This is a genomic window from Brevibacterium sp. Lmc1, from assembly GCF_057654315.1.
In genome coordinates, this window is the sequence record NZ_CM172803.1 from 4,027,764 (window position 1) to 4,204,155 (window position 176,392).

The following is a 176,392-nucleotide window of genomic DNA, read 5'->3' on the forward strand; positions in this document are numbered from 1 at the left end:
CACCACGCGGAAGGCGACGATGACGACCTCTGACCGGACAGCCACCTCGGCGAACTCAACTGGCTCCCCGAGTTCAATCACCCGCGCGGACTGCGAACAACGCGATGCGAACGATCCTCTGCGTGATTGCCGCGAGGAGTTCCTGCTCCCGGAAGGCACGATCTATCTCGACGGGAACTCTCTCGGCGCGCGCACAAAGGGAGCCGCAGAACGCGCCCAGGAAGTCATCACCGACGAATGGGGCACCGGCCTCATCGGGTCATGGAACACCGCCGGCTGGTGGGATCTGCCGGCAAAGCTGGGTGAGAAGGTCGCCGGGCTCGTCGGCGGCGGGGCCGGGTCGACCGTCGTCACGGACACGACGTCGATCAATCTGTTCAAGGCCGCCTCGGCGGCGCTGAAGATGCAGGCCGAGGACTCCTCGGACCGGCGGGTCATCCTCACCCAGCGGGAGAACTTTCCCTCCGATATCTACATGCTCGAAGGATTGGCCGAGCAGCTCGGCGACGGATATGAGGTCCGCCTCGTCGACGATGAGGAAGTCACCGCAGGGTTCCCGACCACGATGTCCGACGAGGTGGCCCTCGTCGTCCTCACCCATGTGAACTACCGGACCGGTCGGCTCTTCGATATGGGCACGACCACCTCGGCGATCCATTCCGGCGGAGCCATGGTCATCTGGGACCTGTGCCATTCGGCCGGTGCTCTGCCCATCGATCTGGCCGGAACCGGGGCGGACATGGCGATCGGCTGCACGTACAAGTTCCTCAACGGCGGACCCGGGTCTCCCGCATTCATCTGGGTCGCCGAGGCGCTGCAGAACCGATTCAGCCAACCTCTGTCGGGGTGGTGGTCGCATGCGCAGCCCTTCGATATGGCCCCGGACTACCGGCCGGCCGACGGTATCCGCCGCTACCTCACCGGAACGCAGGGAATCCTGTCGATGTCCGTGGCAGAGCTCGGCCTCGACATCCACTCGCGGGTGGACATGGAACAGATCCGGGAGAAGTCCCTGGCCCTGTCGGACCTGTTCATCGACCTCGTCGATGAGCGATTGGCCGATCACCCGGTCGAGGTCGTCACCCCACGTGAACACGCCCATCGCGGATCCCAGGTCTCGATCACCCACCCCGAGGGATTCGCGGTGATGAGCGCGCTCATCGAACGCGGAATCATCGGCGACTACCGCGAGCCGGAGGTGCTGCGGTTCGGATTGACCCCGCTCTACATCGGGTTCACCGAGGTGTGGGACACCGTCGAGGCCCTGCGCGACATCCTCGACAACCGACTCTGGGACACCCCGGCGCACAAGGTTCGCGGCGCCGTCACCTAATTGCTACCTGACGGCGGCGCAGCAACCTGGCGCCAGGTATCTGGGCCGCCGTCACCTGCATTGGGACGTGGCCGCTCAGGTGTCCGGAGCAGCAGAAGTCTCGATGATCTCGGCGTTGACGCCGAAGTACGGTTCACCCGCCTCATTTCGCGGGCGGTTGGCGACAAGCGTCTTGAGCAGATTGCTGCCCCGCTCCCCAGTGATCGGGTCGAGATCGAGGACAGCACACCGCGCGATCGGATCCCCGATTCGCACACGCAGCGCGGCGGCGTTCGGCACGTTCACCGTCACGTCCCGGCCTCGCCAGGTCTCTTCGATGAAGGGTTCGTCCGTGTCGAGAACGAGGGTGGCCCGGAAGCGGGCGGCTTCATCAAGCAGCTCATGGTGACCCGACCGATCGGCGAGTTCCCTCATCGACGCGGTCGTGACGATCGACAGGCCAGCTCCGTAGATCACGTCTCCACGACGTGCGCGGGCCAGCCGCACCGGCTTTCCCAGCCACTCGGAGGCGAGTGCCGAATGCGGGCCGTCAGTGAGTTCGAGGTCGACCGGTCGCTTCCAGTAATTGCAGGTCAGGCGCTCACCCGAGCCGGCTGGCACCCCGGTGGCAGAGCGCCCGTCGGGCAGGGTGATCGTCAAAATGTCGTCGACGAGTGAGGTGGTCATGCGGATGAGCCGAGGATTCTGCACGGTCTTGAGCACCTGTCGTCGTTCGACATCGACGAAGCAGAACTCACGATCGCCGACCGGACCGTGAACGTCGACGGCTGCGCTCGGTCGAGCCTCGTGTCGTGTGCCTTTGACGTGGGCGAACCCGAGCGATGGCACACCGAATTCCCGCGCAGAAGCAGGTGACGGCGGCCCAGATACCTGGCGCCAGGTTGCTGCGCCCCCGTCAGGTAGCAATTGGGGCATGGGGGTTGCGCCTTCCTGTGATGGCGTAGGTGCCGATGGCCACCGCTCCGATGGCCAGGACCGTGCCGCCGATGATGACGGCTCCGGGAATCGTGGCGATCGTGCCGAGCACTCCCACGGTGACTCCGGAGAAGGTCTGCATCCCCGGCCCGAACGTCGCATAGGAGCCGATGACGCGGCCGCGGATCTCCGGCGGCGCTTCGAGTTGGATGATCGCCATCTCGGTCGACTCGGCGGTGATCTTCGAGACTCCGGCGATGACGAGCATGATGACGGCCAGCCACAGGTGCGAGGTCAGGGCGAAGAACAGAGAGCTGATGCCCATCGCCGCGGCGGCCAGTGCCGCGGCAGCCGGAACGGCCTTGATCCACCCGGTCGCCTCAAGCCCGAAGCCCCCGAGCACCCCTCCTGCACCCATGGCGAAGAGCAGCACGCCATAGGTGAAGTCACTGTCCCCGCCGACCGGATTGAGGATGTCGCCGAACACCGGCATCGCCGTCTGCAGCACCGCCCCGATCGTCGTCGAGGCGAGCGCGGCCAGCAACAGCATGCCGACGATCGCGCGATTGTGGCGGACGTCGATGAGCACCCGCAGCGACTGGATGAGAGTCGTCCGCGCGGTGCGCACTCCTCCGCTGCGCAGATGCCCGGTGAAGGGGGTGCGAATGAGGAAGATCGTCAGCGGCAGATAGAAGACGATGTTGATGAAGATGCCCCACGTGGCACCGACCCCGAGCAGCAGAGCGGAACCGACGACGGGACCGAAGAGGATGCCGAGGCTGCGGAACGTCGCATTGAGCCGGACAGCGCTCGGCAACTCCTTCCGATCGACGAAGTCATGGAGCATCATCTGCTCGGCAGGACCCCACAGACATCCGGCCAGGCCATGGATGACGAGCAGCACGCAGGCCTGCCACAGCTGCAGAGAGTCCGTGAGGAAGAGGATCCCCCAACACAGGGACACGACCATGAACATGATCTGTCCGATCTGGATGAGGCGGCGGCAGTCGAAGCGTTCGGCCAGAGACCCGGCATAGACGGACAGGAGCAGGAAGGGCAGCCAATGGCTGATGAGCTGGAATCCGACGAGCGCCGGGGATTCGAACTTCTGCCACAGCACCCAATAGGTGATGACGTGCTCGATATTGTCGCCCATCATCGCCGTGCCCGATCCGATCAGATAGGGCGCAGTCTTCCAACTGCGAAGCACGCTGAAACGGCGCGGACCGGCGGCACCGCCGTTGTCCTCGGAGAAATCGCTCACTCCCCCATTCTCACACCGGCGGAACGGACCGGCACCGACCTCTTGTCTGCTGGGATCGAGGCGAGGACAATGATCCTTGATCAAGGAGGATCTTATGTCCACAGCTCAACCGCCGACGTCCACCCGCCCGAACTCCGCCCTTGTCGTCATCGACGTCCAAAACGGCGTCATGGAAGCCAGTTGGAACTCCGAATCGGTCATTTCCACGATCTCCGATCTCGTCGACCGTGCCCGGAACACCGGCACCGAGGTGGTCTGGGTCCGGCACAGCTCCGGTGAGCTGCCGATCGATTCCCCGCAATGGCAGATCGTCGACACGCTCTCCCCCGCTGAGGGCGAAGCGATCATCGAGAAGACCCACGGCAATACATTCGAGGGCACGGACTTCGAGGAGGTGCTCGCCGGAAAGGACGTCGGCCACCTCGTCGTCACCGGTGCCCAATCTGATGCCTGCGTGCGCTCGACCATCCACGGCGGATTCGCCCGCGGCTACGACGTCACGCTGGTCTCCGACGCCCACACCACCGAGGATCTCACCGAATGGGGTGCTCCCCCACCGGAGCAGGTGGTCTCACACACGAACCTCTATTGGGGATTCGAATCGGGTCCGGGTCGCACCGCGAAGGTCGAGGAAGCCGACAAGGTCGACTTCGGTGCTCGCTGACGGTGTCGCCCGACCCGGCTCGTTGGCACTGCTCGATCGCGCCCGCGCCGAGATCGACCGGCTGACTCCACACGCCGCCTTCATCGAGCAGCAGCAAGGGGCGATCATCGTCGATGTCCGCACCGAGGTCCACCGCGAGTCTGCTCCGTCGATCCCCGGATCCCTCGCCATCGACCTGACCGTGCTGCCGTGGCGTCTCGACCCCGGCTTCGATTGGCGCATCCCCGAGGCCGATCGAACCGATCGGCGGTGGATCCTCATCTGCCGCCACGGCTATTCCTCATCGCTGGCCGCGTGGAACCTGCGACAGATGGGTCTGACGAGCACTGCCGATGTCATCGGCGGCTTTGAGGCGTGGCAGGCAGCGCATCTGCCGACGACCGATGAGGCTCCCGACCGCCGACCGTGACCATGGGCTCACCCGCCCGCCGACCGTGACCACAACGGCGGCCTCCGAAACCTGGCATCATGGCCCCATGAGTGAAGACATCCGCAGCATCGAACTGACCCGCATCGCCGAAAACCACTACCGCGCCACCGCCCCGAGCGGAGCAAGCATCGAATTCGGCCGCGGCGAAGGCCTCATGACCCCCGTCGAACTGCTCCTGGCCGCCGTCGCCGGCTGCTCGTCGATCGACGTCGACACCGTGACCAGCCGTCACACCGAACCGACGAAGTTCGACGTCTCCGCGACCGCAGACAAGATCGACGAAGACGGCGCCTCCCGTGTGGACAACGTCCACCTCGATTTCGACCTCGAATTCCCTGACGACGAGGAGGGCCGAAAGGCCGATGCCCGCGTCGAACGCCTCGTCGGGCTCTCCCATGACAAGTACTGCACGGTCTCCCGCACCGTCGAACACCCCACGAAGGTCGACTTCAGCATCCGTCGAGACTGACCTTCCGACTCGTCACGGCCGATCCTTCGCCGAGGCGGCCCGACGTTCCGTACGGAGGTGAGCTTCAGCTCTCGGCCAGCCGCTTCTTCTCGACCTCGACGTCGAAATCGGCGGCGGGCCACTGCGGGTCGATGTCGACCAGGGCATCGTGCAGCAGCCGCTGCACAGCCAAGCGGGCGTACCATTTCCGGTTCGCGGGCACGACGAACCACGGGGCCGCCTCGGTGGAGGTGCGGTCGAAGACAACCTGATAGGCGTCCATGTAATCCGGCCACAGGAGTCGTTCGTCGACGTCACCCGGGTTGTACTTCCAGTACTTGTCCGGCCGGTCGAGACGTTCGGCCAGGCGCGCCTTCTGCTCGTCCGGAGAGATGTGGAGCATGACCTTGACGATGCGCACTCCCGCCGCGACCAACTCGGCTTCGAAGTCGTTGATGGCGGTGTAGCGGCGCTCGATCTCGGTCTCGTCGGCGAGTTCACGGACGCGGCCGATGAGCACATCCTCGTAGTGTGAGCGGTCGAAGACTCCGATCATGCCGGGCCCGGGCACGCGCGGTCGGATGCGCCAGAGGAAGTCGTGGGCGAGTTCCTCCTCGGTGGGTTTCTTGAAGGCGGCGAGTTCGACTCCCTGCGGGTCGACGGCTCCGACGACGTGGCGGACGATTCCGCCTTTGCCCGCAGTGTCCATGGCTTGCAGGACGAGGAGGACAGCGGGGCCGGAGTCCTCGTCGTGGTGAGCAGCGAAGAGGCGCTCCTGCAGGTCGTTGAGTCCAGCGGACAGCGCCTCGAGATCCTTCTTCCCGCTCTTCTTGTCCCCGTCGTAGCCGGGAGTGGATTCGGGATCGACCTCGCCGAGGCGGAATCCCTCCCCGGCACGGAGAAGTGGGGCGGGATCGGTCGTCCAGTTGCTCGTCGGCTCGCTCATGCGTTCATCTTTCCAGGTGGGAACGGCCGCGTCTATACCGACAACTCACCGCCGAGGCGGCTGAGGTCCGTCGATGCCCGGCAGCGGGTTCTCGTTCGTCAGTCCACGCCGACGCCTGTCCTCCAGGTACCTTTGGTAGTCCGCTTCGCGTTCGGCGGCGGTCATCTGCGGCGTGGACTTGTCGATGACATTGCGCAGCATCGCCAGAACGGTCAGCACCGCCAGGCCGGTCAGCGTCACAGCCACCCAGATCATCGTGGTGAGCAGGCTCGGCGGATTGTCGAAGACTCTCACTCCGGCGAAGCCGATGAGGAAGACGAATCCGAGAAACGGCAGCAGGAGCCACAGCGCGACCTTGAAGCCGCCGATCATCATCGGCATCACCACACACATACTCCACGCCATTCCGCCGATGAAGAAGAGCAGGACGAGGAAGAAGCTCGCCGGATCGCTGTTGAGTTCCGTCGCAACCGTTCCGGGGACGGCCCGCTCGCCGAGGAAGAACGGCCAGACCAGCGCCACCAACGTGACGGTCACTGCGGAAGCGACGACGCTGAGCAGAATAAGCGGGACGAGACCCTCACGCCGGAACCCGTCGTCCTTGCGCTTGTGCTCCATGAACAGGAAGGGAAAGAGCAACGCAAATACACCAGCAATGATTCCTGCCCAGAGACCGTCTGCCTCAATTCTGTCGGTCATGTTCCGCTGGTACATCAGCCCCGTCGAGGCCAGCCAGATGAAGAAGGTGAAGAAGAGCGCACCGAAGAGGGTGAAGCCGAGGACGCGCAGAAAGTCGCGTGTCCACGTCGGGACCGGTTCCTCCTCGTGCAACGGAAGCGGCCCCGGTGGCGGTGGCCCGGGCGGTGTTTCACTCATGATTTCATCCTCGCACAAGCACGGGCGACTGATTCCGGTAGCGATGTTTCAGATCCGCCACCGCGAACGTCAATCGGTCAGAGACCGTCCCACAAGCCACACCCTCAGTCCGGTTTCCGGAACACCGACGGCAGCTTCTTCTTCACGCGCTGCCCGGTGTCCCGGTACGACCATTGCCGCATCGGCTGCGGCACCCGCCATTGCAGCTTCCACGCGAGCATGCGGAAGCCGAAGGCGGCGGCCGCGATGATCAGGGAGGCGATGGCACCCAACAGTCCGGTCACCTCGGCGATGATCGTCAGCCCCGAACCGAACAGGGCGGGGATGAGGTAGAGGTCGGTGCCGCGGAAGATCGCCGGATCCTCACTGGCCACGGCATCGCGCATGAGACCTCCGCCGCACGCGGTCAGCGCACCCATGAGCAGCGCCGCCGGATAGTTCGTCCCGGCGGCGAGCGCGATCGTCGTGCCGGTGACGCTGAAGAGGCCGAGGCCCATCGCGTCGAAGGCGACGATCCAGATCCGTGCGCGGGAGATGTGGGAGCCGATGATGTAGATGAGCAGGGTCGCGATCACCGGTGGGGCGAGGTAGATCGGTTGGCCGATGGCGTTGGGCACCCGGTCGAGGAGCACATCGCGGATCATGCCTCCGCCGATGCCCGTCATCGTGCCCAGCACCAAACCGCCGGTGATGTCGAAATTGCGTCGCGCGGCCAGCAGCACTCCGGAGACTGCGAAGACGAAAGTGCCGGTGAGGTCGAGGGCGAGGAACAGGAACTCCTGCAAGTTCATCTCCACCTCGGCTCCTCTCGTCGCTCCGTGCCCGGCCCGGTGCCGAGCGTCCTACCAGCCACTGTAATCCGCTTCGACATCCAGTGAGCTATTTGTCTGGTGTTCCGTTCCCCATCGCCGAGGCGGCCGCTAGGCTGAGGAGATGACGCAGCCGACGCTCATCCTCGTCCACGGCGCTTTCGCCACTTCCTTCTCTTTCGCCCCGCTGCAGGCCGAACTCGCCTTCCACGGAGTGCGCTCGGCTGCGGTTGACCTGCCGGGTCACGGTTTCGCCGCCACCTTCCCGCTCGGGTATCAGGCGCCTCAGGACCTTGCCCGGTTCACCTCGGAGCCGGGATCGATCAGGGGTGTGACCGTCGAGGACAATGTCCGGGCTCTCACCGAGGCGGCCGCCCGTGCCAAGGAGCACGGACCGGTGGTCATCGTCGCCCACAGCCGCGGTGGGGCCACATTGACCGCCTTGGCGAATGCGCATCCGGAACTCATCGACCACATGGTCTATGTCTCCGCATGGGCACCGGTTGACCTCCCGGCCGCCGAATACAATGCCGAACCCGAGATGGCCGACGTCGACAATGCGGCTCTCGCCCGGGCCCTGGCCGGTGATCCCGGGCAGTTGGGACTGCTGCGCTGCAATTTCCGCCAGGCGGACCCGGAGGTCCTCGACGGCCTGAAAGCACTCTTCTGCGCCGACGTCAGCGATGACGAATTCCGCATCTTCCTGAATTCACTGCAACCGGATGAGAACCTCGACGCGGGAGGCCCCGAACACCGGGCGCAGGCGGGCACGTGGGGGACGATCCCGCGTACGTTCGTCCGCCTCGGCGAGGATCGGAGCGTGCCGACCGCGATGCAGGATCGCCTCATCCGCGAAGGTGATGCGCTCAACCCGGACAATCCCTACCGGGTGCGCACGCTGGCGTCGTCCCACGTGGGATGGCTGATCCGCCCCGCCGAGGCGGCCGCGCAGTTGGCGCAGATCGCCGCCGACGTTGCCGCGGAGTCCGACAGGTAAAGCGCAGGCGCCGACGGAAGAGGCCCCGACCGTGACAGTCGGGGCCTCTCGTTCTCTGCTCAGCCGATTCAGCTGAGCTGGAAGTTGTCCGGGTTCTTGTACGGTTCGATTTCGACGACCGGGGTGCCCTTGCCCATAAGCAGTTTGGAGATGGGGCAGCGAGCGTGGGCGCGGGCAGCGTACTTCTCGGCGTCGGTGTCCGAGACCCCTTCGATGGAGATGAACGCCTTCGGAGCGAAGTAGAAGCCGTTGCCTGAGGGTTCGTTGTGCAGCTCGACCTCGACGCGCACGCGTGAGAGCGCCTCGATCTCATTGACCGCGAGAACGACCTTGAGCGTCTCGCCGAGGCAGGTCGACCAGGCCATGGCGAGGAACTGTTCCGGGTTGTTGCCCTCTTCGACCCGTGAGGTCGGGGCGGTGGACAGGGTCTGGCCGTCTTCGACGCGCACCTCGCCCGAGGTGCCGCCGAGGTTCTCGACCTTCGCAGTGTAGATCGGCGCACTCGGGCTCTTCGGCTCATCCGCGTCTCCGGTCGGAGCCTGCGGCTGGGCGTATCCGGGTTTCTCAGTCATTGCACCATGCTACGACAGGCACGCAACAAGGTCACTGGCGTTTCAGTGAATGGTCAGTAACAAAACCCGCAGACCCATCCGCCGTCCCGGCGGCTCCGAATGATCACTATGAATCGGAAAACCCGTGCAACCCACCGTTTCCGCGGCGTCGTGGCAGGCATCGTCGCCACAGTCATGATGTTCGGTCTCGCAGATCTCATCGCGCGTGCCTTCACCCCGAGCGCCGCACCCCTGCTCACCCTCGGTCAGGCGATCATCCCACTGGCTCCCCCGGCGGCGATCAAACCCGTCATCGCCCTGTTCGGCGACAACGACAAACTCGTCCTCGTCCTCTCCACCGGCCTCGGTGCGATCGTCCTCGCCGGTCTCATCGGAGCACTGGCGGTTTCCCGCCGGCGTCTGGCCACGACGCTGCTGGTCTTCGCCGGGCTCGTCCCAGTCATCGTCATCATCATCCGCCCCGAAGCGGGGGCCATCGACGTCATTCCCACGCTGATCGGCATCGCCGTGGGCATCACGGTCTTCCTGCTTCTGCTGCGCTTCGGGGTACCGACTTCCACCGCCGAGGCGACCGACAGTCCCGATGTCGCGCGCGGTTCGCGAACCTCGGAGCCCTTGAGCCGCCGCCGTTTCTTCGGCCTCGCCGGTGCCGTCGGCACCATCGGGGCCGTCACCATCGCCGCCGGCCAGACCCTCGTCTCCCTCACACAGGAAGCCGGAGCAGCGGTGGCCAAGCTGGTGCTGCCCGACCCTGCGAAGAAGGCGGCAGCGATCCCCGCCGCCGCGAGCACCGACCTCGACGGCACGGTCCCCTTCGTCACCGAAGCGAAGGACTTCTACCGCATCGACACGGTGCTCTCACCACCGGTCATCGACCCGGAACAGTGGTCCCTGCGCATCCACGGCATGGTCGAAGAGGAGGTGACCCTGACGATGGACGACGTCCTCGACCTGCCGCTGGAAGAACACCACATCACGCTCACCTGCGTGTCCAATCCCGTCGGCGGGGACCTCGTCGGCAATGCGACCTGGCTCGGATACCCCGTGCGTGATCTCCTCGCCCGAGCACGCCCGAACTCTCAAGCCGATATGGTCCTCTCCCACTCGTTCGACGGATTCACCGCCTCGACCCCGATCGGTGCACTGACCGATGACCGCGCCGCCCTCCTGGCGGTGGGAATGAACGGCCAACCGCTCACCCCGATCCACGGCTTCCCCGCCCGCCTCGTCGTTCCCGGGCTCTACGGCTTCGTTTCCGCGACGAAATGGGTGACCGAACTCGAGGTCACCCGCTTCGATGAGAAGACCGCCTACTGGACCGACCGCGGGTGGGATGCCAAGGCCCCCATCCTCGTCGCTTCGCGCATCGAGGTCCCCAAGCCGCTGGCCAAGGTCCCTGCCGGGGACCTCAGGGTCGGCGGCACCGCCTGGGCGCAGCGTTCAGGGATCGACCGCGTCGAGGTCAAGCTCGACGACGGCGAATGGACGCAGGCGGATCTGGCCGAGGAGGTCACGATCGACACCTGGCGACAGTGGCGGGCCGAATTCGCCGAGGTGGCCGCGGGGTCACATACCCTCACCGTGCGTGCCACGGACAAGGACGGCACAGTGCAGACAGCGAAACGCCGGGATTCGATCCCGAACTCGGCCACCGGGCACCACCACATCCAATTCCGCGTCGAATGAGCCTGCAGCCGCCTCGGCGAAGAAATTCTCAAGATTTCTTCCCCATCCGCCCATCCGAACCGGGCACCGCACCGAATACCCAGTACACAGCGAGCAATGGAGATCACTTCACAGCTGTGCGCGAATACGCATCACTGTTGATTAGGAGAAGAACAATGAAGACACTGCTTCGCACACGCACCGCCACCATCCTCTCGGCCGGCGCCATCGGCCTCCTGGCACTGAGCGGCTGCGGAATGGATTCCGGCTCCGGCGGAGACGAGTCCGGTTCGGAATCGGGCAGCTCCGAATCCCAGCCCGCTGACTCGGGCGAGTCCGAGATGCCCGACGAGTCCGGCGACTCCTCCATGGCCGATTCCGACCTCGTCGGCAAGGGCTGCTCGGCCTACGCCGAGGCGAACCCGGACGGGGCCGGTTCTGTCGAGGGCATGGGCCAGGATCCGGTGGCCACTGCCGCCTCGAACAACCCGATGCTCACGACCCTGACCAAGGCTGTCTCGGGCAAACTCAACCCCGATGTCGACCTCGTCGACACCCTCAACGGCGACGAGTTCACGGTCATCGCCCCGGTCGACGACGCCTTCGCCGATGTGCCCAAGGACGACCTCGACGCCCTGGCCAAGGACTCGGACCAGCTGACGAAGGTGCTGACCTACCACGTCATCCCCGGACAGCTCTCCCCCGATGAGATCGCCGGTGAACACGAGACCGTCGAAGGTTCGAAGGTGAAGATCTCCGGTGAGGGCGAGGACATGAAGTTCGACGATGCCGGACTGGTCTGCGGCGGAGTCAAGACCGCCAACGCCACGGTCTACATGGTCGACGCCGTGATGATGCCCAAGAAGTGACCGGAGAGTCCACAGCGAGAGAACACCACGATGCAGTGGCCGGGAACCGATCAGCAGCAACAGGATCGGCTCCCGGCCGCTTTCGGTTCCTCGCCGGTTCGTGCGGCTTCAGGCGAACGTCGACTGACCGTCTCTGCTGTACACGCTCCCACCACTGCGCCCACCCCGCTCGACTCGCTCACCTGGGAAAGGTGTGATCGGTTTCTGCATGCATGGCATGATTGGGCAATGAGTTCTGATCACCAGCCGGCGGATTCCGCCGATCCCGGCGGTGCCCTGCTGATCCGCATCGCCGAGGGTGACCGGTCCGCATTCGAAGAACTGTTCACCACTCACTCCCGCATCCTCATGGCCGTCATCCTGCGAATCGTCAAGAGCCGAACACTGGCCGAGGAAGTCCTCCAGGACTGCTTCACCGAGGTGTGGACCCGGTGTTCGGGCTTCGACCCGGGGCGCGGCAGCGGACGGGCATGGCTGATCACCCTGTGCCGCAGGCGAGCCATCGACTGTGTGCGCAGCGTCCAGGCTCAACAGGACAGAGACTATGCGGACGGGCTCCGCACCACCGCCGAAGCAGGCGACCAGGTGGAGCAGACCGTCATCGCCCGTGCAGAGTCGGACCGGACCGTCTCGGCTCTGCGGATCCTCCCGGATGAGCAGGCCGAACCGATCGTCATGGCCTTCTACCAAGGCATGACCCACACCCAGATCTCTGAGAATCTCCAGGTGCCCCTGGGTACCATCAAGTCACGGATCAGGGACGGAATGAAGAAGCTGCGAGAAGAGTTGGAGGCAAGCCGATGAGCGCAGATCGTGACTATCTGGCTGCCGGGCTGGCCCTCGGCGGGCTCAGCGACTCAGAACTCACCGAGGCTCAGGCGCTGGCCGATGCCGACGCCGACTTCCGCGCCGAAGTCGCCGCCTATGCCGACGTGATGGCCGACGCGGCCGAATCCGATGAACCGGTCGAGGTCAGCTCGGCGACTCAAGAGGCAATTCTGTCGATCCCCGAGAACTACCCCCAGGAGTCGGCACCGGAGACCTCACCCGCTGTCGAGCCTGAGACTTCGTCGGTCGCTGCGGAGGCCTCCGCCGATGAGCCGGCCGCTCCGGCATCGCTCGCCGACCATCGGGAGGCACGCCGGTCCGATGCCCGCGCAGAGGGCGCCGGCGAGTCACAGCCTCGCCGCAGTTCCTGGCTGCCCTGGGCGGCAGCTGCGGCGGCGATCGTCGTCGCCGCAGGACTCGGCGCCACCGTCTGGCAGCAGAATCAGCGACAGAATTCCTTGGAAGAGGACTTGGCGGCGACTCAGCAGCAGCTCGATGACTCCGCTCGTCTCATGGAGGCCAGTGACCTGAAGACGAGCACCGCAGACATGCCGGAGGGCGGAAGCGTGACTGTGCTCTCCTCCGAGAGCGAGCAGCTCATCCGCCTCAGTCCGAAAGACATCGGGCGGCCACCGGCCGGAAAGTCGATGCAGATGTGGGTCATTGGTGCTGACGGTCCGGAAAGCGCCGGTCTGATGTCGGACGATCCGGTGACCATCGCCGGCGAGACGTTCGCCTCGGGCAGCGTCTTCGGCATCACCGTCGAGCCCGAGGGAGGCTCGAAGCAGCCGACCACGGATCCGGTTGTCGCCATCGACCTCTGAAGCTGCAGGGAGTAGGCTTCCTGGCATCGGCGGCGAAGGAGCTGTTATGTCCGATTTCGAGTGGGATCCGGAGACCTATCTGGCGCTGATGGCCGAGGAGATCCCCGACTACCCGCGTCTGCAGACGGAAGTGGCGGCTGCGGCAGCGTCAGGAGCGCCGACGTCGATCCTCGATCTGGGCATCGGCAGCGGGCTGACCGCACAGCGCGTTCTCGAAGCCCTGCCAGAGGCGAAACTGCTGGGCGTCGACGCGAGTTCCGAGATGCTCGCCGCCGCCGAGGCGACCCTCGACCCCGAACGCACCCGACTGCAGTCGGGTCGCCTGGAAGAACCGCTGCCGGACGGGCCCTTCGATCTGGTCATGTCCATGCTCGCCATCCACCACCTCGACGGCCCCGGCAAGGCCGACCTCTTCGCCCGCATCGCATCGGTGCTCGAGACAGGCGGGAGGTTCGTCCTCGGTGATCTCGTCGTACCCGCCGACCCAGCGGACGTCGTCACGCCGATCGACTGGATCGACGACACCCCCAGTTCGCTCGATGAGCAGCTGACCTGGCTCGCCGAGGCAGGACTGACCACCCATGTGCACTGGCAGCACCGGGATCTGGCCGTCGTCGTCGCTCAGAAGGACTGATCAGTCTTCGCCAGAGCCGGAGCCTGATTCGTCTGATTCAGCGATCGCCCTCAGGCACATCGGCGAATCCCGCGATGAGGACGTCGAGTGCGAATTCGAATCGAGCGGTTGAGGGTCGACGTGAAGCCGCACTGACCGCCTCCGCGAGACGCGGGAAGTCCGCCTCGGAGATTCCCTCGAGATGAGCCGCTTGGCGCAGCTCGCCGCTCATGCCTCCGCCCCGTTCGCCACCCTCGGCTCGCACCACGCCTCTGCGGGCGGCCTTTCCAACCTCGGCATTGAGCGCGGCATGCATGAGAACGAACTCATGGATGGTGTAGATCATGTCGAGCCCGCGGCGAGCTGAGAACCCGGCGGCGCAGAGGAAGTCGACGAGTGCCTCCAACAGAGCAAGGTTTCCGGTGGTCACCGCTGGGCGGGTCATGACGAGATCGACGAGGTTCGGATGCTCGGACAGAGTGTTCAGCTGCGACCGGGCGTACCCCCTCAGAACGTCGTCCCACGGTGATCCGGCGATTTCGACTGGCGGCACGGAAGTCGATATCTGCTCGACGACGGCGTCAAGCAGCGCACCCTTGTTCGGGAAATGGTGGTAGAGCGCCATCGCCTCGACCTTGAGTTCGGCGCCGATCCTGCGCATCGACACAGAGGCCAGACCTTCTTCGTCGGCGATGGCAATCGCGGTCCTCACGATCGATTCCGGCTTCAGACCAGCATGCTGGCCCCGCGTACGCGCCGCGCCGGACTCGCTCCGCCTGCCGCTCGAAGTCGCACCTGCTGCGCGATCACTTCGCTTCACCATGGCCGCCTCCCTCACGAACTCTCGGGTTTTCCTCCATTGACCTGCTCTACAGCGTAAAACTAGCATGAGAACCACGTTTTACGCTGTATAACACAAGAGAAAGGGCTCCATCATGAATAGGCAGTATTCTCGTTCGACCTACGTCGCCCTCTGGGTCGGACTCGGACTCACCGTACTGGCCATCGTCAGCGCACAGCTGGGCAGGCCGCTCATCGGCGAACACATCCGCAACGGCTACCCATCGATGCCCCAGGATGAGATCACGTCAGGCGTGAACTTCTACGCCGCGTCCTTGACGATCGTCGGTGCGCTCGGCGTCCTCGGCTGGGTCGCAACGATCTGGCGAGCACATCGGGGCAGCCGAAGGATTCGGTGGGCAGCCGTGGTGCTCGCTCTCACCGGCACCTCGGTCGCGGCATTCGCCCTTCTCGTCCGGGACACTTCGGGAGACACCGGACTGCCGCCGCTCATCGGCACGATCGGGCTCCTCCCCTGCGCGGCAGGGCTTATCGCGGTCGTCCTCATGTTCACCCGAGCAGCCACCTCGGCGAACAACGATCCACGACGCCTGCACCGCTCACCACGCGCACGAACAGCATGAAAGGAAGAACCATGACACACCCCATCAGCTCCCAGACTCACACCCGACACGACTTGGCCGAGGCGGTACTCGAGACCCACCGGGCAGGCATGCCCGGCATCATCGCCGAGGTGGTCGACCACGGAGAGACCGTGCGTGAATGCGCAGGGTTCGCCGAGGTCGCAGCGCAGACGCCGATGACGCCCGAGCTCCACCACCGGGTCGGCAGCATTGCAAAGACCTTCACGACGGTGACATTGCTGCGGCTCGTCGAGAAGGGGATCATCGACCTGGACGCTCCGATCGGCGGCTACCTCCCCGAGCTCATGCCCGGAACTCGCGGGGAGGCGATCACCGTGCGGATGCTCGCGAATCACACGAGCGGACTCAACGAATACCTACCCGTCATCTATGACTCGCTGCGGGCGTTTCCGAACCTGGCGCAGACGAGTCCGCGCAGCCTCATCGAGCAGCAGTTCACCCGTTTCGACCGACGAGAGCTCATCGGCATCGGAGTCGGAGCTCCTCCCGCAGGCGAACCCGGTGGCCTGCCCGGCAGATACTCGAACACGAACTATCTGCTCCTTGCCGAACTCATCGAGTCGATCACCGGCACATCTGCCGAAGAGCACATCCGCACCGAAGTCATCGAACCCGCCGGTCTCGACGAGACCTACTTTCCGTTCGGGTCCGTGCTGGCGGCTGCGCATACTCATCTGTACGAGTCGTGGTTCGGCATGGCCGATCCGCCGATTGACCTCACCGACTTCGACATGTCGTGGGTGGGTCCCGCCGCCTCATTAGTGTCGACGACGGCCGATCTCAATCGGTTCTTCGGCCTCCTCATCGACGGTCAGCTGCTTCGACCGGAATCGCTCGAACAGATGCAGAGCACAGTTCCGGTGATCTCGTTCGAGGGCACGACGATCGAATACGGGCTCGGCCTGCACCGACGCGAATCCGACGACGGAACCGTCTGGTGGGGACATGACGGTTCGGTGTGGGGCGGAGGAGCGCTCACATTCACCCGGGCGGACACAGGCAAGCAGGTGACGGTGTTCACCAATCGTCAGCGCTGGAACACTCTCGATGAATCCGGGCGCCCGCAGCCGCATCCGATCGATGCTGCGTTGGCTCGTGTCGTCACAGGGAGCATGGGCTGATCCGGTTACCGGCAGCCGCCCGGTCCCGCACGCTCAATCCCTCCACCGACTGCCGGAGCCGCGGCATCTGATTTCCCCACTGCGGCGGATACCGGCCGGGCACGTCACTGTCTAAGCTGGAAGGATGACGGAGGAACTGACACCCATCAAAACCACCAAGGGTGATGTCTACATCGTCGTTGGATTGGCTGTGTCCTCAATGCTCTTCGCGGTGCTCTACAGCGCCTCCAGCATTCAGGTGCTCAAGGCTCCGTTGTGGGTCTGCTGCCTCGCATCTGCCCTCCTCACTGCGCCCTTGCTGTATCGGCGCCGCCATCCGAGCCAGAGTGCTTTTGTCATCTGCCTCGTCTACTCGGTGGCACTGGTCAACAGCGCTATGGAGATCGGCGTCTCCCAAATCGTCCTGTTCATGGGCATCTATTCGATCGGGCCCTGGCAGCGCAGCCGAAAAGTTGCCTTCTGGTCGCGTCTGTTTCTGTGTATCGGCATGGCGGTCCTCTTCGCGGTGTCGCTGTCGGTTCAGTACCGAGCCCTAGGCGACTTCACAATCCTGCAGTTCGCTGCGTCCGGTGGAGTCTCCTTCCTGACGAATGCCGCGTTCTTCGGCGGTGCGTGGGTCTTCGGCAACAGGGCATGGAAGCAGCGGAAACTCATGGCCGATCTCCGTTCGGCCAATGCAGAAGTCCGTGAACAAGAACAGCGACTGTCCCGGCAGGCCCTCGACCTCGAACGCGTGCGCATCGCGCGGGAACTCCACGATGGAGTCGCCCACCATATCGCCGGGGTCGGCATCCACGCCGCCGCTGCACGTCGCAGCCTCGAGAAGAACCCCGACAAGGCAAAGGAATCGCTCCAGGTCATCGAATCCTCGACCCGCGAGACCGTCGACGAACTCCGTGCCCTCGTCTACACGCTGCGCGACACGGACTCGTCGACCGACGTCACCGCCGCCACGGACGCCACAGCCGCGTCCGGTGGCCAAACGGCTGAAAGACCGGCCGACACGGCTACGGCAGCTTCGACGAAAGGCAACCCCGGCCTCGGCGACCTTCCGGAACTCATCGAATCGGCTCGACGATTCGACCAAACTGTCGAGTACACAACGATCGGGGCCCCTCGCCCGCTCACTCCGATCACCGAGATGTCGATCTACCGTGTGATTCAGGAATCCCTGACCAACTGTTCCCGCTATGCGGGCGCCGGCGCCGAGGTGGATGTGCGGCTGCGTTACGGCAGCACCGATCTCGAGGTGGAGGTCAGCGATGCCCGTTCTGCTGGAAGGCCGGCATCTGCAGGACCCGACAGCGCCCAGGCAGACTCCGGACTTCGTTCCACGAACGAAGGGCTCGGCCTCGGTATCGTCGGCATGCGAGAACGTATGAATGCTCTCGGCGGCAGCCTCGAGGCAGGGCCGAAATCCCGCGGAGGCTGGATCGTGCGCGCGCGGATCCCCTACCCTCGCAGCACCGCAGGTCACTTGTCCCCCGATACTCCAGCGAAGGCATCCACATGATCCGAGTCCTCCTCGTCGACGACCAGTCGATGGTTCGCACCGGTTTCCGCACGATCCTCGAAAGCGAGGACGGCATCGCTGTCGTCGGCGAGGCTGAGAACGGGCAGATCGCCATCGATAAGGCGCTCGAGCTGTCACCGGATGTCATCTGCATGGATGTGCAGATGCCGGTCATGGACGGGCTCGAGGCGACAGAGGAGATCGTCCGCCGCGGCGCCGCCGGAGCCGTCCTCATGCTCACGACCTTCGACCGCGACGACTTCCTGTTCCGCGCGCTCGATGCCGGTGCCAGCGGTTTTCTGCTCAAAACCGCCGAGGCTGAACAGCTCATTGACGCAGTGACCGCTTTGGCGGCAGGCGACGGTTTGCTCTCCCCCGAGGTCACTCGCCGAGTCATCGAACGGTCCGTGTCGACCCCGGAACCGACGGCACCAAGCGCGCCTGAACTCGAGTACCTCACCGACCGTGAGCTTGAGGTGCTGCGGCTGGTCGCGACCGGAGCCAGCAATTCCGAGATCGCAGGGAAGCTCTTCGTCGGTGAGGCGACCGTGAAGACGCATGTGTCGAACCTGTTGTCGAAACTGGGAATCCGTGACCGCATCCATGCAGTGATCTGGGCCTACGAACATGGAATCGCGAAGGTCGGGGGCTAGCCACAAGATTCCCCGCGTCGGACCCCGAAGAGACTCAGACCAAAAAGACGCTGGAGGTGAGCCGCTGAGACAGCGGCTCACCTCCCGGATCATTCAGTCAAGGTCAGACCGACGGCGATTGATCAGTACGACCGTCAGCCCGCCAGCGAGAATCAGCGCCCCAGCTAGACCGAGGTAGAGCGGAATGCCGGCGGAACCGGTGCGAGGAAGATCGCCCCCACTGCTGCCGCCATCGTCACTTCCCTCACTGCCGCGATTTGCACCGTCGGTGCCGACTGAAGCACCTGCGTCGGCATGTGCGGCCTGGTCGGCCCGTGCACCGTCGGAGTCCGCGGATGCGCTGGATGCAGCGCCGTCGACTGCTGTGTCCGCCGCGGTATCGGACTCGCTCGAGTCCGCCGCAGTGTCGGCCTTGTCCGAATCGGCTGCAGTGTCCGACTCGTTCGAGTCCGCGGCGGTGTCCGCTTCATTCGAGTCTGCAGCGGTGTCAGCCTGAGCAGAGTCCGCAGCAGTATCGGCTTCGTCCGAATCGGCTGCAGTATCCGACTCGTTCGAGTCCGCGGCGGTGTCCGCTTCATTCGAGTCCGCGGCGGTGTCCGCTTCATTCGAGTCAGCAGCAGTATCGGCCTTGTCCGAATCAGCGGCAGTATCTGCCTCATCCGAGTCAGCAGCAGTGTCTGCCTCGTTCGAGTCAGCGGCAGTGTCAGCTTCATTCGAATCAGCAGCAGTATCCGACTCGTTCGAGTCCGCCGCAGTGTCGGCCTTGTCCGAATCAGCGGCAGTGTCTGCCTCATCCGAGTCAGCAGCAGTATCCGACTCGTTCGAATCAGCCGCAGTGTCCGCTTCATTCGAGTCAGCAGCAGTGTCCGCCTCATTCGAGTCAGCGGCAGTGTCAGCTTGAGCAGAGTCCGCAGCGGTGTCGGCCTCATTCGAGTCCGCAGCAGTGTCGGCCTTGTCCGAATCTGCCGCAGTGTCCGACTCGTTCGAGTCAGCGGCAGTGTCCGACTCGTTCGAGTCCGCAGCAGTGTCGGCCTTGTCCGAATCTGCCGCAGTGTCCGACTCGTTCGAGTCAGCGGCAGTATCGGCCTCGTCCGAATCAGCAGCAGTATCCGACTCGTTCGAGTCCGCAGCAGTGTCCGCCTTGTCCGAATCAGCGGCAGTGTCCGACTCATTCGAGTCCGCAGCGGTGTCGGCCTTGTCCGAATCGGCTGCAGTGTCCGACTCGCTCGAGTCAGCAGCAGTATCGGCCTGAGCAGAGTCCGCAGCAGTATCGGCCTCGTCCGAATCTGCCGCAGTGTCCGCTTCGTCCGAGTTCGCGGCAGTGTCCGACTCGTTCGAATCGGCCGCAGTATCCGACTCGTTCGAGTCAGCGGCAGTATCCGACTCGTTCGAATCAGCCGCAGTGTCTGCCTCATCCGAGTCAGCAGCAGTATCCGACTCGTTCGAATCAGCCGCAGTGTCCGCTTCATTCGAGTCAGCGGCCGTATCTGCCTCGTCCGAGTCAGCAGCAGTGTCGGCCTCATCCGAGTCCGCAGCAGCATCGTCGTCCGCCGCCTCACATTCGGCGAGCTCGTCGGCGGTCATTTCGCGGTCGCGAGTCTCGGTCGAAGTTGTCGACTCCCCCTCGACCCACTCCAAGGTGTCGGGGTCGAAAACGTACTCAGTCGTCGTCACTTCGCGAGACTCGGTCACCGTCCTGGACTCACAGTCTTTATTGGTGACGGTCCATTCAGTGGTGGAGACCTTCGGATCCGGTTGCTGCGGATCACATCCCGGACGAGTTCCGGTCAGGCGATGGAGAAGCACGATCGGGTTGGTCCCGTCCAGCTCCACAGTGGCGTTGAACGAATAGCTTGAGTTCGCTGGCATCGACCCGATTGTTCCGGTCGCACGGTCTGCAGAGACGGACATACTCGCCTGACCCACCGGAACCGTATAGCCATTGTTCTGCAGCTGCCCGTGGGCTGGCGAGGCAATCGCCGGAGCCCCGTCGGCGACGAACTTTCCACCGCTGACGATGCTCACATCGGTCGTCACATTCTCGAGGTCCACCTTCGTCGCCCCGTAGAGCCGCATCGTCGGTTTATCGCCGGCTTTCGGGTGGACTGGCATTCCCCAGCCGTCTGCGTTGATCTCGCCCTGCTTATCCGAGGTCTCGCCGTTGTAATACTTATCCCGCACGGTGATGTCGCCGTCATTGATGTTCCATATCGTGCGCCCGAGGTATTCGACCTGGCAGACGTCGAGTCCGTCGCTCGGTTTCGGCTCAGGAACCTCGTCTTCGTTGTAACCACATTTTTCGCCCGTGGCTTCAGCAGTGAGCTCGGCAGACGCGACGAACTGGTCCGTCTCCTTCAGCGGAACATTGAATGGGAGAGTGAACTGGAAGACTGTGGCTTCGCGTCGGCCCAGATCAGGCACCTCGACCGTCCACGATCCGTCCCCGTTGTCACTTGCTGTTGCGCGCTGCTTCCAGTCGTAGTTTGCGTACGAGCCTCCCCAGGCTTTCATCCTCGAGTTCGTCGATTCAGCGTCGAAGATCGCGGTGACTCCGTTGAGCTCTTCGGGGAGGTCCACCGTGATCTTGATGTTCTTCAGGGCCCTATCAGTGGCGAAAGGCAGCCGCCAGACCTGAGTCTGAGTGTCGTTGGACTGGCTGCCGTTATAGAAGTGGTTGAGCTCGAAGATGCCTTTGCCGCCGATGCGAGGAGTGACCTCCTCGATATATCCGCCATTGCTGAAGTGAGCAGGGTTGCCATCGAGATCGGTCATGAGTCCGGGGTAGTTCGGATCATCATTCTTCAGGTCTGTGTCAAGCACAGACGACGCCTTCCAATGGACGTTGCAACCGTCAGAGACGACACCGAGTTTCGTGCCTGTATTGGTGGCATAAGCGGTCGTGCTCATTCCGAGAACGAGAAATAGGGCCAGTAAGGACGCGACGATGAGCGGCGCGCCCGCAGAACGGGTGCGTTTCATAACAGGGGATTCGATTCTGTGAGAAAGGGAGTCGGAGGGGAGGGAGCGATGATCTGCCACGTATCGGCTGATGCACCTCACTCAGTGTAAAAGGGGGCACCACCACGGGGCCTTCACACGAATATGTCATTTGCATAACTATTTCTGTAATCTCAGTCATTGTGGCTTCCGTGACCGCACCCCTGCGGTCATCTGAGCCAATAGGCACATGGTCGCAGAAGTCGGGCGATGATACCGAGATCCCGGCGTCCCACCAGTCGAGACTGCGGCAACAACGCGAGTAATATGTGGGTCATCGGACGGCCATTCGGTCGCCCACCGCTCCCCCACCTGACCCCACCACTGCGTTCACGGTCGAACCGACGCATCACAGCTCGTCCCCCTTGGCTGTGTCACTGCGACGACCGGAAAGGTAGCATCCGATGCACAGCTCGGACGATTTCGTCCCCGTCGACCCCGCCTACGACCGTCTTGTGCATTTGGCACCGACGCGCAGCCGAGAATCGAACCAGATCCTCGACCTGCTCCGCTCCGGCCGCTCCGTCATCGTGGTCTGTCTGACCGGCGACGGCGCCCTGGATTTCGGACGGTCGCTGGCTGTTGCTCTTGGTCGTCCCGATCAGTCCCTGCTGCGGATCAGTGCCCACACCACTACCGAGGAGGTCGCGGAGTTCGTCGACGCCGGCAGGATCGCCGGGGGACCGAGGATCATGAGCGGGGCCCACCTGCTCACGGGCGACACCGCGCCCGTGAACGACCAGGCTCTCCACGTCTCTCGAGTACCGGTGGCCTACCTCGTCGATGGTGATCTTCTGCGCACGGTCCATCAGGGCGGCAACAGCGTGCTCAAGCAGATCGCCATGAGCTGGAGCGCCGGTGAAGTCGATCGCATCGATCTGGCGCCGCTCACCGGCAGCGAATCCATGGCACTCGTAGCGGGTCTGTCTGCGACGACTCCACTCGATGACCTGCAGCTGCGCACTTTGGCGGCACTGTGCGGAGGCAGACCCTTGGTCGCGGCCGACCTCGTCGCCTGGGCAGAAGAGGACCCCGACCGAGTTCCCCGCCATTACCCGCACGCCAGCTTCGATACGCCGTTCTTCGGCACCAGGGTGCTGTCGCGACTTGCTCCGCTGTATCCGCGGATGCCTGATTCCACACTCATCGCTGCTCGCCGCCTCGGCGATCTCAGCCCCATGCCCACCCGAACAGCCAAACAGCTCTTCGGGGATTCGGCTGTCTCCCGCCTTATCGACCTGCGTCTGGCCCGAGAGTTCGAGGTCAGCGGTCAGCCGTCCGTGGCGGTCCCACCTCTGCACATCGGTGCCATGGCCAACCAGCTCATCGGAGAAGCCGATTCCGCGGACGAGGAGAAATTCAATCGTCGGCTCGCGATCCTGTGGCAAGCCGGCTATCCGGTCGGTGAAGCTGCGGAGATCGGTCTGGCTCGTGATGTCATCGGTGAGGGCCGCGAGATCGACCGCTCCGATGCAGTGCTCTTGCTCAAGGCGGCGCGCACACTCAATCGGCTCGGTGACCCGATGGAGGCATCGATCATGCTCCACCTGGTTGAAGATGTGGCCCGGAACGATGCGCCGATGTTGCTCGAATGGGAGCTGCAGACGATCACAGCCCGACTGCTGAGCGGCGATCGAATTGGAGCGATCGCCCTCATCAGATCCGGTGTCGAGCACGGACCTCTGGGCTGCGAGCGCGAAGCGGTTCTGCTCGAGCTGCTCTTCACTGCGGCCGCGGCACTCGCAGGTGAACCCGAGCTTCCTCAGTGGTGGACCGATCACCTGCGAGACGAAGTCGATCCGGTCATTCCGGGTATCGCGAACCTCGTCACCTCGTTCGCCGGGAGTGGCATGACCCGCCTCGATGACGCTCGCGCGGTCGCCGATTCTCAGTCAGCGCCGGATGCTCTGCGCTTCGCCGCATATGCGGCTCTGTGCCAGTACCACCTCAAGACGGACAACGCAGAGGCACTCATCGCAGCTGCTAAGGAAGGCTACGAATACTACGTCGGACTCAGCGGCGCCAACCCCAGGTCACTCACGGGTTTCACCTACACCATGGCCTGGTACTTCATGGTCGGAGCGACGGTGAATTGCCTGTTGGCCGGAATCGAACCACAGCGATCTGAACTCATCACCCGTAAGCTGCTGGAAGCCGCGAGCGGGGCCTCCACCCACAGCGGCTGGCAGCTGAATGCGACGGCATCCTGGTGCATCGGCATCCAGCGCCTGCTTGATGGAGAGACCGATCTGGCCGCACGGGACTATGCGGCCGTCGCAGCCACTGTCACCCCGGCACTGCTGGCGGTGGGATGGGGATTGCGCGACACCCTCGGACGGTGGCAACGCAGCAATGCGCCGTACTATCGCCCGACGTCGGGCGATGGCTCGGTTCCGACGCAGGGCTATCGCTTCCACGATGGATTGGCCGCCTTCCTGCTGGGACCCGGGGCGTCGAGTCCCGGCCCGATGCCTGCGTGGATGCATACCGTGTTCGCTCATGCGCGCGTGCTCGACGGCACCATCACCGCCGCCGAGGCGGTCCAGAGTCTTCCGGACGAATCCACCGACCTGAATCTGCCCGGGCCGCGTGCCGCGCGGCGGCATCTCGATGCCTCGGCCGCTGAGGACGCCGAGGCGCTCCTGGCCGCCGGTCTGGAACTGCGGTCCGTCGGCTACCGGGGTGCCGCCCGCCACGCCTTCGCCGAGTCCAGGGCTCTGTTCCTCGCTCAACGTCTCAGTTCCCGCGCACGTGTGGCCGGCGAAGCACTCGACGCACTGCGACAGCGGGCTGCCACGCCTCCGGAAGATCCGCAGCCACGTGAGGACACCGCGATCTCCGATGCTGCGGCTCCAGCCGTCACCCTGACCGAACGGGAGCTCGAGGTGTGCCGACTCGTCGCCGAGGGACTGACGAATGTGCAGATCAGTCAACGTCTGGTCCTGTCAGTGCGCACTGTCGAGTCACATGTGCTGCAGGCTCGAGCGAAGCTCGGTGCCGAACGGCGCCGCGACATTCCGAAACACTTGCTCAAGCTCCGCGACACCGGCCGGATCAATGCCGTGGGAAGCGCGAAGGCTTAACCCTCGTCGAACGGGACTGAGCGTCCGCCTCGGCGGGGGTATCGGTCTTCGGCCTCTCGCCCTTCGGGCGGACCGGACGGCCTGACCACCAGACGTAGATTCCGGCTGCCACGAGACCCGTACCCATGATGACGATCCACCAAGGGAAGCCGGGCAGGTCGGATTCCGCGAGCCCGGATTCCTGGTCTGCGGCCGGGGTCGGGTACACGCGTTCAGCGGTGACGAGGATCCGCTGGGAGTTGATACCCAAGGGCGTGCAGGTAACGAGCGTAACGAGGTCGCGGTCGGAGATCGTGCCCAGAGATTCGGTCTCGTCCGGGTCGACTACTTGGGTGCGAACCACCTGGTAGCTGAGCACCTGTCCGAACGTCGTCAGGGTGAATCGGTCGCCCTTGCCCACCTTGTCGAGGTTGGTGAACATGGTCGCGTCGGCCAGACCTCGGTGGCCGGTGATGACCGAATGGGTGCCGTCGCCGCCGACAGGCAGACTCGTGCCCTCGAGGTGGCCGAGCCCTTTGAGCAGGGTCGCGTCGTCGGTGCCGTGGTAGACGGGCAGGTCCACATCGATGGAGGGGATCCGCAGACGGGTCATCACTCCGGGTCCACCGTCGTCGAGCACATCCTCGTACGCTGGGGCACCCTCAGCCGAGGTCCCTTTCCCCGAAGGCAGCCGGTGGTTCGACTCCAACTGCGCACCGGACTCGAGAGCCTGGTTGTACTTGTGGGCGAGCGCGATCTGACGGGCGTTTTCGACTTTGTCGCCCTCGGCCGTCGTCGCCGATTTTCCGATGATCTTCGACTGGTCGAGCTGGGAGAACCACGCTGCCGCACTCGGGTAGGTCCAGATGCTCAGTCCGGTCAGAGCGATGAGCGCGATGACGAGGGAGAGAATCGGCACGCGCCAGCGGCGCCCGTCGGGGGACGGACGCCGCGTGGACGTGCCCGGCACGGCAGCCTCGGTGGAATGCCTGCCCTCAGGTGAGTGGATCACACCTGGTTCTTGCGGCGGTTGGCTGCGACGACGCCTGCACCGCCGGCGATGAGCATGAGGCCGATTCCGGCGATCATCGCGAGCAGCTTGCCGTCAGCACCGGTCAGCGGCAGTTCGGGGTGGCCCTGCTGGGTGTTGGCGAACTCGTACTTGACGGCTGCGGTGGTGGCGCCGGCCTTCACGGTCACCTCGTTGAGGGAGTCATCGAGGATGTAGCCGGTCGGAGCCTTCGTCTCCTTGACCCAGTACTTCTGCGTGGTGTCATCGTTGTTGCCGACCCACAGTGTGATCGTTGCAGTGCCGTCAGCCGCGGTCTTGACCGAGGCGACCTTGTTCTGTCCGTTCTTGTCGGAGAAGATGTCGAACTCGGCTCCGGCGAGGGTGTGTGCCTTGTCGCCGGCGACGTGCTTGATGATCTGCAGCGAGCCCCAATTCGTGCTCACGGCCGGGGTCTCGACGGTCGAATCGTTGGTGTTGACGAGCGCAGTGTTCTCGATGGTGCCATCACCCTGAGAGGTGACCTTCGTGGTGATGGTGGAAACGACCTTCTGACCGGCAGTGAGCTTGCCGAGTCCGACCTTGGTGAAGTTGATCGTCACGGTCTGACCGTCCCTGACGATGTTGTAGTCGGTGCCTTCGGTGAAACCGGCCACTTTGGCAGATACGAATTCCAGGCGCGAGTCGAGCTGGTCGACGATCGAGAACTTTTTGTAGCCGTTGTTCGCGGCCGGGACCGGCGCGGTGATCGTCCAGTCGACGGTCGAACCGATGACGGGCGCAGTCGGGTTGGAGACTTCCTTCGTCGGCTGCGTCTTGTTCACCGAGTTCTTCGGGTAGACGTTGACGTCATAGAGCCATTTGCCGCTCGACTGCGACAGCGGCAGCGTGACGAGGAATGGATCCGTGGTCGAGGTCGCGTTCGTCGGAGCCTTGGTCTCTTCCACGAGGTAGAGACCGAGCGGCAGACCTTCGAAGGTCGCGAGTCCGCCGTTTGCGGTGGTCTTCGCGATGCCGTTGCCCAGCGAGAATCCGCCGGCCTTGATCTCGGAGGCCTTGAGCCCGCTGATGAGGTCCCAGCCTTCAGGGGTCTTCAGGTCGATGGCCTGGCCGCCCTTGGCCGTGACCTGCTTGACAGTGAACTCGGCGCCGTCGAGTGGGGTGCCGAGGTTCGAGGTGTCGGTCTTCACCGAGCCGTCGCCACCGTCGGTGCCGTAGGCGCCGTCGTACTTGTGAACGATGATCGAACCGGAGCGACCGGTGTCGATGTTGCCCACGTTGCTGTCGGCCTGCGCCGTGCCCGTCATGCCGAGCACGCTCAGCGAGGCGATCGCGGCCACCGCGGTCAGACGCCGCAGAAGACCCAGTTTCTTAGTTTTCATTGTTTCCCTTTCAGTGCTTCCGGTTCCTGCGGCGCAGGCCCTTGAGAAGTGCGATGGCACCGGCGGCTGCGAGCAGAGCTGCTCCGCCGATGAGGTAGATCTGGCTTCCGGTTCCACCCGTGAGCGGCAGCGCCACCTGGGGCTTCTGCTCGTTGGTGTACGACCCGAGCGATTTGTCGAGTTCGGATCCGGAGACCGTGAACGTGTGAGGCGTGGCGTCGAGGATGTATCCGGCCGGGGCTTTCTTCTCCGTCAGCGTGTAGTCGCCCCATCTGAGGCCGGTGACCGAGAGCTTGCCCGTTGCCGGGTCCTTGTCGGCTCCGGTGCATTCCCTCGCCGAGGCGGCTGCGCAGTCCTCGATCGTGAGCTCGGACCCGTCCGGTCCGGTCAGGGTCCACACCGAACCCTTGAGAGCGGTGCCGGATTCGTCGGTCTTGCCCCAGGTCACGGCACCGGTCTTCGCGGTGTTCGTGACGGTGCAGGTGACATCGTCGCCGGACTTCAAGGTCACCGAACTCTTATCGGAGGTGACTGTTCCGGAGCCGGAGGACGGCTTGCACACCCAGTCGGAGGCTTCGTAGCCCTTCAGAGCGCCGGTTTCGGAGAGAGCGTATTTGCCCGCCTTCACCTTTGCCTTGGTCACTTCGATCGATCCTGTCTTGCCTTCGATCGTCTTGTTGCCCGAGGCGGCATCGCCCGCGGCTTTGAGCGTCCAGTCGGTGTCCTTGGCAGTGCCGGCGGCGGCCTTGTTGTCGACCTTCTTCACTAGGGTCAGTGCGGTGTCGCTGACCTTGTTGAGGTAGGTGCAGTCGACGTTGTCGCCGGGCTTGATTCCCGTGAGGTCGGTGCTCTTCTCGCTCGTGAGCTTCGTGGTGGTCTTGGACCCGTCGATTCGAGTGATGTCGCAGCTGCCGCTCTTGAACTCAAACCCGTCCTGCTGGGTCTCCGAGATCGCCACGGTAGCCCGGCCGGTGGTCTTCGAGAACTTCAGCCCCCATTTCGCATTGCCGTTCGCGTCGGTCTTCTGCGTGGCTGCCGTCGGGGCCGAGGTCACCGAGTCGGTTGTGGCCGTCGCTTTCGCGCCAACTGTCCAGTCCTTGCCCGGCTTCTTGTTCTCACCGTTCTCGTCGACGACGTCCTTGTGGATGGAGACGTTGGCAGTCAGCGGAGCATTGGTAATCGTGCAGACGACGGCGTCGCCGGTGTTCGGGATGGTGACTGTGCCCGAGGTTCCGGTACCGGAGGAACCCGAAAGTGCCTTGCCATCGACGGCGCACGAGTAGGTGCTGGCGTAGTTGCCCAGGTCGGCACCTGTGGCAGCGGATTCGGAGAAGACAATCTCGGCGCCGCGCTTGGCGGGCAGTGGTCCGACGATCTCGTCCTGGATCCCGGTCTGAGTCCCAGTGGTTGTGGTGGCACCAAGTTCCGTGCTGCCCTGCTTAAGGGAGAGGCCGAACTGATCGCTCGATTTCGCACGCCCGCCCTGCACGTCCTTCTGAAGAGTGATGGTCGCCGGCGAGGAGCACGACGCGAGGTCGGTGCTCGACCAAGATCCGCTGGCAAACGACTGTTTGTTCGACCAGTTGGGCATGTCGTAGCTCGTGATGGTGTCGCCGGTACCGAGATACGCCTTGCCGGCGGCGTCGAAGGACACGCCATTGACATTGGAGTTCGTCGTGAAGCCCGCGGACTTCGACGAGGAGATGGTGCCGCCGTTTGCCTTCGCCAAGTTGGCCGAAGTCACTGAGAAGACGGTTGTTGTGGTTCCAGATCCCCTGACGATGAAGAGGTTTCCGTTGGTATCGAAGGCGATGTCACCGTTGGCCGCGCCACCGGAGTCGGCACTCGTATCGATGGTGCCTTTGTAGGTTATGGCATTGGTCGAGGCGTCGTAGACATAGAGCCTGAATGACGTGCCGTTGCTGGTGTAGCCGCCGAAGTAGTACCGTCCAGTGGAGAGATCAACCGCCCCGCCGATGAAACCGATTCCGCTTACGGTCACTGATTTGCCCGTTGACGCCCACTTGCCCGTGCTCGAGTTGAACCTGTAGACGGTAAGACCCGTTTCCGAACCCAACCAGTTGAAGTTGCGCTCATAGGCATAGACTGCAGAACCGTCCGTTCCAATGCCCAGACCGTTGAAGTTGCTGACGCCACTTGCAGCATCGCCAACATTCTTTGGCGATCCGCCAGAGATTTCACGCATCTGCCCCGCCTGTGACACCGAATAGACGACGCCAGGCTCGCAGGTGATCGAAACGGGTGCCGCCTGAGCCGGAGCGGCCGGCAGCACAATGGCGCCGCCGGCAGCAACCATGAGCACAGCTGTGAGTGCAGCCCACCAGGCGCGCACGCGCAGACCTAACCGGGTCATACATTCCTCATTTCGAAGTCGAGCAAGATGTTTCAGCTCGCTTCGAATCCCTGACCGCGCACGACTAAGTGCGATCAAGTTCGGGGATGGGGAGAGAGGAGCTGGTCGAACTCCTCCAAGCTATGGAATTGCAGACTCAACTACATTGCTCAGACCCCGCTCTTCAGCAATAGACAGGTAGTCCGAGGCCACCTGAGTAGTTTCGGTTTCGACTACTCAGTAGCTCGACTTTCAATTACTGAAGCATCTGCCCGGCCGCCGGAACACGGACCGATGGCGCGCGGCGAGCAGTCAGTCGCCGACGCTGCGGTCGATCATCTCGCGCACGATGTCCGCGTGTCCCGCGTGCCGGCTGGTCTCCAGGACCACGTGCAGGTACACCCACCGCAACGTCAACTTTCCGCCCGGCGGTACGTAGTCGAGGCTGTGCTGGGCGGCGATCTCTCGGGAGCGGTCGCACTCCTCCAGGTAGGCACCGATGACATCGTGCAGCTTCTCGTCCGGCTCCAACCGCAGGTCAGCCTCAGGGTCTGCGTCGGTCCACGGCGGTGTGGGCAGTTCCGCGGCGGGGATCTGCCCGATCTGCTCAGCGAACGCTCCCAACTCCACCCAACGCAGGTGTTTGATCAAGCCGCCGAGGCTGGTGCCGCTCGGCACTGGGCTGCGCCGAGCATCCTCCTCCGACAGGCCGCTGACTTTGCGCACGACGGCGTCGCGCAGATAATCCAGGAACGTCTCAAGCTGCTCGCGCTCGCTGGCGGCGACTACGCTGCCGAGGATCTCACTCGGTCTCGTCATGGGCTGAATGATACTCGCGTACCGAACCACGCAACAGGGGATATTCGGAGTCTTCGCAAGCGCCGACCGACCCCGATTGCACCCTCGATCGCGAAGAGCCGCGATCCCCCTCACGCAGGGTACCGAATTCACCCTCAAGACTGATCCGCTCAGGCCGGTCTCCGCATAGCGTTGAAGCATGATCACCTTGGAGAACATCAACCGCAGCTTCGGAGACAAGCAGGTGCTGCACGACCTCAGCTTCGACATCGGCGACGGCCGGATGACAGGCTTCGTCGGTTCGAACGGCTCCGGCAAGACCACGACCATGCGGATCATCCTCGGCGTCCTTGCCGCCGATTCCGGGCGCATCCTCGTCGACGGCACCCCTATCACCGCCGGCCACCGCAGCGCGATCGGCTACATGCCTGAGGAACGCGGCCTCTACCCCAAGATGCCGATTATCGATCAGCTGGTCTACCTCGCCCGTTTCCACGGTCTCACCCGCCATGCGGCGAAGAAGCGCGGGCTCGACCTCCTCGAACAACTCGAGCTCAAGGGCGAGCCCACCGACACCCTTGAATCAGTCAGCCTCGGCAATCAGCAGAAGGTCCAGATCGCCGCGGCTCTCATTCACGACCCGCAGGCACTCGTCCTCGACGAACCGTTCTCCGGCCTCGACCCCGTAGCCGTCGAACGCACCCTGGGCGTCCTCACCGACTTTGCCTCCTCCGGCGCTCCGGTCCTCTTCTCCAGTCACCAGCTCGACCTCGTCGAACGTCTCGTCGACGACCTCGTCATCATCAATGATGGCCGCCTCGTCGCAGCTGGCACCACCGCGGAACTGCGCCGTCAGCGCAGCCTGCCCGAGTGGACGCTGCAGACGGATGCGGACCTCGGCTGGGTGCGTGGTCTGCCCGATATCTCCGTCGTCGAACTCGACGGAAATTGGGCCCGGTTCACAGCCCCGAACGCCGATACTGCCGAGGCGGTTCTGCGCAAAGCGCTCACCGTCTCATCGGTGTCGTCCTTCGCTCCGCATGAAGTCGCCCTCAACCGTCTCTTCCAGGAGGTCACGCAGGCATGAGCACCACCGATACGACCACCGCAGCCGACAGCACCCGCAAGGCTCCAGTCAGCACGAACCGAGCCGGATTCACCACCGCGATCGGGCTCGTCATCGAACGCGAGATCATGGTGCGAATCAAATCGAAGGCGTTCATGGTTTCGACGATCCTGAGCATCGTCCTCTTCGGCGTCCTCGTCGGGGTCTCCGGGGCGCTGCCCTCTTTGTTCTCCTCCACGGACAAGGTGGCGGTCACCTCGGCGGGGGCGAAAGCCGTCGAGGGAATCGACAATATCGAGACCGTCGAAGTCGCTGACGTCGACGAGGCAAAAGCCCTGATCACCTCCGAGGAGGTCGAATCCGCCGTCGTCGAATCGCAGGACTCGCCGACCGGGGTCGCCGTGCTGTCCCTGCGCTCGGCACCGGAATCACTCATCGGGGCACTCAGCCTCACCCCCGAGGTCGAACTCCTCGATCCCGACGCCCCTGACCCGGCGCTCACCTACTTCATCGGACTCGGCCTCGGCCTGGTGTTCTTCATGGCGGCGATGACGTTCGGGAACACGATCGCTTCGTCAGTGGTGGAGGAGAAGCAGTCGCGGATCGTGGAGATCCTGCTCGCGTCCACCTCGGCGCGGGTGCTCATGTTCGGCAAGGTCATCGCCTGCACGATCCTCGCTTTCGCACAGATCGGACTCACCGCGATTGCGGTCCTCGCGGGCGCTGCCATCAGCGGAAACGACCTGGTGCTGGGCAAGGTCGCCGAACCGATCGCCTGGTTCGTCCCGCTCTTCATCGTCGGCTTCGTCATGGTCGCCGCCCTCTACGCGGCCGCGGCATCGATGGTCTCTCGCACCGAGGACCTGCCGTCGACGAGCACGCCGATCATGATGCTCATATTCCTCCCCTACATGGGCGTCATCATCTTCTCGTCGAACGAAACGGTCATGGCGGTGCTGTCCTACATTCCGTTCTCCGCGGCGGTGGCAGTGCCGATGCGAGTCTTCCTCGGCACCATCGAATGGTGGGAGCCGCTGGTGTCCCTGTTCATCCTCATCGTCACCACGCTGCTCGCGCTGCTGCTGGCCACGAGGATCTTCGAACGCTCGATCCTGAAGACGGGACCGAAGCTGACCTGGGGACAGGCGCTGCGGCGGTGACAGCCTGACTGGCTGAGCACTGCAGCCAACCGTTCTCCGCGGATCTGCGTCCGACTCTGGAACCGGGGGAATTCCTCGCCTAGACTCGTCAACGGGGCAGTGCACCTTGTCCTCAGCCGAAATCGCGCCGCTGGACTCTCATCGTCAGTCAGGAGGCTTCACAGTGTCGGTTCCTCCGGGCACTCCCGACGACCACCTCGCGCCCGGCTCGACGTTCGACCGTTGGAGCCCGTTTCCCGGGCAGGTTCTCGGCAGTCTTACGCTGATCGTCGGTCCTCTGGCGTGGACGTCGGGCTTGTTTCTGCAGTGGCTGGCCAGGCAGTCAGAGGCCCTGACTCCGACTGAGCTCGATGCACTCGATGCGGATGCGTTTGCCGCACCAATGCTGATCGTGGTCCATGAACGAGCACCAGGACTCTCCACCGCGGGGTGGACGCTCCAGCTCATCGGTGCCCTCGTACTGATACCGGCGATGATCGCGCTCGCTCACATCTCGGCCCGCCGAGCTCCGCTGATCCCTGCGCTCGGAGCCTGTCTGATGACGTTCGGACTCAGTGCGCGGATCTTCTATCTAGGGGTCGATGCCACCGCTTTCAATCTGGTCGAACGACTCGGAAGCGACTCGGCGTCCTCGTTGTTCCTCGATGGCTATGGAGAACTTGCCTATGCCTTCTGGCGAGTTCCTGTTGTCATCTCCGTCGGAACCATTCTCGGCTCTGTTCTCATCGCCGTCGCCGCCTATCTATCTCGAACTTTCGGGCTGGTGCGAAGCCTGCTGATCCTTCCCGCTGGCTGGCTCGGGATGGGAATCCTCAAGGAACATGAGCCCGGAGTCGGCGGGCTGTGTCTTGCTCTTGCGCTCGTCCCGTGCGGTCTGACCCTACTGCGCAATCGTGCTCCGCACTCCCGTGTCCTGTTCGACGAGTCATCGCGCGTACCGCGTCCGGTCCGGGACCTCATCAGCTGGTGACCCCTGTCTCGGCGAGCTGCGAAGTGGATCCCCTCCTTCTCGTCCCGCCGGGGTCGGCGTCCCTTACAGCCAGCCGTTCTCCGCGGCGATCCGCGCGGCATCGGCACGGTTGCGGGCGTTCGTCTTCCCGATCGCCGAGGACAGACGATTCCGCACGGTGCCGGCAGACAGATACAACTGAGCTGCCACCTCGTCGACGCTCGCCCCGTCGGCGGCCGCGCGCAGAACATCGGTCTCCCGCGCGGTCAGCGGTGACGCCCCGTGCATCGTCGATTCGACGACAAGTTCGGGATCGATGACCGACATCCCGGCCATGACCCGGCGGATCCCCTCGGCGAGGTGGTCGACCGGAGCGTCCTTGACCATGAACCCGCTGACCCCGGCGTCCAGGGCGCGCTTAACCCAGCCGGGCCGCCCGTAGGTCGTGACGATGATGACCTTGACCTCGGGAAACTTGTCCTTGAGTGTGGCCGCGACTGTGAGCCCATCGGGTTCGGGCATGTCCACATCGAGCAGCGCCACATCCGGTCGAGTCGCGGTGATCGCCGGCACGACCTCGGAACCGCGAGCGCACTGGGCGACGACCTCGAAGTCTGATTCCATGCCGAGCAGGGCGGCGAGCGCCTCACGGACCATGGTCTGGTCGTCAGCGATGAGCAGCGTCGTCACCGATCTCACCTCTCTCAACGTTGAGATCGGCATCGCCTGCGTCGAGTTCGCCGCCACCTGCGTCCTCGCGAGGACGCGCGAGGTCCTCATCCGGACCTACGACGATGAGTTCGAAACCGGCGTCGGCCTGCTGCGTTCGCAGACTCCCACCGAGTGCGCGTGCCCGACTCCGCAGTCCCTGCAGTCCCGATCCGGCACCCACCTCGCCGAGGTTGAGCTCCGTGACCGGGTGCGCGGGGTCATCGCGGCGACCGTTGTCGTTGCTGATGGTCAATCGATTCCTCTCGAGAACGATAGTGGCCCGTCGGGCTCGGGCATGCCGGAGGATGTTCGTGCTGCCTTCACGCAGGCTCCAGGCGAAGAGTTCTCGCAGCCGTGGGTCGACGACATCGACCGAGGTAGGAGCCTCGACCGTGATGTCGGCGGCGCGCAGCGCACGAGTCGCCTCGACGAGCTCCTCGGCCAGGGAGATCGTCCGTGTCCCCTGCACTGTGGTCCGGACATCGGCCAGCGCACCACGGGCGAGTTCTTCGATCTCGGCGATATGCCGAGCCGCATCAGGTGAGCCGGCCGCTTCGAGCTTCGCCGCCAGCTGCGCCTTGAGCGCGATGACGGTGAGCGAATGTCCGAGCACATCATGAACGACTTGGGACACGCGCAAGCGTTCGGCCTCCCGCTCGAGTCGCCGGTTCTCCTCTTCTGCTGCCCGTGCCGCGCGTGCTCGGTCACCGGCCATGAGCGCCATGACCATGGCGAACCCGGAGATCGAGATCCCGAAGGTGGACGACCAATCGTGAGTCCACCCGGGGACGAGACGTTGGGCCGCCTCGGCGACGATGAGCGTCGATGCCGCAATGATGAGGCCAGGTATCACCCGCCGAATCGAGACGACGGAGAGGACGGAGATATAGGCGAGGAATGCCAGCCCCTGCTCACCGACGATGGGAACGGCCGCCGCAGTGATGACGATCATTGCGATGATCGAAGCATTGACGATGATGAGCGCCCGGCGGGTACGGCGGGCGTGGGGATCGCGCATCGTGCGGGCGAAGGTGCCGAGACCGACCCCGCCGGCGATCATTCCGCCGTAGAAGATGACCGCGAATGCGGCGGTGAGGCTCACGCCCCAGATCCGCTGTGCTCCGCCGAGCTGGAACGATGCGCTCAGGGGGTAGACGAGGAAGACGAGCCAGAAGAACGGAAAGAACCAACTCATGAAGTTGAGCGAACGCAGCCCGACGGGCGAGGACTCTGCCCTCGCCTCGCCGATGCTGTCGTGCGTGGTCACTGTGGTCCTTCCTCGGTCACTGTGCGCTGGCCGTCATGCTGGTCGTCGTGTTCGCGTCGTTCACGTATGCGGTGTCGTGGCCCGTTCGCGACCATTGGCCTCACACCCGTGAGGTGTCGCGACGCAGGGCCCAGGCCGAACCTGCCACGAAGATCCCCAGCCACACGATCACGCTGACGATCGCCCAATGATCGTAACCCCCGCCGAGCGGTGCGCGGGCGATTTCGCCGACTCCGTACGCCGGGGTGAAGCGGGCGATCGTCTGCAGGGTGTCGGGCCAGATCTCGAGCGGAACGAAGAGTCCGCCGATGAGCGAGAGGATACCGAGGACCATGCTCGCCACCTGAATCGCGTTCTCCGCCGGCAGCAGGTAGCCGAGCATGACGCCGAAGGCAGCGAAGACACCGGAGGTGAGGATGACAAGGAGACCGGAGGCGATGAGTGTGCCCAGTGGTGCGTGGACGCCGGTGACGGCGGCGAGGACGAAGACGACGATGACGGACACCGCGCCGAGAGCCATGGACACGATCACTTTGATGAGGATGTAGGCCGCCGGATGCAACGGCGTCAGTGCGAGCTGCCGGCTCCACCCGAGCGCGCGTTCGATGGCGACCTGCGCACCACCCGTGGTCGTAGCGATCATCGCCCCATACGTGGCCAAGGAGACCGAGATGTAGAGCGCGGCGTCCGTGCTGCCGAGCATCTCGCCCTTGTTCGTCAGGCCGAAGATGAGGTAGAAGACCGCGGGCATGATCATCGTGAAGATCAATGTGCGCCGGTTGCGCAGCTTCCGCAGCAGTTCGAGGCGCAGCAGGGTGACTGAGAATCCGCCGAGGCGGGGCACCCGTCGGTTCTCCAGCGAGGTGAGGAACGTCGCCGAGGCGGCGGTGCGGGTTTCGGTGTCAGTGAGCGAGTCAGTGTGGGCTGCGGATTCGGGGTGGGCAGCGGTGTCGGGGCGAACGGACATTTCAGGCTCCTTTCGAGGTAAGGCTGATGAAGGCGTCTTCAAGGGAATGGGAGGTGATCTCGAGGTCGGTGCACGCGTTCTCGAAGAGCATCTTCGCGGCTGCATCCGAGTCTGTGGTGCGCATCTTCAGACGTTTGGCAGCGACGTCGATGGATTCGACACCGGCCAATCCGCCGAGGCGGTCGAGCAGGTCATTGACGCCCGATTCGGTGGTGTCGTCGGTCATCGGCAGGGTTGCGCTCACGGTCTTCGCTGCGGTCATGCCGCGGATCTCGTGGGCGGGTCCGTCGGCAACGACCCGGCCGTCTGCGACGAGGACGACGCGGTCGGCGAATTCATCGGCCTCTTCGAGGTAGTGGGTGGCGAAGAGGATTGTCTTGCCGGTCAGTGCGTCGGCGCGCATCTGGTGCCAGAAGTCGCGGCGGCCGGTGACATCCATTCCGGTGGTCGGTTCGTCGAGGACGATGAGGGCGGGGTCCGGCAGCAGGGCCATGGCGAAGCGCAGGCGCTGCTTCTGCCCGCCAGAGCATTTCCTCACCACCGAATCGGCGATGTCGGTGATCCCGGCGCGTTCGAGGACGAGGTCCGTGTCGAGGGAGGAGGCGAAGATCGCCGAGGTGTAGTCGACGGTTTCGCGGACGGTGAGGTCATCGAGCAGTCCACCGGTCTGCATCACCGAACTGACGAGCCCGAGCGCGACCGCTCGCCGAGGCGGCATCCCGAAGATCTCGACAGAGCCGTCATCTGGTCGGCTGAGTCCGAGGAGCATGTCGATGGTCGTTGTCTTACCAGCCCCGTTGGGTCCGAGGAAGGCGACGACTTCGCCGGGGCGAATGTCGAGGTTGAGGCCGTCGACGGCTGTCAATTCGCCGAAGCTCTTGGTCAGGCGGTTAAGGCTGACAGCTGCAGGGGTCGCGGCGGATGTCCGGGTCGGAGGGGCTGTGTGAGTCGCTGTCTGTGAAGTCATGTCCACAGACTAGAAATCGGAGCAGGTGTGTACAGATGCCATTTGTCACCGAGGCGGGGGTGCCATTTGTCATCGGTTCGCAGAACTAATGCGGAGACGCAGAGACCGACCTGCGAGTTAACTCAGGCTTCACGTTCCCTCCACTCGCCTTGTGTGAATGCTGAGTAGGTTGGAGGCCGTCTGCTCGCACACGACGCTCACGCACTCGTCCGAGCCCTGCCTCCGGCACCGCTCGAATCGTTACGACGCCTCCTCTTCGGTGAGCGCTTGTGCACCTCAACGAAAGGACTGCACATGGCCAAGACAACCCTGCGTCTCGCCGCGGCAACCGGCGCACTCAGCCTCGCACTCTTCGGATTCGCAAGCCCCGCCTCGGCGGCAGGAATCGACGAACCCGGCGGAGCCCGCCAACTCGACGGCGACAACACCGATGCCATTCGCGACGCGGTCGAGGACTCCGGCGCGAAGAACGTCATCCTCCTCATCGGCGACGGCATGGGCGATTCCGAGATCACCGCCGCCCGCAATTATGCGAAGGGCGCCCACGGACGCTTCGACGGCCTCGACGAACTGCCGCTGACCGGGCAGTACACGACCTACGCGGTGGACAGGGACTCCGGCAAGCCGGACTATGTCACTGACTCCGCGGCGAGCGCCACCGGCTGGTCCTCGGGAACGAAGACCTACAACGGTGCGCTCGGCGTCGACCGGACAGGCAAACCGCACAAGACTCTCATCGAGATGGCCCGCGCCAAGGGCATGAAGACCGGCGACGTCTCGACCGCGGAGATCCAGGACGCGACTCCGGCCGCGCAGCTCGCCCACATCAGCCAGCGCGGCTGCTACGGCCCCGAGGAGACGGCCAAGGACTGCGCGGACGAGACCCTGGAGAACGGCGGCCTCGGCTCGATCAGCGAGCAGATCCTCAATGCTCGCGCCGATGTCACCCTCGGCGGCGGTTCGGCATCCTTCGAACAGAAGGCAACCGCCGGCGATTGGAAGGACAAGACGCTGCGTGAGCAGGCGGAGGAACGCGGCTACCAGCTCGTCGACGACTCCGATTCACTCGACTCCATCACCGAGGCGAACCAAGATGCACCGGTGCTCGGTCTCTTCACAGAGGGCAATTTCCCCGTTCGCTGGGAGGGACCGAAGGCCACGCACGGAGGTGGCACCGAACCGGCCGTGAAGTGCAAGAACAACCCGGAGCGCACCTCGGACGTGCCGAAGCTCGACCAGCTGACGAACAAGGCTGTCGATCTGCTCGACAATGACAAGGGCTTCTTCCTCCAGGTCGAGGGGGCGAGCATCGACAAGCAGGATCACGCTGCCAACCCGTGCGGTCAGATCGGTGAGACCGTCGACCTCGACGAGGCGGTCAAGGCCGCCCTCGACTTTGCGAAGGAAGACGGCGAAACTCTCGTCATCACCACCGCCGACCACGCTCACACCAGCCAGATCGTCAGCGCCGGTTCGGACACTCCGGGTCTCACCCGAACCCTGACCACTGCCGACGGCAGTGAGATGACGATGAACTACGCGACCGCTGACGAAGAGGAGTCGCAGGGCCACACCGGAACGCAGCTGCGCATCGCCGCCTACGGTCCGGGCGCCGCCAATGTCGTCGGGCTGACCGACCAGACCGACATGCACTATACGATCGCCGACGGTCTGGGACTCGACCCCGACGCCGAAGTGCCCGGCGGCCCGGGCGACGACGCGAACGGCAATGACGACTCGGCCGGTTCCGACGACTCGGCCGGTTCCGACGATGCCGCGGGATCGTCCGATGCCGGTGGCACTGACGGTGCGGCAGGTACCGAAGACTCGAACGCATCCGAGGACGCCAACGGCTCCTCCGATTCCGCTGGCGGCGGCGCCGGTGCCAATGGCGGCTCCGAAGGCGGCGAAGGCAATGCCTCGACCGGCGGAGGAGACCAAGGTCCCGGTCTGGCCGGCGGTGGAGGCGGAACCCTGCCGCGCACCGGAGTCGAGATCGGTGCCGCGATCTTCTTCGGCGTGGCCGCGATCATCGGCGGATCGGCCCTGATCCGCATGGCCAAGCGCCGCGGAATCCTCCCCGCCTGACACCAGCCCGACCACGAACGGTGCCGGATTCTTCCCAGCGAAGCGTCCGGCATCGTTCGTCGTCTCCACAGGTCGACCTGGCAGAGTAGGCCCATGGAACCCATCGAACTTCCGCTGACCACCGACCGCCTGCGGTTGCGCACCTATGTCGAATCCGACGTCGACGAGCAGCTGCGGATATTCTCCCGCGAGGACGTCTCCCGGTTCCTCCTCGAAGATCCCTGGACCGCCGAGGTGGCCCGGACCAAGGTCTCAGAACGCATGCAGCGCACGGGGCTCGAGACCGAATCCCGTGCCCTGGCCCTAGTCATCGAGACGGCCGACGGTCTCGATTCTCTTGACGGTTCGCACGTCATCGGCGACATCGCTATCTGGCTCGACAACGACAGTGAGCAGAAGGCCGAGATCGGCTGGATCCTCGATCCGGCCGCCAGTGGCCACGGGTTCGCCACCGAGGCGGCCATCGCGGTCCTCAACGTCGCCTTCGACCACTACGGCCTCCACCGGGTGTTCGCGCAGATGGATTCCCGGAACACCGCCTCGGCGAATCTGGCTCGCAGGATAGGGATGCGGGAGGAAGCGCACCTGCGCAAGGACTGGTGGTCGAAAGGCGAATGGACCGACACCCTCATCTTCGGGATGCTCTCCAGCGATCGGCAGACAGCCTGACTGCTCCGTTCCAGACGCCGGTCCGGCCCGATTTTCTGAGATCTCGGACTCTTTGTGCCAGCTTCCGTATTCGCCCGCCGCCTCGGTGTGAGAATCTGAGGTGGCCGTGGAGCCGGGTCCGTCGATCGCATCGGGGCCGAGGCGGCCACGGTCAGTCGAGAGAAGAGGACAGCAGACACCGATGGCTCCAGCCGACAAGGACCGCAACGAGGCGCTCCCCAGCGACGCAAACGCTGACGGACATGAAGAGAACGCCGGCCTGAAAAGAGGCCTGACCGCCCGACACATTCGCTTCATGGCCCTCGGTTCCGCCATCGGCACCGGCCTCTTCATGGGATCTTCGGAGTCGATCCAAGCCGCAGGACCGGCAGTGCTGCTCGCTTATATCATCGGCGGTGCCGCCGTCTTCATGGTCATGCGCGCCCTCGGCGAACTCGTCGTCCGCCACCCGGTCTCCGGCTCCTTCGGCCAGTATGCCTCCCGCTACATCCACCCCTTCGCAGGCTTCCTCGTCGGCTGGACCTTCGCCTTCGAGATGGTTCTCGTCGCCGTCTTCGACGCCACTGCGATCGGCGTGTACATGGGCTTCTGGTTCCCGGGCGTCCCCCGCTGGATCTGGGTGCTCGCCGTCGTCTTCTTCATCGCCGCGATCAACATGATCGGCGTCAAGGTCTTCGGTGAACTCGAATTCTGGTTCGCACTCATCAAGATCGTTGCGATCATCGCTCTCATCGCCGCCGGGGTGGCCATCATCATCTTCGGCTTCGGCATCGCCGACCACGACCAGATGGGCCCGCAGGCTCTGTTCGACCACGGCGGCTTCTTCCCCAACGGGTTCTGGGGTCTGCTCTCATCGTTCACCATCGTGATGTTCGCCTTCGGCGGCATCGAGATCATCGGCGTCACCGCCGGAGAGGCGCAGAATCCGAAGCAGGTGCTGCCGGCCGCCATCAACTCGGTGCCGGTGCGCATCCTCCTCTTCTACGTCCTCACCCTCGGCGTGATCATGTGCATTCTGCCGTGGAACCAGATCACCTCCGAGATCAGCCCTTTCGTCGCGATCTTCGACTCCGTCGGCTTCAATGCGGCGGCCGCCATCCTCCAGGTCGTCCTCATCACGGCGGCCCTGTCGGCCATCAACGCCGACATCTTCGGCGCCGGCAGGATGCTCCACGGCCTCGCCGAACAGGGGCAGGCTCCGCGGTCCTTCGCCCGCACCTCGCGCAATGGCGTGCCCGTGATGACCGTGGTGACGATGATCGTCGCGCTGCTGGCAGGCGTCGTCCTCAACTACCTCTACCCCGATCAGGCCCTGTTCCTCCTCGGTGCGCTGGCCACCTTCGCCACGGTGCTCGTGTGGCTGATCATCCTCGCTTCCCATATCCGGATGAAGAAGGTGATCGCCGAGGAGGCTCGCCTTCCCAGCGAATTCCCCATGCCGCTGTGGCCGGTGGGATCGTGGATCACCGTCGCGTTCATCGTCTTCGTCGTCGTCATTGTCGGCATAGTCCCCGACTCACGACCGGCTCTGTGGGTCGGACTGCTGTGGGTCGTCGCGCTGTGGCTGTGCTATATCGCCTTCGTCCGCGGTCGCGGCCGTCGGCCGTACGCGCTCACCGATCGCACCGAACCCATAGGGTCCGGAAAGAACTGACGACCCTGCTCGCAACTGTCCGCAACGTCGTCACTTCTCACGGCGTCCGACGCCGCAGAGTCAGCGAGCCGACGATGATGGCTCCGACGATCCAGCAGGCGATGAAGAGCACCCGCAGCCAGATATAGGAGTCATCCTCGTTGCCGGTCGACACGGTATCCAGCGCGTCGATCGCGTGTGAGAGCGGCAGCCAGTCGCCGATCACTTCGAGCACGTCCGGCAGCTGATCACGGGGCAAGAAGATTCCTCCGAGCAGGATCTGCGGGAACACGAACACAGGCATGAACTGCACGACCTGGAACTCCGTGCGGGCGAAGGCGCTGGCCAGCAGGCCCAGCGCCGTGCCGAGCAGGGCGTCGGCGATCGCGACGACGAAGAGCAGCCCGACCGAACCCTCGATCTCCAGACCGCACACCAGAGTCGCGTAGCAGACGGCCACGGCCGTCTGCACCACGGCGAGCAGCCCGAATGCCAGGGTGTATCCGAGGATGAAATCGCCGCGGCCCAGCGGCATCGACAGCAACCGCTCCAGCGTTCCGCTCCGACGTTCGCGCAGGGTCGCGATGCTCGTGACGAGGAACATGACGATGAACGGGAAGAGCGCAAGCATCGCCGGACCGATGTCGGCGAATACCTCGGTCTCGTCGAAGATCCACGCCACCAGGCCGATGAGCAGGCTGGGCACGATGAGCAGCTGGGCGATCGTGCGCGGGTCGTTGCGGATCTGGGTGAGCACACGCCCCGTCGTGGCCAGGGTGCGCATCGGGTTCATCGCCGACCTCCCTTCTTCGTCCCGCGGCCCCGCCGATCATGGCTTGGTCGACCGTTGCCGTTCGCGTTCTGGGAAAGCAGATGGGTCCCCGGCCGGCGTCCGTGCCCGGTGCGCCCTTCACCGACCGTGTCCCTCTCGATGATGTCGAGGAACGCCTCCTCCGCCGAGGCGGCCCCTGTGCCGGCGAGCAGATCGTGCGGTGTCGTATCGGCGATGATCGCGCCCTCCCGCATGAGCAGCAGCCGGTCACAGCGTGTGGCCTCATCCATGACGTGGCTCGAGACGAGCAGCGTGATCCCCTCCTCGGCGAGCCCGCGGAAGAGATCCCACAGATCATTGCGCAGCACTGGATCGAGTCCCACCGTCGGCTCATCGAGGACCAGCAGGTCCGGAGAACCGAGCATTGCCGCGGCGAGGGACACCCGGTTGGCCTGACCGCCAGAGAGCGTCCGGGCCAGCTGATCGGCCTGCCCGATGAGGTCCGTGCGTTCGAGCACCCGGTCGACATCGGTTTTCGGAGCTCCCTGCACCCGTGCGAAGTAGCGCAGATTCGCCCGCACACTGAGGTCCTCGTAGATGCTCGCCGACTGGGTCATATAGCCGACGCGATGCCGCAGATCTGCCGAACCGGCAGGTCGGCCGAGCACCTGCACACGTCCGCCCGCGACGATCTGCACGCCGACGATCGCCCGCATCAGCGTCGTCTTCCCGCTGCCGCTGGGACCCAGCAGACCGACGATCGCGCCCCTGGGCACATCCAGATCCAGTGAGTCGATGACGGTCCGTCGACCCCTCCGAACCGTCAGCTCTCGTGCTTCCACCGAATTATTCATCATGTGCTGAATATGACATCCGAGGATGCTCCGGTCAAGGGTTCTCACGGGGAGATTTCATGACTGCCGTCCCGCCACCGTTGAGCGGTACCTGCACGGCCGCCGTTCGGGCTCACATCGAGTCGCCGACTCCATCGAGATGGCCCTGCACCGCCGGCGCCAGACGCGCAGTGAGGTCGTCGACCGGCATCGATGCCAGCGGTTCGAGTTCGAGGACATGGCGAAACATGAGCGCACCCGCCATCTGCGTGAGGACGAGCGTGGCCCGCAAATCTGCTTCGGCGCGGTCGACGCCTCCGTCCGCGATCCTTCCCGCCACTGCTCCTTTGAGCTCGCGCAGGAGAAATTGTCTGATCAGTCGGCCGGCTGCCGAATCGCTCACCGCAGAACGCAGAACGGTCACCCCGATCGACTTCACGCTTGTCTGCTCCCAGGCGCTGAGCACCGTGTGCACGAGAGACTCTCCGAGGCGGTCGACCGAGACGTCCAAGGCCGAGCGGATGATGCGGTCCGGCCGCACGGGAAGCTTGACGACTTCCGCGAAAAGGCCGGCCTTGGACTCGAAATAGTGGTGGACGAGTGCGGAGTCGACCTGGGCGCGACGGGCGATTCCACGGATCGACGCCTTGTCGTAGCCCTTCTCAGCGAACTCGGCCGAGGCGGCATCGGTGATCGCTGTCCGCGCCTCACTGCCGTTTTCCTTACGGGGGCGCCCCCTTCGACGAGGCCCCGGCTTCACATCCGCCATGCTCCCCAGAGTATCGTGAGGCCCTGTTGCAAAAGGTCTGCACAACGGTCCTCCGAACCGAGCAAAGGTCTGGGAAACGGGCCTCTGTTTGGTCAGAACCACCTCGGCGGGGGTCCTAGCGTGGATGTAGCAGCAGTCGTATGAAAGGTTTTTCGGTTCACATGTTCAGGCAGTCGTCGAAGTTGGCCAATGTCCTCTATGACATCCGGGGACCCGTCCTCGAAGAGGCCCAGGCGATGGAAGCCGCCGGGCACACGATCCTCAAGCTCAACATCGGCAACCCTGCCCCCTTCGGATTCGAAGCGCCCGAGGCGATCGTCCAGGACATCGCCGCGAACCTGCCCGTGACGCAGGGCTACTCCGACTCGCGGGGAATCCTCTCCGCCCGCCGCGCCGTCGTCCAATACTACGAGACCCGCGGCATCCACAATCTCGGCACCGACGAGGTCTTCCTCGGCAACGGAGTCAGCGAGCTCATCACGCTCAGTCTGCAGGCCCTGTGCAACCCGGGGGACGAGATCCTCGTGCCCGGACCCGACTACCCGTTGTGGACCGCCTCGGTGGCGCTGTCCGGCGGCACCCCCGTCCACTACCGCTGCGCGGAAGAAGACGCCTGGCAGCCGGACCTGGACGACCTCGAATCCCGGATCACCGAACGCACCCGCGGAATCGTCGTCATCAACCCGAACAACCCGACCGGTGCGGTGTACTCGAAGGAGACGCTGCAGAAGATCGCCGACATCGCCCGCCGTCACGGTCTCATCGTCTTCTCCGACGAGATCTACGAGAAGATCACCTACAACGGCGTCGAACTCGTCAACATGGCCACTCTCACCGGCGACGACGTTCTGTGCCTGACCTTCTCCGGACTGTCGAAGGCCTACCGGGTCGCCGGCTACCGTTCCGGCTGGCTAGCGATCACCGGACCGCTGGACGAGGCGCACAGCTACCTCGAGGGCATCAAGCTGCTCGCGAATATGCGCATGTGCTCGAACGTTCCGGCCCAGCACGCAATCCAAGCGGCCCTGGGCGGGAAGCAGTCGATCGACGACCTCGTTCTGCCGACCGGCCGCCTCGGCGCGCAGATGCAGGTCGCCTACGAGGGGCTCAACTCGATCGACGGCGTCTCGGCCCACCGGGCTGACGGTGCGCTGTACATGTTCGCAAAGCTCGATGTCGAGAAGTTCGGCATCACCGACGACGAGCAGTTCGCCCTCGACCTGCTGCGCGAACAGAAGATCCTCGTCTCCCACGGCACGGCTTTCAACTGGCCCAAGCCCGACCACTTCCGACTCGTCACCCTGCCGTCCGTCGAGGTGCTCACCGAGGCGATCGAACGCCTCGACACGTTCCTCTCCGGCTACCGGCAGGTCGCTCCGACGACGTGCGAGCTGCCCGTCGTGCGCGAACCCGAGCACGCGGGAGCACCCGCGGCCGGCTGACGAGCTGAACCGATGAGGCGCCGGCGAGCGCCTCATCGAGAATCATGGGGTGCCGGGCGGACGTCGATCCGTCCGGCACCGACTCTGAGGTGGGTATCCTGACTCAGTAGCAATCACCATCGAGCCGAAGGCGGGTAAGGATGCCGCACCTGATCGAAGTGTGGAACGACACCGTCGACTCCCGACACCTCACCGGCGGCATCGCCATTTCAGTCGGCATCGCGGTCACCGCCCATCTCGTCGCCGACCGTCTCTTCGCCGCGGCCGGCCAGACGGAACTCGGCCACTCCTATGCTCTGCTCATCGGGATTCTCGGGTGCATCCTCGGCGCCGTGATCACCGGGCTCCTGTTCAAACCCAAACGCGTGATCACGAGCCCGACGACCGACACCCGCAGCCGGCAGGAGATCATCGACGAGATCGTCGAAGAGTACGGCGACCTCGGCGATCCGCGCGAACTCCCCGAGGCTGTGCAGGCCGAGGTGCGGGCGCTCGGTCTCTTCGACGCCCTCCTCGAGAACCATCGGAGCCACGCCGCCGATGACGGCAGCGGCGCACGGAAGACGGACGAACAGCAGTGAGCGCGGACCTTCTCGAACCCATCCTCTGGGCGATCGGCATGGCGGTGCTCGCCGCTGTGCTGTTCACCGGAATCGGGTTGATCTCCGGAACGGATGAGACGGCGACGGTCGCTCCCATCGCTCTGCTCGTCATCCTCCTCGGCGTTCCGCCTGCCGGAGTCATCTCATTCTTCCTCGCCGCGGTCATCGCCAAGCACATCTCCCATGCGGTGCCGACGACGCTCTTGGGCATCCCCGGTGACACCACCGCGGTGCCGATGCTGCGCGAAGCCCAACTTCTGCGTGCCCTGGGCGTGCCGCATCTGGCCCTGCAGAAGGCGATCTCCGGCGGCGTCATCGCCGTGATCATCGCGATTCCGCTGTCCACCCTCTTCGCCCTCGTTCTCACTCCCTTCGCCGAGGGCATCGAGTCCGTGGCGCCGTGGATCTTCGTGGCCGCGGCCGTCCTCGTCGCGTACACGTCGAAAGGCAAGCTCGCCGCCGTCGTCGCCCTCATCCCCTTCGTCCTGCTCATCAACGGCCTGCAGGCGGTCATCATGGACCAGAAGGACGCGACGTTCACGACGTCCTTCTTCCTCGGCATCGCCACCGGTCCACTCATCTTCGACCTCTTCGCCACACTGTCCCCCGCCGGCAGAAAGGCGATGCGACAGGAGGGCAAACGCGAATTCGCCCTTGCCCCCGACGTTCCGCGCGCCGGAGGGCGGATCCCGAATCCGCTGAGAACCCTCGATCGCACACAGCTGACGTATACGACAGGATCTGCGGCGATCACCTCGGCGACCTTCGTCTTCTCACCCGTGGCCATGGCCGTGCTCATGGGCGAGATCGTCGGCAGCCGGATCAAGAACGGCTACCACCGGCTGACGACGGTGGCCACGGTGCGCAACGCGACCACCGAGTCGACCTATATCGCAGAGACCCTCATCCCGCTCATCGCGATCGGCCTGCCTCTGTCACCCGTGGCCGCCGGACCCGCGGCACCCCTGTTCAACGCGCCGCCGGTCTACACCCTCGACGCCGAGTCAGGGACGACGAACAACCTCCACGACCTGCTCACGACCGGACAGTTCGCGCTCTTCTCTGTGATCGCGGCGGTCATCGCGGTCGCCATCGCCTACCCATTCGTGATGACGAACGCTCACCGAGCGGCGACCTGGGTGATGCGATCGGTCTCCCACGAGGCGATCATCGCCGGGTTCGCGGCTCTCATCTGCGTCATCTGCCTCTACGAAGGCGGTCTGCTGGCGCTCGGAGTGACGATCACCGTCGGCCTCGTCGGCGGACTGTTCAACCGGTTCATCGGCATGCACGCCGGCGTCCAGTTCATGGGCTACTACGTCGCCGTGCTCACGGTGCCCGCGATCCTCGCGCTGTAGGGCACGCGTCCTGCCGTCTACCCCGGCCTCAGGCCATGAACTTCTGCATGTCGTCGAGCACCCGGTTCGCCGCAACGACCGAGGCGTTGAGGAACCACGGGTCGACGTCGACCGGGAACGCATGCCCCGCCTCGACGACGTCCAGCCCTTTCCACAGCTCTGACTCGGTGGGACTGGCCTTGCCCCCGGGGAAGGCGTGGAAGAGCCAGTCGGCGTCGAGCATCTCGACCTTCTCGAGCGAGAGCTCATGGCTGGGCTTGTCATCGAAGCGCTGGGACTTCGGCCGGATCATCCCGGAGTCCTCGGCGACGATGCTCGCCAGGGAGTGCTTGCCGAAGTAGAGGTACTGATCCCCCTTCGACCGCACAAGCGAAACACTGTCCTTCGTTCCGCGCTTCTCTCCCCAGTCCCGCGCACGCTTCTCGTAGTCCTCGAGCAGCGTTCGTCCCTTCGCTCCCTGCCCGAGTGCCCCCGCGACGATCCCCAGATCGTCTTTGAAGTTCTCTGACCCGCCGTTGGTCTTGACCACCTCGGCGATGCCCGTCAGCTCCTGTTCGAGCTTCGTCTCGGCACGCTTGTTCGAGAGGATGAGGTCGGGTTTGAGCTCGGCGATCTTCTCGAGGTCGGGGTTCGTCCGCTCCCCGACGACTTCGATCGCGTCGAGGTCGAACTCCTTGCCGAACTCGTCTTTGAGGAAATCGGGGATCCCGCTGCTGTTAGTCGCCTCGGCCACGGCGACGGTCATGCCCACCGGCATGACTCCCAGAGCCAGGCAGTGGTCGAGGTGCCCGGTCGAGGTCGCCACGATGCGGCTCGGCGCCCCGCCTTTCCCCGCCGAGGCGGAGGACCCTGTCGTGGGCGACCCGCCGCTCGAGCAGGCGGAGAGGAGGAGTGCGGACCCGAGTCCGGCCACCCCTCCGAGGAGGGAACGACGAGTGAATGTGGACGTGCGGACGGCATTCGAGGCGACTTTCACATTGGTGAGCCTACCCTAACCACTACGCTCAGGCTCTCAGCTTCCCGCCACTCTGAAACCGCACCGTCACCGCCACTGCCGGGTGACGGTGCGGACGTCGGCGACCACCTCGGCGATGGCGGAATTGTGCGCATCGACGATCGGATCGTGACGGGTGCGCCCCTGCGGCCGCGACGACCGCGATACCAGCAGAACGTCACGGCGGCAGTCGCTGAGCGGCATCGGGATGACGGTGATGTCCGGGTCGGTCGACAGTGATGATTCGGGGATCATCGCCACCGCCAGACCGGCCGAGATCATCCGGTTGATGGCCGCATAGTCATCCATCCGCATCCCCACGCGGGGTTCGAACCCAGCACTCAGACAGAAGGAGCGGACCACCTCGTCGATGGCGTCACCGGGGTCGATGCTGAACGCCCAGGTCTGCGACACGAGCGCGGCGAGGTCGGGCATACCGTGGGAATCGCGCTCGATCGGCCCGATCGAGCGCGGCACGCACAGGAACAGCCGCTCCGAATACAGGTGGGCGGCGGTCAGCGTCGCCGGGATCCACGTGCGGTCGAGATCGGTCGACACGAGCAGTGCGAGGTCGAGGTCCCCGGACTCGAGCCGGGAGACGAGCTTCGCGTGCTCGTCCATCGTCACATCCAGGGCCGCGGTGAGTACGTCGGTCCGGTCGCCGGCGACCGCCTCGTCACGGGTCTGCCACCTCGGGCGAGCCTGCAGCTGATCGTGGAGGCGCGGGATGACGCGAGCACCGACGGTGGGCACGGCCCCGATGCGCACCGGCACGGCCTGAGATTCCCGCCAGAGAGCCACCTCGGCGCCGAGGCGCTGGCACAGTCCGAGGATCTCCACGGCTCGGGTCACCACGAGGCTGCCCACGGTCGTCGGCTGTGATCCGCGCGGTGTGCGATCGAGCAGAGTCGCGCCGAGGGCACGCTCGAGATTGCGCAGATGATGATTGACCGTCGGCTGGCTCCACTGCAGCGCGGCAGCGGCCGCGGCGACGGATCCGGTGTCGGCCACGGCGCGCAGAGCGGTGAGGCCGCGGGTATCGAGTGGTTCCATTGATATCCCCCATTGAGTTCAATACTGACTATAGAGCAACAGAGGAAAGTTGCTATTCTCTCGTACCTGCTCGCCTCCTTAATCTGGACGCATGACCGTGCACCAGGACTCCCCCATGCCCCCGGCCCCGCACTCCTCCTCGGGGTCGCCGATGCATCCTGCCCTCACGCAGTCACGCGCGCCCTATGCCGAAGCTCTGGCGCACGCGGCCGACCGCAACTCGCTGTTCCTGTCCACCCCCGGACACGGAGGCACGACCGAGGGCATCTCCGCAGGTCAAGCCGAATTCTTCGGCGAGCACACCCTCTCCCTGGACATCCCCCCGCTCTTCGACGGAATCGACCTCGGCGTCGACACCCCGAAGGACGAAGCCCTGCAATTGGCCGCCGAGGCCTGGGGCGCCCGCCGCACCTGGTTCCTCACCAATGGCTCCTCGCAGGGCAACCGCATGGCCGCCCTGGCCATCGGCACCCTCGGGTCCGGCGTCGTCGCCCAGCGCAGCGCGCATTCGAGCTTCATCGACGGAATCGTGCTGGCCGGGCTCAACCCCGGCTTCGTCTACCCCAACGTCGACGAAGTCAACGGCATCGCCCACGGTGTTACCCCCGACGCCCTGCGCCTGGCCATCCGCAATCACCCCGAGCCGGTGATCGCCGTCTACCTCGTGACCCCGAGCTACTTCGGCGCTGTGGCCGACGTCGAAGCCCTCGCCGAGGCGGCCCACGAAGCAGGTGCGGCACTGATCGTCGACGCCGCCTGGGGTGCCCACTTCGGCTTCCACCCTGACCTGCCGGCCTCCCCCGTCACCCAGGGCGCCGACATCGTCATCATGAGCACGCACAAACTCGCAGGCTCGCTCACCCAGTCCGCGCTCCTCCACCTTGGCGACACCGAATTCGCCGATCGCCTCGAACCGGCGCTGGCCCGGGCCTTTATGATGACCGCTTCGACGAGCGAGAACGCCCATCTCATGGCTTCGATCGACCTCGCCCGCCGCGCACTCATGACCTCGACCGAGGCGATCACGGATTCGCTGGAGAACATCCGCCACATCCGTGCGCAGATCGAAGCCACCGACCGCTACCACCTGTTGTCCGGCGAGTTCCTCGGTCATGCCGACGTCGTCGACATCGACCCGTTCCGCCTGCCCATCGACATCACCGCGACCGGACTCGACGGTCACACGGTGCGCAAACGCCTGGCCGAGGAATTCGACATCTTCCCCGAGATGTCGACGGCGACCACCCTCGTCGCCCTCATCGGCATCGGCAAGTCCCCGGACATCGGCCGCCTCATCGACGCCCTGGAGATCATGCGACTCGAAACCGCGGACTCCGCCACGGCGACGAGCCCGGCAGCCGCCCTCCCGCCGCTGCCGACGGCCGGCCGGTTGGCGATGACACCGCGTGAGGCGTACTTCGCCGATTCCGAACTCGTCACCGCCGCCGAGGCGGTCGGACGGGTGAGCGTGAGCTCGCTGGCCGCGTACCCGCCCGGGATCCCCAATGTCCTGCCCGGCGAGGAGATCACGGCCGACACCGTCGACTTCCTCCAGGCCGTGGCGGCGAGTCCGTCCGGCCACGTCCGCGGCGCCGTCGATCCCGGCCTCGCGACCTATCGCGTCGTCAGGAACTGATCTCCGCGCAGTCACCGTCCGCCCCATGCCCGCCGGTCTCAGCTGACAACGCCACTGGACAAGTGACACTGCGAATTAGGCAACATCTTTCTTGCGTATTTTCTGGACCACTGGACGAATTTCAACGAAGCTATCTGCCATCCGGCGCATTCGTCGTGAACTGTGTCACAATTTTTATTGACACTCCCTGAGTACCAAGCAAGGATGTTCTGCATTGTCGAAATCCGACAGCAACTGCCGCGCAGAGTTCGCACCATTCCGGCGACTCGGCCCTGCAACTTGCCTAGCAGCAGCTGAAACGAGGAACCACTGATGTCAGAAGGCCACGACAGACCCGCGCAGAAAGACAAGAAGCCGACCCGCAAGGAACGGCGTGCAATAAAGAAACAGAAGCGGTTCGAGGCCGATGACTGCATCGTCGTCGAAACCAAATCGATCCGCACCGCCATCGGCGGCACCACAGTCGGCAACTTCATGGAATGGTTCGACTTCGGCGTCTACGGCTACCTGGCCGTGACGATGACCTCCGTCTTCACCGAAGGCATGGACCGACAGATGGGTCTGCTCGTGACCCTCCTCGGCTTCGCCGTGTCCTTCCTCGTCCGCCCGCTCGGCGGCATGGTGCTCGGACCGCTAGGTGACAAGATCGGCCGCCAGAAGGTCCTGTTCTTCACGATGGCCACGATGGCCACCGCCACCGCCCTCATCGGCGTCCTGCCCACCGCGGCCCAGGTCGGCCTGTGGGTGATCGTCCCCCTCTACCTGCTCAAGATGATCCAGGGCTTCTCCACCGGCGGCGAGTACGCCGGTGCCACCACCTATGTCTCGGAGTTCGCTCCGGACAAGTCCCGCGGCTACTGGGCTTCCTGGCTCGATGTCGGCTCTTACCTGGGCTTCGCCGCCGGTGCCGGAACCGTGGCTCTCACGACCGTGATCACCACGTCCATCAACGGCGAGAACGCCATGCTCGACGGCGGCTGGAGGATCCCGTTCCTCATCGCCATCCCGCTCGGCGCCGTCGCCATCTGGTTCCGTCTGAAGATCCCGGAGACCCCGAGCTTCGAATCGAGCGAGGAAGCCGGCCGCGACGTCAAGGTCAAGGACGACAAGTACGCCCGCCACGGCCTCATCGGCGTCATCCGTCACTTCTGGAAAGAGATCCTCATCGGCATCGCCGTCGTCGCAGGCTCCCAGACGGTCGGCTACGCGCTGACGAGCTTCATGCCCACCTACCTGGAGGAGACCGTCAAGGTCTCGAATGTCCAGGCGGCCGTGGCCACGATCCCGGTCCTCGTCGTCATGTCGCTGTGCCTGCCGCTCATCGGCAAACTCTCCGACAAGATGGGCCGCAAGTTCGTCTTCCTGGCAGCAGCCATCATGACGATCGTCCTCATCGTTCCCGCGTTCGCCGTCATGCAGATCGGTGAGATGTGGGCAGTGATGGTGGCTCTGTTCATGGTCGCCCTGCCCGCCGGGTTCTACATCGCCTGCTTGGCCTCGACCCTGCCGGCGCTGTTCCCGACCGCGTCGCGCTACGGTGCGATGGGCCTGACGTTCAACCTCGGCGTCTCTCTGTTCGGCGGCACCACGCCGCTGTTCGCCCAGGCGCTCATCGATGTCACCGGCAACTCGTACATGCCCGCGTTCTACATCATGTTCTTCTCGGTCGTCGCACTCGTCGCCGTGCTGCTCATGAAGGAATCGGCGCACCGACCGCTGCCGGGCTCGTTCCCGACGGTGAACACCCACGAGGAGGCCGAGGAGCTGGCTCGCACTCAGGCCGACAACCCGGATATGGACATCGAGTCCATGCCGATCGTCGACATCGACCCCGACAAGGCACCCGCCTGATCGAGGTGAGAACCTGATCGACTGCGATACCTGATCGAGTGAAACGACGCTGGGCCGTCCCGTTTCGGGGCGGCCCAGCGTCGTTTCGTCGTTTCTCGGCTCGCACTACAGCCGATTGAGACAACCAGCCCACTCTGAGCTGAGCAGCCCATGTTCGAAACTGGGCTACTCAGCCGAAACTGGGCCGTTCTGACAGTGACGAATCAGCCTTCGCTGTCGGCTGTGGCCGGGACGCGTTTGAAGAAGTAGAGGTTCGACGTGACGAGGTCGGCCGCCTCGGCGGCGTCCCCGGACTCGATGAGGTCGACGATCCTCGGCAGCTCGCGAGCGGAATCGACCGCGATGGCCCCGATCTGATCCTGGTGCCGGTAGAGGCGTGACTGATCGCGCAGGCGCAGACTGATCGCGGCGGCACGCCCGCCGAGGCCGTGCTCGAGCAGAGCCTCATGGAACCTGCGGTCCTGCGTGTAGAAATCGGCGAACTCGCCGGCCTCGGCCGCGTCCACGGTCGCCTCGGCGAATTCGCGCAGTCGGACGATCGCCTCGGATTTGGTCGCTGCCTCGCCGGTCTCGGCCACCGAACCGTCCGTCACCGCCTGCACACCGTCAGCTCTCAGGCCGCGACCGACGATGTCATCGCTGCCGGCCTCGGCCAGACTGCGGGCGGCGGGGACAGCGAGAAGAACGCGGATGGCGATGATCTCCTCGAGGTCCGCCTCGGTGATGGTGACCAGACGGAAGCCGCGATTGGGCACGGCCTCGACGGTCCCTTCGGTGACGAGCGCCATCATCGCCTCGCGCACCGGGCTGAGTGAGATGCCGAGCTGCTTGGCCAGGCCCGCTGCCGAATAGATGCGATCCTCGGCGAGCTCACCTGAGGTGATGGCATCGCGGATGATGCCCAGTGCCTGTTCACGCAGAGATTCGGCCTGCGGTCTCACTCGCTCCATCGCACACTCCCCTTCGAATCGTGGTCGGCGACTATTGACAGCATAACCGCGAGATCGCACCATTGAACTAAGTAGTCGGTAATCGATTACCCACCCGGACTCCCCACGGAGTCGAACCCACAGTGACGTTCCTGCAATGAAGGAGGAACCCATGACCGCCGACCCCGCAACCGGCACACCCGCACCGACCACGTCTGCGACCGACGTGTCCGCCGATCCGCTGCTCCAGCCCTTCGAACTCGGCAGACTCACGCTGCGCAACCGCATCGTCTCGACCTCGCACGAGCCCGCGTACACCGAACTCGGCATGCCGAAGGACCGTTACCGCCTCTATCACCGGGAGAAGGCCCGCGGCGGTGTCGGTCTGACGATGATCGGCGGTTCGGCCATCGTGTCGAAGGACTCCCCTGCCGCGTTCGGCAATATCGACCTGTCCACCGACGAGGTGGTTCCGTGGCTGTCCGCGATCGCTGACGACTGCCACGACGAGGGCGCGGCGATCATGATCCAGGCGACCCATCTGGGCCACCGATCCTCGAACTTCGCCGGCGACTGGCTGCCGCTGGTCTCGGCCTCTCGGACCCGGGAGGCTGCGCACCGGTCGTTTACCAAGGCGCTCGAGGACTTCGATATGGATCGCATCGTCGCGGACTTCGCGTCCGCCGCCGAACGCGTCGCCGCCGCCGGATTCGACGGACTCGAGGTCATGCACGCCGGTCACCTGCTCGATTCCTTCCTCGCCCCGTGGCTCAACGACCGCGACGACGAGTACTCCGGCGAACTGGAGAATCTCATCAAGTTCCCGATGCGCATCATCGACGCCGTGCGTGCATCAGTTCCCAACGACTTCGTCCTCGGCATCCGCATGGCCGTCGACGAGCGCCGCGAAGACGGCATGGACGAAGCGAGGGCCACCGAGATCCTCCGGACCTACACCGATCACGGCATCGATTTCCTCAACCTCAACGTCGGGATGATCAACTCGGACCGTCAGCTCGCCGAGGCGATCCCCGGCATGGGCACCCCCTCGGCCCCCTGGCTCGAGACCTGCCGTCGCATCCGCGAGGCCATCGACATCCCCGTCCTCCACGCCGCACGCATCTCCGACGCCGCGACCGCCCGGTTCGCGATCGCCGATGGCTGCCTCGACCTCGTCGGGATGACCCGGGCGCAGCTGGCCGACCCTCACCTGGCGCGCAAGGTGGCCGAAGGACGTGAGGACGATATCCGTCCCTGCGTCGGCGCCAACATGTGCCTCGACTCCATCTACACCTCCGGTTCGGCCACCTGCATCCACAATCCCGCTACCGGCCGGGAGGCCGATCTGCCGCAGGAGGTTCCCCACGACGTCACGACCGGACCCAAGCATGTCGTCATCATCGGCGCCGGTCCGGCCGGGCTCGAAGCCGCCCGTGTCGCGGCCGTGCGCGGTCACCGGGTGACCCTGCTCGAGGCCGAGGACGCCCCCGGCGGGCAGGTCCGCATCGCCGCTCGCTCGCAGCGCCGCCGCGATCTCATCGGCATCATCGACTGGCGTGTCCAGCAATGCCGGAAGCACGGTGTCGACCTGCGACTGAACACCTTCGCCGAGGCGGACGACATCCTCGCACTCGACCCCGACGTCGTCATCGTCGCCACCGGAGGGGTTCCCGATGCCGGGTATCCCTTCCGTGAGCAGGGCCCGAGCTTCGACGTCTGGGACGTCATGGACGACCGGCTCAGGTCGAAGCAGCGGGTGCTCGTCTTCGACGACCACGGGTTCTACCCGGCGCTCGACGCCGTCGAACGCTTGGCCCGAGCCGGCCAGCAGGTCACCTATGTCAGCCCCGAACGCACCATCGGCATCGACGTGGGGTCGATGAACTCTCCCGCCTACCTTCAGGTGTTCTCCGAATTCGGAGTCGAGGTCCGCCTCGGCGAGCGCCTGAGCCGGAAGCCGCGGATCGAGGGGAAGGAGATCGTGGCGGTGCTGCGCAACGACTATTCGGATCGGGAGGCAGAGGTCGTCACCGATGCCGTGGTCGTCGATTTCGGGACGACGCCCAATGATGAGGTCTATTTCGAGCTCAAGTCGCGATCGACGAACCACGGGGCGACGGACCTCGAGGCGTGGGTCCACGGACGTCCGCAGCCGGGATACGTCGGTGCGACGGGCACTCACCCAGGTGCGACGGCAGTCGCGGAACCGACGACCACCTCCGCCACCACCTCCGCTGAGGCGGGGCACCCATTCACGCTGTACCGTATCGGTGATGCCGTCGCCTCCCGCAATGTGCATGCGGCGGTGTTGGAAGGGCTGAGAGTGGGAATGGGGCTGTGAGCACGATCTGCACGAGTGTGGACTTCCATACTGCCGGCGAACCGTTCCGAATCGTCGCCGAACCCCCGGTCGAGATCCCCGGCGCGAGCGTGGCAGAACGGCGGGAACTGGCCGTGCCGGGCTCGGAAGTCGATGATCTGCGCAGGCTGCTGTGCTTCGAGCCGCGCGGTCATGCGGACATGTACGGCGGATTCATCACCGAACCCGATGACGACGGGGCTGACTTCGGGGTCCTGTTCTGGCACAAGGACGGCTTCTCCACGGCCTGCGGCCACGGGACGATGGCGCTCGGCGCATGGGCGGTGTCCTCCGGGATCGTCGCCGTCGATCCGTCCGGGACCACGGAGGTCACGATCGACGTGCCCTCGGGTCGAGTGCGCGCGCAGGTGCACACGGACGCCGAGGGGCGGGCCACCTCGGTGGACTTCGTCAACGTGCCCAGCCGACTCATCGCCTCTGGCATCACGGTGGACACGAGCCTGGGCCAGGTGACGGTCGACCTCGCGTGGGGCGGGGCGATCTATGCGCTCGTCGACGTCGCTCAGTTGGGTGCTGCCGCCGGTTCCTCTCAGGCCGACGAGGTGGGCCGCCTCGGTGAGGTGAGTTGCGAAGTCGTGCCCGAGAACCTCACCGCGCTCATCGCCGTGGGCCGGGAGATAAAGGCGGGTCTCGCCGATCATCCGGACACCGTCCACCCCGAGGATGACCGGCTCTCCGGGGTGTACGGCACGATCTTCGTCGACCGGTTCGGCACTCTGCCCGGCGGCGAACTGCATCAGCGCAATGTCACGGTCTTCGCCGACGGTCAGGTCGACCGCTCGCCGTGCGGATCGGGAACGGCAGCTCGAGTCGCCGCTCTCCACGCCGCCGGTGAGCTTCGCCCGGGGCAGACGCTCGTCCATGAGTCGATCGTCGGCACGACGTTCCGGGCGCGAGTGCTCGAAGAGACCGATGACAGCGTCGTCCCGGTCGTCACCGGCAGCGCCTACCGGGTGGCCACCTCGACGTTCGAGGTCGACCCGCTCGATGATCTCGTGCCCGGGTTCGTGCTGCGCTGAGTCTCTGCTCCTCCTCGATCAGTGTTCGAGGATGATCTTTCCGGTCGTCGCCCGGGATTCGAGTGCTGTGAAGGCGGCGGCCACCTCGGTGAGGGGAAACCGGTCGCCGATGTGAACGGTGAGGTCTCCGCTGCGGATCCATTCGAAGATCTCGTCGGTGCGCGAGCGCAGCTCCTCGGGCGTCCTGGCGTGGTCAACGACGGTCGGTCGGGTGAGGAAGAGGGAGCCTGAGGCGCTGAGGGTGTTGACGTCGACGGCGGGAACGGGGCCGCTGGCATTGCCGACGACAACGAGGGTCCCGCGCGTGCGCAGGGCCTTGAGGTCGCCTTCGAAGGTCGTCGCGCCGACGCCGTCGAAGATCACCGAGGCTCCTTCTCCATCTGAGACCTCCCGGACCTTCTCAGCGAAGTCGTCGTAGCCGAAGACGTGGGCGGCGCCATTGGCTCGGGCGATCTCGGCCTTCTCTTCGGTCGAGGTCGTGCCGATCACCGTGGCACCTTTGAGCACCGCAATCTGGGTGAGCAGCTGACCGAGTCCGCCAGCGGCCGCGTGGATGAGGACGACTTCGCCGGATGCGACCGGGTAGGTGTCAGTGATCAGGTAGTGGGCGGTGATGCCCTGCATGAGTGCCGCAACAGCGGTCTCATCATCGATGTCATCCGGCAGCGGCACGGCCTTGTCCGACCTGACGAGAGCTGTGGATGAGAAGCTGCCCTGTCCGCCGGTCATCCAGCCGACGCGGTCGCCGACGGAGAAGCCGTCGACTCCGGCACCCACGGCGGTGACCGTGCCGACACCTTCGACTCCGGGGCGGAAGGGAGTGGGCAGGGCGGCGCGGCGCTGGACGACGTCGAGGAAGTTCACCCCGGCCAGACTCAGGCTGACCTGCAGCTGTCCGTCGGCCGGCGCAGCGGCACCCTCTGGTGAGTCGTCGGTGACCTCGTACTTCTCAGGTCCCCCGTGTTCATTGACGATGATCGATGTCATTGCTGCCTCCTCGAAGTCGAATCCGATCCGGACTATAGTCCGTATATGAACGACATTAACGGACTGCAGTCCGCTTATGGAAGAGGAAACGAGAAATTCCTCCCTTTGGTCCCCTCGCAGGCTCCGCTGCGCGCCGATGCGCAGCGCAATCGGCGCAAAATCCTCGATGCCGCGACCGACCTCGTGGCCGACAAGGGAGTGGACGGGCTGACGATGGATGAGCTGGCCCGGCGGGCGGGGGTCGGCAAAGGCACTCTCTACCGCAACTTCACCGACAAGCCTGGGATTGCCTCGGCTCTGCTCGACGACCGGGTCCGGGACATGCACGCTCGCATGCTCCAGGGCCCTCCGCCCCTGGGCCCGGGTGCTCCAGGGGGCGAGCGCCTCACCGCTTTCGTCGATGCGTACCTGCGCCACATCGCCGGCAACCTCGACCTCGTCCTGCTCACCGAGAGCAGCTCGCCGAAAGGCCGGTTCGACCGGCAGAGCTACCCCTTCTGGCGTCGCCACGTGGAGATCCTCATCGCCGAGATGTGGACGCCCACGGCCCCCGAGCCGACAGATGCGAACCCGTCCGATCCGGTTCGGACCCGCGCCGAGGCGGTCATGGCAGTTCTGTCCGCCGCGCAGCTCGATCAGTGGCTGAACAGGCAGGGCCGCACCCTCGAGGAACTCATTCCGCAGATCCAGGCGATCGTCTCCGCCATCGCCGCTGCGTAGAGGTCGACACGCCGCGTCCCGGACCACCGCGACAAGCAATATTGCGAATAGAATGACAGGTGTAATCCAGGTCACACTGCGAAGGGGTGGGTGTGGGCAAGTACATCCTCCGGCGTGTGCTGCTGATGATTCCGATCGTCCTCGGTGTCGCCACGCTGTCCTTCATCCTCATGAAGCTGGCTCCCGGCGATCCCGCAGCCGCATACCTCGGCGATAAAGCCACTCCGGAGAACGTCGCTCAGCTTCGTCAGGCTTGGGGCCTGAACGAACCGATGATCATCCAGTACTTCCAGTTCCTCGCGGGCCTCCTCGTCGGTGACTTCGGACAGTCATTCATCTTCCAGACCTCCGTCCTCGAGCTGCTGAAGCTGCGGATGCCGGCCACCCTGCTGCTCATGCTCGTGTCTCTGGTGTTCGCTGTCGTCATCTCCGTCCCGCTGTCACTGTGGGTGGCGGCGAAACGATCTGCCGCCTCGGCGATCGTGTCCAGGGTCTTCGCCGCCACCGTCCAGGGCATGCCGGCTTTCTTCGTCGGCACCCTGCTCATCCTCGTCCTCGGGGTGAACCTGGGCATCTTCCCGGTCGGCGGCTACGGCAGCAACTTCGGAGAGCACCTCTACTCCCTCGTCCTGCCCGGTCTCGCTGTCGCGCTGACGATCTGCCCCGTGCTCATCCGCAGCCTCACGGCGGCACTGAACGATTCGATGTCCGCCGAGTACACGAACTTCGCCCTGTCGAAGGGACTGAGCAGGAAGCGGACGGTGATCGACTATGCCTTCCGCAACGCCGGAATCACAGGTGTTTCGATCCTCGGCATCCAGGTCGGTCACCTCGTCGGCGGTGCCCTCGTCGTCGAGAACGTCTTCGCGATCCCCGGTGTCGGCTCACTCCTCATGGAAGCCGTCCTCGCTCGCGACTACGACGTCGTGCAGGCGCTGACTGTGATCTTCGGTGTCCTCGTCGTCCTCGTCTACCTGCTCACCGATGTCGTCTACAGCATCGTCGATCCACGCGTGCGGCTGGGGGCATGATGAGCGAACCGATGACCTCCCCCACGGCGACCGGTGCCGGTGGCCTCAACGGGAAACCGCCGCGGACTCGCGGCGGCACTGCGTCCCGAGCGACGCCGACCGCGCGGTTCACGCTTCCCCTGCCGGCATTCCTGCGACGGCACAATCTGCAGCTGTGGATCGGTGCGTTCATTCTCGGTGCGATGGTGCTGCTGCTCGCCGTCGGACCGCTCTTCGTCACCGACGACCCCAATCGGCAGGACCTGCTCAACACCTTCGCCCCGTCTTCGGTCGCGCACCCGTTGGGCACCGATCAGCTCGGGCGAGACGTCCTCTCCCGCTTCCTTCACGGCGGTCGCGTCGACCTCATCGTCGCTGTCGTCGCCGTCATCGTGCCCTTCATCCTCGGTACGGCCCTCGGTTCGCTGGCCGGGTACTTCGGTCGCTGGGTCGACATCGTCATCATGCGCCTGGCCGATATCGTCTCGGCCTTCCCGTTCTACGTCCTGGTCATCGTGCTCGTCTTCGTCATGGGCAACGGAATGGGCAGCATCTTCGTCGCCATCAGCGCCGTGTCCTGGGTGGCCTACGCCCGCATCGTCCGCGGCGAGGTGCTCGTCCTGAGAGAGCAGGAATTCATCTCCGCCTGTCGTGCCTCGGGTCTGAGCACTCCCCGGATCCTCACCCGCCACATCATTCCGAACACCGTCAGCCAGGGCGTCATCTATGCGATGAGTGACATCGTGCTCAACATCGGCGTCGTCGTCACCCTCAGCTACTTCGGCATGGGCATCGTCCCACCGACCGCCGACTGGGGTCAGATGATGAATGACGGTCAGCAGTACATGGGCACCGGCAACTACGGCCTCATCCTGTGGCCGGGGTTCGCCGTCGTCATCGTGTCCTTCGCGCTGGCGCTCATCGGCGACGGACTGACGAACACGCTGAAGCCGAAGAGGTGACCATGCCCATCCTCGAAGTGGACTCCCTCACCGTCGACATCGACGGAGAGGCCGGACGGCGTCGGATCCTCGACGACGTGTCGATCAGCCTCGAGGCCGGTGAGCCGATGGGTCTCGTCGGCGAATCGGGATCGGGCAAGTCGATGACGCTGCGCAGCATTCTCGGAATGCTCCCGCCCGGCGCCTCCGTCGTCGACGGAGAGATCCGGTTCGACGGTCGCAATATCCTCAGCTCCGGGCCGGGCGGACGATTCGACCAGCGCATCCGCGGCACCGGCATCTCGATGGTGTTCCAGGAACCGGCCATCGCGCTCAACCCGGTGATGAAGGTCGGCCGCCAGATCACCGATGCCATCGCCGAGCGCAGAGGACTGTCGAAGAAGCTGGCTCACGACCTCGCCGTCGAGCTCATGGACCGTGTCGGCATCACCGATCCCGACCGCAGAGCCAGGCACTACCCGTTCCAGCTCTCGGGTGGAATGCGTCAGCGCGTGATGATCGCGGCGGCGTTGGCGCAGGAGCCACAGGTTCTGCTCTGCGACGAACCGACGACGGCGCTCGACGTGACGATCCAGGCGCAGGTGCTCGATCTCTTCCGCACCATGCAGCAGGACGAGGGCCTCGGTCTGCTCTATGTCACCCATGACCTCGCGGTCGTCGCTCAGCTGTGCTCGTCGATCAGTGTGATGAAGGACGGGCAGATCGTCGAACACGGTGTGCTGCAGGAGGTCTTCGACGATCCCCAGAAGGAGTACACGCGTCGACTGCTGAAAGCGACTCCGCGAATCGATGAGGGCGTTGACGATGCCGGCCTTGCCGAGGAGACACGATGACCGAGACCGAGACTCAGCCTTCGTCAGCGTCGGTGCGCGGTCTGCGCGCCGAGAACGTCACCGTCACCTTCGGACGTGGTGACCGCGCCTTCACCGCGGTCGATTCCGCCGACCTGCAGGTCCGCCCGGGCGAGATCGTCGGACTCGTCGGCGAATCGGGTTCGGGGAAGTCGACGCTGTCCCGAGTCATCTGCGGACTCCAGCGCGAATACGACGGCACGGTGAGCGTCGACGGTCGGGAATTCGCACAGAAGCGCACAAGCGCACAGTGGCGGATCGTGCAGATGGTCTTCCAGGACCCCTTCGCCTCCCTCGACCCCCGTTATACAGTGCGGGCCACGCTCGCCGAGGTGATCCGCCATCATCGTCTCGCTTCCGGTGCCGCTCTGCGGGCCAGGTGTGCGGAGCTCATGGAGATGGTGCGGCTTCCCGAGGAGTTCCTCGACCGCACCCCGACCGCTATGTCTGGAGGGCAGAGACAGAGAGTGGCGATCGCCCGAGCGCTTGCCGTCGAGCCCAGCATCATCGTCGCCGATGAGGCCGTCTCCGCCCTCGACGTCAGTGTTCAAGCTGAGATCGTCGCACTCTTCGCCCGACTGCGCGAGGAACTCGACCTGTCGATCCTCTTCATCTCCCATGACCTGGCGGTCGTCAAGAAGCTGTGCGAGCGGATCTACGTCATCCACAACGGACGTCTCGTCGAAGAGAACACCACCGAGGAGATCTTCACGTCCCCGCGCGACGACTACACGAAGACACTGCTGAAGGCGATACCCACCTTCGACAGCGCTTACCTCGATCGGATCCGAAGAGGGGAAGGGTGATGGCCACGAGATTCGCAGCGGTGACTGCCGCGCTCTGCGCCTGCCTCCTGGTCCTCGCAGGGTGCAGTTCATCAGGAGAGAAGACTGCCCGACCCGGAGGCGACCTCGTCTTCGCTCGCGCCGCCGATGCCACAACTCTGCTGCCGCCCACGACGACCCAGAATGAAGACATCTGGACGCTCCAGCAGGTCTACGAGACTCTCACGCTCAACAAACCCGACGGGTCCGGGGTCGAACCGGGGCTGGCAACCGATTGGGAGGAATCGAAGGACAAGATGTCCTGGACCTTCCACCTGCGCGAGGGAGTGAAATTCCACAGCGGCAAGACCCTCGACGCCGACGATGTCGTCTTCTCCCTGAACTATGCGCGGGATCAGGAGGATGAGAACAATCTCTGGGCAGCCGAATTCGACCCGATCAAAGACGTAAAGAAAGTCGATGACCACACGGTGCGCATTGACCTGAAGCAGCCGTGGGGTCCCCTGCCCAGCTATATGGCGCTGTTCGCGGCATCGATCTACCCCGATGACTTCGGCGGACACGACGCCGAGTACATGGCAGCGCACGCAGACGGCACCGGGCCGTTCGAGGTCGGCAGTTGGAATAAGGGACAGAGCCTCGAGCTGGTGAAGAATCCGGACTACTGGGAGGACGGCGTCCCCTCTCTGGATTCCGTGACCTTCAACGTCGTCGCCGATGACAACACTCGTCGCCTGCAGCTGCAGGGCGGCCAGGCCGACATCAATCAGGAGCCTGCTCCATTGAGCATGAGTCAGCTCTCGCGCTCACAGGACATCAATGCCCAGGCGTTCACCTCAACGAAGATCCTCTATTTCAACATCAACAACAAGGAGAAGGGCCTCGACGATCCCAAGCTGCGACGTGCCATGTCGTATGCGGTCGATCGCAAGTCCATCGTCGAGGTGGTCTACGCCGGTTACGCTGAGCCCGCGACCTCGTTCATCTCACCGGGCCTCGCCGGTCATGCGGACAAGGTCGACAGCAGCCAGTTCGACATGGAGAAGGCCAAGCAGCTGGTCAAGGAGTCGGATCATCCAGACGGTATCGACATCACCATCCAGATTCCCTCGGGTGTCGCCGATCGTGAGCTGCTGGCGCAGATCGCCCAGCAGGCGTGGCAGGACATCGGCCTGACCGTTCACGTCCAAAAGCTCGACGACGCGACTCTGACGACGAACCGCACGAACGGCGACTTCCAAGTTCAGGTCAGCTATGCGACCTCCGACGTTTCTGACACTTCGCAGATGATCAACTTCCTCGCCGTCACCGACGACTCGGGAATCCGTTCCGGCTACGCGAATCCCAAGGTGGAGAAATGGGCGGAGGAGGCCGTGGCCGAAGAGGATCCGGAGAAGCAGAACGAGCTCTACGCCCAGATCCAGCAGCAGGTCGCCGACGAGGCCCCGATCGTACCGATCGCCTACCAGCGAGCACTGTACGGAATGAGCCGGGATGTCGTCGGCTTCGAACCCTATGTGCTGGGCACCTACGGGCTGAAGGAGACGAAGCTCAAGCACTGAGCAGGCAGCTCACCTGTCGACGACGATGTCGGTCAGCGGAGTCGAGCAGCAGGGCAGGAACTTTCCTGCGGCGATCTCCTTCGGACGGATTCCGCCCGCATGCTTCATCTCGACTTCGCCGCTGATGAGCACAGACTTGCAGGTTCCGCACGCGCCTTCCGAGCAGGATGAGGGCACGGACAATCCGGCGTCCAGAGCAGAGTCGAGGACGGTCGTGGACTCATCGCAGTCGACCACGCGCCCGGAGACCGCGAACTCGACGACGTGGCTCACTCCAGTACCGCCGACGACGCCGACTCCGGCAGCTTTGGCTCTCGCACCGGCCTTGGCCAAACGATCGGCAGGTGAAGTGGCGAAGACGAACGACTCCTCATGCATCCGCGCCGATGCCACCCCCGCCTCGGCGAGCAGGGGCCGCACCGCGTCCATGTACGGACCCGGCCCGCACACGAAGGCTTCGCGGTCGGCCGCGTCGGGGACCACCTCGGCGAGGGTGGACGCATCGATCCGACCCCGCCGACCGGTCCAGGTCTCGGCCTCGGAATCCCGGGAGCACAGGATGGTGACGCTGACTCCGGCGACCTCGGCGAGCTGTTCGAGCTCGGCACGGAAGATGATGTCGATCGGCGACGAGGCGCTGTGGACGAAGACGATGTCCGTGCCGAACCCTCCCTGTCTGGCCAACAGACTGCGCACCATCGACATGATCGGAGTGATTCCGGAGCCGGCTGAGAGGAAGAGGTGACGTTCGGCCTGATGGAAGCTCGTGCTGAACAGCCCGTACGGCCCGTCCACGTGCAGCCGATCGCCGACCCGCACATTGTCATGCAGATGGGTCGACACCACTCCCCCGGGAACGCGCTTGACCGTGATGGTGAAGATGTTCGTGCCGAAGGGCGCCGAGGAGATCGAATAGCAGCGCTCGAGGCCGAGCTCGGGGATGCGCATCGTCACGTACTGACCCGGCGCGAAGTCAACCGCGTTCATCCATCCCGCCCGCAGCTCGAAGGTCTTCACGTCGTGGGTCACCTGGGTGATGCCGGTGACCTCGACGGGACCGGTGAGCAGTTCGGGATCGAGCTGAAGTTCGGCGAGCACGGGACCAGCTGATTCTGCCGACACCCGGTCGACCGGCGCGGCGAGCGCGGGCTCGACTGCCGTATCGAAGACCGGCGGGGCAGCGGCCGCGGTTGCGGGTCGCCTGCCCCGAGTGGGCACTCGGAACGTCGCCTTGCCCACGGGCGTGGATGCAGCCTGGGCAAATGTCGAATGGCGGTACCTCATCGTCGCTCAGCTCCTTCCAACTGCACGGTCCGCTGTTCTCTATGGGCCTTGAGCCGTTCGATGTACCAGGTGACGAAGTCATCGACCTGCGATTCGGTGGGTGCGTAGGGACCAGGCACATATGCCGGCGACGAGATTCCCAGGTGCCCGCGTTCGCAGAAGGTCGCGTCCTGTTCGTTCGTCTTGAGCCACACCGTCGTGAGGTTGTCGAGCTCGTAGTCGACGCCCTCCTCCGCATCGGCGTGGACGAGCCAGGTCGTGCGCACCAGCGTCTTGTCCTCGGCGAGCGGCAGCAGGCTGAACGTCACCACGTGGTCGCCCATCGCGTGGAACCACATATTCGGCTGCACGTGCAGCGAGGCCCGGCCCAGAACGAAGGTGTCGAGGTCACCCAACAATTTCGCCGAGGCGGCCGATCCGTCCATCGTGTACGACTCGCCCTGTCCGTCGAGAGCTGCCCGTTCGATCCGGAATCCGGTGGGCCGACCGCTCAGCTCCTCGACGAGGGCATAGGGCAGGCCGTTGCGGTCGCAGTCGGCATGAAGCTGATCCTCGGCGTCGAGGTACCGCTGGTACGCCGGCTGCAGGCGTTTGGGAATCTCGTCTGGTTCGTAGCCGTAGGTGGGGAAGAACGTGCACGTCAGCTCCGGGTGGCCGGCTTCGCAGTGGTAGCACTCACGGTTGTTCTCCATGACGAGCTTCCAGTTCGAGTCCTCGATGAGGTCACTCTGCGCGGCCACCTTCGTCCCGGCGATGTCATGCCCGGTCAGATAGGGCTCGATGACCTCGGCCACCTCGTCGATATCGTCGGGCGGAGTCTGGCTGAGACAGATGAAGATGAGCCCGCCGATGACGCGGAGGTTCACCGAACGCAGAGAGAAGCAGCTCCGGTCGAAGCCGGGAGCTTGAACGCCTGCAGAGATGAGCTCTCCGGCAGGAGTGTAGGTCCATTGGTGGTAGCCGCACACGATGTTGCCCACCGAGCCGGACAGGTCATTGAGCAAGCGAGTCCCCCGGTGACGGCAGACATTGTGGTGGGCACGGATCTCACCGTCGTCATCGCGGATGACGATGACGGAGTAGGCTCCGATGTCGACCGTGAGATAGTCACCGGGCTCGGGCACTTCGGCAGCAGAGGCAACGAAGATCCAGGTCGAGGCGAAGATCGCCTCGATATCGCGGGAGAAGAACTCCGGGCTGATGTAGAACGGCGCCGCCAGCGAATAGCCGGGCACACGTTCGTCGATGAGCCGGTCGATATCGGTCCTGCCGTGCCCGCCCGATCCGGCAGCCGCACCCGACCCAGCGGGTCCGCTCGTGCTGGAATCGGTCCGCTTCTGCTCTGGCGCCAGAGTCAATTCGTCCACCACCTCGTCGTGTCTCGGCCGCGCCTGCTGTCGGCCCCTTCGCCGACCGCGACCGTGGAGTTCGTGCTCCTGCCCCCAGTGTCCGCCAGAGGTTTGCTGAAAAAAAGCGAATCTTCTTCATCCGAAACATGCAATACTATTGCATGATCGATCCGCGTCTCCACGTCCTTCGGGTCCTTGCCGAAGTCGGCACTCTCACCGAGGCGGCACACCGCCTCGGATACACCCCTTCGGCCGTATCCCACCAGCTCAGAGGCCTGTCGAAAGATCTCGGCGTGCGCATCGTCGAACCGCGCGGTCGCGGACTCGTCCTCACCCGCGCCGGTCAGCTCCTCCTCGAGCGCTCTCAGGAGCTCTTCACCAGGTGGGAGGAGATCCGAGGCGAGCTCGACGGCCTCGGCACCAGTCGAGATACGCGCACCAGACGGCTGCGACTGTGCGGCTTCTCCACTGCCGCGGCCGCCCTGCTTCCACCGACAGCCCTGACGGTGATGGAGCGATTCCCGGGTGCCGAGGTCACGATCATCGAAGCCGACCCCGAGGAGTGCTTCGACCTTCTCATCTCCGACCATGCCGACGTCGCCGTGGTCGTGGCCACCGACCCGCTGCCGCCGCGCAGCGATCCCCGCTTCGAGCAGTCGGCACTGTTCAGCGATCGCCTCGATCTGCTGGTTCCCGTCGGACACCGCCTGGCAGAGAAGTCAGCTGTGGCGTTGAGCGAGGCCGCCGAGGAGTCCTGGATCCTCGACCGGGCGGGTTCGCCGTATCACCGTCTGGTGCGCACGGCGTGTGCGGCTGCCGGTTTCCAACCGGAACAGGCCCATCAGTCTCGGGAGTGGGAGACGGGTGCGTCGTTGGTCTCGGCGGGACTCGGGGTCGCGCTCATTCCTCGCCTGGCACGCCTGCCGGACGGCTTCGATGTGGTGCGCGTGCCGCTGCGCGGTGATCCGGTGCCGTCACGGAAGATCCTCTCGGGCATCCGCCGCGGTTCGGGCGCTCAGCCGATCATCGCCTCGGCGTTGGAGGTCCTCCGGGAGTCTGCTGAAACGGCGGCCCACCAGGAGGCCTGACCATCCGGACCTGCGGTCGCATTCGACGCCGCTTCCGCGCGACGACGGTGGTGAGGACGATCCCGGCGATCAGCACCAGAACGGAAACCACGGCCACAACGAAACCGGTGATGAAGAAGCCGGAGGCGAAATCGTCGAAGGCGTCGACGTTGCCACCGCCGCCAAGGAGGAACAGGAACATCGGGATGACGAGGATGCACAGTCCCACCCCGAGGCCGAGGACTCCGGCGATGATGAGGAGGATTCCCGGCACCACGGACGGTTTCTTCGCGGGCACGCCTCCCGGCGGGATCCCACCGGGCTGGATCATCTGCGGGTGATGCGTCATCCGGGCCTCCTTCGTCTCTTCCGATCCTATCTGGGACTCGAAACCGCGCCATGACCTGCGCGTAGAGTTGAAGCACATACTTCGAAAGACGGGCACCACGATGGACGATATGACCTCCGATGATCGGTCCAACCGGTCCAACAGCGAAACTCAGACTTCCGCACCCGAGGGCACGGCCGCCTCGGCGCGAGGTGGGACGCTCAAACGCACGATCGGTCTGAGCGAGCTCGTCTTCTTCGGACTCGTCTTCATCGGTCCCGCGGCCGCAGTCGGTGTGTTCGGCACCCTCGATGCCCGCTCGGGCGGGGCCGTGCCCTTGGTCTACATCGTCGCGACGATCGTCATGGCCTTCACCGCGGTCAGCTATATGCGCATGTCACGGGAGGTCCCCCGCGCGGGCACGGTGTTCGCCTACGCCTCGGCGGGAATCGGAAAACCGGCCGGCTTCGTCGCCGGATGGATGATCCTCCTCGACTATCTGTTCATCCCCTCGGTCGCCTATCTGTTCACCGGGATCGCCCTGAACTCGATCTTCCCCGCGCTGCCCGTCTGGGTGTTCGTGGCTGTGGCCGTCATCCTCACCACCGGGCTCAATCTCGCCGGGGTCAAGGTCGCCTCCCGCGTGATCACCGGGGTCGTCCTCGCCGAGGTGGCCGTCCTCGCCCTGGTCCTCGTCCTCGGCATCGCCTACCTCATCCAGCACGGCCCGACGCGGGGATGGCTGACGCCGCTGACCGGGGTCGATGCGTTCTCCGTGACCGCGGTGCTCGCGGCCGTGTCCGTGGCCGTCCTGTCCTACCTCGGCTTCGACTCGCTCGCGACGTTTTCCGAGGAGGCCAAGGGCGGGCCCCGGATCGTCGGCCGGGCCACGCTCATCTGCCTCGTACTCGCCGGTGTCTTCTTCGTCGCGCAGACCTGGGTGGGCAGTCTGCTCTCACCGCTGACTCCGGCGGACCTGCAGGCCGATCCCGCGCTCGAAGGTGCCGCCTACTATGACGCCGTCGACTCGACTCTCGGCCCGTGGCTGCATTGGCTGCTCGCCTTGGCCAAGGCCGTGGGCGCGGCGTTTTCCGCGATGATCGGTCAGGCCGCCGGCTCCCGCATCCTCATGGACATGGGACGGTCCCGTCAGGTGCCGAAGTTCCTCGCCGAGGTTGCCCCGAAGACCGGTGTTCCATGGAAGGGAATCCTCGTGGCCGCCGGCGGCAATGTCATCGTGGCCGGGTGGGCGGCGACCCGCGCCGATGGTCTCGACCAGCTGACCTCGATCGTCAACGTCGGGGCGCTGACGGCGTTCATCTTCCTTCAGGCCTCGGTGGTCGGATACTTCCTCGTGAAGAAGCAGGGCAGCGAGACTCCCAACTGGTTCAACCACGGCGTCATTCCGGTCATCGGCGCCGGTCTGCTCATCGCCGTGCTCGTCAGCGCGAATCCTCTGGCCCTGGTCATCGGGGCGATCTGGCTCGTCATCGGCATTGTGGTGTTCGCGGTGAACAACCGGCGGCACGCCCATGGCTGAGCCGCTCAGGTGGCCCTACGTCATGCCATCTGGGCAGGAGAAGGGCGGGCCGCCTCGGCGATCGAGTCGTCGGTCAGACCAGCTCGGGGGTCTCAGTCCTGCAGGCGGGTCGTTCCGTCGTGGCCGCCGGAGGTGTTGAGCTGTTTGGCATAGCAGCTGTCGGGGCCGAGACCGTGCGATGAGCACCAGGACAGGGCGTCTTCGGGATCGTCGTAGCCGATGCCGACGACGGTGACCCAGAAGTTGTCTTCCTTGAAGCTGTTGAAATCACCGGACCAGAGGAGCTTCACACGGGGGAACTCTTCGCGCAGTCCTTCGAATTCCTCGAGGATCGATTCTTCGTCCCAGGTCTTCCCTTCGGCTTCGAGTCCGACTCGCTTTGAGCTCAGCTGCGGCACCCATTTGCCGTTGAGTTCACTCTTCGCTGTCTGCCCGTCGGTGTCAGCGAGCTGTTTGAGTGCCTTCTTCGGGTCATCCGGGAGTGCAGATTCTGCCTCGGTGGGTTCGGGCGCTGAGCTGGCTGTGGCCAATCCGTCAGCACTGGCGGCGTCCGTCGGCTCATCGGTGGAGGCGACATTGGCGGGGTCCTCGGAGTCCTTCGAGAAGAACGTCGCCGCTCCCCATCCGATGCCTCCGGCGAGGACGATGCCGACGATGACAAGGAGCGCGATCAGCCCGCCGCGCTTCTTCTGTGCAGGCGGTCCGGCCTGCTGATACGGTCCCGGACCGTAGCCCTGGGGCGGTTGGTAGGCGGGCTGTCCGGGCTGCTGATGCATTCCAGCGGCGGCAGCTGGGCCGCCGACAGGGAAGGCTTGGGCGCCCTGGCCTTGGGAGGGTCCGCTCTGCTGGTGGGGAGGCTGACCGTTGCGGTGAGGCGGTCCGCTCTGCGAGTGCGGGGTCTGGATATAGGGACGCTGCGGCTGAGGTGACTGAGGCGGCGGTGGAGGCGGCGCGCCCCAGCCGGTGCCCGACTGATGGCCCTGTTGAGAACCCGGCTGAGGGCCAGGTTGCGGCCCTGGCTGTGATCCAGGCGGGGATGACCATTGGCTGCCTGATCGATCGTTGACGTCCCATTCGTCCTCGTCCCCGCGCCCGGGAGGGTTCGTACTCATCCGTAACTCCAGATCGCTCACGCCGTATTTCAGAAAAAGTCCCAATATAGAACTTCTCTTGCATTAACAGCCTAATATAAGTTGTGAACTACACATGCTTGATCTGCTCAGTTGATTGTTTCGATTTGAACTAGATTGCGGAGCTGTCGGGCAACTGCACTTGAGGACTGGGTATGGACGACGAATCCGACGAGACGACACCGACCGCCGCCGAGGATCCGAAGGATCAGACCGCCGAGAACCAGGAGAGTCCCGAAGAAGAGGTTCCGGACCGTCCTGCGGCTGAGGATTCTGAGGCCACCGAGGTGATGGACCCCGTCTCCTCGGATGCCGAAAGTTCCGAAACGACTGGTTCAGCAGATTCTGCAGGCGTCGATGAACCCGATTCAGGCGAAGGGGATTCCACCGAGGAGTCCGCTCGCTGGGCACCGCCGGAAGACGGCACGCCCACCACCGAGCAGACAGTCGACCCGTATGAGCACGCAGCCGAGAGCGACTCTGCGAACACGGGCCCTCAGCCCCGTGAGGCGAGCGCAGCCCCGCAGGGTTCGGGCCCGTATCCTCAGGCCGCCGGTCCATACGCTCAATGGCCCGGGTCGAATCAACCCGGTCCCCACCAACCTGATCCATACCAACAGGACGCCTACCCGCAAGGCTCGGACCCCTACCAACAAAACCCGTACCAACAGGTTCCTTATCAGCAAGGCCCTCACCAGCAAGGCCCCTACCAGTCCGGTCCTGTGCCCTACCCCGCGCCACCGGGTTACCCGGCGAATGCCCCGAAGTCGAAATTCGCCTCGGCGCTGGCTAAGGGAGCGACGTGGAAAACGGCCCTGATCCCGCCGGGGATCGCCCTCCTCGGCGGCATCATCGTCTCCATCATCCTCACCGTCATCCTCACGTCGATGTCGGAGTTCGACTCGCTGACCGAGGAGACCGGCCTCAACCTCGACAGCCTCAACTACGCCCTGCCGTTCATCCTCATGGCTCTGTCGCTGTTCGGTTCGGCGGCGCTGCGCCTGGACATCAACGCCCCTGACAGCTTCAACGCCCAACTGGGCATCTTCACAACCGGCGCACCTCTGGTGGTCACCATCGTCACCGTGGGCCTGCTGTGGTGGATGACGAAATTGAGCGAACGCCGCTCCCCCGCGCCCAACCGGGTGTCCACGTGGATCCGCATTGGGGTCGCGACCCTGGCGATGACGCTCGTGCTCTTCCTCCTCCAGGTCATCTTCGCCGCTCGCGCCTCCGCCTTCGAAGAGGAAGGATCGTTCACCTTCACCTTCTCGGCGGTCACCGTCCGATCGTTCTTCCTCCCGCTGCTCGTCATCCTCGTCACGAGCATCGCCGGTCGTGTCGCCGGGCATTTCAAAGGCACCGAGGCGATCGGTGCACCATTCCTGCGCTGGGCTGTTCCGCCTCTGCTGGTGACCTGGATCCACCTCGCCCTCACCGTGGCCGTGTTCTCGATCGTCGCGCTCTTCGTCCTGCCGCTGTCCGTCGAGATGCCGGGCCAGCTGGTGCCGCTGACGTTCGTCAACATGGGCCTCATCCTCACGTCGCTGACCCACCTCGGCGGAATCAGCGCCACCGCCCAAGGCGACTTGGGCTTGTACTCGGACACCTTCTCCGAGAGCCTCACCATGTTCAGCCGCGACGCTCCCGGGCTGCTATGGCTGGGCCTGCTCGTCGTCGTGGCCGCCGTGCTGATCGCAACGATCGTCGCCACCGTCACCCGGCGTCCGGCCTGGACCGTGATCGAGCAGGACAAGCAGCAGTGGTCGAGCGCGTGGAAGCTGCCTGTGGCGTTCTGCCTCGTCTGGGGTCTGCTGTCGCTGTTGGCCATTCCGGCGAACCTGTCGATGTCCGGATCCGCCGAGGCGGCCATGTTCTTCGGTGGGTCCGGTGCGGCCCGTGCGGGGATCGGCCCCCTGGCCTGGACCTTCCTCATCTTCGCCCTCTGGGGCGGGATCATCGAGGTGCTTTCACGCACCCTCGGCCCACGTCTGGCCCTGACCTTCCCGGCAGCGGCACGGATCGCCGCCGGACGGACCGTGCACCCGCACTGGGGTCCGTACCTGGGCATGAGCGAACCGCAGTTCGCGTTCGTCCACCCCGATCTGGCTCACGCCGCCGCTCCGACGCCACCGCCGGTCGCGCCCGGACCCGGCGAAATCGGACCACACGGGGCGGGTGGGTTCGGACCGCAGGGGCCCGCCGGCCATCAGGGGCCGCCCGCACCGCCGGACGCGTTCGGCTCGCAGAGCCAGCCGCCCCATCTCCAGCAGGGTCCGCAGCAGTTCTCTGGTCCGGTCGGTCCGCAGCAGCATCCGACCCCGTCCGACCAGCAGCCTTATGCCTACCCGCAGGGTGTCGCCGACCAGCCGGCCTATTCGACGCCGCAGGGCTCAGCCGGGCAGCAGTCAAACTCGGCTCCGCAGGGGATGTATGCGCCGCAGCCGTACGCGGGCCCGGCCAAGCCCTTCGACAAGAAGAAGACGACGCTCGTCTCGGTCGTCGCCGGTGGTGCCGTCCTCCTCCTTGTGGCCGCACTCATCGTCGTCACCCAGCTCAACGGGCACATGTTCGGTCCCGAGGCGACGGTGGAGAAGTACTTCTCGGAGCTCTCCGACGGTGACGCCGAGGGTGCCCTCGAGGTCGCCGACGTCGACGTTCCGCAGGAGTCACGGACCCTTTTGACCAACGATGTCCTCGGCGGCTCCAAGGCACTGCCCGACGATGTCACCGTCGAGGATGCCGAGATCTCCGGAGACACGGCGACGGTCGCGGTCACCTACGACGTCGGCGGCTCCAAGGGCGACAGCACGCTGACCCTGCACAAAGCCGGAAAGAAGGCGCTGTTCTTCGACGACTGGGCGCTCAAGAGTCCCGACCTGCTCACTCTCACCGTCGACACTCCCGGCCTCAAAAAGGTCAAGGTCAATGGGATCGACGTCGACAGCGACGGGTCGACACTGTCCCTGCCGGCCTTCCCGGGTCTCTACACGATCGACCTGGCCGAGAAGTCCGATCTCATCACCGCAGACGCGGTCGAGGTGCGGGCGTTCCTCGGCGATGATGCGAACATGGAGGGTGAGGACACGCCGCTGCTCGCCGCCCACCCCTCGGACGCGTTCCGCAGCGAGGTCGACAAGCAGGTCAAGACTCTCATCGACAGCTGCGCGAAGAAGACGGTCGCCCAGCCCGACGGGTGTCCGTTCGGATCCTCGCTGGCCGAAAGCTACGACGCCACCGGCCTCACCTGGTCGATCTCGTCGTATCCGACGGTGACCGTCGCCGATGACTCCATGGGTGCCGACCAGTATTCGAACCCCGAGGACGCGACCGGTCCGAACGGCGGTCCGGCGTGGCTGATCTCCTCGGACACCTCCGGTGAGGCGCTCGTGACCGGCAGCTACGACATGTTCGACGAGTCCGAACCCTTCGATGACACCGTGACCTTCGACCTCAACGGCACGGCCGAGATCGTCGACGGCAAGATCGTCATCACCGTCAACGACGACCCCTGGGACTGGTGACCGAGGCCGCGTGACCCGGCCAGGGGCACGCCCTTCAGTCGACGAAGATCGCCGAGGCGGGGCTGCTGATCCGTTCGACGAGTCCCAGTCCGTTGTCGACGTAGGCGGCGCGTTCGTCGCCGGGGACCATCGCCCCACCGGTGAGCCACACGAGGTGGACCCCGTTCGCGGAACGAGCCGCCGCCTCGCCCATCCGCCACGGAATGGTGAGCCCGGCGGTCGCGGAGGGTTCGACATCGATGCCTTCGGTCTCGTGGAGCACGCCGACTCCCGCCCGGATGACCTCGTCGGGAACCGCGGCGAACCCGGAGATGAGCGGCCCGATCGTCGGTCCGATGAAGCGTGACGGTCGGGCGACCGCGAGTCCGTCGGCAGCGGTGGCTCCGGACAGCCCGATGTCCTGAACGGAGATGCCGCTGTGCCGACCGGTGCGCACTCCGAGGAACATCGCCGGCGCCTGGCTCGGTTCGACGAAGATGCAGCGCACCGCAGTGCCGAAGACCCGTTTGAGCCCGAAGGTCACTCCCCCGGGTCCGCCACCGATTCCGCACGGCAGATAGACGGTGAGCGGATTCTGCTCGTCGATGGTCACTCCGGCGGCCGCGAACTGGCGCTCCAGCCGCAGAGCAGCCACCGAATATCCAGCAAAGAGACTCACGGAGTCCTCGTCGTCGACGAAGTGCGTGTTCTCGGCGGCCAGTGCCGAGGCACGGCCGGCTTCGACGGCTTCGACGAAGTCGCCGGCATGTTCGATGACGTCGACCCCGTGGTCGCGCAGCATCGTCTTCTTCCATTCCCGGGCGTCGGCTGACATATGCACCGAGGCGGCGAAGCCGAGGCGAGCGCTCAGGATCCCGATCGACAGCCCGAGGTTGCCGGTCGAGCCCACGACGATGCGGTGGTTCGCGGCGATCTCTTGAAACTCACGAGTCGAATAGGTGGCGGGATCAAGAGCGTCGAGTCCGTGCTCGGCGGCGACCGCCTCGGCGAATTCGAGCACCTCGTGGAAGCCGCCGCGGGCCTTGATCGACCCGCTCACCGGCAGGGAGTCGTCGCGTTTGAGCCACAGCCGTCCGCCCAGCTCGGATCCGAACAGACCGTCGAGGCGGTGCTGCGCCGCAGGCGCCGGAACCAGAGCCGATTCGATCATTCCGCCGCTGACGTCTGGAAACGCCGATGCGAGCTCGGCCGGAACGGTCGCCGTCTCCGGGAAGGTCTCTGCGAACCAGGGGGCGAAGCGGTCGAACCGGGCCGCCGCGGAATCCATCACGTCGCCGAGGTCGGGCAGGGCCGCCTCGTTGGGGGTGGAGCGGAGCCATGTGGTCGGGGCATCCGATGCGAGGGATCGGATGATCTCGTCGGTGCTGAGTTCGTCAGGCAGGTCGGTCATGCACCGATCGTAGCCCGGCGGGGTGCGGGCCTCAGCTCTTGACGATCTTCTTAGCGGATTCGAGGACGTCGCCGAGTTCGTTCAGCCATTTCGCGTAGCCGTCATAGGTGTAGGCGCGTTTGTCGTCCCAGGTGCCGAGCTGGTCCTCCTTGACTGCGGGCAGGCTCTTGTACACCGGGTTGTCTTCGTAGTCGGTCGAGGCGTCGTGGACGAGGACGACGTCGGCCGGGTAGTCCGACATCTTCTCCCAGGAGACTTCTGCCCAACTGCTCTCGCCTGTGGCGTCGGGGCCGACGAGGGTGAGCCCGTCCTCGTTGAGCATCTCGGCGATGCCCAAGGAGTTCGAGGTGTAGTTGATCTCCGCGGTGAAGTTCGCCAGCAGCACAGTCAGCTGGTCCTGCTTCTTCGCCACGCTGCGGATGCGTGCCCGAGCGTCGTCGAAGGCCTTCCGCTTGTCCGCGATGGCGCCGGTGTCTGTGTCCTTGCCCAGCGCCTCGGCGATGGCCGCGTACTGAGCGAACATCGCGTCGGGACCCTGCCCGCCGAGTTTGACCGGGACGAACGGCACGAGCTCGCTGACCTGACCTTTCACCTTCTCGTCCCACCAGGTCCACCCGTCGCCGGCCTCATTGCCGTAGGCGACGAGGATGTCCGGCTCGGCAACCGCGAGGGCCTCGATATCGAGTTCCATATCGGTGCCGACGACCTCGACTCCTTCCGAGTCGAAGGACTTGCCCGGGGACTCGTTCTGTCCGAACCCGAAGACCGCGACCGGCGTGATTCCGTACTGCGCGAGTCCGGCTGCCGAATAGAAGTCCGCGGCGATGCGCTTCGCCGGGCGGTCGAGTTCGATCGTCAGCCCGTCATAGCCTTCGGGCGAATACGTGAAGTTCGGGACGCTGCCCGCAGCGCCGGAAGCGCCGTCACCCGCATCGCCATCGGCTTCGCCGCGGCAGCCGACGAGGGCGAACGGGGCGAGAACGGACAGGGCAAGGAGCTGACGACGACGCATCGAGAGCCTTTCGGTGGGCGTCCCCGCAGGGACGGAACTGGTGCGCCTGTAGTGACGCCGGGACCACCGTAGCACTATTTGGAAAGGCTAGCCTTACTAAATTAGAGTAGAGTAGCGTTGCGGATGTTGACATATCCACGACAGCTGCACACACGAACACAACGCGTCCCCGCGGGGACGCCCTCACGGCCACATGGTCCTGGGGATGCGAAGGAGAATCAGTGTCACGAGCCCCCATCGGTGCCTTCGAAGCAGAGGTCCTCGCCGTCGAAGACCTCAGCCCGTCCTTCCGTCGGGTGACTTTCGGGGGTGCGGGACTCGAGGAATTCGGCCCGAACACCCACCCTCGTGATCTGCGGATCAAACTCGTCATCCCTCCTCGGCGTGCCGCTTCGCCGCAGTTCGATCTGCCGGCATTCCTCACCGAGCAGGAAGCCGCTGGAGTGTCCTGGTACCAGGCCTGGCTGCAGGTCAGCCCCGAGGAGCGCGGCGCGATGCGCACCTACACCGTGCGCGAATGGGACGATGCTAAGCGCAGACTCGTCATCGACATGGTCCTCCACACCGATGAGCACGGCCACTCGGGCCCGGCGGCCGAGTGGGCCGAAGCCGCCGAGGTGGGCCACCGCCTCCATATCATCGGCCCCTCCCGTGCCTCGGAGACTCCGTGCGCCGGGATCGAGTTCGCCCCGGGAGATGCCCACCAGATCCTGCTCGCCGGCGACGAGACGGCTGTGCCCGCCATCGCCTCGATCCTCGATTCACTCAAGGACAGCCAGGCGCAGGGCAAGGCCGTTCTCGAAGTCCCGAGCGCCGAGGACATCATCGACATCACCGCTCCCACCGGCTTCGAGATCGAATGGCTGCCACGCGGGGAGGCCGACTTCGGTCAGCTCCTCGAACCTGCCGTCCGCGAGGCGGTGCGGTCGGAGACCCGGATCCCCGTCAGAGCCGGAGCGGCAGGGTCGGCCGGCGGGCCGGATGGTCAGGTCCGGGAACTCGACGATGTCAACATCGACGAAGAGATCCTCTGGGACGTTCCCGCGGCCCTCACCGAGGCGGCTCAAGGCAGTTCGAGTGCGACGGAGAAGGATGACCGCCCCTTCTATGCCTGGATCGCCGGAGAGGCCGGACCGGTCAAGCGTCTGCGCCGCTACCTCGTCCAGGAAGTCGGGGTCGACCGCAAGCAGATCGCGTTCATGGGCTACTGGCGTCAGGGCAAGGCCGAGGGCTGAGCCCTCAGACCCAGCTCGACCGAGCCTTCAGACTCTGCCTGACTGAACTCTCAGACCTTGCCGGGCTGAGCCGGCGACCGTCGCAGAGCTCCGATGATCTGCGGCCCGATCGCGGCAGCCGCCCCGGCCAGGCAGAGCACACCGCCCGCTGCGGCCAGCGGAGGCGGGACCTCTCCGAGAACGATCCAGGCCATCACGACGACGATCGCGGGGACGAGGAGACTCGAAGAGCTGAGCAGACCTGCCGGCAGATGCTTGAGCGCATATCCCCAGAGGTTGAAGGCGATAGCGGTCGGTACGACTCCCAGGTAGATGATCTGCAGCGTCATCTCGATGGGTGCCGTGGCCACCTCGTCGATGAGGCCGGGGGCGAAGACGAGACTGACGAGTGCGCCGATGAGGATTCCCATCCAGGTCACGGTCACCGAGTCCTCTCCGGACAGGAAGTGCTTCTGCAGCAGCACGCAGGCGGCGTAGAGCACTGCGGCGACGAGACTGAGGACGAGACCGCCGACGGTGAAGAAGCCGGTGAAGCTGGCTGCCGTGATCAGCCCGATTCCGAGCAGAGAGACGAAGATGCCGATGAGCAGGCGCTTGGGCAGCCCTTCTCCGAAGACGAGGCCGGCGAAGACGGCGATGATCAGCGGTGCGATATTGACGATCATCGAGGCGGTTCCTGCATCGATCGACCGTTCCGCAGCGTTGAGGACGACGACGTAGGCAGAGAACCAGGCGACTCCCCACAGGACGAGAATCAGCCAGACGACCTTGCCGGAGGGGAATCGGGGGCGGTGGAAGAGCATCCACGCGGAGAGCACCACAGCCGCGGACGCGCCGCGCAGCAGCGCCATCGGACCAGGTGAGAAGAATTCGCCGGCATCGCGGATGACGACGAATGATGACGCCCAGAACGTCATGGTGAGCAGGGCAGCGATCCAGGGCAGGACGCGGGGCGCTGTCATCTGGTGAGGATTTGGACTCGCGACTCGAGGACTGAGGGCTGATCTGTTCATAGGAACGATTATTCGTCGCATGATCGTGAAAGAAAAGCGCACACTATTGCACAACTGTCCGTGATGTGCGTACGGTTCGACTGTGTACAACGTTGCCCACCTGAAGTCGTTCAAATCGGTCGCACTCACCGGGTCCGTCCGGTCCGCCGCACAGCATCTCAGTCTCTCTCCGTCTGCGGTCAGCCATCACCTCAAAACTCTCGAACAGGAGACCGGTCTGACTCTGTTTCAGCGACAGGGACGCGGCCTGTGCCTGACCGACACCGGTTCGGCGATCATGTCCGACGTCGACTCCGTGCTTGAGAGCTCGGGGCGATTGGGCCAACGCATCTCGGACCTGCATGAGAATCGGATCGGACGCCTGTCGATCGGGTACTTCGGCACGGCCGGCACCCAGTGGATGCCCGAACTCGTCTCCTACCTCGAGAACCGCCATCCCGATGTCGCCGTGCAGCTCAACCTGGCAGAGGGCCCCTGGAACGAATTCCACTCCGATGTCCAGGTCGTGATTTCAGATTCCGAGGATCCCGTGCTCCCATCGCAAGTGGAGAGCCACTTCCTCACCGAGGATCCGTATGTGGTCGCAGTGCCCGACGATCACCCCCTGGCCTCGCGTCCGGAGGTCAGCCTCGACGAGCTGGAGAATCATCCTTGGATCGACAACGACACCGGCGACGGTCCGTGCCGGACCATCCTTTTCGACGCATGCGCACGCGCAGGGGTGGCGGTGCACTTCAAGCACGAGGCTCACAGCTTCGCCACGGCCCTGCACATGGTCAGTCGGGGCTTGGGTCTGACGATTCTCCCGCGGCTCGGTGTCGAACCCCTGCCTCCCGGGGTGGCCATCATCCGGCTGACAGCGCCCGAACCGATCCGTTTCATCCACGCGATCAGCGATCCGGGCCACCCGCAGCAGGAACTCATCGAGGATGCGGTCACAGCCCTGCGCGAGCTCGCCACCGGCTGACGATGGAAAGACCGCCGGCCTCCTGCTTCGAGGGTGCGCCTCGGCAGCTCATGGGCCCTCTGCTGGCGGTCCGACTGCGCTCAGATCTCGGCGAGCATCTTGCCCGGGTTGAGGATGCCCAGCGGGTCGAGCGCGTTCTTCACGGCCAGCTGGATCCGTCGTGATCCTTCGTCGAGTTCGTTCGGCAGCCAAGCACGCTTGAGGAACCCGACCCCGTGCTCGCCGGTGATCGTACCGCCGAGTTCGAGGCCGATGCGCATGATCTCAGCGAACACACCTTCGGCCTTCGCCGTCTCGGCCGCATCGCCGGAGTCGAAGAACACCGATGGGTGCATATTTCCGTCGCCGGCGTGCGCGACGAGGGCGATCTCGAGTCCGGATGATGACCGTAGCTCGGCCAGACGGTCACAGAATTCGGGCACGGCGGTGCGCGGCAGGCATACATCGTCGAGCAGCTGACCGCCGCCGTGAGCGTTGGCGAATTTCTCGTAGGCCGGCTGGATCATGCGCCGTGCCGTGATGAGAGCCGCGGAATCGCTCGGGTCATCGGAGTAAGCGACGTCAAGGGCACCGCAGCGCTGGGCCACCTCGGTGAAGGTCGACATCGCGGCTTCAGCATCGGTCGGGTTGTCGTCGACCTGCATGATGAGCATCGACCCGGCATCGCCGTCGAGGCCGAAGTCGCCGTAGTCGTTGAGCATGCGCAGGCTGGCCCCGTCGAGGAATTCGAACAGGCTCGGCACTCCGCCGCCGGCCATGAAGTCGGCGACGGTCTGCAGTCCGCTGCGCTCATCCGGGAAGGTCGCGATCGCGGTGAAAGGCTCGGGCAGGGCGGGCACGAGGCGCAGCGTCGCTTCGACAACGATGCCCAGGGTGCCTTCGGAGCCGATGAAGAGATGGCGCATATCGAGTCCGGCCACGCCCTTGGCCGTCTGCGGACCGAGCGTGGTGATGGTCCCGTCGGCGAGTACGACTTTGAGTGAGCGCACGTAGTCCCTGGTGACACCGTATTTCACGCAGCAGAGTCCCCCGGCGTTCGTCGCGATGTTCCCACCGATCGATGACAGTGCCACCGATCCGGGATCCGGCGGGTACGACAGTCCGAACGGGGCGAGGTGGTCCTTGAGGTCCTGGTTGATGATGCCCGGTTGGACGGTGACGAGACGTTCTGCCTCGTTGACGGCCACGACGTCCTTCATCTTCGACACGTTGAGCAGGATCGCTCCCGGTGAGGCGTTCGCGCCTCCCGAGATCCCGGACCTCGCCCCCTGCGGGACGACCGGCACCCGATGTGCGCTGGCGAAGGCCATGACCTCTTGGACGTCTTCCGCCGAGGCGGCCCTGACCAGGGCGATCGCCCCCTCGCGCGGGCAGAACAGGGCCTCGTCGCTCGAGTGGGCGTCGATGACATCCGGGTCAGTCGTCAGCGCACCCGGACTCAGTTTCGCCGCGAGGTCGTCGAGCGCCACCGGGTCGAGGGCGGGGAAGTCGGGTGCGGTGGACGTCGGAGTCGTCAATTCTGCTCCTCGGATCGGTGGGTCGAAGGCGGACGGCGGGCCGTCACTTCAGCGTCACGTCCAGGTTATCGGGAGCGGGTGCGGCCCGGAGGATGAGGGTGACGATGCCGGCGGCGACCATGGCCGCGCCGACGACCCACATGCCGGCATTCTGGGTTCCGGTGAGATCGGCCAGCCAACCGGTGATGTAGGGGGCGAAGAAGCCCGCGGAGTTGCCGAGCGAGTTGATGAGCGCGAGTCCCGCGGCGGCACCGGCACCGGCGAGGAAGGTCTGCGGCAGCGGCCAGAAGGTCGGCAGGGCGGCGCAGATCGCCATGCAGGTGATCGTCACGGCGATCATCGTGGTGAACGGTGAGGACAGGTAGAGGGCGATGGGGATCGCCACACCGCCCACGAACAGCGGGATGGCCACGTGCCACACACGCTCACCCGTGCGATCGCCGTGCCGGGACCAGAAGTACATGGCCAGGGCACCGAAGACATAGGGGATGGCCGTGATGAGGCCGATCTCGACGATCGAGTACTCGACGCCGAAGGACTCCTGGAAGCCGGCGATGATCGTCGGGAGGAAGAAGCTCATGGCGTAGAGGCCGTAGACCATGCCGAAGTAGACGAATGACAGGGCCCAGACGCGGGGCTGGAGCAGCGACCGGCGGACCGGGTAGTGGAAGGTCTCTTCCTTGCTCTTCTCCTCGGCGTCCATCGTCGACTGCAGCCAGTTGCGCTCTTCGGCGCTCAGCCACTTCGCGTCCCGCGGGCGGTCGGTGAGGTAGAAGATGCACATGATGCCCAGGAGAACGGCGGGCACGCCTTCGATGATGAACATGAAGCGCCAGCCGGCGAAGTTCTCGAAGATCGAGTTGCCGCTGGAGATCAGCCACGACGACAGGGGCGAACCCACGACGCTGGAGAGCGGGATGGCGAGCATGAACAGAGCCGTGGCCCGCGCGCGCATCGAGGTCGGGAACCAGTACGTGAGGTAGAGAATGATGCCCGGGAAGAATCCCGCCTCGGCGACTCCGAGAAGGAACCGCAGCACGTAGAGCCAGCCGTGGTTGGGCACGAATGCCATGGCTGCGGCGACGACGCCCCAGCTGATGAGGATGCGGGCGAGCCAGATGCGGGCGCCGAACTTGTGCAGAGCGAGGTTCGAGGGCACTTCGAGGATGAGGTAGCCGAAGAAGAAGATGCCTGCGGCGAACCCGAACTGGGTCGCGTTCATCGCGAGGTCTTCGTTCATTCCGCCCGGTCCGGCGATGCCGATGTTCGTCCGATCGAGGTAGTTGATGAAGTACATCGCGATGACGAACGGGATGAGACGGATGAGGACCTTGCGCAGGGTCCTCTTCTCCAGTGCCGAATCGGCGGGGGTCTGTCCGCTGGTCGGCGGGCTCACCTCGGATGACATGGGATCTCCTTCGATCAAGTCGGGCCACGGTGGTGGCGCAATGGCAGCGCTATGGTGGCGCGGGGATGCGCCGCGAACATGGTCGTCGGCGCATGATGGCAACACATTACGACAGCGCGGGCGGCTGACCTAGCGTTCGCAGCAAAAGTACCGAATACCGGGACGGGGACTTCAATCGGCTCGTTCAAGCCGGCGCCCGGATGTCGAACCGTGCTCGACTCGACATCCGCGTTCCGCCTTGAACGACGTTTCGGTTGCCCGCTCGCCGTCGGGCAACTGGTCAGTACGATGAAGTCACTGAGGCGCGGATACCATTGCGAGGAGGGCGACATGCAGCCGATGACGGAACTCGAAGCCGAGACTCTACGCGACTACTACGGCAAGTTCGCCCGCCTCGAAGCGGCCGGCACCTCCCCGATCTACACCGCATGGGCCGAGGGAGTGGCCGCGGATGACGAGATTCTCTCGCTCCTGCTCGAACTGCCCCGACCGAAGCGCCAGGCCAATCTGCTCTTCGGCGCAGCCCGCCACCTCGGCGCCGGCGAAGGCTCCTATGCTGACCTGCGTGCATGGCTGCTTGATCACTGGGCAAAGGTCCGCGAGCTCATGCTCGCCCGGTCGACCCAGACGAATGAGGCGGGTCGCTGCGCGACGCTCCTTCCAGCACTCGCACGGGTTCCAGGACCGCTTGCACTCATCGAGGTAGGCGCCTCAGCGGGGCTCTGCCTCTACCCTGACCGGTACAGTTACCGATTCACCGTCACCGAGGCGGCCGGGTCGTCCGGTTCAGATTCCGAGAAGTCGGCGACGCTCGACCCTGCGGACGGTCCGAGCCCGGTCGTGCTCGAATGCGTACTGACGAACTCCACGGTCCCGGACCACCTCCCCGAGGTCGCGTGGCGGGCCGGAATCGATCTCAATCCTCTCGATATCACCGATGCTGACCAGCGGGAATGGCTGACTTCGCTGATCTGGCCGGAGCATGAGTCGAGACGGGAGCGCCTCCTCGCCGCTGCCTCGGTCGCGGCCGCCGATCCCCCGCACCTCGTCCGCGGCGACCTGCTCGACACCGTCGAAACCCTGCTTGCCGAGGTGCCAGCCGAGACCCAACCGATCGTCTTCCACAGTGCGGTGCTGGCCTATGTCGACGCCGAGGCGCGTGCCCGCTTCGCTTCGCTCATGCAATCGCGCGACGACGTCGTGTGGATCAGCAATGAGGGCGCCGGCGTTCTGCCTGACACTCGCGCTCAGCTCGAGACACTCGGGATCGAGCCCGATGGGCGATTCGTGCTCAGCGTCGACGGCCAAGCTGTCGCTCTGACCGGACCGCACGGGCAGAGCTATGTCGGCATCGCGGTGATCCCCTGATGCGCCGACCCGCTCGGAATCGGGGCCGTGCTCAAGCAGTCGACGCCCCCAGGAGGCTCGTTCAAGGCAGAGCGCAGACATCGACCCGTGCGCCTTTCGAGGACTGAGTTGCGCCTTGATCGAGGCTGGGTCGAAGAGCGAAGCCTTGAACGAAGCGTCGACAGCGAGGCAGCGAGGCAGCGAACAGCGGCGGACAGTGCCCACCGAGGGAGACGTCTAAGAGCTTGCTGGCGTCCACCCGAGCTTCGGGCCGATCTCAGTGGCAAGTTGGTGGAGGATGTGCTTCCAGTCATCGAGCTCGAACTCGAACGGAAGTTCGAAGAGATAGTCATCCGAAGCCTGGAAAGCCGGGTTGGACAGCAGGTAGTCGACGATCTCCTCGGTCGAGCCGAGCAGGTCCGGTGCGATGATCGTGTTCTTCCCGTGGACCTGCTTCGTCCGCGGAGTCCGCTCCTCCGCGTACTTCCGGTACTTGGCCGCCTGTACCGGACTCGCGCTATCGGTTGGAACGATCACGCGTGCCAGGCTCACTCGTCCATTCTCACCAGAGAGCGATTCGCGGTAAGTCTCGATCTGGTTGACCTGGTTGAGAGAGAAGTCCTCGATGCCGTCCTCTGCCGAGGTGATGTTGCTCATCAGCCAGTTCAATCCAGCCTCGCCCGACCAGTTGGCCGAGCGCAGCGATCCCCCTCCATACCAGAGGCGATCGCTCAGTCCGGGCGCATGCGGTTCCACCCGTTCGGAATCGATGTCCCCGCCGAAGCCTTTGTACTCGGGCTTCTCCCGTACCGGGCCTCCCGCGAGGAGATCACGCAGACGCTCGATGCGCGCGTAGCTGTAGTCTTCGCCGCGCCATCCCTCACCATGGACGATGTCATTGACCTCCTCGGCGAATGCGGGCGGATGCACGCTCAAACCAGCCAGAACCCGGCCTCCGGAGAGGACGTCGGCAACGGCGAGATCCTCGGCCAGTCGAAACGGATTCTCATGACCGACGGGAATCACCGCACTGCCCAGCCCGATCCGCTGCGTGTGCTGGGCCAAAGCAGCGAAGTACACTGCCGGCGACGGCAGACCGGACTGCATGTGCCGAGTTCGGACCCATCCGTTGTCGAGCCCGAGCTCCTCGGCGAAGCGGAACAGTTCGATACCCTCGGCCAGGCCGCGACCAGGATCATCGCGATCGAAGGGAACGAGGTGGATGAACCCGAGATGGCCGACTCGGTCATTTGTCGACGTGCTCACGGTGCCTCTCTTCTGATGCCTTGAAGGCATCGTCCGACGATGGTTGAATACTTGACTTCTATCAGCTCCGCCTGAGAACTCGAGCCAGGCTCGTCACACTCGGCCCTCGAAGTGATCGCGGGGCGTCGTTCAAGCCGCAGCGCGGATGTCGAACTGTGCACCTTTCGACAAGTGCGCGCCGCCTTGAACGACGGAGCTTGGTTTCGAAAAGCGAGGGCCGCTATGAACGATGCGGCCGTGGTCGCCCGATGACTCCCAGATCGCGAAATCACGCCCAACCGACGACGAGGCGGGCCGCCTCGGCGGGGATCGTCGGATCGACCCCGGTGAGTTCGGCGAAGCGGCGCAGACGATTGGCCACAGTATTGCGATGGCAGAACAACTGCGCGGCAGACGCACCGATGCTCCCCGAAGCGAGATAGACCTGCACCGCCTCGATGAGGCGCTCCCGCTCAACCGGACCACAGGCGGCCAGCGCGGACTCGACATCGGCGAGGATCGGATTGCCGGCGGCATTGAGCGACCGTGCGGCCAACCGCGCCCACCCGCTGCGCCATGTCATCGCAGTCGTCTCATCAGCGGCGATGACATCGGCGAGGTCACGTGCGGTCAGCGCCGACCGCCGCAGGGTGCCGATCCCGTCGGCGCGGACATACCCCACCCTGGCCTCGGCGATCTTGCCGGCGAGCGCCCCCAACGAATGACCGGTTCCGCCCCCGAATGGAGTGGAAGCATGTCCCGCACCACCTGGAACCTGCGTGAACGCAATGAGAACCTCGCCGAGGTGGTGCGTGAACATGGTCCCGCCCGCGCGGGCATGATCGGAGATGATCACCCGCAGCGCCCGGACGTCGTCCCCGGTGGCGGCGATGACGAGCAGCGGAGAATCCACATCGAGACTGAGCCCGGTCGCGATCCTCGACAGGCGCTCCGCGGTGGGATCGGGATCATCGAAGAGGCTTGCGATGAGGCCCGCATGCACCGAATCCTCTTCCGCCCGCATCCGCGTGCGCTCGGCGGTATAGGCCTGTTGGACCTGCGAGACGTATTCGTCGACGGTGGATAAGACGATGCCGGTGTGCCGGATGACGAGTTCGGCATCCTCCTGATTCGCCACACGGGTGAGCACCTCCCAGAGCACATTGAAGTCGTGGCGGATCGCAGTCATCAGCGCCTCGAGCGGAATTCCAGCCCGTGCCCGGGAGACCCCGACCTCCGTCGACACCGCCACGGGGCCGTCGAACCCACCGGCGCGCAGTCCCTCGATGAGGGTGGAGAAGGACAGCCGACCGGTCCGCCGCAGCTCCGAGACCGGAATCGGTGCGGGATCGTAGCCGGAGACCGTGACGACGCGGGTCATGAACCGATCGGTCAGCTCGTCGAGATCGAGAGCGTCGAGGAGCTCGAGCCACCGGCGTTCGTCTCCGGGCTCCGGACGGTCCCGAAGCTGTCGTGTGCCCGCAATTCCATCCTGTTCATCCATCACACATTCCAGAATATGTGCATCTGCACAAGCACTGCTCGCTTTTCGGCGACAAATGTGCCTGGATCTGGACATGTGGCACTCTGTAAGGTCGATACCTGCCGGTCGATCGCAACGATCGACCGCTGCACCACCCGCACCCGGACACGGCCGACCAGGCCCAGGTCCCCGGACTCGACGGAGAGAATCCATGAGCGAGCAGAACACCACGGCGTCCGCCGAGCTCAACGCCACGACGGAACTGAGCATCAAGGACGCGAACAAGGTCGCCGCCGGCGCCCTGATCGGCACCGCCCTCGAGTGGTACGACTTCTTCCTCTTCTCGGCAGCGGCCGCCCTGGTCTTCAACGTCCAGTACTTCACCAGCGAGAACGCCACGGCCGCCGCCATGGCCTCCTTCGCCACCTTCGGTGTCGGGCTGGCCGCTCGTCCCATCGGCGGTCTGATCTTCGGCCGCATGGGCGACAAGATCGGGCGCCGCAAGGTCCTGCTCATCACGATCATCGGCATCGGCGTCGTCACCGGACTCATCGGCCTCCTGCCGACCTATGCTGCGATCGGCTTCGCCGCCCCCGCCCTGCTCGTGCTCCTGCGCATCCTCCAGGGTCTCTTCGTCGGCGGCGAATGGTCGGGCGCGATGACGCTCGTCGTCGAGAACGCCCCGCTCCACCTGCGTGCCCGTTATGCAGCGATCCCGCAGATCGGCTCCCCGATCGGCACAATCCTGTCCTCCGGCGGCTTCTTCATCATGACCCTGGTGTTCTCACAGGACAGCTTCGACTCGTTCGGCTGGAGGATCCCATTCCTCGTGGCCCTGCCGCTGCTCGTCGTCGCCGTCTACCTCCGCTCCCGCCTCGAAGAGTCCCCGGTCTTCCGTCAGCTCGAAGAGTCCGGCGAGGTCGAGAAGAGCCCCATCCGCACCACCTTCCGTGACTCGTGGAAGCAGATCATAATCGGCATGGCCGCGGCTCTGCTCGGCGTCGGCGGCTTCTACCTCGTCACTGCATTCTGCGTCTGGTACGGCGTCAACGTCCTCGGCTACGACGACTCGCTCCTCCTGCTCGGCAGCATGGTCGCCGCCGCCGTCGAGATCGGAGCCCTGATCTGGGGCGGTGCCCTGGGCACGAAGTTCGGAGCCTCGAAGGTCATCCTCTGGGGCGGAATCGCCTCGGCGATCGTCGCGGTTCCCGCGTTCTTCATGTTCGAGTCCGGCAACCCGGTCCTCGTCGTCATCGCCATGACCCTGGCCGTGTCCACTCTGTCCCTGCCCTACGCGGCATCGGGCACCGTGCTCACCGGACTGTTCCCCGCCACCACTCGCTACACGGGTGTGGGCATGGCGCAGAACGCCGCAGGCATGCTCTCCGGGTTCATCCCGCTGCTGGCCACGAGCTTCGTCGCCTCCGCCGGAGACCACTGGTGGCCGGCCGCCGCGATGCTCGTCTTCCTCTCCCTGTTCACGGCGTTCGCCGGCTTTGTCGCTCCTCGGATGAGCGTCGACCTGCCCGGCTTCAAACACTGAGACTCGCACAGCGCTGAGAACCCAGCGCAGCACCGGGCCGGGAGCCCCGGACCTCACACCGTTCGATCGTCGAAAGGACACCCACACCATGTCGCGTTCCGCCGGCCACCTCATCGTCGACACTCTGGAGAGCGCGGGCATCGAGCGCGTCTACGCGGTCCCCGGTGAGTCCTACCTCGACGTCCTCGACGGACTGTATGACGCGAAGATCGAGACCGTCGTGTGCCGGCAGGAGGGCGGTGCGGGGTTCATGGCGCTGGCCGAATCCCGGCTGACCGGCCGTCCCGGAATCGCCATGGTCACCCGCGGTCCAGGGGCGGCGAATGCGATGATCGCTGTCCACACCGCCTGGCAGGATGCAACCGCGCTCGTCCTCTTCGTCGGCCTCGTCCCCCTCAACGATCGCTCCCGCGAATCCTTCCAGGAGTTCAGCCTGCCCGAGTGGTTCTCCTCGACGGCGAAGCGCGTGCTCACCATCGATGATGAGGACCGTGCCGGTGAGATCACCGCCGATGCCCTGCGCATCGCCGCATCCGGTCGCCCCGGGCCCGTCGTCGTCGGCCTGCCCGAGGATGTCCTCGTCCGTCTCACCGAGGCCCCCACTCCGACCCTCCCCGAGGTGGCCCCACCGACCCCTGCCCCCGCCGTCATCGATGGCTTGGCTTCGCGGATCGCGGCGGCCGAGCGTCCCGCATTCGTGCTCGGCGGGGATGGGTGGCACAACGGCTGCGGAGTCGAGCTGGCCGGTCTGGCCGCCTCGGCGGGGGTGCCGATCTTCTGCGATTGGCGCGCCTACGATGCGATTCCGCATTCCTCACCGGCGTGGGCGGGTTGGCTCGGCTACGGTCGTGCCGATGCTGTGGCGGCCGGTTTCGCCGAGGCGGACCTCGTCATCTTCGTCGACTGCACCCGCTCCGATGTCTTAAGCGACGGCTACACGATCGGCTTCGACGCCGAGACCGTTCTCGTCTCCCTCGATATGGAGGCCACCCAGCACGCAGGGCGCATCGATGAGCACATCATCGCCTCCCCGGACTCCTTCACTCGCGCCCTGACCAGGACCGATGCCGCTGATGCTCGGGATGCGAACCAGCTGCGCGGTGACCGGACGGATGAGTGGATGCAGGGACGCGCGGACGCGCAGTCCCGGTTCGCCGCTCACCGCCCTGACGCCGAGGCGGCACCGGAGAATCCGGGCCGCGCCGGAGTCGATCTCGGGGTGGCGTTCGGGATTCTCGATGACCGCCTCGGCGGGGAGGCGATCCTCACCTACGGGGCAGGCAATGCGACGATCTGGGGGCACCGGTTCATCCGGCATGAGCGCCCGTCCAGCCTCGTCGGAGCCCGCAACGGGGCGATGGGTCTCGCCGTTCCCGCCGCGGTGGCCGCTTCTCTGGCGTACCCGGAGCGGCGTGCGGTCGCGGTCTGCGGCGATGGGGACTTCCTCATGAACGGTCAGGAGATCGCCACGGCCTTCGCCCACGGCGGATCACCGCTCATCATCGTCGTCGACAACGGCGTGTACGGCACGATCGTGTCTCACCAGGAGAATCACTATCCGGGACGGCCCTCGGGCACGCGCATGGTCAATCCGAACTTCGCGGCGTGGATGTCGGCATTCGATCTCAGCAGTTCCGGGGCCGCCTCGGCGAGCAAAGCGTCCATGAACGGCGACGGGGCCTCCGTAACCGGGCCGACCGGGCACGGGGAACGCGTCGAAACGACGGAGGAATTCGGGCCGGCGCTCGACCGGGCCCTTGCCCACGACGGGCCCGCCCTCATCCATGTGCTCATCGATCCGGCGACGATGCCGCCGGCCGCCGACGAAACCGCCTGATCCATCCTGGGTGCCCACCCGGCACCACCGACCTGACACCGGCACTGCCGGCGCCGCACACCTCCCCCGCACAGTCGCAACCCACCCGCCCGCGACACCTCTCGAAAGGACCCGCTATGACCGTTTCACCCTCTCTGATCAACGCCGATCGCGAAGCCGAGTTCCTCGCCGATTGGGCCGTGCATTCGCGTTTCGGCGCCGTCGAGGGCACGAACGGAGTCGACCGGCAGGCGGCGAGCGCGGCCGATGGTCAGCAGCGGAAATGGTTCGAAGAGCTGCTCGTCAAGCACGGTTTCAGCGTGCACCGGGATCCGATCGGCAATCAGTTCGGGCTCCTCGAACTCGCGCCCGGGGCCCCGTATGTGCTGACTGGTTCGCATATGGATTCGCAGCCGACGGCCGGCCGTTTCGACGGCGCCTACGGGGTGATGGCCTCGGCGCATGCATGTTTCGCGATCGCCGATGAGATGCGAGCGGACCCATCGAAGGCGAAGTTCAACCTCGCCGTGGTCAACTGGTTCAACGAAGAGGGCTCCCGGTTCAAGCCGTCGATGATGGGATCGAATGTCTTCACCGGCAAGGCCGAGCTGGAAGCGGCACTGACCACGCGTGATGCTGCTGGAATCACCGTCGCCGAGGCGCTCGACGAGTTGGGAGAGCGCGGAGACTTCACGGTCCCGGAGATCGCCTCCTATGCGGAGATCCACGTCCAGCAGGGTCGCAGCATGGAAGAGGACGGGGTGACGATCGGGCTGGTCAATGCCACGTGGGCGGCGCACAAGTACGAGTTCAAGGTCACCGGCGCACAGGCGCACAGCGGGTCGACGCTCATGGCCGATCGTCAGGATGCCCTGCTCGGTGCGGCCCGCCTGGTCGTGGCCGCACGGGAACTCGTCGACGACTTCGAGCCCGGTGCCCTGCATACTGCGTGCGGTCAGCTCACCGTCTACCCGAATTCTCCGGTCGTCGTCGCCAGCGAGGTCAGCCTGCTGCTCGATCTGCGCTCCCCCAGCGCCGAGGTGATCGCCGCCGCCCATGAGAAGCTCATGGCCACGATCGCCCAGGTCAGCGCCGATGATCGCGTGGAGATCGAGATCGTCGCCGAGCACAGCTGGGATCAGAACCCGTACTCCGAAGACGGGGTCGAACTGGCACGCACCGCTGCCGAGGACTTGGGACTCACCTCGGCGAAGGTGATGACCGTGGCCGGGCACGATTCGACGAACATGAAGGACGAAGTGCCCACCGTCATGCTCTTCATTCCCAGCGTCGACGGGGTCTCGCACAGTCTGGCCGAGTTCACGAAGGACGAGGACCTCGTCTCGGGTCTCCATCACCTCACCGAGGTGGTTCGCCGGCTCGCCGCCGGCGCGCTGGCAGAGTGACCGCGAAGGAGGTCAGTCCTCCCAGGGATTGAGCAACCTGACTCCCGTATTCGCGAAGTCAGCGACGTTCCTCGTCACCAGGGTCAGAGAGTGTGCGAGTGCGGTCCCTGCGATCAGGCTGTCCATGTCGGGCATCGGGTCAGGGACGTGCAATTGCGATGCCTGCACAGCCACTTCGGCATCGACGGCAAGAATTCTTCTGTCGAAGAGCTGAGAAACCTGTTCGTCGAACCACTGCCGAAGGACGGATCCAGCGCGTGCGTCCCGCCGCTCTTTCCGTCGGACTCCGACGTCGAGTTCGAGGACCGTAATGGCGCTGATGGCCAGATCGTCGATCCTCTGTGCGGCGATCCAGGAGCCGACGGGAGTCCGGTTGCCGCGGCGAGCGTCACTGATGATGTTGGTGTCGAGCAGATATCTCACAGTTCGGGCACCCGCAGCGATCGCTGAGTACGGTGCGGCAGATCGAGGTCCGAATCATCGTCGTGGATGACGAGGGCATCTCCGACGAGGTCCGATCTGCCGCTGAGTTGATCGTACTCATCGGCAGTCAGCAGAACGTGCGCGCGACGACCATGTTCGGTGATGGTGACCGGTCCGTGTCTGGCCGCACGTTTGGCCGCCGATACGTCCCGGTTGAATTCCCGACTCGACATCGTGGTCATCATCCACCTCCCGAAATGTCACTACTGTAGGTACATTCTATCTCGGGGTTGTGGACGAATCCATAGCCAGATGCCGAGTGGACAGGACTCTCGGACCCGCGGTCATCAGTCGATGGAGTCGACGTCTTGGTTCTCGTCGACGAGCTTCTTCGCCAGCGGCTCCCACTTGTCGTAAGCGTCGGGGTATCCGGAGTGCTGCACTTCCTGTGCGGCGTCACCGGGTTCGATGCTCTCCCAGTTGTCGATCTGGGTCAGCCCCGGATTGTCGGTTCCGGAGTCGACGCCGTAGAAGGCTTTCGATGCGTACACGGTGTCGGTGACTTCGTCGACCGATCCCCAGTTCATCGAGGGACGCTGCTGGAAGGCACCGGCGGAGTCGCGGTCGCCTCCTTCGAGGTCGTTGAGGCTCGATTCCTGCAGCGCGGTCATCACGGCGATCGTCTGAGCCTCCTTCGACAGGTCCGCGCCCTTGCCGACGCCGATGATGGTGCGCGCGTTGTCGATCTGCTCCTCGCTCAGCTCATCGGGGTCGTCGATCCCTCCGGTCGAGCCGGCGTCGGACTGGGTTGCTTCACCCTCCTGGCTGACGCCTCCGGAGATCGGGTCGGCCGAGGCCGAGGTCGCCGTTGCCAGGGAGACTCCCCCGGCGAGAATGGCTGCGGACAGTGCAGTCACCGCAAGTGTGCGCGCACGTTTCATCTGTTCTCACTTTCTCTTGATCGGGTGCTCGACCCGGTCGGCGATTCCTGGTGCGCGGCACACGTGGTGGGTTCTGCGGCATCTGCCCTGTGGTCGGCACAGGAACACCAATGCAGAAGGTGCCGTGGAATCGCCCCACACAACACTGACGGACCGATTGGCCCTGTTCAATGCAGAGAGACTTCGAGATGACTTATTCTCGCCGCAACGAATCGTCACGGATCCGTGTGCATGCGATCAGAGTTCGCTGAACGCCGCGCGGTCACCAGCAGTGCTCCCACCCGCCCGTGACCGGGGTCTCGATCCGCTCGTCCGGCGGTTCGCAGGCGCGAGCCAGGGAAATTTCAGGCGCCGGCGGCGATCGATGGGGGTCGATCCTCGGCGATCCTGCACTTCGAGGTCGGCCCTGTTCCTCCGAGGCGGCCCTCCTCGTCACATGCATCGTCGCCGCGTCCCATGGGAGGGGCGCGGCGACGATGTGCGCTCAGGTGCGCGGAGTACGGTCGGCGGATCGGAGCCGCCGGATCGGCATCGGATCAGTGCCGGATCACGGGCAGTTCAGATCAGAGGCCGTTCAGGCGGTAGGGGACGAAGCTGTCGTCCTGGTCGTACGGGTAGGAGACTTCGTGGGCGACCGAGCCGAGCGAGCCGTTCTCCTCGAGGGCGTGGTAGGCGGTTTTATCGTCGTTGGCCCAGCCGTTGAAGATCACGACGTGGCCGTTGGCGCCTTCGGTGCCGGGGCCGCCCTTCATCAGGACGTCGCCGGGCTTCAGTTCGTCCTTGTCGATCTTGTGGGAGACATCGGGCAGGGTCACGGTGTTGAGGCTGTCGTCGAGTCCCCAGGCCATCGAGACGAATCCCGAGCAGTCCATGCGGTACTGCTTGCCCTGTGGATCCGGATGGGTGGTGTCCCAGTTGTAGGGCACCCCCTGGTCGACCCAGGTCTGGGCGCGGCTGATGATCTCATCGCGACGATCATCGGCCTGGGTGGATGTCTTCTGGCCGGACTCCGACTGCGCGGTCGTGGCCTTGCCGGAATCTCCCTGTGCTGCGTAGCTGTGTGCCGGGGCAGCGTCGGCCTGAGCGGGTGCGGTGGCCATCATGGTGCCGCCTGCGAGGAGACCTGCGGTGAGGACGGTGGTGGTGAGTGTGCGTGAAACCTTCATCATCTCTCCTGATCGTTCTCGGGTGTGCATGTGTGATTTCGGAATGTGCGGTTTCGGGTGGTGCGACTTCAGGTCAGCGGAACGGGTCTCAGCTGATCGGGGCAACATCCTGATTGCCGTTGACGAGCTCGGTCGCCAAGGGATCCCACTTGTCGTACTCGGCGGGGAAGGCGGAGCCCTGCACTGCCTGAGCTGCGGCTCCCGGAACCATCGTCTCCCATCCTTCGATCTGGATGAGGCCGAGGTTCGAGCCCTCGGGGTTGACGCCGTAGAACGACTTCGAGGCGTAGACCGGGTCGGTCACCTGAGCCAGAGTGCCCCAGCCCATGGACGGACGCTGCTGGAACAGTCCGGCGGAGTCGCGGTCTCCGCCGTCGAGGTTGTAGAGGCTCGATTCCTGCAGGGCCGTCATCACGGCGATCTTCTGTGCCAGCGTCGACAGGTCCGCGCCCTTGCCGACGGCGATGATCGTGCGCGCATTGTCGATCTGCTCCTGGGTGAGCTGAGTGGCGTCCTGAGCGCTCGGAACCTTGCCGCCGTCGAGTGCTTTGCTCGTGAACGGAGCGGCCTCCTTTGAGACTGCAGCCGGCTCTGCGGACGCGGCGGTCGCCATGGAGACACCGCCGGCGATGACAGCCGCGGAAAGGGCTGTCACTGCAATTCTGCGTACGAGTTTCATCGGTTTCCTGTTCTTTTGAGGGGCAGTTGCCGTGAGCGAGAACTCGAGACCAGCTGAGTGGGGAAGCGATCGGAAACCAGCATCGATCACGCAAGCGATCCTGTCGTTTCGCTCACGTCCTCCAGACTGTCCGATCCGATGAGAGGCCTCAACAAACTCCGTTTCAACATCACGTCACAGGGTTCTCAACACGAGCTCAACACCACGTGAACCAGGTCACTCGGACCTGAAGGCCTGCAGCGTCCGATCTCGCCCGACGACGAAGGAGGCACCCACTGCGATGACACTCGCTGCCGCAATCATGGCGCCGGTGCCGAGCAGTCCGACGATGAGACCGATGAGCGGATTGACGATGACCTGAGGGGCCTGTTGGACGACGATGAGCAGACTCTGAAATCTCGATACCTTGGACGCAGGTGCCAGCAGCACATAGACCGGGAAGACATGCGCAGTGAAGACCACGCCCCCGGCCCCGACGAGGGCGGTCGCTGCGAGACCCACTCGCCAGTCGGCCGACACAGCCAGCACGATGAGCCCCAGGGCCACGACGCACGGACCGATGACCATCGGAGTCCACACCCGATTCGCAATGCCGCGCCATGCGAACACGGCGCTCGTCAGCAGGCCCCCGGCGATCCATCCGGATTCGATGAGCCCCGCCTCGGCGGCGGTCCAGCCGCGCTCGCGGGCGGCAAGGGGAATGCCGAGGAGTACCGACGGGATCACGGCTCCGGCCATGAGGGACACACCGGTCAGCAGCGCCGGCACTCCCGGCGTCGCCCGCGCCGCTCGCACCCCGTCGACGATTCCGCGCACGCTGACCGGGTCGGGCAGGTGATCCCCTCGCCGAGGCGGTCGGATCGCAAGCAGGGCGATGAGCATGATCAGGCATCCGAGCACATCGAGCAGTGCCACCCCGGACAGGCTGATGATCCCGATGAGGATTCCGCCCAGCGGCGGGGCGATGGTGCGCGCCAGCGGTCCGGCCATGCCCGATCGGGCCATGGCTGTGCCCAATGATCTCTCGGGGACGAAGAGCCGTGGGAAGACTCCGACGGCGGGCCGATAGAACGCTGCCGCCGACCCGATGAGCACGGCGGCCGCCAGGAGCACCGGCGGAGCCGCCGACCAGACGGCAACGGCGAGTGCGATCCCCGAGCCGATGAGCACGAAGGCGAGTGTGCACGCGAGCATCACCCGACGCGGCCCGAATCTGTCGGCGACCGCGCCGCCGAGCAGCCCGAGCAGCACCGCAGGCAGGACGGTGAGCGTGAATACCCAGGCGGCGAGATGAGGGCCGTGGCCGGAGGCCACCCATGTCAGAGCGAACGCGAGGATCCCGGTGCCGAGTTCGGTGACGACCGAGGTGAGCACCCAGGCGTTGAATCCCTTCGGCAGCGGGACCCGGTCCCCGCCTGAGACTCCCATATCGACGGGGCTCAGGCTCTGCGGGGCATGACGAGCGCCAGGAAGTCGGGTTGGCTGGGAGCACGCCAGATGAGGGGGTCGCCCTCGTTGCCCCAGTCGCAGATCAGTTCGTCGCCGATTCCCGCGTCGACGATGGACTTCATGGAGCCGGCGGAGAGTTCGAATCTCGACGCGTCCCTCGGCAGCCGCACTCCGGATTCAGGGGACCGGCCTGTGGCTTCGTCGACGAGCCGCAGGATCTCTTGGCGTGAGAACCGGCTTCTGCCTCTGCGGCGCGCGGCGGCCGCCTCCACGGTGCGACCGATGTCGGGGAACCGGCGGTCGGACTGCGACAGGATCGTCGACTCTCCGTCGGAGTGCTCGATCGACACGCGCACCTGTTCGGGGTGGTCGACGGATCCTCCGGTGACAGCGATCGTGAGGGTCACCTCGCAGCTCGTGGTCGGGAGCGAAAGCAGAGCCGAGGCGGTGACGACCGTCGACGCACCCACCGACCCCGCCGGACCGTCCGCTGGCGACCGGTCATCGATCTCGGCGGGGATGTGCGTGCGCGCCATCAGCACGTAGCCGTCGGTCACGGCCAAGGTGAGGGCCTCGGGTTTGATCTCCACACTCAGGTGGTCGAAGGGCGAATCGGCGGGGTCCGTCCCCTTCGGCTGCGCCAGCTGGCGCACCGCGGCGGCGAGCACGGCGGAGTCGACCCGAGCGCGGCTGAGCGTCGTCGTCTCGGTCCGGGATCGGAGCACCGATCTCAAGTCGTCGACCAGCGCCGCGGCGGACTCGGCTCGTCCGACGGCCTCGGCGAGCCAGTCGTCGAGGATGGCCTCGGCGATCGCCGGTTCGCTGTCGAGGATGGTTCCGATCGTGCTCAGCCGAAAACCCGCGTCACGCAGACGTCGGATCCAGATCGCACGCTGCTGCTGGTCGAGCCCGTAGTACCGATAGCCGGTCCGGTCCTCGACATGTGCGGGCGACAGAAGGCCGCTGCTGTCGTACCCCCGCAGGGCGCTGGCGCTGAGTCCGACGGCACGAGCGAAGTCACTGATCGTCTGCAGCGACCGGCTCGTCGACTGCGGCACTCGTGCGGTGTCGGGTTCGCGGGTGGGGTCCATGGACCCATCATCGACTTTCACCCTGGCTGAAGGTCAAGAGCGCGGGAGATAGTCGTTGCGCAGCCACGTCGGACCCACCGGACAGTTCCTCAGTCCAGGCCCCTGTCCCCTGTGTACGCTGATCCCATGTCCGTACCGCTGCCGCCAGATGCCGCAACCGCCGTCAGGTCCTACCTGCGTCTTGCCGATCGGATCCTGCCAGGCGGCATCATCGCCTGCGCCGTCACCGGATCGATCGCCCTCGGCGCCTATCGTCCGGGCCGCAGCGACATCGACCTCGTCGCGGTCATCGCCGATGAGTGGCTGGACCGTCCGGATCTCATTCGGCGGCTGCGGCTGCTCCACCTCTCGCAGGTGCCCCGCCTAGTAGTAGGGGCGGCGCGCGGGCGAGGTGTGAGTGCGTGCTGCAATACCGTCTTCATCGCCGAGTCCGAGGTCAGTCGACCCGTCACCGAGATCCGTCCAATCGCCTCCCATACGGGTGAGATCTTCGATTCGCACGGCGCGTTCGACGTCAATCCGGTGATCTGGAAAGAGCTCGTCGACGGCGGCATCACGGTGCGGGGACGACCGATCGCTGCATGGGATCTCGATGCGCAGACGGAGGCGCTTCGACCATGGGTCCGCACGAACCTGCGCGAGTACTGGACTCCGTTGGCCGCACAGCTGCGCGACCGACCGCGGAGAACTCCACGCACGCTGTTCCATCGTCTCCTCACGTCCCCGCGGGGACTGAGCGCCGGCACGGTTGCGTGGTGCGTGCTCGGTCCCGCGCGCATGCATCGCACGCTCGCGACCGGTGAGATCATCGGCAAGGAGGCAGCGGGTCGCCACGGATTGGACGCATTCCCTCAGCATGCCCCCATCACCGAGGTGGCCCTGGCCAAGGTGCGCGGCGCGCGGATCCCGTCCGCACCGTCACGTGCACAGTGGCGGGCATTGACCGCCTCGGCGATGGAGGACATGATCACCGCATCACTCGGCTGATCGACGACCGTAGTGGGTTGAGCGGCCGCCGGGAACTCGACGACGGTTGCGGTGATCTTGGGGTCAGCCGAACTCCCCCTATTTCGCGATGAAGTGGAGGCGCTTATTCACGAACTCACCCATCCCGATCGGACCCATCTCACGACCGAAACCAGACCGCTTCACCCCACCGAACGGCAACTCAGCCGCCTCAGCAGCAATCGTGTTCACATGCGTCATCCCCACCTCAAGACGAGCCGCCACACGATCAGCACGCCCCTCATCAGTCGAGAACACCGACCCACCCAAACCAAGAGCACAATCATTGGCCAACTCGAGAGCCTCCTCGTCACTGCCGACCTTGAACACAGTCGCCACCGGCCCGAAGAGCTCCTCACCATACGACTCGGAATCTCGGGGCACATCAACGAGCACCGTCGGCGCATAATACGCCGCCGGGCCCTCTCCCAGCTCACCACCGACGAGCACCCGAGCACCTTCGGACACGGCTTTCTTCACCTGCGCATCAACGGTCTCGGCAGCAGCACGCGACGACAGCGGCACATACTCACCCTCACCCAGATTCATCGGATCCCCCGGCGTCAACCCGGTCCCCAACTTCACGAGCTCGGCAACGAAGTCGTCATAGATGTCGTCCATAACGATGAGGCGTTTGTTCGAGTTGCACACCTGTCCGGCGTTATACGTCCGAAACTCCCACGCCTCACGCGCCACCGCGGCAACATCGTCGGCGTCGAGAACGACCATCGGGTCGATGCCACCGAGCTCGAGCACGGCCTTCTTGAGGTTCTGACCGGCCTGGGCACCGATGATCGCACCCGCCCGCTCCGACCCGGTCAACGACACACCCTGAACCCGAGGGTCAGCGATGATCGCAGCGATCTGATCATGGTTGGCAAACAAGTGGCTATATCCACCCGCGGGGACTCCGGCGGCGTGGAAGATCTCCTCGATCAACAGTGCCGACCGTCCACAGATGTCAGCATGTTTGAGCATGATCGTATTGCCCAGCACCAGATTCGGGGCAGCGAACCGGGCGACCTGGTAGTAAGGGAAGTTCCACGGCATCACACCCAACAGGGCACCGACCGGCAGGGATTCGATGCGTGCAGTGCCGGGGATGGTCGACGGGATCTGATAATCCGTGACCAGACTGGGTCCGTGGACGCCGTAGTAGTCGATGATGTCGGCAGCGAACTCGACCTCGTCAACAGACTCGGCATACGACTTGCCCATCTCCACCGAAATGGTCCTGGCGAGTTCGTCCTTGCGTTCAAGGAAGATCTCCGCAGCCCGACGCACAACCGACGCCCGCTCCTGAATATCGGTGTCCTTCCACATCAGGTACGTGGAGTGGGCAGCAGTCACTGTGGACTCGATCTCGGCATTCGTTGCCTCGGAAAAGGTCTCGACGACCTCGCCAGTGGCGGGATTCTGAACACGATAGTTCGACATGGTTGCTCCTTCGCAGTCTCGGGTCGGAATCGCATCTGCGCGACCGGAGACGGTCAATGGTGAGAATTTCTGGTGGGCGGTCAGTGCTGCGACCAGGGCAGCGCGCCCGGATATGGGGATTGTGAGGCGATGAATGGCGTCGCTGCGGCCCCATCACCGCAGTCAGTTATCACCCATACCATCGACGGAAGCGCCCGAATCGGCGCGAACGATCATTCCGACTTGATCGTAATACAGGTCACGGAGTTTCGCCGAGGCGGCCGCCCACCGACCCGGCGAGCGGTTCGTCGTCGTGGCCGTCCGTCCGATAGTGCCACGAGGGTCCTCAGCGCACGACTTCGCGGTGTGTGGTGTCGAGTCGGCGCGTCCAGCCCCGGCCGTCGAGGTGTTCGAGCAGGGGGATGACGACGCGTCGGGTCGTCCCCAGCGCCTGCCTCGCCTGGCTTGTGGTGAAGGGCTGGTCGAGACCGGCGAGGATCCGCATCGCCTGCGCGGGGGTGCGCGGAGACACGATGATTCCGTCGCCGAGGCGCAGGATCCGTCCCGCCTTCTCGGCGACCGCGAGCTCCCGCGCTCCGAGGCCGAGTTCTCGCAGGTCATCGGCTTCCGGTGCGGCGAACGGGTCGGCTGCGAGCAGGCGTTCGATCTCGGCGATACCGGTTTCGGCGGCACCGAGGCCTGCGGTATGCCCGGGCGGGCGGACCATTCCGTCGACGGCTTCGAGCCCGGCGCGGGAGATGATCTGGTTGAGCAGTGCGCGAATCGCGCCGCCGGAGCCTTCGGGCAGAGGCAGAGCCGGTTGGATTCTCGCCTTCGCCGGGGAGTCGCGTTTCGGTTCGGCGCCGCGTCTGCGACCTGAGTCCGGAGTTCGCTGAAGTGCCTCTGCGACGGCTTTGACGGGCACTCCCGCGGCCATCGGCGTGGCGGCGAGTTCGCCTCGGACCAGGGATTTCGTCGCCTCGACCCAGGAGGTCAGCGTCGGCGAGTGGACGAGCCAGCCGCCCACTTCCTCAACGTCGGCAGGCAAGGATTCGTCGACGGGCACCTGCAGTCCGAACCGGGTAAGGATGGTGCGTTCGACGGCTCCGCGGCGGGCCACCTCGGCGAGGATATCGCCTTTCACAGGATGCTCGGCAAGCTCTTGAGCTCGCCTGGCGCCGTCGCCTCGTCGGGACAGTTCGGGCGGGTCGACGTCGAGCACGAGGAGGCCGGCGAAGACGTTGCGGCTTCCTGGCGCGCGGAGCACAATCCGGTCGCTGACCTGCAGGGGAAGCGGTCGGTCGAGGGTGAGCCGGGCGTGGTCGGCATCGAATGCCCGCAATCGTGCGGGCACGGCGGCGGTGCCGATATGGGCCATGAGTTCGTGGATGCCGGAGTCGAGGGTCTCGCCCATGGTGCGGCGCACGTCGATCGTGTCGACGATCGGCCAGGCCCCACTCGTGAGCAGTGCGTCGCCGCGGTGGAGGTCGTCGGCGGGGACGTCGCGCAGGTTGACGGCCACGCGGGCCTGCGGGACCACCTCGGTAGTGGTGGAATTACGGGACTGCAGACCCCGCACACCCACGATCCGGTCGATGGTCTCTCCGCGCAGCTCGACTGTATCGCCCGTGGTCAGTGTGCCTGCCGTGAGGGTCCCGGTGACGACGGTGCCGGCTCCCTTGATGGTGAAGGCCCGGTCGACCCACAAACGCACCCTCCCCGAGGTGGTCGGAGGCTCGGCCGTGGCCGTGACCTCGTCGAGGACGCTGATGAGTTCGGGCAGGCCCTGCCCGGTCATGGCTGAGACCCTGACGATCGGCGCTGCTTCGAGTGGTGTTCCACGCAGCTGCGCTCTGACCTGAGCCTTTGTGGTCTCGACGGAGTCGGGGGCGAGGTCGGCCCGGGTGATGACGACGAGGCCGTGGGTGATGCCGAGCGCATTGATCGCGTCGCGATGGTCAGTCGATTGGGCTTGCCAGCCCTTGTCTGCGGCGATGACGAAGCAGGCGATGGGGGCGGGGCCGAGCCCGGCGAGCATGTTCGCAAGGAACTTTTCGTGCCCCGGAACGTCGACGAAGGCGAGTTCGCGGCCCGAGGGCAGGGTCGTCCAGGCGAAACCGAGGTCGATGGTCAGCCCGCGCTTCTTCTCTTCGGCCCACCGATCGGGTTCCATTCCGGTCAGGGCATTGACCAGCGTCGACTTCCCATGATCGACGTGTCCGGCGGTGGCGATGACGAAAGTGTCAGGCATTGTCAGCACGGACTCGCTTGATGGCGGCAGCGATGCGGTTGTCTTCGCTTTCGGGTACGCAGCGCAGGTCGACCAAGCATCGTCCCTGGTGGACTCGGGCGACGATCGCAGGATCGCTGCGGCGCAGCGGCTCGGCGAAGGCTTCGGGCAGTTCGACTGCCCAGCCGGACAGGGGCACTCCGGGGGCTCCCCCGCCGCCGACTCGTCCGTCGTGGTCGACGATCGTGGCACCGACCGCCTCGGCGAGAGTTTCGGTGCGTTTCCGCAGGTGAACTGTGTCGATGTGGAGGGCGTCGTGGATCGGGTTCGCCGTGTGCGTGATCGTGGCTTCCAGCGCCGCGAGGGTGAGTTTGTCGGTGCGCATCGCTCTGGCCAGAGGGTGTTTGGCCAGTGTCTGCACTGCTTCGGTGCGGCCGAGGATGAGTCCGGCCTGCGGGCCGCCGAGGAGTTTGTCGCCGGAGACGATGACGAGGTCGGCGCCGGCGCGCAGGGCGGTGTCGATGTCGGGTTCGTCCGGCAATGCCGCGTCGGGAGTGAAGAGTCCGGAGCCGAGGTCGACGATGAGCGGCAGGTTGTGCTCGTCGGCGAGTCCGCGCAGTTCAGCCACGTCGACGGAGGAGGTGAATCCTTCGACGCGGAAGTTGCTCGTGTGCACCTTGAGCAGGCAGGACGTGTCGTCGCTGATGGCCTCGGCGTAGTCGGCCACGTGGGTGCGGTTCGTCGTGCCGACCTCGCGCAGCCTGGCGCCGGTCGTCGTCATGAGGTCGGTGAGGCGGAACCCGGCACCGATTTCGATGAGTTCGCCGCGGCTGATGATGATCTCGCCGGAACCTGTGCTGCGACCGCGCATCGCAGTGACGGCCAGTAGCAGGGCGGCCGCACCGTTGTTGACCACGAGAGCATCCTCGGCAGCCGGGCTCGCCTGCAGCAGGGCGGCCTTCGCTCCGGTGCCCCGCTTGTTGCGTTTGCCGGTGCCGAGGTCCATTTCGACGTCGACATATCCGGCCGCCTCGGTGATCGCCTGGGTTGCCGCAGGTGAGAGCGGTGCCCGGCCGAGGTTCGTGTGGACGAGGATGCCGGTGGCGTTGAGCACTGGGGTCAGGGAGGAAGCCGAACGGGAGCTGAGCTTGGAGGTGATGGCGGGGGCCACCTCGGCGACGGGGATCTCGCCGGCTCGGGCGGCGTTCTGCACCTCGGAGATGATGGCCTTGATGGTCGCCTGGTTGAGGCGCTCACCTGCTGCGATGACCTCGGGAAGGGCGAGGAGATGATCCGTGCGCGGAATGGATCGACGCGGGTCGGGCTCGACCATCTGACCTCCTCCTCTGTGCGGGGTCACGGCGGCTCCGCTTGGTCGGCGGGACCGCGAAACGGTTGGCGGAGGCGGACGGGAATCGAACCCGCCAGACCGAGATACTCGGTCTCACTGGTTTTGAAGACCAGGGCGCCCACCAGGACACGGACGCCTCCATAAGGAATCCTATCGCGGGTGTGAGCGAGGTGAAGCGAAGGGCCGATGCGGCCGGGGCGGCGCTCGATTGACCAAACGAACCAGTATCGAGCGCGCCGGTACCGATCTTCCGACCGAGTTCACTCACCATTCGCTCAGGCTTCTCCGAGCGCGGCTTAAGGTGACAAGGTTCCCAGCCATCACCGCTCGAAGGTCGTCATGCCCTCTTCGCTTCATCCTGCCTGGTCACACCGCCGATCCCATCCCACCGGAGGGCGACTATTCATCCCCGCCATACTCGCCACACTGGCGGTCCTCGCTGCCCATGTCGCACCCATCGGAACGCTCCCCGGTCTTCCGGGTCCCGCCTCGACACCGGCCCATGCTGCAGCACCAAGCGAGGACGACCTCGGCAGGGACGGGTCGGCACTGCGCGACGTCGAAACCAAACGCGTGGCTCCGGGGCTCGACCTGACGAACTTCTCCCGTCTCGAGGACGGAGGGTGGAACAACGGCAATGTGCTCACCGCGGACCTCACCACGGACTCCCTGTCGATGGACGTCCGCGACACGGGAAAGGTCGCCGGCGCCGGTACCACCAGCGAGATCATGGCGGGCGGACCCGAGGGGAAGAAGGCCGTGGCCGCCGTCAACGGCACGTTCTTCGACATCAACCAGTCGTGGGCACCGATCTACACCTCGGTGTCTCGGGAGGGAATGCGCATCGGCTCGAAGGAGGCCAAACCGGCGCTCACGCTCGAGGACAAGAAGGCAGCCGTGTCGATGCTCTCCGCGGCGGGAACGCTGTCCCATGACGGGCAGGAGACGGAACTCGGCGGATTGAACAACCCGGAGCTGAGCCTCGACACCATCGGTGTGTACAACGAGGCGTGGGGAGACCATACGCTCGACCGTCCGGTCGGCGGCCCCGATGACATAGCCGCCGAGGTCGCCCGCGTCACTGTCGTCGACGGAAAGGTCACCGAAACCTCGGGCATGGTGGACGAAGCGGGCGACCCGGAAATCCCGGCAGACGGACAGGTCCTGCTCGGCCGCGATGCCGGGGCGAAGACGCTGTCGGAACTCGAAGTCGGCGACGACGTCGATGTCGAGATCGGACCGAGCGAGGATGTCGACATGGGGATCGCGGGCAGCCACCAGATCCTGGCCGACGGTTCGGTTCCCGACCTCCCCGCCGGCGACCTCGAAGACACCGAACACCCACGCACCGCGGTGGGCATCAGCAAGGACGGTTCGGAGCTGTTCGTCACCACCATCGACGGACGCAGCGAGTCCTCGGGAGGCATGAGTCTCGAGGACATGGGCGAGTTCTTCTCTGACATCGGTGCCTACAACGCGGTCAACCTCGACGGCGGCGGGTCGACGACGATGCTCGCCCGCACAGCCGGCGCAGATGCTCCGGCACTGCAGAACGACCCGTCCGACGGTAAGCAGCGCACCGTCGCCAATGCCCTCGTCTTCTACTCAGATGCCCCCGCAGAACAACTGGCCGATGCACAGATCGAGCCCGAACTCGACGGACAGACCACCGTGCTCAAGGGGCTGAGCCGATCGATGAGGGGCACCGGGCTCGGTGAGAATCTCGAACCGATCGCCTCCTCTGGAACGTTCTCCGCCGACGGCGGAGTGAAGCTCGCCGACTCCGATGAGTCGAACGCCCGCGTGACCGGTGAGACCACCGGCAAGGGTCGCGTGAGCTATGCCGTCGACGGGCACACCGCGCGACAGGACCTCGATGTGCTCGGCGAACCGGTCGGACTCTGGCCGAGCGCGCGGAGCATCAACCTCGAGGACGCCCAGGACTCGCAGACGGTGTCCCTGACCGGCTTCGACTCCGAGGGCAGGCGTTCTCTCATCGAAACCGGCGACATCGACGTCGACGCTGACGAAGGGCTGAGGGTCGACACCGACAGCCTCGGCGAACTCGTCGTCTCCGCCGATTCGTCGACGGCTGGGAAAGGCAAGGACTCCCGCGACGACGAACCGACGTCCGGGAACGTGAAGCTCACCGTCGGAGACGTGACAACGACGATCCCGGTGACCGTCGGCACCGAAACGACCGAGGTCCTCGACTTCTCCGACACCTCGGCGTTCACCGACGGCCACGATCGGGCCACCGGCTCATTCACCGCAGGTGAGCCCAGCCCTGATGGCAAGCCGAGCATCGATCTCACGTATGACTTCTCCACCTCCTCGGCGACGCGCGGCTACTACCTCATCCCGAAGGAGCCGGTGAAGCTGGAAGGCAACACGGTGGCGTTCGAGATGATGGTCCGCGGCGACGGCACCGGGGCCTGGCCGAGGCTGCAGGTGAGCACTCCCGACGGCACAGTGACGAACATCGACGGCGACCACATCACCTTCGACGGGTGGCAGAAGGTCCGCTTCACCGTCCCCGAGGGGCTCTCCCAACCGCTCACCCTCGAACGGATCCGGATGATGGAGACCCGGTCTGCCGAGAAGTACAAGGGGGACATTTCGATTTCGGACCTCCAGGCGATCTCCACGCCTGAGACCGACGATCCGGCCACCTCGGCGCGGCATGATCCGGCGCTGCTGACGACCGGGACCGTCGCTGACCGTCCGCAGAACATCGCCGTGATGAGCGACGCCCAGTTCGTCGCCACCGACCCGGATTCCGAAGCTGTCAAGGGTGCCAGGCGGACGCTCAAGGAGATCCGTGCCGCAAAGCCGGATCTGCTCGTCATCAACGGCGACCTCGTCGACGAGGCCTCTCCGGAGGATTTCGAGCTGGCGAAGACGATCATCGACGAGGAGTGGGATGAGTCGATCCCCTACATCTACGTGCCCGGCAACCACGAGATCATGGGTGGGGAGATCGACAACTTCGAGGCCGCGTTCGGTTCCCCGCCCGGCGAACGCACAGTGGGGCGGACGAAGATCGTGACCCTGAATTCCTCGGACGGAACGTTGAACGGCAGCGATGATTCGCAGTTGAACATGCTCGAAGACGCCCTCGACGAGGTGGCCGAACGTGACGAGCTGACCGGCATCACCGTGTTCTTCCACCATCCCCCGCAGGATCCGCTGCCGTCGAAGACGAGCCAGCTCGGGGACCGACGGGAGGCCGAGGAACTCGAGAAGAAGCTCGGAGAGTTCCGCAAGGACAGCGGGAAGTCCGCGGCCGTGATCAACGGCCATGTGGGGGCGTTCCACGGGTCCGCGGTCGAGGGCGTGAGCTACCTCATCAACGGAAACTCCGGGAAGGGTCCGGCCGGCACTCCGGCGACCGGCGGATTCACCGGATGGACGATGCTCGGCGTCGATCCCGGCGTCGGTGACGTCGGTGACGATCCGAGCACGGCCGATCGGGTCGGCTGGCTGGCCGCGGAGACGAAGCCGCGCGTCGATTCGATCTCACTCGAGGCACCCGGCTCCCTGGCCCTGGGTCAATCCGCGGACGTCGCTGCGTCCTTCACTCAGGGTGAGCGCACCGTTCCCGTCGGGTGGCCGGCGACGGCTCAGTGGGGTGGTGACGGGGTCGTGGTCGATTCCGGCGCCGAGGTGGCCATGCAGCAGGCGACGGGCGCGAAGGTCAGTGCCCAGTCAGTGAAATCCGGGGCCCCCGAGGCGGCCTCCGACGTCGTCCGCGTCAACCCGGCGACGGGTCAGATCACCGCGGAGAACCCGGGAACAGCGACCCTCGAGGTCACCGTCAACGGCAAGACCGCGAAGGCCACCGTCGAGGTCGCGGGGGAAGAACCGCCTCCGGGTCCCGGCGATGACGACGGATCTGAGGACAGCGGAGCATCGGCCGACAGTGCGGGAGCTGAGGACGGCTCCGACGCTTCCTCCACGGGAGGCGAGGACGGCTCATCGGAGGGGTCGGACGATGACGGCGCCTCGACCAAGGCCTCGGCCGGTGCCGATGAGGATTCCTCGGCGGGAAGCGGTTCGGACGGAGCCTCGTCGAATGCCTCTTCGAGTGCCTCGGGCGGCAGCGAGGCGAGCGGCTCGTCGGACAGCGAATCGGACGGCACTTCGTCGACCGCCTCGTCGAGAAGCGATGCGAACGCGGACGGGTCGTCTGACGGGAACGGCGATCTGCCGCGCACGGGCGGGCCGGTTCTGCTCACCGCACTGCTCGGCGCGTTGCTGGTCATCGGCGGAATCATCGCCGTCGGCGCGGCCCGCGCGCGGCGGGCCGGCCGCCCGGCGGGGAGGCACTGACCCGGGCGAACGACTGGCCGTGCGCCCGTACGGAGGTGCACGGCCGCTTCGGCGACGGAGTGGAATCGGGCGTCCGTCGACGCCCTTGACCGCCGGTGTTAGTCTCGCAGTATGACTGCGATTCAGGACCGTCTGACCTCGTTCGCCCACGGTGGAGGATGCGCCTGCAAGATCCCTCCCGGCGAGCTCGAGGACGCGGTGCGCGGCCTGGTCGGTCAGCCCGGCCCGGATGTCCTCGTCGGCCTCGATGACGGCGATGATGCCTCGGCGGTGCGAGTCCGCGATGACCTCGCGGTGCTCTCGACCGCGGATTTCTTCACCCCGGTCGTCGATGACGCCTACGACTGGGGTCGGATCGCGGCGGCCAATGCGCTCTCGGACATCTACGCGATGGGCGGGGCCCCGGTCACGGCGATCAACCTCGTCGGGTGGCCGCGGGAGAAGTTGCCGATGGAGCTGCTCACCGAGGTCCTGCGCGGCGGGCTCGACGTCGCAGCGCAGGCGAACTGCCCCGTGGCCGGCGGCCATTCGATCGACGACCCCGAACCGAAGTACGGCATGGCCGTGACCGGTGTGGCGCATCCGGATGAACTCATGCGCAACGATTCCGCCGAGGCGGGGCTGCCCCTGACATTGACCAAGCCGATCGGCGTGGGGATCCTCAACAACCGGCACAAGCAGACCGGCGAGGTCTCCGAGGAGGCCATCGCCACGATGACTGCACTCAATGCCGAAGCGTCGCGGGCGGCCGTGGCTGCAGGCATACGAGCGGCCACGGATATCACCGGGTTCGGTCTGCTCGGGCACCTGTTCAAGATGGCCCGTGCCTCAGGAGTCGGAGCGGTCATCGATTCGGCTGCGGTACCCCGCCTCGGCGGTGTCGATGAGTCGATCGCTGACGGGTATGTGTCCGGCGGGACCAGGCGAAACCTCGACTGGGTACGACCTCATCTGACCGCGGATGATTCCGTGACCGAGGACGACCTGCTGCTTCTGGCCGATGCGCAGACCTCCGGCGGGCTGCTCGTCGTCGGCGAACTGCCTGGTCACCCGATTATCGGCGAGATCGTCGCCGGCTCGGGCGTGCACGTGCGTTGAGGGGCACTATCGGCGCGGAGTGACGTCCTCGTCGCGGAACTGGCGGAAGCTGGACGTGAAGAACCAGAAGAAAGCACCGGTGAAGAGGCCGGCCAGCAGTGTCTGCCACCAATTGAATGACTCGTTGCCCCAGCCGAGCAGATGCATGCCGAAGTAGATCAGCGGGAAGGCCACTGCCACAAAAACCCCGAGCTTGATGCTCTGGCGGTCCTGAAGCAGCTTCTTCATAGGTCTCTCACGCTACCCGACGCACTTCAATTTGCAAGCAATGTTGCTGAATAAGGTGCCTGGTGAGGCTGTTTTTGACGCCGATCAGCGTTCGCCGAGGGAGATTTCGCGCAGCGAGTTCGAGCATCCTTCATCGGTCGTCGCACACCACCCCGTTGCACCGAGGTGTTTTCGCACTGAAGGCGAGGGGTTCCGCCGGAACTGTATGAAGAGCCACTCGCGAGTGGGTGCTGGCACTGCCGGTGCCCAGCAACACGAACGGTGAGGGGTGCTCACGGTGAGGGGCGCTCGCGCTTAGCGGTGATGCCTTGCCCGCCCGTCTACCGGCCGGTGGTGATGGAGTCGTCGGTGATGCCGCAAGCCCGACGCTCTTCGAGGCGAGCGCGCTGCGGTTCGACCACGTGACGCGGGTCCTTCGTCGATTCGATGCCGGCTTCCAGCACACCGAAACGCGTGTACGCCGAGGCGGCCGCCAAGGCCGCACCGGAGACGACGGACAGCCCCCGCAGCACAGCACGCGTCTTCCAACTCCGCTTTGCGACTCCAGCAGAGCCTGCACTTCCGACAGCCTCAGCAACTGCGCCAGCCACATCTGAAGCACTCGCTGAGCCGCCAGAGCTACGCCCACCCAGCTTCTTCGCGAACACGCGCGCCCCCACCTCGACGACGGCGGCTCCGACGGCTCCGGCGATGAGCAGCTTCTCGGCGCGGTGGAGCTTGTGTCCCGGTTCGCCGTCGTCCATCGGATCGACCTCGGCGGGGTGCATGCGCTTCCTCATCGCCGACATCGCATAAGCCTCTCCAGCGGTGCCGGTGAGGGCGAACAGTCGGGCCGGGCCGGTCTCGGTCACCGGTGCCAATGCCATCGCGGCACCTCCGGCGGCCATCGATGCCGAGGACACGAATACGTACGGCAGACCGTTGCGACCGGCGGCGTTCCAAGTCGGAACGGCCGTCGCCCCGAGAAGCACAGCGGTATATGCGGCCAGCGGAGTGGCGAAGAAGGCGGATTCGACGGCCGCGGGCGTCTCCATCGCATGGAGCACCTTGCGCAGCGGGCCCAGAGGCAGCAGCTTCTCACCGGTGATCCGGTCGAGTTCGATCGCGAAGGTCACTCCCGATCCGACGCCGAAGCCGGAGAGGATCCAGGTGCCCAAGCTCATCGGCGATGAGACTTTGACGACGCGCATCATATTGAGGAATCGTTCGGGCCTGCCGAGGTCAGCCACGAGAGCGGCACCGCCGATGCCGGTCGCGGCGATCGCAGTCATCCGGGAGGCGATGCGCAGACCGGGCCGATCGGTCAGCTGCGCGCCGAAGCCCAACAGAGACGAACCGCCCGCCAGACCGCCGAGGAACAGGTAGGCCCCGATCTCATCGCCCCACGGTGGAGCCTTGACGATCGGTCGACCGTAGTAGGACGTGAATTCGACGTCCTCGACCATCGGCATCTCACGGTTGCCGTCGGCACCGCGGTTCTTCCACCCGCCGCCACGGCCGTTGCCGCCGCGACCGCCCCGACGGCCACCGGAACCGTCAGGTCCGCTGGGACCTCCGCGGCCGCCTCGGCGGCGTTTTCTGCGTCCGCCTTCCGGCTCGGGTGGGCGGTAGGAATCGTACTCTGAGGTGCTCATGAACGGCGGCTCCCGAGGAACGCGAGTCCGGCCGCGGCGACCATGCCCAGCGCCGCGATCCCGGCGTTGGCGTACATCTTCGGCAGATCCTTCGTCGCGACCCGCGGGTCCGGCGGCAGGCCGTAGACCTCGGGTTCGTCGAGGAGGAGGAACACCGATCCGGTGCCGCCGACCCCGTCGTTCGGGTTCGCCCCGTAGAGGCGAGCCTCGGTCAGGCCCTTCGCGTGGAGTTCGGCCACGCGGTCGTGCGCCTGGTCGACCATGTCCTCACGGTCGCCGAACTTGATCGACTGCGTCGGGCAGGTCTGCGCGCAGGCTGGTTCCTGACCCTCGACGAGGCGGTCGTAGCAGAGGGTGCACTTGTTCGCGGTGCCCGCGTTCGGCACGTCCATGTCCGCGGCCTTGCGATCATCCCGGTCGGTGGGGGTGTTGATCGTGCCGTCGTCTCGGCGTTCGATGACGCCGAAGGGGCAGCCGGCCACGCAGGTTCCGCAGCCGTTGCAGACATCGTTCTGGACGACGACGGTGTCGAATTCGGTGCGGAAGAGCGCACCGGTCGGGCACACGTCGAGGCAGCCTGCGTGCGTGCAGTGTTTGCACACGTCGGAGGACATCAGCCAGCGGAAGTCCGCGGTGTCCGGGGGTGCTGTGTCGACGTTCGACAGGTCGGTCGGCTCCAGGGCACCCGGTGCCAGTAGATCAACGTTGAGGTCGGGGGTCGTCGGCAGACCGGCGGAGGTTCGGCCCTCGGCCGCCGCACCCAAGGCCCCGTCCAGCGGCTGCGCGGCGGCAGACTCATCGGTGCGCGGGCGGATCGTGGGCATGCCGAGATTGACGAGCTTGCGCCCGGATTCCCGCGCCTTCTCGATGCGTTCGGAATCCTGTTCGATGAACGCGACGTGCCGCCACGTGTTCGCCCCGAGGCTGCCCGTGTTGTCGTACGAGGAACCGAGCAGTTCGAAGGTGCCGTCCTGCGGGTTGCGGTTCCACTCCTTGCACGCGACTTCGCAGGCCTTGCAACCGATGCAGATCGAGGTGTCGGTGAAGAATCCCTTGCGGTTGTGCGCGGAATCGTGCCAGTGCCCGTCCGCCAACGTGCCGTCATCGATCGTCGGTGTCGACATCAGTCGTCCTCCTCCTCGTTCTCCTGCCGATCCCGAGCCGCCCGGGCGCGAGCTTCCGCTTCGGCCACCTCGGTTTCGGCGATCGCGATGCCGTCGGCGTGCCGGCCGTGGTCGGGGTCGCCGTCGCTGGGGTCCCCGTCGTCGGCACGGTTCGACACCGCAGTCTCGGCGGGTTCGGTCGCCTCGGTGGGTTCGATGGTGATCCTACCGCTGCGATCATCGGCGCTGTCGACCGTCGCCGAGGCGGTCGTGCCGTCCCCGTCGGAGGCTCCATCGCGTCCCCCATCCAGGGTCTTGCCCGGGGTGACGCCGACGGCCGAGTCGCCGCCTCGGTGAGCGTGCCCACCGGCGCTGCGACCCTGTCCGGCGTGATGGGAGGCCTCGACATCCTCGGCGGGAACGGTGACCTGCTGGTTGCCGGATTCGGGGCTGAGACCGGCCTCGCGTTGGTACTTCTCGACGAAGTCGACGAGTTCGGGTCCGCGGGGACGGCGGCCGGGCATGATCGTTCCGGCCACGTACTTGCTGTTCTGGATGTAGACGTTGGGGTCCATCGTCACACCGAGCAGGTCGTTGGCGGAATCGCCTTCGACGACGGCTCCCTGACCGCCCACGCCCCAGTGGTAGGGCAGACCGATCTGGTGGACCGTCTTCCCGCCGATCGTCAGCGGGGTCATCCGCTTCGTCACGAGGACGCGGGCTTCGATCGCCGCCCGCGGGGAGACCAAGGTCGCCCAACCGTAGGGTTCGAGCCCCACCTCGGCGGCGAGTTCGGGTGAGATCTCGCAGAACATCTCCGGCTGCAGCTCCGACAGGTACGGCAGCCACCGGGACATACCTCCGGCGGTGTGGTGCTCTGTGAGTCGGTAGGTCGTGAACACATAGGGGAAGACCTCGGACCCGGGCACCCCGGCACCGGGAGCGGACAGGTTGTCCTCACGGCGCATGACCATCCGGGTCGGGCTGTTCTGCTGGGAATACAGCGGGTTCGCGACCGTCGATTCCTGCGGTTCGTAGTGGGTGGGAATCGGTCCGTCGATCATGCCGCTGGGTGCGAACAGCCACCCCTTGCCGTCGGCCTGCATGATGAACGGATCGTCACCGTCGAGGTTCGCGGGTCCGCCGTAGGCGGCATCCGATCGGGCGGCGGGTGCGCGGTCGATCGGGAAGTCGGGCACGTCCTTGCCGGTCCACTTCCCCGTCTCGTCGTCCCACCACACGAACTTCTTCCGTTCCGACCAGGGAGTTCCGTCGGGTGCGGCCGAGGCACGGTTGTACAGGATCCGGCGGTTCGCCGGCCATGCCCACGCCCATTCGGCGGCGGTCTCGTCCTGCTCATCCCGCGGTTTGCGGCGGGCGGCCATGTTCTGGCCTCCGGCGTAGACGCCGGCGTAGATCCAGCAGCCTCCGGCGGTGGTCCCGTCGTCGGTCATCTGGTTGAAGTTGTCCAAGGGCTCGCCGTCGCGGTCGCCGCCGATGAAGTAGCCGTTGATCTCCTTGACGACCGCCTCGGCGTCGACTTCACCCTCCTCGTCGACCGGGTAGTCCCAGGTCATGTCGAGCAGCGGTCGATCGCGGGGGTCGTCGGAATCCTTCAGCTTCTCGCGCACGGCTTGGCCGAGTTCGTAGAAGAAGTCGAGTTCGCTCTGCGCGTCCCCGGGCGGGTTGACGGCCTTGTGGCGCCACTGCACAAGACGCTGGGTCTGCGTGAAGGTGCCGGCCTTCTCCGTGTGGTTGGCCGCGGGCAGGAAGAACATCTCGGTGTCGATGTCCTCGGTCTTCAGCTCCCCTGTCTCGATCTCGGGGCCGTCCTTCCACCAGGTGGCGGATTCGATGAGGCTGAAGTCGCGGACGACCATCCACTTCAGGTGACTCATGGCCATGCGCTGCATGCGCCCGTTCGCCGAGCCCACGGCCGGGTTCTGCCCGAGCAGGAAGTACCCGTCGACACCGTCGTTGAGCATGCGCACCGCGGTCTGGTAGGTGCCGTGGGCGCCGTTGATGCGCGGCAGATAGTCAAAGGCGAAGTCGTTGTCCTGCGTGGCCGCGTCGCCCCACCAGGCCTTGAGCAGGCTGGTGGCGTAGGCACGGCCGTTGGCCCAGTAGCCCTTGTGGGTCTCCGGGGTGCCGACGGCCGCGACGTAGTCGTCGAAGGTGTCGTGGACTCCGGCACTGGGCATCGGCAGGTAGCCGGGCAGCAGGTTGAACAGGGTCGGGATATCAGTCGATCCCTGGATCGTCGCGTGCCCGCGCAGCGCCATGATTCCGCCGCCCGGTCGGCCCATGTTGCCGAGCAGCAGCTGGAGGATCGAGGCGGTGCGGATGAATTGCGCGCCGAGGCTGTGCTGGGTCCACCCGACCGCGTAGGCGAAGCACGTGGTCCGTTCCCGGCCCGAGTTCTCGGTCACCGATTCGTAGAGGTAGTCGAAGTCTGCGGGTTTGATTCCGCAGTTCTCCTCGACCATCTCAGGCGTGTAGCGCGAGTAGTGGTGCCGCAGAATCTGGAACACCGACTTCGGGTCCTTCAGGCTCGGGTCCTTCAGCGGTGCACCGTGCTCATCCGTCTGGTACGACCACGTCGAGTTCTCGTAGGAGTTCGTGTCCGGGTCGAACCCGGAGAACAGTCCGTCGAGATCCTCGGTGTCGACATAGTCGTCGCTGATGAGGTTCGCGGCGTTGGTGTAGGCGCGCACGTACTCGTCGAAGTAACGGCCCTCGGTGAGCACACGGTTGATGAGCGCACCGAGCAGCACGATGTCGGAGCCGGCCCGAATGGGCACGTGCTTATCGGCGATCGCGGTGGTGCGCGTGAAACGAGGATCGACGTGGATGATGCGGGCACCCCGGGCCTTGGCCTCACTCACCCACTGGAAGCCCACCGGGTGGCACTCGGCCATATTGGAACCCTGGATGATGATGCAGTCCGCATTCGCCATATCCTGGACGGGTTGTGTGGCGCCGCCGCGCCCGAACGAAGTTCCCAAACTGGGAACGGTGGCGGAGTGTCAAATACGCGCCTGGTTCTCGATCTGTATCGCCCCCGCCGCGGTGTAGAGCTTCTTGGCGAGGTAGTTCTCCTCGTTGTCGATGGTCGCCCCGCCGAGGCTGGCGATGCCCATCGTCCGCCGCAGCGGGTGGCCTTTGTCGTCGAAGTCCTCCCAGTGGTTGCGGCGGGCTTCGATGAATCGGTCGGCGATCATGTCGATCGCGGTCGGCAGGTCGATCTTCGTCCAGTCCTTGGCCTTCGGGGCCCGGTAGAGGACGTCGGTGACACGGCCGGGTGCGTTGACGAGCTGTTCGCTGGCTGCGCCCTTCGGGCACAGGCGGCCGCGTGAGATCGGTGAGTCCGGGTCGCCTTCGATCTGCACGACCTTGTCATCCTTGACGAAGATCTTCTGCCCGCAGCCGACGGCGCAATAGGGGCACACGGATTGGACGACTTTGTCGGCCGTGACCGTGCGTGGAGTGGTGTCCCGAGTCTGCTGGGACACGACGGATTCGCCGCGTCCCGTCTTATCCGACGTGCGCAGCTGCCGGAGTACCGGCCACTCGAGGAAGCTGAACCGAGCCATGGCACCACCTTAGCCCCTCACGGGGCGGAAATGCACCAGGTGAGACCGGGTTTTCGACCCCATCTCAGGGGGTTGGGAATCGCCCGGTTTCGCCGAGGCGGCTGCGCGGTCTTGATCGACCGCGCAGCCGCCTCTGTGCCGGGTTCCGGGTTCGGGTCTCTGGGTTGGCCGAGTTCAGACCCGGCGGGCCAGGAGGATCGCGTCCTCGAGTTCGGCGGGTTCGCCCGACGGGGAGGTCACTTCTCGGGTGCGGGTGTCGGCGAGTTCGATCTCCCAGCGGTGCGGGCTGGCGCCGATGAGGAGGGCGAAGTCTCCGTTCGGGCTGACCAGTTCATGGTGGTGGTCCATGCCGTGCTCGAACTTCTCGCTGTGTTCGGCGGCCCACGGCGGCATCGTCGCATGGGAGACGAGCAGGAGGGCCCCGCCCGGTGCCACGTGCGCGGCGACGCGGGTGAGGAGCTCTTCCCGGGTGTCGGGCAACCGGGTGTGGAGGAAGGATCCGGTGACGAGGTCGAAGCCGCCTCGGCGATCGGGGTCCTCCGGTTCCCAGGTGGAGACGTCGGCGACGGCGAATTCGGCGGAGATTCCGCGGGATTCGGCGGCCCGGCGGGCTCGGTCGATGGCCGTGGTCGACAGATCGATGCCGGTGGCGTCCCAGCCGTTCTCGGACATCCAGACGACGTCGGCGCCTTCTCCGCAGCCGACGTCGAGGACGCGGCCGGGGGTCATATCGGAGACGACGGCGACGAGGGATTCGTTCGGATTTCCGGACCAGATGGCGTCGTCAGCCCCGGCGTAGCGCTCTTCCCAGGCGGCCACGGAATCGGGTACGCCGGTATTGCCTGCGCCGGTTCTGTCTGCGTGGGTGTGGTCGTTGTGGCTGCTGATCGCTGTCACTTGTCGACGCCCAGGTCGGCAGGGATCGAATCGGGTGCGGCACCGTCCGCGCTGTCGGTCTCTGCGGCAGCGGCGGCTTCCTGCTTGGCCAGTTCGGCACGAACCTCGTCCATGTCGAGTCCCTTGACGGCGGTGATGACCTGTTCGAGCTGCGGGGCGGCGAGCGCGCCGGGCTGGGCGAAGACGACGATGCCCTGGCGGAAGGCGACGAGGGTCGGGATCGAGGAGATCGCGAAGAGTCCGGCCAGCTGCTGCTGCGCTTCGGTGTCGATCTTGCCGAAGACGATGTCGGGGTTGGCCTCGGCGGCCTGTTCGAAGACCGGGGCGAACTGCTTGCAGGGGCCGCACCAATCGGCCCAGAAGTCGAGGAGGATGATCTCGTTGTCGTTGATGGTCGACTCGAAGTTGTCTTGCGTGATTTCGATCGTAGACATGCCGTCCAGTCTAGGAGCCGCGGATGAATATCGCCTGGACGGAGGCCACATGACGGGGCCGATGTCCGGAACGACGGGGCGGCTGAAACGGAGCTGACAACCGCCACGGCGGGGATCAACTCGGCGGGTGCCCGATGTTTACCTGCCGAGGTCGGCGATCGGTTCGTCGTCGATGATGGCGGTGAACACGGCGTCCGCCTCGGCGGATTTGACTACCCGGTTGGGGTCTTCCGGTGCGGGTGTCCACGGCATGATCTCGAAGGTGATGTCGTCCTCGGGCACGGAAGCCACCGTCGTGGCCAGGGAGGCCAGCGAACGCATCGAGTCGAGTTCGTCGTCGACACCGATCGTCGAGGTCACAGCGTCGAGGAATCCGTACAGGCGGTCGGGCCGGGTGAGGACCTGGCCGCTCTTGGCGCGGTCGATGATGGCCTCCATGACCATCTGCTGGTTGCCCATCCGTGAGATGTCGCTGCCATCGCCCACGGCGTGCCGTGTCCGGGCCAGGGCGAGGGCGTCGTCTCCGCCGATCGTCTGGTGGCCGGCGGGCAGGTCGAGGTTCGCCTTCGGGTCGTTGAGAGGTTCGTCGAGGTCGACGTTGATCCCATCGAGCGCGTCGACGATCGCTGAGAATCCGTCGAAGTCGACGTTGATGAAGTGGTCGACGCGCACCCCGGTGAGTTCCTCCGCCGCTGATACGGAGCAGGCCGGACCCGCATTGAGGGCCGAGTTGATCATCCCGTGCGTGGCCGCCGACGCGCCGTGGCCGGTATCGTCGCAGGCGGGAATGTCCATGATCGTGTCACGTGGGATCTGCACGGCGTCGATGCGGCCGCCGTCGGCGGCGACGTGAGCGAGGATCATCGCATCGCTGCGGGCACCCTCGGCACTGCCGAATCCTTGCCCCGAGGCGGTCCCGGAGTTCGCGCCTTCACCTGTGCCCGAGTCATCGGAGGCGTCCTTCGCCGAGGCGAGATCGCGAGTGTCGGATCCGATGATGAGGACGTTCGTCTCATCCGTGAGCTTCTCGGGAACGTCACCGCCGTGGGCGCGCAGCGGGGACGAGGAGATATTCGCGCCGAGGTTGTGCACCGCCACCGCGATCGTCACGGGGGCACCGATGATGAGGACCGCAGCCACGGCGACGAAGGTGCGCCGGCGCCGGTACTTCGCGGCGAGGCGTCGCTGTCGGCGGGGTCCTGGCGGCGGTGACGATTCTACGTTGTCCACGGTTCGGGTGCTCCTGCGTCCGGGGTCACGGCGGATTGCATACAAAACGGAATGTATACAATCCTAGATGCCTGCGCGGTCGAGTGCACATCGCTGTGTTCCATCTCTCGACTGAAATCATTCGGCCGAAATCACCCGCAGAGCGATCACTCTGTTAAGCTGGAATCGTTCTCGCACAGAAATGTGCGGAGCAGATGGTGTCTGAAGAGCAGGTAGATTCGCTCGTCACCATGTGTTTGCCCATCGGCGCGTGTCTGCCTTCCGCGCCCCTCATGATTTTTCCCAGTTCAGTCGTCTGACGACTTCCGTCCAGCACCTTCGAGTGCATGATCGAAACCGAGTATCCCCACGATTTCGTCTGAGACAGAGACCTCACATCAGAAAACTCATCCTCACCAGCGATTCCGAGTCCTCGGTTCACCCACATATTTTCGTTGGATCTGCGTCTGAAGATCCAGTCCAGCCAGCGGGAAAGCCGGATCCAGCAATGGGTTCGACCATCACGATCGCAGCAGCGGTCATCAGTTAAAAAATAAGGATACAAAGATTATGGCAACAGGTACCGTGAAATGGTTCAACGCGGAAAAGGGTTTCGGATTCATCCAGCCTGACGACGGTTCGGCTGACGTGTTCACTCACTTCTCCGCGATCGAAGCCTCCGGCTACCGCGAGCTCACCGAGGGTCAGAACGTCGAGTTCGATTCTGAGATGGGCTCCAAGGGCCTGCAGGCGACTCGCGTCCGCGGCCTCTGAGACTCTTTGAGAGTCTCACCTAGAGACTTCTGAGATTCACCGGCGACCCTGCGTTCACCCATTTGGTGTGAACGCAGGGTCGCTGTCATCCCCTCCCCAATTGCTACCTGACGGGGGCCTAGATACCTCGCGCCAGGTTGTTGGGCCGCCGTCACCGGCGTTGACAGGTACCCTTGCTCTATTTAGAGTCAGTGCCAACGACCGTGAACCCTGACGTTGGAGGAGCGATGAAGCACTCGCGACTCACCAGCTGGATCGTCGCATTCATCCTGCTCGCCGCTGCCTGCTTTCTGAGCTCGCAGACGGCCCCGTTCCATGACTTCGCCGCGTTTCTGTGGCTCTTGGCCCTCGTTCTGCTGATCACCGCCACGACACTCGCGGTCATCCGTGATCGCCGGCGACGCCGATCTGGCTGAACACTCCGGCAGCTCCACGCACATCGGCCCGCCCGGTTATCCTGAACTCATGCCGCCCTGCGACACTCCTCGTCTGCGCCTGCGGGAGATGACCGACGACGATCTCGACGATATGGCCGCCCTCCTCAGTGATCCGCAGGTGATGGAGTATTACCCTCACCCCAAAGACCGCACCGAGGCGGCTGCGTGGATCCGGTGGAATCGACGCAATTACGCAGAGCACGGGTTCGGGCTGTGGATCGTGGAGACGCACAAAGGTGAGTTCCTCGGCGACTGCGGCCTGACTTGGCAGACCGTCAACGGCGCACCTCACCTTGAGGTCGGTTTTCATGTGAAGCCGTCCGACCAAGATAATGGGTTCGCCACCGAGGCGGCTCTGGCCTGCGTCGATCACGCTCGGGAGCTCGAGGTGGCTGCAATACTGACCGCCATCATCCACCGAGACAATCGACCGTCGCAACGAGTGGCAGAGAAGCTCGGTATGCAGCGCAACTCCGAACTCCGACACAAGTCCCCGGACCACGAGGTGTTCTCCCTGGACCTGTGATCGCCTCAATTACTACCCGACGGCGGCCCAGATACCTCGCGCCAGGTTGCTGGGCCGCCCTCAGGTAGTAGTTAGTGGTTGTTGAGGAGGGCGAGGAAGTCCTCGACTCCGCTGAGCTCGATGTCGTTCCGCCGTCTGGTTTCCCACGCCGAGCGGGTCAGGCGCCAGCGTTGGATGCGTCCCGGCTCGCCTCGGCGGATGTCCCAATCGACCCCGTTGCGCTCGTACCCCAAGGCTTCGGACACCTTGTTCGATCCGATGTTGTCGACGAACGCATCGGAACCGGCCTCACTCGCCCCGAGCCCCGCGAACGCAAGATGGAGCAGAGCACTGCGCATCTCGGTGCCGAGGCCGCGACCGCGCACATCCGTCGACAGCCAGGAGAATGAGGCGAACGTCCCGCAGGAGTCGAATTTCTCCGCAATGAGGTCCTGCATCCCCACGGCCTCACCGTCGACGAGGACGGCGAAGGCCAACCGGAAATCAGAGGGAGAGAACCGCCCCCGACCACGCCATACGCTCTGGAGCCACCTGCTCACCCGCACGTCCGGGTCGGATTCATAGAACGACATCGGATCGTCGTAGGGGGCGGGTTCCGCGAAGACCTTGCCGTCCCGCACAAGAGGGGTGAGCGCCGCGAGCATCTCATCGGCGGCACCGACGAGCTCGAGTCGGGGAGTCTTCACCCGGATCTGCAATGGCGGGTAGCCGATCATGCAACCAACCTAGGCCAGCCAACCCGAATCCACAATGGTTCGACGACTCCGGGTAGCGTGGGGTTCGACTCCAGGATGCCGATGACAGGTGGTGGCCCATGACCGAACCCGATCGCCCGACCCCGACGACCGTCGTCTTCGACCTCGGCAATGTGCTCATCGGCTGGGACCAGACAGGGCCTCTGGCCGATCGCATGAGCGCCGATGAATGGCATTCCTTCGCCGAGGCGGCCGACTTCCCCTCGCTCAATACTGCAGCTGACTCCGGCGTTTCGATCACCGATATCGTCGCCCGAGCCGCCGAGGCGGACCCCCGCCACGGTGAGATCGTCGCTGGCTACTACGAGAACTTCGACAAATCCCTGACCGGTCCGATCGACGGCATGGCCGAGATCGTCGCAGATCTCAAGACCGCCGGCGTCCGCCTGCTCGGGCTGTCGAACTGGTCGGCCGAGACCATCCACCATGCCCCCGTCGTCGCCCCGGCGATCAGCGAGCTCGAAGACATCGTCGTCTCCGGTCGAGTCGGTCTGGTCAAACCCGATCCGGCGATCTTCGAACTGGCCCGGGACCGATTCGACCTCGACCCGGCCCGGACGGTCTTCGTCGACGATCTGCCCGCCAACGTGAAGGCAGCCGAACGGCTCGGCTTCATCGGCCACGTGTTCTCAGGAGCCGCCTCGCTGCGCACGGACCTGTCCGAGCGAGGGCTGCTCGCTCAATAGGGCGCTCACCTCGCGCCGCCCGGACTACACCCCCGAACGGGTTCCTCACCCGCTGATACTGTGAGAAAAGTCCGCGCCTGGAGAGCCCACCCGCCGCCTGAACAGGAGACACGATGACGACACCTTCATTCCTCGACTCCATCGATTCCCAGCTCGACTGGCAGCGCGAGGTCTACAAAGACCTTCACCGCAATCCTGAGGTCAGCCTCGACGAGCACAAGACCGCCGATCGCATCGCGGCCGAACTCGAGGGACTCGGCCTCGAGGTCACCCGGATCTCCGCCACCGGTCTGGTCTCCGTCATCGACAACGGCACCGGACCGACCGTTCTCGCACGAGCCGATATCGATGCTCTCCCCGTCACCGAGGACACCGGCCTCGACTTCGCGTCCGAGGTCGACGGTGTCATGCACGCCTGCGGTCACGATATGCATGCCGCCGCTCTGCTCGGCGCGGTCCGGCTGCTCAAAGAGAACCAAGATGCCTGGTCAGGCACGTATATCGCGCTCTTCCAACCGGCAGAGGAAAACGCGGCCGGGGCAAAGGCGATGATCGACGACGGGCTGACGGACAAGGTTCCGACCCCCGATGTGGCCCTGGCCCAGCACGTCATGCCGCTGCCGGCCGGAAAGATCTTCACCGCTGCCGGACCAGTGATGTCGGCCGGGGATTCGGTGAAGATCACAGTCTTCGGCCGCGGCGCCCACGGGTCCATGCCGCACCTGTCCGTCGACCCCGTGGTCCTCGCGGCCTCCATCGTTCTGCGCCTGCAGACGATCGTGTCCCGGGAGACCGAACCGGGTGAGTTCGCCGTCGTCACGGTCGGTGCGTCGAACGCCGGATCGAAGTCGAACATCATCCCCGATCGGGCCGAGCTGCTGCTCAACGTCCGCACCTACGACACCGCGGTGCGAGGGCGGGTGATCGCATCGATCGAGCGGATCGTCCGCGGCGAATGCGAGGCCGCCGGAACCCCGAAGGAACCGACGTTCAAGTATTTCGACCAGTTCCCGCTGACGGACAACAGTGAAGCCGTCAATGACACCATCACCGAGGCGCTCACCGAGTTCTTCGGCACCGAGGCGGTGCTCGAGGCGACCCCCGCGACCGCGTCGGAGGACTTCAGCGAACTGCCGAAGGCCTTCGGCATTCCCTACGCCTACTGGTTCGTGGGGTCCTTCGATGCAGAGAAGTACCAGGCCGCCGAGGAGGCCGGAACCGTGCTCACGGATGTTCCGGCCAATCATTCGCCGTTCTTCGCCCCCGAACTCGAGCCGACTCTCGAGATCGCGACCAAGGCGCAGGTCGTCGGCGCTTTGGCCTACCTCGGCGGCTGAGCCCTAACTGCTTCGACCGGCGACCCCGAGCAGGCTCCCTCGTCGGGAGGCTCACTCGTCGATCGTGCGCACGACGTGTGCCGGTGAGCCGACGACGACGGCGCGAGCCGGAACGTCTCTGGTCACCACAGACGCCGCGGCGACGACGGCGTCGTCACCGATGGTGATGCCAGGCAGGACGGTCACGTTCGACCCGATCCAGACATTGCGTCCGATGACGATCGGAGCCGGGTGCATGTCCGCACGACGGTCCGGCTCCATCCCATGATTGAGGGTGGCGAGAACCGTGTTGTGTCCGATGAGCGTGTCATCGCCGATCGTGATCCCGCCCTGGTCCTGAAAGCTGCACCCGGAGTTGATGAAGATCCGCTGCCCTAAAGTGATGTTCTTCCCGAAGTCCGTGTGGAACGGGGGAAACATGGTCACAGTCGGATCGACCGGGCGTCCCGTCAGCTCGGCCAGCAGCGCGCGAACCTCATCGGGTTCACGGTAGCTGCCGTTGATTTCCGCCGTGATGCGCAGGGCTTCCTGGCTGGTGCGGTGCATGACCTCATGAAGAGGCGAGCCGCCCGTGATCATCTCTCCGGCGTTGAGGGCTTTCAGCAGATCTGCTGTGTCCACGGTGTCACCTTTCCTTTACTGACAGATGAAGAGATCAGGGCCTCAGCAGGACCTTGACGGCTTCGCGGCTGTCCATGGCCGAATAGGCGGCCGCGGCGTCGTCGAGGCTCATCGTCTGGTCGAAGACCTTACCCGGGTCGATCTCTCGGCTCCAGATAAGTTCGATGAGGTCCGGCAGGAAGCGACGAACCGGTGCGGGCCCGCCGTGCAGATGAACCAGACCGAAGAACAGTTCTCCTCCGGGCAGCTCGACATCGTGTGAGACACCGACATAGCCGACATGACCGCCGGGTCGGGTCGACCGGATCGCCTGCATCATCGATTCCTGTGAGCCGACTGCCTCGATGGCGCTGTGGACGCCGAGTCCGTCGGTGAGCTCTCTGATCTTCGCCACGCCCTCGTCGCCGCGTTCTTCGACGATGTGGGTGGCACCGAATTCGCGGGCGAGGTTCTGCCTGTCGACGTGACGGCTCATGGCGATGATCGTCTCCGCTCCCATCTGCTTGGCGGCAAGGACTCCCATCAGTCCGACAGCGCCGTCGCCGATGACGGCGACCGACTTACCGGGGCCCACCTCGGCGGCATCTGCGGCGAACCACCCGGTGCCGAGCACATCGGATGCGGCCAGCAGCGACGGGATGAGATCGCCATCAGGCTGTCCCGGCGTGGCGACCAGGGTGCCGTCGGCATGGGGAATGCGAGCGAATTCGGCCTGGGTGCCGATCCCGCCGTCGACGAAGATTCCGTTGACGCAGCGGGACTGGTAGCCGGCGGTGCAGATCGGGCAGGTGTTATCGGAGATGACGAATGATCCGACGACGAAGTCACCGGGTTTGACGGTGCGCACCTCGTCGCCGACTTCCTCGACGATGCCGACGTATTCGTGGCCCATGAGCTGCTGATCCGGTGCGTCGGCACCACGGTAGGGCCACAGGTCGGATCCGCAGACGCACGCGGCCACGATCCGGATGACGGCATCAGTGGGTGCCTCGATGGTCGGATCGGGTCGTTCTTCGACCCGGACGTCGCCGGGCCCGTGCATGATCACTCCGCGCATTGTTCTCTCCTTGAGAAGTTCGGTTGTTCGCTGCTGTTCGGTTCTGGTCGTGGGGCTCAGCCTCGCGGACGATGCAGGTCCGCCTCGTCCACGTGCTCGAGCCAGGTGGTCGTCTGAGCGGGGTCCTCGGCGTTCTCGAGCATGGCGATGTGTTCCATGAATGTCTCGGGGGCGGCTCCGTGCCAGTGTTCCTCGCCTGCCGGGCAGTAGACGGTCTGCCCCGGGCGGGCCTCGATAACGTCACCGTCGCGTGTGCCGAACAGAGCGGTTCCGCTGGTCACGTGCAGAGTCTGACCCTTGGCGTGCGAATGCCATGCGGTGTGTGCGCCGGGGGCGAATCGGACCCGTGCGACGACCATGGTCTGGCCGTCCTCCTGCGGGGAGGCGATGGGGTCGACCCACACATCGCCGCTGAATTGCTCGGGCGGGTTCTTCGCTGTCGGGGTCGTTGGGAGAATGCGGTGGCTCATGATCGGTGTCCTCTGTTCTCAGGAAGTTGGTTCTCGGGTGGTCGTTCGGTCTCGGTCGTCGGCGCCGCCCACGAGGCGAGCAGACGCAGCTTCTGCTCCGATTCCGAGCCAGGTTCTGCTGTGTAGATGAGGAGGGCGAGGCCGTCTTCGGCGGTGATCCGCAGCTCCTCGAAGGCGAGGACGAGCTCGCCCACGACCGGATGGTTGAACCGCTTCATCCCCGTCCCGTGCGTGCGGACATCATGTTGGGCCCACAGGGTTCGGAACGTCTCGCTCTGAGTCGACAGTTCCCCGACGAGGTCCTGGATTCCGCGATTATGCGGATCCCTTCCTGCCGCGCTGCGGATGATCGCCACGCACATCTGCGCGAAGAGTTCCCAGTCCGGATAGAAGTCCTTCGATGCGGGATCGAGGAACTGGAATCGCGCCAGGTTCGGTGTCCGTCCGCCATCCCCGATGACCGGCGAGTAGAAAGCTCGGCCGAGTTCGTTGACGGCGACCATGTCCTGCATATCGTTGCGGACGAAGGCGATCGATTCCTTGATCGAATCGAGCATCCAGAACAGCGTCTCGTGCGGCGGACGTTGAGCGGTCACGGGACGTCGTCTGCGACCCGAGGTCGGAATGCCATCGGCGGCACGGGCAAGATCAACGAGGTGGCCCCGCTCGGTGTCGTTGAGCAGCAGAGCCTCGGCGAGCGCTTCGAGGACAGCCGCGGAAGCCCCTCCGATCGCGCCCCGTTCGAGTTTCGAGTAGTACTCGACGCTCAGTCCGGCCAGGGCCGCGACCTCGCTGCGACGCAGGCCCGGCACTCGCCTCGTGCCGTGGGTGGGAAGGCCGACCCGATCAGGGGTGATCTTCGCCCGCCGTGACATGAGGAATTCGCGTACTTCGGCCCGGTTGTCCATATTCTCCAGGCTAGACGCGTTCTCATCTGAGAGGGATACCCTGTCAGGGCACCTCTGCGCATCACTACTGCAGCACCGAGCGTGTCTACGGCTATGGGTGGGGCATTCGGTCGCGATCGTAGGTGATCGTCGTGTACCCGTGTGGAACCGGTGTGCCGTCCTCGTCGACTCCGACGAATACGATCTTCTCGATGCTGAGGATCGTCTTCCGGGTGATCATATTGCGCACCCTCGCCTTCATCGTCAGCGACGTACGCCCGAACTGGATTGCGATGAGCCCCATCTCGATGAGATCGCCTTCCCTCGCCGAAGCCTGGAAGTCGATCTCCGAGATCAGCTTCGTCACAACTCGATGGTTGCCGAGCTGGATGATCGCGTAGATCGCGGCCTCCTCGTCGATCCACCTCAGCAGGCTGCCGCCGAAGAGGGAGCCGTTGGCGTTGAGGTCCTCGGGCCGCACCCATTTGCGGGTATAGAAGTTCATCCCCTCCACATCGTGGCGGGCGGAGCTCTCTGTGGGCTGTGCCGTCGCTGTCATGCGATCAGAGTAGCGAGGAGTTGTTTCGCCCTCGTTTCGATCACGTCACCGCTGTGCGACGTCGTCTTTCAATTGTCGAAGTCATCCTTCGCGTTCGAAATCATCCTTCATGGTCGTGAGCGTCCGCCGAATGTTCAATCGCTGGAAGTCCGCGAAGCTCCGCCCACGTGTGACGATGTGGTCGAAGACCCATGCCAGCCAGTCGGGCCAACCGCGACGATCGTCTGTCCACGACTCCGTCACTCGAGTCGCCCCGCCGAGGTCCTCGAACTCGTATGCCCAGCTCGCGTTCGCTCCTTCGATGCTGGGAGTTCGGGGCCCGATCCGGCGCACGGTGAAGGCGAACCGTTTGCCGGGCACAGATTCGGTGACGACGCATTCGGTCACCCACGTCGCCGGCCCGCGACGGTTCGTACCTTCGAAGACGTCGCCTGTCTGCAGCGGACCTGCAGTCGTGCGCGTGCTTGCGCCCGTGTTCTCCGGACTCCATCGGGCCATCTGGGTCGGATCGGCGATCTGCGCCCAGAGTGCGGCGGCGTCGGCCTTGATCACCATGCTGTCGCTGACCTGCATCGTTCGCGTCATCGTCGTCCCTTCTCATTGTGGTCGTGCACGCACCAGGAGCCGGCCGAGCACGTGGCCCCATTCAAACACGGGTCCTGAGCTAGCCTGGGCACATGGCCGACTCCGCGACGAACGACGAGATCATCGCCTTCCGCCTCCGCGCTCATCATCTCGATGAGCGACTCAGCCGCAACTCACTCACTGAGGCCGCGGGAGCCTGCGGCATCCAGAACAGCCCACCGGGATCCGCGCTGACCTCACTCCATGTGCGGGTCGAGGACATGAGTGCGACGGCGTTTGCTTCGGCTGTCGAAGAGGAGAAGTCGCTGCTGCAGAGCTGGTGCATGCGAGGGGCGCCCCATTTCTTTCCCGCTGCGGATCTCCCGGTCTTCACCACCGGGGTCGAACCGACGAGTGAGAAGGCGATGCGCCATTTCGTCCTCGGAGTCGAACAGTCGGTCGATTCGCTCGGGATCTCGCTGAGCCAGATCCTCGATCGGGTCGAGCAGGAGATCGCCGGGGTGCTCAGAGGGCGGAGGATGACGATCACCGAACTCGGCGAGGAACTCGCCGAGGTGCTCGCAACCTCCCTGACGACGAAACAGCGAAGCACCTGGGAATCTCAGGGCCCGTATGCGAAGGGCCAGAGCCTCGGTGCCGGCGTGATCCATTTCTGCATTCGGCTGCTCACTCTGCGGCAGATCCTCTGCTTCGCCCCGCGCGAAGGAAACACGGCTCCGTTCGTTCTGCTCGACGAATGGGTCGATCCGCGTTCGATGCCCTCGACCGCACCCACCGAGAGTGAACGCGACCGGGCCAGATCCGAACTGCTGCGCCGCTATCTGCACTGCTATGGACCGTCGACACGCGCCGACTTCGCCGCGTGGATCGGAATCCGGTCCACGGAGGCGACACCTTGGTGGGACCTGATCGCTGGGGAGATCACCGAAATCGATCGCGGGCGACGGACCTGGATGCTCGCCGAGGATGTCGATCAGCTGCATCGCGCGCAGCTTCCGCACGGCGTGCGTCTGCTTCCCCCACACGATCCCTATACGCAGATGCGGGATCGGGAGACGATCGCGTCCAAGGAGTTCCATCGGGAGATCTGGAAGACCGTGGGCGATCCAGGAGCGCTGCTGGTCGATGGCAGGATCGCGGGGACCTGGAGGGCGCGGAAGCGGAATCGACGACTGAGCATGACGATCGCAACCTTCGGCACCGTCCCGAAGTCGGTGAAGAGCGCACTGACCGCTGAGGCAGAGGCGATCGGCGCACTGCGCGAGGCAGACGCCGTCGACATCGAATTCGCGTCAGACTGAGATCATCCGGCGAGTTCGCTGATCAGCACGCGAGCGAGGGCTCCGAGTCGGAATCGCTCGGGAATCACGATTCTGATGCCCTGTTCATGCAGCGGTGCCGCGGTGACGTCGCCGACTGCTGCCGCCACCACCGATTCGTTGAACGCCTCGATCACGGCCGACAGCAGTCCCTGTTCCTCGGCCGCGGTGAGAAATGCTGCCGCCCCGGGTGCTGAGGTGAAGGCCACGGCATCGCACCTGCGCTCCGCGACGATTCGGACCGCGTCGACCACGGCCGCCGGGTCGGGGGCCGGGCCCCACCGGTAGATGACGAGAGAACGGACATCGGCGCCTGCTGCGGCGAAGGCCTCATCAAGTCCGTCGGCTCCTGCACCGTGATGCTGTACGGCAATGCGCTGACCGTCCACGCCCTCGCCGAGGAGGACCTGCTGGATCTCTGCGCTCGTCTCGGATTCGGCGACCCAGTGAGCCCTCAGTCCGGCCCCCTGAATCGCTCCGCGTGCCTTGGGACCGCGGGCGTATATCCGTGCTCCGGCGAGCATCGAGTGCCACTCCTCGCGCAGACCCGCGGCTTCAGCCACGTCACCCCAACCGGTGAATCCGACGCCGGTCGTGACCACGACGATGTCCGGCCGGGCCTCGATGAGTTCACGGGTGCGTGTGACGAGTTCAGGGTCGTCGATATGCGGGATGACGGAAAGGGTCGGGGCGTGCACGATCTTGGCACCGTGACGCTCGAGGGCGGAGGCAAGCTGCTGCGCGCGCCGCTGAGCTGTGAGCACGATGCGACGTCCGACCAGCTCGTCGCCGATGTCAGTTTGGGGCTGGTTCATGCTCATATCCTGGTCGCGCAGTCTCACCGGGGCAACTTCCGGCCTTCGAGAGCAGCCTGGTGGGCGAGCATCTCATCCTTGAGTCCCTGGACGACGGCGGCGATCGCCGGTCGCCGCATCGAATCGGGTCTGAGCACCATCCAGTAGGGCAGTCGCTCGGCCACCGATTCTGGGAAGAGTCGCACGAGGTCGGGGTGACGGTCGGCCATGAAACACGGGAGGAAGCCGATTCCGGCACCCGCACGAGTCGCTTCGACGTGAACGAAGACGTTCGTCGAGGTCAGTGCATCCTTCATCTCGGGAAACAGCCGCCTCGGCGCATCGAGGTCGTCGACCTGGAGCATGGAATCGACGAAATAGACGAGCCGGTGGTCGCTGACTTCCTCCACCGAGGCGGGGGTGCCGTTGGCCGCGAGATAGTCACGCGAGGCGTAGAGACCGAGTTCGTAGTCACCGAGCTCGATCGCCTCTGCTCGGTGCACGCGCGGTTCGCCGACGACGACCTCGATATCGAGACCGGACCGCTGCTGCAGGGCCTGCCTGGTGACGGTGACGATCTCGACACTCAGCCCGGGATGCCGACGTCGCAGCTTCGCGACCGCCGGGGAGGCGACATAGGCGCTGAACCCATCCGTCGCGGTCATCCGCACCACTCCGGACACCGTCTCCGGGCCCTGGCCGGGACTCTCGAGTTCGGCGACCGCGGTCTCCATCTGTTCGGCCACCGCAACGGCTCGTTCCCCGAGGTCGGTCAGCTCCCATCCGTCATCCGAGCGAGCCAGAACGCGTCCGCCCAAGGACTTCTCCAAGGCGGCGATGCGGCGGGAGACCGTCGAGTGGGTGAGACCGAGGTTGTGTGCCGCCGTCGTGAATTTGGCGGTGCGGGAGACGGCCAGCAGCACGAGCAGATCGTTAGGAGTGGTGTCCATGCCTGCCATAGTAGGCGGGCTTACTCAACGCTGTGCGTCGGCCGCACAGCACGCGTTTCGGCACCCGTCGTCGTCCGGATCATCTTCAGCACAGCACCCTTCTGTACGCTCACCGGTGAGAACCGCAGCCGGAACCGCGCAACAGGCGTCCCCTCGCCAGGCTTCGACCCCTTCCCGAACGGCGAAGACCGCGATGGTGAGAGCTGCGACGGAATCGGCCCAGGCCCACCCGAGCAGGCTGTTGAGCAGGACTCCGATCAGCACTGCGGCGCTGAGATAGGTGCAGATGAGGGTCTGCTTGGAATCAGCGACAGCCGTAGCAGATCCCAGTTCTCGTCCCGTCCTCCGCTCGAACCAGCTGAGGAACGGCATCACCAGCAGGCTGAGTGCGGCGATGATGATGCCGACGGTCGAATGTTCGGGTTGGCGCAGGCCCACCATGGACAGAACAGCGTCCACGCTGACGTAGACCGCGAGCGCGAAGAAAGATACTGCGATGACCCGCAGAGCGACCCGTTCCCGGCGCTGGGGTTCCGGTGCCGAGAACTGCCAGGCTACCGCTGCGGCTGAGAGGACCTCGACGATCGAATCGAGTCCGAACCCGATGAGAGCCGCCGAGGAGGCTGCTCCGCCTGCGGCAATGGCAACGAACGCTTCAATCACGTTCCATGTGATGGTGATGGCAACGATGATCCGGATCCGCTTCCGCAGAACTGCCGCTCTGTCCCTTCCCGGCGCAGTCTCGGTCATCGGCTCGGTCCAGCGTCACAGCAGCCGACCACCGTGCAATCGGAATCGACACACGGCACGTTCTCATCGACTGCCAGAGTCGTCTCGACAAGAGCAGTGAGGGCTGTTGCCAGATGAGGGTCGGCGATCTCGTAGCGCGTCCGCCGGCCTTCAGGTTCGGCCACCACGATTCCGCATCCTCGCAGGCAGGCGAGGTGGTTCGACACATTGGTGCGCGTCAGTCCCAGATCACTTGCCAAGCGCGCAGGATAGCCAGGCTCGGAGAGCAGCGACAGCAGAATCCGTGAGCGTGTGGGATCGGCCATCGCGCGGCCTAGACGCTGCATGGCATCGACACGGGAGGCAATAGTCAGCATATGCTGACTATACAGCCTGTGCTGACCTGTTGCCGCGGGCCGCTCACGACGGAATGAGGGCTTCTCCGGCGCCTGCCGCCCGGTCGTCAGCGCACGTGCTGCTGCAACGGCGAGCGCGTCCAGCGCAGCAGCACGACGATCAGACAGATGAGGAACACGATCCCCGAGGTGACCAGTCCGGTGACGAGGATGCCGATATCGGCGGGCAGATCCACGTCTTCGGCCGGTTTGGTCGGTGCCTTCCCCTCCGGATCGATGAGGACGGAGATCGTGTCGCCCTCATCGAAGTCGTCGTATCCGTCCTTACCGCGGTAGATCAGCGGTTCGGCGACGGGGGTGCCGTCGGTGCTTTCGAGGCTGTAGGTATGAACATAGACCTGCCGCGACCTGGGCGGATTGGAACTGTGCACGGTCTTCTGCTCGACTTTGTGATCGGCGACGACCACCTCGGTGAGTTCGCCCGCCTGAGACAAAGCAAGATCCTCGCCGAGCATCACAGTGCCGATGAGTGCAATGGCCACGAACGGTCCGGTGTACCAATACGCCGGCGTGTGTCCCATGAACCTGCGCATCGCCAGAGTGACGCCGAGGAACACGAAGCATCCGAGGATGATCGTGAACAGCAGTTGGTCCGGATACAGGTATCCGATCGTGAAGACCGCACCCGTGCCGACGAAGAAGACAGCACCGGTGATGATGATGGTCAGCGGATTCCGGCTGCCCTGGTTCCAGCGGCGCTCACTCTTCCCGCCGTCACCCCACTTGCCGCGCATCCAGTAGGCGTCCATTCAAGCCCCGTTCGTCACTGCGGCATGTTGACGAATCGGGACTTCGCGCCCTGGAACGCCACGGGGATGTCCATCGTCGGACCGGCACGGTGCTTGGCGACGATGATGTCGGCCTCACCGGCGCGTTCGTGTTCCTTGTCGTACATGTCCTCACGGTGGATGAGGAGGACCATATCCGCGTCCTGCTCGATCGAACCGGACTCACGCAGATCCGAGATCATCGGCCGCTTGTCCGTGCGCTGCTCGCTGCCTCGGTTGAGCTGAGACAGTGCGATGACCGGCACCTCGAGCTCCTTGGCCAGCAGCTTGAGCGAACGGGAGAACTCCGAGACCTCCTGCTGACGGGACTCGACGCGCTTGCCCGAGGACATCAGCTGCAGGTAGTCGACGCAGACCATCTGCAGATTGTGCTGCTGCTTGAGCCGGCGGCACTTCGCGCGGATCTCGGTCAGCGCCATGTTCGGCGAATCGTCGACGAACAGCGGCGCATTGTTGATCCGGGCCTCGGTCGCGGCCAGCGTCGTCCAGTCGTGCGGACTGAGCTCGCCGCGGCGCAGGTTCTGCAGCGGAATCTCCGACTCGGCCGAGAGCAGACGCATGACGAGTTCGTTCTTGCCCATCTCGAGCGAGAAGAACACAGCGGCCGCATCATTGTGGATCGCAGCCGAACGGATGAAGTCGAGCGCCAGAGTCGACTTGCCGACACCGGGACGCGCGGCGATGACGATCATCGTGCCCGGATGCAGACCGTTGGTGAGGTTGTCGAACTCGGTGAAACCGGTGGGCACACCCGCGGTCTGCCCATCGGTGTTGCCGTTGCGTTCGATCTCCTGGGCCACCTCGCCGAGGATGTCGGAGAGGATGACGTAATCCTCTGTCGTATGGCGTTCGGTGACCTTGTAGATCTCCGCCTGAGCGGAGTTCACGACGTCATCGGTATCGCCTTCGGCGTCGTAGCCCATCTGCACGATGCGGGTGCCGGCCTCGACGAGGCGGCGCAGCACGGCCTGTTCGCTGACGATCGCGGCATAGTAGCCGGCGTTGGCGGCGGTCGGGACCGACGAGATGAGGGTGTGCAGGTAGGCGGCACCGCCGACGCGGGCGAGGTCGCCGGTCTTCGTCAGATAGTTCGCCACCGTCACCGAGTCCGCGGGCTCGCCCCGGGAGTAGAGGTCGAGGACCGCCTCGTAGATGGTTTCGTGAGCGGGCTTGTAGAAGTCGTCGCCCTTCATCGTCTCGACGCAGTCGGCGATGGCGTCCTTCGACAGAAGCATCGCACCGAGCACGCTCTGCTCGGCTTCGACGTCCTGCGGAGGGGTCCTCAGACCGTCATAGCCCTGGTCGTTGCTCACTTCAGTTCCTCTTCCTACACAGCCGCGTCGACACGCACCCGCAGATGGTGCGCTCCAACTGTACCCGGAGACCCGAGGAGGGTCCCACCGGCCCGACCACTTCTGCCGAACCGGTGCCGACCATCCTAGGACGAGGCACTGACGCAGAAACTTCAGTCCCGCGCCCTCCCGGCTGTGGCCACGGAGTGCAGAATCGGCTTCGTCAGCTGCAGCCCACCACGGATGATGCCGATGCCGACGACCACTGTGAGCAGGATCGTGAGGAAGGTGACCGGCTTGAACACGAGCGCGGCTCCGGCCAGGGGCAGGACGAGCAGCAGCCCGAGCCCTCCGGCCAGCAGGGACACCCAGATCGCTGGGGCCATGACGGCCCGCACCAGCGCTCGGTGCAGCAGCTGAGGATCGGCGCCCGCGGCATAGAGGTCGGAGAAGGTGTCGGCACGGTCATAGATGTCGGCGACCTGGTTGATCACCGCGGACACGGCGATGAGCACGATCGCGATGCCCATGACGAGCAGCACCCCGGTGAACAGGTCGTGGAAGAGGTTGATATCGGAGGTGCCCATCGTTGCCGGGTCGTCCTCGGCGGCGTCGAGGCCGAGCTGCATCAGCGCCACTCCCGCCCCGCAGACGGCCGCGGTGAATGAGGCCATCGCGAGTCCGGACACGCGTCGCCAGAACCGTTTGGGTTCGTCGGAGACCAGGCGAGCCGCGATGAGGCGCTCCGGGGTGTCGGCCCGCCGACCGGACAGGTGAGCGAACCAGCGGACGAGGAGCCCGCCGAGGAGGTCGACGACGACCAGCCCGAGAGCGAAGAATCCGACCACCGCGCCGAGCACGATCCCCACGCCGAGACCGCCACTCTGGGTGAGCGCGTACACGACCGGCAGCAGGCAGATCACGAGCACCGTGACGATGATCTTGGCCACGGGGAGCTTCCGCTCCAGACTCTTCGTCCGCACGCCCAACGGAGAGACCGCGACCTTGCGCAGACCCAGCAGAGCCGATCCCGCGCAGACCAGGGCCAGGAAGACGACAACGACGAGGATGAGCCACGCGGGCATGAGCATGTTCGCGTACCCGATGGGCTCGCCCATGAAGTGGATGAAGCTGACCGGCAGCGCCAGTCCGAGATACCCGAGCACCCCGAGGATGATGCCGGCCAGGGCCGGGATCAGCGGTTCGGCCACGGCGAGCGCCGTGATCTGGGAGCGTCGGGCCCCGAGCAGCGACATCGTCGACAGCCTTTCGTCCTGCCGGCGTGCCGACAGGGTCGCCGAGGCCGATGCCAGGGTGGAGGCGGGGATGATCAGCAGAGCCGTAGCCAGGGCTGCGAGGGTCTTATACATGATGTCGAGGCCCTCGTCCGCGGGATCGGGGCTCGGTGGGATCTGGAAGAACATCCAGGTCCCGGCCGCCACGGTGAGGAACAGCGTGGCACACGCGAAGAACGCGGCGGCCACGAGCACAGAGCTCGCCGAGGTCAGCGATCTCCGCCCGAGGACGAGGGGAACTGCTGCGAAGGACGTGGACATCGGGTCTCCTCTCAGGCCACGGTCGCCTCGGCGGTGGCCCGGTTCTCGGGTGCCGCCTCGGCGAGGGTGCGGTTGTGGGGATCGATCTCGGTGACCCGGCGGACGAGCGGGCGGGTGACCTGCAGCCCCAGCCACACCATCGCAACCCCGGCCACGAGGACGGCGGCGACGGTTCCGATGGTGAACGGATCGCCGAGGTCGCTCACCGAAGCCATGAGCCAGGCGAGGATTCCGCCGAGGAACAGGGAGACGACGGTGACCAGCAGGATCGGCGACATCACGGCGTTGACGGTCACCCGGTGCATCATCTGCTGGGTCATTCCGGCGGCGTGGAGCTCGCGATAGGTCGTGGCCCGGTCCAGGATGTCTGCGGCCTGGTTGATCGTGGCCGAGACGATGACGAGGACGAAGGCGATGACCAGGGTGAGGATGAGTCCGGTGAAGATATCGTCGCCGAGGTGGGCGTACGGGCCCATGACCGCGCGGTCCTCGGCGGAGAAGTCCTCCTGACCGCTGCGCATCATCGCTGTTCCCGCCCCGCCGACGACGGCGATGAATGTGATCATCGCCAGCCCGGCGACCCGACGCCAGTACTGTCCGGGAGCGTCGGCGATCATTCCCGCCGCCATCACCGAGGCGGGACCGCGGGCGATTCTGCCGGCGATGCCGGCGTGGACGCGGATGCACAGGACGCCGAGGACGCTGATGAGCAGGAGCGTGATGCCGATCGTGGCGATGCTGTACATGATCGTCACCGCCATCGGCAGCTCCATCTGGGTGGAGACATAGGTCGCGATGGCCACGATGAGGATGAGCACGATGGCCGCGATGACGCGGGCCAGGGGGAATCTCCGGGGCAGCGACCGGGTGCGCACGCCCAGCGGGGAGACCTGGATCTTGCGCAGGCCGATGAGCGAGGCGATCAGGCAGACCGCCAGGAGGCCCACGATGACCGCGGCGAGCAGCCAGACCGGCATGAGCAGTGCCTGGTAGCCCAGGGGTTCACCGACGAACGTGATGAAGCTCAGCGGCCAGGCGACCAGCAGGTAGCCGCCGATTCCGGCGAGGATGCCCAGCGAGGCGGGGATGAAGGGTTCGGCGACGGCGATGAGGCGGATCGTGCCGCGTTGCGCCCCGAGCAGGGACAGGGTCGAGAGTCGTTCGTCCTGACGGCGGGCGCTCAATTTCGCCGAGGCGACCCCGAGGCTCGTCGCGGGCACGATGAGGAAGACCGTGGCGAGGACGGCGAGGAGCTGGTACAGCTCGGCCACCTCGGCATATCCGGAGACCTCGGGGCGATCGATGAATGCCCAGGCGCCGGCGGCCACGGTGAGGAAGATCGTCGCGCAGGAGAAGAAGGCGATCCCGACAAGGCGCGACGTCATCGAAGTCAGGGACTGTTTGGACAGGAGGAGGGGAAGGATTTTCATCACTGGGCGGCTTCCTGCATTGCCGAATCTGCGACGATGCGGCCGTCGGCGAGTCGGACGACACGGGAGCAGCGGGCGGCGACGTTCTCATCGTGGGTGACGACGACGAGGGTGGAGCCGCGGCCGACGGTGGAGCCCAGCAGCTCGGTGAGAACCTCGTTCGAGGTTCGGGAGTCGAGGGCGCCGGTCGGTTCGTCGGCGAAGGTGACGACGGGCTGGGTGACCTGGGCGCGGGCAATTGCCACCCGTTGCGCCTGACCTCCGGAGAGCTGTCCGATCCGCTTGTGTCCGTGCTCGCTCAGACCAAGACGGTCGAGCCAGGCCCGGGCGTGCTGGGTGGCGTCCGAGCGGTTCATGCCTGCGAGCATGGCGGCGAGCGCAACATTGTCGATGGCGGTGAGTTCGGGCAGGAGCAGTCCCTGTTGGAAGACGAAGCCGAAGACCTCGCGGCGCAGAGCGGTGCGGCCGGATTCCTTGAGGGAGGTGATCTCGGCGGCGGCGCTGCGGTCGGTCGGCGAGAGTCGGATGCGGCCGCTGTCGGGACTGATGATGCCGGCCAGGCAGTGCAGGAGGGTGGTCTTACCGGAGCCGGAGGGTCCCATGATGGCCAGGGATTCGCCGAGGCCGATCGTGAGGTCGACTCCGGCGAGAGCGTACGTCTGGTTGAAGTGCTTGGTGACGTTTCCGGCGGTGATGATGGCGGGGTGCTGGTGGGCGGGCTGCTGCGCTGCGGCAGGATGCTGTGAAGAAGTCATGTCTCCATGTTTTCGCCCAACGGGCCTTGGCACTATGCAGTCAGCCTGTCAGCCGGTGCGGGATTTCCCAACCTCTGTTGACGGAAACCCCTGCGCGGTGGTCCGTGCCGGCTCCGGCGATGGATTCGGTCACCGCAGGGGTGACCGCCTCATTTCTTGAGGAACAGACGGATGACGGCACGCAGGGCGATCATCGTTCCGGCAAAGACGAAGAGAGCACCCAGCCCCTGGTACATCGTCAGGTCCGTCGAGATCTTCAGTCCGCCGTCCATTCCGAACAGGAGGATCGCGGCGATCACTGCCGTGCAGGCGAGGAGCACCGCCGTGAACTCGCTGAGAACTCCGCGCAGCCAGGAGCGTTCGGCAGCGGAGGTGAACAGCTGCGGTCGCACACTGAATCGGCCTGCAGCCATCTCCCTGCTCACCTGCTCGACACGTCCGGGCAGGCGCCGGGCGGTGAGCGCGGCAACGCCGGCGGCGCCGACGGATTTCGCGCTCATCCTCTCGGGCGCGATCACCGCCGCGGTGATCGCGGGCAGCTCCCGGCGCACAATGCTCAGCAGGGTCTGCTGCGGGTCGAGGCCGGTGACGGACTCCTCGATCGATGCCAGGGTGCGCAGTGCCGCTGCCAGGTCCCCGGGGACTCCGATTCCGTGGTCGCTGAGGACGGCGAGCAGCTGCCGGAACATCGCGCTGTCGATGCGTCCGTGTACACGCAGCACGGTGATGATGCGGCCGATGTCGCGCCGGAGCAGGTCGACGTCGACGTTCTCCTGTGCGTCGAAGGCCAGCAGGATCGCGTCGGCTGCTGTCGCCGCATCGTCGACGACGACGGCGTGGAGGATGAGGGCCAAGGCGTTGCGGGATTCGTCGTCGAGGATGCCGATCGACCCGAAGTCGAGGAAGACGAGGTCGCCATCCTCGGTGATCATGATGTTTCCCGGGTGCAGGTCGGCGTGGAAGATCCCCGTCACGAGGATGGACCGGATGGTCGACAGGCACAGTCTCCGGGCCGCAGCGCTCCGCTCCCTGTCGCCGAGGCGGGGGTATCCCTCGAGTGCCGCCTGTCCGAGGGTGCGCCCGGGAATGAAGTCGGTGACGAGGATCGACGCGCCGGAGAGCTCGTGTTGGACTGCGGGGACTCTCACCCCTTCTCGAGAGCCGAGGGAAGCGGCGGCCATGTCGAGGTTGCGGGCTTCGACCCGGTAGTCGAGCTCCTCGTCGAGGGATTCGACGAATCCGTGCGCCAACTCGCCGAGTCCCATCGCGCGGGCCCATTCGTAGCGTTTGAGCAGATGAGTCGACAGCCTGAGGAGGATGTCGCTGTCAACGCTCACCGCGGCCACGGCACGCGGCCTCCTGACCTTGATGGCCACCTCGGTGCCGGTTTCGAGCACCGCGCGGTGGACCTGAGCCAACGACGCGGCGGCCAGCGGAGTGGGGTCGACGGAGGCGAACGCTTCTTCCCAGTCGGCTCCGAGCTCAGCGGCGATGACGCCTTTGACTTGCGCGAAGGGCAGCCGTTCGGCATCGGCCTGCAGGGTTCCCAGTGCGGAGGTCAGTGTCGGCGGGAGGATGTCGGTGCGGGTGGAGAGGAACTGACCGAGTTTGACGAAGGTCGTGCCTGCCGAATTGAGGAAGACGACGAGCGAGGCGGCGAACCTGGTGTCGTCGGGTTTGAGTCCCGAGGTCAACGACCGGTGCAGGCCCGAGCTCATCGCTGCTCGGATGACGGTGAATATCCGGCCGGTCCGTCGGGTCCAGCCGCGAATCCCGATCACTGCGCCGCGGGCGCCGGGCAGCGTTCCGGTGGGCATGATGACTTCGAGGACGAACAGCACGATCGTGCTCAGTGCGAGGATCGCCAGACACATGAAACCGGCGAAGATCAGCAGCTGGACCTGGTCGAGGCTCTCATAGGAGACCTCGGGAGAGAAGATGCCGTTGAGTCGGGCCACGTGCGTGATGAAGGCGCCGCCGGATGAGAAGACGAGCATTCCGACGAGGATCGATCTGAGCAGTCCGACGTCGGGGCCGAGGAGTCGGCGCGAGAGCAGACCCAAGACGGAGCCCAGGATGACGATGGAGAGCAGCGCTGCAACTGTGAGCATCGGATCCTTTCCGGTTCTGCTCGGTCATTTCAGAGTACAGCCCGCGCGTAATCCTTGACAGAGTTTCGACACAACTTCCCCTGCGATTGTCCCCTTCACCCAGGGGCTTGGGACCGAAAGCGCTGAACCCTCAGTGGCTGAGGGCGCTTCAGCGCCTCACCCTGGCGGTCTCACCCCGGCAGGAGCACGATGACGGTGTGGATCACGAGGCCGACCAGCGCGCCGATGACGGTGCCGTTGATGCGGATGTACTGGAGGTCGCGGCCGACGTAGAGCTCGATGCGCTCGGCGGCTTCCTTCGCATCCCAGCGTTCGATGGTGTCGGAGATGACGCTGGCGATCTCAGGGCCGAAGCTTTCGGCCAGATCACCGGCGGTGGTGGCGATCCGGTCATCGATGCGGCGGGAGAATTCCGAGTCCGCCTGCAGCCGTTCGGCGAACTCGCCGATGAGCTGCCAGATGCGGGCTCGGACTTCGCCGCTTTCGTCGATGATGGCCTCGCGCAGCAGCTGTTTGAGCGAACCCCAGATCTCGAGGACGGAGTCGACGACGCCCTCCTGGCTGAGCAGGTCGTTGAAGATCTCTTCGGCCCGCTGGGACAGGGATGAGTCGGATTCGAGGTCGTCGGAGAGGTCGACGAGCCACGCATCCAGCGCCTGTCGGGCCTTGTGGTATTCGTTGTCGCGGACGTCGGCGACCCAGCCGAGCACTTCGCGCTGCAGGCGGTTGGCCAGCTGTTCGTTGACGAAATCGGGGACCCAGGACGGTGCCCGATTGTGGACGATCTCATCGATGACCTGCGGATTGTCACCCAGCCAGCTGTAGGCCTCCGCGATGATGAGGTCGACTAGTCTGTGGTGAGCCCCGTCGAGCACGATCTGACGCAGCAGCTGAGCGAGCACCGGTGTCTTCCTGGTGGCCACGAGCCGAGGAATGATGACGTTCCTGGTCAGCGCCTTGATGGAGTCGTCATCGATGCGCGCGAGCACATATTCGAGGCCCCCTGCGGCACGGTCGACGACGATATCTCGGTTGGCGGGTTTCGCCAGCCATTTTCCGGCACGATGGGAGATCTCGGCGGATCGGATCTTCGTCGACACCGCCTCGGCGTGGAGGAAGTTCGTGGCGACGAAGGCCGACAGACTCGCTCCGAGTGTGTCCTTCTTGCGCGGGATGATCGCGGTGTGCGGAATCGGCAGCCCGAGAGGGTGGCGGAACAGCGCGGTGACGGCGAACCAGTCGGCGATCGCGCCGATCATCGCGGCCTCCGAGGCGCGGGAGACGAACCCCCAGACGCCGGTGTTGTCGGTGAAGAGGTGGGTGGAGAGGAAGATGAGCGTGGCGAGGATGAGCAGCGAGAGCGCGAGCGTGCGCATCTTCTTCAGCCCGCGAGCGCGCTCTTGATCCTCCGGCGTAAGCTCGGCCGGCCCGCCGTTTCCGCTGCCGGCGCCGAAGCGCGGTACGGATGGTGTCTTCTCGATCGACATCGTTACCCCCTGCTCCACGACTTTAGCGAAACCCTGCCCCTCCACACGCATCCGCAGGCGGGTTCGCACCTGGGAATTCCGCGGAGAGCCCCGCCGCTCGGGCCGCCCTATCTCTCGCGAGCATCCCTCACAGTTGCTCTTACTTCCCCACGCTGCCCGCTATCCGCCCCGTCGCTCTCATATCTGCCCGGTGCACCGGGTGGAGATGCCACGATTCATGAGGGATGAGCCTTCGTGACAGTCGCCGAGGCGGCCCTGCCCGACCGTGGAACGTTAGGCTACGTGGATGGAACACTTCGAGAATCGTGAACGTGCAGAATCCTTCGGCGAGGTCGCCCGGGACTACGACGCCTTCCGACCGAAGTACCCTGCCGCGCTCCTCTCGGCGATCATACAAGCGGCCGGGGCGAGCGCCGACTCCCAAACGGATTCCTCACTGCCGTCCACCAGCGATCGAACCGCGGACGCCCCGCGCATCCTCGATGTCGGTTCCGGCACCGGCATTCTCGCGTCCCAGCTCCGGTCAGCAGGCGCCGAGATTCTGGCCATCGAACCAGACCCCGCGATGGCTGCGGTCGCTCGGGCCAAAGGTCTCGATGTGGAAGTCTCGGCGTTCGAGAAATGGGACCCACAGGGCCGGACCTTCGATCTCGTCAGCTTCGGTCAGTCCTTCCACTGGGTCGATCCTCTAGTTGCTCTGCCGAAAGTTCGCACGGTGCTCCGCCCCGGTGGGATTCTGGCTCTGGCTTGGAACGATATCGAACCCATCAGTGAGCTGAAGACCCGGCTCGATGCGGTCATCGCTCGCTTTCATGCCGACGGCAGGACCGCGAGTCTCGGTTCGAGAGCGAGCCGGGGCACCGAAGCGAGCCAAGAGGCAAGGGCGGGCAGCGGTACAGCTGAGTCCGCGCGGGAGGTCGAACCCGTCGAACATCCGGCGCTCACAAAACTGCAGGACGCCGGTTTCACCCCGAATGAGACCACTTTCGTCGAAGACCTCCATTATTCGAGGCACGACTGGCTGTCGATGGTCTTCACCTACTCGGCTCAGCTGACGATGGATCCAGTGAAGAGAGCGGTCATGCGCGAAGAGATGGCCGCCGAAATCCCCGACGACGGGCTCGATGCGCGGAACGAGGCACTTCTCGTCCTCGCTGGGGCCTGAATATGGGACGCTCAGAGTTCAAAAGCTGCGCGCTCAATGCTGAGCAGTGCCCACCCACTGGGCCGGTGCCACACGGCACGAGTCCGACCCGTAGAGTGAAGGCGTATGGTCACCGCTGTCCTGCACAGGGACCACGTCCCCGCTGGAACCACCACTCCGCGGAGACGTCCGACGTCCCCGCTGGGTCCGCCGCGGCCCTCCCGCAGATGCAGCGATCTGACCGACCGAGACCACCCGCATCCTAGAGTCAGGAGCAGTCGTGCCAGCGACACCCGCCGAGGCCACCATCACCGAGATCACGAATCTCATCACCTTCGACACGACGAGCAGGGACACGAACCTCCCGCTCATCGACCACGTCGAAGCCCGCCTCCAGGCCGCCGGCATCGAATCACGCCGGATCCCGAATCCGGAGGGCACGAAGGCGAATCTGCTCGCGACCATCCCCGCAGCCGACGGCACGACCAGCGGAGGCATCGTCCTGTCCGGACATACCGACGTCGTCCCCGTCGACGGCCAGGACTGGTCCTCCGACCCATTCACTCCCGAGATCCGCGACGGAAAGTTCTATGCCCGCGGCAGCGCCGACATGAAGTCCTTCATCGGCGTCATCCTCTCCCGCCTCGAAGCGCTCAAGTCCGCGAAACTCAGCGAACCCATCCACCTTGCTTTCTCCTATGACGAAGAGATCGGCTGCGTGGGCGCCATCTCCCTCGTCGAAGCCATCACAGAGGAGGGCCTGGCGCCCCGCGGCTGCATCGTCGGCGAACCCTCGAGCATGCGCGCCATCCGCGGCCACAAATCGATGAACGTCTTCCGCGTCGACTTCCATGGCGTCGCCGCTCACTCCTCGCTCACCCCCGAAGGCGTCAATGCCATCGCCTATGCCTCCGAATTCGTCGCCTTCGTTCACGCCGTCGCAGCCGAGTTCCGCACCGAAGGGCCCTTCGACGAGGCCTATGTCGTGCCCTTCACCTCGGTCACGGCGAACACGTTCACCGGCGGCATCGCCGTCAACACCATCCCCGCCGAGGCGACCGTCCAGTTCGAGTTCCGATCGCTCGGTTCCGTGGACCGCGAGGCCCTCGTCGAACGCTTCCGCGCCGAGGCTCAGCGTCTCGGTCGAGCGATGGCCGCCGAGAACGAGGCCGCCGGCGTCGATTTCACTATCGAAGCCGAGGCTCCCGGCTGCGAGACTCCGGCCGATGCAGACATCGTCTCGCTCGCCGCGAGCTGGGGCGCCATCGCCACCGATGACAAGGTCACCTACGGCACCGAGGCGGGACTGTTCTCCGAAGCAGGCATCCCGACCGTCGTCTGCGGTCCCGGAGACATCGCCCAGGCTCACGCTCCCGATGAGTTCATCGAACTCGACCAGATCGCCGCCTGCGAATCGTTCATCGACGCCCTCATCGCCGACCTCTCCGAGAGCTGAGCCGATCGGGTTGCGCACTACCTGAAACACCCCACACCGCTGCCTGCGCTCCCTACGTGTTCGGGCACGAGCATCCCCCACTGCAAGCGGCACAACCTACTATTGCAGGAGCGTCCCTCACCAGGAGCCGCATAACGCACCGGTCGAACGGGAGGTTATGCGGTTGCCGCGGTGAGGCACAAGCAGCACGTCACAATGCCGGGACCGCGTACGCTCGCGTCGAACACGACCACAGCTGCGTCCGCTCCGACTGCGACAACTGACCCTGCCGACCCGCCGATTCTAGACCTTCCTGCGTCCTCTGCACCCCAAAAGTAGATGTACACTGAATCAGCCGACCTTAGGTTAGGCTAAATTCGTTCATCCCCTTTCGAGACGGCCCGAACACCCGCCTCGACGAACTGACGAGAGTGAGCCAGATGTTCGTCGCGAACCTCCTCATCGCCTTGCGCGAAGGTCTCGAGGCCACCTTGGTCATCGGCATCCTCGTGGGCTACCTGGTCAAGACCGGTCGCCGAGACGTCTTGCCCAAACTCTGGCTCGGCGTCGGTCTCGCCGCGCTCATTCCCTTCGGCATCGGCGCCCTGCTGACCTGGGGGCCGAAGACCCTGACCTATCAGGCGCAGGAGATCATCGGCGGCGTGCTCTCCATCATCACCGTTGCCCTGGTGACCGGAATGATCTTCTGGATGGGCAAGCACGCACGCGCACTCAAAGGTGAACTCGAATCGTCGATGGCCGCCTCGTTGGACAAGCGCTCGTCCGGCTGGGGTCTCGTCTGGCTCGCCGTGCTCGCCGTCGGCAGGGAAGGCGCGGAATCCGCGCTGTTCATCTGGGCCACGGTCCGCTCCTCGGTGGAGAACAACGTTGTCGCCACCACCGCCGGCGTCGTCACCGGTCTGCTGCTCTCACTCGTCCTCGGCTGGCTCATCTACCGCGGTTCGCGCAAGATCAATATGAAGCTCTTCTTCTCCGTCACCGGCTACTTCCTCATCCTCGTCGCCGCCGGAATCTTCGCGTACGGCATCAGCGATCTGCAGGAAGCCGGAGTCCTGCCCGGCATCATGAACCATGCGTGGGACGTCAGCCACCTGCTGCCCGAACCGACGTCGCCGATCTACTGGCTCTACGTCCTCGGACAGGCGATCTTCCAGGTCAACGTCCAACCCACGGTGCTCCAAACCATCGGCTGGATCGTCTATATCGTCCCCGTGGCGATCATCTTCTACCGCCAGGTCCACGGGAAGAGGCCCACAGCGAAGCCGGACGGTAAGTCCGAAAGAGCACAAAGGCACGCCCCCGCCGAGGCGACCCCCACCTCGGCGACGGCCGACCCGACATAATCGGCCCCGACACTCCACCCCCTGAATCGTGCGCATCCGCGCCGCTCATCGCACCACCACGTTCAATGACCGACCCATCTCACGAGGACAACTATGAAACGCCATTCCCCTCTCATCACCCTGCCCACGGTCACTCTGCTCGCTCTGTCGCTGGCAGCATGCACCGACAATCCGCAGAACAAGAAGGACGATGCCGCTGCCTCCGGCGACACCGTCACGGTGACGATCACCGATGACACCTGCGATGTCAGCCCCGCCACTCTGCCTTCGGGCAAGGTGAGCTTCTCCGTGACGAACAACGGCACGAAGCCGAACGAGTTCGAGATCCTCGCCGAGAACAAACTCCAGATCGAATCCGAGAAGGAGAACATCGGCCCGGGCACGACGACTACGGTGACCACAGCACTCGAAGAAGGCACGTACTACACGGCATGCAAGCCGAATATGGTCGGCGATTTCGTGGGACTGGCGAAGTTCGCCGTAACGAAGGGCGAAGACGTCTCCGTCGACAGCGACACCCAAGCCGCCGAGGACAAGGCGATCACGAACTACACCGGCTACGTCAAGGACCAGGTCGGTCAGCTCGTCGATGCCACGAAGGACTTCACCGATGCTTACACCTCGGGTGATACCGAGAAGGCGAAGGCCCTCTATCCGTTGGCGCGTCAGCACTATGAACGCATCGAACCGACCGCCGAGTCCTTCGGCATCAAAGAGGCCGGAGACCTCGACGGTGCGCTCGACGCCCGAGTCCAGGACCTCTCGGCTGATGCCGGGAAGAAGCCCAACGACCCCGAGGTGTTGGCCGACTGGACCGGTTGGCACCGGATCGAAGCCGATCTGTTCACGGACAAGTCCGAAGGCTATAAGTTCGAGTCCGGGGCCGAACGGAAAAAGGTCGCAGACAAACTCAACGAGGACACGAAGACCCTCTACGACCTCGTCTACGGCAAGGTCGACGGCGCCAGCGGTACGTTCGAACTCAAACTCTCCGATGTCGCCACGGGTGCATCCGCGCTGCTCGAAGAGGTCGCACTGTCGAAGATCGGCGGCGAAGAGGAGACCTTCTCGCACACCGACCTCTTTGACTTCCACGCGAATGTCGAAGGCGCAGAGGTGGCCTACGGCAATGTCGAAAAGCTCGTCGAAGCCCAGGATCCCGAGCTCGCGAAGAAGATCACAACGAACCTCGACGGTGTGAAGACGGTGCTGAAGAAGTACCAGACCGGCAAGGACGATGAGGGCAATATCCTCTACGAGGACTATTCGAAGGTTGCGGCAGTGCAGAACGACGCCGGCGAAGCTCCGCAGGACACCGACTACACCAAAGCCCAGCAGGAACTCTCAGACGCAGTCAATGCCCTGAGCGAACCCCTGTCGCAGGTCAGCGGCACCATCCTGCGCTGAAGTCTGTCGGAGTACGCGAATGAGCCATGACGAACCCACCGAGGCGGGATCCACCGAGGGCAAGGTCCGCGGGATTCCGAGGCGTCGGCTCTTTGCCCTCGGTGGGGCCGCAGGTGCTCTCGGCATCGCTGGTGTCGGGGGCGGTGCGGTCGGTTATGCCGTGCGCGGAACGCAGGAGAAGAAGCAGTCCGCCGTCCATCTCAGCTATCCCTTCCGGGCTGAGAAGCAGCAGGGCATCCTCACTCCCGCTCAGGACAATATGTACACGGTGGCCTTCGATGTCACGACCTCGGACCGCCAGGCACTCATCGGCCTCCTCGAGGATTGGACGGTGGCGGCGGAACAGATGAGCGCTGGTGACCTGGTCGGTGGCGCTCCGGACGCGAATACCGAACTGCCGCCGAAGGATTCCGGTGAGGTGTGGGGGTATCCGGCCAGCGGGCTGACGATCACCTTCGGCTTCGGTGCCACCTTGTTCGTCGATGAGTCGGGCAAGGATCGTTTCGGCCTGAAGGGCAAGATGCCGCAGGTGCTCAAGGACGGTGTGCCGAAGTTCGCGAATGAAGCCATCCATGCCTCCGAGAGCAATGGTGATCTGCTCGTCCAAGCCTGCGCGAACGATCCGCAGGTCGCCGTCCATGCGATCCGCAACCTCACTCGCATCGCTTTCGGCACTGCGAAGCTCAAGTGGGGGCAGATCGGCTACGGCCGCACCTCGTCGACGTCGACAGAGCAGGAGACGCCGCGCAACCTGTTCGGGTTCAAGGACGGGACGAACAACATCAAGAGCGAGGACGCCGACGGCGAACTCGACAAGCACCTGTGGGTACAGTCTGGTGATGATCCGGCTTCCGATGGCTGGCTGGCCGGTGGCACCTACTTCATGGCTCGCAAGATCCACATGTACTTGGAGATCTGGGACCGAGTGTCCTTGGCTGAACAGGAAGACATCATCGGCCGCGACAAACGCTATGGCGCCCCGCAGTCCGTGGCAGAACCCACCGCGGATGAAGAGTTCACCCCCATCGACTTCTCTGCGAAGAACGCGGAGGGCGCACCGGCGATCGATGCGCGGTCGCACATCGCCATCGTCGCTCCCGAACACCACAAGGGGGCGAAGATGCTGCGTCGAGGATACAACTTCACCGATGGCAATGATTCGCTCGGCCGCCTCGATGCGGGGCTGTTCTTCATCGCCTATGTGCGGGACCCGCGGACGAATTTCTACCCGATCCTCAAGACCATGGCACAGAAGGACCTGCTCACCGAGTACCTGCAGCATCAGGCCTCGGCGCTGTTCGCCATCCCGCCCGGCATCGGCACCGGCGACACGATGATCGGCCAGAAGCTCTTCACCTGACCCATCCCTTCCCATCGTCCCGCAGCGTCCGGGCGGCATCACAGCATCCCACACCGCCAGCGACATTGCGCACCGCAAGCGTCGTGTCCTCCATCTGCGACCCACGAGCATCCGTCACCGCAAGCGGCACAACCTACGACTGCAAATGCATCTGTCACCGGCAGCCGCACAACGCACAGGTGCAACGGGATGTTATGCAGCTGTCGCGAGGTTCTAGGTGCGACACGTCGTTTTGCCGCGAACCCGGACGGATACTCGACTGCCCTCCAGGGCAGACCGCAGCCCCCAACGTCGTCTGCAGCTCAGTGCCTACCGTGAGCAGGTATCAGCAGCGAGCCACCGCCGGCCGCATCCTCACAGCTCCGACAGCCGAATCCCAACCCCATGAATAACGCCGAGGCGGCACCTGAACTCAGGTGCCGCCTCGGCGGTGGTGCGGTGGGGCCGTTCAGGCCCTCACCACGTCCGAATCATCCGGACTGGGACGCCCGGACAAGGCCTTGATCAGGCCTTGCCGATGACCTCGAACTTGATCTTCGCGGTGATCTCGTCGCCGACGCGCACAACAGCGTTGTAGCTGCCGGGGGTCTTGACGTGACCGGTCAGGGCGACCTGACGGCGATCGAACTCGCGTCCGGTCGCGGTCTGCAGAGCCTCGGCCACGAGGGCGGGGGTGACGGCGCCGAAGAGGCGACCGTTCTTACCGGCCTTCATGTCGATGCGAGCCGTGGTCGACTCGAGTTCGCCCTTGACCTTGATGGCTTCGTCGTGATCAGCGATCTGCTTGGCCTGACGGGCCTTGCGCAGAGCCTCGATGTGCTTCTCAGCGCCGGCGGACCAGGCGGAAGCCCAGCCACGAGGCAGAAGCAGGTTGCGTGCGTATCCGGCACGAACCTCGACGACGTCGCCGGCGGCACCGAGGCCGTCGACTTCCTGGTTCAGAATCACTTTGCGGTTAGGCATTATTCTTTCCCTCCGATCAGCGAGCTGAGCTCGAGTAGGGCAGAAGTGCCATCTCGCGGGCGTTCTTGACGGCCTTTGCGATGACGCGCTGTTCCTGCACGGTCACACCGGTGACGCGACGTGCACGGATCTTGCCGCGGTCGGAAATGAACTTACGGAGCGTAGCGGTGTCCTTGTAGTGGATGTTCGCCGCTTCGCCCTTCTTGAGCGGATTAGCCTTCTTCTTGATAGGCTTCCGGATCTCTGGCTTTGCCATGAGTATCTCCTGTTAACGAATGTCTCGAAATGTCGTGAAGACGTGGATCAGAACGGGGGTTCATCGGCGCCGGGGTTGCCCCAGCCGCCGTTGCCGCTCTGCGGGTTCGATGATGCCCACGGGTCATTGGCGGGTGCGTTGTTGCCGCCCTGGCTGTAGCCCTGGCGCTGACCGCCCTGCTGGCCGCCCTGCTGAGGATTGTTGCCCCAGCCGGAGGACTGCTGGTTGCCGAAGCCGCCCTGCTGGCCGCCTCCGCCCTGGCTGCCGCCACCGAAGTTGCCGCCGCCACCGCCGAAGTTTCCTCCGCCGCTGGGGCTGTTCTTCGAGACCTGGGCGGTGGCGCGTCGCAGGCTGGGGCCGACTTCGTCGACATCCAGCTCCATGACCGTGCGCTTCTCGCCTTCCTTGGTTTCGAAGGACCGGGACTTCAGTCGGCCCTGAACGATGACCCGCGTACCGCGCTGCAGAGATTCGGCGACGTTCTCTCCCATTTCACGCCACACCGAGCAGCGGAGGAAGAGAGTCTCTCCGTCCTTGAACTCGTTGGCCTGACGGTCGAAGATACGCGGCGTCGAGGCCACGGTGAAGTTAGCGACTGCCGCACCGTTCGGTGTGAAGCGCAGTTCGGGATCGCTGGTGAGGTTCCCGACGACCGTGATGACTGTTTCGCCTGCCATTGAATCTCCTAGAAGCGAGGTAGCTTAAGATGCCTTACTTGGCGTCCGGGCGGAGGATCTTCGTACGCAGAACGGACTCGTTGAGTCCGAGCTGACGATCGAGTTCCTTGGTCGTTGCAGGCTCGGCGTGGAAATCAACCACGACGTAGTAGCCTTCGGACTTCTTCTGGATCTCGTACGCGAAGCGACGACGTCCCCAGATATCCACGTTGTCGACGGTGCCGTTCTCAGCCGGGACAACCTTGATCAGGTTGTTCACGGTGTCAGCCAGCGTCCGCTCTTCGAGGTCGTTATCAAGAATGAGCATGAGCTCGTACTTACGCATATGTCACCCACCTCCTCTGGTCTTTGCGGCCATGGTCGGTCCATGGCAGGAGGGTATATGCACGCCCGCTCCCCGTCTCGTGATCGTCACGAAATGGGAACAGACCTCACTAGTCTAATCGACCGGTGCGCTGACTGTCATGTCCGGATTCGTGCTCTTCCTTACGTCCAGCAGCCCGATGTTCCAGTGCGTCGCCAGGATCGTCGATCTCTTCTCGCCGAGGCGGCGCCGACGCAGCCATGCGACCGCGGATACCTCGCCGGTAGAGGTTCTCACCGGCCATGATCACGACGAGGACGAGAGCGAGCAGCCGCAGCAGGGTGAACAGGGCGACGAAGGTGGACTCGAGTCCCTCATCGACTTCGAATCCCGACACATCGCCGAGTTGGACGGCGACGGCGAAGACCGCCTCGGCGAGGGTCCAGACGATGAGCACCCACCAGCGGCGGACGGACAGGGCGATGAAGGGCAGCAGCCACAGGCTGTCCCAGGGCATGAGTCCCGGCGCAAGCAGCAGGCAGCCGCCGATGAGCAGGCATGCGGCTACGGCCGGGTCGAGACCCGTGCGGCGGACCATGTAGAGGGAGACGGTGACGGCGAGGACCACTCCGGCGCTGACGATGATCCACAGCGTGGCCCAGACGGACACGTCGCCGAGTTCGGCCATGAGCAGGATCGACGCGAAGGATCCGCCGTCGACGGCATCGGAGTACCAGTGGATGATCCGGTCGATCGCGCTGAGATCGACGACGAGCAGCACCGCCGAGGTGACCGTGGCCGCGGCGAGCATCATCCGCGGATTGCGCGCCTTCAGTCCCCGTGCCGGGTTCGGCCCGGTCACCGTCAGGGCGAGGAGCACGAGGAGGGCGAGTGGGTTGATGAACGTCGCGATGCCCAGCAGCACACCGGCCAACCACCCGCGCGGGCGTAGCGGTGGGGTTCCGAAGAAGATGACCATCGCCCACACCGCCAGCGCGAGGGCAATCGGGTCGAGAGTGGAGCCGAGGGTGAAGAGGATGAGCGGGGAGACGAAGACCGCGACCAGCCACCCCCGGAAGCGGGCGAGGACGAGGAGTCCGGCGCCGAGAGCAGCGATCCCTGCGGTGTTGAGCAGGAGCACGACGACCATGAAGAGGGAGACGTCGTTGGTGAACAGCTGGAACAGGTCGACCAGCCGAGCTTCCAGCGGGGCCAGGGCCGCCGCTCCGCCGTGCGCGCGCCCAAGTACCTCGGGGTTGGTGTCACCGAGGAACGCCGTGGACAGAGGACCTGCGCACATCCTCGCCGAGGCGGCCGGCTGTTCGTATCCCGAGCTCAGGCACGGGCCCTGCAGAGCCAGAGCGAGGAAGGTGATGACGCCGAGGACCGCAGCCAGCGCAGAGGCCTGCGCGCTGCGGAACCGGCGACCGGCAGCACCGAGGTGAATGCCGACCGGACCGCCGAGCAGAGGCTCGGCGATCCGGGTGCTGGACTTCGAGGGCATGACTCGAGGTTACCGGTCAGCCGGTGATGTCATCGATGCCCAATCCGCCATCTTCACTGCTGCCGTTTCCGGTGTCTCCACCGCCAGTGTCGCCACCGTCGCCAGAGCCCTTGTCGGTACCGTTGCCACCGGTGTCGCCACCGCCGCCGGAGCCCTTGTTGGAACCGTTGCCGCCACCGGTGTCACCACCGCCGCCGTCATCGGACCCACTGTCCTTACCGTCGGAGTCCTTCGAACCCTCGTCGGAGCCGTCCTTCGAGCCTTCTTCCTTGCCCTTCTCGTCGCCGTCGGAGTCCTTGTTCTTGTCCTCGTCGTCCTTCGGAGTCTCGATCGGAGCCTTCGGCTCTTCCTTCTCCTTGTCCCCGTCGCTGCCGTCGTTGCTGCCCGACGGTGCTTTCGGCTCGGGCTTCGGAGCCGGGGCCGGGTTGGAGTTCTTCGGCTTCGGCTTATCGGGAAGCTCGCCGCGAGCCGGGAACTGTTCGACCTTCTCACCCTGGAGGGCCTTCTGCATGTAGTCGGTCCACACCTGAACGGGGAACGAACCACCGGTGACCTCACCGCGACCGCCGAAGGAGCCGATAGACACGGACTTTCCGTCGACCTCACGATAGAGCACGACCGAGGTGGCGAGGTTCGGTGTGTAACCGGAGAACCATGCGGCCTTGTTCTCGTTCGTCGTACCGGTCTTGCCGGCAGCAGGACGACCGAGGTTCTGGGCGTAGCTGCCCGAACCACCCTGAACGACCTGGCTCAGGGCGTACGAGGTCTCGGCACCAACTGCCTTGTCGAAGACGCGCTTGCCCTTGGTTTCGGCCTTGTACACTTCCTCGTCCTCGGCACCCTTCGTGACCTTCTTGATCGAGTGCGTCTCGTGGTGCACGCCGTTTGCCGCAAAGGTCGCGTACGCCGAAGCCATGTCGATGGGCTTGACGCTGGGCGTACCGAGCACATTGGAGGGGTTCGGGGTCAGACCGATCGAGCAGCCGCCGGTATCCCCGGTCTTCATCTCCTTGTCGGTGCAGTTCTCGCTCAGACCCGCACGTTCGGCGACGTCGACAGTCTTGTCGGGCCCGACCTGCACGTTGAGTGCCGCATAGGCTGTATTGATCGAGGACTGCGTCGCCTTGAGCAGGCTCACCGGGCCATAGCTCGAGCCGCCGAAGTTGCGCACCGGCCACGGCGTGCCGTCGTTGTTGAGCACCGTCGGGCTGGCACCGGGATAGGAATCGGTCAGCCTGACACCGTTCTCCAGACCTGCGACGAGCGCGAATGGCTTGAACGTCGATCCGGCCTGCACATGGCTCTGGGTCGAGGCATTGAACGCCTGATCGAGGTAGTTCTTACCACCGTAGAAAGCTTCGATTCCGCCGTTGTCGGGGTCGATCGAGACGAGTCCGGCCTGCATTCCTTCAGGCTGGTCCTGGGGAAGCGTCTTGATGGCCTGCTCGGCTGCCTTCATACGATCCTTGTCGAAGGTGGTGACGATGTTGTAGCCACCGCGGTCGAGCTGAGCCTCATCGATATCGAGCTTGCGCAGGGCTTCACGACGGACGAAATCCCACATGTAGCCCTTCTGCCCGGACAGCGAGGATTCCTTGTTCTGCTTCTTCACTTCGGGCATCTCGACCTTGGCGGCCTGCTCCTCGGTGATGAAGCCTTCGTCGACCATGTTCTTGACCACGTAGTCGAAGCGGTCCTGATAGGCCTCGGGGTTGTCCGAAGGATCGGCGGCACCCGGGCGCTGGATCATCGCGGCAAGCAGAGCGGACTCGCTGACATTGAGCTCCGAGGCCGGCTTGTCGAAATAGTTCTGAGATGCCACTTCGATGCCGTAGGAACGACGGCCGAGGTAGATGGTGTTGAGGTAGTTCGCGAGGATCTCGTCCTTCGACTGCTGCTGGTCGATCTTGAGCGAGATGAACATCTCCTTGACCTTGCGATCAAGCGAATGCTCGTTCGTGAGGTAGAAGTTCTTCACGTACTGCTGGGTGATCGTCGAACCGCCACCCGCGTACTTATTCGTGGCCACGCCGACGACAGCGCGGGAGAGACCCTTGATCGAGATGCCGCGGTTCTCGTAGAACGAGGTGTCCTCGGCGGCGATCGCGGCCTTCTGCATGGGTTCGGAGATCTCGTCGATCTCCACTGACTTGCGGTCCTCGACCTTGTACTGACCGATCGGCGTCTTGCCGTCGCTGTAGTAGATCGTCGAGGTCTGACCGGTGGCCTCGAGGTTCGGCTCGGGGATGTCCGTTGCGGCATAGCCGATGGCGAACGCCACGCACAGGGCGATGACGAGGCTGAGCCCGCCGACGACGAGTACGCGGATGCTCGGCAGGAAACGGGTCCATCCGCTCACACCCGCTCGCGGGTAGTTGAGCAGGTTCTTCGTATTCCTGCCGATGTTCTTGGCTGTGTGTTGTCCCTTAGCCACCCAAGGTCCTCCAGGTCAGTCAGCCTGCCGCAATGCGTGGCGACGAGGTCCGAAAAAGGTCAAAGACGCCAATCAGTCTCGCACGCATTCATTAGTAGAGGATGAAAAAGTGCTGAGCCTGACGCCCTGCAGACACGCCAGGTTACCGAACCGTTCTCAGAGTAACCCCGCATTCGGCATCTCACCAGGCATTTTACTTGACTGCGGGAGAATCAACCATGACGAGTGCGTGTTTGCTCACATTCAAAATGTCTGCCCGCAGATCAGTGCTCGGCGTCGCCAGCCGGAGCACCTCGACCAGGCGCGCGTACCTTCTCGTTCAAGCGTGCCCGCACTTTTCCGCAGGTGCCGCCAGCCGCGACGCCTCGTTCAAGCCGCCAAGCGCTTTGCCACAGGTATACGGGCTGAAAAGTACTGGGCCGCTTGAACGAGAGTCGCGGCACCGCTCAGCTCTTGAGGTCGAAGTCCGTGTCGGCGTACTCGTTGCCCTCGACGACGGGTTCGCCGCTGAACGGATGCAGCTGGTCTTCGCGGGCGCGCAGCTCGACGCGACGGATCTTTCCGGAGATCGTCTTCGGCAGCTCGGCGAACTCGAGTCGGCGGATGCGCTTGTACGGAGCCAGATTCTCACGGCAGTAGGCGAGGATCGACCGCGCCGTCTCGGCATCGGCCTCGAACTTGCTCGACACCACGACATACGCCTTGGGCACAGCCAGTCGCACAGGATCAGGCGAGGGCACGACGGCCGCCTCGGCGACGGCCTCGTGTTCGATGAGCACGCTTTCGAGCTCGAAGGGGGAGAGCCGGTAGTCGCTGGCCTTGAACACGTCATCGGCGCGACCGACGTAGGTGATGTAGCCGTCCTCATCACGAGAGGCCACATCTCCGGTGTGATAGACACCGCCTTCGAAGGCCTCTGTGGTCTTCTCCGGGTTGCTCCAGTATCCGGTGGTCAATCCGACGGGGCGAGGATCGAGGCGCAGGCAGATCTCGCCCTCGTCGCCTTCCTCACCGGTCGCCGGGTCGATGAGCACGACGTCGAATCCGGGCAGGGCCTTGCCCATCGAACCGTATTTGAGCTCCTGATCGGGCGAGTTGCCGATCTGCAGGGTCGACTCGGTCTGACCGAAGCCGTCGCGGATGAGCACACCCCATTCGCTGTGAACGCGGTCGATGATCTCGGGGTTGAGGGGTTCACCGGCACCGAGAGCTTTCGTCGGGGGATTCTTCAGGTGGCTGAGGTCGGCCTGGATGAGCATGCGCCACACTGTCGGCGGGGCGCAGAAGCTCGTCACTCCCACGCGGTCCATGGTCTCCATGAGGGCGTTGGCGTCGAAGCGCGAGTAGTTGTAGAGGAAGACGCAGGCTTCGGCGATCCACGGGGTGAAGATGTTCGACCAGGCGTGCTTGGCCCAGCCGGGCGATGCGACATTGAGGTGGACGTCGCCGGGTGTCAGTCCCATCCAGTACATCGTCGAGAGATGACCGACCGGGTAGGAGACATGGGTGTGGGCGACCATCTTCGCCTTCGAGGTGGTGCCCGAGGTGAAGTAGAGGAGCATCAGGTCATCGGCGCGCGAGCTGCCCTGAGGGTCGAACTCGGTGCTCTCATCATCGGCATCGGAGTAGCTGTAGTCCTGCTGGCGGGTGGGCTCGCCGCCGACGACGATGCGGACGACTTCGACATCGACGTCATCGAACTTCGCGGCATCCTCGGCGCCGGCGACGACGAACTCGGCCTGACCGCGCTCGGCACGGTCGGTGAGATCGATGGGGCCCAGCTGCGTGGTGGCCGGCATGAGCACGGCACCGAGCTTGATGCCGGCGAGCATCGTCTCCCACAGCTCGACCTGGTTGTTGAGCATGACCATGACATGGTCGCCGCGCTTGATCCCGGCGCGGCGGAAGTGATTCGCCACCTGGTTCGACCGCGCGGAGAGCTCCGCGAAGCTCCACTTGCCCTCAGTTCCGTCCTGTTCGACGATCCACAGAGCCGGCTTGTCGTTGTTCTCGGCGATCTTGTCGAACCAGTCGAGTGCGAAGTTGAAGTGCGTGAGACGCGGCCATTCGAACTGTTCACGCGCGGCCTCGTAATCGCTGCGGAGCTCGATCAGCTTGTCTCGGGCAGCGCGGAACTCCTCGGTCACTGTCATTGTGGTCTCCTCACCTTTCGCCACCGTCACATCATGTGACGTCACACACAAATCTAAACGATTACGAAGCTATCAGCACTGATCAGCCGGTGAGCAGGCGGGGGTCGGTCACTGACCGTGGGATTCCCACCAGGAGCGCAACTCCGCCTCGGCGCGTTCGCGTCCGAGCGGCCCGTGCTCCATCCGCAGCTCGAGCAGATGCTTGTACGCCTTGCCCACCAGCGGTGATGGTTCGATATCGAGGATCGCCATGATCTGCTTGCCGTCGAGGTCCGGGCGGATCGAATCGAGTTCTTCCTGTTTCGCCAGGGACTCGATGCGCTCTTCCAGGTCGTCATAGGCGAACGCGAGCCGATCGGCCTTCCGCTTGTTCCGGGTGGTCACGTCCGCACGGGTGAGAATGTGCAGCCGCGAGAGCAGCCGTCCCGCGTCGGTGACATAGCGGCGCACCGCCGAATCCGTCCACCCGGCATCGCCGTAGCCGTAGAAGCGCAGATGCAGTTCGACGAGGCGGCCGACCGCCTTCGTCGTGTCCTTGTCGAAGCGCAGCGCCTTCATCCGCTTGGCCGTGAGCTTCGCACCGACCGCGTCGTGATGGTAGAACGTCACGGCACCGCCGGGCTGGAAACGCCGAGTGGCGGGTTTGCCGACATCGTGCATGAGCGCGGCGAAACGCACGACGAAGTCCGGCACGCGCAGGCGCTGCGGATCACCGTCGGCCATTCCGGCCTCCTCTTGAGCCGCGGCATATCGGCTCTCGAGTTCGACTGCCTGACGCAGCACGGTCAGCGAATGCTGGTAGACGTCCTTGTGCCGATGATGCTCATCGGTCTCGAGCTGCAGTCCGGACACCTCGGGGAGGACATGGTCGGCGATTCCGGTGCGCACGAGCAGGTCGATTCCGGCGACCGGATCGATGCCGGTGATGAGCTTGACGAGTTCGACCTGGACGCGTTCGGCGGAGATGATCTCGATCCGATCGGCCATCGCCGTCATCGCCTCTTCCACCTCAGGCACTGGGTCGAGCCCGAGCTGAGAGGTGAACCGGGCCGCGCGCATCATCCTCAGCGGATCATCGGAGAACGAGTCCGCGGCGGCCCCGGGGGTGCGGATGCGACCGGCGATGAGGTCGTCGAATCCATGATGCGGGTCGACGAACGTCTTCGAAGGCAGCCGGATCGCCATCGCCCCGATCGTGAAGTCGCGGCGGACAAGGTCGGCGTCGAGGTCCGTGCCGAAGGCGACCACAGGTTTGCGCGAGTCCTCTTCATAGGCTTCTGCGCGGTAGGTCGTGATCTCGATCTGCACACCGGACTTCACGGCCCCGATGGTGCCGAATTCGCGTCCGATGTCCCAATGTGTGTCGACCCAATCGGAGATCAGTCCGAGGATGTCGTCGGGGTGAGCATCGGTGGTGAAGTCAAGGTCGGGCATGGGGCGACCGAGCAGCGCGTCACGGACGGAACCGCCGACGAGGGCGAGTTCGAAACCGGCTGAGGAGAACCTCTGACCCAGCGGGCCGAGGATGTGCTCGAGTTCGTCGAGCTTGTCGTGCAGTCGGTTGTGCGCGGTCTGCGGATCCACCGAGCTCCTTCAATTCTTCAGATCTCTGCTCTTGCCCATGGGAACTCGTCTCCCGCGTCCAGGCGTGAGTTCCGGTCTCCATAAGCCTACCGGGAGCAGATGACACGAAACTTCCAAGCTTCGCCTACTAAGGTAGGAGAATGACCACACCGATGCCCAAGCCGGGACCCCGCACGTCCCGCCGCACCACAGTGGAGGAGATCTCCGCCGGTGGCATCGTTGTCGACTTCTCTCACCCGTTGCTGACCGTGGCCGTCATCGCGCGCATCAATCGCGCCGGCCGGATCGAATGGTGCCTCCCCAAGGGGCATCTCGAAGGAACGGAGACCCCCGCCGAGGCGGCTCGCCGTGAGGTCGAAGAGGAGACCGGGATCGCGGGGCAGATCATCTGCCCGCTGGGAACCGTCGACTACTGGTTCACCGTGACCGGAATCCGGATCCACAAACTCGTCCACCATTTCCTGCTGCGTGCACAGTCGGGGACTCTGACAGTGGATAATGATCCTGACCAAGAAGCGATCGATGCGGCGTGGGTGCCCTTCAATGACCTGCGTTCGCGACTGTCGTTCGCCAATGAGCGCCGAATCGTCGCCGCCGCCCGACCGATGGTGTCCCGACTGGAGCAGTGAAACCCATTCCCATCCGCCGACTGCGATTCCTCACCGCCCTGCTGAGCACGCTCCTGCTGCTCGCAGGGCCGGTTTTCGCATATCCGCTGCTCGATGCCGCCCCGGCCGCAGCCAGCACCGATGCGAATACCGACGCGGACACCGATGCGAAGAAAGATGAGGTCTCGATCACCCTCGACGAGGTGACTCCGTGGATCGATGACAAGGGCACGCTGACCGTGCGGGGAACGATCTCGAACACGACGAAGAAGGCGGTCGAGAAGCCGAGCCTGAGCCTGCAGATGTCGACTCGCAAGCTCGATTCCGAATCCCGCCTGACCTCCTGGAAGCAGGGACAGGCACAGCACCGCACCGTCGCCGATCTCGAGCATGATGGAACCGAAGCGAGGAAGAAGGCGAAGAAGGACAAGGACGCCGATTCCGATGACAGCTCGGGAATCACCCTCGACACCTCGTTCGACGACACCATCGATCCCGGCACCTCCGCGGAATTCACCTTCCGCGTGCCCGCCGATGACCTCGACCTGAGCAAGTCCTCACCCGTGAGTTCCTGGGGCCCGCGGGGGCTGGCGGTTCAGCTCGGCGACGACACCGGTCTGCGGGCCTCTGCGCTCGGCTTCACCACGTGGTACCCGGATCCGGAGTTCGATCAGACGAAGATCAGCCTGCTCGCTCCCGTCACTCTGCCCGGCCATTCCGAGGGCGGACTCATCCCTTCCGACCGGCTCGATGCCGCCATTGCCGAAGGCGGTTCGCTCGACACGATCGCAAAGCTGCTGGAACACAGAGAGCTCGCTCTGGCGATCGACCCGCGAATCATCGCATCCTTCGAAGCCGCGATCGCCGAACCGCCTCCCGCCGACGCACCGGAGGAGACCGAAGAACCCGACGGGGGAAGCGGTGAGGAGACTCAGTCGCCACCGGTCGGAGCGCCGGAGAACGATGACGCCGATTCCAGCGGTGCCGAACTCGAAGCCGCAGAGAAGCAGCGCAAACGCCTCGATTCCTGGTATCAGGACTTCGTGGAGGCGGCACAGAAGCACACGGTCGTCGCTCTGCCCTATGGCGATCCCGATCTCAGTGCTCTGCGCGGGACGAAGATCGACCGACTGAGCTCCTTCGCTCAGAAGCAGCGCGAGATCGTCAAGGACGTCTTCCCCGATGCCCGCACGGACATCGCTTGGCCGGTTGCCGGAAGTGCGACGAAGAACGGGCTGCGGGCACTGAAGAAGTCCGGAAATTCCACCGCGATCCTCAGCGATGGTCAGCAGCCTTCGATCACCGGCATCCACGATGATGCGCATTCGCAGACGACGATCACTGACGATGGCGAGTCGACGATCGACACTCTCATCTCGGATACGAAGCTCACTGACATGAGCGCCGAGGCGATCGCCGAGGACAACCCGGCCGGGGCACTGTCAGAGCTCGTCGCGGAGTCCGCGGTGATCCAATCCGAGGCGCCCTACCGCACTCGCAGCCTGTTCGTTCCGCTCCCACGCGCGGCCGCCTCGGCGAATTGGGAGCAGACCGTCGAGGAACTGAGCTCGGCACCGTGGATCGCTCCCACCGGAGTCGACAAGATCCTCGATTCCGGTTCCGAGGCGCGCGGGCTGCTGCGGACGGATGCCGACGCTCCGCACATCCGCAAGAGGGCCGTGGAATCGCTGGCCATGACCCGGGAGAACCAAGCGGACTTCAACAGCGTCTTCAGTGACCGTGACAGCGCCGATATCCGGCTCGACCGCGAACTCCTCACCTGCACCTCGGCGGCGTGGACCCTGGGCCGGAACGCGAACATCTGCGCCGGTCAGGCCCGCGAGCAGAGCGAGAATCTCATGGACAGCCTGCACCTGCGCAAGGGATCGTCCGTCCTCCTCGTCACCGGCGAGAAGACGACGATTCCGGTCACGATCGTCAATGATTCCCCCGCCGAGGCGACGTTGAGGATCCGGATGAAGCCGAACACTCCGCAGCTGCGGGCGCAGGAGACGGAGACCGTCAAGGTGCCTGCCGCGGAGACGATGCGTGTGGACGTGCCCGTCGAGGGCCTCGCCAACGCCGATGTGCCGACGACGATCGAGATGGTCACCGCCGACGAGGTGGTCCTGCCCAAGCAGGAATCACTCATGGTTCGGGTCCGCGCCGATTGGGAGAACATCGGCACCGCTGTGATCGGATTGGCCCTGGCCGTGGTGTTCGTGATCGGCTTGATCAAGACCATTTCTCGGGGGCGACCGAAGATCCCCGAACAGCAGCTGGCCGATGCGATGGCCCGCGCCAAGACCGACGACCCCGAAAAGAGGTAGAGCGTGTCCAGCTTCTCATCCCTGGCCCGGTCCTCGGCGATCATGACCGCCGGCACCATGACCTCGCGTGTGCTCGGTTTCGTCAAAGCCTCGATGCTGGCCATGGCGATCGGAGTCACGGCGGTCCAGGCCGATGCCTTCGATATAGCCAACAAGGTGCCGAACACCCTTTACATGCTGCTGGCCGGCGGTGTGGTCAATGCTGTCCTCGTCCCGCAGATCGTGCGTGCCTCCAAACGGGAAGACGGCGGTGCCGACTTCACGAACCGACTGTTGACGCTGTCGTTCCTGCTCCTTGCCGGTGTGAGCATCATCGCCACCGCTGCTGCCCCGCTGCTCGTCTGGCTCTATTCTTCGGGGTGGAGCGAGGAGCAGATGGCGCTGGCTACGGCTTTCGCCTTCTGGTGTCTGCCGCAGCTGTTCTTCTACGGCCTCTACACGCTGCTGGGCCAGGTGCTCAATGCGAAGTCGTCGTTCGGTCCCTATATGTGGGCACCGGTGCTCAACAACGTCGTCGCGATCGCAGGACTTGCCGTCTTCATCCTCATCTTCGGCACGAACAATGCGTCTCCGCACGGGCTCGACACCTGGACCCCGGACAAGATCGCCCTCATCGCCGGAACGGCGACCCTCGGCGTCGCGGCTCAGGCGCTCATCCTCATCTGGCCGCTCAAGCGTATCGGCTTCAAGTACAAGCCGACATTCGGATTCCGGGGAGTCGGACTCGGCTCGGCCGGCAAGGTCGCCTTCTGGACGTTCGCAGCCATGCTCATCGGCCAGATCGGCTTCCTCATCATCTCCCGCGTCGCCTCGGGGGCTTCGATCCCCGGCGACGGAAACGCTTCGAACGCCGCTTATACGAACGCCTACCTCGTGTTCATGCTCCCGCATTCGCTCATCGCGGTCTCTCTGGCCACGGCACTGTTCACCTCTCTGGCCAAGAACGCGGCCGAGGAGGACACCGAGGCTGTCGTCGGCGACTTCTCGATGGGTGTGCGGATGGTCGGGATGGTCAACACCTTCGCCCTCGCCGCCCTCGTCGTCCTCGCCTCACCGGTGGCGATGATCATTGCCGGTCCTGGTCGCGAACAGGCCATGGCCATCGGTCTGGTCATCATCACGATGGTCTTCGGCCTCGTTCCCTTCAGCGCGAACTATCTCGCGCAGCGGGTGTTCTACGCCTACGGGGATGCGAAGACCCCGTTCCTCATCCAGCTGCCGCAGATCATCTTCCAGTCCCTGGCCGTCCTCTCGGTATCGATCTTCCCGAAGTCGGTGACGGTGGCGATCATCGGTCTCGTCATGAGCCTCGGCTATCTGATGGCGATGATCATCTCGTTTGCGGTCCTGAAGAAGCGCCTCGGCGCCATCGACCTGCGCGGAATCCTCACCTCGCACATGAAGTTCCTACTCGCTGCGATCGTCGCCGCAGGCGCTGGGTTCGGTCTGCTCTACTTCTTCCCGAACTTCGCCTTGGCAGGACGCTGGCAGGCGTTCATCACCACGGCTGCCGTCGGCACCGTGATGCTCCTGTTCTTCATCGGAGCTTGTTATTTGCTCAGAGTCAGAGAGTTGCATTCGATTATTGGCGTGGTAGCTGGAAAACTAAGGAAAACAGCCTGAGCCCCGTCAATCCCCACCGGAGGTGGTCGCCCTGATCGATATCGAACCCGGCATGGTGGTGGCCGGCCGTTATGTCGTATCGACCGTCGACCGCCGATGGCTTCCCGAAAAGCCCGAGGTCGGTGCCGTCTGTACCGGACTCGATGCGATCCTCGATGAACCCGTGCTCATCCTCGTCGCCGATGCCGACGGTTCCAACGACGTCCTCGAAGCCGCCCGTCGTGTGTCGATCCTCGGTGACCCGCGCATCGCCCCGACCCTCGACGTCGGCCATTCCAACGGACTGGACTACATCGTCATCAAGCGCATCGCGGTGACGCCGTTCAACCAGATCCTGCCCCGTTCGCCGTTGCCCGTCGACGCCGCCTGCGCACTCATCGGCGAGGTCGGCTCGGCGCTAGTGACCTCCGCCAGGCGGGGACTGTTCCACATGTTCCTGCGTCCGAGTCTGGTCGGTCTGACGTCGAAGGGTGCGGTGGTCATCGCAGGCATCGGCATCGATGCGGCACTGGCGCTGGACACCGGGCTCGTCGAGCAGAAGGACTACACGCCGACAAAGGCCTCACGTAGAGACGCCCTCGCGCTCGTCCAGCTCTTCTACACGGCTCTGACCGGATACTGGCCCGGCGAAGAGGCATTCGACGGCATTCCACCTGCGGAGAAAGAGAACGCCCGGATCGCCCGGGCGCAGGCGCTCAACCCCGAGGTCCCTGACAGACTCGATGATTTCGTCAGTGGAATCATCACAGGTTCGGATCCCGGTCCGGGTTCGGTCGCCGAGGTTCTCGGCTATATCGACAAGTGGGACCCGGAACTGCTGCGCTACGTCAATCGCGCTCCGGTGGCGGAGAACGAGAATCTGTTCGATCAGTTGCCGCGCAGCTTTGATGAGGCCACCAGCCTGCCCGCTCCACGTTCGAAGACCATCGGGCCCGGTCCCGGCGGTTCGACCAGCGCCAGCGAAGATCAGGTGCAGGCCGCCCTGGTGCGCATCGGAATCACTCGTCCGGGAACGCGGGGACTGGCGGCCGGAGTGGTCGGAAGCACCACGGGCCGGTATGCCGACAGGATGCAGATGCGCGAGGCCTCGAGCTTCCCGATTGCGAAGGAACAACTCGACAGCGCCGCTCAGGACTGGGAGGAATGGCAGCCGGAGCAGACGTACTCGGAGTATTCGGAGTATGCGGAGCACGAATACGACGAGAACCTCACGACCCCGATCATGAGCCGGGAAGACGATTCGGATCCTGACACTCAGGCACTTGAGATCGTCCCCGAGAACGACGACGAAGGCGATGAGAACGATACTCGCGTGATCATGGACGGCGAGGACGAGGACGACGGTTCCTGGTTCCTCGGCGGCATGTTCGAAACCAATGAACAGCAGCGCGAGCATCAGCGACGCGAGTATGAACGCGAACGGCGGATCGCGAAGGCCAAGGAAGACGAAGCGCGCAGGCGGCTTGCCGCCTTCGAGGCGAGTTCGGCTGCCCGTCAGCAGGAAGCCAATGCTGCCGCACCGCCGAAGGAGATGCGCCGGCTGTCCCCGGACTCCGTTGACGATCGCAGTGCAGTCGACAACCGGAACACCGGTGGTGAGTCCCGCGCCGAGGCGGCTGAGGGCTCCGAATCTGTGCGCCCTGCTGAGCGCAAGGCCGGGAAACCGCGCCAACAGCACAGCGATTCGACCGGTGCAGCCCAGGCTGGGTCTGTGAAGAACCGAAACAAGGCTGCCGGGACAGCAGGTGCCGCGGCAGCAGGCGTTGCCGGTGCTGCCGCGGCTGCGGGCGCTGCAGCCAAGTCCTCCGGTTCAGCGGCTTCGAGCTCCGCACCCGCAGCTGCCTCAGCCACGGCAGGGGGTGCCGGCACCGGTGGTGCTGGCGGTAGCGCGGCTTCCGGCGGTGCTGGCAGCGGTTCGGGTGGAGCAGGCCCCGACGAGCGGGATCCAGCCGCCACTCGGAAACCCTTCCTGTGGCTGGTTCTCGGCCTCGCGGTCGTTGCCGCAATCGTGCTCGGCATCGTCATCATCGGCTTCAACTCGGGAGACGAGAGGTCCACTCCGGTCTCCGAGACGTCCGCAGCGAGCGAGCAGCCGACGAAGAAGGAAGAGAAGAAGACTCCGAAAGCCGATCCTCCGAAGATCAAGACCGTCGAATCCCTCGACCCCGAAGGCGACGGATCGGAACACGACAGTGAAACCGAGAACGTCATTCCCAAGGCCGAAGGATCCTGGAACACCGACCGGTACAACTCGGCGAGCTTCGGCAATCTCAAATCCGGTGTCGGTCTGCTCTTCGAGTTCGAGGACGAGTCCACCATCAGCAAGGTGAAGGTGGCGTCGGGGAACTCCGGAGGCAAGTTCGAGATCCGTGACGGGGACGACCCCGAGGACGCGAAGGTCATCGGCGAAGGCGTCTTCGATGCGGACGGCGCCGTCACCGTGGAGTTCGATGAAGACGTCGAGACGGACAAGCTCATCCTCTGGGTCACTGAACTTCCGCAGACCGATGGCGGCTATAAGGCCACCATCAGCTCTGTGAAGTTCTTCTGAACCGACCAGCAGTTCCTCGTACCCTGATGCCGGACAGGATGCGGGTGCGGAATAGTCCGCGGCACCGTACCGTTATAGATACGAACGTCAATTCGCGCGGCACTCCGCGGCGCGCTGAGCACAGCAGATAGAAGCAGGGAACTTTTCACATGACTGATACTCAACTGGTGATCATCGGATCGGGGCCAGCCGGCTACACCGCGGCCGTCTACGCGGCCCGTGCGAACCTCTCGCCGGTCGTCATCGCAGGATCGGTGACCGCAGGCGGCGAACTGATGAACACCACCGACGTCGAGAACTTCCCTGGATTCCCCGCCGGTGTGCAGGGGCCCGAACTCATGGAGAGCATGCGAGAGCAGGCTGAGAAGTTCGGTGCCGAGGTCATCTACGACGATGTCGAGACCCTCAAACTCAACCCGGGTGCTCACGAGATCGAGACCGCTCTGGGGGCGCGCTACACAGCCAAGGCCGTGATCCTGGCAACCGGCTCGGCGTACCGCGAGCTCGGACTGCCCAACGAGAAGAAGCTCTCCGGGCACGGAGTCAGCTGGTGCGCCACCTGTGACGGATTCTTCTTCCGTGATCAGCACATCGCTGTCATCGGCGGCGGCGACTCCGCACTCGAGGAGGCCACCTTCCTCACCCGCTTCGCGTCCAAGGTCACGCTGGTCCACCGTCGGCAGGAGATGCGTGCTTCGCAGGCCATGCAGGACCGCGCGAACGCCGATGAGAAGCTCGAGTTCCTCCTCGACTCCGAGGTCGCCGAAGTCCACGGTGAAGATTCCCTCACCGGGCTGACCATCCGCAACACCGTCACTGGGGAGACCTCAGAACTGCCGGTGACCGGCATGTTCGTGGCTATCGGTTCCGACCCGCGCACAAGCCTGTTCGCCGATCAGCTCGAGATGCGCGCCGACGGGTACCTCAGCGTCGACGGTCGCACCTCGAAGACGTCTGTCGAGGGCGTCTTCGCAGCAGGCGACGTCATCGACTCGGTCTATCGTCAGGCCATCACTGCTGCCGGTTCGGGCTGCTCGGCCGCCCTCGACGCCGAACATTACCTCGGCGACCTCGAAGCTGCTTCAAAGCCCGCCATGGCGGAGGCAGCAGTGGCCGAAGCCTCAGTCGCTTCCTGATCCCGAAACGCCCGCTCGTAACGCTGCGCTTGACAGCACAGCGGGCCGAGCGAATAGGCCCGGGAATGAAAGATCCAGCTCCACTGTTCTGATAGAGACATTCGTTGTGAAGGAAGGTTACTCATGTCGACAGAAGTCACTGATGCCACGTTCGAAGAGAACGTACTGAAGTCCGACAAGCCCGTACTCGTCGATTTCTGGGCTCCTTGGTGCGGCCCCTGCCGTATGGTCAGCCCCATCGTCGACCAGATCGCCGAAGAGCACGGAGACAAGCTCAACGTGGTCAAGGTCAACACTGACGAGAATCTCGAGACCGCAAGCACCTATGGAATCACCTCGATTCCGGCGCTCTACGTCTTCAAGGACGGCGAAGTCGCCAAGACCATCATCGGCGCACGTCCGAAGCCCGCTCTCGAGGATGAGCTCTCCGACTTCATCTGATCGAGTTCTAAGGCGCCTGTTGTAGTATCAACGGGCGCCTTAGGCATTTCTGAGCGCCGCTGAACACTGTCCCTCGAAACGCATCACCTACGATTGGCAACGCATTGACGAACACGAACTTACCGCGCTATTCGCGTGGCGACATTTCCGAGATGCTGCCCAATATCAAAGCTCAGATGGCCCGTTTGGGGCTCCATGTCGGTGATACCGAGACCGCGGACTTCGATCGAGCCTTTGAGCTGGGCGTCCGCCAGTTCCAGCAGGATCGGGGAATCCTCTGCGACGGTGTGTTGGGTCCTGAGACGTTTTCTGCGCTGGAGCAGGCCCGATATCAGTTGGGTGACCGTGTGCTCCGATTCGACCCCGTCAGGGTGCTGACAGGCGATGATGTCGTCGACCTCCAGACCAAACTCGCCGGCCTGGGGTTCTATCCAGGTCGTATCGATTCCGAGTACGCGTCTCTGACCGAGGCAGCGGTCAAGGAACTGCAGATGAGTTTGGGTACGAAGGTCGACGGTGTCACGGGACCACAGACTCTGCGCGGACTCAACGCGATCGACCGCAACCAGGACACCGGCAATCTCTTCGCGCTTCAGGAACGTGCACGTGTGGCAGCCTCGGGCACATCCCTCGTCGGCCGCACTTTCGTCATCGAGGCCGCAACTACAGTTGTAGATTTCCAGACGTTGCCGATGACCGACGAGCAATCTGCCCTCGAACGTCAGATCACTTCAGACATAGCAAGTCGCCTTGTCGGTCGTTTGGAAGCCATCGGAGCGGGGGCTCTTCTCCTTGAAGGCGATGCTGTCGAGGTCAATCGTGCAGATATACTCGGTGCATCTGCGGTCATCACCGTCACGGCAGATGTCAGCAAGTCCAAGGATGCCAACGGACTGGCAACTTTCTACTTCGGCCACGAACGTCAGGCGGATCTCAACTCGCCCACAGGGCAGAAGCTGGCGGAGCTGATCCAAGGCGAACTGGTCGCACGGACCGGAATGCTGGACTGCCGCACGCATGCGCGCACGTGGTCATCACTCAAACGACTGAAGACACCGAAGGTGCATGTCGTCAGCGGTTACCTCACCAACCCTGACGATCTCGAGAATCTCAAGGATCCGCATGTCAGAGACGCGATTGCCGACGGCATAGCCGCTGCGCTCCAGCGCCTCTACATTCTTGAGGACAAAGATCCGCAGACTGGCACACTCAGTCTCGATGCCATCAAGGCGCTGAACTAGTCACCCAGCTTCAACCTCGCTGCCTCCAGAGCCGTGCTTCTTGAATAGGAGCACGGCTCTTCTCGCCTCATTCTTGGCCCTCTGGAGACAAAGCACCAGACGACTAACCACAGAGAACAGGCGCTCTCTTCAAGCACCGAAGACGGGTTGATACAACTCAGGGACAACACCTACAACGGACAACGGTCGACCCGCACTAACCCGGCGCAGCGCGCGTACCGAACCCTACCGACCTCCCAGCATGGGCTCGGGAGAGCTATGTTTCACGTGAAACGACAGCCTGGGTAGACTTCAATCGACGAATCGCCCGAGCCACAAGGGCCCTCCTGTGAGGAGCAAAGCCATCTGGACGACTGCCTGCTCATTGAAACTCTCGGCCACAACCTCGCGTAGCTTCGCAGCGACCATACACACGAACTGACTTGCTCTCACACGACAACGAAAAAGGCTAGTCCAGTTCCGTCGTTCCACGTGAAACCATACGAGCTTTCCGATGGCGCAAGACCAATGACTATAACAACACCCAGAAACCCCGGCTGACATCACGGCATCCTTATGACGTCGAACTAACCCGCCCTTCACTGCCCATGCATTTTCGGGGACACCGGCTCTAATCACGTCGACAGCGCCATCATTGCGAACAGGCGATTCACTGGACCAGCCAGAGACGGTAGTCGACAGTACTCGCGTTCGGCACATCGAAATATGAGGTATCGGGGCGTTGAGAGTCCCTGACCCTATACTAATTACATCCAGTACTAATAGGGCTGTTCGTTCAGCTAAAAGACGTGTGTTGAATAGCAGCGCGTCTCTTATCAGTGCTCGGTTGTTTCACGTGAAACAACGAAGCGAAGAGGCCGTAGTTTCGACGATGACCCCCTGAGTTGGGGATATGACCTGGGCGCAGAACATGATCTAGTTCCCGCCTCAGCCCAGCAGACTGAAATAACCAGAAGTTCTATCCCACCCGCATACGCCTCATTACCCGGAGAACAGCTGTATTCGCGTCGAGCAGATGCGCGAACCAGCCGTGCGATGGTATTCGCCAGCACGTGTTTCACGTGAAACGTACGTTACACAGGAAGCTAGTCGTGAGCAGATCACCGGTAGGGGGTGATCATCTCGCAAGGGCACCGATAGTGGACTGAGCACGCACGAGCCATACGACGCCTTCCCACGCAACACAAAGCGAAACAGCACCGGCGCTCGCATGATGCCAACTTTGGGAGATTACGACACACTCGACACCGGCAAAGAATGGGCAACCACAACGTTGTAACAATGATGCTGGTGCCGACTACTTCTTTCGGTGCACTTTGAGAGGCAGCTCGTTGCATCTTAATCGGTTGAAACGAGGTTCCACGTGAAACCTCGCCATATATCCAATTCATCACCAGACGAAGAGCACTGGTTCCGTGAAGATCGTTGAAAGTACAAACCAAGTCACAACCCCTGAGTTCAGTGAGTCCTCCCATTTGGTCTCATCTACTCCTGTGAATAGAAGCTACGTGGGCCCCCGAGGAAAGATGCCGTTGACGTATTTCAGTGCCTTGTGGAGCGGTGACCACCGGTGGTCAGCTATTGATTCGCCACTAAACCACACGCCGCAACCTTGAACTGCAGAAGTGTTGGTCTGAACAAACGAGCCCTAAGACACGGTGTCTTTTGATGAATGCCATTCGACTGACAGCTGTTTCACGTGAAACACCACTCGCACGTTACCCCTGGTGCTTTATACCCGCGAACACTTTGCTGGATCATATCCAACCCCCGTCGGATCCGTATTCACGCTGATCCTCTATCCCGCGCAACCCGAATATGCCGCTACAGTGGTCCATACTCTGCCTGCTAACGGCAATCCAACAGCTGGAAAAGGAGCTGGCGGAAGCGGAAGGGGAGCTTTGAATGCCTCTCAATGTTTCCGACATGGGTTCTCTCAAGAAGAGACATGCGTGGCCTGAGAATCCCACATCACCACTCGATTCACCGTCAGCCGATTGATGCGATCACAGTCCTAGCAGCGTTCCAGATCGCACTTCACCTATCTAGTCACCACAGACTCCCGGACGCATCAAACACGGTTTCACGTGAAACAGAGAATCAGCCCGTGCGTCTTCGGAGAGTGACGGAGACGCTTGAGAACCAACATACCGCGTTCGAGTCTAAGGAGACTCAGTAGGGCCCGGATGTCGTTGTGGATAGCCGCGCTGTCTGTTGCGCAGCCATAGCACCGGCCTGTTTCACGTGAAACAAGGACCGGTACACGCGCCATGCCTACCCTCCAGCAAGTATCCCAGGCCATCCGCAACCAAGACCCGGCTGCTCCAGGGGAAGCTCCGACAACTGATCCGTCCCGTCTGTTTCACGTGAAACAAGACTTCAGGAAAGTTCCACTCGCAATGAAGACCACATCCCACGGTATCGGGCCACCTGCCCGCATCAATGAGGCTATGGATTCCTGGAGTCCACCTCTTGACAGCGGAACATGCTCGCTCAGCAGGGCGCACATGGCAGCTGCACGAGTCACCTCTGTGGACCGTCATACTAGGCTTCTTCTGAATGCATCTCGTCTGTTTGCCAGAGAAGCTCGAATTCCATCAACAACCGCGTTCAATGGATGGAGAGCCGACGGCGAACGAACCTACAGTCGCGCCGTTTCACGTGAAACGGTGTGAACGCCATTGCACAAGCGAGAGAGTGGCCTATTACTGTCAATAGCGAAATGGTGGATACCGGCGCGTTGAATTGATCCGACGGCCTCAACCAAGTTCCGCATAATGGAAATGGGCTTCGGGGCGAACACCCCGAAGCCATCTTCGCCTAGAGCAAGCCGCTCAGAGCGCGTCCTCGTTCGGGATACCCAAAAGACCGAGAATACGGTCGAGGTCCTCTTGGTTCGCGAACTCCACACTCAGCTTGCCCTTGCGTTTGCCAACGGAGATGTTCACCTTGGTGTCGAGTCGATCACCCAAACGTTCAGCTACAGCGATGAACTCAGGGGCCACCTTCGTCGTTGCACGTGAAACATTGATGGAGTCGCCTCGGTTGAGCAGCACGACAGCTTCTTCCGATGCCCTGACGGACAGACCCTCAGCAACGATCCGCTGCGCCAGCACTTCCATATGCTCCGGATCGCGCAGGCCGAGAATCGCTCGAGCGTGACCGGCCGAGATGACGCCGGCAGCGACCCGTCTCTGCACCAGAGGAGGAAGACGCAGCAGACGCAGGGTATTGGAGATCTGAGGACGAGAACGCCCGATACGCTCGGAGAGTTCTTCCTGCGTACACCCGAAGTCCTCGAGCAGCTGGCCATAAGCCGCTGCCTCTTCAAGCGGATTGAGCTCTGCACGATGCAGGTTCTCCAAAAGCGCATCACGGAGAAGGTCTGTATCTTCGACATACCGGATGATTGCCGGAATCGTCGACAGACCAGCGTCCTTCGTCGCGCGAAGACGCCTCTCACCCATGATGAGCTCGAAGCGCGAGCGGTCGCTCGGCTTCTGCCTGACTACGACAGGCTGAAGGACACCGATCTCACGAATGCTGTGGACCAATTCCGCCAGCAGATCTTCATCGAAGACCGTTCGCGGCTGCCTGGGGTTCGCATCGATGAGATCGACATCGATCTCACCGAATTCGGTATCCGGAATCGACTCGACACCTTCGAAATCGTCGAGTTCGCCCTCATCGGCAGTCTCTACGGTGTCGGAGTCACCCGGCTGTCCGATTGAAGCTGAACTGCTCGTCCCGCTATCGGATTCGGAAGCTGTCGAAGGTTCTGATTCCGAGGCCGCCGCCGGACGGGTCTCGTCTAGGGCATCCACTGCCTCTGATTCGACTACATTCGTAGTAGCAACATGCTCGTCAACTCCGCTGAGTCCGGACTGACCTTCTTCATCCGCCTCGTTGTCAGCATGGCTTCGCCCAGATGACGTGTATACGCCGGGATGCGTTTCTCGAACATCATCCTCGGCCGACGATGCCGATGCAGTTGCCGAAGTGGCCTCTGGGACCTGAGAGTCATTGACGAGGTCAGAACTCACGTCAACAGCTTCATTGTCAGCCACTTGAACCGAAGTGGAATCAGCAGACGAACTCGCCGCCGGAGTCTCGACATCGCCTGAGCCCGTTGCTGCGTCAGAAACCGCATCGGGGGATGAGGTTTTCCGAGTCGTCTTCTTCGGCGCTGCAGACACCTTCTCTGGGCTTTCAACTGGGGAGTCAGAGGAGGAACCGGACCGCGACTGAGCAGAAGACCCAGACTTCGACTTAGACGCCGTCGATTCGGCGGCAGCGGAAGTTCTGGAAGAACCGGTCCCGGCTGCCTTCGGTGCGCTCGTCTTCGGTGCGCTCGACTTCGCCGTCGATGCCTTCGTTCCCGTCGTCTTGGAGGCTGTCGTCTTCGTCCCTGTCGACTTAGACGTAGTCGACTTAGTGGCGGTCGACTTCGAACCCGCGGGCTTGGAACCAGAGTTCTTGGACGACGTGGACGACGCAGCTTTGGCCGTTCCCGATTTTGTCGCCCCGGCCTTCGCCGACCCGGCCTTCGAAGATGCTGTCTTCGAGGCAGCCGCCTCAGTCTCAGTATCTGCCCCGGAAGTCGTGGACGGCGATCGAGTCGTCCCGGATGCCTTCGGCTTGCGTCGTCGGGACGACTGCATCGACGCCGCTGGGTCCGTGCGCGCAGTGCGTGACGTCTTCGTCTCGCTCTCGCGTTTGCCGTCTTCCGAGTTCCCTCCGGAGAAGAACACATCGACCGGACGATCATTGGAGTTCGCGTCGGGAATCAATGCTCCGAGTCCGCGCCCCAGGCCCCTCTTTTTGCGTTCAGCCACGACTTACTCCTCGATTCGCAATTTCTTCGGCGGCTTCCCGATAGGACAGGGCACCGCTGGAATGCGGGTCATATGAGATCACGGTCTGGCCATAGCTCGGTGCTTCGGAGATCCTCACCGAACGCGGAATGGCAGTACCGAGGACCTGCTCCGGGAAGTGAGTGCGCACATCCTCAGCGACCTGAGCACTGAGGTTCGTCCGTCCGTCATACATCGTCAGCAGAATCGTCGTGATCGCCAATTCGGGATTGAGGTGCTTCTGGATGAGCTGGATGTTCTTCAGCAGCTGGCTGAGGCCCTCGAGTGCGTAGTATTCACACTGGATCGGGATGAGGACCTCGCGAGCGGCCACGAAAGCGTTCACCGTCAGCAGACCGAGGCTGGGCGGGCAGTCGATGATGATGTAGTCGACGCGGTCTCCCGCTGCTTCCTCCTCCTTGAGGTAGATGCCCAGGGCACGTTGCAGTCGCTGTTCACGTGCGACGAGAGACACGAGTTCGATCTCCGCGCCGGCGAGGTCGATGGTGGCCGGTACGCATTTGAGAGTGTCGAAGTCCGGACACTGCGCCACCGCCTCGCGCATGGGAACGTCATCGATGAGGACGTCATAGATGCTCGTGACCTCGGAATAGTGGTCGATGCCCAGGGCGGTGCTCGCGTTTCCCTGCGGATCGATGTCGATGAGCAGCACATTGAGCCCCTGATTGGCCAGGGCCGCTGCGATGTTCACCGCCGTCGTGGTCTTTCCGACGCCACCCTTCTGGTTCGCGATCGTGAAGATACGGGTCGAGTCCGGCCGTGGAAAGGTTGTCTGCGACAGTCGATCCGCTCGCCGGTTGTCCCGTGCAATCGCGGCACCAATGGGAGACGACTCATCCATGATCGGCATAGGGCGCACTCCATCATCCATCGGTTTCACAAGGCTCTCATCCAGCCTAGACCAACTCTACTTCGTACTATTTCTTGACGATCTCGACGACACGACTCGGGACCTCGAGGATGCCGCCGCCATCAACGACGTGGATCTGAGGTTGGGACAGTCGATACCGCTTGATCAGTTTCTTCGCTTTGACCAGCTCGCCTTCGACGGAAGCTCCTTTGAGGGCGAGGATCCGGCCCCCGGGGCTGATCACCTCGCGGGTCCATTCGATGAGAGTCGTCATCGCCTTGACAGCGCGTGCGGTGACGACCGTGAACATCTCCTCGTCGACGAGTTCCTCGACGCGTGCTCGCACGATTCGCACATTCTTCAGGCCCAGATCGTCGACGACCATGGTCAGCCATTCGACGCGGCGTTCCATCGGCTCGATGAGGACGATCTTCGCCTCGGGGCGCATCAGTGCGATCGGAATACCTGGCAATCCGGCACCGCTGCCGACATCACCGACGACATCATCATCATTGATGTGTTCGGCAACCACAGCGCAGTTGAGAATATGCCGGGTCCACAGTCGATCGACCTCGCGCGGTCCGATGAGACCCCACTCGATTCCGGTCGTGGCCAGGTGCTCGGCATACCGCTGCGCGGCAGGGTAAGCCGTACCGAAGTACTCTTCAGTGCCAGCCGGAGGCGTCTCGATCTCCGCTGTCGTCGACTCGGTCGAGAGCTCTGCCTCGGTCGAAAGCTCGGGGTCGTTCTCGGGCTGATCAGTCATCGGCGAGCCGGATGACGACGTGACGACCGTCGCCCTCACCCTCGGACTCCGAGACCAGGCCGGCACGAGCTGCTTGGTCATGGATGATCTTGCGCTCGAAGCTGTTCATCGGCTTGAACGCGAACTCCTCGCCGCCGTCCTTGACTTCGGCGATCGCGCGCTTGGCCTTCTTGATCAGCTCTTCGCGACGGCTGTTGCGGAAACCGTCGATATCGAGCATCAGCCACGAGCGCTGACCGGTCTGGGTCTGCACCGCCAGACGACTGAGTTCCTGCAGCGCACCGAGGGTGCGGCCCTCGCGGCCGACCAGGGTGCTCAGGTTAGAGTCCTCGTCGTCCTCGCAGACGATGGACAGCTGCGCACGGCCGTCGGCGACGTCGATATCGATATCGCCGTCGATGTCGGCCAGATCCATCAGCTCTTCGAGGTAGTCCGCGGCGATCTCGCCCTCTTCTTCGAGGAGTTCGGCACGGCTCGGCTTCGGCGAGGTGTCCTCCGGAGTCTCTTCCGGTGTCTGTTCGGAGGTCTCGTCGATCTTCTCTTCGGTCATGTCTGTCCTCAGCGCTTCTTGTTCTTCTTACGGTTCTTGCTCACGGGCTGCTGCCGCTGGCCGCTCTTCTTCGGGGCCTCCTCGGTGACGGTCGAACCCTTGAGCTCATCCTGCTTCACAGTCTTGCCCTTGCGAGCCTTGCGCTCAAGCATCTCCTTCTCGGCCTTCGAGCCGGGAGCGGGCATGTTGCGGATGACCATGTGCTGCTGGGCCATCGTCCAGGTGTTCGAGACCAACCAGTAGATGAGGACACCGAGCGGGAAGTAGATGCCGCCGATGCCGAAGACGAGAGGCATCACGTAGAGCAGCATCTTCTGCGACTGCATCATCGGATTGGCCATCGCCGACTCCGACATGTTCTTCGCCATCATCTGCTTCTGGGTGATGAACATGGTGGCGGCCATGACGACGATGAGCACACCAGTCAGCAGCTTGACTGCGAATCCCGGGCTTGTGAAAGTTTCGGAGAGGTGGATGCCGAAGATCGAGGAGTTCTCGGCCTGGATCGCCAACTGCTGTGTGAAACCGCCGATGGCTCCGATGTCACCGGAGGCGACCTTCGGCATGTTGTGGATGACGCGGAAGAGCGAGAAGAAGATCGGCATCTGCACGAGCAGCGGCAGACATGATGCCCACGGGCTCGTCTTGTTGTCACGGAACAGCGCCATCTGCTCTTCGGCCATGGCCTGGCGGGAGTACTGGTCCTTCTTGCCCTTGTACTTCGCCTGCAGGCGCTGGATCTCCGGCTGCAGCAACTGCATCTTGCGCTGCGACTTGATCTGGTAGACGAAGAGAGGGATGAGGAGAGCACGGATGACCACGGTCAGTCCGGCGATCGAAAGCACCCAGGTCCAACCGCTGTCGGCCGGGAGACCGATTGCGGTGAAGATCTCGTGGAAGATCGCGAGGATCCAAGCAACTACCCACTGCAGCGGGTAGAGCAGCTTGTCCATCCAGTCCATTCAGTTCTCCTCGTTACACCGATTCTTGCGCGAAGTTCATTTTGCCATTGTTCACAGGTCTGCGCGACACGACGTGTGCCCCGAGGCAGTCCGCTTCTTCACGCTCGTGCGCGGACTGCAAGTTCAATATATTCAGGTGTGTGCCTGACCGCGGTGGATGGTCTTCGACCTGGCCTCCCGCGCCGAGCCCGGCACATGGTCGACACCTCCGTGCGACCACGGATTGCACCGCAGTATGCGCCACCCAGTTAACACCACGCCCTTGAGAACTCCGTGTATCTCGAACGCCTCGAGACCGTACATGGAGCAGCTGGGATAGTAGCGACACACTTGGCCGTAGAGAGGCGAGATCACGATCCGATAGGCGCGGATGAACCAGACGAACGGCATCCTCGGTCCGATCAGGACGATCCAGCCGAGTGTCGGCCAGAAACCTGCCGGCCGGCGGGGCACCTCGGAGACATGCTTCAGATCATGCTCGGCGTCCACGACGTTCCAGCTTCTTCTCTGCCTTGACCAGCAGCTCGTCGACCTCGGCGGACAGAACGCTGAAGTCGGCCTGTCCGGCATGCGGCAGTGCCCGGATGACGAACAGATCTCCTGCTCTCAGCTCTCCGAGTCGCGCACGCATGATCTCGCGCAGGCGGCGTTTGGTGCGGTTGCGCACCACGGCATTTCCGACGGCCTTGGATACGATGAAACCCACGCGTGCAGCGTGGGTATCATCGGTGTCTCTCAGGCTGTGCGCCATGAGATGCTCTGTGCGCACCCGGACCCCGGCTCTGAAGATTCGTCTGAAGTCTTCGCCGCTGCGGATCCGATGTGCCGCGTCAAGCATGCTCAGGCCGAAATGTCGGAACGTCCCTTGCGACGACGTGCAGCCAGGATCGAGCGGCCCGCGCGGGTGCGCATACGCAGACGGAAGCCGTGCTTCTTGGCGCGCTTACGGTTATTGGGCTGGAATGTACGCTTGCTCACTTCAGTCTCCGATTTCTAGGTTGCGGGTGAACGCCGGTGCGTTCTCACAAAAAACGGCGGTGCGAGTCTCGACCGCCGAGCACTCCTGTGCATAAGAGCCAAAAGATAATCAGGATAATCGGATGAAGCCCGGTACACAGGACACTCCATCTTAGCGAGGCGGAATCGGACCGGTCAAACGGGATCTGCATGTTTCACGTCACGCTCGCCCGAAATTCATCGCTGTTCGCGTTTCCGTCACCAACTCTCGTCCACAAGTCACACCCATGTAGTTTTCCACAAGCTTATCCACGAGTGTGGAGATTCACTGGGCTG

General features: G+C 64.6%; 148 protein-coding genes, 1 tRNA gene and 1 pseudogene (1 of these 150 running past the window's edge). 64 read left to right on the forward strand and 86 right to left on the reverse strand.

Annotated features, from left to right (window positions below; all coding sequences use genetic code 11):
* Positions 1-1,333 carry the 3' portion of a kynureninase gene (gene kynU / locus AC239G_RS18050; RefSeq protein WP_487489446.1) on the forward strand. Its footprint begins 71 nt before the window's first position, so only the last 1,333 of its 1,404 coding nucleotides appear in the window; its start codon lies beyond the left edge, outside the window; the stop codon is at positions 1,331-1,333.
* Positions 1,334-1,408: 75 nt separating this feature from the next.
* Here kynU and AC239G_RS18055 read toward each other — a convergent pair whose 3' ends face one another.
* The gene (locus tag AC239G_RS18055; protein WP_482400969.1) at positions 1,409-2,161 is read right to left on the reverse strand and encodes an MOSC domain-containing protein; all 753 of its coding nucleotides are present in this window, start codon (positions 2,159-2,161) and stop codon (positions 1,409-1,411) included.
* A gap of 67 nt (positions 2,162-2,228) precedes the next feature.
* Positions 2,229-3,512 (reverse strand): MFS transporter, encoded by a 1,284-nt coding sequence (locus AC239G_RS18060; protein ID WP_139467487.1) that lies wholly within the window; start codon positions 3,510-3,512, stop codon positions 2,229-2,231.
* A 94-nt stretch (positions 3,513-3,606) separates the two neighbouring features.
* Here AC239G_RS18060 and AC239G_RS18065 point away from each other — a divergent pair, with 94 nt between their 5' ends.
* The 3 genes from AC239G_RS18065 to AC239G_RS18075 all read left to right on the forward strand — a co-directional run bounded on the left by AC239G_RS18065 (position 3,607) and on the right by AC239G_RS18075 (position 5,075).
* A complete protein-coding gene (locus tag AC239G_RS18065; protein ID WP_487489447.1) occupies positions 3,607-4,176 on the forward strand; it encodes a cysteine hydrolase family protein in 570 nt (189 codons plus the stop codon).
* Positions 4,166-4,585: a rhodanese-like domain-containing protein gene (locus AC239G_RS18070; protein WP_139467489.1), complete on the forward strand. Its 420-nt coding sequence runs from the start codon at positions 4,166-4,168 to the stop codon at positions 4,583-4,585. Before AC239G_RS18065 ends, AC239G_RS18070 begins: the two co-directional genes overlap by 11 nt.
* Positions 4,586-4,652: 67 nt before the next feature.
* A complete protein-coding gene (locus tag AC239G_RS18075) occupies positions 4,653-5,075 on the forward strand; it encodes an OsmC family protein (protein ID WP_482400971.1) in 423 nt (140 codons plus the stop codon).
* A gap of 64 nt (positions 5,076-5,139) precedes the next feature.
* On the opposite strand, the gene AC239G_RS18080 is transcribed toward AC239G_RS18075, so the two are convergent.
* From AC239G_RS18080 to AC239G_RS18090, 3 genes are all read right to left on the reverse strand, one after another.
* Positions 5,140-6,000 (reverse strand): PPK2 family polyphosphate kinase, encoded by an 861-nt coding sequence (locus AC239G_RS18080; RefSeq protein ID WP_487489448.1) that lies wholly within the window; start codon positions 5,998-6,000, stop codon positions 5,140-5,142.
* Positions 6,001-6,045: 45 nt separating this feature from the next.
* Positions 6,046-6,876 carry a hypothetical protein gene (locus AC239G_RS18085; protein WP_487489449.1) on the reverse strand — a complete coding sequence of 277 codons (831 nt, stop codon included), beginning with the start codon at positions 6,874-6,876 and terminating at the stop codon, positions 6,046-6,048.
* A gap of 104 nt (positions 6,877-6,980) precedes the next feature.
* Positions 6,981-7,667, reverse strand: a complete 687-nt coding sequence (locus tag AC239G_RS18090) for a trimeric intracellular cation channel family protein (RefSeq protein ID WP_062860326.1) — start codon at positions 7,665-7,667, stop codon at positions 6,981-6,983.
* A gap of 142 nt (positions 7,668-7,809) precedes the next feature.
* Between AC239G_RS18090 and AC239G_RS18095 the strand changes: the two genes are divergently transcribed.
* Positions 7,810-8,682: an alpha/beta fold hydrolase gene (locus AC239G_RS18095; RefSeq protein WP_487489450.1), complete on the forward strand. Its 873-nt coding sequence runs from the start codon at positions 7,810-7,812 to the stop codon at positions 8,680-8,682.
* 68 nt (positions 8,683-8,750) lie between these two features.
* On the opposite strand, the gene AC239G_RS18100 is transcribed toward AC239G_RS18095, so the two are convergent.
* Positions 8,751-9,254, reverse strand: a complete 504-nt coding sequence (locus AC239G_RS18100) for an OsmC family protein (protein WP_052240173.1) — start codon at positions 9,252-9,254, stop codon at positions 8,751-8,753.
* 108 nt (positions 9,255-9,362) lie between these two features.
* Here AC239G_RS18100 and AC239G_RS18105 point away from each other — a divergent pair, with 108 nt between their 5' ends.
* The 5 genes from AC239G_RS18105 (at position 9,363) to AC239G_RS18125 (ending at position 14,074) form a co-directional block, all read left to right on the forward strand.
* Positions 9,363-10,940 carry a molybdopterin-dependent oxidoreductase gene (locus tag AC239G_RS18105; RefSeq protein WP_487489451.1) on the forward strand — a complete coding sequence of 526 codons (1,578 nt, stop codon included), beginning with the start codon at positions 9,363-9,365 and terminating at the stop codon, positions 10,938-10,940.
* Between the two features lie 155 nt (positions 10,941-11,095).
* Positions 11,096-11,788, forward strand: coding sequence for a fasciclin domain-containing protein (locus AC239G_RS18110; RefSeq protein ID WP_376904473.1), 693 nt, complete (start codon positions 11,096-11,098; stop codon positions 11,786-11,788).
* A gap of 228 nt (positions 11,789-12,016) precedes the next feature.
* On the forward strand, positions 12,017-12,592 hold the full coding sequence (locus tag AC239G_RS18115; RefSeq protein WP_139467496.1) for a sigma-70 family RNA polymerase sigma factor: 576 nt from the start codon (positions 12,017-12,019) through the stop codon (positions 12,590-12,592).
* Complete coding sequence (locus AC239G_RS18120) at positions 12,589-13,440, forward strand: anti-sigma factor (RefSeq protein WP_487489452.1); 852 nt, start codon at positions 12,589-12,591, stop codon at positions 13,438-13,440. The genes AC239G_RS18115 and AC239G_RS18120 overlap by 4 nt, the downstream gene beginning before the upstream one ends.
* Positions 13,441-13,486: 46 nt before the next feature.
* Positions 13,487-14,074 carry a class I SAM-dependent methyltransferase gene (locus AC239G_RS18125; RefSeq protein WP_139467498.1) on the forward strand — a complete coding sequence of 196 codons (588 nt, stop codon included), beginning with the start codon at positions 13,487-13,489 and terminating at the stop codon, positions 14,072-14,074.
* Positions 14,075-14,111: 37 nt separating this feature from the next.
* On the opposite strand, the gene AC239G_RS18130 is transcribed toward AC239G_RS18125, so the two are convergent.
* Entirely contained in the window at positions 14,112-14,765 is a 654-nt protein-coding gene (locus AC239G_RS18130; protein WP_180345530.1) for a TetR/AcrR family transcriptional regulator C-terminal domain-containing protein, read from the reverse strand.
* 223 nt (positions 14,766-14,988) lie between these two features.
* On the opposite strand from AC239G_RS18130, the gene AC239G_RS18135 reads away from it, so the two are divergent.
* The 4 genes from AC239G_RS18135 (at position 14,989) to AC239G_RS18150 (ending at position 18,785) form a co-directional block, all read left to right on the forward strand.
* Positions 14,989-15,477 carry a hypothetical protein gene (locus AC239G_RS18135; RefSeq protein WP_487489453.1) on the forward strand — a complete coding sequence of 163 codons (489 nt, stop codon included), beginning with the start codon at positions 14,989-14,991 and terminating at the stop codon, positions 15,475-15,477.
* Positions 15,478-15,488: 11 nt separating this feature from the next.
* Positions 15,489-16,619, forward strand: coding sequence for a serine hydrolase domain-containing protein (locus AC239G_RS18140; RefSeq protein WP_487489454.1), 1,131 nt, complete (start codon positions 15,489-15,491; stop codon positions 16,617-16,619).
* A gap of 124 nt (positions 16,620-16,743) precedes the next feature.
* Positions 16,744-18,132 (forward strand): sensor histidine kinase, encoded by a 1,389-nt coding sequence (locus tag AC239G_RS18145; RefSeq protein WP_487489455.1) that lies wholly within the window; start codon positions 16,744-16,746, stop codon positions 18,130-18,132.
* Positions 18,129-18,785, forward strand: coding sequence for a response regulator (locus AC239G_RS18150; RefSeq protein WP_259357944.1), 657 nt, complete (start codon positions 18,129-18,131; stop codon positions 18,783-18,785). Before AC239G_RS18145 ends, AC239G_RS18150 begins: the two co-directional genes overlap by 4 nt.
* 93 nt (positions 18,786-18,878) lie before the next feature.
* Here AC239G_RS18150 and AC239G_RS18155 read toward each other — a convergent pair whose 3' ends face one another.
* On the reverse strand, positions 18,879-21,764 hold the full coding sequence (locus AC239G_RS18155) for an LPXTG cell wall anchor domain-containing protein (RefSeq protein WP_487489456.1): 2,886 nt from the start codon (positions 21,762-21,764) through the stop codon (positions 18,879-18,881).
* 422 nt (positions 21,765-22,186) lie between these two features.
* Between AC239G_RS18155 and AC239G_RS18160 the strand changes: the two genes are divergently transcribed.
* Positions 22,187-24,865: a helix-turn-helix transcriptional regulator gene (locus AC239G_RS18160; protein ID WP_487489457.1), complete on the forward strand. Its 2,679-nt coding sequence runs from the start codon at positions 22,187-22,189 to the stop codon at positions 24,863-24,865.
* On the opposite strand, the gene AC239G_RS18165 is transcribed toward AC239G_RS18160, so the two are convergent.
* The 4 genes from AC239G_RS18165 to AC239G_RS18180 all read right to left on the reverse strand — a co-directional run bounded on the left by AC239G_RS18165 (position 24,837) and on the right by AC239G_RS18180 (position 30,407).
* Positions 24,837-25,856, reverse strand: coding sequence for a class C sortase (locus tag AC239G_RS18165; protein ID WP_487489458.1), 1,020 nt, complete (start codon positions 25,854-25,856; stop codon positions 24,837-24,839). The two genes, AC239G_RS18160 and AC239G_RS18165, sit on opposite strands and share 29 nt — an antisense overlap.
* The gene (locus tag AC239G_RS18170; RefSeq protein ID WP_446656603.1) at positions 25,853-27,235 is read right to left on the reverse strand and encodes a SpaH/EbpB family LPXTG-anchored major pilin; all 1,383 of its coding nucleotides are present in this window, start codon (positions 27,233-27,235) and stop codon (positions 25,853-25,855) included. Before AC239G_RS18170 ends, AC239G_RS18165 begins: the two co-directional genes overlap by 4 nt.
* Positions 27,236-27,245: 10 nt before the next feature.
* The gene (locus tag AC239G_RS18175) at positions 27,246-29,609 is read right to left on the reverse strand and encodes a SpaA isopeptide-forming pilin-related protein (protein WP_487489459.1); all 2,364 of its coding nucleotides are present in this window, start codon (positions 29,607-29,609) and stop codon (positions 27,246-27,248) included.
* 291 nt (positions 29,610-29,900) lie between these two features.
* Positions 29,901-30,407: a DinB family protein gene (locus tag AC239G_RS18180; RefSeq protein WP_487489460.1), complete on the reverse strand. Its 507-nt coding sequence runs from the start codon at positions 30,405-30,407 to the stop codon at positions 29,901-29,903.
* Between the two features lie 178 nt (positions 30,408-30,585).
* Between AC239G_RS18180 and AC239G_RS18185 the strand changes: the two genes are divergently transcribed.
* From AC239G_RS18185 to AC239G_RS18195, 3 genes are all read left to right on the forward strand, one after another.
* On the forward strand, positions 30,586-31,473 hold the full coding sequence (locus tag AC239G_RS18185) for an ABC transporter ATP-binding protein (protein ID WP_446656602.1): 888 nt from the start codon (positions 30,586-30,588) through the stop codon (positions 31,471-31,473).
* Positions 31,470-32,612 (forward strand): ABC transporter permease, encoded by a 1,143-nt coding sequence (locus tag AC239G_RS18190; RefSeq protein WP_487489461.1) that lies wholly within the window; start codon positions 31,470-31,472, stop codon positions 32,610-32,612. The genes AC239G_RS18185 and AC239G_RS18190 overlap by 4 nt, the downstream gene beginning before the upstream one ends.
* A gap of 163 nt (positions 32,613-32,775) precedes the next feature.
* Positions 32,776-33,582 carry a hypothetical protein gene (locus AC239G_RS18195; RefSeq protein WP_487489462.1) on the forward strand — a complete coding sequence of 269 codons (807 nt, stop codon included), beginning with the start codon at positions 32,776-32,778 and terminating at the stop codon, positions 33,580-33,582.
* Positions 33,583-33,645: 63 nt separating this feature from the next.
* Here the strand turns inward: AC239G_RS18195 and AC239G_RS18200 are convergent, their stop codons facing one another.
* The 4 genes from AC239G_RS18200 to AC239G_RS18215 all read right to left on the reverse strand — a co-directional run bounded on the left by AC239G_RS18200 (position 33,646) and on the right by AC239G_RS18215 (position 37,473).
* Complete coding sequence (locus AC239G_RS18200; protein WP_218973609.1) at positions 33,646-34,251, reverse strand: response regulator transcription factor; 606 nt, start codon at positions 34,249-34,251, stop codon at positions 33,646-33,648.
* Positions 34,229-35,539 carry a sensor histidine kinase gene (locus AC239G_RS18205; RefSeq protein ID WP_139467509.1) on the reverse strand — a complete coding sequence of 437 codons (1,311 nt, stop codon included), beginning with the start codon at positions 35,537-35,539 and terminating at the stop codon, positions 34,229-34,231. The genes AC239G_RS18200 and AC239G_RS18205 overlap by 23 nt, the downstream gene beginning before the upstream one ends.
* A 100-nt stretch (positions 35,540-35,639) precedes the next feature.
* Positions 35,640-36,506, reverse strand: coding sequence for an ABC transporter permease (locus tag AC239G_RS18210; protein WP_139467510.1), 867 nt, complete (start codon positions 36,504-36,506; stop codon positions 35,640-35,642).
* 1 nt (position 36,507) lies between these two features.
* Complete coding sequence (locus tag AC239G_RS18215; RefSeq protein ID WP_139467511.1) at positions 36,508-37,473, reverse strand: ABC transporter ATP-binding protein; 966 nt, start codon at positions 37,471-37,473, stop codon at positions 36,508-36,510.
* Positions 37,474-37,767: 294 nt separating this feature from the next.
* Here AC239G_RS18215 and phoA point away from each other — a divergent pair, with 294 nt between their 5' ends.
* The 3 genes from phoA (at position 37,768) to AC239G_RS18230 (ending at position 41,884) form a co-directional block, all read left to right on the forward strand.
* On the forward strand, positions 37,768-39,561 hold the full coding sequence (gene phoA, locus AC239G_RS18220) for an alkaline phosphatase (protein WP_180345531.1): 1,794 nt from the start codon (positions 37,768-37,770) through the stop codon (positions 39,559-39,561).
* A gap of 93 nt (positions 39,562-39,654) precedes the next feature.
* On the forward strand, positions 39,655-40,230 hold the full coding sequence (locus tag AC239G_RS18225) for a GNAT family N-acetyltransferase (protein ID WP_139467512.1): 576 nt from the start codon (positions 39,655-39,657) through the stop codon (positions 40,228-40,230).
* A gap of 181 nt (positions 40,231-40,411) precedes the next feature.
* Entirely contained in the window at positions 40,412-41,884 is a 1,473-nt protein-coding gene (locus AC239G_RS18230) for an amino acid permease (RefSeq protein WP_487489463.1), read from the forward strand.
* Positions 41,885-41,921: 37 nt separating this feature from the next.
* Here AC239G_RS18230 and AC239G_RS18235 read toward each other — a convergent pair whose 3' ends face one another.
* The 3 genes from AC239G_RS18235 to AC239G_RS18245 all read right to left on the reverse strand — a co-directional run bounded on the left by AC239G_RS18235 (position 41,922) and on the right by AC239G_RS18245 (position 44,237).
* Complete coding sequence (locus AC239G_RS18235; protein WP_487489464.1) at positions 41,922-42,656, reverse strand: ABC transporter permease; 735 nt, start codon at positions 42,654-42,656, stop codon at positions 41,922-41,924.
* Positions 42,653-43,492 carry an ABC transporter ATP-binding protein gene (locus AC239G_RS18240; RefSeq protein WP_487489465.1) on the reverse strand — a complete coding sequence of 280 codons (840 nt, stop codon included), beginning with the start codon at positions 43,490-43,492 and terminating at the stop codon, positions 42,653-42,655. Before AC239G_RS18240 ends, AC239G_RS18235 begins: the two co-directional genes overlap by 4 nt.
* A gap of 109 nt (positions 43,493-43,601) precedes the next feature.
* Positions 43,602-44,237 (reverse strand): TetR/AcrR family transcriptional regulator, encoded by a 636-nt coding sequence (locus AC239G_RS18245; protein WP_139909394.1) that lies wholly within the window; start codon positions 44,235-44,237, stop codon positions 43,602-43,604.
* Positions 44,238-44,398: 161 nt separating this feature from the next.
* On the opposite strand from AC239G_RS18245, the gene AC239G_RS18250 reads away from it, so the two are divergent.
* The 3 genes from AC239G_RS18250 (at position 44,399) to AC239G_RS18260 (ending at position 47,639) form a co-directional block, all read left to right on the forward strand.
* Positions 44,399-45,679 carry a pyridoxal phosphate-dependent aminotransferase gene (locus tag AC239G_RS18250; protein ID WP_139467517.1) on the forward strand — a complete coding sequence of 427 codons (1,281 nt, stop codon included), beginning with the start codon at positions 44,399-44,401 and terminating at the stop codon, positions 45,677-45,679.
* Between the two features lie 140 nt (positions 45,680-45,819).
* On the forward strand, positions 45,820-46,260 hold the full coding sequence (locus AC239G_RS18255; protein ID WP_139467518.1) for a hypothetical protein: 441 nt from the start codon (positions 45,820-45,822) through the stop codon (positions 46,258-46,260).
* Entirely contained in the window at positions 46,257-47,639 is a 1,383-nt protein-coding gene (locus AC239G_RS18260) for a tripartite tricarboxylate transporter permease (RefSeq protein ID WP_487489466.1), read from the forward strand. Before AC239G_RS18255 ends, AC239G_RS18260 begins: the two co-directional genes overlap by 4 nt.
* Before the next feature lie 28 nt (positions 47,640-47,667).
* Here AC239G_RS18260 and AC239G_RS18265 read toward each other — a convergent pair whose 3' ends face one another.
* The gene (locus AC239G_RS18265) at positions 47,668-48,615 is read right to left on the reverse strand and encodes an ABC transporter substrate-binding protein (protein ID WP_487489467.1); all 948 of its coding nucleotides are present in this window, start codon (positions 48,613-48,615) and stop codon (positions 47,668-47,670) included.
* 66 nt (positions 48,616-48,681) lie between these two features.
* The gene (locus tag AC239G_RS18270; RefSeq protein ID WP_487489468.1) at positions 48,682-49,686 is read right to left on the reverse strand and encodes a LysR family transcriptional regulator; all 1,005 of its coding nucleotides are present in this window, start codon (positions 49,684-49,686) and stop codon (positions 48,682-48,684) included.
* A gap of 91 nt (positions 49,687-49,777) precedes the next feature.
* Here AC239G_RS18270 and AC239G_RS18275 point away from each other — a divergent pair, with 91 nt between their 5' ends.
* A complete protein-coding gene (locus AC239G_RS18275; RefSeq protein ID WP_487489469.1) occupies positions 49,778-51,322 on the forward strand; it encodes an aminotransferase class I/II-fold pyridoxal phosphate-dependent enzyme in 1,545 nt (514 codons plus the stop codon).
* A gap of 312 nt (positions 51,323-51,634) precedes the next feature.
* Positions 51,635-53,173 carry an MFS transporter gene (locus AC239G_RS18280; protein ID WP_139909402.1) on the forward strand — a complete coding sequence of 513 codons (1,539 nt, stop codon included), beginning with the start codon at positions 51,635-51,637 and terminating at the stop codon, positions 53,171-53,173.
* Positions 53,174-53,376: 203 nt separating this feature from the next.
* Here AC239G_RS18280 and AC239G_RS18285 read toward each other — a convergent pair whose 3' ends face one another.
* Positions 53,377-54,123: a GntR family transcriptional regulator gene (locus AC239G_RS18285; protein WP_487489470.1), complete on the reverse strand. Its 747-nt coding sequence runs from the start codon at positions 54,121-54,123 to the stop codon at positions 53,377-53,379.
* 151 nt (positions 54,124-54,274) lie between these two features.
* Between AC239G_RS18285 and AC239G_RS18290 the strand changes: the two genes are divergently transcribed.
* On the forward strand, positions 54,275-56,443 hold the full coding sequence (locus tag AC239G_RS18290) for an oxidoreductase (protein WP_216657156.1): 2,169 nt from the start codon (positions 54,275-54,277) through the stop codon (positions 56,441-56,443).
* On the forward strand, positions 56,440-57,501 hold the full coding sequence (locus tag AC239G_RS18295) for a proline racemase family protein (RefSeq protein ID WP_482400988.1): 1,062 nt from the start codon (positions 56,440-56,442) through the stop codon (positions 57,499-57,501). Before AC239G_RS18290 ends, AC239G_RS18295 begins: the two co-directional genes overlap by 4 nt.
* A gap of 18 nt (positions 57,502-57,519) precedes the next feature.
* On the opposite strand, the gene AC239G_RS18300 is transcribed toward AC239G_RS18295, so the two are convergent.
* Positions 57,520-58,488, reverse strand: coding sequence for a quinone oxidoreductase family protein (locus AC239G_RS18300; protein WP_139467523.1), 969 nt, complete (start codon positions 58,486-58,488; stop codon positions 57,520-57,522).
* 45 nt (positions 58,489-58,533) lie between these two features.
* Between AC239G_RS18300 and AC239G_RS18305 the strand changes: the two genes are divergently transcribed.
* From AC239G_RS18305 to AC239G_RS18330, 6 genes are all read left to right on the forward strand, one after another.
* The gene (locus tag AC239G_RS18305) at positions 58,534-59,208 is read left to right on the forward strand and encodes a TetR/AcrR family transcriptional regulator (RefSeq protein WP_139467524.1); all 675 of its coding nucleotides are present in this window, start codon (positions 58,534-58,536) and stop codon (positions 59,206-59,208) included.
* A 92-nt stretch (positions 59,209-59,300) separates the two neighbouring features.
* Positions 59,301-60,239, forward strand: a complete 939-nt coding sequence (locus AC239G_RS18310) for an ABC transporter permease (protein WP_139467525.1) — start codon at positions 59,301-59,303, stop codon at positions 60,237-60,239.
* An 11-nt stretch (positions 60,240-60,250) separates the two neighbouring features.
* Entirely contained in the window at positions 60,251-61,180 is a 930-nt protein-coding gene (locus AC239G_RS18315; protein WP_482400989.1) for an ABC transporter permease, read from the forward strand.
* Between the two features lie 2 nt (positions 61,181-61,182).
* Positions 61,183-62,013 carry an ABC transporter ATP-binding protein gene (locus AC239G_RS18320; RefSeq protein ID WP_487489471.1) on the forward strand — a complete coding sequence of 277 codons (831 nt, stop codon included), beginning with the start codon at positions 61,183-61,185 and terminating at the stop codon, positions 62,011-62,013.
* A complete protein-coding gene (locus AC239G_RS18325) occupies positions 62,010-62,837 on the forward strand; it encodes an ABC transporter ATP-binding protein (RefSeq protein ID WP_487489472.1) in 828 nt (275 codons plus the stop codon). The genes AC239G_RS18320 and AC239G_RS18325 overlap by 4 nt, the downstream gene beginning before the upstream one ends.
* Positions 62,837-64,378, forward strand: coding sequence for an ABC transporter substrate-binding protein (locus tag AC239G_RS18330; protein WP_487489473.1), 1,542 nt, complete (start codon positions 62,837-62,839; stop codon positions 64,376-64,378). Before AC239G_RS18325 ends, AC239G_RS18330 begins: the two co-directional genes overlap by 1 nt.
* A gap of 9 nt (positions 64,379-64,387) precedes the next feature.
* On the opposite strand, the gene AC239G_RS18335 is transcribed toward AC239G_RS18330, so the two are convergent.
* Both AC239G_RS18335 and AC239G_RS18340 read right to left on the reverse strand, forming a co-directional pair.
* A complete protein-coding gene (locus tag AC239G_RS18335) occupies positions 64,388-65,662 on the reverse strand; it encodes an FAD-binding oxidoreductase (protein WP_487489474.1) in 1,275 nt (424 codons plus the stop codon).
* Positions 65,659-67,020 carry an aromatic ring-hydroxylating oxygenase subunit alpha gene (locus AC239G_RS18340; protein ID WP_487490127.1) on the reverse strand — a complete coding sequence of 454 codons (1,362 nt, stop codon included), beginning with the start codon at positions 67,018-67,020 and terminating at the stop codon, positions 65,659-65,661. The genes AC239G_RS18335 and AC239G_RS18340 overlap by 4 nt, the downstream gene beginning before the upstream one ends.
* 152 nt (positions 67,021-67,172) lie before the next feature.
* Here AC239G_RS18340 and AC239G_RS18345 point away from each other — a divergent pair, with 152 nt between their 5' ends.
* Entirely contained in the window at positions 67,173-68,099 is a 927-nt protein-coding gene (locus AC239G_RS18345; RefSeq protein ID WP_139909412.1) for a LysR family transcriptional regulator, read from the forward strand.
* Here AC239G_RS18345 and AC239G_RS18350 read toward each other — a convergent pair.
* Positions 68,035-68,427, reverse strand: a complete 393-nt coding sequence (locus tag AC239G_RS18350) for a hypothetical protein (protein ID WP_487489475.1) — start codon at positions 68,425-68,427, stop codon at positions 68,035-68,037. The two genes, AC239G_RS18345 and AC239G_RS18350, sit on opposite strands and share 65 nt — an antisense overlap.
* Before the next feature lie 100 nt (positions 68,428-68,527).
* On the opposite strand from AC239G_RS18350, the gene AC239G_RS18355 reads away from it, so the two are divergent.
* Complete coding sequence (locus tag AC239G_RS18355; RefSeq protein WP_487489476.1) at positions 68,528-69,946, forward strand: APC family permease; 1,419 nt, start codon at positions 68,528-68,530, stop codon at positions 69,944-69,946.
* 92 nt (positions 69,947-70,038) lie between these two features.
* Here the strand turns inward: AC239G_RS18355 and AC239G_RS18360 are convergent, their stop codons facing one another.
* Positions 70,039-70,722 (reverse strand): flagellar basal body-associated FliL family protein, encoded by a 684-nt coding sequence (locus AC239G_RS18360; protein WP_487489477.1) that lies wholly within the window; start codon positions 70,720-70,722, stop codon positions 70,039-70,041.
* A 509-nt stretch (positions 70,723-71,231) separates the two neighbouring features.
* Here AC239G_RS18360 and AC239G_RS18365 point away from each other — a divergent pair.
* Positions 71,232-74,600, forward strand: coding sequence for a zinc ribbon domain-containing protein (locus AC239G_RS18365; RefSeq protein ID WP_487489478.1), 3,369 nt, complete (start codon positions 71,232-71,234; stop codon positions 74,598-74,600).
* A gap of 34 nt (positions 74,601-74,634) precedes the next feature.
* On the opposite strand, the gene dsdA is transcribed toward AC239G_RS18365, so the two are convergent.
* The gene (gene dsdA, locus AC239G_RS18370) at positions 74,635-75,990 is read right to left on the reverse strand and encodes a D-serine ammonia-lyase (protein ID WP_487489479.1); all 1,356 of its coding nucleotides are present in this window, start codon (positions 75,988-75,990) and stop codon (positions 74,635-74,637) included.
* 31 nt (positions 75,991-76,021) lie between these two features.
* Positions 76,022-77,002: an ABC transporter substrate-binding protein gene (locus tag AC239G_RS18375; protein WP_434592444.1), complete on the reverse strand. Its 981-nt coding sequence runs from the start codon at positions 77,000-77,002 to the stop codon at positions 76,022-76,024.
* Between the two features lie 221 nt (positions 77,003-77,223).
* Between AC239G_RS18375 and AC239G_RS18380 the strand changes: the two genes are divergently transcribed.
* Positions 77,224-78,237 (forward strand): siderophore-interacting protein, encoded by a 1,014-nt coding sequence (locus AC239G_RS18380; protein WP_487489480.1) that lies wholly within the window; start codon positions 77,224-77,226, stop codon positions 78,235-78,237.
* Positions 78,238-78,287: 50 nt separating this feature from the next.
* Here AC239G_RS18380 and AC239G_RS18385 read toward each other — a convergent pair whose 3' ends face one another.
* A complete protein-coding gene (locus AC239G_RS18385; protein WP_487489481.1) occupies positions 78,288-79,199 on the reverse strand; it encodes a DMT family transporter in 912 nt (303 codons plus the stop codon).
* 133 nt (positions 79,200-79,332) lie between these two features.
* On the opposite strand from AC239G_RS18385, the gene AC239G_RS18390 reads away from it, so the two are divergent.
* Entirely contained in the window at positions 79,333-80,217 is an 885-nt protein-coding gene (locus AC239G_RS18390; protein ID WP_487489482.1) for a LysR family transcriptional regulator, read from the forward strand.
* 80 nt (positions 80,218-80,297) lie between these two features.
* On the opposite strand, the gene AC239G_RS18395 is transcribed toward AC239G_RS18390, so the two are convergent.
* On the reverse strand, positions 80,298-81,734 hold the full coding sequence (locus AC239G_RS18395; protein WP_487489483.1) for an FAD-binding oxidoreductase: 1,437 nt from the start codon (positions 81,732-81,734) through the stop codon (positions 80,298-80,300).
* Between the two features lie 43 nt (positions 81,735-81,777).
* Entirely contained in the window at positions 81,778-83,142 is a 1,365-nt protein-coding gene (locus AC239G_RS18400) for an MFS transporter (protein ID WP_487489484.1), read from the reverse strand.
* 330 nt (positions 83,143-83,472) lie between these two features.
* Here AC239G_RS18400 and AC239G_RS18405 point away from each other — a divergent pair, with 330 nt between their 5' ends.
* Entirely contained in the window at positions 83,473-84,510 is a 1,038-nt protein-coding gene (locus tag AC239G_RS18405; RefSeq protein ID WP_487489485.1) for a DUF2332 domain-containing protein, read from the forward strand.
* 216 nt (positions 84,511-84,726) lie between these two features.
* Here the strand turns inward: AC239G_RS18405 and AC239G_RS18410 are convergent, their stop codons facing one another.
* A complete protein-coding gene (locus AC239G_RS18410; protein ID WP_376904442.1) occupies positions 84,727-85,755 on the reverse strand; it encodes an LLM class flavin-dependent oxidoreductase in 1,029 nt (342 codons plus the stop codon).
* Between the two features lie 268 nt (positions 85,756-86,023).
* Positions 86,024-87,238, reverse strand: coding sequence for an RsbRD N-terminal domain-containing protein (locus AC239G_RS18415; protein ID WP_487489486.1), 1,215 nt, complete (start codon positions 87,236-87,238; stop codon positions 86,024-86,026).
* A gap of 190 nt (positions 87,239-87,428) precedes the next feature.
* Between AC239G_RS18415 and AC239G_RS18420 the strand changes: the two genes are divergently transcribed.
* From AC239G_RS18420 to AC239G_RS18430, 3 genes are all read left to right on the forward strand, one after another.
* Positions 87,429-88,760: an MFS transporter gene (locus tag AC239G_RS18420; protein WP_487489487.1), complete on the forward strand. Its 1,332-nt coding sequence runs from the start codon at positions 87,429-87,431 to the stop codon at positions 88,758-88,760.
* 88 nt (positions 88,761-88,848) lie between these two features.
* On the forward strand, positions 88,849-90,597 hold the full coding sequence (locus AC239G_RS18425) for a thiamine pyrophosphate-dependent enzyme (protein WP_487489488.1): 1,749 nt from the start codon (positions 88,849-88,851) through the stop codon (positions 90,595-90,597).
* Between the two features lie 116 nt (positions 90,598-90,713).
* Complete coding sequence (locus AC239G_RS18430; protein ID WP_487489489.1) at positions 90,714-91,982, forward strand: M20 family metallo-hydrolase; 1,269 nt, start codon at positions 90,714-90,716, stop codon at positions 91,980-91,982.
* Positions 91,983-91,994: 12 nt separating this feature from the next.
* Here the strand turns inward: AC239G_RS18430 and AC239G_RS18435 are convergent, their stop codons facing one another.
* From AC239G_RS18435 to AC239G_RS18465, 7 genes are all read right to left on the reverse strand, one after another.
* On the reverse strand, positions 91,995-92,405 hold the full coding sequence (locus tag AC239G_RS18435) for a type II toxin-antitoxin system VapC family toxin (protein WP_458311191.1): 411 nt from the start codon (positions 92,403-92,405) through the stop codon (positions 91,995-91,997).
* A complete protein-coding gene (locus AC239G_RS18440; RefSeq protein ID WP_180987761.1) occupies positions 92,402-92,647 on the reverse strand; it encodes a type II toxin-antitoxin system prevent-host-death family antitoxin in 246 nt (81 codons plus the stop codon). Before AC239G_RS18440 ends, AC239G_RS18435 begins: the two co-directional genes overlap by 4 nt.
* A gap of 105 nt (positions 92,648-92,752) precedes the next feature.
* The gene (locus tag AC239G_RS18445) at positions 92,753-93,346 is read right to left on the reverse strand and encodes a hypothetical protein (protein WP_482401000.1); all 594 of its coding nucleotides are present in this window, start codon (positions 93,344-93,346) and stop codon (positions 92,753-92,755) included.
* 563 nt (positions 93,347-93,909) lie between these two features.
* On the reverse strand, positions 93,910-94,515 hold the full coding sequence (locus tag AC239G_RS18450) for an NlpC/P60 family protein (RefSeq protein ID WP_376914337.1): 606 nt from the start codon (positions 94,513-94,515) through the stop codon (positions 93,910-93,912).
* An 85-nt stretch (positions 94,516-94,600) separates the two neighbouring features.
* Positions 94,601-95,191 carry a hypothetical protein gene (locus AC239G_RS18455; RefSeq protein WP_487489490.1) on the reverse strand — a complete coding sequence of 197 codons (591 nt, stop codon included), beginning with the start codon at positions 95,189-95,191 and terminating at the stop codon, positions 94,601-94,603.
* Between the two features lie 216 nt (positions 95,192-95,407).
* A complete protein-coding gene (locus AC239G_RS18460; protein ID WP_482401002.1) occupies positions 95,408-96,619 on the reverse strand; it encodes an MFS transporter in 1,212 nt (403 codons plus the stop codon).
* A gap of 11 nt (positions 96,620-96,630) precedes the next feature.
* Positions 96,631-97,731 carry a MerR family transcriptional regulator gene (locus AC239G_RS18465; RefSeq protein WP_487489491.1) on the reverse strand — a complete coding sequence of 367 codons (1,101 nt, stop codon included), beginning with the start codon at positions 97,729-97,731 and terminating at the stop codon, positions 96,631-96,633.
* A gap of 126 nt (positions 97,732-97,857) precedes the next feature.
* Here AC239G_RS18465 and AC239G_RS18470 point away from each other — a divergent pair, with 126 nt between their 5' ends.
* Positions 97,858-98,718, forward strand: a complete 861-nt coding sequence (locus AC239G_RS18470) for an aminoglycoside adenylyltransferase domain-containing protein (RefSeq protein WP_139467552.1) — start codon at positions 97,858-97,860, stop codon at positions 98,716-98,718.
* A gap of 78 nt (positions 98,719-98,796) precedes the next feature.
* Here the strand turns inward: AC239G_RS18470 and AC239G_RS18475 are convergent, their stop codons facing one another.
* From AC239G_RS18475 to AC239G_RS18490, 4 genes are all read right to left on the reverse strand, one after another.
* Positions 98,797-100,173 carry an NAD-dependent succinate-semialdehyde dehydrogenase gene (locus AC239G_RS18475; RefSeq protein WP_487489492.1) on the reverse strand — a complete coding sequence of 459 codons (1,377 nt, stop codon included), beginning with the start codon at positions 100,171-100,173 and terminating at the stop codon, positions 98,797-98,799.
* A gap of 325 nt (positions 100,174-100,498) precedes the next feature.
* On the reverse strand, positions 100,499-102,403 hold the full coding sequence (gene selB / locus AC239G_RS18480; protein ID WP_487489493.1) for a selenocysteine-specific translation elongation factor: 1,905 nt from the start codon (positions 102,401-102,403) through the stop codon (positions 100,499-100,501).
* Positions 102,396-103,715 (reverse strand): L-seryl-tRNA(Sec) selenium transferase, encoded by a 1,320-nt coding sequence (gene selA / locus AC239G_RS18485; protein WP_487489494.1) that lies wholly within the window; start codon positions 103,713-103,715, stop codon positions 102,396-102,398. Before selA ends, selB begins: the two co-directional genes overlap by 8 nt.
* 63 nt (positions 103,716-103,778) lie before the next feature.
* Positions 103,779-103,873, reverse strand: a tRNA-Sec gene (locus AC239G_RS18490).
* A gap of 199 nt (positions 103,874-104,072) precedes the next feature.
* Here AC239G_RS18490 and AC239G_RS18495 point away from each other — a divergent pair.
* Positions 104,073-108,065, forward strand: coding sequence for a phosphodiester glycosidase family protein (locus AC239G_RS18495; RefSeq protein WP_487489495.1), 3,993 nt, complete (start codon positions 104,073-104,075; stop codon positions 108,063-108,065).
* 111 nt (positions 108,066-108,176) lie between these two features.
* Complete coding sequence (selD, locus tag AC239G_RS18500) at positions 108,177-109,163, forward strand: selenide, water dikinase SelD (protein WP_487489496.1); 987 nt, start codon at positions 108,177-108,179, stop codon at positions 109,161-109,163.
* A 6-nt stretch (positions 109,164-109,169) separates the two neighbouring features.
* On the opposite strand, the gene AC239G_RS18505 is transcribed toward selD, so the two are convergent.
* The 7 genes and pseudogenes from AC239G_RS18505 to AC239G_RS18535 form a co-directional block, all read right to left on the reverse strand.
* Entirely contained in the window at positions 109,170-109,391 is a 222-nt protein-coding gene (locus AC239G_RS18505; RefSeq protein WP_487489497.1) for a hypothetical protein, read from the reverse strand.
* A gap of 320 nt (positions 109,392-109,711) precedes the next feature.
* On the reverse strand, positions 109,712-111,025 hold the full coding sequence (gene nrfD / locus AC239G_RS18510) for an NrfD/PsrC family molybdoenzyme membrane anchor subunit (RefSeq protein ID WP_181271842.1): 1,314 nt from the start codon (positions 111,023-111,025) through the stop codon (positions 109,712-109,714).
* The gene (locus tag AC239G_RS18515) at positions 111,022-112,149 is read right to left on the reverse strand and encodes a 4Fe-4S dicluster domain-containing protein (RefSeq protein WP_487489498.1); all 1,128 of its coding nucleotides are present in this window, start codon (positions 112,147-112,149) and stop codon (positions 111,022-111,024) included. The genes nrfD and AC239G_RS18515 overlap by 4 nt, the downstream gene beginning before the upstream one ends.
* Before the next feature lie 410 nt (positions 112,150-112,559).
* Positions 112,560-115,721: pseudogene (fdnG, locus tag AC239G_RS18520) on the reverse strand (formate dehydrogenase-N subunit alpha); the annotation flags it as partial.
* Between the two features lie 174 nt (positions 115,722-115,895).
* Positions 115,896-116,618 (reverse strand): class I SAM-dependent methyltransferase, encoded by a 723-nt coding sequence (locus AC239G_RS18525; RefSeq protein WP_376904421.1) that lies wholly within the window; start codon positions 116,616-116,618, stop codon positions 115,896-115,898.
* Entirely contained in the window at positions 116,615-117,052 is a 438-nt protein-coding gene (gene trxA / locus AC239G_RS18530) for a thioredoxin (protein WP_259357995.1), read from the reverse strand. The genes AC239G_RS18525 and trxA (AC239G_RS18530) overlap by 4 nt, the downstream gene beginning before the upstream one ends.
* A 138-nt stretch (positions 117,053-117,190) precedes the next feature.
* Positions 117,191-118,282 (reverse strand): LCP family protein, encoded by a 1,092-nt coding sequence (locus tag AC239G_RS18535; protein ID WP_487489499.1) that lies wholly within the window; start codon positions 118,280-118,282, stop codon positions 117,191-117,193.
* 549 nt (positions 118,283-118,831) lie between these two features.
* On the opposite strand from AC239G_RS18535, the gene AC239G_RS18540 reads away from it, so the two are divergent.
* The 3 genes from AC239G_RS18540 to AC239G_RS18550 all read left to right on the forward strand — a co-directional run bounded on the left by AC239G_RS18540 (position 118,832) and on the right by AC239G_RS18550 (position 119,998).
* On the forward strand, positions 118,832-119,035 hold the full coding sequence (locus AC239G_RS18540; protein WP_062240453.1) for a cold-shock protein: 204 nt from the start codon (positions 118,832-118,834) through the stop codon (positions 119,033-119,035).
* Positions 119,036-119,262: 227 nt separating this feature from the next.
* Complete coding sequence (locus tag AC239G_RS18545) at positions 119,263-119,451, forward strand: hypothetical protein (protein WP_139467568.1); 189 nt, start codon at positions 119,263-119,265, stop codon at positions 119,449-119,451.
* A gap of 49 nt (positions 119,452-119,500) precedes the next feature.
* Positions 119,501-119,998, forward strand: coding sequence for a GNAT family N-acetyltransferase (locus AC239G_RS18550; RefSeq protein WP_139467569.1), 498 nt, complete (start codon positions 119,501-119,503; stop codon positions 119,996-119,998).
* A gap of 71 nt (positions 119,999-120,069) precedes the next feature.
* Here the strand turns inward: AC239G_RS18550 and AC239G_RS18555 are convergent, their stop codons facing one another.
* Complete coding sequence (locus tag AC239G_RS18555; RefSeq protein ID WP_139467570.1) at positions 120,070-120,714, reverse strand: GNAT family N-acetyltransferase; 645 nt, start codon at positions 120,712-120,714, stop codon at positions 120,070-120,072.
* A 98-nt stretch (positions 120,715-120,812) separates the two neighbouring features.
* Here AC239G_RS18555 and AC239G_RS18560 point away from each other — a divergent pair, with 98 nt between their 5' ends.
* Together AC239G_RS18560 and AC239G_RS18565 are read left to right on the forward strand one after the other, a co-directional pair.
* Positions 120,813-121,439 (forward strand): HAD family hydrolase, encoded by a 627-nt coding sequence (locus tag AC239G_RS18560; RefSeq protein WP_487489500.1) that lies wholly within the window; start codon positions 120,813-120,815, stop codon positions 121,437-121,439.
* A 113-nt stretch (positions 121,440-121,552) separates the two neighbouring features.
* Positions 121,553-122,776: an amidohydrolase gene (locus tag AC239G_RS18565; RefSeq protein ID WP_487489501.1), complete on the forward strand. Its 1,224-nt coding sequence runs from the start codon at positions 121,553-121,555 to the stop codon at positions 122,774-122,776.
* A gap of 51 nt (positions 122,777-122,827) precedes the next feature.
* Here the strand turns inward: AC239G_RS18565 and AC239G_RS18570 are convergent, their stop codons facing one another.
* From AC239G_RS18570 to AC239G_RS18595, 6 genes are all read right to left on the reverse strand, one after another.
* Entirely contained in the window at positions 122,828-123,397 is a 570-nt protein-coding gene (locus AC239G_RS18570; protein ID WP_487489502.1) for a DapH/DapD/GlmU-related protein, read from the reverse strand.
* Between the two features lie 34 nt (positions 123,398-123,431).
* Positions 123,432-124,454, reverse strand: a complete 1,023-nt coding sequence (locus AC239G_RS18575) for a zinc-dependent alcohol dehydrogenase family protein (RefSeq protein ID WP_487489503.1) — start codon at positions 124,452-124,454, stop codon at positions 123,432-123,434.
* Positions 124,455-124,510: 56 nt separating this feature from the next.
* Positions 124,511-124,924, reverse strand: coding sequence for a (R)-mandelonitrile lyase (locus AC239G_RS18580; RefSeq protein ID WP_376906569.1), 414 nt, complete (start codon positions 124,922-124,924; stop codon positions 124,511-124,513).
* Positions 124,921-125,832, reverse strand: a complete 912-nt coding sequence (locus tag AC239G_RS18585; RefSeq protein WP_139467578.1) for a helix-turn-helix domain-containing protein — start codon at positions 125,830-125,832, stop codon at positions 124,921-124,923. The genes AC239G_RS18580 and AC239G_RS18585 overlap by 4 nt, the downstream gene beginning before the upstream one ends.
* Positions 125,833-125,923: 91 nt before the next feature.
* The gene (locus AC239G_RS18590) at positions 125,924-126,316 is read right to left on the reverse strand and encodes an acyl-CoA thioesterase (protein WP_139467867.1); all 393 of its coding nucleotides are present in this window, start codon (positions 126,314-126,316) and stop codon (positions 125,924-125,926) included.
* A gap of 135 nt (positions 126,317-126,451) precedes the next feature.
* Complete coding sequence (locus AC239G_RS18595) at positions 126,452-126,955, reverse strand: SRPBCC family protein (protein WP_139467579.1); 504 nt, start codon at positions 126,953-126,955, stop codon at positions 126,452-126,454.
* Positions 126,956-127,047: 92 nt separating this feature from the next.
* On the opposite strand from AC239G_RS18595, the gene AC239G_RS18600 reads away from it, so the two are divergent.
* Complete coding sequence (locus AC239G_RS18600; protein WP_139467580.1) at positions 127,048-128,256, forward strand: winged helix DNA-binding domain-containing protein; 1,209 nt, start codon at positions 127,048-127,050, stop codon at positions 128,254-128,256.
* 2 nt (positions 128,257-128,258) lie between these two features.
* On the opposite strand, the gene AC239G_RS18605 is transcribed toward AC239G_RS18600, so the two are convergent.
* From AC239G_RS18605 to AC239G_RS18655, 11 genes are all read right to left on the reverse strand, one after another.
* Positions 128,259-129,089 (reverse strand): uroporphyrinogen-III synthase, encoded by an 831-nt coding sequence (locus tag AC239G_RS18605; protein WP_487489504.1) that lies wholly within the window; start codon positions 129,087-129,089, stop codon positions 128,259-128,261.
* Positions 129,090-129,112: 23 nt separating this feature from the next.
* Positions 129,113-130,018 (reverse strand): LysR family transcriptional regulator, encoded by a 906-nt coding sequence (locus AC239G_RS18610; protein WP_420097147.1) that lies wholly within the window; start codon positions 130,016-130,018, stop codon positions 129,113-129,115.
* A gap of 24 nt (positions 130,019-130,042) precedes the next feature.
* Complete coding sequence (locus tag AC239G_RS18615; protein ID WP_487489505.1) at positions 130,043-130,768, reverse strand: cation diffusion facilitator family transporter; 726 nt, start codon at positions 130,766-130,768, stop codon at positions 130,043-130,045.
* Positions 130,765-131,124, reverse strand: a complete 360-nt coding sequence (gene cmtR / locus AC239G_RS18620) for a Cd(II)/Pb(II)-sensing metalloregulatory transcriptional regulator CmtR (protein ID WP_139467584.1) — start codon at positions 131,122-131,124, stop codon at positions 130,765-130,767. Before cmtR ends, AC239G_RS18615 begins: the two co-directional genes overlap by 4 nt.
* 86 nt (positions 131,125-131,210) lie before the next feature.
* Positions 131,211-131,912 carry a hypothetical protein gene (locus AC239G_RS18625; RefSeq protein ID WP_139467585.1) on the reverse strand — a complete coding sequence of 234 codons (702 nt, stop codon included), beginning with the start codon at positions 131,910-131,912 and terminating at the stop codon, positions 131,211-131,213.
* Between the two features lie 14 nt (positions 131,913-131,926).
* Positions 131,927-133,264 carry a replicative DNA helicase gene (gene dnaB, locus AC239G_RS18630; RefSeq protein ID WP_039211746.1) on the reverse strand — a complete coding sequence of 446 codons (1,338 nt, stop codon included), beginning with the start codon at positions 133,262-133,264 and terminating at the stop codon, positions 131,927-131,929.
* 152 nt (positions 133,265-133,416) lie between these two features.
* Positions 133,417-134,799, reverse strand: coding sequence for an FtsX-like permease family protein (locus tag AC239G_RS18635; protein WP_139467586.1), 1,383 nt, complete (start codon positions 134,797-134,799; stop codon positions 133,417-133,419).
* Between the two features lie 11 nt (positions 134,800-134,810).
* A complete protein-coding gene (locus AC239G_RS18640; RefSeq protein ID WP_139467587.1) occupies positions 134,811-136,229 on the reverse strand; it encodes an FtsX-like permease family protein in 1,419 nt (472 codons plus the stop codon).
* Entirely contained in the window at positions 136,229-136,984 is a 756-nt protein-coding gene (locus AC239G_RS18645; protein WP_139467588.1) for an ABC transporter ATP-binding protein, read from the reverse strand. The genes AC239G_RS18640 and AC239G_RS18645 overlap by 1 nt, the downstream gene beginning before the upstream one ends.
* Positions 136,985-137,133: 149 nt before the next feature.
* Positions 137,134-139,095, reverse strand: a complete 1,962-nt coding sequence (locus tag AC239G_RS18650; RefSeq protein ID WP_139467589.1) for an ABC1 kinase family protein — start codon at positions 139,093-139,095, stop codon at positions 137,134-137,136.
* Between the two features lie 170 nt (positions 139,096-139,265).
* A complete protein-coding gene (locus tag AC239G_RS18655) occupies positions 139,266-140,582 on the reverse strand; it encodes a DUF445 domain-containing protein (protein ID WP_139467590.1) in 1,317 nt (438 codons plus the stop codon).
* A gap of 286 nt (positions 140,583-140,868) precedes the next feature.
* On the opposite strand from AC239G_RS18655, the gene AC239G_RS18660 reads away from it, so the two are divergent.
* From AC239G_RS18660 to AC239G_RS18680, 5 genes are all read left to right on the forward strand, one after another.
* Positions 140,869-141,747, forward strand: a complete 879-nt coding sequence (locus AC239G_RS18660; RefSeq protein WP_139467591.1) for a class I SAM-dependent methyltransferase — start codon at positions 140,869-140,871, stop codon at positions 141,745-141,747.
* Positions 141,748-142,006: 259 nt separating this feature from the next.
* Entirely contained in the window at positions 142,007-143,182 is a 1,176-nt protein-coding gene (gene argE / locus AC239G_RS18665; RefSeq protein ID WP_376906574.1) for an acetylornithine deacetylase, read from the forward strand.
* 419 nt (positions 143,183-143,601) lie between these two features.
* Positions 143,602-144,525: an iron uptake transporter permease EfeU gene (efeU, locus tag AC239G_RS18670; RefSeq protein WP_139467592.1), complete on the forward strand. Its 924-nt coding sequence runs from the start codon at positions 143,602-143,604 to the stop codon at positions 144,523-144,525.
* A gap of 93 nt (positions 144,526-144,618) precedes the next feature.
* Complete coding sequence (efeO, locus tag AC239G_RS18675) at positions 144,619-145,932, forward strand: iron uptake system protein EfeO (RefSeq protein WP_139467593.1); 1,314 nt, start codon at positions 144,619-144,621, stop codon at positions 145,930-145,932.
* Positions 145,933-145,951: 19 nt separating this feature from the next.
* On the forward strand, positions 145,952-147,292 hold the full coding sequence (locus AC239G_RS18680) for a Dyp-type peroxidase (protein WP_259358017.1): 1,341 nt from the start codon (positions 145,952-145,954) through the stop codon (positions 147,290-147,292).
* 504 nt (positions 147,293-147,796) lie between these two features.
* Here AC239G_RS18680 and rplI read toward each other — a convergent pair.
* From rplI to AC239G_RS18720, 8 genes are all read right to left on the reverse strand, one after another.
* Positions 147,797-148,255 (reverse strand): 50S ribosomal protein L9, encoded by a 459-nt coding sequence (gene rplI, locus AC239G_RS18685; RefSeq protein ID WP_062860402.1) that lies wholly within the window; start codon positions 148,253-148,255, stop codon positions 147,797-147,799.
* A 16-nt stretch (positions 148,256-148,271) separates the two neighbouring features.
* Positions 148,272-148,511: a 30S ribosomal protein S18 gene (gene rpsR / locus AC239G_RS18690; protein WP_025779604.1), complete on the reverse strand. Its 240-nt coding sequence runs from the start codon at positions 148,509-148,511 to the stop codon at positions 148,272-148,274.
* A gap of 47 nt (positions 148,512-148,558) precedes the next feature.
* The gene (locus AC239G_RS18695; protein ID WP_172173179.1) at positions 148,559-149,188 is read right to left on the reverse strand and encodes a single-stranded DNA-binding protein; all 630 of its coding nucleotides are present in this window, start codon (positions 149,186-149,188) and stop codon (positions 148,559-148,561) included.
* A 34-nt stretch (positions 149,189-149,222) separates the two neighbouring features.
* Positions 149,223-149,513 carry a 30S ribosomal protein S6 gene (gene rpsF / locus AC239G_RS18700; RefSeq protein ID WP_025779601.1) on the reverse strand — a complete coding sequence of 97 codons (291 nt, stop codon included), beginning with the start codon at positions 149,511-149,513 and terminating at the stop codon, positions 149,223-149,225.
* A gap of 109 nt (positions 149,514-149,622) precedes the next feature.
* Positions 149,623-150,996, reverse strand: a complete 1,374-nt coding sequence (locus tag AC239G_RS18705) for a hypothetical protein (protein WP_487489506.1) — start codon at positions 150,994-150,996, stop codon at positions 149,623-149,625.
* A 16-nt stretch (positions 150,997-151,012) separates the two neighbouring features.
* A complete protein-coding gene (locus tag AC239G_RS18710) occupies positions 151,013-153,430 on the reverse strand; it encodes a transglycosylase domain-containing protein (protein WP_259358020.1) in 2,418 nt (805 codons plus the stop codon).
* 446 nt (positions 153,431-153,876) lie between these two features.
* Entirely contained in the window at positions 153,877-155,583 is a 1,707-nt protein-coding gene (locus AC239G_RS18715) for an AMP-binding protein (protein ID WP_139467595.1), read from the reverse strand.
* A 108-nt stretch (positions 155,584-155,691) separates the two neighbouring features.
* Entirely contained in the window at positions 155,692-157,167 is a 1,476-nt protein-coding gene (locus AC239G_RS18720; protein WP_487489507.1) for a CCA tRNA nucleotidyltransferase, read from the reverse strand.
* A 140-nt stretch (positions 157,168-157,307) separates the two neighbouring features.
* Between AC239G_RS18720 and AC239G_RS18725 the strand changes: the two genes are divergently transcribed.
* The 7 genes from AC239G_RS18725 to AC239G_RS18755 all read left to right on the forward strand — a co-directional run bounded on the left by AC239G_RS18725 (position 157,308) and on the right by AC239G_RS18755 (position 167,097).
* Positions 157,308-157,796, forward strand: a complete 489-nt coding sequence (locus AC239G_RS18725; protein ID WP_025779589.1) for an NUDIX domain-containing protein — start codon at positions 157,308-157,310, stop codon at positions 157,794-157,796.
* A complete protein-coding gene (locus AC239G_RS18730; protein WP_248283864.1) occupies positions 157,793-160,105 on the forward strand; it encodes a DUF6049 family protein in 2,313 nt (770 codons plus the stop codon). The genes AC239G_RS18725 and AC239G_RS18730 overlap by 4 nt, the downstream gene beginning before the upstream one ends.
* 3 nt (positions 160,106-160,108) lie before the next feature.
* Positions 160,109-161,728 (forward strand): murein biosynthesis integral membrane protein MurJ, encoded by a 1,620-nt coding sequence (gene murJ / locus AC239G_RS18735; protein WP_139467597.1) that lies wholly within the window; start codon positions 160,109-160,111, stop codon positions 161,726-161,728.
* Positions 161,729-161,750: 22 nt separating this feature from the next.
* Positions 161,751-164,279: a protein kinase family protein gene (locus AC239G_RS18740; protein ID WP_487489508.1), complete on the forward strand. Its 2,529-nt coding sequence runs from the start codon at positions 161,751-161,753 to the stop codon at positions 164,277-164,279.
* A gap of 149 nt (positions 164,280-164,428) precedes the next feature.
* Positions 164,429-165,415 (forward strand): thioredoxin-disulfide reductase, encoded by a 987-nt coding sequence (trxB, locus tag AC239G_RS18745; RefSeq protein WP_139467599.1) that lies wholly within the window; start codon positions 164,429-164,431, stop codon positions 165,413-165,415.
* A 123-nt stretch (positions 165,416-165,538) separates the two neighbouring features.
* On the forward strand, positions 165,539-165,856 hold the full coding sequence (gene trxA / locus AC239G_RS18750; RefSeq protein WP_039211718.1) for a thioredoxin: 318 nt from the start codon (positions 165,539-165,541) through the stop codon (positions 165,854-165,856).
* Between the two features lie 152 nt (positions 165,857-166,008).
* Positions 166,009-167,097, forward strand: a complete 1,089-nt coding sequence (locus AC239G_RS18755; protein ID WP_458311337.1) for an N-acetylmuramoyl-L-alanine amidase — start codon at positions 166,009-166,011, stop codon at positions 167,095-167,097.
* Positions 167,098-169,931: 2,834 nt separating this feature from the next.
* On the opposite strand, the gene AC239G_RS18760 is transcribed toward AC239G_RS18755, so the two are convergent.
* From AC239G_RS18760 to rpmH, 8 genes are all read right to left on the reverse strand, one after another.
* Positions 169,932-171,293 carry a ParB/RepB/Spo0J family partition protein gene (locus AC239G_RS18760; RefSeq protein WP_487489509.1) on the reverse strand — a complete coding sequence of 454 codons (1,362 nt, stop codon included), beginning with the start codon at positions 171,291-171,293 and terminating at the stop codon, positions 169,932-169,934.
* A 631-nt stretch (positions 171,294-171,924) separates the two neighbouring features.
* Positions 171,925-172,821 carry a ParA family protein gene (locus tag AC239G_RS18765; protein WP_139467600.1) on the reverse strand — a complete coding sequence of 299 codons (897 nt, stop codon included), beginning with the start codon at positions 172,819-172,821 and terminating at the stop codon, positions 171,925-171,927.
* Positions 172,822-172,888: 67 nt separating this feature from the next.
* Positions 172,889-173,587 (reverse strand): 16S rRNA (guanine(527)-N(7))-methyltransferase RsmG, encoded by a 699-nt coding sequence (rsmG, locus tag AC239G_RS18770; protein WP_139467601.1) that lies wholly within the window; start codon positions 173,585-173,587, stop codon positions 172,889-172,891.
* Positions 173,580-174,137, reverse strand: a complete 558-nt coding sequence (locus AC239G_RS18775; protein WP_139467602.1) for a Jag family protein — start codon at positions 174,135-174,137, stop codon at positions 173,580-173,582. The genes rsmG and AC239G_RS18775 overlap by 8 nt, the downstream gene beginning before the upstream one ends.
* Before the next feature lie 8 nt (positions 174,138-174,145).
* A complete protein-coding gene (gene yidC, locus AC239G_RS18780; protein ID WP_139467603.1) occupies positions 174,146-175,099 on the reverse strand; it encodes a membrane protein insertase YidC in 954 nt (317 codons plus the stop codon).
* A gap of 132 nt (positions 175,100-175,231) precedes the next feature.
* Positions 175,232-175,588 carry a membrane protein insertion efficiency factor YidD gene (yidD, locus tag AC239G_RS18785; RefSeq protein WP_248283866.1) on the reverse strand — a complete coding sequence of 119 codons (357 nt, stop codon included), beginning with the start codon at positions 175,586-175,588 and terminating at the stop codon, positions 175,232-175,234.
* The gene (rnpA, locus tag AC239G_RS18790; protein ID WP_139467604.1) at positions 175,572-175,937 is read right to left on the reverse strand and encodes a ribonuclease P protein component; all 366 of its coding nucleotides are present in this window, start codon (positions 175,935-175,937) and stop codon (positions 175,572-175,574) included. Before rnpA ends, yidD begins: the two co-directional genes overlap by 17 nt.
* 2 nt (positions 175,938-175,939) lie before the next feature.
* On the reverse strand, positions 175,940-176,077 hold the full coding sequence (gene rpmH, locus AC239G_RS18795) for a 50S ribosomal protein L34 (protein WP_039211706.1): 138 nt from the start codon (positions 176,075-176,077) through the stop codon (positions 175,940-175,942).
* Positions 176,078-176,392: the final 315 nt, after the last annotated feature.

Excerpts from the sequence above, each read along its gene's own strand:
- AC239G_RS18065 (WP_487489447.1), top strand. The coding sequence starts at position 3,607 with ATGTCCACAGCTCAACCGCCGACGTCCACCCGCCCGAACTCCGCCCTT.
- AC239G_RS18075 (WP_482400971.1), top strand. The coding sequence starts at position 4,653 with ATGAGTGAAGACATCCGCAGCATCGAACTGACCCGCATCGCCGAAAAC.
- AC239G_RS18080 (WP_487489448.1), bottom strand. The coding sequence starts at position 6,000 with ATGAGCGAGCCGACGAGCAACTGGACGACCGATCCCGCCCCACTTCTC.
- AC239G_RS18085 (WP_487489449.1), bottom strand. The coding sequence starts at position 6,876 with ATGAGTGAAACACCGCCCGGGCCACCGCCACCGGGGCCGCTTCCGTTG.
- AC239G_RS18090 (WP_062860326.1), bottom strand. The coding sequence starts at position 7,667 with ATGAACTTGCAGGAGTTCCTGTTCCTCGCCCTCGACCTCACCGGCACT.
- AC239G_RS18095 (WP_487489450.1), top strand. The coding sequence starts at position 7,810 with ATGACGCAGCCGACGCTCATCCTCGTCCACGGCGCTTTCGCCACTTCC.
- AC239G_RS18100 (WP_052240173.1), bottom strand. The coding sequence starts at position 9,254 with ATGACTGAGAAACCCGGATACGCCCAGCCGCAGGCTCCGACCGGAGAC.
- AC239G_RS18105 (WP_487489451.1), top strand. The coding sequence starts at position 9,363 with ATGAATCGGAAAACCCGTGCAACCCACCGTTTCCGCGGCGTCGTGGCA.
- AC239G_RS18110 (WP_376904473.1), top strand. The coding sequence starts at position 11,096 with ATGAAGACACTGCTTCGCACACGCACCGCCACCATCCTCTCGGCCGGC.
- AC239G_RS18115 (WP_139467496.1), top strand. The coding sequence starts at position 12,017 with ATGAGTTCTGATCACCAGCCGGCGGATTCCGCCGATCCCGGCGGTGCC.
- AC239G_RS18120 (WP_487489452.1), top strand. The coding sequence starts at position 12,589 with ATGAGCGCAGATCGTGACTATCTGGCTGCCGGGCTGGCCCTCGGCGGG.
- AC239G_RS18125 (WP_139467498.1), top strand. The coding sequence starts at position 13,487 with ATGTCCGATTTCGAGTGGGATCCGGAGACCTATCTGGCGCTGATGGCC.
- AC239G_RS18135 (WP_487489453.1), top strand. The coding sequence starts at position 14,989 with ATGAATAGGCAGTATTCTCGTTCGACCTACGTCGCCCTCTGGGTCGGA.
- AC239G_RS18140 (WP_487489454.1), top strand. The coding sequence starts at position 15,489 with ATGACACACCCCATCAGCTCCCAGACTCACACCCGACACGACTTGGCC.
- AC239G_RS18145 (WP_487489455.1), top strand. The coding sequence starts at position 16,744 with ATGACGGAGGAACTGACACCCATCAAAACCACCAAGGGTGATGTCTAC.
- AC239G_RS18150 (WP_259357944.1), top strand. The coding sequence starts at position 18,129 with ATGATCCGAGTCCTCCTCGTCGACGACCAGTCGATGGTTCGCACCGGT.
- AC239G_RS18155 (WP_487489456.1), bottom strand. The coding sequence starts at position 21,764 with ATGAAACGCACCCGTTCTGCGGGCGCGCCGCTCATCGTCGCGTCCTTA.
- AC239G_RS18160 (WP_487489457.1), top strand. The coding sequence starts at position 22,187 with ATGCACAGCTCGGACGATTTCGTCCCCGTCGACCCCGCCTACGACCGT.
- AC239G_RS18170 (WP_446656603.1), bottom strand. The coding sequence starts at position 27,235 with ATGAAAACTAAGAAACTGGGTCTTCTGCGGCGTCTGACCGCGGTGGCC.
- AC239G_RS18175 (WP_487489459.1), bottom strand. The coding sequence starts at position 29,609 with ATGACCCGGTTAGGTCTGCGCGTGCGCGCCTGGTGGGCTGCACTCACA.
- AC239G_RS18180 (WP_487489460.1), bottom strand. The coding sequence starts at position 30,407 with ATGACGAGACCGAGTGAGATCCTCGGCAGCGTAGTCGCCGCCAGCGAG.
- AC239G_RS18185 (WP_446656602.1), top strand. The coding sequence starts at position 30,586 with ATGATCACCTTGGAGAACATCAACCGCAGCTTCGGAGACAAGCAGGTG.
- AC239G_RS18190 (WP_487489461.1), top strand. The coding sequence starts at position 31,470 with ATGAGCACCACCGATACGACCACCGCAGCCGACAGCACCCGCAAGGCT.
- AC239G_RS18210 (WP_139467510.1), bottom strand. The coding sequence starts at position 36,506 with ATGTCCGTTCGCCCCGACACCGCTGCCCACCCCGAATCCGCAGCCCAC.
- AC239G_RS18215 (WP_139467511.1), bottom strand. The coding sequence starts at position 37,473 with ATGACTTCACAGACAGCGACTCACACAGCCCCTCCGACCCGGACATCC.
- phoA (WP_180345531.1), top strand. The coding sequence starts at position 37,768 with ATGGCCAAGACAACCCTGCGTCTCGCCGCGGCAACCGGCGCACTCAGC.
- AC239G_RS18225 (WP_139467512.1), top strand. The coding sequence starts at position 39,655 with ATGGAACCCATCGAACTTCCGCTGACCACCGACCGCCTGCGGTTGCGC.
- AC239G_RS18230 (WP_487489463.1), top strand. The coding sequence starts at position 40,412 with ATGGCTCCAGCCGACAAGGACCGCAACGAGGCGCTCCCCAGCGACGCA.
- AC239G_RS18235 (WP_487489464.1), bottom strand. The coding sequence starts at position 42,656 with ATGAACCCGATGCGCACCCTGGCCACGACGGGGCGTGTGCTCACCCAG.
- AC239G_RS18240 (WP_487489465.1), bottom strand. The coding sequence starts at position 43,492 with ATGATGAATAATTCGGTGGAAGCACGAGAGCTGACGGTTCGGAGGGGT.
- AC239G_RS18245 (WP_139909394.1), bottom strand. The coding sequence starts at position 44,237 with ATGGCGGATGTGAAGCCGGGGCCTCGTCGAAGGGGGCGCCCCCGTAAG.
- AC239G_RS18250 (WP_139467517.1), top strand. The coding sequence starts at position 44,399 with ATGTTCAGGCAGTCGTCGAAGTTGGCCAATGTCCTCTATGACATCCGG.
- AC239G_RS18255 (WP_139467518.1), top strand. The coding sequence starts at position 45,820 with ATGCCGCACCTGATCGAAGTGTGGAACGACACCGTCGACTCCCGACAC.
- AC239G_RS18270 (WP_487489468.1), bottom strand. The coding sequence starts at position 49,686 with ATGGAACCACTCGATACCCGCGGCCTCACCGCTCTGCGCGCCGTGGCC.
- AC239G_RS18275 (WP_487489469.1), top strand. The coding sequence starts at position 49,778 with ATGACCGTGCACCAGGACTCCCCCATGCCCCCGGCCCCGCACTCCTCC.
- AC239G_RS18280 (WP_139909402.1), top strand. The coding sequence starts at position 51,635 with ATGTCAGAAGGCCACGACAGACCCGCGCAGAAAGACAAGAAGCCGACC.
- AC239G_RS18285 (WP_487489470.1), bottom strand. The coding sequence starts at position 54,123 with ATGGAGCGAGTGAGACCGCAGGCCGAATCTCTGCGTGAACAGGCACTG.
- AC239G_RS18290 (WP_216657156.1), top strand. The coding sequence starts at position 54,275 with ATGACCGCCGACCCCGCAACCGGCACACCCGCACCGACCACGTCTGCG.
- AC239G_RS18300 (WP_139467523.1), bottom strand. The coding sequence starts at position 58,488 with ATGACATCGATCATCGTCAATGAACACGGGGGACCTGAGAAGTACGAG.
- AC239G_RS18305 (WP_139467524.1), top strand. The coding sequence starts at position 58,534 with ATGAACGACATTAACGGACTGCAGTCCGCTTATGGAAGAGGAAACGAG.
- AC239G_RS18315 (WP_482400989.1), top strand. The coding sequence starts at position 60,251 with ATGACCTCCCCCACGGCGACCGGTGCCGGTGGCCTCAACGGGAAACCG.
- AC239G_RS18320 (WP_487489471.1), top strand. The coding sequence starts at position 61,183 with ATGCCCATCCTCGAAGTGGACTCCCTCACCGTCGACATCGACGGAGAG.
- AC239G_RS18325 (WP_487489472.1), top strand. The coding sequence starts at position 62,010 with ATGACCGAGACCGAGACTCAGCCTTCGTCAGCGTCGGTGCGCGGTCTG.
- AC239G_RS18330 (WP_487489473.1), top strand. The coding sequence starts at position 62,837 with ATGGCCACGAGATTCGCAGCGGTGACTGCCGCGCTCTGCGCCTGCCTC.
- AC239G_RS18335 (WP_487489474.1), bottom strand. The coding sequence starts at position 65,662 with ATGAGGTACCGCCATTCGACATTTGCCCAGGCTGCATCCACGCCCGTG.
- AC239G_RS18345 (WP_139909412.1), top strand. The coding sequence starts at position 67,173 with ATGATCGATCCGCGTCTCCACGTCCTTCGGGTCCTTGCCGAAGTCGGC.
- AC239G_RS18350 (WP_487489475.1), bottom strand. The coding sequence starts at position 68,427 with ATGACGCATCACCCGCAGATGATCCAGCCCGGTGGGATCCCGCCGGGA.
- AC239G_RS18355 (WP_487489476.1), top strand. The coding sequence starts at position 68,528 with ATGGACGATATGACCTCCGATGATCGGTCCAACCGGTCCAACAGCGAA.
- AC239G_RS18360 (WP_487489477.1), bottom strand. The coding sequence starts at position 70,722 with ATGCATCAGCAGCCCGGACAGCCCGCCTACCAACCGCCCCAGGGCTAC.
- AC239G_RS18365 (WP_487489478.1), top strand. The coding sequence starts at position 71,232 with ATGGACGACGAATCCGACGAGACGACACCGACCGCCGCCGAGGATCCG.
- dsdA (WP_487489479.1), bottom strand. The coding sequence starts at position 75,990 with ATGACCGACCTGCCTGACGAACTCAGCACCGACGAGATCATCCGATCC.
- AC239G_RS18375 (WP_434592444.1), bottom strand. The coding sequence starts at position 77,002 with ATGCGTCGTCGTCAGCTCCTTGCCCTGTCCGTTCTCGCCCCGTTCGCC.
- AC239G_RS18385 (WP_487489481.1), bottom strand. The coding sequence starts at position 79,199 with ATGACAGCGCCCCGCGTCCTGCCCTGGATCGCTGCCCTGCTCACCATG.
- AC239G_RS18400 (WP_487489484.1), bottom strand. The coding sequence starts at position 83,142 with ATGTCATCCGAGGTGAGCCCGCCGACCAGCGGACAGACCCCCGCCGAT.
- AC239G_RS18405 (WP_487489485.1), top strand. The coding sequence starts at position 83,473 with ATGCAGCCGATGACGGAACTCGAAGCCGAGACTCTACGCGACTACTAC.
- AC239G_RS18415 (WP_487489486.1), bottom strand. The coding sequence starts at position 87,238 with ATGGATGAACAGGATGGAATTGCGGGCACACGACAGCTTCGGGACCGT.
- AC239G_RS18420 (WP_487489487.1), top strand. The coding sequence starts at position 87,429 with ATGAGCGAGCAGAACACCACGGCGTCCGCCGAGCTCAACGCCACGACG.
- AC239G_RS18425 (WP_487489488.1), top strand. The coding sequence starts at position 88,849 with ATGTCGCGTTCCGCCGGCCACCTCATCGTCGACACTCTGGAGAGCGCG.
- AC239G_RS18430 (WP_487489489.1), top strand. The coding sequence starts at position 90,714 with ATGACCGTTTCACCCTCTCTGATCAACGCCGATCGCGAAGCCGAGTTC.
- AC239G_RS18440 (WP_180987761.1), bottom strand. The coding sequence starts at position 92,647 with ATGACCACGATGTCGAGTCGGGAATTCAACCGGGACGTATCGGCGGCC.
- AC239G_RS18445 (WP_482401000.1), bottom strand. The coding sequence starts at position 93,346 with ATGAAACGTGCGCGCACACTTGCGGTGACTGCACTGTCCGCAGCCATT.
- AC239G_RS18450 (WP_376914337.1), bottom strand. The coding sequence starts at position 94,515 with ATGATGAAGGTTTCACGCACACTCACCACCACCGTCCTCACCGCAGGT.
- AC239G_RS18455 (WP_487489490.1), bottom strand. The coding sequence starts at position 95,191 with ATGAAACTCGTACGCAGAATTGCAGTGACAGCCCTTTCCGCGGCTGTC.
- AC239G_RS18460 (WP_482401002.1), bottom strand. The coding sequence starts at position 96,619 with ATGGGAGTCTCAGGCGGGGACCGGGTCCCGCTGCCGAAGGGATTCAAC.
- AC239G_RS18465 (WP_487489491.1), bottom strand. The coding sequence starts at position 97,731 with ATGGACCCCACCCGCGAACCCGACACCGCACGAGTGCCGCAGTCGACG.
- AC239G_RS18470 (WP_139467552.1), top strand. The coding sequence starts at position 97,858 with ATGTCCGTACCGCTGCCGCCAGATGCCGCAACCGCCGTCAGGTCCTAC.
- AC239G_RS18475 (WP_487489492.1), bottom strand. The coding sequence starts at position 100,173 with ATGTCGAACTATCGTGTTCAGAATCCCGCCACTGGCGAGGTCGTCGAG.
- selB (WP_487489493.1), bottom strand. The coding sequence starts at position 102,403 with ATGCCTGACACTTTCGTCATCGCCACCGCCGGACACGTCGATCATGGG.
- selA (WP_487489494.1), bottom strand. The coding sequence starts at position 103,715 with ATGGTCGAGCCCGACCCGCGTCGATCCATTCCGCGCACGGATCATCTC.
- AC239G_RS18495 (WP_487489495.1), top strand. The coding sequence starts at position 104,073 with ATGCCCTCTTCGCTTCATCCTGCCTGGTCACACCGCCGATCCCATCCC.
- selD (WP_487489496.1), top strand. The coding sequence starts at position 108,177 with ATGACTGCGATTCAGGACCGTCTGACCTCGTTCGCCCACGGTGGAGGA.
- AC239G_RS18505 (WP_487489497.1), bottom strand. The coding sequence starts at position 109,391 with ATGAAGAAGCTGCTTCAGGACCGCCAGAGCATCAAGCTCGGGGTTTTT.
- nrfD (WP_181271842.1), bottom strand. The coding sequence starts at position 111,025 with ATGAGCACCTCAGAGTACGATTCCTACCGCCCACCCGAGCCGGAAGGC.
- AC239G_RS18515 (WP_487489498.1), bottom strand. The coding sequence starts at position 112,149 with ATGTCGACACCGACGATCGATGACGGCACGTTGGCGGACGGGCACTGG.
- trxA (WP_259357995.1), bottom strand. The coding sequence starts at position 117,052 with ATGTCTACGATCGAAATCACGCAAGACAACTTCGAGTCGACCATCAAC.
- AC239G_RS18540 (WP_062240453.1), top strand. The coding sequence starts at position 118,832 with ATGGCAACAGGTACCGTGAAATGGTTCAACGCGGAAAAGGGTTTCGGA.
- AC239G_RS18545 (WP_139467568.1), top strand. The coding sequence starts at position 119,263 with ATGAAGCACTCGCGACTCACCAGCTGGATCGTCGCATTCATCCTGCTC.
- AC239G_RS18550 (WP_139467569.1), top strand. The coding sequence starts at position 119,501 with ATGCCGCCCTGCGACACTCCTCGTCTGCGCCTGCGGGAGATGACCGAC.
- AC239G_RS18555 (WP_139467570.1), bottom strand. The coding sequence starts at position 120,714 with ATGATCGGCTACCCGCCATTGCAGATCCGGGTGAAGACTCCCCGACTC.
- AC239G_RS18560 (WP_487489500.1), top strand. The coding sequence starts at position 120,813 with ATGACCGAACCCGATCGCCCGACCCCGACGACCGTCGTCTTCGACCTC.
- AC239G_RS18565 (WP_487489501.1), top strand. The coding sequence starts at position 121,553 with ATGACGACACCTTCATTCCTCGACTCCATCGATTCCCAGCTCGACTGG.
- AC239G_RS18575 (WP_487489503.1), bottom strand. The coding sequence starts at position 124,454 with ATGCGCGGAGTGATCATGCACGGGCCCGGCGACGTCCGGGTCGAAGAA.
- AC239G_RS18580 (WP_376906569.1), bottom strand. The coding sequence starts at position 124,924 with ATGAGCCACCGCATTCTCCCAACGACCCCGACAGCGAAGAACCCGCCC.
- AC239G_RS18585 (WP_139467578.1), bottom strand. The coding sequence starts at position 125,832 with ATGGACAACCGGGCCGAAGTACGCGAATTCCTCATGTCACGGCGGGCG.
- AC239G_RS18590 (WP_139467867.1), bottom strand. The coding sequence starts at position 126,316 with ATGAACTTCTATACCCGCAAATGGGTGCGGCCCGAGGACCTCAACGCC.
- AC239G_RS18595 (WP_139467579.1), bottom strand. The coding sequence starts at position 126,955 with ATGACGCGAACGATGCAGGTCAGCGACAGCATGGTGATCAAGGCCGAC.
- AC239G_RS18600 (WP_139467580.1), top strand. The coding sequence starts at position 127,048 with ATGGCCGACTCCGCGACGAACGACGAGATCATCGCCTTCCGCCTCCGC.
- AC239G_RS18605 (WP_487489504.1), bottom strand. The coding sequence starts at position 129,089 with ATGAACCAGCCCCAAACTGACATCGGCGACGAGCTGGTCGGACGTCGC.
- AC239G_RS18610 (WP_420097147.1), bottom strand. The coding sequence starts at position 130,018 with ATGGACACCACTCCTAACGATCTGCTCGTGCTGCTGGCCGTCTCCCGC.
- AC239G_RS18615 (WP_487489505.1), bottom strand. The coding sequence starts at position 130,768 with ATGACCGAGACTGCGCCGGGAAGGGACAGAGCGGCAGTTCTGCGGAAG.
- cmtR (WP_139467584.1), bottom strand. The coding sequence starts at position 131,124 with ATGCTGACTATTGCCTCCCGTGTCGATGCCATGCAGCGTCTAGGCCGC.
- AC239G_RS18625 (WP_139467585.1), bottom strand. The coding sequence starts at position 131,912 with ATGGACGCCTACTGGATGCGCGGCAAGTGGGGTGACGGCGGGAAGAGT.
- AC239G_RS18635 (WP_139467586.1), bottom strand. The coding sequence starts at position 134,799 with ATGTCCACGTCCTTCGCAGCAGTTCCCCTCGTCCTCGGGCGGAGATCG.
- AC239G_RS18640 (WP_139467587.1), bottom strand. The coding sequence starts at position 136,229 with ATGAAAATCCTTCCCCTCCTCCTGTCCAAACAGTCCCTGACTTCGATG.
- AC239G_RS18645 (WP_139467588.1), bottom strand. The coding sequence starts at position 136,984 with ATGACTTCTTCACAGCATCCTGCCGCAGCGCAGCAGCCCGCCCACCAG.
- AC239G_RS18650 (WP_139467589.1), bottom strand. The coding sequence starts at position 139,095 with ATGCTCACAGTTGCAGCGCTGCTCTCCATCGTCATCCTGGGCTCCGTC.
- AC239G_RS18655 (WP_139467590.1), bottom strand. The coding sequence starts at position 140,582 with ATGTCGATCGAGAAGACACCATCCGTACCGCGCTTCGGCGCCGGCAGC.
- AC239G_RS18660 (WP_139467591.1), top strand. The coding sequence starts at position 140,869 with ATGGAACACTTCGAGAATCGTGAACGTGCAGAATCCTTCGGCGAGGTC.
- efeU (WP_139467592.1), top strand. The coding sequence starts at position 143,602 with ATGTTCGTCGCGAACCTCCTCATCGCCTTGCGCGAAGGTCTCGAGGCC.
- efeO (WP_139467593.1), top strand. The coding sequence starts at position 144,619 with ATGAAACGCCATTCCCCTCTCATCACCCTGCCCACGGTCACTCTGCTC.
- AC239G_RS18680 (WP_259358017.1), top strand. The coding sequence starts at position 145,952 with ATGAGCCATGACGAACCCACCGAGGCGGGATCCACCGAGGGCAAGGTC.
- rplI (WP_062860402.1), bottom strand. The coding sequence starts at position 148,255 with ATGCCTAACCGCAAAGTGATTCTGAACCAGGAAGTCGACGGCCTCGGT.
- rpsR (WP_025779604.1), bottom strand. The coding sequence starts at position 148,511 with ATGGCAAAGCCAGAGATCCGGAAGCCTATCAAGAAGAAGGCTAATCCG.
- AC239G_RS18695 (WP_172173179.1), bottom strand. The coding sequence starts at position 149,188 with ATGGCAGGCGAAACAGTCATCACGGTCGTCGGGAACCTCACCAGCGAT.
- rpsF (WP_025779601.1), bottom strand. The coding sequence starts at position 149,513 with ATGCGTAAGTACGAGCTCATGCTCATTCTTGATAACGACCTCGAAGAG.
- AC239G_RS18705 (WP_487489506.1), bottom strand. The coding sequence starts at position 150,996 with ATGCCCTCGAAGTCCAGCACCCGGATCGCCGAGCCTCTGCTCGGCGGT.
- AC239G_RS18715 (WP_139467595.1), bottom strand. The coding sequence starts at position 155,583 with ATGACAGTGACCGAGGAGTTCCGCGCTGCCCGAGACAAGCTGATCGAG.
- AC239G_RS18725 (WP_025779589.1), top strand. The coding sequence starts at position 157,308 with ATGACCACACCGATGCCCAAGCCGGGACCCCGCACGTCCCGCCGCACC.
- trxB (WP_139467599.1), top strand. The coding sequence starts at position 164,429 with ATGACTGATACTCAACTGGTGATCATCGGATCGGGGCCAGCCGGCTAC.
- trxA (WP_039211718.1), top strand. The coding sequence starts at position 165,539 with ATGTCGACAGAAGTCACTGATGCCACGTTCGAAGAGAACGTACTGAAG.
- AC239G_RS18755 (WP_458311337.1), top strand. The coding sequence starts at position 166,009 with ATGCTGCCCAATATCAAAGCTCAGATGGCCCGTTTGGGGCTCCATGTC.
- AC239G_RS18765 (WP_139467600.1), bottom strand. The coding sequence starts at position 172,821 with ATGCCGATCATGGATGAGTCGTCTCCCATTGGTGCCGCGATTGCACGG.
- rsmG (WP_139467601.1), bottom strand. The coding sequence starts at position 173,587 with ATGACTGATCAGCCCGAGAACGACCCCGAGCTTTCGACCGAGGCAGAG.
- AC239G_RS18775 (WP_139467602.1), bottom strand. The coding sequence starts at position 174,137 with ATGACCGAAGAGAAGATCGACGAGACCTCCGAACAGACACCGGAAGAG.
- yidC (WP_139467603.1), bottom strand. The coding sequence starts at position 175,099 with ATGGACTGGATGGACAAGCTGCTCTACCCGCTGCAGTGGGTAGTTGCT.
- rnpA (WP_139467604.1), bottom strand. The coding sequence starts at position 175,937 with ATGCTTGACGCGGCACATCGGATCCGCAGCGGCGAAGACTTCAGACGA.